The organism is Herbaspirillum autotrophicum, from assembly GCF_001189915.1.
Classification (GTDB): Bacteria; Pseudomonadota; Gammaproteobacteria; order Burkholderiales; family Burkholderiaceae_D; genus Herbaspirillum; species Herbaspirillum autotrophicum.
The window spans coordinates 115344-345098 of the sequence record NZ_LFLS01000001.1; the positions used below are offsets into that span (position 1 = coordinate 115344).

The 229755-nt window shown below is 58.4% G+C and carries 195 protein-coding genes and 2 tRNA genes (1 of these 197 cut by a window edge); 124 read left to right on the forward strand and 73 right to left on the reverse strand.

Features of this window, described 5'->3' with window-relative positions:
- Nucleotides 1-630, reverse strand: the 5' portion of a protein-coding gene (locus AKL27_RS00515) for a LysR family transcriptional regulator (protein ID WP_050460613.1). It extends 318 nt beyond the left edge of the window; the window shows 630 of its 948 coding nt (coding positions 1-630); its start codon is at nucleotides 628-630; its stop codon lies off the left edge, out of view.
- 249 nt (nucleotides 631-879) lie between these two features.
- On the opposite strand from AKL27_RS00515, the gene AKL27_RS00520 reads away from it, so the two are divergent.
- The 5 genes from AKL27_RS00520 (at nucleotide 880) to AKL27_RS00540 (ending at nucleotide 8344) form a co-directional block, all read left to right on the forward strand.
- A complete protein-coding gene (locus AKL27_RS00520) occupies nucleotides 880-2133 on the forward strand; it encodes a sarcosine oxidase subunit beta family protein (RefSeq protein ID WP_050460808.1) in 1254 nt (417 codons plus the stop codon).
- The gene (locus tag AKL27_RS00525; RefSeq protein ID WP_050460614.1) at nucleotides 2133-2396 is read left to right on the forward strand and encodes a sarcosine oxidase subunit delta; all 264 of its coding nucleotides are present in this window, start codon (nucleotides 2133-2135) and stop codon (nucleotides 2394-2396) included. Before AKL27_RS00520 ends, AKL27_RS00525 begins: the two co-directional genes overlap by 1 nt.
- Entirely contained in the window at nucleotides 2393-5986 is a 3594-nt protein-coding gene (locus tag AKL27_RS00530; RefSeq protein WP_050460615.1) for a sarcosine oxidase subunit alpha family protein, read from the forward strand. Before AKL27_RS00525 ends, AKL27_RS00530 begins: the two co-directional genes overlap by 4 nt.
- Nucleotides 5987-6117: 131 nt before the next feature.
- A complete protein-coding gene (locus AKL27_RS00535) occupies nucleotides 6118-7110 on the forward strand; it encodes an aliphatic sulfonate ABC transporter substrate-binding protein (protein ID WP_050460616.1) in 993 nt (330 codons plus the stop codon).
- 64 nt (nucleotides 7111-7174) lie between these two features.
- Nucleotides 7175-8344 carry an acyl-CoA dehydrogenase family protein gene (locus AKL27_RS00540; protein WP_050460809.1) on the forward strand — a complete coding sequence of 390 codons (1170 nt, stop codon included), beginning with the start codon at nucleotides 7175-7177 and terminating at the stop codon, nucleotides 8342-8344.
- A 12-nt stretch (nucleotides 8345-8356) separates the two neighbouring features.
- Here AKL27_RS00540 and AKL27_RS00545 read toward each other — a convergent pair whose 3' ends face one another.
- From AKL27_RS00545 to AKL27_RS00555, 3 genes are read right to left on the reverse strand one after another with little or no spacing between them, the layout of a single operon-like run.
- A complete protein-coding gene (locus tag AKL27_RS00545) occupies nucleotides 8357-9715 on the reverse strand; it encodes a TAXI family TRAP transporter solute-binding subunit (protein WP_050460617.1) in 1359 nt (452 codons plus the stop codon).
- A gap of 52 nt (nucleotides 9716-9767) precedes the next feature.
- The gene (gene recJ, locus AKL27_RS00550; RefSeq protein ID WP_050460618.1) at nucleotides 9768-11462 is read right to left on the reverse strand and encodes a single-stranded-DNA-specific exonuclease RecJ; all 1695 of its coding nucleotides are present in this window, start codon (nucleotides 11460-11462) and stop codon (nucleotides 9768-9770) included.
- Nucleotides 11459-12529: a hypothetical protein gene (locus AKL27_RS00555; protein ID WP_050460810.1), complete on the reverse strand. Its 1071-nt coding sequence runs from the start codon at nucleotides 12527-12529 to the stop codon at nucleotides 11459-11461. Before AKL27_RS00555 ends, recJ begins: the two co-directional genes overlap by 4 nt.
- A 554-nt stretch (nucleotides 12530-13083) precedes the next feature.
- On the opposite strand from AKL27_RS00555, the gene AKL27_RS00560 reads away from it, so the two are divergent.
- The 6 genes from AKL27_RS00560 to AKL27_RS28070 all read left to right on the forward strand — a co-directional run bounded on the left by AKL27_RS00560 (nucleotide 13084) and on the right by AKL27_RS28070 (nucleotide 20259).
- Nucleotides 13084-14349, forward strand: a complete 1266-nt coding sequence (locus AKL27_RS00560; protein WP_050460619.1) for a lipoprotein-releasing ABC transporter permease subunit — start codon at nucleotides 13084-13086, stop codon at nucleotides 14347-14349.
- A gap of 330 nt (nucleotides 14350-14679) precedes the next feature.
- The gene (gene lolD, locus AKL27_RS00565) at nucleotides 14680-15375 is read left to right on the forward strand and encodes a lipoprotein-releasing ABC transporter ATP-binding protein LolD (RefSeq protein ID WP_050460620.1); all 696 of its coding nucleotides are present in this window, start codon (nucleotides 14680-14682) and stop codon (nucleotides 15373-15375) included.
- A 141-nt stretch (nucleotides 15376-15516) separates the two neighbouring features.
- A complete protein-coding gene (argE, locus tag AKL27_RS00570) occupies nucleotides 15517-16689 on the forward strand; it encodes an acetylornithine deacetylase (RefSeq protein ID WP_050460811.1) in 1173 nt (390 codons plus the stop codon).
- Between the two features lie 67 nt (nucleotides 16690-16756).
- The gene (locus AKL27_RS00575; RefSeq protein WP_050460621.1) at nucleotides 16757-17560 is read left to right on the forward strand and encodes a TatD family hydrolase; all 804 of its coding nucleotides are present in this window, start codon (nucleotides 16757-16759) and stop codon (nucleotides 17558-17560) included.
- Entirely contained in the window at nucleotides 17553-20039 is a 2487-nt protein-coding gene (locus AKL27_RS00580; RefSeq protein WP_050460622.1) for a DNA internalization-related competence protein ComEC/Rec2, read from the forward strand. Before AKL27_RS00575 ends, AKL27_RS00580 begins: the two co-directional genes overlap by 8 nt.
- Nucleotides 20040-20091: 52 nt before the next feature.
- Entirely contained in the window at nucleotides 20092-20259 is a 168-nt protein-coding gene (locus AKL27_RS28070; RefSeq protein ID WP_198155841.1) for a hypothetical protein, read from the forward strand.
- A gap of 57 nt (nucleotides 20260-20316) precedes the next feature.
- On the opposite strand, the gene AKL27_RS00590 is transcribed toward AKL27_RS28070, so the two are convergent.
- From AKL27_RS00590 to AKL27_RS00600, 3 genes are all read right to left on the reverse strand, one after another.
- Nucleotides 20317-21396 (reverse strand): aminotransferase-like domain-containing protein, encoded by a 1080-nt coding sequence (locus AKL27_RS00590; protein ID WP_050460624.1) that lies wholly within the window; start codon nucleotides 21394-21396, stop codon nucleotides 20317-20319.
- 101 nt (nucleotides 21397-21497) lie between these two features.
- The gene (locus AKL27_RS00595) at nucleotides 21498-22394 is read right to left on the reverse strand and encodes an amino acid ABC transporter substrate-binding protein (RefSeq protein WP_050460625.1); all 897 of its coding nucleotides are present in this window, start codon (nucleotides 22392-22394) and stop codon (nucleotides 21498-21500) included.
- A gap of 124 nt (nucleotides 22395-22518) precedes the next feature.
- Nucleotides 22519-24186 carry a thiamine pyrophosphate-dependent enzyme gene (locus AKL27_RS00600; protein ID WP_050460626.1) on the reverse strand — a complete coding sequence of 556 codons (1668 nt, stop codon included), beginning with the start codon at nucleotides 24184-24186 and terminating at the stop codon, nucleotides 22519-22521.
- 136 nt (nucleotides 24187-24322) lie between these two features.
- Here AKL27_RS00600 and AKL27_RS00605 point away from each other — a divergent pair, with 136 nt between their 5' ends.
- From AKL27_RS00605 to pnuC, 7 genes are all read left to right on the forward strand, one after another.
- On the forward strand, nucleotides 24323-25291 hold the full coding sequence (locus AKL27_RS00605; protein ID WP_050460627.1) for a LysR family transcriptional regulator: 969 nt from the start codon (nucleotides 24323-24325) through the stop codon (nucleotides 25289-25291).
- Nucleotides 25292-25476: 185 nt separating this feature from the next.
- The gene (locus tag AKL27_RS00610) at nucleotides 25477-26295 is read left to right on the forward strand and encodes an alpha/beta fold hydrolase (protein ID WP_050460628.1); all 819 of its coding nucleotides are present in this window, start codon (nucleotides 25477-25479) and stop codon (nucleotides 26293-26295) included.
- Nucleotides 26296-26389: 94 nt separating this feature from the next.
- Nucleotides 26390-28042 (forward strand): CTP synthase, encoded by a 1653-nt coding sequence (locus AKL27_RS00615; protein WP_050460629.1) that lies wholly within the window; start codon nucleotides 26390-26392, stop codon nucleotides 28040-28042.
- Complete coding sequence (kdsA, locus tag AKL27_RS00620) at nucleotides 28039-28893, forward strand: 3-deoxy-8-phosphooctulonate synthase (protein WP_050460630.1); 855 nt, start codon at nucleotides 28039-28041, stop codon at nucleotides 28891-28893. The genes AKL27_RS00615 and kdsA overlap by 4 nt, the downstream gene beginning before the upstream one ends.
- 113 nt (nucleotides 28894-29006) lie before the next feature.
- Nucleotides 29007-30290, forward strand: a complete 1284-nt coding sequence (eno, locus tag AKL27_RS00625) for a phosphopyruvate hydratase (protein ID WP_050460631.1) — start codon at nucleotides 29007-29009, stop codon at nucleotides 30288-30290.
- Nucleotides 30291-30333: 43 nt separating this feature from the next.
- Complete coding sequence (gene ftsB, locus AKL27_RS00630) at nucleotides 30334-30699, forward strand: cell division protein FtsB (protein WP_050460632.1); 366 nt, start codon at nucleotides 30334-30336, stop codon at nucleotides 30697-30699.
- A gap of 14 nt (nucleotides 30700-30713) precedes the next feature.
- The gene (gene pnuC / locus AKL27_RS00635; RefSeq protein ID WP_050460633.1) at nucleotides 30714-31328 is read left to right on the forward strand and encodes a nicotinamide riboside transporter PnuC; all 615 of its coding nucleotides are present in this window, start codon (nucleotides 30714-30716) and stop codon (nucleotides 31326-31328) included.
- A 9-nt stretch (nucleotides 31329-31337) separates the two neighbouring features.
- On the opposite strand, the gene AKL27_RS00640 is transcribed toward pnuC, so the two are convergent.
- The 3 genes from AKL27_RS00640 to AKL27_RS00650 all read right to left on the reverse strand — a co-directional run bounded on the left by AKL27_RS00640 (nucleotide 31338) and on the right by AKL27_RS00650 (nucleotide 34447).
- A complete protein-coding gene (locus AKL27_RS00640; RefSeq protein ID WP_050460634.1) occupies nucleotides 31338-32906 on the reverse strand; it encodes a GGDEF domain-containing protein in 1569 nt (522 codons plus the stop codon).
- A gap of 186 nt (nucleotides 32907-33092) precedes the next feature.
- Nucleotides 33093-33746 carry a response regulator gene (locus AKL27_RS00645; RefSeq protein WP_050460812.1) on the reverse strand — a complete coding sequence of 218 codons (654 nt, stop codon included), beginning with the start codon at nucleotides 33744-33746 and terminating at the stop codon, nucleotides 33093-33095.
- A gap of 29 nt (nucleotides 33747-33775) precedes the next feature.
- Nucleotides 33776-34447, reverse strand: coding sequence for a sensor histidine kinase (locus AKL27_RS00650; RefSeq protein ID WP_050460635.1), 672 nt, complete (start codon nucleotides 34445-34447; stop codon nucleotides 33776-33778).
- 156 nt (nucleotides 34448-34603) lie between these two features.
- On the opposite strand from AKL27_RS00650, the gene AKL27_RS00655 reads away from it, so the two are divergent.
- From AKL27_RS00655 to AKL27_RS00680, 6 genes are all read left to right on the forward strand, one after another.
- Nucleotides 34604-34680, forward strand: a tRNA-Arg gene (locus tag AKL27_RS00655).
- A 299-nt stretch (nucleotides 34681-34979) separates the two neighbouring features.
- Nucleotides 34980-35056 (forward strand) — tRNA-Arg (locus AKL27_RS00660).
- 477 nt (nucleotides 35057-35533) lie between these two features.
- Nucleotides 35534-36856 carry a cytochrome P450 gene (locus AKL27_RS00665; RefSeq protein WP_083438766.1) on the forward strand — a complete coding sequence of 441 codons (1323 nt, stop codon included), beginning with the start codon at nucleotides 35534-35536 and terminating at the stop codon, nucleotides 36854-36856.
- 108 nt (nucleotides 36857-36964) lie between these two features.
- Nucleotides 36965-37285, forward strand: coding sequence for a 2Fe-2S iron-sulfur cluster-binding protein (locus tag AKL27_RS00670; protein WP_050460636.1), 321 nt, complete (start codon nucleotides 36965-36967; stop codon nucleotides 37283-37285).
- Nucleotides 37286-37338: 53 nt separating this feature from the next.
- Nucleotides 37339-38589 carry an NAD(P)/FAD-dependent oxidoreductase gene (locus AKL27_RS00675; RefSeq protein ID WP_050460637.1) on the forward strand — a complete coding sequence of 417 codons (1251 nt, stop codon included), beginning with the start codon at nucleotides 37339-37341 and terminating at the stop codon, nucleotides 38587-38589.
- A 67-nt stretch (nucleotides 38590-38656) separates the two neighbouring features.
- Nucleotides 38657-39271, forward strand: a complete 615-nt coding sequence (locus AKL27_RS00680) for a TetR/AcrR family transcriptional regulator (protein ID WP_050460638.1) — start codon at nucleotides 38657-38659, stop codon at nucleotides 39269-39271.
- 18 nt (nucleotides 39272-39289) lie between these two features.
- On the opposite strand, the gene maiA is transcribed toward AKL27_RS00680, so the two are convergent.
- The 4 genes from maiA to AKL27_RS00700 form a co-directional block, all read right to left on the reverse strand.
- Nucleotides 39290-39958: a maleylacetoacetate isomerase gene (gene maiA, locus AKL27_RS00685; protein ID WP_050460639.1), complete on the reverse strand. Its 669-nt coding sequence runs from the start codon at nucleotides 39956-39958 to the stop codon at nucleotides 39290-39292.
- Between the two features lie 2 nt (nucleotides 39959-39960).
- Nucleotides 39961-40668 (reverse strand): NIPSNAP family protein, encoded by a 708-nt coding sequence (locus AKL27_RS00690; protein WP_050460640.1) that lies wholly within the window; start codon nucleotides 40666-40668, stop codon nucleotides 39961-39963.
- A 43-nt stretch (nucleotides 40669-40711) separates the two neighbouring features.
- Nucleotides 40712-41482 (reverse strand): SDR family NAD(P)-dependent oxidoreductase, encoded by a 771-nt coding sequence (locus tag AKL27_RS00695; protein ID WP_050460641.1) that lies wholly within the window; start codon nucleotides 41480-41482, stop codon nucleotides 40712-40714.
- A 96-nt stretch (nucleotides 41483-41578) separates the two neighbouring features.
- A complete protein-coding gene (locus tag AKL27_RS00700; RefSeq protein ID WP_050460642.1) occupies nucleotides 41579-42499 on the reverse strand; it encodes a LysR family transcriptional regulator in 921 nt (306 codons plus the stop codon).
- Nucleotides 42500-42676: 177 nt separating this feature from the next.
- On the opposite strand from AKL27_RS00700, the gene AKL27_RS00705 reads away from it, so the two are divergent.
- From AKL27_RS00705 to AKL27_RS00760, 12 genes are all read left to right on the forward strand, one after another.
- Entirely contained in the window at nucleotides 42677-43573 is an 897-nt protein-coding gene (locus AKL27_RS00705) for a BKACE family enzyme (protein WP_050460643.1), read from the forward strand.
- Between the two features lie 14 nt (nucleotides 43574-43587).
- Nucleotides 43588-45705 carry an acetate--CoA ligase family protein gene (locus AKL27_RS00710; RefSeq protein WP_050460644.1) on the forward strand — a complete coding sequence of 706 codons (2118 nt, stop codon included), beginning with the start codon at nucleotides 43588-43590 and terminating at the stop codon, nucleotides 45703-45705.
- Nucleotides 45698-46744, forward strand: coding sequence for a cupin domain-containing protein (locus AKL27_RS00715; protein ID WP_050460645.1), 1047 nt, complete (start codon nucleotides 45698-45700; stop codon nucleotides 46742-46744). The genes AKL27_RS00710 and AKL27_RS00715 overlap by 8 nt, the downstream gene beginning before the upstream one ends.
- The gene (locus AKL27_RS00720; RefSeq protein ID WP_050460646.1) at nucleotides 46741-47436 is read left to right on the forward strand and encodes a fumarylacetoacetate hydrolase family protein; all 696 of its coding nucleotides are present in this window, start codon (nucleotides 46741-46743) and stop codon (nucleotides 47434-47436) included. The genes AKL27_RS00715 and AKL27_RS00720 overlap by 4 nt, the downstream gene beginning before the upstream one ends.
- A 37-nt stretch (nucleotides 47437-47473) precedes the next feature.
- The gene (locus tag AKL27_RS00725; RefSeq protein ID WP_050460647.1) at nucleotides 47474-48481 is read left to right on the forward strand and encodes a 3-hydroxyacyl-CoA dehydrogenase NAD-binding domain-containing protein; all 1008 of its coding nucleotides are present in this window, start codon (nucleotides 47474-47476) and stop codon (nucleotides 48479-48481) included.
- Between the two features lie 13 nt (nucleotides 48482-48494).
- Complete coding sequence (locus AKL27_RS00730; protein ID WP_050460648.1) at nucleotides 48495-49292, forward strand: crotonase/enoyl-CoA hydratase family protein; 798 nt, start codon at nucleotides 48495-48497, stop codon at nucleotides 49290-49292.
- A 17-nt stretch (nucleotides 49293-49309) separates the two neighbouring features.
- A complete protein-coding gene (locus AKL27_RS00735) occupies nucleotides 49310-50917 on the forward strand; it encodes a class I adenylate-forming enzyme family protein (protein ID WP_198155842.1) in 1608 nt (535 codons plus the stop codon).
- A gap of 15 nt (nucleotides 50918-50932) precedes the next feature.
- Nucleotides 50933-52078, forward strand: a complete 1146-nt coding sequence (locus tag AKL27_RS00740; RefSeq protein ID WP_050460650.1) for an acyl-CoA dehydrogenase family protein — start codon at nucleotides 50933-50935, stop codon at nucleotides 52076-52078.
- 77 nt (nucleotides 52079-52155) lie between these two features.
- Nucleotides 52156-52905 carry an electron transfer flavoprotein subunit beta/FixA family protein gene (locus AKL27_RS00745; RefSeq protein WP_050460651.1) on the forward strand — a complete coding sequence of 250 codons (750 nt, stop codon included), beginning with the start codon at nucleotides 52156-52158 and terminating at the stop codon, nucleotides 52903-52905.
- A 2-nt stretch (nucleotides 52906-52907) separates the two neighbouring features.
- Nucleotides 52908-53852 (forward strand): electron transfer flavoprotein subunit alpha/FixB family protein, encoded by a 945-nt coding sequence (locus tag AKL27_RS00750; RefSeq protein ID WP_050460652.1) that lies wholly within the window; start codon nucleotides 52908-52910, stop codon nucleotides 53850-53852.
- Nucleotides 53853-53904: 52 nt separating this feature from the next.
- Nucleotides 53905-55086, forward strand: coding sequence for a beta-ketothiolase BktB (gene bktB / locus AKL27_RS00755; RefSeq protein WP_050460653.1), 1182 nt, complete (start codon nucleotides 53905-53907; stop codon nucleotides 55084-55086).
- A 45-nt stretch (nucleotides 55087-55131) separates the two neighbouring features.
- Nucleotides 55132-56052: an acyl-CoA thioesterase gene (locus AKL27_RS00760; protein WP_050460654.1), complete on the forward strand. Its 921-nt coding sequence runs from the start codon at nucleotides 55132-55134 to the stop codon at nucleotides 56050-56052.
- Nucleotides 56053-56060: 8 nt separating this feature from the next.
- Here the strand turns inward: AKL27_RS00760 and AKL27_RS00765 are convergent, their stop codons facing one another.
- Entirely contained in the window at nucleotides 56061-56840 is a 780-nt protein-coding gene (locus tag AKL27_RS00765) for a glucose 1-dehydrogenase (RefSeq protein WP_050460655.1), read from the reverse strand.
- A 30-nt stretch (nucleotides 56841-56870) separates the two neighbouring features.
- On the reverse strand, nucleotides 56871-58883 hold the full coding sequence (locus AKL27_RS00770) for an oxidoreductase (RefSeq protein ID WP_050460656.1): 2013 nt from the start codon (nucleotides 58881-58883) through the stop codon (nucleotides 56871-56873).
- A 75-nt stretch (nucleotides 58884-58958) separates the two neighbouring features.
- On the opposite strand from AKL27_RS00770, the gene AKL27_RS00775 reads away from it, so the two are divergent.
- The 6 genes from AKL27_RS00775 (at nucleotide 58959) to AKL27_RS00800 (ending at nucleotide 65188) form a co-directional block, all read left to right on the forward strand.
- Nucleotides 58959-59888, forward strand: coding sequence for an SDR family NAD(P)-dependent oxidoreductase (locus AKL27_RS00775; RefSeq protein WP_198155843.1), 930 nt, complete (start codon nucleotides 58959-58961; stop codon nucleotides 59886-59888).
- Between the two features lie 37 nt (nucleotides 59889-59925).
- Nucleotides 59926-60363 (forward strand): Zn-ribbon domain-containing OB-fold protein, encoded by a 438-nt coding sequence (locus AKL27_RS00780; protein WP_050460658.1) that lies wholly within the window; start codon nucleotides 59926-59928, stop codon nucleotides 60361-60363.
- 32 nt (nucleotides 60364-60395) lie between these two features.
- Nucleotides 60396-61541, forward strand: a complete 1146-nt coding sequence (locus AKL27_RS00785; protein WP_050460659.1) for an acyl-CoA dehydrogenase family protein — start codon at nucleotides 60396-60398, stop codon at nucleotides 61539-61541.
- A gap of 13 nt (nucleotides 61542-61554) precedes the next feature.
- The gene (locus tag AKL27_RS00790; RefSeq protein WP_050460660.1) at nucleotides 61555-62763 is read left to right on the forward strand and encodes an acyl-CoA dehydrogenase family protein; all 1209 of its coding nucleotides are present in this window, start codon (nucleotides 61555-61557) and stop codon (nucleotides 62761-62763) included.
- 80 nt (nucleotides 62764-62843) lie between these two features.
- Entirely contained in the window at nucleotides 62844-64040 is a 1197-nt protein-coding gene (locus tag AKL27_RS00795; RefSeq protein WP_050460661.1) for an acyl-CoA dehydrogenase family protein, read from the forward strand.
- A gap of 2 nt (nucleotides 64041-64042) precedes the next feature.
- A complete protein-coding gene (locus AKL27_RS00800) occupies nucleotides 64043-65188 on the forward strand; it encodes an acyl-CoA dehydrogenase family protein (protein WP_050460662.1) in 1146 nt (381 codons plus the stop codon).
- A gap of 69 nt (nucleotides 65189-65257) precedes the next feature.
- On the opposite strand, the gene AKL27_RS00805 is transcribed toward AKL27_RS00800, so the two are convergent.
- The gene (locus AKL27_RS00805; RefSeq protein ID WP_050460663.1) at nucleotides 65258-66073 is read right to left on the reverse strand and encodes a TetR/AcrR family transcriptional regulator; all 816 of its coding nucleotides are present in this window, start codon (nucleotides 66071-66073) and stop codon (nucleotides 65258-65260) included.
- Between the two features lie 357 nt (nucleotides 66074-66430).
- Here AKL27_RS00805 and AKL27_RS00810 point away from each other — a divergent pair, with 357 nt between their 5' ends.
- From AKL27_RS00810 to AKL27_RS00850, 9 genes are all read left to right on the forward strand, one after another.
- A complete protein-coding gene (locus AKL27_RS00810) occupies nucleotides 66431-66823 on the forward strand; it encodes a hypothetical protein (RefSeq protein ID WP_157056736.1) in 393 nt (130 codons plus the stop codon).
- A 317-nt stretch (nucleotides 66824-67140) separates the two neighbouring features.
- A complete protein-coding gene (locus AKL27_RS00815; RefSeq protein ID WP_198155844.1) occupies nucleotides 67141-68790 on the forward strand; it encodes a DUF1302 domain-containing protein in 1650 nt (549 codons plus the stop codon).
- 83 nt (nucleotides 68791-68873) lie between these two features.
- Nucleotides 68874-70256, forward strand: a complete 1383-nt coding sequence (locus tag AKL27_RS00820; protein ID WP_050460665.1) for a DUF1329 domain-containing protein — start codon at nucleotides 68874-68876, stop codon at nucleotides 70254-70256.
- Nucleotides 70257-70357: 101 nt separating this feature from the next.
- On the forward strand, nucleotides 70358-71422 hold the full coding sequence (locus AKL27_RS00825) for a WD40/YVTN/BNR-like repeat-containing protein (RefSeq protein ID WP_050460666.1): 1065 nt from the start codon (nucleotides 70358-70360) through the stop codon (nucleotides 71420-71422).
- 87 nt (nucleotides 71423-71509) lie between these two features.
- A complete protein-coding gene (locus tag AKL27_RS00830) occupies nucleotides 71510-74011 on the forward strand; it encodes an efflux RND transporter permease subunit (protein WP_050460667.1) in 2502 nt (833 codons plus the stop codon).
- Nucleotides 74012-74032: 21 nt separating this feature from the next.
- On the forward strand, nucleotides 74033-74887 hold the full coding sequence (locus AKL27_RS00835; protein ID WP_050460814.1) for an alpha/beta fold hydrolase: 855 nt from the start codon (nucleotides 74033-74035) through the stop codon (nucleotides 74885-74887).
- 134 nt (nucleotides 74888-75021) lie between these two features.
- Nucleotides 75022-76374 carry an MFS transporter gene (locus tag AKL27_RS00840; protein ID WP_050460668.1) on the forward strand — a complete coding sequence of 451 codons (1353 nt, stop codon included), beginning with the start codon at nucleotides 75022-75024 and terminating at the stop codon, nucleotides 76372-76374.
- A gap of 25 nt (nucleotides 76375-76399) precedes the next feature.
- Nucleotides 76400-77308: a 3-keto-5-aminohexanoate cleavage protein gene (locus AKL27_RS00845; RefSeq protein ID WP_050460669.1), complete on the forward strand. Its 909-nt coding sequence runs from the start codon at nucleotides 76400-76402 to the stop codon at nucleotides 77306-77308.
- 31 nt (nucleotides 77309-77339) lie between these two features.
- On the forward strand, nucleotides 77340-78137 hold the full coding sequence (locus AKL27_RS00850; RefSeq protein ID WP_050460670.1) for an SDR family NAD(P)-dependent oxidoreductase: 798 nt from the start codon (nucleotides 77340-77342) through the stop codon (nucleotides 78135-78137).
- A 132-nt stretch (nucleotides 78138-78269) separates the two neighbouring features.
- On the opposite strand, the gene AKL27_RS00855 is transcribed toward AKL27_RS00850, so the two are convergent.
- A complete protein-coding gene (locus AKL27_RS00855) occupies nucleotides 78270-79907 on the reverse strand; it encodes an AMP-binding protein (protein WP_050460671.1) in 1638 nt (545 codons plus the stop codon).
- A gap of 404 nt (nucleotides 79908-80311) precedes the next feature.
- Between AKL27_RS00855 and AKL27_RS00860 the strand changes: the two genes are divergently transcribed.
- Nucleotides 80312-81253, forward strand: a complete 942-nt coding sequence (locus AKL27_RS00860; protein ID WP_050460672.1) for a 3-keto-5-aminohexanoate cleavage protein — start codon at nucleotides 80312-80314, stop codon at nucleotides 81251-81253.
- Between the two features lie 57 nt (nucleotides 81254-81310).
- Here AKL27_RS00860 and AKL27_RS00865 read toward each other — a convergent pair whose 3' ends face one another.
- Nucleotides 81311-82618 (reverse strand): spinster family MFS transporter, encoded by a 1308-nt coding sequence (locus AKL27_RS00865; RefSeq protein ID WP_198155845.1) that lies wholly within the window; start codon nucleotides 82616-82618, stop codon nucleotides 81311-81313.
- Nucleotides 82619-82806: 188 nt separating this feature from the next.
- Between AKL27_RS00865 and AKL27_RS00870 the strand changes: the two genes are divergently transcribed.
- Nucleotides 82807-83277: a MarR family winged helix-turn-helix transcriptional regulator gene (locus tag AKL27_RS00870; RefSeq protein ID WP_050460674.1), complete on the forward strand. Its 471-nt coding sequence runs from the start codon at nucleotides 82807-82809 to the stop codon at nucleotides 83275-83277.
- A 15-nt stretch (nucleotides 83278-83292) separates the two neighbouring features.
- On the opposite strand, the gene AKL27_RS00875 is transcribed toward AKL27_RS00870, so the two are convergent.
- Nucleotides 83293-84117 carry an SDR family NAD(P)-dependent oxidoreductase gene (locus AKL27_RS00875; protein WP_083438771.1) on the reverse strand — a complete coding sequence of 275 codons (825 nt, stop codon included), beginning with the start codon at nucleotides 84115-84117 and terminating at the stop codon, nucleotides 83293-83295.
- 215 nt (nucleotides 84118-84332) lie between these two features.
- Between AKL27_RS00875 and AKL27_RS00880 the strand changes: the two genes are divergently transcribed.
- Nucleotides 84333-85616: an acyl-CoA dehydrogenase family protein gene (locus AKL27_RS00880; protein ID WP_050460816.1), complete on the forward strand. Its 1284-nt coding sequence runs from the start codon at nucleotides 84333-84335 to the stop codon at nucleotides 85614-85616.
- 24 nt (nucleotides 85617-85640) lie between these two features.
- Complete coding sequence (locus AKL27_RS00885; protein WP_050460676.1) at nucleotides 85641-86696, forward strand: phosphotransferase family protein; 1056 nt, start codon at nucleotides 85641-85643, stop codon at nucleotides 86694-86696.
- Nucleotides 86697-86769: 73 nt separating this feature from the next.
- On the opposite strand, the gene AKL27_RS00890 is transcribed toward AKL27_RS00885, so the two are convergent.
- Together AKL27_RS00890 and AKL27_RS00895 are read right to left on the reverse strand one after the other, a co-directional pair.
- Complete coding sequence (locus AKL27_RS00890) at nucleotides 86770-87594, reverse strand: SDR family NAD(P)-dependent oxidoreductase (RefSeq protein WP_050460677.1); 825 nt, start codon at nucleotides 87592-87594, stop codon at nucleotides 86770-86772.
- Nucleotides 87591-88514, reverse strand: coding sequence for an alpha/beta fold hydrolase (locus tag AKL27_RS00895; RefSeq protein WP_198155846.1), 924 nt, complete (start codon nucleotides 88512-88514; stop codon nucleotides 87591-87593). Before AKL27_RS00895 ends, AKL27_RS00890 begins: the two co-directional genes overlap by 4 nt.
- 219 nt (nucleotides 88515-88733) lie before the next feature.
- Here AKL27_RS00895 and folE point away from each other — a divergent pair, with 219 nt between their 5' ends.
- Nucleotides 88734-89300 (forward strand): GTP cyclohydrolase I FolE, encoded by a 567-nt coding sequence (gene folE / locus AKL27_RS00900; RefSeq protein ID WP_050460679.1) that lies wholly within the window; start codon nucleotides 88734-88736, stop codon nucleotides 89298-89300.
- Between the two features lie 69 nt (nucleotides 89301-89369).
- Here the strand turns inward: folE and AKL27_RS00905 are convergent, their stop codons facing one another.
- Together AKL27_RS00905 and AKL27_RS00910 are read right to left on the reverse strand one after the other, a co-directional pair.
- Entirely contained in the window at nucleotides 89370-90548 is a 1179-nt protein-coding gene (locus AKL27_RS00905) for a lipid-transfer protein (RefSeq protein WP_050460680.1), read from the reverse strand.
- A gap of 77 nt (nucleotides 90549-90625) precedes the next feature.
- The gene (locus tag AKL27_RS00910; RefSeq protein WP_050460681.1) at nucleotides 90626-91492 is read right to left on the reverse strand and encodes an SDR family NAD(P)-dependent oxidoreductase; all 867 of its coding nucleotides are present in this window, start codon (nucleotides 91490-91492) and stop codon (nucleotides 90626-90628) included.
- 264 nt (nucleotides 91493-91756) lie between these two features.
- Here AKL27_RS00910 and AKL27_RS00915 point away from each other — a divergent pair, with 264 nt between their 5' ends.
- The 5 genes from AKL27_RS00915 (at nucleotide 91757) to AKL27_RS00935 (ending at nucleotide 97038) form a co-directional block, all read left to right on the forward strand.
- On the forward strand, nucleotides 91757-92626 hold the full coding sequence (locus AKL27_RS00915) for a MaoC/PaaZ C-terminal domain-containing protein (protein WP_050460682.1): 870 nt from the start codon (nucleotides 91757-91759) through the stop codon (nucleotides 92624-92626).
- Between the two features lie 20 nt (nucleotides 92627-92646).
- The gene (locus AKL27_RS00920) at nucleotides 92647-93447 is read left to right on the forward strand and encodes an enoyl-CoA hydratase (protein WP_050460683.1); all 801 of its coding nucleotides are present in this window, start codon (nucleotides 92647-92649) and stop codon (nucleotides 93445-93447) included.
- A 43-nt stretch (nucleotides 93448-93490) separates the two neighbouring features.
- Nucleotides 93491-94330 (forward strand): hotdog fold domain-containing protein, encoded by an 840-nt coding sequence (locus AKL27_RS00925; protein ID WP_050460684.1) that lies wholly within the window; start codon nucleotides 93491-93493, stop codon nucleotides 94328-94330.
- Nucleotides 94331-94551: 221 nt separating this feature from the next.
- Nucleotides 94552-95838 (forward strand): amidohydrolase family protein, encoded by a 1287-nt coding sequence (locus AKL27_RS00930; protein WP_050460685.1) that lies wholly within the window; start codon nucleotides 94552-94554, stop codon nucleotides 95836-95838.
- 12 nt (nucleotides 95839-95850) lie between these two features.
- Nucleotides 95851-97038 carry a thiolase family protein gene (locus AKL27_RS00935; protein ID WP_050460686.1) on the forward strand — a complete coding sequence of 396 codons (1188 nt, stop codon included), beginning with the start codon at nucleotides 95851-95853 and terminating at the stop codon, nucleotides 97036-97038.
- Between the two features lie 216 nt (nucleotides 97039-97254).
- Here AKL27_RS00935 and AKL27_RS00940 read toward each other — a convergent pair whose 3' ends face one another.
- Nucleotides 97255-98442: an amidohydrolase family protein gene (locus AKL27_RS00940; protein WP_050460687.1), complete on the reverse strand. Its 1188-nt coding sequence runs from the start codon at nucleotides 98440-98442 to the stop codon at nucleotides 97255-97257.
- 200 nt (nucleotides 98443-98642) lie between these two features.
- Between AKL27_RS00940 and AKL27_RS00945 the strand changes: the two genes are divergently transcribed.
- From AKL27_RS00945 to AKL27_RS00960, 4 genes are all read left to right on the forward strand, one after another.
- A complete protein-coding gene (locus AKL27_RS00945) occupies nucleotides 98643-99332 on the forward strand; it encodes an SDR family NAD(P)-dependent oxidoreductase (RefSeq protein WP_050460688.1) in 690 nt (229 codons plus the stop codon).
- 107 nt (nucleotides 99333-99439) lie between these two features.
- Nucleotides 99440-101125, forward strand: coding sequence for an electron transfer flavoprotein-ubiquinone oxidoreductase (locus AKL27_RS00950; protein ID WP_050460689.1), 1686 nt, complete (start codon nucleotides 99440-99442; stop codon nucleotides 101123-101125).
- Nucleotides 101126-101427: 302 nt separating this feature from the next.
- Nucleotides 101428-102966 (forward strand): AMP-binding protein, encoded by a 1539-nt coding sequence (locus tag AKL27_RS00955; protein WP_050460690.1) that lies wholly within the window; start codon nucleotides 101428-101430, stop codon nucleotides 102964-102966.
- Between the two features lie 128 nt (nucleotides 102967-103094).
- On the forward strand, nucleotides 103095-104642 hold the full coding sequence (locus tag AKL27_RS00960; protein ID WP_050460691.1) for a class I adenylate-forming enzyme family protein: 1548 nt from the start codon (nucleotides 103095-103097) through the stop codon (nucleotides 104640-104642).
- A 155-nt stretch (nucleotides 104643-104797) separates the two neighbouring features.
- Here the strand turns inward: AKL27_RS00960 and AKL27_RS00965 are convergent, their stop codons facing one another.
- Complete coding sequence (locus tag AKL27_RS00965) at nucleotides 104798-106414, reverse strand: MFS transporter (RefSeq protein ID WP_198155847.1); 1617 nt, start codon at nucleotides 106412-106414, stop codon at nucleotides 104798-104800.
- Between the two features lie 159 nt (nucleotides 106415-106573).
- Between AKL27_RS00965 and AKL27_RS00970 the strand changes: the two genes are divergently transcribed.
- Nucleotides 106574-108790: an acyl-CoA dehydrogenase gene (locus AKL27_RS00970; RefSeq protein WP_050460693.1), complete on the forward strand. Its 2217-nt coding sequence runs from the start codon at nucleotides 106574-106576 to the stop codon at nucleotides 108788-108790.
- 57 nt (nucleotides 108791-108847) lie between these two features.
- Here AKL27_RS00970 and AKL27_RS00975 read toward each other — a convergent pair whose 3' ends face one another.
- Nucleotides 108848-110347: an aldehyde dehydrogenase family protein gene (locus tag AKL27_RS00975; RefSeq protein WP_050460694.1), complete on the reverse strand. Its 1500-nt coding sequence runs from the start codon at nucleotides 110345-110347 to the stop codon at nucleotides 108848-108850.
- A gap of 32 nt (nucleotides 110348-110379) precedes the next feature.
- The gene (locus tag AKL27_RS00980; protein WP_157056737.1) at nucleotides 110380-111861 is read right to left on the reverse strand and encodes an aldehyde dehydrogenase family protein; all 1482 of its coding nucleotides are present in this window, start codon (nucleotides 111859-111861) and stop codon (nucleotides 110380-110382) included.
- A gap of 150 nt (nucleotides 111862-112011) precedes the next feature.
- Between AKL27_RS00980 and AKL27_RS00985 the strand changes: the two genes are divergently transcribed.
- Nucleotides 112012-112635, forward strand: coding sequence for a TetR/AcrR family transcriptional regulator (locus AKL27_RS00985; protein WP_083438773.1), 624 nt, complete (start codon nucleotides 112012-112014; stop codon nucleotides 112633-112635).
- Nucleotides 112636-112759: 124 nt separating this feature from the next.
- Here AKL27_RS00985 and AKL27_RS27455 read toward each other — a convergent pair whose 3' ends face one another.
- The gene (locus AKL27_RS27455; protein ID WP_157056738.1) at nucleotides 112760-112969 is read right to left on the reverse strand and encodes a hypothetical protein; all 210 of its coding nucleotides are present in this window, start codon (nucleotides 112967-112969) and stop codon (nucleotides 112760-112762) included.
- Nucleotides 112970-113505: 536 nt separating this feature from the next.
- Between AKL27_RS27455 and AKL27_RS00990 the strand changes: the two genes are divergently transcribed.
- From AKL27_RS00990 to AKL27_RS01010, 5 genes are all read left to right on the forward strand, one after another.
- Nucleotides 113506-114051, forward strand: a complete 546-nt coding sequence (locus tag AKL27_RS00990) for an iron transporter (RefSeq protein ID WP_050460696.1) — start codon at nucleotides 113506-113508, stop codon at nucleotides 114049-114051.
- 94 nt (nucleotides 114052-114145) lie between these two features.
- Complete coding sequence (locus AKL27_RS00995) at nucleotides 114146-114496, forward strand: cupredoxin domain-containing protein (protein WP_050460697.1); 351 nt, start codon at nucleotides 114146-114148, stop codon at nucleotides 114494-114496.
- 27 nt (nucleotides 114497-114523) lie between these two features.
- Entirely contained in the window at nucleotides 114524-115390 is an 867-nt protein-coding gene (locus tag AKL27_RS01000) for an FTR1 family iron permease (RefSeq protein WP_050460698.1), read from the forward strand.
- A gap of 57 nt (nucleotides 115391-115447) precedes the next feature.
- Nucleotides 115448-116788: a 4Fe-4S binding protein gene (locus AKL27_RS01005; RefSeq protein ID WP_083438774.1), complete on the forward strand. Its 1341-nt coding sequence runs from the start codon at nucleotides 115448-115450 to the stop codon at nucleotides 116786-116788.
- A gap of 161 nt (nucleotides 116789-116949) precedes the next feature.
- Nucleotides 116950-117933 carry a bile acid:sodium symporter family protein gene (locus AKL27_RS01010; RefSeq protein ID WP_050460700.1) on the forward strand — a complete coding sequence of 328 codons (984 nt, stop codon included), beginning with the start codon at nucleotides 116950-116952 and terminating at the stop codon, nucleotides 117931-117933.
- Between the two features lie 67 nt (nucleotides 117934-118000).
- Here the strand turns inward: AKL27_RS01010 and AKL27_RS01015 are convergent, their stop codons facing one another.
- A complete protein-coding gene (locus AKL27_RS01015; protein ID WP_050460701.1) occupies nucleotides 118001-119050 on the reverse strand; it encodes an NADP(H)-dependent aldo-keto reductase in 1050 nt (349 codons plus the stop codon).
- A 96-nt stretch (nucleotides 119051-119146) separates the two neighbouring features.
- Here AKL27_RS01015 and AKL27_RS01020 point away from each other — a divergent pair, with 96 nt between their 5' ends.
- The gene (locus tag AKL27_RS01020; protein ID WP_050460702.1) at nucleotides 119147-120388 is read left to right on the forward strand and encodes an MFS transporter; all 1242 of its coding nucleotides are present in this window, start codon (nucleotides 119147-119149) and stop codon (nucleotides 120386-120388) included.
- A 100-nt stretch (nucleotides 120389-120488) separates the two neighbouring features.
- Here AKL27_RS01020 and AKL27_RS01025 read toward each other — a convergent pair whose 3' ends face one another.
- Together AKL27_RS01025 and AKL27_RS01030 are read right to left on the reverse strand one after the other, a co-directional pair.
- Complete coding sequence (locus AKL27_RS01025; protein WP_050460703.1) at nucleotides 120489-122078, reverse strand: ABC transporter substrate-binding protein; 1590 nt, start codon at nucleotides 122076-122078, stop codon at nucleotides 120489-120491.
- Nucleotides 122079-122258: 180 nt separating this feature from the next.
- Nucleotides 122259-125420: an EAL domain-containing protein gene (locus AKL27_RS01030; protein ID WP_332308319.1), complete on the reverse strand. Its 3162-nt coding sequence runs from the start codon at nucleotides 125418-125420 to the stop codon at nucleotides 122259-122261.
- A 340-nt stretch (nucleotides 125421-125760) separates the two neighbouring features.
- Between AKL27_RS01030 and AKL27_RS01035 the strand changes: the two genes are divergently transcribed.
- Both AKL27_RS01035 and fghA read left to right on the forward strand, forming a co-directional pair.
- Nucleotides 125761-126867: an S-(hydroxymethyl)glutathione dehydrogenase/class III alcohol dehydrogenase gene (locus AKL27_RS01035; RefSeq protein WP_050460820.1), complete on the forward strand. Its 1107-nt coding sequence runs from the start codon at nucleotides 125761-125763 to the stop codon at nucleotides 126865-126867.
- A gap of 7 nt (nucleotides 126868-126874) precedes the next feature.
- A complete protein-coding gene (gene fghA / locus AKL27_RS01040; protein WP_050460705.1) occupies nucleotides 126875-127717 on the forward strand; it encodes an S-formylglutathione hydrolase in 843 nt (280 codons plus the stop codon).
- A gap of 96 nt (nucleotides 127718-127813) precedes the next feature.
- Here the strand turns inward: fghA and AKL27_RS01045 are convergent, their stop codons facing one another.
- From AKL27_RS01045 to AKL27_RS01055, 3 genes are read right to left on the reverse strand one after another with little or no spacing between them, the layout of a single operon-like run.
- Nucleotides 127814-129379 (reverse strand): DHA2 family efflux MFS transporter permease subunit, encoded by a 1566-nt coding sequence (locus AKL27_RS01045; RefSeq protein WP_050460706.1) that lies wholly within the window; start codon nucleotides 129377-129379, stop codon nucleotides 127814-127816.
- A gap of 17 nt (nucleotides 129380-129396) precedes the next feature.
- Complete coding sequence (locus tag AKL27_RS01050) at nucleotides 129397-130617, reverse strand: HlyD family efflux transporter periplasmic adaptor subunit (RefSeq protein WP_050460707.1); 1221 nt, start codon at nucleotides 130615-130617, stop codon at nucleotides 129397-129399.
- A 50-nt stretch (nucleotides 130618-130667) separates the two neighbouring features.
- Nucleotides 130668-132161 carry an efflux transporter outer membrane subunit gene (locus tag AKL27_RS01055; protein ID WP_050460708.1) on the reverse strand — a complete coding sequence of 498 codons (1494 nt, stop codon included), beginning with the start codon at nucleotides 132159-132161 and terminating at the stop codon, nucleotides 130668-130670.
- A 167-nt stretch (nucleotides 132162-132328) separates the two neighbouring features.
- On the opposite strand from AKL27_RS01055, the gene AKL27_RS01060 reads away from it, so the two are divergent.
- The 4 genes from AKL27_RS01060 to AKL27_RS01075 all read left to right on the forward strand — a co-directional run bounded on the left by AKL27_RS01060 (nucleotide 132329) and on the right by AKL27_RS01075 (nucleotide 134811).
- Nucleotides 132329-132946, forward strand: a complete 618-nt coding sequence (locus AKL27_RS01060) for a TetR/AcrR family transcriptional regulator (RefSeq protein ID WP_050460709.1) — start codon at nucleotides 132329-132331, stop codon at nucleotides 132944-132946.
- A gap of 195 nt (nucleotides 132947-133141) precedes the next feature.
- Complete coding sequence (locus tag AKL27_RS01065) at nucleotides 133142-133507, forward strand: COG4315 family predicted lipoprotein (protein ID WP_050460710.1); 366 nt, start codon at nucleotides 133142-133144, stop codon at nucleotides 133505-133507.
- 12 nt (nucleotides 133508-133519) lie between these two features.
- Nucleotides 133520-134026: an RNA polymerase sigma factor gene (locus AKL27_RS01070; protein ID WP_050460711.1), complete on the forward strand. Its 507-nt coding sequence runs from the start codon at nucleotides 133520-133522 to the stop codon at nucleotides 134024-134026.
- The gene (locus AKL27_RS01075) at nucleotides 134023-134811 is read left to right on the forward strand and encodes an anti-sigma factor family protein (RefSeq protein WP_050460712.1); all 789 of its coding nucleotides are present in this window, start codon (nucleotides 134023-134025) and stop codon (nucleotides 134809-134811) included. Before AKL27_RS01070 ends, AKL27_RS01075 begins: the two co-directional genes overlap by 4 nt.
- 45 nt (nucleotides 134812-134856) lie before the next feature.
- Here AKL27_RS01075 and AKL27_RS01080 read toward each other — a convergent pair whose 3' ends face one another.
- Nucleotides 134857-136923 (reverse strand): site-specific recombinase, encoded by a 2067-nt coding sequence (locus tag AKL27_RS01080; RefSeq protein ID WP_050460822.1) that lies wholly within the window; start codon nucleotides 136921-136923, stop codon nucleotides 134857-134859.
- A gap of 162 nt (nucleotides 136924-137085) precedes the next feature.
- Between AKL27_RS01080 and AKL27_RS28075 the strand changes: the two genes are divergently transcribed.
- Complete coding sequence (locus tag AKL27_RS28075) at nucleotides 137086-137259, forward strand: hypothetical protein (protein ID WP_198155848.1); 174 nt, start codon at nucleotides 137086-137088, stop codon at nucleotides 137257-137259.
- A 360-nt stretch (nucleotides 137260-137619) separates the two neighbouring features.
- Entirely contained in the window at nucleotides 137620-137808 is a 189-nt protein-coding gene (locus AKL27_RS01085; RefSeq protein ID WP_050460713.1) for a YjfB family protein, read from the forward strand.
- Between the two features lie 151 nt (nucleotides 137809-137959).
- Here the strand turns inward: AKL27_RS01085 and AKL27_RS01090 are convergent, their stop codons facing one another.
- Nucleotides 137960-138652, reverse strand: a complete 693-nt coding sequence (locus AKL27_RS01090; RefSeq protein WP_050460714.1) for a Bax inhibitor-1/YccA family protein — start codon at nucleotides 138650-138652, stop codon at nucleotides 137960-137962.
- A 225-nt stretch (nucleotides 138653-138877) separates the two neighbouring features.
- Here AKL27_RS01090 and ndk point away from each other — a divergent pair, with 225 nt between their 5' ends.
- From ndk to AKL27_RS01170, 16 genes are all read left to right on the forward strand, one after another.
- Nucleotides 138878-139303, forward strand: coding sequence for a nucleoside-diphosphate kinase (gene ndk, locus AKL27_RS01095; protein WP_050460715.1), 426 nt, complete (start codon nucleotides 138878-138880; stop codon nucleotides 139301-139303).
- 65 nt (nucleotides 139304-139368) lie between these two features.
- The gene (gene rlmN, locus AKL27_RS01100) at nucleotides 139369-140541 is read left to right on the forward strand and encodes a 23S rRNA (adenine(2503)-C(2))-methyltransferase RlmN (protein WP_050460716.1); all 1173 of its coding nucleotides are present in this window, start codon (nucleotides 139369-139371) and stop codon (nucleotides 140539-140541) included.
- Between the two features lie 50 nt (nucleotides 140542-140591).
- Nucleotides 140592-141350, forward strand: coding sequence for a type IV pilus biogenesis/stability protein PilW (pilW, locus tag AKL27_RS01105; protein ID WP_232310854.1), 759 nt, complete (start codon nucleotides 140592-140594; stop codon nucleotides 141348-141350).
- A complete protein-coding gene (locus AKL27_RS01110) occupies nucleotides 141343-142347 on the forward strand; it encodes a helix-turn-helix domain-containing protein (RefSeq protein ID WP_050460718.1) in 1005 nt (334 codons plus the stop codon). The genes pilW and AKL27_RS01110 overlap by 8 nt, the downstream gene beginning before the upstream one ends.
- 6 nt (nucleotides 142348-142353) lie before the next feature.
- On the forward strand, nucleotides 142354-143622 hold the full coding sequence (ispG, locus tag AKL27_RS01115; protein WP_050460719.1) for a flavodoxin-dependent (E)-4-hydroxy-3-methylbut-2-enyl-diphosphate synthase: 1269 nt from the start codon (nucleotides 142354-142356) through the stop codon (nucleotides 143620-143622).
- A gap of 63 nt (nucleotides 143623-143685) precedes the next feature.
- Complete coding sequence (gene hisS / locus AKL27_RS01120) at nucleotides 143686-145035, forward strand: histidine--tRNA ligase (protein ID WP_050460720.1); 1350 nt, start codon at nucleotides 143686-143688, stop codon at nucleotides 145033-145035.
- A gap of 33 nt (nucleotides 145036-145068) precedes the next feature.
- Entirely contained in the window at nucleotides 145069-145719 is a 651-nt protein-coding gene (locus AKL27_RS01125; protein ID WP_050460721.1) for a YfgM family protein, read from the forward strand.
- A 45-nt stretch (nucleotides 145720-145764) separates the two neighbouring features.
- Complete coding sequence (gene bamB, locus AKL27_RS01130; protein ID WP_050460722.1) at nucleotides 145765-146937, forward strand: outer membrane protein assembly factor BamB; 1173 nt, start codon at nucleotides 145765-145767, stop codon at nucleotides 146935-146937.
- Nucleotides 146938-146943: 6 nt separating this feature from the next.
- Nucleotides 146944-148287 (forward strand): ribosome biogenesis GTPase Der, encoded by a 1344-nt coding sequence (gene der, locus AKL27_RS01135; RefSeq protein WP_050460723.1) that lies wholly within the window; start codon nucleotides 146944-146946, stop codon nucleotides 148285-148287.
- Nucleotides 148288-148401: 114 nt separating this feature from the next.
- Nucleotides 148402-148641, forward strand: coding sequence for an RNA chaperone Hfq (gene hfq / locus AKL27_RS01140; protein ID WP_050460724.1), 240 nt, complete (start codon nucleotides 148402-148404; stop codon nucleotides 148639-148641).
- 39 nt (nucleotides 148642-148680) lie between these two features.
- The gene (gene hflX, locus AKL27_RS01145; RefSeq protein ID WP_050460726.1) at nucleotides 148681-149805 is read left to right on the forward strand and encodes a GTPase HflX; all 1125 of its coding nucleotides are present in this window, start codon (nucleotides 148681-148683) and stop codon (nucleotides 149803-149805) included.
- A 60-nt stretch (nucleotides 149806-149865) separates the two neighbouring features.
- Nucleotides 149866-151188, forward strand: coding sequence for an FtsH protease activity modulator HflK (gene hflK, locus AKL27_RS01150; protein ID WP_050460727.1), 1323 nt, complete (start codon nucleotides 149866-149868; stop codon nucleotides 151186-151188).
- Nucleotides 151188-152075, forward strand: a complete 888-nt coding sequence (gene hflC, locus AKL27_RS01155; protein WP_050460728.1) for a protease modulator HflC — start codon at nucleotides 151188-151190, stop codon at nucleotides 152073-152075. The genes hflK and hflC overlap by 1 nt, the downstream gene beginning before the upstream one ends.
- Nucleotides 152076-152293: 218 nt before the next feature.
- Nucleotides 152294-153445: an ATP phosphoribosyltransferase regulatory subunit gene (locus AKL27_RS01160; RefSeq protein ID WP_050460729.1), complete on the forward strand. Its 1152-nt coding sequence runs from the start codon at nucleotides 152294-152296 to the stop codon at nucleotides 153443-153445.
- Nucleotides 153446-153448: 3 nt separating this feature from the next.
- Entirely contained in the window at nucleotides 153449-154762 is a 1314-nt protein-coding gene (locus AKL27_RS01165) for an adenylosuccinate synthase (RefSeq protein ID WP_050460730.1), read from the forward strand.
- Nucleotides 154763-154784: 22 nt separating this feature from the next.
- Complete coding sequence (locus AKL27_RS01170) at nucleotides 154785-155324, forward strand: phosphoribosyltransferase (protein ID WP_050460732.1); 540 nt, start codon at nucleotides 154785-154787, stop codon at nucleotides 155322-155324.
- Between the two features lie 143 nt (nucleotides 155325-155467).
- On the opposite strand, the gene AKL27_RS01175 is transcribed toward AKL27_RS01170, so the two are convergent.
- Both AKL27_RS01175 and AKL27_RS01180 read right to left on the reverse strand, forming a co-directional pair.
- Nucleotides 155468-155968 carry a GNAT family N-acetyltransferase gene (locus tag AKL27_RS01175; protein ID WP_198155849.1) on the reverse strand — a complete coding sequence of 167 codons (501 nt, stop codon included), beginning with the start codon at nucleotides 155966-155968 and terminating at the stop codon, nucleotides 155468-155470.
- A gap of 60 nt (nucleotides 155969-156028) precedes the next feature.
- Entirely contained in the window at nucleotides 156029-156682 is a 654-nt protein-coding gene (locus AKL27_RS01180; protein WP_198155853.1) for a Crp/Fnr family transcriptional regulator, read from the reverse strand.
- 261 nt (nucleotides 156683-156943) lie between these two features.
- On the opposite strand from AKL27_RS01180, the gene AKL27_RS01185 reads away from it, so the two are divergent.
- From AKL27_RS01185 to AKL27_RS01215, 7 genes are all read left to right on the forward strand, one after another.
- The gene (locus AKL27_RS01185) at nucleotides 156944-158905 is read left to right on the forward strand and encodes an AMP-dependent synthetase/ligase (RefSeq protein WP_050460734.1); all 1962 of its coding nucleotides are present in this window, start codon (nucleotides 156944-156946) and stop codon (nucleotides 158903-158905) included.
- Between the two features lie 6 nt (nucleotides 158906-158911).
- Nucleotides 158912-159784, forward strand: a complete 873-nt coding sequence (locus AKL27_RS01190) for an ABC transporter ATP-binding protein (protein WP_050460735.1) — start codon at nucleotides 158912-158914, stop codon at nucleotides 159782-159784.
- A gap of 12 nt (nucleotides 159785-159796) precedes the next feature.
- Nucleotides 159797-160711, forward strand: coding sequence for a branched-chain amino acid ABC transporter permease (locus AKL27_RS01195; RefSeq protein ID WP_050460738.1), 915 nt, complete (start codon nucleotides 159797-159799; stop codon nucleotides 160709-160711).
- Between the two features lie 58 nt (nucleotides 160712-160769).
- Nucleotides 160770-161846: a branched-chain amino acid ABC transporter permease gene (locus tag AKL27_RS01200; RefSeq protein ID WP_050460741.1), complete on the forward strand. Its 1077-nt coding sequence runs from the start codon at nucleotides 160770-160772 to the stop codon at nucleotides 161844-161846.
- A gap of 90 nt (nucleotides 161847-161936) precedes the next feature.
- The gene (locus AKL27_RS01205; RefSeq protein ID WP_050460742.1) at nucleotides 161937-163259 is read left to right on the forward strand and encodes an ABC transporter substrate-binding protein; all 1323 of its coding nucleotides are present in this window, start codon (nucleotides 161937-161939) and stop codon (nucleotides 163257-163259) included.
- 96 nt (nucleotides 163260-163355) lie between these two features.
- Nucleotides 163356-164159 (forward strand): ABC transporter ATP-binding protein, encoded by an 804-nt coding sequence (locus AKL27_RS01210; protein ID WP_050460743.1) that lies wholly within the window; start codon nucleotides 163356-163358, stop codon nucleotides 164157-164159.
- 119 nt (nucleotides 164160-164278) lie between these two features.
- Nucleotides 164279-165532 (forward strand): phenylacetate--CoA ligase family protein, encoded by a 1254-nt coding sequence (locus AKL27_RS01215; RefSeq protein WP_050460744.1) that lies wholly within the window; start codon nucleotides 164279-164281, stop codon nucleotides 165530-165532.
- A gap of 20 nt (nucleotides 165533-165552) precedes the next feature.
- Here AKL27_RS01215 and AKL27_RS01220 read toward each other — a convergent pair whose 3' ends face one another.
- A complete protein-coding gene (locus AKL27_RS01220; RefSeq protein ID WP_050460745.1) occupies nucleotides 165553-165780 on the reverse strand; it encodes a hypothetical protein in 228 nt (75 codons plus the stop codon).
- Nucleotides 165781-166068: 288 nt separating this feature from the next.
- Between AKL27_RS01220 and AKL27_RS01225 the strand changes: the two genes are divergently transcribed.
- On the forward strand, nucleotides 166069-168000 hold the full coding sequence (locus AKL27_RS01225; RefSeq protein ID WP_050460825.1) for a SurA N-terminal domain-containing protein: 1932 nt from the start codon (nucleotides 166069-166071) through the stop codon (nucleotides 167998-168000).
- Between the two features lie 236 nt (nucleotides 168001-168236).
- Nucleotides 168237-169004 (forward strand): glutamine amidotransferase, encoded by a 768-nt coding sequence (locus tag AKL27_RS01230; protein ID WP_050460746.1) that lies wholly within the window; start codon nucleotides 168237-168239, stop codon nucleotides 169002-169004.
- Here the strand turns inward: AKL27_RS01230 and AKL27_RS01235 are convergent.
- Nucleotides 169001-169651, reverse strand: a complete 651-nt coding sequence (locus tag AKL27_RS01235) for an arylesterase (RefSeq protein ID WP_050460747.1) — start codon at nucleotides 169649-169651, stop codon at nucleotides 169001-169003. The two genes, AKL27_RS01230 and AKL27_RS01235, sit on opposite strands and share 4 nt — an antisense overlap.
- Here AKL27_RS01235 and AKL27_RS01240 point away from each other — a divergent pair.
- Entirely contained in the window at nucleotides 169650-170369 is a 720-nt protein-coding gene (locus AKL27_RS01240) for an ABC transporter ATP-binding protein (protein WP_050460748.1), read from the forward strand. The genes AKL27_RS01235 and AKL27_RS01240 overlap by 2 nt on opposite strands.
- Nucleotides 170370-170378: 9 nt before the next feature.
- Here the strand turns inward: AKL27_RS01240 and AKL27_RS01245 are convergent, their stop codons facing one another.
- The 4 genes from AKL27_RS01245 to AKL27_RS28315 all read right to left on the reverse strand — a co-directional run bounded on the left by AKL27_RS01245 (nucleotide 170379) and on the right by AKL27_RS28315 (nucleotide 174400).
- Complete coding sequence (locus AKL27_RS01245; protein ID WP_050460749.1) at nucleotides 170379-171305, reverse strand: DMT family transporter; 927 nt, start codon at nucleotides 171303-171305, stop codon at nucleotides 170379-170381.
- Entirely contained in the window at nucleotides 171211-172806 is a 1596-nt protein-coding gene (locus AKL27_RS01250) for a bifunctional ADP-dependent NAD(P)H-hydrate dehydratase/NAD(P)H-hydrate epimerase (RefSeq protein WP_050460750.1), read from the reverse strand. Before AKL27_RS01250 ends, AKL27_RS01245 begins: the two co-directional genes overlap by 95 nt.
- Before the next feature lie 84 nt (nucleotides 172807-172890).
- Nucleotides 172891-174165: an FAD-dependent oxidoreductase gene (locus AKL27_RS01255; protein ID WP_157056739.1), complete on the reverse strand. Its 1275-nt coding sequence runs from the start codon at nucleotides 174163-174165 to the stop codon at nucleotides 172891-172893.
- A gap of 4 nt (nucleotides 174166-174169) precedes the next feature.
- Nucleotides 174170-174400, reverse strand: a complete 231-nt coding sequence (locus AKL27_RS28315; protein ID WP_050460752.1) for a hypothetical protein — start codon at nucleotides 174398-174400, stop codon at nucleotides 174170-174172.
- Nucleotides 174401-174527: 127 nt separating this feature from the next.
- On the opposite strand from AKL27_RS28315, the gene AKL27_RS01265 reads away from it, so the two are divergent.
- On the forward strand, nucleotides 174528-174839 hold the full coding sequence (locus AKL27_RS01265; protein WP_232310855.1) for a BON domain-containing protein: 312 nt from the start codon (nucleotides 174528-174530) through the stop codon (nucleotides 174837-174839).
- Between the two features lie 19 nt (nucleotides 174840-174858).
- Here the strand turns inward: AKL27_RS01265 and AKL27_RS01270 are convergent, their stop codons facing one another.
- The gene (locus tag AKL27_RS01270; RefSeq protein WP_050460754.1) at nucleotides 174859-175776 is read right to left on the reverse strand and encodes a LysR family transcriptional regulator; all 918 of its coding nucleotides are present in this window, start codon (nucleotides 175774-175776) and stop codon (nucleotides 174859-174861) included.
- Nucleotides 175777-175894: 118 nt separating this feature from the next.
- Here AKL27_RS01270 and AKL27_RS01275 point away from each other — a divergent pair, with 118 nt between their 5' ends.
- Both AKL27_RS01275 and purL read left to right on the forward strand, forming a co-directional pair.
- A complete protein-coding gene (locus AKL27_RS01275; protein WP_050460755.1) occupies nucleotides 175895-176926 on the forward strand; it encodes a zinc-binding alcohol dehydrogenase family protein in 1032 nt (343 codons plus the stop codon).
- Between the two features lie 192 nt (nucleotides 176927-177118).
- A complete protein-coding gene (gene purL / locus AKL27_RS01280; protein WP_050460756.1) occupies nucleotides 177119-181138 on the forward strand; it encodes a phosphoribosylformylglycinamidine synthase in 4020 nt (1339 codons plus the stop codon).
- A 58-nt stretch (nucleotides 181139-181196) separates the two neighbouring features.
- Here the strand turns inward: purL and AKL27_RS01285 are convergent, their stop codons facing one another.
- The 6 genes from AKL27_RS01285 to AKL27_RS01310 all read right to left on the reverse strand — a co-directional run bounded on the left by AKL27_RS01285 (nucleotide 181197) and on the right by AKL27_RS01310 (nucleotide 186557).
- Complete coding sequence (locus AKL27_RS01285) at nucleotides 181197-182516, reverse strand: PA0069 family radical SAM protein (protein ID WP_050460757.1); 1320 nt, start codon at nucleotides 182514-182516, stop codon at nucleotides 181197-181199.
- Nucleotides 182517-182854: 338 nt separating this feature from the next.
- On the reverse strand, nucleotides 182855-183631 hold the full coding sequence (locus AKL27_RS01290; protein WP_050460758.1) for a peptidylprolyl isomerase: 777 nt from the start codon (nucleotides 183629-183631) through the stop codon (nucleotides 182855-182857).
- Between the two features lie 69 nt (nucleotides 183632-183700).
- The gene (locus tag AKL27_RS01295; RefSeq protein ID WP_050460759.1) at nucleotides 183701-183976 is read right to left on the reverse strand and encodes a BolA family protein; all 276 of its coding nucleotides are present in this window, start codon (nucleotides 183974-183976) and stop codon (nucleotides 183701-183703) included.
- Nucleotides 183973-184593, reverse strand: coding sequence for a septation protein A (locus AKL27_RS01300; protein WP_050460760.1), 621 nt, complete (start codon nucleotides 184591-184593; stop codon nucleotides 183973-183975). Before AKL27_RS01300 ends, AKL27_RS01295 begins: the two co-directional genes overlap by 4 nt.
- A 22-nt stretch (nucleotides 184594-184615) precedes the next feature.
- The gene (msrB, locus tag AKL27_RS01305; protein ID WP_050460761.1) at nucleotides 184616-185014 is read right to left on the reverse strand and encodes a peptide-methionine (R)-S-oxide reductase MsrB; all 399 of its coding nucleotides are present in this window, start codon (nucleotides 185012-185014) and stop codon (nucleotides 184616-184618) included.
- 55 nt (nucleotides 185015-185069) lie between these two features.
- Complete coding sequence (locus tag AKL27_RS01310; RefSeq protein ID WP_050460762.1) at nucleotides 185070-186557, reverse strand: protein adenylyltransferase SelO; 1488 nt, start codon at nucleotides 186555-186557, stop codon at nucleotides 185070-185072.
- Between the two features lie 171 nt (nucleotides 186558-186728).
- On the opposite strand from AKL27_RS01310, the gene AKL27_RS01315 reads away from it, so the two are divergent.
- Genes AKL27_RS01315 through AKL27_RS01330 form a run of 4 tightly spaced genes read left to right on the forward strand, consistent with a single transcriptional unit; the run spans nucleotide 186729 to nucleotide 190368 of the window.
- Complete coding sequence (locus tag AKL27_RS01315) at nucleotides 186729-187676, forward strand: branched-chain amino acid ABC transporter permease (protein WP_050460763.1); 948 nt, start codon at nucleotides 186729-186731, stop codon at nucleotides 187674-187676.
- A gap of 1 nt (nucleotide 187677) precedes the next feature.
- Nucleotides 187678-188919: a branched-chain amino acid ABC transporter permease gene (locus AKL27_RS01320; RefSeq protein ID WP_083438775.1), complete on the forward strand. Its 1242-nt coding sequence runs from the start codon at nucleotides 187678-187680 to the stop codon at nucleotides 188917-188919.
- Complete coding sequence (locus AKL27_RS01325; RefSeq protein WP_050460764.1) at nucleotides 188916-189674, forward strand: ABC transporter ATP-binding protein; 759 nt, start codon at nucleotides 188916-188918, stop codon at nucleotides 189672-189674. Before AKL27_RS01320 ends, AKL27_RS01325 begins: the two co-directional genes overlap by 4 nt.
- Entirely contained in the window at nucleotides 189631-190368 is a 738-nt protein-coding gene (locus AKL27_RS01330) for an ABC transporter ATP-binding protein (RefSeq protein WP_232310856.1), read from the forward strand. The genes AKL27_RS01325 and AKL27_RS01330 overlap by 44 nt, the downstream gene beginning before the upstream one ends.
- Nucleotides 190369-190535: 167 nt before the next feature.
- Here the strand turns inward: AKL27_RS01330 and AKL27_RS27460 are convergent, their stop codons facing one another.
- The 5 genes from AKL27_RS27460 to AKL27_RS01350 form a co-directional block, all read right to left on the reverse strand.
- Nucleotides 190536-190700 (reverse strand): hypothetical protein, encoded by a 165-nt coding sequence (locus tag AKL27_RS27460; RefSeq protein ID WP_157056740.1) that lies wholly within the window; start codon nucleotides 190698-190700, stop codon nucleotides 190536-190538.
- Nucleotides 190701-191065: 365 nt separating this feature from the next.
- Nucleotides 191066-192358 (reverse strand): MFS transporter, encoded by a 1293-nt coding sequence (locus AKL27_RS01335; protein ID WP_050460765.1) that lies wholly within the window; start codon nucleotides 192356-192358, stop codon nucleotides 191066-191068.
- 231 nt (nucleotides 192359-192589) lie between these two features.
- Nucleotides 192590-193348 carry an SDR family oxidoreductase gene (locus tag AKL27_RS01340; protein ID WP_050460766.1) on the reverse strand — a complete coding sequence of 253 codons (759 nt, stop codon included), beginning with the start codon at nucleotides 193346-193348 and terminating at the stop codon, nucleotides 192590-192592.
- 82 nt (nucleotides 193349-193430) lie between these two features.
- Complete coding sequence (locus AKL27_RS01345) at nucleotides 193431-194864, reverse strand: aldehyde dehydrogenase family protein (RefSeq protein ID WP_050460767.1); 1434 nt, start codon at nucleotides 194862-194864, stop codon at nucleotides 193431-193433.
- Nucleotides 194865-194905: 41 nt separating this feature from the next.
- Entirely contained in the window at nucleotides 194906-195727 is an 822-nt protein-coding gene (locus AKL27_RS01350; RefSeq protein ID WP_050460768.1) for an SDR family oxidoreductase, read from the reverse strand.
- A gap of 312 nt (nucleotides 195728-196039) precedes the next feature.
- Here AKL27_RS01350 and AKL27_RS01355 point away from each other — a divergent pair, with 312 nt between their 5' ends.
- Together AKL27_RS01355 and AKL27_RS01360 are read left to right on the forward strand one after the other, a co-directional pair.
- Nucleotides 196040-196861, forward strand: a complete 822-nt coding sequence (locus AKL27_RS01355) for a FadR/GntR family transcriptional regulator (RefSeq protein WP_083438776.1) — start codon at nucleotides 196040-196042, stop codon at nucleotides 196859-196861.
- Nucleotides 196862-196927: 66 nt separating this feature from the next.
- Complete coding sequence (locus tag AKL27_RS01360; protein WP_050460769.1) at nucleotides 196928-197884, forward strand: LysR substrate-binding domain-containing protein; 957 nt, start codon at nucleotides 196928-196930, stop codon at nucleotides 197882-197884.
- Between the two features lie 9 nt (nucleotides 197885-197893).
- Here AKL27_RS01360 and AKL27_RS01365 read toward each other — a convergent pair whose 3' ends face one another.
- Together AKL27_RS01365 and AKL27_RS27465 are read right to left on the reverse strand one after the other, a co-directional pair.
- Entirely contained in the window at nucleotides 197894-202480 is a 4587-nt protein-coding gene (locus AKL27_RS01365) for a calcium-binding protein (protein ID WP_232310857.1), read from the reverse strand.
- 11 nt (nucleotides 202481-202491) lie between these two features.
- Nucleotides 202492-203196, reverse strand: a complete 705-nt coding sequence (locus tag AKL27_RS27465) for a hypothetical protein (protein WP_157056741.1) — start codon at nucleotides 203194-203196, stop codon at nucleotides 202492-202494.
- A 41-nt stretch (nucleotides 203197-203237) separates the two neighbouring features.
- Here AKL27_RS27465 and AKL27_RS27470 point away from each other — a divergent pair, with 41 nt between their 5' ends.
- Nucleotides 203238-203654, forward strand: a complete 417-nt coding sequence (locus tag AKL27_RS27470) for a hypothetical protein (protein ID WP_157056742.1) — start codon at nucleotides 203238-203240, stop codon at nucleotides 203652-203654.
- A gap of 63 nt (nucleotides 203655-203717) precedes the next feature.
- On the opposite strand, the gene AKL27_RS01380 is transcribed toward AKL27_RS27470, so the two are convergent.
- The 10 genes from AKL27_RS01380 to AKL27_RS01425 form a co-directional block, all read right to left on the reverse strand.
- On the reverse strand, nucleotides 203718-204215 hold the full coding sequence (locus AKL27_RS01380; RefSeq protein WP_157056743.1) for a DUF2059 domain-containing protein: 498 nt from the start codon (nucleotides 204213-204215) through the stop codon (nucleotides 203718-203720).
- A gap of 250 nt (nucleotides 204216-204465) precedes the next feature.
- Entirely contained in the window at nucleotides 204466-204699 is a 234-nt protein-coding gene (locus AKL27_RS01385; RefSeq protein ID WP_050460773.1) for a hypothetical protein, read from the reverse strand.
- Between the two features lie 25 nt (nucleotides 204700-204724).
- Nucleotides 204725-205897 carry a TIGR03364 family FAD-dependent oxidoreductase gene (locus AKL27_RS01390; protein ID WP_050460830.1) on the reverse strand — a complete coding sequence of 391 codons (1173 nt, stop codon included), beginning with the start codon at nucleotides 205895-205897 and terminating at the stop codon, nucleotides 204725-204727.
- A gap of 71 nt (nucleotides 205898-205968) precedes the next feature.
- On the reverse strand, nucleotides 205969-206991 hold the full coding sequence (locus tag AKL27_RS01395; RefSeq protein ID WP_232310858.1) for a putative 2-aminoethylphosphonate ABC transporter substrate-binding protein: 1023 nt from the start codon (nucleotides 206989-206991) through the stop codon (nucleotides 205969-205971).
- Nucleotides 206992-207060: 69 nt separating this feature from the next.
- Nucleotides 207061-208815, reverse strand: coding sequence for a putative 2-aminoethylphosphonate ABC transporter permease subunit (locus AKL27_RS01400; RefSeq protein WP_083438786.1), 1755 nt, complete (start codon nucleotides 208813-208815; stop codon nucleotides 207061-207063).
- A 7-nt stretch (nucleotides 208816-208822) separates the two neighbouring features.
- The gene (locus AKL27_RS01405) at nucleotides 208823-209911 is read right to left on the reverse strand and encodes a putative 2-aminoethylphosphonate ABC transporter ATP-binding protein (protein WP_050460774.1); all 1089 of its coding nucleotides are present in this window, start codon (nucleotides 209909-209911) and stop codon (nucleotides 208823-208825) included.
- Between the two features lie 245 nt (nucleotides 209912-210156).
- On the reverse strand, nucleotides 210157-210645 hold the full coding sequence (locus tag AKL27_RS01410) for a winged helix-turn-helix transcriptional regulator (RefSeq protein ID WP_050460775.1): 489 nt from the start codon (nucleotides 210643-210645) through the stop codon (nucleotides 210157-210159).
- An 84-nt stretch (nucleotides 210646-210729) separates the two neighbouring features.
- A complete protein-coding gene (locus AKL27_RS01415) occupies nucleotides 210730-211431 on the reverse strand; it encodes an SDR family oxidoreductase (protein ID WP_050460776.1) in 702 nt (233 codons plus the stop codon).
- A gap of 57 nt (nucleotides 211432-211488) precedes the next feature.
- Nucleotides 211489-213087 (reverse strand): DHA2 family efflux MFS transporter permease subunit, encoded by a 1599-nt coding sequence (locus AKL27_RS01420; RefSeq protein WP_050460777.1) that lies wholly within the window; start codon nucleotides 213085-213087, stop codon nucleotides 211489-211491.
- Nucleotides 213084-214199, reverse strand: coding sequence for an HlyD family secretion protein (locus AKL27_RS01425; protein ID WP_050460778.1), 1116 nt, complete (start codon nucleotides 214197-214199; stop codon nucleotides 213084-213086). The genes AKL27_RS01420 and AKL27_RS01425 overlap by 4 nt, the downstream gene beginning before the upstream one ends.
- 279 nt (nucleotides 214200-214478) lie before the next feature.
- Between AKL27_RS01425 and AKL27_RS01430 the strand changes: the two genes are divergently transcribed.
- From AKL27_RS01430 to AKL27_RS01460, 6 genes are all read left to right on the forward strand, one after another.
- Nucleotides 214479-215906, forward strand: coding sequence for an efflux transporter outer membrane subunit (locus tag AKL27_RS01430; RefSeq protein ID WP_050460833.1), 1428 nt, complete (start codon nucleotides 214479-214481; stop codon nucleotides 215904-215906).
- A gap of 105 nt (nucleotides 215907-216011) precedes the next feature.
- Nucleotides 216012-216551 carry an energy transducer TonB family protein gene (locus tag AKL27_RS01435; protein WP_408609746.1) on the forward strand — a complete coding sequence of 180 codons (540 nt, stop codon included), beginning with the start codon at nucleotides 216012-216014 and terminating at the stop codon, nucleotides 216549-216551.
- A 725-nt stretch (nucleotides 216552-217276) separates the two neighbouring features.
- A complete protein-coding gene (locus AKL27_RS01445) occupies nucleotides 217277-220903 on the forward strand; it encodes an indolepyruvate ferredoxin oxidoreductase family protein (RefSeq protein WP_083438777.1) in 3627 nt (1208 codons plus the stop codon).
- A gap of 147 nt (nucleotides 220904-221050) precedes the next feature.
- Entirely contained in the window at nucleotides 221051-221590 is a 540-nt protein-coding gene (locus AKL27_RS01450) for a DUF2165 family protein (RefSeq protein WP_050460780.1), read from the forward strand.
- Nucleotides 221591-221751: 161 nt separating this feature from the next.
- Nucleotides 221752-222912: an acyl-CoA dehydrogenase family protein gene (locus tag AKL27_RS01455; protein WP_050460781.1), complete on the forward strand. Its 1161-nt coding sequence runs from the start codon at nucleotides 221752-221754 to the stop codon at nucleotides 222910-222912.
- A complete protein-coding gene (locus tag AKL27_RS01460) occupies nucleotides 222909-223691 on the forward strand; it encodes an enoyl-CoA hydratase (RefSeq protein ID WP_050460782.1) in 783 nt (260 codons plus the stop codon). Before AKL27_RS01455 ends, AKL27_RS01460 begins: the two co-directional genes overlap by 4 nt.
- A 90-nt stretch (nucleotides 223692-223781) precedes the next feature.
- Here AKL27_RS01460 and AKL27_RS01465 read toward each other — a convergent pair whose 3' ends face one another.
- A complete protein-coding gene (locus AKL27_RS01465) occupies nucleotides 223782-224684 on the reverse strand; it encodes an NAD(P)/FAD-dependent oxidoreductase (protein WP_050460783.1) in 903 nt (300 codons plus the stop codon).
- A gap of 389 nt (nucleotides 224685-225073) precedes the next feature.
- On the opposite strand from AKL27_RS01465, the gene AKL27_RS01470 reads away from it, so the two are divergent.
- The gene (locus AKL27_RS01470; RefSeq protein WP_198155851.1) at nucleotides 225074-227446 is read left to right on the forward strand and encodes a membrane-targeted effector domain-containing toxin; all 2373 of its coding nucleotides are present in this window, start codon (nucleotides 225074-225076) and stop codon (nucleotides 227444-227446) included.
- Nucleotides 227447-227455: 9 nt separating this feature from the next.
- Here AKL27_RS01470 and AKL27_RS01475 read toward each other — a convergent pair whose 3' ends face one another.
- The 3 genes from AKL27_RS01475 to AKL27_RS01485 all read right to left on the reverse strand — a co-directional run.
- Nucleotides 227456-228271, reverse strand: a complete 816-nt coding sequence (locus AKL27_RS01475) for a metallophosphoesterase family protein (protein ID WP_050460785.1) — start codon at nucleotides 228269-228271, stop codon at nucleotides 227456-227458.
- Nucleotides 228272-228320: 49 nt separating this feature from the next.
- On the reverse strand, nucleotides 228321-229253 hold the full coding sequence (locus AKL27_RS01480; RefSeq protein ID WP_050460786.1) for a diacylglycerol/lipid kinase family protein: 933 nt from the start codon (nucleotides 229251-229253) through the stop codon (nucleotides 228321-228323).
- 1 nt (nucleotide 229254) lies between these two features.
- Nucleotides 229255-229755, reverse strand: a 501-nt coding sequence (locus AKL27_RS01485; protein WP_157056744.1) for a phosphatase PAP2 family protein, incomplete at its 5' end; no start/stop codon positions are given.

The following is a 229755-nucleotide window of genomic DNA, read 5'->3' on the forward strand; positions in this document are numbered from 1 at the left end:
GTCGCGTTCCAGCAAGTAGCGGTCGATGCGGGAGCCGGCAGCAGAGCGGTTGCTGTAGCGGATGATCGGCAGCGCCGAATTGAGCTGGCGGACATCGACTGCTTGTTGGCCGGCCATCAACTCGGTATCTGGTGCAATCAGCAGAAACGGTTCGGTCATCAGCGGATAGCGCACTACGCCGTCGAGTTCTTCCATCGGATCGGGGGACACCAGCAAATCCAGTTTGCGGGCGCGAAATTCCTGGGCATGGCTGGTGGAGAAGCCTTCGCCGATATACAGATTCTGGGCAAAGCGCGCCACCGTGCGAATGAATTCAGCACCGGCGGTGGCCGCAAACGAATCGACCAGCGCAATCCGCAATTCCGGAATGGTGCCGGTGGAGCGGATCGCCGCCGTCATTTGTTCGGCTTCATTGAGCATGCGTTCGGTATAGCGACGCACGATACTGCCGGCGGCAGTCAGTCGCAGCGGCCGGGTCGTGCGGTCTACCAGCACGGCACCGAATTGTTCTTCCAGTTGCCGCACCGATTGCGAAATCGCCGATTGCGTCAGGCCGAGTTCTCTGGCGGCAGTGGTCATGTTGCCGCCGGCAGAGACTGCCAGAAATGCTTTCAATCCATTCAGATCCATGGCGGCTATCGGTTTTTCAATGTGGAGAAGGTGAGCCGAGTATAGGAAGCAGGGACTTTTTTTAGAACGATGATTTTCAGTTTTGCTTATGCGGAAAATTTTGGTATTTACGCGATTCCTTTCTGGTATTGAGATTGCGCCGGTATGGATGAAGGCGGGTGCGGCACATGATTAGTATTGCTTATGCTGATGCCCATCGCTGCTTATGCCATTTGCCAGCGCCGCCTGCGGCAGGGCTTAATGCACGGCATGAAATATTCTTTGTTCCAGCTGGCACGCAATGCGTTGAGCGCTCACCGGCGCTGGCCACAGGCATGGCGCGATCCGGTGCCCAAGCCGGGCTATGAAGTCATCATCATCGGTGGCGGCGGACATGGTCTGGCGACAGCGTATTACCTGGCCAAGGTGCACGGCATACGCAATATCGCGGTACTGGAAAAAGGCTGGCTCGGCGGCGGCAACACCGGTCGCAATACCACCATCATCCGTTCCAATTATCTGCTGCCGGCCAATGCCCATTTGTACGAACATTCGCTCAAGCTGTGGGAAGGGCTGACGCAAGAACTCGACTACAACGTCATGTTCAGTCAGCGCGGCGTATTGAATCTGGCGCACAGCGATGCTCAGCGCGATGCCTATGTGCGGCGTGGCAATGCCATGCGGCTCAACGGCATTGATGCCAAATGGCTGGAGCTGGAGCAGATCCGGGCCCGCGTGCCCTTGCTCGATACCAGTACCCGGGCGCGCTATCCGATTGTGGGTGGTTTGCTGCAAGGGCGTGCCGGCGTGGCGCGGCACGATGCCGTGGCGTGGGGTTATGCCCGCGCGGCTGACCGGCTCGGGGTCGACATCATCCAGAACTGCGCCTGCACCGGCTTGCGTGTTGTCGGCGGCAATCTGGTCGGGGTCGAGACCTCCCGCGGCTACATTGCTGCGCAACGGGTTGGCATTGCCGTCGCCGGCAACAGCAGCGAGGTGGCGCGCATGGCGGATCTGGCGTTGCCGATTGAAAGCCATTTACTGCAAGCCTTCGTCAGCGAGCCGGTGAAGCCGGTGATCGATTCCGTCATCACGTATGGCGCCGGTCATTTTTACATCAGTCAGTCGGATCGCGGCGAACTGGTCATGGGCGGCGATCTGGATTTTTACAACAGCTATGCCCAGCGCGGCAATTTGCCAGCGATTGAAGAAGCGGTCAGCAGTGCCATCCAACTGTTCCCGTTTGTCAGCCGGCTGCGCATGATGCGCCATTGGGGCGGGGTAATGGATATGAGCATGGACGGCAGTCCGATCATCGGCAAGACGCCGGTGCGCAATCTGTATCTGAACGGCGGCTGGTGCTATGGCGGCTTCAAGGCCACGCCTGGCTCCGGTTGGGTCTTTGCGCATACGATTGCCAACGACGCGCCGCATGCCTTGAACGCGGCATTTTCACTGGAGCGCTTTGCACGCGGTGAATTGCTGGACGAACGCGGCGCCGGTCCGCATCCGGGGCACCAATAATGCGATTGCTCTGTCCCTATTGCGGCTGGCGTGCGCACGAAGAATTCGACCATGCCGGTGACGCCGCAGTGGTACGTCCGCAAGACGATGCCGACCTCGCCGCATGGCATGCCTATGTGTATTTGCGCAGCAATCCCAAAGGCATCTGTCGCGAATACTGGCAGCACACGCGCGGCTGCCGCAGTTGGTTGCGCATCACGCGCGATACGTTGACGCATGAAGTCATCGACAGCAGTTTTGCCACCGGACAGAGCGCCCCATGACATCGAAACATCCTGTGCAATCACATCGGCTGGCCGCCGGCGGTGTCGTCGACCGCACTACCGTGCTGCATTTTCGCTTCAATGGCAAAGCCTATACTGGTCATGCCGGTGATACGCTGGCCTCGGCCTTGCTCGCCAATGGCGTGCGGCTGATGGCGCGCAGCTTCAAATATCACCGGCCGCGCGGCGTGCTCAGTGCCGGCCCGGAAGAACCGAATGCACTGGTGCAGCTTGGCACCGGCGCGGCGACCGAACCGAATACCCGGGCCACCATGATCAGTCTGTTTGATGGTCTCGACGCCAGCAGCCAGAATTGCTGGCCTTCGCTGCGGTTTGATGTGCAAGCCATCAACGATTACTTGTCACCGCTGATGCCGGCCGGGTTTTATTACAAGACCTTCAAATGGCCGGGCAGTGCCTGGCATGCCTATGAACGCATCATCCGCCGCGCGGCCGGCATGGGCCGGGCGCCGCAAGCCGATGACCCGGATCGCTATCAACAGCGGCACGCGCATGTCGATATTCTGATTGCCGGCGGCGGTGCGGCAGGCATTGCCGCTGCGCTCAGTGCCGCCCGCAGCGGCCTACGGGTGATGCTGGCCGATGAACGAGCGGCCTGGGGCGGGTTGTCGTTTGATCCGCGCGCCACGATTGACGGTGTGGCCGTGGCGGCATGGGTGCGACAGGCGTTGGCGCACTTGCAGGCGTTGCCGAACGTGACGCTGTTGCCGCGCACCACCGTCTTCGGCTATTACGATCACAACCGGCTGGCATTGGTCGAACGTCATGCGGAAGTCGCCGGTGGCACCGGCCAGGTGCGGCAGTGCCTGTGGCAAGTCACGGCGCAACAAGTGATCCTCGCCACCGGCGCAATCGAACAGCCGCTGGCCTTTGGCAATAATGATTTGCCCGGTATTTATCTGGCCGCAGCAGCGCGCGCTTATGTCTTGCAATATGGCGTGCGTCTGGCCGAACGTTGCCTGGTATATGGCAATCACGATGCCGCGCTGGATGCCGCACTCGATCTGCATGACGCTGGCATTGCGGTAGCGGCTTATGTTGATGTGCGGGCGCAGGCGCTTATCGCGCCGCAGCGCGTGCAGGCGTTGCAGGCACGCGGCATCACGTTGCATGCGGCCAGCGTGATTACCCATGCGCTCGGTCGCCGTGGTGTCAAGGGCGCATGGTTGCGCGATGAGCAAGGACGTAGCCAGCGCATTGCCTGCGATGCCATTGCCATGTCGGGCGGTTGGGCGCCAGCGGTGCATTTGCATTCGCAATCGGGCGGCAAGCTGGAATACCGGCCGCAACTGGCGGCATTTGTGCCGGCGCAGGTCAAGCAAGCTACCTGCTCGGCCGGCGCAGCGCGTGGCATATTCAGCTTGCAGGCAATATTGCATGATGGCTTTGCCGCTGCTGCCGATACGCTTGCCGCGCTGGGTCGGCCAGCCTTGCCGGCGTTGTCGGTGACGGTGCAAGGAGAGCTGGCACAGAATCATGCGGTGCAAATAACGCTGCCGGCGGAACCCATGCGCGGCAAGTGCTTCATCGATTTTCAGGCAGATGTGACCGCGGCCGATATCGGTCTGGCGGTGCGCGAAAATTATCGTTCGGTCGAGCATCTGAAGCGTTACACCACGCTTGGCATGGGTACCGATCAGGGCAAGACCTCCAATCTGAATGGTCTGGGTTTGCTGGCGCGGCAACGCGCAGAAACGGTGCCGGCAGTCGGCACTACGACCTTCAGGCCACCCTATACGCCGGTGACGCTGGGCTTGCTGGCCGGTGCCGCCATTGGCGAGCGGGCCGTGGCACGGCGCCTGTCGCCGCTGCATGCCGGACATCAGCAATACGGCGCGAGCTTCGTGCAACTGGGGGCGTGGTTGCGACCGGCGGCGTATCCGCAAGCGGGTGAAGATGTGGTCGCCGCCGCGCAGCGCGAGGCCGCAGTGGTGCGCAGTGCGGTGGGTCTGGCCGATATTTCGACCATCGGCAAGATTGATGTGCAGGGTCCGGACGCGCAACTGTTCCTGGATCGCGTGTATAGCAACGACGTGTTGAAGCTGGCGGTGGGCAAGGCCCGTTACGGATTGTTGTTGCGCGAAGATGGCATCATTCTCGATGACGGCAGTATTGCCCGCCTGGGGAAACAACACTATCTGCTGACCACGACCACGGTGCATGCCGGCAAAGTCTTGTCGCATCTGGAGTATTTGCTGGCAACGGTATGGCCGGCATTGCGGGTGCGCGTGACATCACTGACCGAGCAACTGGCGCATTTCGTGCTGGCCGGCCCGCATAGTCGCCAGTTGCTGGCGCAAGTACTGCAACTGGCGCTGGATGACGCGGTGTTGCCGCCGCTCGGGGTAGTGCAAACCAACTGGCAGGGCATGCCGCTGACATTGTGCAGGCTCAGTTTTTCCGGTGAGACCGCTTATGAATTGCTGTTGCCGGCGGCGTATGCCACGGCTTGCTGGCAGCGCTTGCAACAAGCGGGACAGGCGTTCGGTTTGCGTCCCTATGGTGCCGATGCCATCGCCATTTTGCGCATCGAAGCCGGCCATGTCGCCGGTCCCGAACTTGATGGCCGCAGCACGCCGGGCGATCTGGGTTTGCAAAAAATGGCGTCTAAAGAGCGCCCCTTCGTCGGTCGTCGTCTGTTGCAGCGTCCGGGCTTGCAGGATCCGCTGCGTCCGGTACTGGTCGGTGTGCTCAGTGTCGATCCGCAAGCGCGGTTGCGACCGGGCGCGGCTTTGCTGGCGGCAGACGGCAATACCAATCTGGGCTGGATTTCATCTGCCGCCTGGAGTCCGCATCTGCGGCGTTCGATTGCCCTGGCATTTGTGCGCGGTGGTCTGGTGCACGCCGGGCAAACCTTGACGGCGGCTTCGCCGTTGCATGGCGAAGCAATTGCCGTGACCATCGTCGCGCCACGTTTCATCGCCAGTCCGGCATCCGCCCCGGCTCTGGTGGATACGGCTGCTGTCGCGGCACCGGCGCCGCTCACGTTGGCGGCGTCGCCGGCATCAGTGCCCGCGCACAGTGCAGTGATGTGCAGCCTGCGCACCTATCCGGTGGCGTTGCAGATTGCCGCGTTCGGACCTGACGAACCAACGCAGGCGGCAGTGCGCGAGGGCTTGCAGCGCCTGACCGGCATCGCCACGCCGGGACCCAATCGCAGTGCCGGCTACGGCCACCGGCAACTTCTTGCTACCGGTCCCGGGCGTTGGTTGCTGTTGTCTGCCGACGCCGGTGATGCCGGGTTGGCGACCGATGCTGCGGCGGAACTGCTGGCGGTCGCGGCCGTCACCGATGCTGCCGGCGGTTTGCTGAACCTGCTGCATTTACCGCAGGCCCATGCCATCGCTGCCTTGAGTACCTGCTGCGGACTCGATCTGTCACCGACGGCCTTTGCCGTCGGCGATTGTCGCGCCACGGCGATTCACGGCATGCCGGTGCTGTTGTGGCGACGGGCAGCGGATGACGGTGTTGAACTGATCGTCGGTCGCAGTCTGCTGGCCAGTCTGGCGGACTGGCTGGCGGCCAGCGTCGGCACTGATGCCGGGGCGGAAGAAACGCTTGCACATTAAAAAACGGATATCCATATGCGAACAAATTTGTTCTGAAATTGGCAACCGCACGTTAAAAGTAATCAACGATATTTCATCGGCAAAAAACAAAAGACGGCCCACGCCGTCACTCACAATTTCATAGGGAAAACATGAAAAAAATCATCACTCCGGAAGTCCGTGTCGATCAATCGCGCCGCACCGTGGTCAAGGCCGGTCTGGCAGCCGCTCTGGGCTTGAGCGCGGTTCCCTTGCTGGCGCAAAATGCCAAGGTGCTGCACATCGGTTACCAAAAATTCAATACGCTGAATATCCTCAAGGGCACCGGCAATCTGGAAAAAGCATTGGCTCCGTCCGGCGTCAAGGTTGAGTGGCATGAATTCCTCGGCGGTTCGCAATTGGTGGAAGCCCTGTATGCCGGCGCCATCGATATCGGTCACGCCTCCGATGCGGTATCGATCTTCCAGCAAGCCAGCGGCAAAGGCCTGGTGTATCTGGCAGCGGAAAGCCCGTATCCGGGCGGCATCGGCATTCTGGTGCCGCAGAATTCCAGCATCAAGACCGTGCGCGATCTGAAGGGCAAGAAGGTTGCGGTCGGTAAAGGTTATAACGTGCAATACGCGCTGATCAAGGCGCTCGAAGCCAATGGCCTGAGCTACAGCGATATCGAACCGATCTATATCGTTACTGCGTCCGATACCATCGCCGCCTATCAGTCGGGCAGTGTCGATGCCGCCGGTTTGTGGGATCCGTTCCTGGCCGGCGCACAACTCGGCACGCCATCGCGCTTGCTGGTCGATGGTCGCGGCTTGTCCAACAACCGTACCTTCCATCTGGCCAAGCCGGAGTACGCCAAGGCGCAGCCGCAGATTCTCAAGGCCTTGTTTGCCGAATTGAAAAAGACCAACCAATGGGCGCAGGAGCATCCGCAAGAAGTGGTGGAATTGCTGTCGCCGCAATTGAAGATCGATCCGAAAATCCTCAAGCTGGCCACTGAGCGCCGCAGCTACGGAGTGGTTGCCGCCACGCCGGATATTGCGCAGGAACAGCAAAAACTGGCCGACACGTTTTATCAGTTGAAGTTGATTCCGCGTCCGATTCAGGTCAAGGACGCCTTCTATGACGTCAATCTGGTCAGTGCCTGAACCTTGTTTAATGCGGCCGGATTGCCTGTCGCAATCGGCCCAACGGAGAACCCAAGTCGTGAGTATCAAGAGTCTGGAACACATCATTGCCGGTCTGGACGGGCTGGAGCAGGAACTGGCCCGTACTGCCGTGGAGCGTGACCGTCGTGGCGGTCATGCAGCGGAACAAAAGGAGTTGCTGCGTCAGCACGGGCTGTTGCTGTTGTCGGTGCCGCGCGAGTATGGCGGTGTCGGCGCCAGCTGGCCGGAAATTCTCGACATCGTGCGGCGCATTGCCCGTGTCGACAGCGCCATGGCCCATTTGCTGGCATTTCAAACCTTGCAGATTTCGGGTGTGATTGCTTACGGTTCGCCAGAGCAGAAGCAGCGTTATCTGGGCGACACGGTCAGCCTCAATCACTGGTGGGGCAACTCCGCCAATCCTGCCGATCCACGCTTGCGTGCGATTGAAAAGGATGGCGCACTGGTACTGCAGGGCAGCAAGGGTTTTTGTTCCGGCACGCTTGGTTCTTATCGTTTGCTGACCACGGCGATTCACGAAGCCAGTGGCAAGATGTTGATCGCGGTATTGCCGACCGATCGTGCCGGCATCACCATTCATGATGACTGGGATCCGATCGGACAGCGGCAGACCGACAGTACCTCGGTCAGCTTCGAACAGGTGGCGTTGGACTGGAGCGAGGTATTGCACCGTCCGGAATCGCTGGCGACGCCCTACCTCAGTTTGCGCGGGGTGCTGGCGCAACTGATTCTGGTGAATCTGTATCTCGGCATTGCCGAAGGGGCATTGCAGGAAGCGCGCGATTACACGTTGAATCAGGGCCGGCCGTGGTTTGCCTCGGGTGTGGAACGCGCTGCCGATGATCCGTATGTGGTGCATCGCTATGCCGAAATGCATTTGCAAATCGTCGCCGCCAGGGCCTTGGCGGATCAGGCCGGACACGTATTGCAAACAGCGTGGCGTACCGGTCCTGATTTGAGTGCCGGGCAACGCGGCCGGACTGCATTGGCGGTAGCCGAAGCGAAGGTCTTTGCACATCGGGCAGCACTTGCCGTAAGCCAGGAATTGTTCGACGTGTGCGGCGCCCGCGCCACCAAGGCCGGACTCGGACTGGACCGGTTCTGGCGCAATGCCCGCACCCATACCTTGCATGATCCGATTGACTACAAGTTGCGCGATATCGGCCGCTATGCGCTGGAGTTGCGTTTGCCGGAACCGACCTTGTATTCCTGAGGCCGGAACCGGTCAGGCACTTGCGGGCGGTGCATGGCGCTGTTGCGCGACTTCAGCAATGCGGTCGCGCACCACCTTGATCGCCAGCTTGAGCGCATACACATCGCCGTAATAGCGCTGCGGAATATCGATTTGATTGGCATTGGCATCAATCGCTTCGATTTCCGCATGCCACTCCGCAATTTTCTCCGGCGTCGGTTCTCGGGTATGCCAGATCTCTTCTTCCAGTAAATGGATTTCCTTGTACCAGACCACCAGCCGTTTTTTCATGCTGGCCTCGTACATGCGCGGCACCGCCTGAATCAGGCCGAACAAAACGGCAATGAAGGGAAGCAGGATGGCAAAGCGGCGTTCCAGAAAATTGGCCAGCCAGAACGGCAGATAACGTTGCAGGAACGGGCGGCCGGATTTGAAATAGCGCCGCGTTTCATCCGAAATCGGGAAGTCTTCGATATTCTGGTTGGGGAAATAATTGCGCGGCGTGAAGTAATCAGGGGCCGCATGAATTGCATTGGCAGCATCCAGCAACAGATAGGTCAGCGCCGGATGCAGCCGTTCCTTGGATACCAGCATGGCAGTAGCGGCCAGCAAGGTAATGTCATGCCCCGGCTTGTCTTCGACCAGATTGGTGCCGCCGCGCGGATAAGTGACTTTGGACAGATAAGGAAATTGCTGGATCAGGGCATCGGCCTGGGCAAAATTCATCAGTTTGAGATCGCTTTTCAACAGCTTTTGCAACAGCGGCGTATCGCCACGGCCGATGAAAAATGCGGCGTCGATCTTGCGCGCCTGCAGTTGCTCATAGGCAGCGGTGGCGCCCATTTCGATCAGCGTTGAATTGTTGCTGTTGATGCCGTTTTCGACCAGCAGGTTATTGGCGACGATGCGCAGGCCACTGCCGGGCACGCCGAGCGAAATGCGTTTGCCGCGCAACTGCGACAGGCGTTCCGGATTATCGTTGCCCTGATAAAACACCCAGATCGGTTCATAGGCAATCGCGGCGATGGTTTGCAGTTCCGGGGCTTGTTCCGAGGTCGCGGTGCCGGACTGGATGAAACCGACATCGTATTCGCTGTCGCTGTCTTGCAGGCGCTGGAAGTTTTCTACCGAACCGGAAGAGGTGCGTACCTCCAGCGTGATGCCTTCGCGTTTGAGAATCTGCGCATAGCGTTGGGCGAAATTGGCGTAGATGCCGCCCGGCGCACCGGCGGTCATGATGATCTTGCCCTGCGTCGCCGGCTTGAGCAAGGTCAGCACGAACCAGCACAGCGCCAAGGCGATCAGCGAGCCGATCAACAGCAGCCGCCGCAGGCGTTGCGGTGTCATTGGCGGCTTCTGTATGCGGTGCAGCGACGAAGGTATCTTGGACATGGCGGGGATCCGTGTTACTTGCGGGCTGCACTGGGCAGGTGTTGGTTACTGGCTATGCCGGTTCTGCATGTTCCACCATCAGTTGCACCTTGGTGACGCCGTTATATTCGTTGGCATCCAGCCGGAATGCAAGCTTGATGTGATCCGGCATGGCCTCGGCATGGCCAAACCAGATGGCATCGTACTTGCGGCCATCTTTTTCCAGCAGCAGCTTCAAATGCTTTTCCTTCAGAATGCGCTGGGTAAGTACCCTGAAATGATCGCAAAACACCGGTGGCGCAAAGCCCTGGCCCCAGACCTGGTCTTCCATCAGGCTGATGAACTGGGTGCTGTAATAGGCATCTTCCAGCATGCCGTCGGTTTCTACCACGCGCTCCAGCTGGTTTTGCGTCAGCCAGTCCTGGCCGACGGCTTCAAACGCTTGCGAAAACGCTTCCAGTGCATCGGCGCGAATGGTCAGGCCGGCCGCCATGGCGTGACCGCCGAATTTGATGATCAGATTCGGTGCATGTTTAGACACCAGATCAAGCGCATCGCGCAGATGAAAGCCGGGAATCGAACGTCCCGACCCCTTGATCAAGCCTTCATCGCCGGGCGCGAAGGTGATAGTGGGGCGGTAGAACTTGTCTTTCAGGCGCGAGGCGACAATCCCGATCACGCCCTGATGCCAGGACGGATCGAACACGCTGATGGTGCGCCTGTCTTGCGGGTTGAAGTCATCCAGCAGATTCAGGGCGGTATCTTGCATGCCGGCTTCGATGTCGCGCCGGGCGCGGTTGATGGCATCGAGTTCTTGCGCAATTGCCCACGCCCGGCCTTCGTCGTCGGTGGTCAGGCATTCGATACCGAGCGCCATGTCGGCCAGGCGGCCGGCGGCGTTCAGACGCGGACCTACCGCAAAGCCGAGATCGAACGGCGTGGCGCGGCGGGCTTCGCGGCCGGCAGCGCGGAACAGCGCGGCGATGCCGACGTGCATGCGACCGGCACGCATGCGTTTCAAGCCTTGTGCGACCAGAATGCGGTTGTTGGCATCGAGCTTGACGACGTCGGCCACCGTGCCCAGCGCTACCAGATCGAGCAAGACATCCAGCTTGGGTTGGCTGGCGGCATCGAATACGCCGCGCTTGCGCAATTCGGCGCGCAACGCCAGCAACACATAAAACATGACGCCGACGCCGGCCAGATTCTTGCTCGGGAAGCCGCACAAAGGCTGGTTAGGGTTGACGATCACGCGTGCGTCCGGCAGCGCATCTCCCGGCAAATGGTGATCGGTAACCACGACGTCAATCCCGTGCTGGGCGGCAGCGGCCACGCCTTCAATGCTGGCGATGCCGTTATCGACGGTGACGATGATGTCGGGCGCCTTTTCACGGATCGTCAGTTCGACGATTTCCGGGGTCAGGCCGTAACCGTACTCGAAACGGTTGGGCACGATGTAATCGACGGTGGCGCCGAGCATGCGCAAGCCGCGCAAACCGACCGCGCAGGCCGTGGCGCCGTCGCAGTCGTAGTCGGCCACGATCACCATTTTCTTGCCGGCGGCAATCGCATCGGCCAGATACACGGCAGCAGCATCGATATGCAGCAAGCCCGACGGCGCAATCAGCGAACTCAGTTCGCTCGCCAGCTCAGTGCTCTTGAGCAAGCCGCGCGCGGCGTACACGCGCGCCAGTACCGGATGGATGCCGGCCGCGATCAGGTTGTCGGCGTCTTGCGGAGAATAGGGGCGGGTGGTGATGCGGATCATGCAGCAAGCCTGTTGAGTGAAGGTTTGACCCAGAATTTGCGGAGTGCGGCGCGGGTCACGGTGGTTTGCGCCAGCCGGTCGGAACCGGTCAGGGTCAGGGTCAGACTGTCGAGTTTTTTGCTGCGCAGCGCTTGCAGCAATGGCGCCAGCCATTCGCGGTCCAGCGTTTCCAGCCGTTCCAGCCAATAGCCCCATTCATCGGTCAGGCCGGGAGCGATCAGGCTGTCAAGCACCAGCAGACCGCCTTGTGCCGGCGGCGCCAGGACAGTGGCAATGCCATCAGCCGGCAGCGCCCTGGATGATGCCAGTGCCCGGCTCCAGCCCGGCAGATTGAATACCTGCTGCCATTCAGGATGCGCTGGTGCGGCGTCGGCGGCATCGGCGCCGCCCCACAGCCAGAGCGAGTTGATTGCCTTCAGGCCGCGCATTTCGCGTGCTTCGCCCTGATTTTCGGAAAACCATTGCATTTGCACTTCATTTTGCAATTTGCGCCATGCCAGTTCACCCGGACCCTGCGGCATCCAGATGTCGATATTGCGGCCACTGGCGGCATCCGGCGAGGAAGTCCGCAAGCCGGCCCAGTCATCGGCGCGCATGAACCAGGTCGCGGCATCGCCATATAACAAGGGGCGACCGATTTCTTCGAACAAGGGATGGGCCGAATCGAACAGCCGGCGCGACTCGTTTTCTTCCAGTTCGAGTTGGGCCACGTCGGTCAGCACCAGATGGTCGCGGGCGACATGGATGTGGGCCGGATGCAGCACAAACCAGAAGCCGCTTTCGGGCGCCAGGCCATGGTGACGCATCAGCGCGGCGGCGGCGGCGGGGCTGGTATCGTGTTCGCCGGCGCCTTCAGCGGCGGCGGTACGAGGCAAGCCGAATTGCCGGCTCAGCCAGTGTTCATGCGGCAAGGCGCGGGAAAACGGATCCTGATTGCGCAGTGAAAATGTCTTGCTGTGGCGGCTCAGCATGATGGCCAGCGCCGGTGTCTTGGCCTGACGCGCGAGGTCGCGCGCCAGTTCGGCCGGTGGCAGTCCGAATGGGACGAGAATGTCGAGATGTTTCATCCCGCGATTGTAGGGCAAACTGCGGTCGAACTGCGGCGTCTCTGCAATTCCTTTGGATCTGGAGCGGCAGCGCAATGCCGCCACCGTGATCCGACCTGCGCGGTTTTGACGGGCAATGCAGTTGGCGTGCAGGCTGCCGCAACGATTTAGCCGATGCCCTTGCGTTCAGTGGTGGTGCCTGCCCGGGTATTGACGCTGACAAACAGAATCGTCGAAAGCAGGGCAAACAGGCTATTTTTTGCATGACGTTTCCTGGATAAACATGGGGGGGGGTAGAAAATTTTCTTGTTGTTCACCGTTGTTTCTTTTGGGAAACAACGGGGCTGGAAAAACACCTTGACCACGTTGCACGGGCGCTGCCTGCGGCTGACAAGCGGGGCTCGGGAAGGCGCAACGGGAGATGCGGCGGATGCCGTGCACGGCGTTGCCTCCGGCATTCTTTGCGGCCGGCCGTGAAAGATCGTTGATAGTGTGGCAAACTTGCGGACTATCGCATTACCGGGGGCTACACAATATCCTGGAATTTCTTTTGGCCCTGGAAAGAGAGCAAACGCTTGAGTCTGATCAAAAATCTACCGTTCGAATGGCTGGTCGGCCTTCGCTACACCCGGGCCGGCAAACGCAGCGGCCGCAACAGCTTCATTTCTTTCATTTCCCTGATTTCGATGGCCGGTATCGCGCTTGGCGTGGCGGCCCTGATCGTGGTGCTGTCGGTCATGAACGGTTTCCAGAAAGAAGTACGCGACCGCATGCTGTCGGTGTTGTCGCATATTGAGATTTCCGACGGTTCCGGTGCCATGGCGGACTGGCAAACCGTGGCCAAACAGGCATTCCAGAACAAGGAAGTAATTGGCGCTGCGCCCTATGTGGCGGCGCAAGCCATGATGACGCGCGATGAAACGGTGCGCGGCGTCGTGATTCGCGGCGTCTTGCCGGATCAGGAACCGAAGGTGTCGGATGTGGCGGCACAGGTGCGGCAGGGCAGTTTTTCTGCCTTGCAACCGGATGAATTCAATATCGTGCTTGGCGGCGAACTGGCGCGCGGCTTGCGCGCCGGCATCGGCGACAAGGTCACGCTGATTGCGCCGCAGGGGCAAGTCACGCCGGCCGGCGTGTTGCCACGGCTGAAGCAGTTTACGGTGGTCGGCATTTTCGAAGCAGGTCATTATGAATTCGATTCGTCGCTGGCGTTTATCCAGTTGCAGGATGCAGAAAAGATGTTCCGTCTCGATGCGCCTTCCGGTTTGCGTCTGCGTATCAAGGACATGCTGCAGGCACCGCAGGTGTCCTATGAATTGTCGACCACACTGAGCGGCAATCTGTATATCCGCGACTGGTCGCAGCAAAATGCCAACTGGTTTGCGGCGGTCAAGACCGAAAAGCGCATGATGTTCATCATCCTGACGCTGATCATTGCGGTAGCGGCATTCAATCTGGTCTCGACACTGGTCATGACGGTCACTGACAAGCAAGCCGATATCGCCATTCTGCGCACGCTGGGGGCGTCGCCCGGTTCGATCATGAAGATTTTCGTGATTCAGGGCGCGCTGGTCGGTTTGATCGGCACCGCCATTGGCGTCGGACTCGGGGTACTGGTGGCGCTCAATATCGATGTCATCGTGCCCTTTATCGAACGTCTGCTGCATGTCCAGTTCTTGCCGAAGAGCATCTACGTCATTTCCGAGTTGCCGTCCGATCTGATCTGGTCGGATGTCTGGACTATCGGTGGTGTGGCGGTGGTGCTGGCTTTCCTGGCGACACTCTATCCAAGCTGGGCGGCAGCCAGAGTCAAGCCTGCCGAGGCACTGCGCTATGAATAAGCACAGTGGCACATCACTGCCGCCCGGCCTGCGGCTGGGGAAGGTGGACGCCAATGAGGCCAGAGTCAAGCCTGCCGAGGCACTGCGCTATGAATAAACACAGTGGCACATTACTGCCGCCCGGCCTGCGGCTGGGGAAGGTGGACGCCAATGAGGCCAGAGTCGAGCCTGCCGAGGCACTGCGCTATGAATAAACACAGTGGCACATCACTGCCGCCCGGCCTGCGGCTGGGGAAGGTGGACGCCAATGAGGCCAGAGTCAAGCCTGCCGAGGCGTTGCGCTATGAGTAAGAAGATGAAGCATGCAGAAGTATTGAGAGGTAGCATCCCATGAGTGAAAAGAATCAGGCTGTGTTATCCAGTCGCGGACTGGGCAAGACATTTACCCAGGGGCGTTACGCCGTCAAAGTGCTGAGCGGTGTCGATATCGATATTGCGCGCGGCGAACAGGTGGCTGTGGTTGGTGCTTCGGGTTCCGGCAAATCAACCTTGCTGCATTTGCTCGGCGGGCTGGATACGCCGACCACCGGCAGCGTCAGTTTGCAAGGACAGGATTTTGCCGGCCTCGGTGAAGCGGCGCGCGGTGATTTGCGTAATGCGGCGCTCGGTTTCGTGTACCAGTTTCACCATTTGTTGCCGGAATTTTCGGCGCTCGACAACGTGGCGATGCCATTGCTGATCCGCCGCGTCAAACGCAGCGAGGCGCAACAGCAGGCGCGCACGATACTGGCGCGGGTCGGTCTGGATCATCGCGTCAGTCATGTCCCGGGTGAATTGTCCGGCGGCGAGCGGCAACGGGTGGCACTGGCGCGGGCGCTGGTGACGCAGCCGGCATGCGTGCTGGCCGATGAACCTACCGGTAATCTGGACCGGTCCACTGCCGATAAAACGTTTGAACTGATGCTTGAATTGTCGCAAACGCTGGGCACGGCATTCGTGATCGTGACCCATGATATTGCCCTGGCGCGCCGTTGCGGCCGGGTCTTGCGATTGTCGGAAAACGGCTTGCAGCCTTATACCGACTGAGACTGATGAGCGACTGATCGCATGGATGGTGCCGGCTGGCATAGCTTGCCGGGCCAATATTTACTATATTGAATTTATTAGTTGCAGATGCCGGCGGCCGCATTGTTGATGCCGGCCGGCGACATCAGAAGAGAGGAAAAAATGAATACCCGTCAATGGCTTGAAAAACTGGTCAGCTTCGATACCACCAGCCGCAACTCCAATCTGGAACTGATTGAAACAGTTCGCGATGCATTGCAGGCGCAAGGCGTCACGCCGTGGTTCGATCATAACAAGGACCGCTCCAAGGCCAATCTGTTTGCCACCCTGCCGGCCACCCATGGGCCGCAGGCCGGCAGCGAACAGGGCGGTATTGTCTTGTCGGGACACACGGATGTGGTGCCGGTGGATGGCCAGAACTGGGATACCGATCCGTTTGTGCTGACCGAAAAAGATGGCTTGCTGTACGCCCGTGGTAGTTGCGACATGAAGGGCTATATTGCCGCTTCCATGGCGCTGGTGCCGGAATTCCTGGCAATGCCGCGTCTGCGGCCGATTCATCTGGCGTTTTCCTACGATGAAGAAATCGGCTGTGTCGGCGCTCCCGGCATGCTGACCGAATTGCAGGCGCGCGGCGTGCGCCCGGACGGTTGCGTCGTCGGTGAGCCGACCAATATGCAAGTGGTGGTGGCGCACAAGGGCATCAACGTATTCAATTGCCGCGTGCACGGACGCTCGGCGCACTCATCGCTGACGCCGCAAGGTTGCAATGCGATCGAGTATGCCGCCCGCCTGATTTGCACCATCCGCGATTTCGCCGATGCGATGAAGGCCGAAGGCCCGTACGACACGTTGTACGACGTGCCATTCAGCACCATGACCACCAACCAGATTCGCGGCGGCATTGCGGTCAATACGATTCCCGATCTGTGCGAATTTACCTACGAATTCCGTAATTTGCCGGGCATGTCGCCGGAGAAGATTCAATCCCGGATTCAGGAATACGTGCGCGATCAGTTGCTGCCGAAAATGCAGGCCGAATTCCCCGATGCCCGTATCGATATCGGCAGCATCGCCGGCAGCCCGGCGCTGGAAACCGCTGAGCAGGAAGCCATTACGGCGCTGGTGCGGGCACTGACCGGCGATACCGCGCAACGCAAGGTGGCCTATGCCACCGAAGCCGGCCTGTTCCAGCGCATCGGCATTCCGACCATCGTCTGCGGTCCCGGCGACATCATTCAGGCCCACAAGCCAAATGAGTTCGTGGCGGTGGCCCAATTGCAGCGTTGCGAAGACTTCTTGCGCAAGCTGGGACGTTCATTGCAGGAAGCCTGATTCGGCGCGCTGCCGGGTGGATGCCCGGCGGCGCCGGATCAGTCAGCAGTCTGCGGGGGAGTTTGTGATGTGGATTGACACCCATTGCCATCTGGATGCCGGCGAGTTTGACGGCAACTCGCTGGCAATCGCTGCTCAGGCGGCGCAGCAGGGCGTGGCGCTGATCGTCATCCCGGCGGTGGCGCGCGCCAATTTCGCGACGGTAGCGGCATTGGCGCAGCAAGCGGCCAACGGTGTCTATGCCTTGGGTATTCACCCGATGTATGTGGCGCAGGCCGAAGTCGACGATTTGCAGGTGTTGCGCACCGCAGTGGAAGCCGCATTAAGTGATCCGCGCTTTGTCGCCATCGGTGAAATCGGTCTCGATTTCTTCGTGCCCGAGCTCAAACAGGGCGAGCTGCGCGACAAGCAGGAATTCTTTTATACCGAGCAACTCAAGCTGGCGCGTGAATTCCAGTTGCCGGTGTTGCTCCATGTCCGGCGTTCGCAAGACATCATCCTCAAACATTTGCGTCGCATCCGGGTCCCGGGTGGCATTGCGCACGCCTTCAACGGCAGTTTTCAGCAAGCGCAGACGTTCATCGAACTGGGCTTCCGGCTCGGTTTCGGCGGCGCCATGACCTTCCCGCGCGCCTTGCAGATCAGGCGTCTGGCGAGCGAGTTGCCGCTGGCCGCCATCGTGCTGGAAACCGACGCCCCCGATATCGCCCCGGCCTGGCTGCATCCGCAGCCGAATGTGCCGGCGCAAATTCCGCGCATCGGCGAAGTGCTGGCGCAATTGCGCAATCTGTCGCCGGCCGAGGTTGCCGAAGCGACTTCTTTCAATGCCCGCCAAGTCTTGTCACGGCTGCCGGCATGGAGCCATGCGTAGCGCCATTCTCGGTGTTGTGCTGGGCATTGCATATTTGCAGATGCAAGCCGTGTTGCCATCTGCACCGGCAGCCGTGGGCTTGCTGGTGGCGCTGCTGTCATGCGCATTGCTGGTATGGCGAGTCCGGCGTTGGCGCTGGTTGCGCCTGATCATGCTGGTGACCGGCGGTGCGCTGGCGGGCTTCTTGTGGGCCGCCGCGATTGCGCAATGGCACTTGCAGGAAGAGTTGCCGTTCGTCTGGGAGGGGCGTGACATCACGCTGATCGGCACCGTCGACAGTTTGCCGCAACCGGTTGCGCGCGGCGTCCGTTTCAATTTCAAGGTGGAGCAGGTGGTGGCGCAAGGCGATCAGTTGCCGCAGGTGCCGACGCGACTGGCATTGGCCTGGTATGCCCCGCGCGCCAGTATTGATCCCGATGATGAAGTGCAATCGGCGGCCATGCCCGCCAGTGTTGCCTTGCCGGTACTGCAACCCGGTGCGCGCTGGCAGTTGACGGTGCGCTTGAAGCGCCCGCACGGCAATGCCAATCCCGATGGTTTCGATTATGAAGTGTGGCTGCTGGAGCAGAACCTGCGCGCTACCGGCTATGTCCGCACCACGCCGGCAACCGTCGCGGGCAACCGCCGGCTGGATGCCTTCGTCTGGAGTGCAGGGAATGTCGTCGAGTATGCGCGCGGCTGGTTGCGCGAACGGATTCTGGCAGCCCTGTCCGGGCAACCCTATGCCGGCGTGATCGTGGCATTGGTCATCGGCGATCAGCGCGCGGTCAGTCAATCCGACTGGCAGGTATTCAACCGCACCGGCGTCGGCCATTTGCTGGCAATTTCCGGATTGCACATCACGCTGGTGGCCGGCTTGTTCGCGGCCTTGATGCAAGCGTTGTGGCGTCGTTCCTTCTTTACCGGGGCGCAATTGCCACTGCGCTTGCCGGCGCAAAAGGCGGGCGTACTGGCAGGACTGGCGGCAGCATTGCTGTATGTCTTGCTGGCCGGTTTCGGAATTCCGGCGCAACGCACGCTGTGCATGCTGGTGGTGATCGGAGCGGCGGCATGGTCGGGACGGCTGACGCAACTGTCGCATGTCTTGTGTCTGGCCTTGCTGGCGGTATTGTTGCTCGATCCGTGGGCCTTGCTGTGGCCGGGATTCTGGCTGTCATTCGGTACCGTGGCCCTGATCTTGTATGCCTCGGTCGGACGCACTGCCGTGTTGCCGGCGGCGGCTGCCAACGGCTTGCACCAGAAGCCGTCGCACTGGCAGCGCTTGTTGCGGGCTGGCCGCAATGGTGCCTTTACCCAATATGTGGTGTCGCTCGGATTGCTGCCGCTGACGATGCTGCTGTTTGCGCAGTATTCGCTGGTCAGTCCGCTGGCCAATGCGCTTGCCATTCCGCTGGTAACGTTGCTGGTGACGCCGCTGGCCTTGCTCGGTTGCGTGTTGCCACCGCCCTTGTCAACCTGGGTCTGGCAACTGGCGCATCAATGCATTGCGTGGCTGGCGGCGGCGCTGAACTGGCTGAGCAGCTTGCCATTTGCGGTCTGGAGTGCGCCGTTGCCGCCGTTCTGGATGTTTGCACTGGCGCTGGCCGGCACCTTGCTGCTGCTGGCGCCGCGCGGCTGGCCGGCGCGCTGGCTGGGCTGGTTTGGCTGGCTGCCATTGCTGGTCAATGCGCCAATGACAACAGCACCGGGCACGCTGCAAGTGACGGCGTTTGACGTCGGGCAGGGCACTGCCGTATTGGTGGAAACCGCCAGCCATCGTCTGCTGTATGACACCGGGGCCTATTACACGCCGCAATCCGATGGTGGCAGTCGCGTCATCGTGCCTTACTTGCGCGCGCGTGGCATCGCGCAACTGGATGCCGTCGTGATTTCGCACAGCGACAACGATCATTCCGGCGGTGCGCTTTCGGTCTTCAAGGCAGTGCAGGTGGCGCGGGTGTATTCTTCGTTGCCGTTGACGCACGCATTGACGCAACAGGCACCGCACCATCAGCGCTGTCAGGACGGGCAGCAATGGCGCTGGGATGGCGTCGATTTCACGATGCTGCACCCGGCGGCGGTCAGTTACGACAGCGATAAATGGAAACCGAATGCGCGCAGTTGCGTGCTGAAGGTAAGTGTCGGTGCGCAGTCGGTGCTGCTGACCGGCGATATCGAAGCAGTGCAGGAAGATCAACTGGTGCACGGCGCGCGCGCTGCCGATCTGGCCGCTACCGTATTGCTGGCGCCGCATCACGGCAGCGCCACCTCATCGACCTTGCCGTTCCTGCAAGCGGTCAGGCCGCAACTGGCGTTATTCCAGGTCGGCTATCGCAACCGCTTCAATCACCCGCGTCCGGATGTGTATGATCGTTATGGCCGCCTCGGCATCCAGCGCTTGCGCAGCGATGAATCGGGCGCGGTCAGCCTGACGTTTGACGAAGGGCTGGAAGTTACTGAATATCGGCAGCAGCATGCGCGCTATTGGTATGGGCGGTAAAATCCTGTCATTCTGCCGGATTGGCATCGACGACATTTTCAAGGACTTACACATGAACGGTACATGGGGCTGGCCGCTGCTGCTGGCGGCAGTGACGCTGGTCGGACTGGCATCCGGCATTTTGGGCGATGGCATCTGGGATTACATCAGTTGGGTTGCGCTGTCGGTGCCGCTGCTGGTGATCGGCAACAAGGTGTGGCGGCAGACGCGCAAAGCCTGACGAGATGAACAGGGATGAGGGAAACAGCATGGCTGCTTCCCGCATTTTTTATCGCGATCAAGCGGGGCGCGCCAATTCGACAGCGCGTCTGAGAATCGCTACCCCTTCCTGAATCTCGGCAACCGTCAAGCCGCAGAACGGGATGCGGAGGAAGTGCTCGCCGCCGGTCAGGAAAAAGCCTTTGCCATCGGACAAGGCCAGTCCCAGTTGTTGGGCCTGCTCTCTGACGGCGCTGTTGGAAATCCCCGGCGGCAAATGCAGACCGAGAAAGAAACCGCCTTGCGGACGGCCGAAGTGCAATTCAGGCAACGCTGCCGTGAGCGCCTCGGTCATGGCATGCAAACGCGGACCATACAGTGCAATGAGTGACGCCAGTTGGGCCGGCAGATGGCCTTGACGACACCATTCGCCGGCGATGCTGAGCGCGAAATTTCCCGGCGTGACGTAGCGGTTTTCGGCCGCCTTGACCAGCTTGCCGATCAAGGCCTCGTTGCCGACCACGTAGCCGGCGCGCAGGCCGGGCGCGATGATCTTGGACAGTGACGACATGTGCAAGGTCACCTCCGGCGCCAACTCGAAAAAACTCGGTAAGGTGGCACCGGTGTAGCGGATCAGCCGGTAGGGCGCATCTTCGACCAGCAAGATATTATGCTGGCGCGCCAGTGCGGCGATCGCGGCCCGCTTCTCGGCGGAACAGGTCAAACCTGAAGGATTCTGGAAGTCCGGGATCAGATAGAAGAATCTGGGAACGGTGTCTGCCAGCGCCGACTTGAATTGTTCCAGATCGGGGCCGTCTTCCTGCAGCGCGATGGCCACCACCCGGGCGCCCCTGGCGGTCAAGATCTCGATGACTCTGTCATAGGTTGGCGATTCCACGAAGACCGTGTCGCCGGGTTTGAGCATGACCGAACAAAACAATTCAAACAGTCCGAGCGAGCCGTCGCCGGTCAGCACCATCATGTCATTGACGCTGTAACGTTCCGCAATCCAGCGCACGAAGCTGGCGGGACCCCGGGCCGGGCCGTATTGAAGACTTTCCAGCATGTTGCGGGACACCACCTGCGAGGCGCAACAGAGAATGTCGGCGACCGGAAAACTTTCGGGGGCAGGTACCCCACGGGCGAAATTGATGCGCATGTGAATACTTTAAAAAGAAGAATCGGGTCTCGGTTCAGATTCGGACCGCATATGAATGCACCGTGGCCGCGTCTGAGTCAGGTGCGGCCATGGCAACGAGATTATTTGTAGGCGTTGGGATCCGGCGAATCAGTCGGTGTGGCGATAGCCTTTTTCAGTGCCGCCGACATGGGGATGTTCAGGTTGACGCCCTTGGGTGGAATCGGCGATTGAAACCATTTGGTGTAGAGCTTTTCCAGTTCGCCGCTTTTCATGATGCCAATCACGGCGCGGTCAACGGTTGCCTTGAAAACCGGATCATCTTTCTTGAAGACGATGCCGTAAGGATCAAAAGACAGCGGCTCGCTGGACAGGTAGTAATCATTGGGAGACTTCGACAGCGCGCGTTGCGTCGCCAGGATGACGTCGTCCAGTACATACGCCGCGGCGCGGCCCGATTCCAGTGTCAGGAAGGCTTCCGGCTGATCCCGCGAGGACAGGATCGTCATTCCCAGATTGCGCTCCTTGTTGAGTTCATTGAGGATGCGGATACTGGCGCTGCCTGCGGTCGATACCACAGCTTTTCCTTTCAGGTCATCGATACTTTTGATGTTCGATGATTTTTTTGCCAGCAAGGAATTCGATGTGACAAATGTCGTCGGCGAGTAGGACACCACTTTCTGGCGTTCTGCATTATTGGTCATGACGCCGCACACCAGATCGACCGTGCTGTTGGCGATCAGCGGGATTTGCGTCGAGGCATTCACCGGCACCATGCTGACCTTCAGATGGGGCAGTTTTTGCTCGGTCCTGATGGCATCGACAATCTTCAGGCACACATCGACCGAGTAACCGATGGCAACCTGTTCGTCATTCAGATAAGAAAACGGCACCGAGCCGTCGCGTACTCCCAGAGTCACTTCGTTGCGGTTTTTGATCTTTTCCAGGGTCTGGGCCGTGGTCTGCATCGAGACCACGACACCAAGAATGAGTGCGGCCGATAAAATTGTCTTGCGCATGCTTATCTCCCTAAAGTTGTAATGTTCCCTATCCTGTTACGGACAATTCTTGTGCCAACTGCCTGACCGGCACGCTGCCGTGCCAGGCTGATTTGATCTGTTCTGACTGCTTCCCCGCCGGCCGTCAGTCGCCGCTGCGTGCGGCTGTGGGCCGTGCCGTACTGGTTTTGGGCAGGACCGCAGCCAGGCTGGTAGTGACTTCAATAAAATACGGCTGTTGCGCCGCCAGACCGCGTTCAATGGCGGCATCGATCTGATCGGCGCGGGAAATGCGTTCAGCGGTGATGCCAAATGCTTGCGCGATTTTCACGAAGTCGGGATTGGACAGGGTGGTTCCCACATGACGCCCGGGATAAGAGCGCTCTTGATGGATGCGGATTGATCCATAGCAGTTATTGTTGGAAACGATGAACAGGATAGGCAAGTTGCGTTCCACCGCGGCATTGATTTCATTGCCGGTCATCAGGAAGCCGCCGTCGCCGGTCATGCAAACGGTCTTTTGCTGCGGGCGTCGCAACTGGGTGGCAATCGCAGCCGGTGTGCCATACCCCATGGCGCCGGACAACGGCGCCATCAGGCGCTGCGGGAATGTAAAAGGGAAGTGGCGATAGACTGGTGCCGCAAACGTGCCGGCATCGAGACAGATGGCCACATCTGCCGGTGCCCGCTGCGCCAGAGCGCGGACCACGCTGGAAAATGCGACGCCGTCGCTGACGTCATGTTCGGGCCATGTGGCCAGACGCGTCGCGATGCCATTGACCGCTGCAGCCCATTCCGGGCGCGGTCTGATGGCCTCGGTGTTGACCAGCAGCGCCATGCTCAATGCCACCGGGTCGCATACGGCGCCGATATCGGGGCTGAAGTGCAGGCCGACAATGTGCGGGTCGGGCCATACGTGCACCAGCGTTTGTGCCGGATCGGGCAAGCGCGGAAACCGATAACCTTGGGTGGTGATATCGCCCAGACGCGTACCCAGCGCCAGCAGCAAGTCGCAGGAGTCAAACAGCGCAATCTGCTCCGCCGGATTTGCCAATCCCAGTTCACCGGCATACAGCGGATGATTGTTGGGGAAAATATCATGCTGGCGGAAGGACACCGCTACCGGCACCTGATACTTTTCTGCCAGTGCCAGCAGCGCGGCGCGGCCACCGTTGGCGGCAAACGCGCCGCCAGCAATGATCAGCGGCCGTTCGGCATTGCTCAGCAAGCGCGCGATGTGGTTCGTCGTCTCCGCACACGGTTGCGTCGAGGCCTGCGCTACCGCCTGCCAGTGCGGCGTTGCCACCGTCTGCTGCTGCACGTCTTCCGGGATCACCATGACTACCGGGCCGGGTGTGCCGCTGGTGGCGATGCGAATCGCTTTCAATGCCGCCGTCGCAATTTGCTCCGGCGCGGTGACCTCGACGACCCATTTGGCGATGCTGCCATACATTTGTTGATAGTCGATTTCCTGAAACGCTTCTTTGCGCAAGTCGGCTTTCGGAACCTGACCGACGATCAGGATCAGCGGCACCGCATCTTGCTGCGCGGTATGCACCGCAATCGCGGCATTGGTCGCGCCCGGTCCGCGGCTAACCATGACCACGCCCGGACGGCGCGTCAGCCGGCCATCTGCACAGGCCATGAAGCCGGCCCCGGCTTCATGGCGGCAAGTCACCACATCAATAGCGGGAAAGTCGCTGAGTGCATCGAGGATGCCCAGATAGCTTTCGCCGGGGACCAGGAATACGCGGTCGATCTGATTGGCGGCGAAGACCGACAGCAGGGCGTGGGAGGAAGTAGTGAGGTTCATTCTGTTCGGCTGGGCAAAGTGAGTGGTGAAGACATGGCTGACGGTGCATGCATTGTTGTATGATCCGGAAATGGCATCAATGGCATAGCTGGCATATCAGCTATGCTTTTTTTGTATATCCAAAGGATAAGCAGACATGAACTTGCGCAGGCTGGAGCTCCTCATGCAGGTAGCTGACTTCGACAGCTTCTCCAAAGCTGCCACGGTGCTCGGGCTGGCGCAGCCGGCCTTGGGGCGTCAGATTCAAAAGCTGGAAGAAGAGTGCGGGGTGCGCCTGTTCTATCGCAATGGCCGTGGCGTGTCACTGACCCTGGAAGGACAGGCGCTGCTGGAGCGGGCGCGGCCGCTGGTGCGGCAATTGGCGGCAATTCCGAGCGAATTGCAGTCGGAGCGGGATTCGCCGCGCGGCTTGGTGACGGTGGGGCTGACGCCGACCGTATGCAATTTGTTTGGACTGGACCTGATTGCCGCCACCCGCGAAAAGTATCCGCAACTGCAGGTCAATATTGTCTCGGGTTACAGCGGCTATGTTCATGAATGGCTGGTGGATGGCCGGCTGGACATGGCGGTGCTGCATGATGCCCGGCGTTCTTCCACCATTACCGTAGATCCGCTGGCAGCAGCAGAACTGTTTTTGATTCTGCCCGCCGCCAGCGCTGGCCTGAATACCTCCGAAGCCGCAACACTGGCGGAAATTGCCCGGATTCCGCTGGTGCTGCCGACGCGCAATCATGGCCTGCGTCGTACTTTGGAATATGCTGCCGGCGATGCCGGTGAGTCGCTGACAGTCGCTTTTGAAGTGGACACCCTGGAGTTGCTGAAGAAAATGGTGGTCAGCGGCATGGCCGGTACCATACTGGCGAAACCTGCGGTGCTGGAGGAGCTGGCGGCTGGCACGCTGATCGCCCGCAAGATTGCGGCACCGGGTTTGCAGACCCGGCTGGTGCTGGCCACCGCCGTGCGACGACCGATCACGCGCGCGATCCGGCTGGTCGAGCAGCAAATCAAAGGCCTGGTGGAATCCATGATTGCGGAAAGATCGGCGCAGCTTGGTCTGTTGCATCTGGCGTCCGTGGAGGAAACCCCGCTGCCGGCAGAGACCTGAACCGGCGTTGACGCTGACCCTTGGCAGCGGACCGGCGCGATTACCGATAAGCCTGATTCTGCTATGCTTTTGTCTTGTGCGGCGCTTTGATTCAGGGTTTCCCAGGCGGGTTGGTTCTGCATGGTGTTCATTTGATAATTTTTGCGTTTGCAATGTAACGATCTGATTCACCCGACAAATTCAATATGAGCAATCCGATTCTGCATTTTGCCCATGCCAACAGTTATCCGGCGGGCACCTATGGCGTGTTTTTTGAACAATTGCGTGCGCATTACGATGTGCGCGCCTTGCCGCTGCATGCGCATAATCCGGCGTATCCGGTGGAAGATGGCTGGCGCAAGCTGGGCAAGGAGTTGGGCGAAGAACTGGCGCACCGGTATCAGGAACCGGTGATTCTGGTGGGGCATTCGATGGGCGGCATTCTGAGTCTGATGGCGGCGCGCAAGCGGCCGGATCTGGTGCGCTGCGTGGTGTTGCTCGATTCACCGGTAGTGACTGGCTGGCGCGCTTCGGCGTTGCGGCTGGTGAAACTGTTCAAGCTGGAAAGCCAGCGCTCGCCGGCGGTGGCGTCGATCCGGCGTCGCAATGTCTGGCCTGACATGGAGGCAGCGTATCAGCACTATGCGGCCAAGGCGCTGTTTGCCGCGTGGCCGCAGCGCGTGTTGCGCGATTATGTGGCGCACGGTCTGGAGCCGGAACCATCAGGCGGGGTGCGGCTGCGTTTCCGGCGCGAAACCGAAACCGAGGTCTATCGCACATTGCCGCATCATCTGGGCGCGCTCACGCGGCGTCCGTATCCGGTGCCGATCGGTTTTGTCGGCGGTACCGATTCGGTCGAATGCCGCATGGCCGGGCTGACCGGTACCAAACGTCTGGTCGGATCGCATTTCCTGCAAATTCCCGGCGGCCACCTGTTCCCGATGGAATCGCCGGAAGCGGCGGCCAAGGCTACCCATGAAATGATCCAGTCATTGCTGTCAGGAAAACCGCCGGCAGTGACTTGAAAAATACGCGGCTTGCCAAAAGCGGGGGATCAAAACCGGATGGTTTGAGGTATAATTCGAATTTCCCGCACGTGCCGTTCGGCACTTCTTTGTAATGACCAAGTTTGTATTTGTCACTGGCGGCGTCGTCTCATCCCTGGGCAAGGGGATTGCCGCCGCGTCCCTCGCTGCGATTCTTGAATCGCGCGGCCTTAAAGTCACCCTTCTGAAACTCGATCCCTACATCAACGTTGATCCGGGAACGATGAGTCCATTCCAGCATGGCGAAGTCTTCGTTACCGACGACGGCGCTGAAACCGATCTGGATCTGGGCCACTATGAGCGGTTCATCACCGCCAAGATGAAGAAGGTCAATAATTTCACCACCGGCCAGATTTACGAATCCGTGATCCGCAAGGAACGTCGCGGCGAGTATCTGGGCAAGACCGTGCAGGTGATTCCGCATATCACCAACGAAATCCAGGATTTCATCCATCGCGGCGCGGAAGGCTATGACGTCGCGCTGGTGGAAATCGGCGGTACCGTCGGCGATATCGAATCGCTGCCGTTCCTGGAAGCTGCACGTCAGTTGGGGCTGCGCGCCGGCCGCAATGCTGCCGCGTTTGTCCATCTGACACTGGTGCCTTATCTGGCATCGGCCGGCGAACTCAAAACCAAGCCAACCCAGCACAGCGTGCAAAAACTGCGCGAAATCGGTATTTCGCCGGATGCCTTGCTGTGCCGTGCGGATCGCCGTATTCCGGACGATGAACGCGACAAGATTTCGCTGTTCTCAAACGTGCACGTCGATGCCGTCATTTCGGTATGGGATGCCGACAGCATCTACAAGATTCCGCAAATGCTGCACGATCAGGGGCTGGATGACATCATTTGCGAAAAGCTGGGCCTGTCGCCAAAGCCGGCCGATCTGAGCGTGTGGGACAAGCTGATTCAGGCGCAGGAAAATCCTTCCGCCGAAGTCACCATTGGCATGGTCGGCAAATATGTCGACCTGACCGAGTCCTACAAGTCGCTGACGGAAGCCTTGCGTCATGCCGGTATTCATACCGGCAGCCGCGTCAATATCGAATACCTGGATTCGGAAGAAATCGAAACCACCGGTACCGATGCACTGGCCAAGTACGATGCGATTCTGGTGCCAGGCGGCTTCGGCAAGCGTGGCGTCGAAGGCAAGATTGCTGCCGCCCGTTTTGCGCGCGAACACAAACTGCCTTATCTGGGCATCTGTCTGGGCATGCAGGTGGCGTTGCTGGAATATGCGCGCAACAAGGCCGGCCTGACCAAAGCCAATTCGACCGAGTTTGATCCGGAAACGGAACAGCCGGTAGTGGCGCTGATCGACGAATGGCAAAACCGCGACGGCAAGATCGAGCGTCGCGACGCCAATTCGGATCTGGGCGGCACCATGCGTCTGGGTGCGCAAACCTGTGAAGTCAAACCGGGTACGCTGGCCGCAGAAATTTACGGCAATACCGTGACCGAGCGTCATCGTCACCGTTATGAAGCCAATAATTTCTATCTGAGCCGCGTGGAAGAAGCCGGTCTGGTGGTGTCGGCACGTACGCCGACCGAAGGCTTGTGCGAAATCATGGAATTGCCGCGTACCGGCCCGGATTCACATCCGTGGTATCTGGGCGTGCAATATCACCCTGAGTTCAAGTCCACCCCGCGCGATGGTCACCCGTTGTTCATTTCATTCATCAAGGCAGCGTTGGCGCATCACGCTGAGGCGAAGGAAAAAGCATGAAATTATGCGGCTTCGATGTCGGTCTCGAACATCCATTCTTCCTGATCGCAGGCACCTGCGTGATCGAGTCGGAACAGATGGCCATGGATACTGCCGGCCAGTTGAAGGAAATCACAACTGCGCTCGGTATTCCATTCATCTACAAGTCCTCGTTCGACAAGGCGAACCGTTCTTCAGGAACGTCGTTTCGCGGTCTGGGCATGGAAAAGGGACTGGAAATTCTGGCCAGGGTGCGGCGCGAAATTGGTGTGCCGGTCCTGACCGATATTCATGACATCGAGGAAATCAAGCCGGTGGCAGCCGTGGTTGACGTGCTGCAAACGCCGGCCTTCCTTTGCCGTCAGACGGATTTTATCCGCGCCTGTGCGCAATCGGGCAAGCCGGTCAATATCAAGAAGGGCCAGTTCCTGGCACCTCACGATATGCTCAATGTGATCGCCAAGGCCCGTGCTGCTGCTGCCGAAGCCGGTTTGCCGGAAGATAACTTCATGGCGTGCGAACGCGGTGTTTCGTTCGGTTACAACAATCTGGTATCGGATATGCGCAGCCTCGCTATCATGCGTGAAACCGGCGCGCCGGTCGTGTTTGATGCGACCCACTCGGTGCAGTTGCCGGGTGGTCAGGGCACGTCTTCCGGTGGTCAGCGCGAGTTTGTACCGGTGCTGGCGCGGGCGGCGATTGCCGTCGGTATTGCCGGCGTGTTCATGGAAACCCACCCGAATCCGGCCGAAGCCAAGTCGGACGGTCCGAATGCCGTGCCGCTGGCGCGCATGAAGGATTTGCTGGCGACCATGATCGATCTGGATCGTATTGTCAAAAAGACGCCATTCCTGGAAAACGATTTTTCCTGATGCCGTTTTTGGTATTGCCCGCTATTGCCTGACTCTGTCGCCGGAGAATTGACCCGGCGGCCAGAGCAAAAGTAGCTTTCTTGTATAAAAACCTTGCTAGATGGAGATGTTGAATGAGTGCAATCGTTGATATTATCGGCCGCGAAATTATTGATTCGCGCGGCAATCCGACCGTCGAATGCGACGTCTTGCTGGAATCCGGTGTTCTCGGCCGTGCCGCTGTACCGTCGGGTGCGTCGACGGGTTCGCGCGAAGCGATCGAACTGCGTGACGGTGACAAGAGCCGCTATTTCGGCAAGGGCGTGTTGCAGGCTTGCGAGAATATTAATACTGAGATTTCCGAAGCGATCATGGGTCTGGATGCCAATGAACAGGCTTTCCTGGATCGTACGCTGATCGATCTCGACGGCACTGACAACAAGGCACGTCTGGGTGCGAATGCCACGCTGGCAGTGTCGATGGCGGTGGCCAAGGCCGCTGCTGAAGAAGCCGGCTTGCCGTTGTATCGCTATTTCGGCGGCAGCGGTTCGATGCAAATGCCAGTGCCGATGATGAATGTCATCAACGGTGGCGCTCACGCCGACAACAATCTGGATCTGCAGGAATTCATGATCATTCCGGTGGGAGCACCAAGCTTCCGCGAAGCGATCCGCTATGGCGCCGAAGTGTTCCATACGCTGAAAAAGATTTTGCACGCCAAGGGTTTGACCACTTCGGTCGGCGACGAAGGCGGTTTTGCTCCCAACGTGGCAAACCACGAAGCCGCGATTCAATTGATTCTGCAAGCCATCGAAGAAGCCGGTTACGAGCCGGGCACCCAGATCGCTCTGGGTCTGGATTGCGCTGCCAGCGAATACTACAAGGATGGCAGCTACCATCTGGAAGGCGAAAACATGGTGTTGACGCCAGCCCAGAAGACCGGCTTGCTGGCTTCGTGGTGCGACAAGTATCCGATCATCAGTATCGAAGACGGCATGGCCGAGAACGACTGGGCGGGCTGGAAATTGCTGACGGAAACGCTGGGCAAGAAGGTGCAACTGGTCGGCGACGATCTGTTCGTCACCAACACCAAGATCCTGAAAGAAGGCATCGACAAGAACATCGCCAATTCGATCCTGATCAAGATCAACCAGATCGGTACCCTGACCGAAACGTTTGCCGCTATCGAAATGGCCAAGCGCGCCGGCTACACCGCCGTGATTTCGCATCGCTCCGGCGAAACCGAAGATTCGACCATCGCCGATATCGCGGTTGGCACCAATGCCTTGCAGATCAAGACCGGCTCGATGTCGCGCTCGGATCGCATGGCCAAGTACAACCAGTTGCTGCGTATCGAAGAAGATCTGGGCGATATCGCCAGCTATCCTGGCCGTTCGGCTTTCTACAATCTGAAGTAAGTGTGGATGCCCGGTTCGCCGGGCATTACCTTGTTCGCCTGCGATGCGCCTCATCATCCTCTGTCTCTCAGCCCTCCTGGTGCTGATCCAGTATCCGCTCTGGCTGGGTAAGGGGGGATGGCTGCGGGTATGGGACCTGGATCAACAGGTGCATCAGGCGCAGAAAAAGAATGATGAGCTCAAGGCGCGCAATGCCAAGCTGGAATCGGAAGTGCAGGATCTGAAGCTGGGCACCGGTTCGATTGAGGAGCGTGCGCGTTATGAGCTGGGCATGATCAAGCAAAACGAAATTTTTGTGCAGGTACTGGAGCCGGGTGCCGGCACCGCACCGGCCACACCGGCCGCAGTAGCAACGCCGGTCGCACCGGCTGCGGCGACCACTGCCGCTGCCTCTTCCCCACGTCGCTGAGCCGGACACATCGGATGTCGCTCAATGACGCATGGTCCGTATTCGGACTGATCACGACGCCGCTGGAGTTGATTTCCTTCCTGCTGGCGATCACCACGGTGTGGTTGAATATCCGTCTGAACCACTGGGCCTGGCTGTTTTCCATTCTTTCATCGTTGCTGTATGCGGCGGTATTCGTGCGCTCGCGTCTGTACGGTGATGCCGGCTTGCAGTTCGTGTTTGTCGCGGTATCGATCTGGGGCTGGTATCAGTGGCTGCGTGGCGGCAGCGCCCATCAACCCTTGCAGGTATCGCGCCTGACGCGCAACGGCTGGTTGTGGTGCGGGATGGCCTGGCTGGCGGGCTTTATTCTGCTGTCGCAGTTCTTGCATCGCCTGACCGATACCGACGTGCCGCACATGGACGGTTTTTTGACGGCGGGCAGTCTGGTCGGGCAATTCCTGTTATCGCGCAAGAAAATCGAAAACTGGCTGGTCTGGATTGCAGTCGACATTCTGTATGTCGGCCTGTACGTCTACAAGCATTTGCACCTGACCGCATTGTTGTATGGCGTGTTCGTGGTGCTGGCCTTCATGGGCTGGCGCGCGTGGCGTCAGTCGGCAGCATCGCCGCCGCTGGCCTTGCCCTGATCGCTGCCGTCAGTCGGCAAATATCACGCGGTTCTTGCCGGCATTCTTGGCCTTGTACAGGGCCGCGTCGGCACGGGCGATCAGGTCTGCCTGATTTTCGCCCGGTGCGCGCAAGGCAACGCCGGCGCTGAAAGTGATCAACAGGCGCTGGCTGTTATGCATAAAAATGCGTTTGGTCAATTCACGCTGCACCCGGGTAATGATCTGGACTGCATCTTCGGGCGTGGTTTCCGGCAGCACCACCAGGAATTCTTCGCCGCCGAAGCGGGCAATCACGTCCAGCTTGCGCAGCGTATCCTTGACCACCTGCACCATGTGCACCAGTACTTCATCACCGGTAGCGTGGCCATGGGTGTCATTGATGCGCTTGAAATCATCGAGGTCGAGCAGGGCCACGCACAACGGCGTGTTGCGGCGGTCGGCGTTGATGATTTCACGTTCCAGCGATTCATCCATGCCGCGCCGGTTCAGGCTGCCGGTCAACTGATCTTCCCGCACCAGTTCACCCATGTGCACCAGTTGCGTTTCCAGTGCCTGAATGCGGGCTTCGGCTTTTTGCACTTCCTGACGCGCATGAATCATTTCATCGCGCGACAACAGTGCCTCGTCCTGCGCCACCTTGGTTTCGCGCATGATGCCGTTGAGCACCGAATTCAGATCGCTGATGTCGCCGGCCTGGGCAATTTGCTGTGAGTAACCGGTAATCGTCTGGTGATAGTTGCTGGTGGTCGATACCATCGCGCTGAGGCGGTCGACAAAGGTCAGCATCATGTTCTTGACGGTCACTTTTTCTTCCGACAGGGTATTTTTCAGCAAGCCTTGCTTGTAGATCACTTCCTTGAGGGTCTTGCTGGCGTCGGCCAGCGACGTCTTGCTGATCGGACCGGAAATCAGTTCTTGCACGGTCGAGATCTGGCTGCTGAGCCACGAGCCTTTTTCCAGCAAGCCGTGCATGTTTTCCAGCAGCAGCTGGAACAGGCGCATCAGCAATTCTTGCTGCTCGGCGATGTCGCCGGTCTTGAGTTCGATCTGAAAGCTCAGTTGTTTCAGGCGCGTGATGACTTCGGTCATGGCCTGTTCTGAAAACGCTTCCTTCAGTTCTGCACCAATCGCCTGCGATTCCGCCGCCAGTTCAGGCGCATCTTGCAACAGCGAGGCCAGATTGAAGGTCAGTACGCGCGCCAGGACTTCGCGCAGCATCTTTTCTTTTTTACTGTCGCGGATGAACTGGCGTTCGAGATCGATCGGTACCAGTTCGCCATGCGGCACCAGATTGCGGGCCGGGAAGTACTGTTCGACAAATTCGTCGAGCAGGGTGCCGTATTCTTGCCAGTCGTTGACCTCAAAGGCGTCGCTCAGGCGCAGCCCGAGTTTGCCGATATCGCCCGGTTGCTGCGTCAGGTGGACGGCAAATCCGGCCAGTACGGTTTCGGCCCGGATTTCACTTTTGGTGCCGACAATTTCTTCGTAGGCGGCACGGTAAGCTTCGGGAGTGGGGGCCACCCGCCGGATGGCAAGTTGCTGAAATGCTTCTCGTGCAATATCGACGGGACTCTGAGATGACGGTTTTTTTGACATGCCTGATTGTCGTTTTATTATGCGCAGTATCTGATGGCCGAATTCATTACCGAAAAATATTGCCGGTTTGTTCAGCCCGGGTGGATCAATATGCTACGGTCGACCTGCCGGCCCTGTTTTGTCAGGTCCGGATCATGCTGGACATTCTACCGTCGCTTGGCTGGCTTGGGCTATCTTCCCGGGCTTTTATTCCACCAAGTGGTTTTTGAGTGCATAGTGCGTCAGCTCTGCATTGTGGCGCAGTCGCATCTTGCTCAGCACGCGTGAGCGGTACATGCTGATGGTCTTGACCGAGAGCGACAGTTCGGTAGCGATATCACTGACGGCTTTACCGGAGGCAATCAGGATCATGGTCTGATATTCGCGGTCGGACAGTGTCTCGTGCGGCGGCGTATCGTGGTCAAAACCGATCTGGTTGGCCAGTTCCTGCGCCAGTGAAGGGCTGATGTATTTTCTGCCGGCGGCTACCTGCCGGATCGCACTGGCCAGATCTGCCGGTGCCGCCTGCTTGTTCAGAAATCCGGCAGCGCCGGCCTTGAGGGCGCGGATGGCGTATTGGTCTTCACGATGGATCGACAGCATCAGTACCGGCAGCTTCGGCATTTCTTTTTTGATCTGCTTGAGGATGTCGATGCCGTTGCGGTCGGGCAGGATGATGTCGAGCAGTACCACGTCGCTGAGGCCGAGTCGGCACAGCTTGACTGCTTCCACGCCATTCTCTGCATTGCCGACGACGACGATATCTTTGGTGTTGCTGCAAATCTGTTTCAATCCCTCGCGGACAATCGCGTGGTCGTCGGCGATCAGGACTTTGATTGCAGCACTGTTCTTTTTCATCATGAATTTGTGGGCCGGCTCGATATTGCTCGTCATTCTATAGTGTTACCGTGGGGCATGACAGGTATCCATACCGATAGCAGGGTTCCTCCCGCATCGCTGCTGCCGATATGCAAGCTGCCGCCGAGTTGCTGTGCACGCTGCCGCATGCCGCGGATGCCGGATCCCTGTGCCTGCTGCAAGTCGGGCGCGCTGATGCCGCAGCCATTATCGCTAATGTGCAATTCCAGGTGGTTGTCGGTCAGCAGCAAATGCATGTGCGATTGACTGGCCTGCGAATGCCGGGCGACATTGTTCAGCGCTTCCTGAGCGATGCGATACAAATGGATGGCTGGCAGCGGTGCCGGATTGGCGTCTGCCGGCAGGGCGCTGAAACTGCAAGCCAGCCGGGTCTGGCGGCCGAAGCTTTGATTCAGGTGCTCCAGTGCGCTGGCCAGACCGAGGTCGAGCACCGGCGGATGCAAATCATCGATGATCATGTGCATGGCGGCAATCGCATCGTCTATCAGCGTGTCGGTATGGCTGGCTTGCGACAGCAGATCGGTTTCAGGCGGCAGGCGCCGGGTCAGTTGTGCCAGCGCCATTTTGATCGCCGTCAGCTGGCTGCCCAGTTCGTCATGCAGGTCACGCGCAATCCGCCGCCGCTCGTCGTGCCGGATGGTTTCTGCGGTCAGGCTGGTGGTGGCAGTATCGTTACCGGTCATGGTGTCGTGGGTGATTGCAGCGCAAACTGAAAAGAAGAAGCAGGGAAGTATATAGGCAATGAAAATGAAGAATCCAGATAACGGAGGTGAAATACAGCAAGTTTTTTTATTTCACTCTTCCATTGCCAATAAAAGCAGTCTATAATCTCGTTTTTCGCGGCTGTAGCTCAGCTGGATAGAGTACTTGGCTACGAACCAAGGGGTCGTGGGTTCGATTCCTGCCAGCCGCACCAGATATAAAGGGTCCATCGCAAGATGGGCCCTTTTGTCTTTTAGTGTCAGCACCTTTTTTATTTGATGCCGGAAATGTCGGTATCACATTGCACAGCAATGGCAGCAGGTGAGTGAATGGCATTGCAAAATGCTGCCACTGATGCCAGTGTCGGATGCGATGACATTGTTTGATGGCATGCCTGTCATGCCGGTTGTTTTTGGTTGATTTATTGCTTGTTTATTGCTTGTTTATTGTTGTGTCAGATTCGTCATAATAATTCTGGCGCATTCTGAATAAGCTGCTATAATTCTGCCTTTCGCGGCTGTAGCTCAGCTGGATAGAGTACTTGGCTACGAACCAAGGGGTCGTGGGTTCGATTCCTGCCAGCCGCACCAGATATGAAGGGTCCATCGCAAGATGGGCCCTTTTGTCTTTTCTGCTCTGAAAAATGCAGTTCCTCCCTGTGAACGCACTTCCTGTTCTGTCTTTCTTCATTTTCCTTGCATAACTTTTCCCTGACTTTCGATTGATGATCCGGAGCAAGCCCGGGTATGTCTGGTCATGTTCACCAGATTGGTCATTCCAACAAGTCGTGCAATTGTCGATGCAAATTTGCCGGCAATCGACAATCTCCCGCAGACACTGACTCTTTGATCAACTTCTCTCGTTGCTGCGAGACCCGTCAAAACGGCGGCGTCTCGCTTATTTTCTGACCCCGGTTTGCTGCTGAAACCGCCATGCTTTACGCCGGCATGATTTTTTGAGACAAAATTTAAATTGCATCTCAAATTTCAATGATCTAAAATTGAGACGAATTTTGTAAATCGTCTCAAAAATAAAATGACATTGACCCATCAGGAGGAGAGCTGACCATGAAACTCGGAGATATCAATCTGGCCGATCCAGGCGTGTTTATCGAAAATGTCACCCATGACTACTTTGCGTTGCTGCGCAAGGAAGCGCCGGTGCACTGGGAGCCGCGCGGACCCAATGACGGCTTTTGGTCGATTACGCGCTATGCCGACATTCAGGCCATTGAGAAGAACGTAGAAGACTTTACCAACGAGACCAATGTGGTGCCGTTGCCTCTTCCCGAACATACGATGACGCGCAATATCGGTCACAGCCTGATCATGACGGATCCGCCACGGCACCAGTTCTTGCGTCGGATCATCATGGGTGCGTTTACGCCCAAGGCGATTTCCCGTATCAATCAGCGCATTCACGAGCTGGTGACGGAGGCCATTGATGCCGTCATCGAGCGCGGCCAGTGCGATCTGGTCGACCTGGCCGCGTATGTGCCGATTGAAGTGGTGTCGGACATGCTGGGTGTGCCGCCCGAAGATCGGGCGCGCATTTTTGCTTGGTCCAATGCCACCTTTGGCATGACCGATCCGGAATTTTCCCAGCGTTTTGATGCCAAGAAAGCCGGCGAAGAAATGTTTGCCTATGCACGCGACCTTGGCATCCGTCGCCGGGCTGATCCGCAAGACGATATCTTCAGCACCATTGCCGCGGCGCGCGAAAATGGCGAAATGCTGAGCGATACCGATCTCGGTTGCTTCTTCTTGTTGCTGGCAACCGCCGGTAATGAAACAACGCGTACGCAGACCTTGCTTGGCATGCAGACGCTGATGCAAAACCCGGATATCCGTCAGCGTTTGCAGAATGATCGCAGCCTGTTGCCGAACGCGATTGAAGAATTGTTGCGCTTCAATACGCCGCTGCTGTGTTTTGGCAGAAAGGCCAAGCGCGATGTGACTTTGCATGGCCAGCACATCAAGGCCGGCCAGCAATTGATCCTGTGGTATTGCTCCGGCAGCCGCGATGAAGCGATCTTTGACAATCCGGATGAGATTCGCATTGAGCGCGCCAACGCCCGCGAGCACATGGCCTTCGGTACCAAAGGCGCAGTTCACCATTGCATGGGAACCATGCTGGCGCGCACTGAGCTGGCGGCGGTGTTCGATCAGATCCTGACCCGGCTGCCAGACATGCAGCCGGCCGGCCCGGTGGCGCGGCTGCGTTCGAATTTTACCAACGGTATCAAGCGCATGCCGGTCAGGTTCACGCCCGGCAAAGCGATCGGCAAACCGGGCCGGTTATATGCAACCGAAGTTGAAGGGCGTGATGATTCGGCAACGGCTCCTGTGGTGGCCGCTGCTGCTACGGGTTGTCCGTACTCGCAGAAATGAGTCATCGGCAATCTGCCGGCTTTCCGGCGCCGCGCTGCGTGATGCGCGATGCGCCTGAAAGAGGGCCTGATGCAAAAGACGGAAGCTGACAATCGCAGAGGAACAGTAATGGTGAAAATTCATTTGATCGAACACAACGGTACCCGCCATGTCGTGGAAGCTGAGGAAGGCGTCAGCATCATGCAGGCGGCAATCAACAATATGGTTCCGGGGATTCTTGGCGACTGTGGCGGCTCGTGCAGTTGCGCAACATGTCATGCCTATGTCGATGCCGCATGGAGCGACAAACTGAGCGCGCCATCCGACGATGAGGAAATGATGCTTGACGGAGTGCTGGAGCAAAAGGAAAGCAGTCGTCTGACCTGTCAATTGCTGGCCGGGCCGATGCTGGACGGCATCGTGTTGCATCTGCCGGAACGGCAGTGCTGAGCGGGTGCCATGTCAGGCATCGTCCCTGCCAGACAATTTGACGGAGCATCAACATGTCGCAACGCGTGGTTATCGTCGGCGCCGGACAGGCTGCCTGTGAAGTGGCGTTCAGCCTGAGAAAGGAAGGATTTGCCGGTGCCATCATGGTGCTCGGGCAGGAGTCTTATCCGCCATATCAGCGCCCGCCGTTATCGAAAGCATTTCTGGCGGGCACCGCCAGTCTTGACAGTCTGTATTTGCGGCCGCTCTCAAGTTACGACAAAGCGGGCATCGAGTTACGTCTTGGCGTCAGCGTGGTCAGTATTGACCGCCACAACAAGTTGCTGCATCTGGCTGACGCCAGCTCGCTTGCCTACGACAAACTGATTCTTGCCACCGGTGGCGAGGCACGGCAGCTTGCCGGGCTTGAGTGTGCGGCAGCCAGCGTGTATTCACTGCGCAGCATTGATGACATCTTGCATTTGCGCGCCGCATTTTTGCCTGATCGTCACTTGTTGATCATTGGCGGTGGTTATGTCGGGCTTGAAGTGGCTGCCATCGCTGTGGCGCAGGGACTCAAGGTGACGCTGGTCGAAAGTGCGCCACGTTTGCTGGCGCGCGTGGCGGCACCGGAAATATCGGCGTTTTACACCAGCTTGCACCAGACCCGTGGCGTCGATATCCGGATCGGTACCGGCGTGACAGCAGTCGCCGCAGCCAGTGCTGGTGATGGCGTCAGCGTATCGTTCAGTGACGGCACCATGGTGGCCGCCAACATGATTGTGGTTGGTATCGGACTGGTGCCGAACGTGACCCTGGCCGAAGCCGCCGGTCTGGCAGTCGACGATGGCATTGTGATTGACGAGCATACGCGTACCTCCGATCCTGACATCATGGCCATCGGCGATTGCGCCAATCACTACAATGCATTTGCCGGCAGGCGCATGCGCATAGAATCGGTACAGAACGCCATCGAGCAGGCACGCGTGGCGGCCGCCAATTTATGTGGCCGGCCAGACATGTTGTCGATCACGCCGTGGTTCTGGTCCGATCAATATCACTTGAAACTGCAAATGGCCGGACTGTCGCACGGCTATGATCAGGTAGTCATGCGCGGTCAGATGGCATCCGAATCGTTCATGTGCTTTTACTTGAAGCAGGGAAAGCTGATTGCCGCCGATGCCATCAACCGTCCTGCCGATTTCATGCATGCAAGGCGTTTGCTTGGCAGCGGACGCCTGTTTCTTCCGGCATTGCTTGCAGATGAAACAATTCCGTTAAAATCACTGGCGGCCGAGAACAAGCCTGATGTCATCCCGGTCTGATGCCGGTTGCAGTTGATTTATCGCATACTCCGGCGCGGACACTGCTGAAACAGACAAATTGAAAAGTATGACCGCACATCCTGGAATTCCTGTTGAAAAACGTGTCAGCAGCGCTGCTGCCGAACGCGAACGCATCATGCTGGAGAGCGTGGTCGCTGCTGCCGGCCGCTGCATTGAGCGGATCGGCCTGGAAAGTACCACGGTCGAAGATATTGCCGCAGAGTCCGGCATCTCGCGCGCGACCCTGTACCGCAAATTTGGTAACAAGGAAGGCATTCTTACGGCACTGGTGGTAGCCCGTTCCGCGCCGTTTGAAAGCCGGGCGCTGAAAATACTGATGGGGCAGGGCAGCCTGGAATCCCGGGTTGAGCGCGCCATGCTGCGCGCGGTTCTGGATATCCCGGATGGTGCATGGCTGGGGGAGCTGTTCAAGGGCAATGGTGTCAACCTGTTTGCCAGCGTCTATCAACAACGGGCGCGGGTAGTGCTGGGGCTGATATTGCAATCCGAAGAGGCGCGTCCGCACCTCGATCTCGAAGAAGTGGTGGCGTGGGGGCTGCGGGAACTGGCGCATATGGTGTCGGCGCGGCCATGGAATGAACGGCGCTTGCGCGAACGCATTCGCCATTTCGTGTTGCCGGTATTGATTCCAGACCGGTTGCGCACCGACCTGGACCAGTAGCGCAGTCGCCGTTGTCGATTATTCCGCGTCCGGCTGTCTGGCCGGCATCGCCGCGCTGAACGCATCCAGCAACTGGCAGTTTTCTACAATACGCATCAGTGTCGGCACGCCCGTCAGATCGCAGTTGAAGCGTTGCGCGTTGAATATTTGCGGCACCAGGCAACAATCGGCGAGTGTCGGGGTGTCGCCGAAACAGTATTTCCCCACCCGCGCATCAGTACTCAACTGCTTTTCCAGCGCCGCCAGACCGAGTCCGCACCAATGCCGATACCAGGCATTTTTCTGATCTTCGTCGAGCTTCAGTTCCTTCACCAGATATTGCAGAACGCGTAAATTATTGAGCGGGTGAATATCGCAGGAGATTGCCAGCGCAATGCTTCTGACCCAGGCGCGGTCTTGGGGGTTGGCGGGCAGCAGTGGCGATTGCGGATAAATGTCATCAAGATATTCAATGATGGCCAGCGATTGCGTCAGACCCGCTCCGGCATCGGCCGCCGGTTGATCGAACAGCACCGGCACCAGTGCGGCCGGGTTCAATGCCAAAAAATCGGCAGAAAATTGTTGGCCGCCATGGCGATTGAGATGAATCGATACCGTTTCGTAATCCAATTGTTTGAGGTTGAGCGCAATGCGGACCCGGTAAGAGGCGGAGCTGCGGAAGTAACCATAAAGTGTTCTTGCTTGCATGTTCAATCTTCCTGATTCCAGTTGATGTCGAAGTCTTGCATCAGATAATGATCGGCACGACCGAGCAAGGGCGCGCCGTTGCTGGTGTGGGCGGTCACAATCCGGTCGTCGAGTCGTGCCAGCACGGCAGTGCGTTGCGCCATATCGGCCCAGTCCACGAACAGCACGATGGCCGGAAGGCTGCAACCGCTCATGACGTCAAAGACGCCATGCACTATGGCGCCGCCTTGCTGCAACAGCGGAATCACGGTATCAATGATTTCGCTGCGGGCGGCCGCCGATTGACCGACGGCGATGGAACGCACCATCATTTCAGCCGTGGCCGGTGGTGTGGCGGATACTGTTCGGGCGACTGCGGATGGGCCGGCATTCCAGTCCAGAATCGCACGCAGGAACCAGATATCGTAACTTTCCACCAGCTCGCTGCCGGCATTGGTCCTGGTACGCGCTTCGGCCCACCCCGGATCGGCATAAAATCCGGCCCAGCTTTTGGTCCGTTGCTGCATGTTGTGCCACGGTGTCAGGTAAACAAACAAGGGGGCGCCGCTACCAAAGGAAACATTCCATGCGGCTGCCGGACGTACCTGATGGCGGCCGAACAGCGGACGCAGGTCATTGCGCACGCGCGCATCCATGTCACGCTGGCGGCCGGATGCGACCCGATAGAATCGCAATTCGTAAAACGGATCGTCCGAGTCTGGTTGATTCATTGCTTTCTCTCTTGAAGTGGAATCTGCTGAAGCCGGGCCCGGTTCATTGCATGCGCAAGCCGCCGTTGACATCGAACGTGGCGCCGGTAATGTAGGACGCCTCCGGCGAGATGATGTAGCTGACCGCAGCGGCGATATCTTCCGGCTGTCCCAGCCGCCCGAGCGGGATCAATGACGTGTCGACAGGCGTGCCGGCCGGAATATTCTTGCGCAGCATCGGCGTATCGATATGGCCGGGAGCGACGGCATTGACGGTAATGCCCAGTGCAGCGCATTCGCGGGCAGCGGCGCGCATGAAGCCAAATACGGCACCCTTGGAGGCGGCATAGTCGGCAAAGCTGTTCTTGGCACCACCGTTCTGTCCGACCACGGAACTGAACAGGACAATCCGCCCATGGGGCACGGCATGTTGCAAACGGCGTCTGACGAAAGCGGCGGCACACAGATAACTGCCACGCGCATTGATGCGCATGCAGGCTTCCCAGCGCTCCAGTCCGGACTCCCAGAATTTGAGCGTGGGCTTGCCCGGAGTGGTCAACAGCACGCCGGCGGCATGTACCAATACGTCAACCGGGCCTGCGGCTTCGGCCTGTTCAAATGCCTGTTCGACACTGGCTTCATTGGCGACGTCCATCACGACGGCACAGTGGTCGTGTCCCGGCAGGGCTGCGGCAATGCTGGCAGCCTGATTCACATCGAGGTCTGCCAGCACTACCCGATATCCTTGCTGCGCCAGTTGCGCGGCGATTCCGGCGCCAATGCCGCCAGCGCCGCCGGTAATCAATACAGTGCGGCGATTGGTATCTGTCTGCACGGGTCTCCTTATTGTTTTATTCAATGCGCTGTTATTAGCTGACTATGTATCAGTTAATGAATTCTATCCAAACTTGGCATGACATGCCAATTGAATTTACATGTTCAGTTTCTCGGCCCCTTGCCAGCCGCCTTCTTGTACCCGTGCCGCAATCAACTCCAATGCCAGGCGCTTGCCTTCGCGTACGGCGATTGAATGGGTACGGGCATCGTTCTCACACAAGGTCCAGGTCAGATGGATTGCACTCAATGGCGACCAGCTCAAGCCGCGCGCGGCTTCCTTGTCGTACAGGGCGCAGCTCGGGACCACCGTATGTGCATGGCCGCTGCGCGCCAGCGTCAGGCACAAGGTCAGGGTATCTACCTCGGCGGCAATTTTGAAAAACAAATTCTTGCGTGCCAATGCGTGTTCAATCTGCAATCGCAATCCGTTCGGCCGGCTGGGCAGCACCAGTTGTTTTCCATCGAGTGTGCTGACCGGTAAAAATTGATTGGCCCGCAGGCCGTCCTGTTCGGTCCCGACATACATTGCGGGCTCGCGAATCAGACTGGTCTGGCAATAGCCGGAGGTGGGGTTGGTTTGGAATGGAACGATAGCCAGATCGAGCAAACCGGCTGCCATATATTCACGCAACAGATTGCTGGCGCCTTCATACACGCGCAGTTTGATGCCGGGTGCATTGGTAATGATGCGGGCTGCGAATTCCTGCGTAAATACTTGATGCCATGACGGCGGAATGCCGATGCTGAGCAGGCCGGTAGCATGTTCTCCCATCTGCTCTTTGAGAATCGACAACTGTCGCAGAATGGGCCGGGCCCGGTCCGCCAACAGTTGTCCAGCTTCCGTCAACTGCACGCCGCCATGTGACCGGGTGAACAGCGCGACCCCCAATTCGCGCTCCAGTGCCGCCATATGACGCGACAGCGCCGGCTGCGACAAACGCAGTTCATTGGCCGATTTAGTGATGCTGCCCATTTCGGCGACACGGAGGAAATATTCCAGCGGGAGTGAATTCATGGTCGGCGGTCATGCAAAAAGTGGATGACAAATATAAAAACTAAACATTGTTCGGATGCCCTCGAAAAATTTATGATACCTCACATAACTGATGATGTATCATTTATTTAAATTGACCGGAATGCGAAGACGCATTACCGGTTCATCACGAGAACCACAGATAAGGAGACATAAAGCATGGCTGCGCGCAAAATTATCGTGACCATTGCCCCGACAGGCGGCATGGCCAGCAAGAAACAAAATCCCCATTTGCCGACTCAGCCGCAAGAAATTGCGGATGACGTTTATCGCTGCTACAACGCCGGTGCCAGCGTGGTCGCGGTACATGCGCGCCGTCCCGATGATCAGGCCACCTGCGACCCGGCGGTATATACCAGTATCAATCGCCTGATCCGCGACAAGTGCGACATCATCCTGAACAACTCGACCGGTGGCGGTATCAATGGCGACATGGTGCATCCGGTCGGCAACAGCGAGTACTGGGAAATTCGCTGGGAAGAGCGGCTCAAAGGCTTGGAAGGCGAAGGCGTCGAGATGTGTACGCTGGATGCCCAGACCGTGGTGGCCAGTTTTGGTGATCGTGAAATTCTGGTGCCGACCATGCCGTCGCGTATCCGTCAACTCGCCAGCATGATGCAGGCGCGCGGCATCAAGCCGGAGTGGGAAGTGTTCGGTCTGGCCGATATCGTGCAGGACGTGCCACGCATGATCGGAGAAGGATTGGATCAGGCGCCGTACTTTGTCAATATCGTGCTCGGCGTCAATGCATTCCAAGGTGCCTTGCCCTATACGCCGCGTCTGTTGCAGACCATGGTGGATCACTTGCCCAAGGATTCGGTTTTCAATGTCAGCGCGATTGGCGCGGCGCAATTGCCGGCCGCCATGAATTCCTTGCTGCTGGGCGGTCACGTGCGGGTCGGTCTGGAAGACAACCTGTACTACGCTCAGGGCGAATTGGCGACCAACGTGCAGTTGGTGGAGCGACTGGTGCGACTGGTGCGCGAGATGGGTTACGAGCCGGCTACCCCCGACGAAGCACGTGAAATCATGGGCCTGCGCCCGCTTACTGCCTGAGATCGGGGAATGACGTGGCAAGCAACGAGTTAAATCAGATCCGTCGTACCAATTTGCAGCGCTTGTTCAATCCGAAGAGTATTGCCGTCATCGGCGCCTCCGCCGATCTGAGCAAGGCCGGGTCGCAAGCCTTGCTATCGCTGAAAAATTTCCCGGGCAAGTTGATGGCGGTAAATCCGAAGGCCAGCGAGATTCTCGGCTTTCCTTGCTATCCCGGTGTCAGTGAGTTACCGGAGGCGGTGGACCTGGCGGTACTGGCAATCCCGGCCGTGCATTGCATACGGGCAGCGGAAGAGGCTGCCCAACGCGGTGTCGGTGGCATCTTCATCATCTCCGGCGGCTTTGGCGAAGTCGGTGGCGATGGTGCGAGGTTGCAACAGGAACTGGCAGACATTTGCCGCAGGACCGGTTTGCGTTTGCTGGGACCGAATACCTCCGGCTTCATCAATCCCTATCTTGATTGCGTAGCCAGTTTCGTACCGGGAGTCGATCAGCTGCGGCGCGGCAACGTCGCGGTCATCGCGCAATCGGGTGGCGTCAATCTGACGATCAGTTTCCTGATTGATCATCTCGGTCATGGCATATCGCTCGCTGCCGGCCTGGGTAATGCAGTCGATGTCAGCGCCGCAGATGTGTTGCCGATGCTGGCCGACGATCCGCATACCACCGCCATCGCCCTGCATCTGGAAGGGGTGCCGGATGGCCGTCGTCTGTTCGAAGCCGTACGTGCGGCCACCGCCGTCAAGCCGGTGGTGGCGCTGGTGGCGGGCAAGAACGACATTGGCGAATTTGCGGTATCACATACCGGCAATTTGATGGGGTCGCACCAGCGCACGGTGTCGGCACTGATTCAGGCCGGTGCGGTGGTGGTCAATTCGACGGAAGAGCTGGCCCAGGCTGCAGTGCTGCTGGCGCAGGGGCGTTTGCCGGCAAAACAGCACCCGGCAATTGCGCTGGTGACGGGGCAGGCCGGTCCGGGGCTGTTGATCATGGATGGCCTCAAGAGTGCCAATGTTGCAGTTCCGGAGTTAAGCCCGCCGGCACAGCAGGAGATCGCCCGGCATTTGCCGCCGATGACATTCATCAAGAATCCGGTGGATACCGGCCGCCCCGGTGCCGGATTCGGGCGCGTGGTGGAAGCGGTGGCGCAGGCTGACAACATTGATGCGGTACTGGTCTACTCATTGAGCGAGCCGGCCGTGCTTGATCCGGTGACGGCACTGGCTGCCGCCAAGGCTTGCGGCAAACCGGTGGTATTCGGCACCCTGGGTTTGCCGGCCGATGTGGAGCCGACGCAGGCGGCGTTGCGCGAGGCGGCGATTCCCTGTGTTCTCAGCCCGGAACGGCTGGTACTGGCGGGCAGTGTCCTGGCAGCGGATGCGCAAGGGCGCTGGAACCAGACCCAACGCAGCGCCGCGGTTCAGATTCAGACCCGGCCGCGCATTCATCGCACGCCGGATGAAAGTACCGCCAAAGAGTTGTTGGCCGGTTACGGCATCCGTAGTCCGCAGCGCGTGTTATGCCACAGCCGCAGCGAAGCACAGCAGGCATTTGAACAATTGTCCAAACCGCTGGTAGTAAAAATAGCGGCGGCGGACGTGCCGCATAAAACCGAAGTCGGCGGCGTCCATCTGCATATTCGTGATCGTCAGCAGTTTGAGGCGGCACTTGATGCCATCGCCAACATACCGACCCGCGATCCCGGAAAAGTGCTGGTCGAGGAAATGGCCGCCGATGGCGTCGAACTGATTGTGGGCGGCATACGCGACGATTCCTGGGGTGTCGTGCTGATGGCCGGCATCGGCGGTGTCATGGCCGAAGCCATGGCTGACAGCAGTGTGCGGCTGGCGCCGGTGAGTGATATCGACGTCAGCAACATGCTCGGCGAATTGCGCGGCCGCAAGCTGCTGGATGGTTTCCGCCATTTGCCAATATGCAATCGCGATGCCATCACCGCGGTAGTCAAGGCGGTTGGTCAACTGATGCTGGAGCACCCGGAAATCGCTGAACTGGAAATCAATCCGTTGCGCGTCAATGCCGACGGTGCGCTGGCGCTGGATGCTTTGGTGGCGCTGGCAGCCTCTGAAGAGGTGGCGGCAAACGTCAATTTGAAAGGACATGAAAATGAGTAATCTCGGACGCGTCGAAGATCTGCCGAAAGACTATTACGACGGTTTGGTGTCGCGCAATACGCTGCCACTATGGCCGGCGCTGCGGGCAATGCTGCCGCATGGGATTCCGGCGCGGCGTACGCAGCCGGTGATGTGGCGCTATCAGGACGTGCGCCCCGATCTGATCAAGGCCGGTGAACTGGCGCCGATTGAAAAAGCGGAACGACGCGTGCTGGTGTTGTGCAATCCCGGTCTGGGTCTGCAAAACATGCAGGCTACTGCCAGCATTTATATCGGCTTGCAATTGATCTTGCCGGGCGAGACTGCGCCCAACCACAAACACACGCCGTCTGCGGTGCGCTTCGTGATCGAGGGCAGTGGCGGCTTTACCGTGGTCGGTGGTGAACGTCTGCCGATGGAAAAGGGCGATCTGATTTTGACGCCGCCCGGACTCTGGCATGAGCATGGACACGAAGGGCAAGGGCCGGTGATATGGATGGATGCGCTGGACCTGCCGTTGATTTACGGCATTGACGCCTCCTACAGCACCGAAAGCAAAGGATCACAAGAACTGGTGAAACAGGAGGGCGACTGCAATCAGCGTTTCCGTCAAGGCGGCGTGATTCCCTACAGCTCGCTGGACCAAAAGAAAAGCGCCTATCCGCTGTTGCGCTTCCCATGGAAAGAAGTTCGCGCGTCGTTGCATGCGCTGGCTGAAGTCACCCCCAAGAACCAATTGGTGCAACTGGCTTACGTTAATCCGGAGACCGGCCAGGAGTGTCTGGCGACCCTGGGGTTCTCGGCCATCTATCTGCGTCCGGGTGAACAGGTCAGCTTGCCGCGCCGTTCTGCGTCTGCCGTCCTGCACGTGGTGCAAGGGCAAGGCCAGGCCACCGTAGATGACGCTGAACACAGCTTCGGCGATGCCGATACGCTGGCCATTCCTACTCACGCCCGTTCTACGCTGCGTAATACATCCACACGGGAGCCGGTCTATCTGTTCATGGTAGATGACGCTCCGCTACATCGCAAACTTGGTATTTATGAGGTTTTTGAATGACAACTTATCTGTTCCCGCCATCCCCGATTCCCGCCATTCCGGTCGCCGGCAGCAATGACCGCTATCCGGTGCGGCGCATTTTTTGCGTCGGCAGAAATTATGAAGCACACGCCAAAGAAATGGGTGTGCAAGTGGACCGTGAAGCACCGTTTTACTTTACCAAGGCGGCCGACACCTATGTGCCATCAGGCGCCAGCATCAGCTATCCGCCAGGCACCAGCAATTATCACTATGAGATGGAACTGGTGGCGGTCATTGGCAAGGCTGGCTTCGAGATCCCGCGCGAGCAGGCGCTGGAGCATGTGTTCGGCTATGCATGCGGCCTCGACATGACGCGCCGCGACTTGCAACTGGCAGCACGTGAACAGCGCCGGCCATGGGATCTGGGGAAAGATGTCGAACAGTCTGCCGTGATTTCGGCAATCGTTCCGGCGCAGCAATGCGGCCATCCGAGCAGCGGTGCAATCGAATTGCGCGTCAATGGCGAACAAAAGCAATCATCTGATTTGTCGTTGCTGATCCATGGCATCAGCGATCTGATTGCACATCTGTCCCGCTACTATCACCTGACGCCAGGCGATGTGATTTTCACCGGTACGCCGGAAGGGGTCGGCCCGGTAGTGGCGGGTGATCATATCGCCGGTTCGATTGCCGGTCTGGGCGACATCAGCCTGACCATTCAGGCAGCCTGAGCGGCTCCGGTCGGATTCCAAGAGCCCAAAGGATGATATGCAAAGCACAATCAATAACATAGTTCGCATCTCACCCGAGAGCGTAGTCAAGGTCGGCATCATTGGTACCGGCGCGGTAGGTGCCAGCTGGGCAGCCCTGTTCATGGCACATGGCATGCGTGTGCTGGCTTATGACCCGGGGCCGGAGGCTGAACGCAAGGCACGTGAATTCATCGCCCAGGCATGGCCGTCGCTGATGCAATTGCTGGGGACGCCGGACAAGGCGATCCCGGAATCCTCTTTTCTGTTTTTGCCATCGATTGCCGAGGTCGCCTCCGAGGCCGATGTGATTCAGGAAAACGGTCCCGAACGGCCCGATCTGAAAGCACAGATCTTGTGTGATATTTCGACTCACGCCGGTCCGGAAAAAGTGATCTTGTCGAGCACCGGCGGTATCCCGCCGAGTACCTTGCAAAAATCCTGCCGGCATCCGGAGCGATTTGTGGTGGCGCATCCGTTCAACCCGGCACATCTGATTCCATTGATCGAAGTGGTAGCCGGAAAAGAGACCGCCGCCGAGGTCACGGATTGGGCCATGGCATTTACCCGCCGCGTAGGCAAACACCCGATACGTTTGTTGCGGGAAGCCAATGGTCACATGACCAACCGCCTGCAGTTCGCATTGCTGCGGGAGGCGGTGCATTGCCTGGCAGAAGAAATCGCCACGCCGACCGACATTGACGATGCAGTGCGCTATGGACTGGGTCCGCGCTGGGCATTGATGGGCGGTTTGCTGACCATGCATCTGGCCGGCGGCAATGGCGGCATGCAAGGCATTCTCGATCATGCCGGAAAAGCCATTGAGGGATGGTGGGAAGCGCTGGGGCAGCCGCAACTGGATGCCGCCACCCGCCAGAAGTTGTTGCATGCGGCAGAGGAGGTTGCCAACGGCCATTCGATTCCGGAGTGGGTTGAGTGGCGGGACCGCAATCTGGCACGCGTGGTGCAGTTGATCCGGCAAGATCCGGAGCCGGTTGCATTGATACCGGCCAACGAAGAAATATAGAGCGGAGAAAAAAATGACAGCAGCAAGCACGATAGGAGCAATTCCTGAATGTATTCAACTCACTCAGGATGAAGGCACATTGATTGTGCGTATCTCACGGCCGGAAAAACGCAACAGTCTGAGTGATGAACTGGTACTGGGGTTGTCCGCCTTGTTTGCCGCGTTGCCGGCCAGCGTCAGCGCCGTGGTGTTGCATGGCGAAGGCGATCATTTCTGCGCCGGTCTCGATCTCAATGAAGTCAAGGAAGGCACCTTGAAAAAAGGTTTGCAAACCTCCGCCATCGGCCAGCGTCTTAACGATCTGGTGCAATACTGTGCGGTGCCGGTGATCGCGGTATTGCATGGCGCCGTCATTGGCGGCGGTCTGGAACTGGCTTGCGCTGCGCATATACGCGTGGCTGAGCCATCGGCTTTTTATGCCTTGCCTGAGGGCGTGCGCGGCATCTTTCTGGGCTCCGGCGGCTCGGTCCGCATTCCGCGCCTGATTGGTACCGATCGCGTCATGGACATGATGCTGACGGGCCGTACCTATGGCGCCGAAGACGGATACCGGCTGGGTTTTTCCCAGTATCTGGAACCCGCGGGAGAAGGCTTGGCGAAAGGTCTTGAGTTGGCCAGAAAGGTTGCGCAGAATGCGCCGCTGGCAAATTATGCAATTTTGCAGGCGTTGCCGCATATCGTTGAACAAGACCCCGCGAGCGGATTGATGACTGAACGTCTGATGACCACGCTGGCTGCGTCCGATGAGGAAGCCAAGCAAAGGCTCAGGGATTTTCTTGAGCGCAAGATGAATAAAGTGGCGCATCACTGATGTCCGGGGCAGCGAAAGTGACAGCCAGGCCTGACAGCGGCACGCCTGAGAAATTCCGGGTCTGGAGCGAGTTGTGCGAATCGCTCGCGACCCGTTTCGCAGACAAGACTGCATTCATTAATGTCGATGGCAAGGCGTTGAGCTTTGCCGGGTTCGACTTGCGGGTCAACCGCATCAACAATGCCTTGGCTGCCCAAGGTTTGCGCAAGGGCGACCGGGTCGCCATTCTGGCCAAGAATTGTACCGAGTATGCCGAGGTCTATGGCCTCGCCAAAACCGGACTGATCGTGGTGCCGCTGAATTGGCGGCTGACACCGCCGGAACTGCTGGCATTACTGCATCACAGCGCGCCGGCGGCAATTGTGGTTGATCAGCAGCATTTGCCGGTGATCGCCGCATTGCGGGAGCAATTGCCGTCGGTATCGGTATTCATCGCTCTCGGTACTGCGCAATCAGGCAGTGCAGCGCTATCGGGATGGCAGGATTATGAACAGCTGCTGACGGCGGCCTCAGATGCGCGGCCCGGTATCATGCTGGCGGCTGACGACGTGGCCTGTCTGATGTACACCAGTGGCACCACTGGCGCACCCAAGGGCGTGGCGATCACGCAGCGCGGGATTCTCGGCAACGTTCATGTATCGGCAGATCTGGTGTTGCATCTGCAACCGGAAGACCGGACGCTGGCGGCGATGCCAATGTTCCATGCCGGTGGCATGTGGTATCACCTGCATCCCAGCTATGCCGCCGGCTGCACATCGGTGCTGATGGCCGGCTTCGATGCCGCGCAGGTGCTGCGCAATCTTGCTTTGCATCGGATTACCAATGTCCATCTGGTACCGACCATGATCAATGCGCTGCTCGCCGACCCGGCCATCGGACAGGTTGACTTGCAGCATCTGCGGCTGATTTTCTATGCGGCATCGGCGATTCCTCTGGAATTGCTCAAGCGCGCGCTCGATACCTTCCAAGGATGCGACTTCATTCAGTCTTACGGCTCCACCGAGGCCGGAATGATCACCGATCTTTCCGCTTCGGATCACGTGCGCGCAAGCAGCGGCGAGCGCCAGGATTTGTTGTCCTCGTGTGGTCGGCCGGCACCGGGAAATGCGATCCGGGTGGCGGCGGACGACGGTCGCGCATTGGCGGTTGGCGAGATCGGTGAAATATTGATTCGCGGCCAAAGCATGATGTCGCATTACTGGAATAACCCGGATGCCACCGAAAAGGCCTTTCTGAGTGGCTGGTTTTGCTCAGGTGACCTTGGCTATCAGGATCAGGATGGTTATCTCTATCTGGTGGATCGCAAGAACGACATGATCGTCACCGGTGGCGAGAACGTCTATCCGAGCGAAGTCGAAGCAGTCTTGCGTGCTGATCCCGAAGTGGCGATGGCAGCCGTGTTCGGCGTGGCCGATCCGGTCTGGGTTGAACGCGTGGTCGCCAGCATCGTGCTCAAGCCGGGCTCGCGCCGCAGCGCCGCCGAGATCCTTGCCCATGCACGGCAACATCTGGCGGCCTACAAATGCCCCAAGGAAATCCATTTTCAGCAGCAATTGCCGCTCAATGCCGTGGGCAAGGTATCCAAGAAGGACTTGAAACAGGCCTTCAGCAATCAGAACCAATGAACAGGAGCAATTCCAGTGAACCATCTTCAAGACGACGTAAAGGAATTTCGCCATCACCTGGCGCGCTGGGTCGATGAACGCTTGATTCCTCAGGCGGAACATCTGGACGAAAACAGCGAATTTTCATTCGAGCTGTTCCGCGAACTGGCCGGGCTCGGCTATTTTGGCGTGATGTATCCGGAAGCCTCGGGCGGCACCGGCATGCCGTTTCCGTACACCTGCTTCACGATTTTGTGCGAGGAACTGGCGCGCGGATCGATGGGCTTTGCCGCTGCGGTCTGCATGCAGGGTTCTACTGCCACCCACACGATTCATGAGTGGGGCAACGACACCCTGCGGGAAAACTATTTCATGCCGGCGATGCGCGGCGAAAAGATCGGCGCGTTTGCTATTACCGAGCCCAATGCCGGGTCCGACGCCGGATCTCTGAAAACCCGGGCGGTCAAGGTGGACGGCGGCTATGTCATCAACGGCAGCAAGATATTTACCTCTAACGGTACGGTGGCGGACTTCATTACCGTAGTGGCCACCACCGATCCGTCCAAGGGCAGCAAGGGACTGGAACTGTTCATTGTCGATACCAAGACTGACGGTTTCAGTATCGGCCGCAAGCTGGATAAATTCTCGGTGCGTTGTTCCGATACCGCCGAACTGGCATTCAACGATGTGTTCGTGCCGGATGCCCACTGCATGGGCGACGGCACCGGCGGCGGTTTTCTGAAGGCATACAAGTCGCTGACCATTGATCGTATTTTTACCGCCGCGCTGGCGCTCGGCAATGCCCGCGCTGCTTACGATGCTGCCTTGCGCTATGCCGGCGAACGCAGTCAGTTCGGCAAGCCGATCGGGAAATTTCAGGCAGTTCAGTTCAAGCTGGTCGACATGTTGGCGCAACTTGAGCAGGCACGCTTGTATACCTATCACGCCTCGGCATTGGCAGATAGCGGGGCCCCGATCACCAGCGAGGCGGCATTGGCAAAGATCATTGCCGGCGATGGCTGTAATGAGGTGTGTCAGAAGGCGCTGTCGATTTTCGGCGGTTACGGTTTGATGAACGAATATCCGGTGCAACGGTTTTTACGCGACTCCTACTTCCCGATGGTGGGCGGCGGCACCAGCGACATCATGCGCATGATCGTCGCGCGCCAGATCGGATTGTGACGGCGCCCTATAGTTAACGTGCCGGCCCGACAGGGCGCATCAAGTCAAATCAAAAGCAATTCCCGCAAGGAGATCAAATGAAAGTGCTGGTGGCAGTAAAGCGCGTTGTGGATTACAACGTCAAGGTGCGGGTCAAGTCCGATGGCAGTGCTGTCGAATTGGCCAATGTAAAAATGTCGATGAACCCGTTCGACGAAATTGCCGTCGAGGAAGCAATCCGCTTACGTGAATCCGGACAGGCGACGGAAGTGGTGGCGGTTTCCGTGGGTGTGGCGGCCTGCCAGGAAACGCTGCGCACGGCCATGGCAATGGGCGCCGATCGTGCCATTCTGGTACAGACAGACGAAACACTGGAACCGCTGGCCGTGGCCAAGCTGCTCAAGGCGGTTGCCGAGCGTGAGCAACCGGGCCTGGCGATCCTTGGCAAGCAAGCCATCGACGACGACGCCAATCAGGTCGGGCAAATGCTGGCAGCGTTGAGCCGCTGGCCGCAGGCAACCTTTGCTTCGCAGTTGCACATTGCCGACGGCAAGGCCAGTGTCACGCGCGAAGTCGATGGCGGGCTGGAAACCGTGGAGCTGAAGCTGCCGGCCGTGGTCACCACCGATTTGCGCCTGAATTCGCCACGCTACGTGACCTTGCCCAACATCATGAAAGCCAAGAAGAAGCCGCTTGAAACGCTGACGCCGCAACAACTGGGCGTGGATGCAGCGGCGCGTCTGAAAGTGATCAGGCTGGCCGAACCGGCAGTGCGCAGCGCCGGCGTCATCGTCAAGGATGTGGCGGCACTGGTAGAAAAACTCAAGAATGAAGCGAAGGTGATTTGAACATGGCCGCATTGGTAATAGCTGAACACGATAACGTGACTCTCGACAACGTGACGTTGAATACGATTGCGGCGCTGGCCGCATGTGACCCGGAAGTGCATGTGCTGGTCGCCGGCGACGACTGTGCCGGCGTTGCCGTTCAGGCCGCTGCTGCCGCAGGCGTGCGCCGCGTATTGCTGGCACAGGCGCCGCATTTCAAGGAGCGACTGCCGGAAAACCTGGCCGCGCAAGTGCTGGCATTGGCAGCCGATTACGGCTGGCTGGCGGCTGCGGCCACGGCCGTGGGCAAGAGCACCATGCCGCGCGTAGCGGCCTTGCTGGATGTCAATCAGATTTCCGAAATCACCCGCGTCATCGACGGCAACACGTTCGAGCGCCCGACCTATGCCGGCAATGTGATTGAAACCGTGCAAAGTGCCGAGCGCATCAAGGTGTTGACGGTGCGTCCTACCGGATTTGATGCGGTCGCCGCCAGCGGCGGTCTGGCTGCCGTGGTCGACATCCCGTCAGTGGCACATGTCGAGGGCTCGCAGTTCGTGTCGCGCGTAACGGTAAAGTCGGACCGGCCGCAACTGGCCGGCGCCGGCGTGGTGGTATCGGGCGGCCGCGGGCTGGGCAGCAGCGAACAGTTCTCGCAGGTGCTGGAGCCATTGGCCGATCAGTTGGGAGCCGCACTGGGTGCTTCGCGCGCGGCGGTTGACGCCGGCTTCGCACCCAACGATTTTCAGGTTGGTCAGACCGGCAAGGTAGTGGCGCCGCAACTCTATGTGGCAGTCGGCATTTCGGGGGCTATCCAGCATCTGGCGGGCATGAAGGACTCCAAGGTGATTGTCGCCATCAACAAGGATCCGGAAGCACCGATTTTCCAGGTGGCCGACTATGGCCTGGTGGGCGACCTGTTCGAGGCGGTGCCGCAGTTGTTGCAACAGTTGCAGCAAAGCGCCTGAACCGGCGGCAATCGAAAAGCAGCGCAACGCATATCAGAAAAGGAACAGTGAGATGAAGCGGGAAGTCGTGGTCGTCAGTGCAGTACGTACTGCCATCGGGGATTTTGGCGGTGGACTGAAAAATCATGCGCCAACGGCGCTGGGCGCAAAGGTGATTGCCGAGGCCCTGGCACGCGCCGGCGTCAGCGGCAACGATGTGGGCCAGGTCGTGTTCGGCAATGTCATCCATACCGAGCCGCAGGACATGTATCTGTCACGCGTTGCCGCCATCAAGGGCGGCGTGACTGAGCAGGCGCCGGCGTTGACCCTGAATCGTTTGTGCGGCTCCGGGCTGCAGGCCATCATTTCCGCCGCCCAGAGCATTCTGCTTGGCGATGCCGAGATCGCCGTCGCCGGCGGCGCCGAGTCCATGAGCCGGGCGCCGCATCTGGCACCGGCTGCGCGCTGGGGAACGCGCATGGGCGACAGTCATTTGATCGATATGCTGATCGGTGCGTTGCAAGATCCGTTTCATGCAATCCACATGGGTGTGACCGCCGAAAACGTGGCAGAGCGTTATGGCATCTCGCGCCAGCAACAGGATGAACTGGCGGTCGAGTCGCATCGGCGTGCTGCCGCCGCGATTGCCGAGGGGCGGTTTCGCAGCCAGATATTGCCGGTCGTGAGCGCTTCGCGAAAAGGGGAGGTTGTATTCGACGAGGATGAGCACGTGCGTCCCGGCACCACGCTGGAACAACTGGCGGCAATGCGCACCGCATTCCAGAAGTCCGGCACCGTGACTGCCGGTAATGCATCGGGCATCAATGACGGCGCTGCGGCACTGGTCTTGATGGAAGCCGGTGAAGCGCGTCGGCGCGGACTGACGCCGATGGCCCGGTTGGTCAGTTACGCGCATGCCGGGGTTGATCCGAAATACATGGGCATCGGCCCGGTACCGGCCACCCGGCAAGCGCTGGAGCGCGCCGGCCTGAGCGTGGCCGAGCTCGACGTGATCGAGGCCAACGAAGCATTCGCGGCGCAGGCCTGTGCCGTGGCAAATGAACTCGGTCTTGATCCGGCACGGGTCAATCCGAACGGCTCCGGCATTTCCCTGGGCCATCCGATTGGTGCCACCGGCGCCATCATCGCGGTCAAGGCGCTGTATGAATTGCAGCGTAGTGGCGGCCGATATGCCTTGACCACCATGTGTATCGGCGGCGGACAAGGAATCGCCGCGATTTTCGAACGGATGTAAATGGCGTCATGCGGGTAATTTCACATCCATGCAGCGGGAGACGATATGCAGGAAAGCACTAATGACACAGCGGCCTGGAATGGTCTCGATATCGACGGCCTGTTGCAGTTGCGTCCGGAATCGTCGCGCGGCGGTCAGGCCGATGCCGGCAGCAGTCATTTTCAGAGCCGGTATCACGATCATAACGGCAACGGCAGAATCTTTGGCGGCCAGTTGCTGGGGCAGGCGCTGGCGGCGGCACAGGCGACACTGATACAGCCGCGTCGCGCTACCGCCTTGCAACTCATCTTTGCGCAGGGCGGGTTGATTGGTCCGCATATCGATTACCGCGTGCGTACCCTGCAGGAGGGAAAACGCTTCTCGACACGCCATGTCGAAGCCACGCAAGGCGGCCGTATCCTGATCAGTGCCCAGATCAGTTTCCAGAGCGAACAGGATGGTCGCGAATATGCAGCCCGGCCGCTGGCGTTGGTGCCGGCGCCGGAAGAGTTGAGCGAGTTACCGCAATTGATCGCTGACCTGCAAAGTCAGGGCCGTCATCCCGACTGGCAATGGATATCGCGTCCCGGCCTTGAAATCAGAATGGTCGAAGCCGAACGTCATTTCACCGAATCGCATGGTCCGGCCCGTATTTCTTACTGGATCCGTACCCGCCAGCCGTTACCGGATGCGCCGGCAACACAGGAGGCGGCGCTGGCCTATCTGAGCGACTACTGGCTGATTTCCGCCGCGATGACGCCGCATGTCGCGCTCAAGGATGCGCTGGATCATTTTTATGTCGCCAGCCTTAACCATTCGCTGTGGTTTCATCGTCCTTGCCGCGCCGACGAGTGGTTGCTGTTTTCTACCGAAAGCACCAATGCTGCGGGGCAGCGCGCGCTGACCAATGCGCGCATCTATGACCGCCACGGCACGCTGGTTGCGTCGGCTTCGCAAGAATGCCTGCTGGGCGACCGCAACCAATGAGCTGACGCTCAGGCCAGCAGGAAGCCGCCATCCACGGTGATGCTGGCGCCGTTGGTATAGCTCGACGCCGACGACGCCAGATACAACGCCGCTCCGGCCATTTCATCCGGCTGGCCCAGCCGCCCCATGGGCAAGCGCGGCAGCAGTGCTTGCATGGCTTCCGGGTCTTGCAATACCGGTGCGGCAAAACGGGTTTCGGTCGGCCCCGGCACCAGTGCATTGACGCGGATGCCGCTGCCAATGCATTCCTGGGCGAAGGCCAGCGTCATCGAGAGGACCGCCGCTTTCGACACCGAATAGATGCCTTGTCCCATGCCGGGCATGATGCCGTTGACCGAGGCGACGTTGATGATGCTGCCGCCGGCGCCATGCAACGCCATCAATCTGGTACCGTGCACACAACTAAAAAAATAACCGCGGACATTGACGTCCATGGTTTTTTCATACACCGACAAGCTGGTCTCGACAATCGGCCCCTGATAGGGATTGGCAGCAGCGTTGTTGACCAGGATGTCGAGGCGGCCATGCTGCTCGCCGATGGCGGCGAACAGGGCTTCGATCTGTGCGGTGTCGCCGATGTGGCAGGCGTGCGCTTGCGCGCTGCCGCCGGCGGCGACAATCGCCGCCACGGCCTGGTTGCAGGCTTCCTGTTTGCGGCTGGCAATAATGACGTGCGCACCATTGGCGGCAAACGCCTTGGCTATCGACAAGCCGATACCACGGCTGCCGCCATTGATCAGCGCAATTTTTCCTGTCAGGTCAAGCAGAGGGTTGGGTGTGATTGTCATGCGAATCCATATCGATCAAAAGTAATGCCATCAGCAGGCAAGTTCGGAAGCTGGTGCGGCGGTAGCGCAAATGGCGACCACTGCGCCGTATGCCTGATTGACCGCATCGCCGATGCGTCCGCCGCGCCGCGCATCGCCAATGGCGGTCACGGCGATACCGGCGTCGATCAGTTGCCCGATCAGTGTGGTATCCGGCTTGCGTCCCTGAGCCACCAACAGGCCGGCACTGGCCAAGGTACTGAGCAGGCCATCGGCGCTGCGCAACTGCAGCGTGCCATCAGCGCTGATGGCCTCGATGGTCGTGTTGTCGAGGATGCGAATCGACGCATTGCCTGCCAGCCGCGTGCGCAGCACGCCGCGATAGACTGACTCCGCCGAGCGCGCCAGGTCACGTGCCGCAGAGCGCGAGATCAGTACCACCTGATAGCCACGCTGGCTCAGGTATTCCGCTGTTTCGCAACCGGTTTCGCCACCGCCATAGACCGCCAGCGGCAAGGCACCGGGCGGCGGCAGGCTTGAGCTGTCGCCCATCAGCAATTCGTAAGCGTCGAGTACCGCCGGGCCGTCAATGCCTGCGATCGGCAAGTGCACTGCATGGGCGCCGTTGGCAATCACGGCAATGGCCGGCCGGTCTTGGCTGATCAGGCGAAAGTCGGCGCGCGTATCGAGCATGACGTTGACATTACTGTGCTTGATCTGTTGTTCCAGATAGTCTTGATACCAGCCCAGTTTTTCCTTGAACGGTGGCGCCGCCGATGCAATCAGGCCGCCACCCAACATGCTGCGTGCTTCATACAGATCAGTGTTGAAACCGGCTTGTTGCAGCATTAATGCGGCTGCCATGCCGCCCGGACCGCCGCCGATGACAACGGCCCGCTGCCCGCGCAACTGGCCGGCATCGGGAATGGCATCCAGTTCACGACCGGTACGGGGATTTTCGGCGCAAGCAATATGGCCGCCTTCACCTGCGTGCATGCTGATGCAATAGTTGCACGAGGTGCAAGGACGAATGGCAGAAACTTCGGCCCGCTGCACCTTGTTGACCCATTCCGGATCAGCCAGCAGCGGCCGGCCCAGCGCAATCAGGTCAGCATCACCGGCGGCTAGGGCGCGCTCGGCGGTCTCCGGCCAGCGGATCTGGCCGACGCCGATCACCGGCACATCGACGGCGGCGCGGATGCGTTTGGCATAGGGCAGGCGCCATCCTTCGGGGGTCGACATCGGTTCAATCACCTTGTCGAGACCGGTCCAGCCGGTGCCGATGGACACATGCAAAGCCGAGGCACCGGCTGCCACCAGCAACGGCGCAATACGCTCGGTGTCTTCGATGCTCAGTCCCTTGGGGCTGAACTCATCTGCCGACAAGCGGTAGATCAGCGGCTTGTCACCCAGGGCTTGCTTCACGCGGGCGATCACGCGGCGGGCGAAGTTGAGGCGGCGGTCTTCATCGCCGCCCCAGAAGTCGTCGCGCTGGTTGGTCATCGGTGACAGGAACGAGGTCAACAGATAACCATGGGCACCGTGCAGTTCGAGGGCGTCGTAACCGGCCTTGACGGCGAGGTCGGCGGTGCGGCCAAAACACTCGATCAGCGCTTCGATCTCGTCGTGGCGGAGCGCACGCGCGGCCAGTTTGGCCGGGTCCTTGCGCGATACCACGTCGCTCGGCGCAACGGCGATGCCGTCTGCCAGCAAGCCGCGCACCGCGCCTTGTCCGCCGTGCTGCAGTTGCAGGCAGGCAGCAGCGCCAGCGCTCTTGATGGCTTCCACCAGACGCTGATGGCCGTCCAGGTTGGCGGCATTCTCCAGTGTCATCTGACGATGTTCGGATCTGCCAGTGGCCGCATCGACGCAACAGAATTCAACAATGATCAAGCCGACGCCACCTTCTGCCCGGGCGCGATAGAACGCGATCTGGCGTGCACTGACGGCGCCGTTGTCGGCGCTGAGATTGGTTGACATCGGCGCCATGACGATGCGGTTGCGCAAGTTCAGATTGCCGATCTGCATCGGGCTGAACAAATGGCGGTACGGGGAATTCTCCATCTGGTTTACCTAAACGATTGTGAGATATGGAAATGCAACGTTGTGCTTACGTGCTTATGTTCTGGGGTCGCGCCAGTGACGCATATCAATGTGTTCGAACGCTTGACAGTGCATCGAAACAAGATCAATATAAATGACGAAGTATCAGTTTTAAGTAAAAACAGATGCGCGTCAACTGAAATAACACAACGACCCGACAGAGGGGGAGACTTGGGAACACGATATTCAGGAAAAACGGTGCTGGTGACAGGTGCCGGAAGAGGCATCGGTCGCGCCATTGCCGAGGCGTTCGCCGATGAAGGCGCCGCGGTGGTGGTGTCGGCCAGAACGCAAAGCCATGGCAATGCAGCGGTGGCCGCGATCCTGGCGCGCGGCGGCAAGGCCAGCCTGGTCGGAGGCGATATCTCGGACCCCGAGGCGGTCAAGGCAATGTTCGAGCAGGCGGTGAGCCGCCATGGCGGTGTCGATATCGTCGTCAGTTGCGCCGCCGACAATGGCCATGGCCTGGTGCTGGACATGCCGGAGAAAGATTATGACTATCTGGTGAAAAGCAATATCCATGCGCCGTTCTGGATCGCGCGCGCGGCAGCGCCGCATCTTTCCAAAGCGCAAGACAAGGGGCGGCTGATATTTATTTCATCGGCCACCGCCAATCGCACATATATGCCCGGCATCATTCCGTATATTGCTTCCAAGGCATATCTGAACGCGTTCGCGCGCGGCCTGGCGCTGGAGCTTGGACAACAGAACATCCTGGTCAATGTAGTGGAGCCGGGAATGATTGCGTCAGATCGGATGAAGGACAAGGTCAGTGACGAGCAGGCGGCGCAGATTGCACAGAATTTTCCGGTGCCACGCCCGGGGCTGCCTGCCGACATCGCATCGGCGGTGCTGTACCTGGCTTCACCCGAGGCTTCCTACATGACCGGGTCAAGCATGCTGGTCGATGGTGGTGTCAGCATGGTAGCGTTGACAGGCATGTCCGACAAACTGACGAAACGATGACGACGCACAAGCTGGCTCAATCGAGGAGACCAATATCATGAAATCCGTGCCGGGACCCACGCGTCCGTTGCCATTGCTGACGGAACTCAATACGTTTTTCTGGACCGGAGGCGCGGACGGCAAGCTGCGCATGCAGCGCTGTCTGGACTGCCAGTACTGGCAGCATCCGGCCGGCGCAATCTGCCCGCAGTGTCTCAGTCGCAACCTGGCGCCGCAAGAATTATCGGGCCGGGCGACGGTAGAGGCATTCACGCTCAATTACCAGCCTTGGACCGACGGCGTCGAGGTGCCTTACGTGATTGCCATCGTTGGTCTGGATGAGCAAAAAGGGCTGAACCTGACTACCAACATCGTTGGCATCGCGCCGGAATCGGTCTTTATCGGCCAGCGTGTAGAAGTGACCTTCGAAGCTGCAGGGGATGTATTTCTGCCGCTGTTTACTCCGGCACCAGAGCTTGGGACGAAGCCTGTCTGAATGCAACGCCGTTATTTGAGAAATATAAAAGTATGGAATTGACCGAACAGAATGAAGACCTGGCGATGATTCGCGACCAGGCGCAGCGATTCTTGACCGAAAGTGTCACTGCCGAGCATTTGAAGCAACTGCTGGAGCAACCGGGTTCCTTTGATCGCACGACCTGGGACAGCGCAGTCAAGCTCGGCTGGCCGGCGATTTCGGCGGCTGAAGAGCACGGCGGGCTAGGCCTCGGCTGGCGCGGCATCTGCGTACTGGCCGAGGAAACCGGCAAGCATGCGCTGTCCTTGCCATTGATTCCCAGTGCCGCCGTGGCAGAGTCGTTGTTGTCGGGATTGGGCGGCCCTGCGGGGGCAACTGTCGGTGTCAGCCTGGTCAGCGGCGAAGCACTGAGCTGTATGGCGCTGTCGCGCAGCGGCGATGCCGGCGCGGCAGCCACACCGGAAATGCGTTATGCCAATGGCCGCCTTATCGGCAGTACCGCCGTCACGCCCTTTGCCGCAGTGGCGGACTATGCGCTGATCACTGCCAGCATCGGCGCCGAGACCGGCTTGTTCCTGGTGGAGCTGGGGCAGATCGGGGTACACCGCGAAATCGTTTCCGCCATCGATAACAGCCGTGCTGCTGCCGTGATCGAATTCGATGCTGCCGAAGCGATGTTGCTGGCCGACGGTAGTCAGGCTCAGGATGCGATCTGGCAGGTGCTGTCATTGGTGGCACTGGCAACCGCGTTTGCCCAGATCGGCGGTGCCCAGACCTGTTTGAACATGGCGCGTGATTATGCTTTGGAACGCAAGGCATTTGGCCAGCAGATCGGACGTTTTCAGGCCATCAAGGGCAAGCTGGCCGACATGTATGTGCGTATTGAAATTGCACGCGGCTGCGCACTTGATGCATTGATTGCGCTGGAGCGCGGTGACCGGCGCTGGCCCGGTCTGGCGGCAGCCGCGAGATTGGCTGCCATCGACGCTTATGAAGTGGCCGCGCGCGAAAACATTCAGACCCACGGCGCCATCGGCGTGACCTGGGAAGCCATGCCGCATCACCACTATCGCAGCTCCCGGGCACTGGCAGTGGAAATCGGCAGTGCAATGGCGTGGCGTGAACGGCTGTTGGCTGAAGTCGGCTTTGACGTTGCCAAGACTGCTCCGGCCATCCTCAGCAAGGACGGCATTTGACCAAGGAATACCCATGAGCGAAATCGAAAATACGGATTTGCAGGCCTATCGTCAGTCGGCGGCCGACTGGCTGGCGCAACATGCGCCGGACTTTTCCGGGCCGGCGCGACATCAGTTGCCGTTCGAACAGAGCCTGGCGCTGGCGCGTCGCTGGCAGGCATTGAAATACGATGCCGGTTATGCCGGGATCACATTGCCGGTGGAATACGGCGGCGCCGGTCGTACCGAACTGGAAAAGATCATCTTCTGTGAAGAAGAGATGAAATACGACTTGCCGCTGGCTTACTTCAGCATCAGCCTGAGCAATCCGTTGCCGATCTTTTTGCGCCATGCGCGCGAAGATTACCGCGCGGCGCTGGCCCGGCCAGCCTTGCGCGGCGACCAGATCTGGTGTCAACTGTTTTCGGAGCCGGCAGCCGGCACCGATCTGGCGGCACTGCGTCTGAAGGCGGAAAGAAAAGACGATGGCTGGCTGCTCAATGGCCAGAAGGTATGGACCAGTTGGGCCCAGATCAGTGACTGGGGCGTGGTGCTGGCGCGTTCCGATCCGAGTGTGCCCAAGCATGCCGGACTGACGTATTTCTTCCTCGATATGAAGTCGCCCGGCATCACGGTGCGGCCGATCAGGCGTCTGGTCAATGAACCGGATTTGAATGAAGTGTTCTTCGACAACGTATTTGTGCCGGACAGCCAGCGTCTGGGCGAAGTCGGTGCCGGTTTCAAGGTTGCCGTGGAAACGCTGATGATAGAGCGCTATGCAGTCACCGACGAATCCGGTTACGGGCCGACGCTGGATGCATTTGTAGAAGTTGCCCGTGGCGCCAAAATCAATGGCCAGCCGGCGCTGGCCGATGGCGAGGTGCGCAACGTGATTGCCCAGGCATTCATCGAACGGCAAGGACTGCGTTCCATTCATGCGCGCGCGATAGGCGCATTGGCTGCGGGCAATACGCCGGGACCGGAAGGTGCGATCCGCAAACTGTTATTGGGCCGCACGCGCCAGCGTCTGGGAGCGATGGCGCTGGATCTGGCAGGTGCCGACGGCGTGCGTTTCGATCCGGAAGCGTCGCAAACCACCGACTTTGCCAGGTCCTGGATGGACCCCGGCTTGCGCATTGCCGGCGGCACCGACGAAGTGCTCGTCAATACCCTGGCTGAACGCATTCTTGGCTTGCCGCAGGATTACCGTCCCGATAAAGGTTTGCCGTTCAACCAGAGTTAAGCATCGGCCGGGAGGCCGCTGGCGTTGCTGCGCAGGCTGCCGTCACTGTTTCCGGCATATCCAATTTTCAGGAGTTTCAAATGCATTTCGATATTGATCCTGCGGACCTCGCGTTTCGCAAAGAGGTCAGGGCATTCTTGCGCGAGCACGTGCCGGCCGACATGGCTGAGCGCACCAGATCTGGCTTTCATTTCTTGCGCGAGGACCAGCGTGCCTGGACCAAAATACTCAATCAGCGCGGCTGGTCAGGTCAGAACTGGCCGCTCGAATGGGGCGGCACCGGCTGGTCGCCGGTACGGCAGTTCATTTTTGAAGATGAATGTTTCGCCGCCGGCGCGCCGCCGATCGACACCTCCGGCTTCAAGATGATCGGGCCGATCATCATGGCCGTCGGCAGTGACGAGATGAAGCAGCAATTCGGGCCGGCGATCCTCAACGGCGACGTGTTCTGGGGACAGGGGTTTTCTGAACCGAATGCCGGCTCTGATCTGGCGTCGCTGTCGACACGCGCAGTTCGCGATGGCGATGAATACGTGATCAACGGTCACAAGATATGGACCTCGTACGTGGAAAGCGCCGATTTCATTTTCTTGCTGGCCAAGACCGATCCCGAGGCGCGCCACCGCGGCATCTCGCTGCTGCTGGTAGAAAAGGATGCACCGGGCGTCACTATCCGGCCGATCATTGATATCGGCGAGAGTCACAGTCTCAATGAAGTATTTTTCGATAATGTGCGTACCCCGTGCCGCTATCTGGTCGGCGAAGAGGGCAAAGGCTGGACCTATGCCAAATCGCTGCTGGATCTGGAACGCGCGTTCAGTGCGGAATGGCCGCGTAACAAGCGCAATCTTGAGCAATTGCGCAACATCGCCAGTCGCGAACGGGACGGTGCCGGACGCCTGATCGACAGCCCTGGCTTTGCGGCCCGCCTGGCGCAACTGGAGGTTGACTTGCAGGCACTGGAATGGCTGACCTTGCGCGCGCTGTATGAGCGCAAGGGCGGCACTGACCTGCCGGTCGGGTCCTTGCTCAAGGTCCGTGGATCCGAGTTGCTGCAGAAAATCGGCGAGATGCAAATGGAAGCGCTGGGCGACTATGGCGCCTATTTCTATCCGGACATGCATCGCGAAGATGGCGCGGCAGCGCTCGCCGTACCGGGGCCGGAATATGCTCCCGGCATTGCGGTTGATTACATGTATCGCCGGGCCACCACGGTCTATGGCGGTGCCAACGAAATACAGCGCAGCATCATTGCCAAATCATTTCTGGAGCTTTGACCATGGATTTCCAACTCACTGAAGAGCAGCAGATGCTGAAGGACAGCGCGCGTCGCTTTCTGGAGGAACAATGTGCATTCGATGCACGTGCCGCATTGGTGGCGCAGGGTGCCTATGACGCCGGACGCTGGCGCACGATGGCCGATCTTGGCTGGCTGGGTATGGCGATTCCCGAAGAGCAGGGAGGCCTGGGAACCTCGGCCATTGAAACCGCGTTGTTGATGGAAGAAATGGGACGCGTGTTGTGCGTCGAACCGTATTGGGCGGTGGCGGTACTGACCGCTCAGACCATTGCCGCTGCCGGCGACGCCGCCTGGGCTGAGCGCTTGTTGCCGGATCTGGCCGGCGGTACTGCACTGCCGGTATTGGCGCACGGCGAGCATGCGGCGCGCGGATTGCTGTCCCACGTTGCCACCACGGCCACCCCCGACGGTACCGGGAAGTGGGTGTTGGCCGGCAAGAAATCACTGATCGTCGGCGGCAACGTTGCCGACAGTTTCATTGTCTCGGCCCGCACCTCCGGCAATCTCACCGGCAAGCATGGCATCACGCTGTTCGTGGTGCCGCGCAATGCGCCGGGATTGACGGTGCGGCACGTACGTCTGCTGGACAATCGCTGGTGTGCCGACATCGAATTCGACAACGTCTGCATCGAGGCGGGCGGCTTGCTGGGCGGAATCGGCGACGCGTATGGGGCGCTTGATCATGGGCATGCACATGCCATGATCGGCTTGTGTGCCGAGGCCATCGGCGTGATGGAAAAGGCGTTGTGGCTGACCCGGGACTATCTGAAGGTGCGCAAGCAATTCGGCGTGACGCTCAATACTTTTCAGGCACTGCAGCATCGCATGAGCGAGATGTTGATCGAACTGGAATTGTCGCGCGGCATGCTGCACAAGGCGCTGTCTTGCATGGGGTTGCCGGAAGAGGAGCGGCAGCGGGCATTGTCAGCCGCCAAGATCCATATCGGCCGCAGCGGCAAATTCGTGTGTGGGCAAGCCATCCAGTTGCATGGCGGTATCGGCGTGACCGAGGAGTATGTTGTCGGTCACCACTTCAAGCGCATGACGACTATCGAGTACGCGCTCGGCAGTTCACATTTTCATCTGGAACGTCTGGCCGGGCACGAACGGCGTCAGGCTGCCTGAAAAAAAAGACCTCGCCCTGGCGAGGTCTGCTGTTGCAATCATATGACGGGATCAGGCTTGTCGCGCAGGTCAGCCGAGTGGTACCGGTTTGGGCTTTTTTGCCGCGGTTCGTTTGGCGGCCGGCTTTTTCTCTGCCGGGGCCGCAACCGGGGCGGCCGCCGGTTTGGCGCTGACAGGCTTGCGGCCGGCGGTCTTCTTCTCGCCTTGCATGTTGGTCTTGTGGCCGGGTTCGCCCAGCACGGTCGGTGGTAGCCCGCCACGCAAGATCAGGGCCACGATGCGCGCCATGTTGTCATTGATACGCTTGGCGCCAAGGCCGCGTTCCATGACTTCCGGATCGGTGGCGGCCATATGTTCCATGGCGCCGTGCAGAATCGATGCTTCGGCAAAGGCGTCGGCGCGTTTGCGGGTGCCCTGGGCCGGGTTGATCGACAAAATCCGTTCGGCAAAGCGCTCAATGAACGGAATGAATGTATTCATCCGCAATTCTTCGAAACGGCGGTCGCCGCGGGTCGCTTCCAGGTTCCGGTAGCGCAGAACCGCACGATGTTTGTTCCACACTTCGTTGAGGGCATCGATGACATCGATTGCATGTTTCTCGGCATGATCGATTTCCCACGGCTGATCGAAAATGGCGTGAATCTTTTCCATGTCCTGCCCGGCGACTTCACTGAGCGCAAACAGGATGTCCTTGGTATCGTCAAAATACATGTAGAAGCTGGCAGGGGAAGTGCCGGCCTCGGCTGCCACCGCCACGGTGGTCAGTTCCACCGGCGATTGCGAGCGCAGCAAGCGGCGCGCGGCTTCCATCAGGCGGGCGCGGGTTTCCTGACCTTTGCGTCCCAAGGCCTGGCCTTGCTTATTGTGCTGGATTTCCGATTCCATGTAGATTCCGTTTCATTTTCAATTCGATGCAGTAATCATGACATATACAAAACTGACAAGCAGTTATTTTGACACATCACGACGTTTATGTGGTGCGGCGATTGCGCTCGCACGCGCAGCTGCCTGAAGGCGTTTTTTCGACTGCGGCCGGCGCATCCCGGATTGTTGCGGCGGCCGCCGGCAGTGCGTATCGAAACTGCCACAATTTTCCGTGAACGATTGATTGCCCATGCATGATTTGATTTGACACGAGAGCTGCAGTTTGGCTATTCTTCTAAAAAATGATAATTAATCAGTTATTCTGTTTAATAAATCCGGGATGGCCTGTTCGATCTGGCAAGCCCATAGGAGACAAGCATGAAAAACCGTGTCGCACTCAGTCATGGCAGATACGCACGCAGGCCACAACAGCACGTGCCCGATACGTCGCAGATCAGGATGGCGTCGTCCTTGATGCTGCCCGGCGGGGCTGTGCTCAGTCAGCAGCGTCGGGTCGAATTTCTCCTGGGGCAGCAAGTGTCGCATCGACATTTGCATCCACTGGCAAATAACACCAGCAATTTTCGCAATCGCATGCGGGAGTGGAATGTCGTCGACCACGTGATTTTCATCATCGTGCTGGCGATGCTGCTGACGGTATTCGTCGTCATCTTTTTTGTACCGGTCAGGGCTGCTGATGTGACGGCAGTTCCGCTGGCCGCATATCACTATTTTGTCGACCCGCTGAAAATGTTCTTGAGCGCATTCTGAAGCGGATTCGCTAACAAGCCGTTCCTCAAATTCCGCCCCGGTCACGCGTGATCGGGGCGGTGTCTGCACGTCCGCGAGAAACATGGTGGTCATCTGAAAGCCTTTGCAGTAAAGGGATTCAGGCTTGCTATCGATTCTCGTCTGGCACGTAAAAAATATTTAATTCCAGGTTGACGCTGACTTTTATTTGTGGCCTACTTCTAATAACTGACGAATCGTCAGTAATTAATGACATGTTTTCAGAGCACATCAAAATCACCCGGCTCTGGTCATTGATTGGAGACTTACAACCATAAAAAATGAGGAGTAGAGAGCGAATGAGACAGTATTTTGAAGATCGCTTCGTACCCGCCAAATCGACCATCTCGGTAGCAATCGCGATGGCCTTTTTGAGCAGTGGCGCTCAAGCGATGAGTATCGATGTCGGTAACCCGGATGTGGAATTGCGCTGGGATAACAGCATCCGCTACAACGTCGGTGTGCGCACGGGAGGCGTCAACGATGCGTTTTATAAAAGTGCGGGCAACGACGAAACCGAAGGTCGCTTCAAACGCGGCGATGTAGTCACGAATCGGGTGGATCTGGTATCTGAACTCGACATGATTTACAAAGGAAAATACGGTTTCCGCGTGAGTGGCGCTGCATGGTATGACGATGCATACAACGGCAGTTCGGTACGCAATCCGGCGTTGACCAATTCGGGCAATTACGCCGGCGACAAATACAACGGCTATGCCGACCGCTACATCCACGGTCCTTCCGGCGAGATACTTGATGCTTTCGTTTTCGGCGCGTTCGAATTGGGCGGTACGACCCTGAATCTGAAAGCGGGTCAACATACGGTTTATTGGGGCGAGTCGCTGTATTCGGCGGGCAACAGCATCGCGTACTCAATGAGCGCAATTGATACCATCAAGTCGGCGACAAGTCCGGGTGCTGAAGCCAAGGAACTGTTCCTGCCGCGCAAGCAGGTATCGGGTCAATGGCAGTTGACGAATGAACTGTCCGTCGGCGCGCAATATGCGTTTGCCTGGAAGCCATTCCGATTGGTGCCAGGCGGTACCTACTTCGCCTCGGGCGATTCATCGCGTTCAGATTATGCGGCGGCGGGCGTCCCGAATGGTCCTGATATCGAACCTGATCAACGTGGTGACTTCGGCGTGAATTTGCGCTGGAGCCCGAGCTTTATCCCTGGCACGGCAGGTTTTTACTATCGTCGCTTCGGTGAAAAGCTGCCATGGGGCATCACTCAGCTGGCACCGACCCCAAGCATCCGTTTGGTATATGCGCGCGATACGGAATTGTACGGTCTGAGCTTCACGACAAACGTCGCTACCGTCAGTGTGGGGGCCGAACTTTCATACCGCAAGAACACCGCGCTCAATGCCTCATCCTATACGGTGCGACCAGCCAATGGTGTTTCAGCGACGTATGACGAAGCGGAAGGACCACGCGGAAACACCATGCATGCATTGGTGAACGGCGTCTATCTGCTGCCGCGGACAGCGTTGTGGGAGGGGGGCACGCTGCAGGCTGAATTGAACTACAGCCGGTTGCTGAGCGTAACCAGCCACGCAGACCGCTTCAATGGTGAAGGCTATGCATGTCCTGCCGGTCGTGATCGCAGTGATGGTTGTTCGACCAAAGATGCGATTGGCATCAACGTCGGCTTTACGCCATCGTGGCCACAGGCATTGCCCGGTTGGGATATTTCGATGCCGACTTCGCTGGCCTATCAGATCAAGGGTAACGGACCGGCGCTCGGCGGCGGCAACGAAGGTGCACTGTCGTGGTCAGCAGGTATCACCGGCACGTTGTACTCGAAGTATGAGTTCTCGCTCAAATACGCCGACACCCAGGCCTCATACAAGGTCAATCCGGCGACCGGCGTGGTGACTACCACTAACGGCACGGCAGTACAAAACGATCACGGCTGGGTCTTCTTCACGTTCAAGACAACATTCTGAAGCAGCCGCTTCATTTCACACAGGCAGTCTACAACCGGGACATCTCGTCCCGGTATATACAACAGAAATGTAGGAGATAGTTCATGCATTATTCAAAGCATCTGATGGTATTGGCAGCCGGCGCCTTGTTCGCCGGCCAGATACTGGCCGCGCCGACGGCCGAAGAAGTCAAGCAACTGGGTACCACGCTGACACCGACCGGCGCTGAAAAGGCCGGTAACAAGGATGGCACGATTCCTTCCTGGGAAGGTGGCTTGTGCAGTCCGCCTGCCGGCTACAAGCCAAAGATGGGCGCCGCCGGTGGTGGTCCTTACGTCGATCCGTTTGCCAGTGAAAAGCCGCTGTTTCGCATCACGGCTGCCAACCTGAGCCAGTATGCAGACAAGGTCGACGCCGGCACCAAGGAACTGTTCAAGCGTTATCCGGACACTTACGCAATGAACGTGTACCAGACGCACCGCACCTCGTGTCATCCGAAGTGGGTGTATGAAAACACGCTCAAGCGCATCATGAATCCGAAGCTGGTCGGCAATGCGCCAGGCATTACCGGTGCGCATGCCCAGATCCCGTTCCCGATTCCCAAGACCGGTTACGAAGTGATGTGGAACATGATTTTGCGCTGGGAACCGGTCACATTCCGTTTCGGCCTGGATGCCGGCCTGATGGATTCGTCGGGTACGCTTACCCGCGCGTCGTATCAGGTAGCGGACACGCAAAACCTGTATTGGGACAACTCGCTGACGTCGTTGCCGGAAGACAAGCCGTACCGCAGCCTGCTGTCGCGCAGCAAGGAACCGGCATCACAAGCGGGGCTGGCGCAATTGCGTTCGGCTTTCCTGCGTCAGGATCTGCATGAAGACATGGCCTGGAGCTACGTTCCCGGACAACGTCGGGTGCGGCGTGCGCCAGAGTTCACCTACGACACGGTCTCCACCACGTCCGGCGGCTTGCTGATTTTTGATGAAATCGCTGGTTTCGATGGCCGCATGGACAAGTACGACTTCAAGCTGATCGGCAAGAAGGAAATGTACTTGCCGTACAACGCCTACAAGATGCTGGCCGGTACGCTCGAAGAGACCATGTCCAAGAACCATGAAAATCCCGAGCTCATGCGCTGGGAACTGCACCGGGTATGGATGGTGGAAGGCACGCTGAAGCAAGGCGAACGTCATATCCAGCAAAAGAAGATTTTCATGATCGACGAAGACAGCTGGACGGCACCGGTGTACTACGCTCTGGATCACTCGGGCAAGGTTCATCACATGATGCATTTGCCTGAAATCCAGGAATACGACAAACCGGGTCCGAAGACCGTCTCGTTCATTCTGTATGACCTGAGCCGCGGCATCTACGGCTTCCAGACCAAGCCACAAGGCCGTCCGGACCAGTACGGGATCATCACGATGGACAAGTTCCCGCCCAGCTATTTCACCCCTGACTCACTGGCGGGATCTGGCGTACGTTGAGTAGCGTTCACGGCAAGCCTGCGGGCTTGCCGCAGCGAGTACTCAAGCAGCCTGCTGCGCGGTCCGGCAGCAGGCTTGTATTCAACAGTAAGGAGTTTTTTGTGCGGCGGTCTTTTTTTCTGAGCATCATTTGTTGTCTGCTGTCGTTATCGTTGCCGGCCCAGGCTGCCCGCAATGGCAGCGCTGATCCCCTGGATGTGCCGGCGCTGCCGACCAGGCTGACCACCACTACGCAGTTGTCAGCCATCGCCCATGCCGGCAAGCGGCTGGTGGCGGTGGGCATACGCGGACTGATCATTACCTCCGACGATGAAGGCACGCATTGGACCCAGCGTCTGGCGCCGGTATCGTCAGACCTGCTGGCAGTGCATTTTCCGACGCCCCAGCGCGGATGGGCGGTTGGTCATGACGGCGTGGTGTTGCACAGCAAGGATGGCGGATTGACCTGGGTCAAGCAACTCGATGGCCGCCAGGCGGCGGTGCAATTGATTGCGCATTTCCAGAAAATGGCAGACGCCGGCGACGAAACCGGCAAGCGGTTGCTGGCTGAAATGAAGCTCAATTATGAAAGCGGCCCCGAGCAGGCGCTGCTCGATGTCTGGTTTGAAGACGAGCAGCACGGTTTTGTATGCGGCTCTTTCGGTACCTTGCTGTTTACTGCGGACGGCGGCAAGAGCTGGCAATCCTGGATCGAAAAGATTGACTATGAAACCCTGCTGCACCTCAATGCAATACGGGGTATCGGCAACGAGATTTTCATGGCGTCGGAGAAAGGCATCGTGTTTCGTCTGGACCGGAGCAAGCAGCGCTTTGCCGCAGTTGAAACCGGCTATACCGGCAGCTTCTTCAGTCTGGCTGGCAGGGGTGACACCATCGTGGCGGCTGGTTTGCGCGGCTCTGCTTACCGTTCCACGGATGCTGGAAAAAACTGGAGCCGGATCGATACCGGTCTGGCCGCGTCGGTCACGGGTGCTGCCACCGGCAGCGATGGCGCGCTGATGCTGGTCAGTCAGAACGGCAGCCTGCTGTATGGCGACCTCGCCACGCAGCGTTTCACGACCATTCGCGTGCCGCGCCCGACGACGTTGTCCGGCATTGTGGCAACCGGTGCGAAAAGTGCGGTAGTGGTGGGACTTAACGGTGTCCAGCAAGTGCAGTTGAAGTAGCGCACGGCGCGCATGAAAGGCCGTGCAGCAGGGCGGTAGTGCAGCAATTGCTGCTCAATAACGAGATAACGAATACGGAGTACTGAAATGGCATCATCCCACCGGGCGATTGATCTTCCCGTCATCACGGATCCGGCCCAGTTCGACAGGAACAGCGGTTCCTGGCTTGAACGCTTCATTTTCAATCATCGGGCAGTGATGGTGCTGATTTGCCTGTTGATGACGACCTTTCTCGGCTGGCATGCCAGCAAGCTGCCTGTCAATGCCAGCTTCGAGAAGATGATCCCGAGTTCTCATCCCTATATCAAAAACTATTTTGACAACCGGCAGTCGCTGCGCGGCATGGGTAACTCGGTGCGCATCGCGGTGGAGAACACCAGCGGCGATATTTTTGACAAGGACTATCTGCTGGCATTGCAAAAGATCAATGACAAGATAGCCTTGATGCCGGGTGTCGATCGCGCCTGGATGCGCAGTCTGTGGACCACCAGCCTGCGCTGGACCGAAATCACGGAAGAAGGATATCGTGGCGGCTCGGTCATGCCGGAGCGCTGGGACGGCAGTCCGGAGGCCATGCGTCAGTTGCAGATCAACATCGCGCGCGCGGGTATCGTCGGCAGTTTTGTCGCCGACAACATGAAGTCGGCAGTGATCCTGGTGCCCTTGGTCGAGAAAGATCCGGAAACCGGAAAGCAACTGGACTACGCGGATTTTTCACGCCGGCTGGAGCGTGAGGTCCGCAGCATGGAAACCCCGCAGATCAAGGTGCATATCGTCGGCTTTGCCAAGCTGGTGGGCGACCTGATCGACGGCTTGTACGATGTCATGAAGTATTTCGGTCTGTCGGCCCTGATTGCTGCGGCATTCGTCTTTTTATATACCCGCTGTATCCGCAGCACCCTCCTGTTGGTTTTCAGCGCCGGACTCGGTGTGGTGTGGCTGCTCGGCCTGCTGCAACTGCTTGGCTATGTGCTGGATCCTTATTCGATTCTGGTGCCGTTCCTGATTTTCGCCATCGGCTTGTCGCACGGTGCGCAAAAGATGAATGGCATCATGCAGGACGTCGGCCGGGGCACGCATAAGTACGTTGCCGCGCGTTACACATTCCGGCGTCTGTTCATGGCGGGCCTGACGGCACTGCTGACCAACGTGGTCGGTTTTGCAGTCCTGATGATCATCGATATTCCGGCCATTCGTGAAATGGCCCAGACCACCAGCATTGGCGTGACGGTCTTGATTTTCACCAAGCTGATCCTGATCCCGGTCATGTTGTCTTATACCGGCGTCAGCGAAAAGGCGGCCCGGCGCAGTGTCCAGAATGAAGGCAAGGAAAGTGTGCGCGGCGTGTTCGGTGCGGTACGGCGTGGCTTGATTTCGCTGTGCGGCCGACGCAATGCGATTATCGTGATCTTGATTGCGGCCGGCCTGGCTTCGGTTGCGATGGTGGTGCGTCAGGATATCCAGATTGGCGACCTCAATGCCGGCGCGCCGGAATTGCGTCCCGATTCCAGGTACAACCGTGACAATGCATTCATCGCCGCCAACTACGGCCTGTCGACCGATCAATTCGTGGTCATGATGAAAACCGCGCCCGGGGAGTGCTTCAATTTTTCCAACCTGGTGGAAGCAGACCGGCTGGGGGCGCAATTGCGTCAGCTCGATGGCGTGCAAACCACAGTATCGCTGGCCGATGGCGTCAGGCGCGGCACCTCGAGCCTGTTCGAGGGCAATCCGAAGTGGCAGGCGCTGTCGCGCAATACCACCAACCGCTCGCAGGCATTCGCCATCTTTCAGGGCGACCGTCCGGATCTGGCTGATCGCACCTGCGCGATTACGCCATTGGTCGCCTATCTCAGCGACCACAAGGCGGCTACTCTGAACCGGGTGGTGCATGCTGTAGAAAACTTCAAAGAGGAACATGACGCGCCGGGACGCGAATTCCAGCTGGCGGCAGGTAATGCCGGGATCGAAGCGATTACCAATATCGTGGTCAAGAAGAGCTTTTGGACCATGCACTTTGTTTTGTATGGTGCAGTGATCCTGTTGTGTCTGGTGACCTTCCGCAGCTGGCGCGCTACCGTGGTGGCAATCGTTCCGCTGATGCTGACCTCGGTGCTGTGCGAGGCGCTGATGGTCTGGCTGGGGATCGGCATCAAGGTTGCCGTGTTGCCGGTAATCGCTGTCGGTGTCGGCGTCGGGGTTGACTACGCACTGTATCTGTTGAGCATACAACTGGCGGTTCAGCGCAGCGGCGCTACGCTGGTCGAAGCGTATACCCAGTCACTCGATTTCACCGGCAAGATCGTGGCGTTGGTCGGCCTGACCATGGCCGCCGGCGTCGGCACCTGGATCTGGTCACCGATCAAGTTCCAGGCCGACATGGGAATTCTGCTGACCTTCATGTTCCTGTGGAACATGATCGGTGCGTTGGTGCTGATTCCGCCGCTGTCGCATTTTCTGTTGCGCACCAAGGCGGACTTCAACGACACCGCCCGCGACATCGCAGCGGCAACTGCATCGGATGCGACGGCGCCGAAACCGAACCGTCAGGCAAGCGACGCCAGTCAGGCTCAGCCTGCGCAAGTCTGAATGCCAGTGGAACGGGTACACATGATGGAAGCGATTCATGAGCGCATCTTTATCGGGTCCAGTAACAACCGGTTGGTGGCAGATGTCGGCGGCGTCCATGACGCACCGGCGGTCGTGTTACTGCACGGTGGCGGTCAGACACGGCATTCGTGGGGACTGGCGCAGCAGGAGCTGATTCAGGCCGGCTATCGCGTGGTATCGGTCGACTCGCGCGGTCACGGCGAGTCGGACTGGATTGCCGATGGCGACTATTCGTTGCCGCGTCAGGTTGACGACGTGAAATCCATCGTGCGGGAGTTGGGCAAACCGACGGCGCTGGTGGGTGCCTCGCAGGGCGGCGTGATCTCGTTGCTGGCCTGTGGCGCCGATCCGCAACTGGCCCAGGCATTGGTGCTGGTAGACGTGGCGCCGCGCCTGGAGAGCGAAGGGGTAGAGCATATTCACCGCTTCATGACGTCGCATCTGCACGGCTTTGCCAGTATCGAAGAGGCGTGCGACGTAGTGGCCGGCTATACGCCAGCGCGGCCACGGCCTCGCAATCCGGACGGACTGCGCAAGAATTTGCGCCTGAAACCTGACGGGCGCTGGTACTGGCATTGGGACCCGTCGATGTTCGATGGCGAACTCGGCCCCAAGGTAGCGCAAATGAGTCAGCAAATGGAGCAAGCGGCGCGGCGCATCCGCATTCCGACATTGCTGGTGCGCGGTCAGCACAGCGATGTGATCAGCGATGCCGGCGCCAGTGAACTGCAAGCCATGATGCCTCACCTCGAACTGGCTGACATCGCCGGCGCCGGCCACATGATCGCGGGTGATCGCAATGATGTCTTCAACCGCGCGATAGCCGGTTTTCTGCAACGTTATCTGCCGCAGTAGCAGCGCCGGCCCGCTGTTTCAGGGGCCAACAGATGTATCGGTTGTATCAGCAGTATCCGAATGCTTCCAACAGGAAGCTGCACAATAAAATCACATAAGGCAGGCGCGCTCAAGAGGGCCTGCATGGAGACAAGATGAAGCCAGACCAGCCGAGTGCCGACGGCGCAGCAACCGCCGGCATCCACCAGCACCATACCGGGGCGCACAATCCACCGCTTGCAGACGAACACATTCCGGCGCGCAGTTGGTATGCGTTGCTGATCCTCACGCTGATCTACTCGATCCACTTTCTGGATCGCACCATGATTTCGATCATCGTCGAGCCGGTACGCAAGGAATTCCTGCTCAGTGACAGCCAGATTGGCTTGCTCACCGGCCTGGCGTATGGCGCCACGTTTGCACTGGCCGGAATTCCGCTGGGCATGATGATCGACCGTGTGCACCGGGTGCGTCTGCTGGCATCCATCGTCGCCATCTGGAGCGCCATGACTGCCTTGTCGGGCATCGCCTCCAGTTACGTGCAATTGCTGTTGGCGCGCATCGGCGTAGGTGCTGCCGAAGCCGGCGGATCACCAGCCAGCCTGTCGCTGATCTCGGATCTGTTTCCGCAACGGCGGCGCTCGACGGCAGTCGGCATTTTCTTTTTGAGCACTGGCCTGGGCGCGGTCATGAGCGTGGCCATCGGCGGTTATGTCACGGCCCATTACGGCTGGCGCGCCTCCATGCTGATCGCCGGTATTCCGGGGCTGCTGCTGGCGCTGGTGTTGGTAGTGACAGTGGCAGAACCAAGGCGCGGGGCAACCGAGGCGCAACCTCCCGCGCCGGGAAAGGCACCCGGTGCGCGCGACGCCGTACGCTACATCTGGAATACCTCGCCAGTGCTGCACCTGATGATGGCAATGGCGCTCACCGCTGGTGGTGTGGCGGCGATGAATACCTGGATGCCGTCATTCCTGATGCGTTTTCACGGCATGAACGTCAAGGAAGCCGGCATGTCGCTGGCGCTGGCGGGCGGTATTTTTTCATCGCTGGGTTCGTTCATCGGCGGCTTTTTGTGCGACCGGGTAGCTCGGGTTCAGGCCCGCCGCCGCATGGATCTTGGCGTGGCGGTTTGCGTGCTGGCTACCGTGGCGGCGGTGGCGGGGCTGGCGATCTCGTCGAACTGGTCGGCGGTGGGCTTGATGGCGCTGAGCAACATGCTGTCGTTTGTTGTGTTCCCGGCGGTGTACGGCAGCGTGCTCGGCATCGTCATCACCACCATGCGCGGTACTACTTCGGCCGCCATGCAGGTCTTGTCCAACCTGGTCGGCTACGGCATGGGACCACTGCTGGTGGGCATGCTGAGTGACGTCTATGGCGGCGAACAGTCGCTGCGCTACGCGATGATCACCATCATGTGCGTGTGCTACCCATGGGCGGCGCTACATCTGTGGCGGGCGGCGCGCATTTCGGCAGGCAAGAGCGCGCAGCGCGGATTGAACAACTAATATCAACAACGATTTGAGGGACATCATGAAAAACAGTGCTGGCGATATGCCGCTGGTGATCGAGGCTTCCATTTGTCCATATCGCCATGCCGAACCGGTATGGGACGTCAATGGCATGATCAGCGAAGCGAAGGCCTGCCTGCAAGCAGGTGCTGCCATCGTTCATCATCATCATGACATGCGTTTCGACGAGCAGGAGTCGATCAGCGAGATGCTGACGCTGGGCAAATCGGTCAAGCAGGAATTTCCCGATGCGATTCTGTATCCTGACTTCTTGAAGGCGGCTACCGTCAGCGGCAAGATTGCCCACATCACGCCGTTGGCGCAAGCAGGGGTACTGGGCATGGTGCCGGTCGATCCCGGTCGCGCCAATTCGGGCCAGCTTGATGATAACGGCGCGCCGGTCGGCAACAACGTGGTGCAGTATTCGTTCGACGATGCCAACCAGACGCTGGAGCTGGCGCGCCAGGTCCGGGCGCCGCTGGCCATTGGCGTGTATGAATCGTATAACCTGCGCTGGGCGTTGGCGCAGGAAGCCATCGGCAAGCTGCCTGCCGGCACTATGGTCAAATTGTATTTCGGCGGTGAGTACAGCCTGATTCACATCGGCCGCCGCGCCTTGAATTTCGGCTTGCCGCTGACACGCGAATCGATTGATGCCTATCTGAAGATGATGGAAGGCAGCAAGCTGCCCTGGTGCGTGGGACTGATGGGCGATGCCTTGATGGATAGCCCGGTGGTGCGTTACGTGATCGAACGCGGCGGCCACTTGCGGGTGGGGATCGAGGATGCAGCTTCGCGCTCATCGGCCGGCAATCGCGAAATGGTGGCGGCGGCGGTCGAGCTGGCACGGCAAGTGGGGCGACCAGTGGTGCAGGGCGCGGCAGCATGGGCGGCATTGGGGCGCAAGGCTACGGCGATGGCGCCGGCATGATTGATATTTGATATAGACCAAGGAGTGGTAAATGCAGAACCTGTTTGATCTACGCGGACGCGTGGCAGTGGTAACCGGAGCGGCTTCCGGTATCGGTCGGGAAACCGCCACCGTATTGGCCGGCATGGGGGCGCAGGTGTATGCGACCGATCGTGACCTGGTTGGTGTGCAGGATCTGGTCGGTACGTTGCCGCATGAGGCGATAGCGATGCAATTGGACGTGACCGACAATCACCAGTGGCAGGCCCTGCTCGAGCTGGTGACGTCGCGCAGCGGCCGGCTTGATGTGCTGGTCAACAACGCCGGCATCATGGTCAAGCGCGGATTCCTGGAAACCACGATTGACGAGTTTCGCATGCAGCAGCGCGTGAACGTCGAAAGCGTGTTTTTCGGCATGCAGACGTTCATTCCGCTGATGGTCAAGACGGCCGCAGAGTTTGCGGCATTGCCGTCGATCATCAATATCTCGTCGATGTTCGGCCAGATCGTCGGACCGAGCTTTTCTGCCTACAGTGCTTCCAAAGGCGCAGTGCGGCTGATGTCCAAGGCCGTCGGCAACGAGTTTGCCAAGACCGGCCTGCGCGTCAATACCGTTCATCCGGGGGCGATTGCCACCAATCTGAGCGCCGGCTGGGAACCGTCCAGGGATGCGCAGGGGAACGTGATTCCGATGGATGTTGCGAAGGCGGCAATGGAGCGCGCCATTCCCATGAACCGGATGGGCAACGTCAACGAAATCGCCGGCGCAATTGCCTTCCTTGCCAGTGATGCTTCGCGCTACATGAATTGCAGTGAAGTCACGGTGGACGGGGGCTATAGCGCAATTTGAGTTTTGTGCGGGAGTGGTACAACGAAAAATGTCGGCATGCGCCGACATTTTTTTGTCCTGTCACTGTTGCCAGGTCATTGCAGTACCGTCGGCCAACAGTTGCCGGCGGCACTGATTTTCTCGCCGGCAATATCAGCGTTTGCGGATTTGCAGACCTGATTTTTCCTGGTCCCAGGTGCTGCTGGTCACGCCTTCGTCGCGCAACTGATATTTCTGCACCCGTCCCACCGGATTACGCGGCAGGTCGGCACGAAACTCGATATAGCGCGGCACGGCAAAGTAGGGCAGTTGGTCTGCGCACCACAGGAACAAAGCTTCTTCCTTCAATACCGCGGCCGGCCGCAGCTTGACCGTGATCTTCAATTCATCTTCGCTCAGGTCTGACAGCACGGCGTGCGCAGCCGCATCTTCTACTTCCGGGTGGGTACGCAAGACATTTTCCACTTCCATGCTGGAAATGTTCTCGCCCTTGCGTCGCAGGTAATCCTTCTTGCGGTCGAGGAAGTAGAAGAAGCCTTCCTCATCAAACTTGCCGATGTCGCCGGTATGAAACCACTGGTTGCGCATGACCTTGAGGGTATCTTCGGGGCGCTTCCAGTAGCCTTCGAACATGATGTGCGGCATGCGCGGGCGGACAATGATTTCGCCGGCGGTGCCATCGGGCAGCTCGACATCATTGTCGTCGACGATGCGCACGTCGAAACATTCGGTGCGTTTGCCGGATGTCAGCGGCTTGTTCGGCTGATCGTACGGTTGCAGTGTGACCACCGAGCATTCGGTCAGACCGAAGCCGATGGCACGGGTGTATTTCAGGCCGAAACGCTCTTTCCAGATGGCCTGGATTTCCGGTGGGAATGGGGCGCCCCAGGCGGCATGCAACTGACCTTTGCAATGCAGTGTTGATGGATTGTCTTCGGCTCGGGCAATCAATGTAAACATGGTACCCAGCAACGAGCAGTCGGTCGCTTTGGTGCGCTCGATCTCGGGCCAGAAATTCGATACCGAAAAACGCGGATAGATCGAAACGCCGGCACCGACCAGCATGTTGCACAGGATGGTGGAGGACACCGCGTTGTAATGAAATAACGGCAACGGTGTCCAGGTGATCGTTTCGGCCGTGCGGTGGGTTCCTTTCAGCATCTGGCGCGCGAAGTTGCAGGCGTAGTTGTGGCTCACCATGCAACCCTTGGAAGGGCCGGTGGTGCCGCCGGTATAGATCAGCATCGCGAGGTCGCCGGGGCTGACCTGAACGTCTGGTTCAGCGCTGCTATCGTCGAGCAACTGCTCCCACGGCAACAGCGGATGGCTGAAATCCTTCAGGTCCGGGCGGTCGCCGCGATACACCAGGGTACGCAGTGCCGGCAGACGATCAGCAATGAGGGCGACGCGCTCGGCATAATCCTGTTCGGCCAGAATCAGTCCGGCGCTGGCATCACTGACCTGATGGCGCAGGAATTCGCCTTTCAATGCGGTATTGATCGGCACGCTGATGGCGCCGATCTTGTTGATGGCAAGCCAGATGAATACGGCGTCCGATGAGTTGTCCAGCAGCGTGACGACAGTATCGCCCTTGTTGACGCCGAGGCGGCGCAAGCCGTTGGCCAGGCGGCAGGTCTTCTTGTTGGCTTCTTCATAAGTATAGGATTCACCAAGAAACTCGATGAACATGCGTTTGCCGTGGTTGGCCACTGCGCGCAGCAGCACCTGATTGATGGTGTCTTGCTGGCCCGCGCTCCAGGCGTTGATGTATTCCTTGTTCTCCTGCGTCATGCTGGTCTCCTCAGGGTTTTGATTTTCTCGATCTGCCCGCAACGGTTGCCGATACTCTGTGGCAGGGCGTGATCTGGGTGTTTTCAGAAAGCGATTTTTAATAACTGATACTTTAACAGTTATTAGTGAAAAATGCATCTGCTCTTGCAAGCACCTGAGTGCCCTGAATGCTGCGTCGCGGCATCGCATAACGTTGATGCCAGCGTCTTGCTTCTTTCAATCGGCTGCGCTACAGTGAGTTAGCTGATTAAATGTCAGTTATTAAAAATAAAACCAACGATGGGCGGTTGCGTAACAGGTTTCGGCTTGCCCCGGCAACAGGAGCACCGAGGCAATCGGTATCGCGCTATGCTTTGGCAAACCGCCCCGCGAGACGTATCTTCAACTTTAAGGAAGGCGATAAAATGAGTCAGCATACAAATTATAAAAGCGTGTCCGAAACACCCGTCGTGATTGAGGCAGCAGTCACGCCGCTGCGCGCCGGCGTGCCGCTGCAACCAGCGGAACAAACGATTGTGGACGCCAAGGCGTGCCTGGCAGCCGGGGCCTCGGTTATTCACCATCATCACGATTTCCGGTTGCCACGGGAAGAGGCAACCCAGCAGATCATCCACATCGGGAAATCAATCCTGCAAGATTATCCGTCAGCCCTGATCTATCCGGACTATATTGCCGGCGGTCCGGCTGACAAGAGCATGGGGCGTCGCTACTCGCCGCATGCATTGTTGCAGCCGATGCATGATGCCGGCGCGCTGACAATGTTTACCTTCGACCCCGGCCTGACGCTGTTTGCCCGACTCGATGCTGAAGGTTTGCCGTCGGATTCGGTGATGGGCGGTGCCACCTTTGCCGAAGCGCACGAGATGGTGAAGTTTGCCAATCGTGTCAACGTTCCGGTGGTGGTCGGCGTGTACGAGCCAGGCAATCTGCGCTGGATTTGTGCCTATGCACGTGCCGGCAAATTTCCGCCGGGTTCGCTGATCAAGTTTTATTTCGGCGGCGATTATGTAATGGGGCAAGACAAGGTGCCGGGCATCACTTTCGGTCTGCCGCCGACCAAGGCTTCTCTCGATACCTATCTGTCGTTTCTTGATGGGATTGACATGCCTTGGACTGTCAGTGTGCAAGGCGGGGTGCTGCTGGATACGCCGTTGGCGCGATATGCGCTGGAGCGCGGTGGTCATCTGCGGGTTGGCGTTGAAGATACCGCCGGCGGCACGGATATGACCAATCCGCAGACAGTGGAAGCTGCCGTGGCTCTGGCAGCGCAGGTCGGACGGCCGGTAGCGCGTGGCAAGCAGGGGTTGGCAACGCTGATCGAGCAGGGCACTGCAGTTACCGCCTGATTGTCTTGAGCAGGTAACGCATCGCGGTATCGGATGCGTTACCTGCACCGTGCCGTATCAGTTGGTCAAATCTTTCCAGGCACGCGCAGCAAGCCAGAAATGCACGGCACCCCATGGGAAGCAGATGCACATCACCGTAATCATCGCGTAGCGCAGCGACTGGTCGCCACCGTAAAAATCACTGAACACTCCCACCATGAATGGACCGATGCCGTAACCGAGAAGGTTGGTGCATACCTGCATGCTGGCCGAGACCGTGCCGCGCATATTGGCAGAAGTGATGCCCAGCATTGCCGCGAACGCTGCGGGAAAGACCACGAATGCAATCATTTGCGTCAGCGACATCATCGCTACCGCGCCGACGCCGCTTCCCACCAGCGCGGCGAGGGCACCCGTCAATGCTGCCACCAGGCAAACACCCATGCTGATATCCATGCGCCGCCGCGGATTGGTTTTGGCGAAACGATCGCTCATCATGCCCCCCAACACTGAGCCGATGGCGCCACAGAAGCCGCTGGCCATGGCAACGGCAAAGCCGGCCTGCTTGATGTCGAAGCCGTGAAAACGCATCATGAATGCCGGCAGCCAGGAACCGATGGTGGCTACGCCAGCGGTGGTGAGCGATACGCCGGCAAGCAGATGCAACATCGACTTGTTGCGCACGATGTAGGAAAACACCTGTGGCAGCGACGCTGCAACCCTGGTTGCCGGTGGCGCACCGGCATTTTCCATGGCGCCGCGTTTCGGCTCGCGCACGGTCAACAGCAAGGTGACGCCAAGCAGCAAGCCGGGAATGCCGGCAATCAGCATGGCTGCACGCCATCCATAATGTGCCGCGACAAAGCCGCCGATGACGATGCTCAGCACGGCACCGATGGCGTTGCTCAGGAAAAAGAAGCCGACTGCGGTGGAACGTTTTTCAGGCGGGAACAGATCCGAAATCATCGACAAACTGGTAGGTGAACCGCCGGCTTCCGACGCGCCGACGCCCATGCGTGCCAGCAGCAACTGCGTATAGCTTTGGGCAAAGCCGGACAGCGTGGTCATGCCGCTCCAGATCGTGACCAGCACGGCCAGCAGCTTGACGCGGTTGACCCGGTCAATCAGCAATCCCAGCGGGATGCCGGCCAAGGCAAACGTGGCGCCGTAGGCGAGACCGGTCAGCACGCCGATCTGGCTGTCGGTCAGATGAAATTCGTGACGTGCCGGTTCGATGATGATGGCAATCATCATGCGGTCCAGAAAGTGACAGGCATAGATCAGTGTGACGATGGCAAGCGCATACCAGGTCGCGGGCGGTATCTTTTGTCCGGTTGCCGATGCGGACTCCGTCATGATTGCTGACGTCGGGGGTTTCATCTCCATGTTGCAAGTCTCCTGTTGGGATTGGTGTTGTTGGTCGAGTGAGTGCAGGTTTTTATTATGCTTGATAAATGATATATCATCAGTTATTGGCTGGTGCAAGGAGTTTTTCGGCCACCGGCGCGGTATCCCGTGCGTGGCAGGGCCGGTTGCATTGACAATGTGCTGTCGAAATGACATTCTGCTGCGCTATGAAAAAGAATTCCCCCACTGCGGCCAGCGGCCTGGTCGAGACCTTTGTCGATGAGGTAATGCGACTGCGCGGCCGCATCCTGTCTGCCGCGCGCGAAATGAATGAAGAACGCGGCCTGCACAGCCATTCGCAAGGGCTGATTCTGTCCGCAGTGGTGCGCGCTGCGGAGCCGCCGACGGTGGCGCGCATCGCCCGCAGCCTGGGATTGACACGGCAATCGGTGCAGCGCATCGCCAACGATCTGGATGCCGGCGGCTTCATCGCCTTCGAAGACAATCCGCACCACAAGCGCGCCAAGCAGTTGGTGCCGACTGCTGCCGGACTCAAGGCGCATGCGGGTAATGCCGGCGTGCGAGGGGCATGGACCAGCAAGCTGGAGTCAGTGGTTGGTCCGGACGAACTCAAGAGAACGGTAGAGACCTTGCGCAAGATTCGCAGCTATCTGGAACACCCGGACGAGGTCGAATAATCACGCCGGATTGCGTCAGGTCCGGTCCAGATCGAATTTTTGCATGGCCGCCTGCAAGCGTTGCTCGGCGCTGCTGTCATCGAGATATTGCAAGCCGCTTATGCCGTTGGGATCGCAGGCACGGCGCAGCGCGCCCTCGATGAACAACTGATCTGCGATGTTGATTGCTGCCTGCGCCGGCGTAATGGCATGCAGCTTGCCTTGTACCGGCATGGCAGCCGGATGTTGTGCCATCGGCCGATAAGCTTCAAATGCGATGGCGTCCGGCGGCCGGTGTGCGATGCTGGTGCGCAGCATGTCGGTATCGATACCGCCCACCGGCACTTCGATGACACGGATGCCGAAGGGTGCCAGCTCCATGCTCAGGCACTCCGAAAATGCTGCCAGCGCGGCCTTGCTCGCGCGATATGTGGCATAGAACGGCATCAGCATGAAGGCACCAATCGAACCGATGTTGCAAATCACGCCGCCACCGTTGATGCGCAACACGGGAATGGCTCGACGCGTCAATTCGGCCAGCCCGAAGAAATTGGTTTGGAAAGTCTTCAGCCATTCTTCTGTCGCGGTTTCCTCTGCTGGCAAATAAGGACCCCGATAGCCTGCATTGTTGATCAATACCAGCAAGTCCGATGGCGGCCGATAATCAGCCAGCGCCGCTACATCCATCTGCTGCAGTTCAATGCTGCCGGCAAGACCCTCGACATCTCGCAACAGACCTTCGGCATTTGCCGGATTCCTGACCCCGGCAATCACATGAAACCCGCGTCGGGCCATTTCGCGCGCCAGCCCAGCGCCTAATCCGCGACTTGCTCCGGTTATCAGTACCCTGCCTGTTTTCATGATGTCACCTCCGTCAAATGGATGTCTCGGTTGTCGTTCTGGTTGTCATTGCGGGCAGCGATATGTGGCTTGGCGGGCAACAGGAATCGGTGCATTTTGATTATTCCTTAATTGACAGCAAACTGTCAAACTGTCATATTGCTGTCAAAGTGATTCGCCGCAATCCGATGCGACGCACCAGAAATATTCAGACAACTGACAGAGGAGATAGCGACATGTGGGATTTTTCGACCGACCCGGAATTTCAAAAGAAGCTCGACTGGATGGCGCAATTCGTGCGCGAAGAATGTGAACCGCTGGATCGCCTGTTCCCCGGCATGGGGGCGCCGTACGACATGGAAAATGTCAAGGCCAGGGCGATTGCCCGGCCATTGATGGAGCAGGTCAAGCGACAGGGATTGTGGGCTTGTCACCTGGGACCGGAACTGGGCGGCCAAGGTTTCGGGCAGGTCAAGCTGGGATTGATGAACGAGATATTGGGCCGGGCGCAATGGGCGCCGACCATCTTCGGTACTGCCGCGCCGGATACCGGCAACGCCGAGATTCTCGCCATGTTTGGCACCGAAGAACAGCAGCGCCGTTATCTGCAACCGCTGCTGGACGGTGAAATCGTGTCTTGCTATTCGATGACCGAACCCCAAGGCGGCGCCGATCCCGGAGTATTCGCATGCCGCGCGGAACGCAGTGGCGATGGTTGGGTCATCAATGGCGAGAAGTGGTTTTCGTCCAACGCCCGGTATGCTGAATTCCTGATCGTGATGTGTGTTACCGACAGTGACGTGCCGGTCTATCAGGGGACGTCGATGTTCCTGGTGCCGAAGGAAACGCCGGGCATCAACATTCTGCGCAACTCGGGTGTTCACGGTGAGGTTGAAGATGGTGCCGCCCACGCTTACATCCGCTATGAGAATGTACGGGTGCCGGCGGATGCCTTGCTTGGCACCGAAGGCCAGGGTTTTGCGGTAGCACAGGCGCGTCTGGGTGGTGGCAGGGTGCATCATGCGATGCGCACGGTGGGCCAGTGTCAGATGGCGCTGGAGATGATGTGCGAGCGCGCCGTCAGCCGGCACACCAAAGGCAGTCTGCTGGGGGAAAAGCAAATTGTGCAAGCCTATCTTGCTGACTCATGGATCGAGTTGCAGCAATTCCGTCTGCAGGTGTTGCACGCCGCCTGGCTGATCGATCAGGGGCATGATTACAAATCGAATCAGCTCGCCATCGCCGGCATCAAGGTCGCGGCGGCCAAGGTGTTTCACGATATTGTCCAGCGCGCGGTGCAGATGCATGGATCACTTGGATTGTCTGATGAGATGCCGCTCGGACATATGTGGATCTATGCAATGATGATGGGAATCATGGATGGTCCGACCGAAGTGCACAAGATGACGATTGCCAAAAATCTGTTGAAGAAGGCGGTGCCGGCAGAGGGCTTGTTCCCGTCGGCGCATCTGATCGGACGTACCGAGGCGGCACGCCTCAAGTATGCCGGCCGGTATTGAACCGGCGAACGGAAGGAGACCGGCATGGAAACGACACTTTCGGATTTTGATGGCTTGCTCGACTGGGACGCGCTGCAACAATGGATGGCGTCGCAAGATCTTCCTGGACACGGCGCGGTCACGGCGGTCGAACGCCTGACCGGCGGCTCCCAAAACAATCTGTTCCTGTTGACCCGGGGTGACGCGCGCATGGTATTGCGCCGCCCGCCGCAGCATTTGCGCGCCAACAGCAACGACACCATGTTGCGTGAAGCGCGGGTCTTGCGTGCATTGCGCAACAGTGCGGTACCGCATCCGGCGTTGCTGGCGGCGTGCGCCGATACCGATGTCATCGGCGCCGCGTTCTATCTGATGGCGCCGCTGGAAGGATTCACGCCCATGAAAAATTTGCCGCAGGCTTATGTGGAACAGCCGGCATGGCGACGTCAGATGGGGGAGGAATTCGTCAAAGCCGCTGCGGCGCTGGGCAATGTGGATCATGTCGCCGCCGGGCTGGCAGATTTCGGCAAGCCGGATCAATGGCTCGAACGGCAGGTATCGCGCTGGCGTACCCAGTTGGAAGGCTATCGCGAGATGCCCGGTTATCCGGGTGCGGCGTTGCCGTTTGTCGATGAAGTCGGCACCTGGCTGGAGCGCCATCGTCCTGCCGCTTGCCAGATCGGTATCATTCACGGCGATTTTCAATTCGCCAATGTCATGTTTTCTCATCAGCAGCCAGTATTGACGGGGCTGGTTGACTGGGAGTTATCGACCTTGGGTGATCCGCTGCTGGATCTGGGGTGGCTGCTGACCAGCTGGACCGAACCAGGTGATCCGGAGGTCGGCGGGCGTGTCCCGGCGGTAGCGCCGTGGGCAGACTTCATGACGCGCGATGAACTGGTGACGTTATATGGCGAGCGCAGCGGTCGTGACATGAGCGTGATGCCATGGTACTTCGTGCTGGCCTGTTTCAAGCTGGCGTGTTTGCTTGAAGGCAGTTACGCCAGAGCATGCGCCGGCAAGGCCTCAGTTGACATGGGCAATTTTCTGCATCGTTATGCGTTGTGGCTCATGGCCAAGGCCAGGCAACTGGCCGGGTAAGTGATCGGACGCGCCGCCGGTTTGCGCCGGCGGCGCGGTCCGTGTTCACTGGTGAATGGTTATTCGTGAATGTTCACTCATGATACAAAGTCCAGCCGCCATCGGCTGGCGAGCGATTCCAGCCGGAGGAGGCAATCGTGCCGCCGTCGACCGGGATCGTCACGCCGGTCAGATAAGATGCCATGCCGGAGGCCAGAAATACCACGACGTTGGCAAACTCCTCGACTTCGCCGACCCGGCCCAGCGGTATGTAGCGATCACGCGCCATGTTTTCGCCTTCGCTGGCAATGGCGACGATGCCTTTGAGGCCGTGGGTCGGAATCATGTCGGGCGCCACGGCATGGACCTGGATGCCGTAGCCTGACAACTCAAGCGCCATGCTGCGCGTAAAACTGATCATGCCCGCCTTGCATGCGGCATACACGGCATAACCCGGCGCGCCGCGCATGCCCTCGCTGCTGGCGACATTGATGATGGCGCCACCGCGATCACCGGCGATCATGACTCTGGTTGCTGCCTGAGTGGCCGCCAGCATGCTGACCAGATTCATGTCGATGTGCTTGCGCCAGCTGCGTTCATTCTGGTCCATGAAGTTGTTCTGGCGCACACCGCCGGCATTGTTGACCAGAATATCGAGGCGGCCGAATTGTTCTGCGGTGGCAGCCACGGCGCTCTCTATCTGGGCCGTGTCCATGACGTTGGTGGCAATGAACTGCGCGCGCCGGCCCAACTCGCGTACCGCGTGCGCGACCCGGTTGCCGTTGTCGGCATCGATATCGGCGATCACGATGTCGGCGCCGAAGCGCGCCAGTTGCATCGCGGTTGCTTCGCCCAGGCCATTGGCGCCAGCGGTAATGAAGGCGACTTTGTCATCGAGTCGCAGGTCGTGGCGGGTCATTGCAGGTGGTCTCCGGATGTTGGGTGATGAATGGCGATCTTGTCCTGTGCCAAGAGGGTGCGTAACGCTGTCACCAGCGACAGTGGCTGGTCAAGCATCAGGTGATGATGGCTGTCCGGGACCTCGATCGGTTGTCCGGCATTGGGCAGCAGCGCCACGATCCGTTCGGCGGTTTGCCGGTCGACGACCTTGCTGTGTTCGCCGTAAATGAAGTCGGTGCGTACCGGTATGCGCGGCAGCAAGTCTTCTGCCGGTATTTCCAGACTGCCATTGGCCGGAATGGCAGGGTCGAATTTCCAGATCCAGCCACCGTCCACCGGGCGCAGGGAATGCCGCGCCACGTGATCATGCAATGCGGCCAGCGGCGATGGCTGTGCGGGCATCAGGCGAAAGCGCGCGCAGGCGGTCTGCAAGTCCGGGTAGACACGCAAGGCGTTGTTGCCAGGCAGCGGCGGACGGGTGCCATCGCGGAAATACAAGAAGCTGTCGATCACGATAAGCCGCGCGAACAGTTCCGGGCGGTCATGACAGGCGCGCAGCAGACGCGATCCGCCATAGCTGTGAGCGATGCCGGTCACCGGACCGGCATCAAGCGCATCAAGCAATCCGGTTATTTCCCGGGCGTAGAGAGCGGGCGAATAACTGGCGCGATGCTGACTTTCACCCATGCCGGAAAAATCCATCGTGACGATGCGATAGCTTTCCATGAAGTAGGGCAGGACCGCATCCCACCAATGTGCGTGGGCCCGGAATCCATGCACGAACAGCAGCAACGGACGCTGTGCAAATTGCATGTTCCAGCAGGTGTAGTGAATATCGGCGCCTTCGATCGCAACCACATGGGAAGTGCCACCGCCGATGCTGTCGGTAATCGTGGCGAAGGAGGTGGCCAAGGATGAGAGGTGAGGTTGCTGCGACATCGTGGTTGCTCCAGATGAAGGATTTCTGTCTCTGCCTGATGGTGACAAGGCAGAGTTGATAGCGATCAAGAATATCATAAATGACTAATTGTTAGTTATTGGTCTGCGTCATTGAGTGGGCAGGCAATTATCCAAAACATCGCATGAAACAATATCTCTGTTAGCTGATAAACTATCAGTTAAAGGTTGGTGCAAATGAAAACATCAAGAGGAAAGTGAATGCAAGAGCACAATTTTGATCAAGCCGATTGGCGTCGTTTTTTGAAACATCTGGGCGAGGATCCCGACCGGCCGGGTTTGATCGATACGCCCAATCGGGTTGAAAAAGCGTGGCGCGACTGGACTTCGGGCTACGAGGAAGATCCGGCGCAGGTATTGAAGGTCTTTGAAGATGGCGCCGAGCAGTATAACGAGTTGATCGTGATTCGCAATATTCCGGTGTACAGCCATTGCGAACATCACCTGGCACCGTTTTTCGGCACTGCCACCATCGGCTATCTGCCGAATGGAAAAATCGTCGGCCTGTCGAAACTGACGCGTCTGGTGGATTGTTTTGCGCGCCGCCTGCAAGTGCAGGAGCGGCTGACGACACAGGTGGCCGAGGCCCTGATGCAGCATCTGCAACCCAAGGCGGTTGGGGTCGTCGTCAGTTGTCGCCACATGTGCATGGAAAGCCGGGGCATTCGTACCGCCGGCGAAGAGACCATTACCTCGGCCATGCTGGGCGAGTTGCAGCCCAATCTGGCGTTGCGCACCGAGTTTCTGGCGCTGGCGCGGGGCGGCTGACGAGGCGGCGCGGCAGATGCATTCTGCCGCGCCGTTCGTGAAGCAGACGCGTTGTCTGCAATTGACTCGTCAGCGCTTCAACACGGTAACCACGCACGCACCGCCCAGCCCGACATTGTGCTGCACGCCGACGCGGGCGTTGGCTACCTGCCGCTCACCGGCCTGGCCGCGCAGATGCCAACTGATTTCGGTTATTTGTGCAAGTCCGGTAGCGCCCAACGGATGGCCTTTGGAGAGCAGGCCGCCGGAGGGATTGGTAACGACCTTGCCGCCATAGGTATTGTCGCCATCCGCGACGAATTTTTCTGCGCCGCCTTCGGGACACAGCCCCAATGCTTCGTAGGAAATGATTTCGTTGGGCGAGAAGCAGTCATGCAGTTCGACCAGATCGATATCGCTGATCTCGATGCCGGCCTGCGAGTATGCATCATTGGCTGCCTTGCGGGTCATGCCGGCGCCGACCACATTGATCATGCTGCCCGATTCGAAACTGGCGGGACTATCGGTCGCCAGCGCCATGCCGGCAATTTCGACCGTATTCCTGATGCCGTTCTCGCGCGCGAATTTTTCCGATACCACTACCACGGCGGCGGCGCCGCATGTCGGCGGACAGCACATCAGACGTGTCAACGGACCGAAGATATGCGGCGCCTGCATCACCTGATCGAGTGTCAATGTTTCGCTGAACAAGGCATAGGGATTGCGTACGGCATGGCTGCGCGCTTTCACCGATACCTTGCCGAACAGCTCTGCGCTGACGTTGTATTTTTCAAGGTACTCGGCTCCGGCGCCACCAAAATATTGCAAGCCGGTGGGTACGGAATCGTCGTAACCGCGAATTTCACGCATGGCATTATCGATGCGGATCGTGATCGGCGTGCGATCTTGCGCGCCGAGCGCGAGCGCACCCGGACTCATCTGTTCGAAACCGAGCGCCAACGCCACATCGACGGTGCCGCTCATGACTGCCTGCCGGGCCAGGTACAACGCAGTGGAACCGGTCGAGCAGGCATTGTTGACGTTGATGATGGGGATCTGGGTCTGACCCAGCGCGTACAGCGCGGTTTGCCCGGAACATGTATCACCCGAGACATACCCCACATACGCTTGCTGAATCTGTTCGTAGCGCAGGCCGGCGTCGGCCAGGGCGGTGCTGGCGGCCTTGGCGCCCATCACGTCGTATTGTTCGTTTTTGCCGGGTTTGACAAACTTGACCATGCCAACGCCGGCGACTAATACTTTGCTCATATCTGATCCTTTCAAACGGCACCCGCCATCGGTGGCGGCAGCGGGCTGCCGGGTACGATGGGCGAGGCCATCAATGGTTATTTGGAAAAATCCATGATGTTCAATGTTGCTTGCGGGTGATACAGACGGTCTTCGGCTGCGGCAATCGCGCGGGCGCTCAACGGCGCGCCGCTGCCGCCGCCGGCAAAGCCTTCGGCGCTGACCAGCTTGAGTTCGCGGATCGATTGTCCGGAAGCAAAAATGGTATGTCCGGTGCGGTTTCCCGAGAGCGAACTGACCATGTACAGCGCCACTTCGGCCACATGCTCCGGCGCCAGTTGCTGCTTCATGTCGTCGTCGAGCAATGCGGCGGTCAGTGCCGAGACCGCGGCCGGCGCCAGCGTCCACACACGGATGCCGGCTTTGGCGCCTTCCAGCGCCAGCACATTGGAGAAGCCCCAGACTCCGGCCTTGGATGCCGCATAGTTGGCCTGGCCAAAGTTGCCGACGATGCCGGAAACCGAGCTGGTATTGACGATCACGCCGCCTTTGCCATTTTCCTTCATCCAGCCGAAGACCGGACGGGTTACCGTGTACATGCTTTTCAGGTTGACCGCCTGTACCAGATCCCAATCGGCTTCTTCCATTTTGAGCAGGCTCTTGTCGCGCAGAATGCCGGCATTGTTGATCAGGATGTCGGCCGCGCCGAAGTTGTCCAGCGCCGTCTGCAGCAGGCTGCGCCCGCCGGCAGCAGAAGCGATATCCTCGGTATGCGCCACGGCCCGTCCGCCGGCCGCGTTGATCGAGGCGGCGACAAGTTGCGCCAGATAGCTGCCATCTTCAGCCTTGCCGATATCGTTGATCACGACAGCGGCGCCTTCCTTGGCGAACAGGCGGGCATAGGATTCCCCCAAGCCGCGTCCTGCGCCGGTAATGATTGCCACTTTTCCGTCTAATAAGCTCATGTTGTTTCCTTCGGTTTCGGGTTGTCGGTCAAGAAGCAGGTGCCAGACGGGCTCGTGAACGCACTCGCATGTTGCTTCATTTGATATCTCCATTTTTTATAAAACTGAATTACTATCAGTTAAATATTCTGCTATGATAACCAAAAAACTGACGAATCAACAGTTTTGTGAGCGTCCAGTTTCTGATTTTTCAGGCCTGTCATTTCTCGCGATGCCGGCGAGAGCACAAGGGCGGCAATACAACCTCAAATCGGAGGAGACACGGTGTCACTTGATTACCAACGCATCAAGAGTTGGCCAATAGAAAAGGTTGCGCTGCGATATGCAAAGCGCGACACGATTCTCTATGCGCTGGGCGCAGGCGCAGCGATGGAAAATCCGCTGGCGCCGCAGGATATCCAGTTCGTCTACGAAAAATCACTCAAGGCGTTGCCAACCTTTGCCGCCGTGCTGGCCGGCAATTCGGATTGGCTGGCGGATCCGGCCACGGGCATCGACATGAATCAGGTATTGCATGGCGAGCAGTTCCTGCGAATCGAAAGCCCCTTGCCAGCCCAAGGTGAAGTACATGCGGTCGAATCGGTGGATGAGATCTACGACAAGGGTGCAGGCAAGGGTGCCGTCATGTACATGTCGCGCAAGCTGTATGACGCGGCAGACGGACGCTTGCTGGCGACCGCCGGATTTTCGATCTTCATGCGTGGCAACGGTGGCTTTGGCGGTACCGCCACCGCACAACCCAAGCCTTATGCCATGCCCGAAGCCGGCCAGCCGGATGCGCTCATCGAGTTGCCGACACGTCCGGAACAGGCCGTGATTTATCGCCTGTCAGGCGACTACAATCCGCTGCACATCGATCCTGCGCTGGCAGCGGCGGTCGGCTTCGAGCGACCGATTCTGCACGGCATGTGCAGCTATGCCATAGCCGGCCGGGCAGTGCTCAAACTGCGTTGCGGCCATGATCCGGCGCGCTTGCGCGCACTCAATGTCAGGTTCGCCAATCCGGTTTTCCCGGGCGAGACCCTGCGCACGGAAATCTGGGATGTCGTGCCAGGAAAAATCGCCTTTCGCGTCAAGGCTGTTGAACGTGACGTGATTGCCATCAACAACGGCTATGCCGAATTTACTGTGTGACCAAACGATAGAGGTAGCGTATGACGTATTCAGATATTACTTATGAACAGATCGGCGCAGTAGTACGGATCTGCCACAACCGGCCTCAGTTTGCCAATTCCGAATCTGAAAATTTGCTGGCCGAGATCGACGATGTGCTGGACCGGACTCAGCGTGACGATAGTGTTCGGGTATTGATCATCGGCGGCGTGGGAAAACATTTTTCATCGGGCCATGACTTGACCGAGGGGATGGCCAAGCGCGGCAAATATACGCCCGAAGAAAGCTGGATGTGGGAAAACGAACACTATCTCGGCAATGCCATGCGCATTCGTAACTATCCCAAGCCAACGATTGCACAGGTACAAGGTGCCTGTATCGCAGGCGGTTTCATGGTCGCCAACATGTGTGACCTGGTGGTGGCCGCCGACGACGCATTCTTCAGCGATCCGGTAGTGCACAGCCTGGCAGCAGCATCGGTGGAAACGCTGGTCCATCCATGGGTGATGGGCACGCGCAAAGCCAAGGAATTCTTGTTCACCGGACAACGTCTGAGCGCGGCTGAGGCTAAAGAGTGGGGTATGGTGAATCACGTGGTGCCGCGTGCAGAGCTTGAAGATTTCACGCTGGAGTTGGCGAACCGGATCGCACTGGCACCGCCGTTCGGCGTACGTCTGATGAAGCGTTCTTTGAACCGCACCGCAGATATCATGGGTTTCAGTAATTCTGTGATGGCCCATTTCGAGACCCATATCTTGAGTACCGAAACTGCCGAGCACCACAAGTTGCGGTCGGGCGGCATGGATGCTTCCATGAAGACTGCCAAGACCCGCAGCAACTGACAGTGATGGTCGCAAGATACGGCGAAGACAAGGAATTGATGCAGTGGCAATCAACTATCAACAATTGAAGCATCGGCACTTCCCGGCAATAGTATGCAAATACGATGCCGGCCTGGCAGCGAAGATCGCGCGCGGCTTTGGCGCGGGACTGACGCCGCAGCTGGCGGCAGACGATGCACCGTATCTGGCGGGGCAGACCATGTTGCCGATGGCGGCCATCGCCCTGGCGGATGGCGAGTTCTGGCAGCAACGACCGGATACTGGCATCGATTGGCGTCGCATTGTTCACGCCGAGGAAGCGATTACCATCCATGCTGCGCTGCCGTCGCAGGGGACGGTAATCGTCACGCAGCATGTGGAGGAAATTTTCGACCGTGGCCCGGAGCGGGGTGCGGTGATGCTGCAAAAGCAATTTTTGAATGCGACTGATGGCACGCCGTTGGTCACCATTGATGTCACCACCATTCTGAAAGGCGACGGCGGATTTGGCGGCAAGCCGTATGTGCCGCTCAAGACGGCGATTCCGGAAGACCGTGCCGCAGACGCGGTGATCGAATTGCGCAGTCCTGCCAACGACGAGCACGCGGCGTACCGCTTGAGCGCCGGACTGAGCATCACCGACGATCTGCCGCCAGGCAAGGCCATGATGCGCGGGCTCGGCTGCTTCGGACTGGCCGGTCGCGCAGTGCTGAAGCTGGTTTGCAATAACGACGTGCGACGCCTGCGGAAAATGGCGGTGCGTTATGCGGGGGCCATGCTGACCGATGAAACCGTGCGGATTGAATTATGGAATGTGGATGCCGGTGTGGCAGTGTTCCGCATGCGGGCAATCGAGCGGGATGCCTTGATATTGAATAATTGCTGCGTTGAATTCGATGTGTGATTGAAGTGGCCTTGCCCGAAAATCATATGTCATTTGGTTGTGCGCCTGAGGTAATATTTCCGGCGACGACGTTGTATTGAAACAGAAGAAACCAAGGCCGGGTAAATACCGGACCGGTCAGAATTGCTGCTAATGAGCAAAACCCGCCTCAGGCTGGCGTCGTGTTGGGTTTCCGGCGAACCGGTGCAAGGCATAACTTATAAGAGACGAAGGAGAATGTAATGGAAATGAATGACATGATTCTGATCAGCGTCGATGACCACGTCATCGAACCGCCCGATATGTTCAAGAATCACTTGCCGGCAAAGTACCTCGACCGTGCACCAAAAATGGCAACCATGCGCAGTGGTTCCGATTCCTGGATTTACGAAGGTCGCACCAATCCGAACTTCGGTCTGAACGCAGTGGTAGGGCGTCCGCCCGAGGAATACGGCATGGAGCCGGCTTCTTACGCGCAGATCCGCAAGGGCACTTACCAACTGGCCGAACGCATCGAAGACATGAATGCCAATGGCGTACTGTCATCCATTTGTTTTCCTACCTTCCCGACGTTCGGCGGTGCATTCTTCCTGAAAGCGGATGATAAAGAATTTACCAAGACGGTCATCAGTGCTTACAACGACTGGCATATCGATGAATGGTGCGCCGGCGCTCCGGGGCGCTTCATCCCGCTGGCGATTCTGCCGCTGTGGGATATCGACGCTTGCGTGGCCGAAGCCAAGCGCGTGGCAGCCAAGGGATGCCGCACCATCAGCTTCCTCGATAATCCCGTGGCCAAGGGCTTGCCAAGCCTGTACACCGGTCACTGGGATCCGTTGTTCAAGGTCATCGCCGACAACAACATGGTGGTCAGCATCCACATCGGATCAGGTGCCAGCGCGCCATATTCGTCGGCCGATGCGCCGATCGATACCTGGATCGTCAACATGCCGATGTACATTGCCAATGCCACGACGGACTGGCTGTTTTCGCCTCTGTTCAAAAAATTCCCGACCCTGAAAGTAGCGCTTTCCGAAGGCGGCATCGGCTGGGTTCCTTATCTTCTGGAGCGGGCTGACTTTACCTACAAGCACCACAAGGCGTGGACCAACTGCAGCTTCGGCGATGTCTTGCCAAGCGAACTGTTCAAGAGCAATTTCATCACCTGCTTCATCGACGACGTATTCGGCCTGCATAACACCCAGTTCATGAATATCGACAAGATCACCTGGGAATGTGATTATCCGCACTCCGACTCGCTGTGGCCGAATTGCCCGGAAGCCCTGTGGACGTCGATCAAGCATCTGCCGAAAGAATCGATCGACAAGATCACGCATTTGAATGCGATCCGTGAATTCGGCATTGATCCGTTTGCGCTGATGCCGCGCGAGCAATGCACGGTTGGCGCGTTGCGGGCCAAGGCGGCGCACGTCGATACGCGGCCGGTGGCTGGCATGGGCGGCCATAATCCATCCAACAATGATGGCAAGCCGGTGACCAGCGGTGAGGTCATGAAGTTGTTCGCCTGACCGGGTCACGCGATGACAATGCATGTGCCTGAGCAGCAGGCGATCATTTCCGGCGTCGGCCAGTCCGCCGCCGGCCGCCGCCTCGGTCGCAGTGGTCTGGACCTGACACTGGAGGCGGTGCTGGCGGCAATTGAAGATGCCGGCCTGGATCGGCATGATATCGATGGCATTTCGAGCTGGCCGGGTTTCAAGCCGGACTCGCCAGGTTTCTCGCCGGTATCGATCGGGCAGCTCAAGGATTCGCTGGGATTGGATCTGAATTGGTACAACGCCGGCATCGAGGCCACGCAAATGAGCGGGGTCTTGAATGCCTGCATGGCGGTTGCTTCCGGGCAAGCGCGTCATGTGTTGTGCTTTCGTACGATTACCGAAACCAGTGCGGCGGTCAAAGGCAATCGTCCCAGTCTGATTGGTAACGGGCCGGAGCGCGTCAGTGGTTTCGCCGAGTATCTGGCACCGTTTCTGGCACCATCGGCGGCCAACTGGATCGGCATGGTCGCGACTCGCTACTTTCATGAGTTTGGCGCAACCCGCGAGCAACTGGCGCAGATTGCACTCAATGCCCGACGCAACGCCGGGCTCAATCCCCGGGCCGTCTATCGTGAACCGTTGACGCTGGACCAGTACATGGCGGCGCGGATGATTTCGACTCCGCTTTGCCTGTACGACTGTGACGTGCCGATTGATGGATCCATTGCGGTGATTGTTTCTCACAAAGACACCGCACCGGATCTCAAGTCAATACCGATTCGGGTCGAGGCTATCTCGGGTGGTTTGCATACCAGAGATACCTGGGATCAGATGGACGATCTCACTCGCTACGCCGCCGAAGGTTGCGGACGGCAATTGTGGAATCGTACCGATTTGAAACCGGCCGACGTGGATATTGCGCAGTTGTATGACGGCTTCAGTTTCCTGACCTGGCTCTGGCTGGAAGGTCTGGGATTTTGCGGCAGAGGCGAGGCACCGGCTTTTGTTGGTGATGGCAGCCGGATTGCACTGGATGGCGCGTTGCCGTTGTCGACCGGCGGTGGTCAACTGTCTGGTGGTCGTCTGCACGGCATGATTCACGTAGTTGAAGCTGTGCAGCAGTTGCGCGGTACTTGTGGTGCGCGCCAGGTCAAAGGCGATCCGCGCGTGGCGGCGGTATCCAATGGTGGCGGACCCATTGCCGGAGCAATGCTGCTGGCAAGAGAATAGCCGGGCAGTATTCAGTGGCAGAAAAGGAGCTTTCGGGCTCCTTTTTTTCGTTCTGCGCAGATGAATACGGACTACATGATTATCGGCAGCAGATAAAAAAGCCCCATCCGGCTGAGCGATCAGCGGTATGGGGCATCAAACACAGGGAGAATGAAAAGGTCCGCCGGCTTGACGGCCAGCGGGGCTGCCGACGTTGCCTGGCGATATTGACGGTTGTCAGCGCACGCCGGCCAGGAGATTCTTCAGATTGGTGCTCATGATTTTCTGCACCTGTTCTGGATTCAAGCCGGCAATGTCGGACAGGAAATCCAGTGGTGTGCTGAGTCCTTCCGGATGCGGCCAGTCACTGCCGAAGAGAACCCGGTCGACGCCGATCAATTCGATCACTTTTTCCACCTTGTCTTCGTAGAACGGCGCCACGTAAACGTGTTCACGGAAGCTCTCAACCGGATTGCGTTTGAATGATTTCGGCATTTTGTGGAACGTCGAATTCAATCGATACAGCAGCGGTTCCAGCCACGAGGCGCCGTTTTCGAGCGAGGCGACACGAACATTCGGAAAGCGATCAAATACACCATGGCAAATCAAGGCTGCCAGTGAGTCGGCGATGGGACGTCCCATCCAGTCCAGGACTTCGGCGAACGGATCTTTTTCGAACGGACGAAACTCGCCTTTGCCGCCGGCAGTCCACCATTGATTGATTTTGTCATAGCCCGAATCGGATACATGCATGACAACAAATACTTTCGATTCATTGATGCGCGCCCAAAACGGATCGAACTCGTCGAAGCCCATCGATCTGCCGCCTTGCAGTCCGGCTACCGGCGCCGGACGGATACCGATCACCCGGGCGCCTTCTTTGAGCACAAAGTCGAGTTCCTTGCAGGCTTGATCAACGTCCGACAGATTGATCATGGGCACCGGAAACAGACGGTCCTGACGCGCAAATCCGCATTCGTCCACGGTCCATTGATTGACGCTATGCAGCAGAGCATGGATCACGTCAGGTTTATGAGCCAGGCGCTCTTCAATGATGGAGGCCAGGGTAGGGATGAACAAGCCGGCATGGATGTGTTGATCATCCATGATCTTGATATGCGCTTCGCCGTTGCTGAATGCCGGAATGGAAACAATCGCATCGCCGGTGAATTCACGCAAAGTCAATCCTTCCGGATTTTCTCCTCGATACCATTTTTCATGCACGCCGGGCGCGGCAACTACTTCGAAGGTCGGATTCGGAATGTAGTCCGACAAGATGCCGCCTACCGCCAGCTTGGTCCGTCCGTTGACCTGAACGTATTGAAATTCCTTTTGGAACTTTTTTGGAAGATGACGCAAAAAGGCTTCCGGCGGTTCATAAAAATGACGGTCGGCGTCATAGATCGGGTAATTGGGTACGGTCATCGTTTCCTCAGCGGATGTTGAATTGGTTTTTGTTGGTGAAACTGTTTTTAATATTCTTAAAACTAACTATATGTCAGTTATTTGGAAAAATCAACATCACATCCGCTATCGTCTCCCAGACTTTTTTGCGTAGCTGATGAGTGAATTGTAAAGTAACTGACGATGTGTTAGTTTGTCGGAATTACTGATAAAGGAGCATCATGAATACGCAAATCGTGGTCGTTACAGGCGCTGCCGGTGCATTGGGGCAAGCAGTGGCTGAATATTTTCTGGCGCAGGGGGCGTCGCTGATTGCTGTGGATGTGCAGCAAGATTTATTGCAGCAGGTGTATGGCAAGCGCGAACGGGTGCAATGTGTCGCCAGCGATTTGACCAAGGTGGAGCAGGAGTCACTGACGCAGGCAATCCGCCATAGCGGTGGTGCCACCGTGTTGTGCAATATTGCGGGTGGATTCGATATGGGGCCACCGGTGCATGAAACCGCGGATGCATTATGGCGGCGATTGTCAGACCTGAATGTGGCAACGCTGATCAATGCTTCGCGCGCAGTAGTGCCGGTCATGCTGGATGCCGGACACGGCAAAATCATTAATGTGGCGGCTGCTTCCGCTGTGAGTGGCAAAGGTGCAATGGGAGCCTATTGTGCATCGAAAAGTGCAGTGGCGCGGCTGACTGAATCCATGTCGTTCGAGCTGCGCGAAAGCGGGATCAACGTCAATGCGGTTGCGCCGAGCATTATCGATACGCCGGCCAACAGGAAATCGATGCCAGAGGCGGAATACCAAAAATGGGTTTCGACCGAAAATCTGGCCGCGGTCATCGGATTCCTGGCAAGTCCGGCGGCAATCGCCGTGCATGGTGCGGTACTTCCGGTGGTCGGATTGAGCTGAGCTGGTTGCCACAACGGCATCGCCGACGCTTTCATTCATCTTTACCGCTGCACAAACTTCCATATCGGGGATCAGTTGCAGCGGGCATTTTTATACTCATCAAGCATATGCATGAACGCAACCTGGTAGCGCAGTATGGCCCGCGCGAAGCAATGGAATACGACGTGGTGGTGGTCGGCGGCGGCCCCGCCGGCCTGTCCGCCGCGATCAGACTCAAGCAACTCGCGGCCGAATCCGGCAAGGAAGTCAACGTTTGCGTACTCGAAAAAGGCAGCGAAGTCGGCGCCCACATCCTGTCCGGTGCGGTGATGGATCCGCAGGCGATCAGTGAATTGTTTCCTGACTGGAAAGAGCGCGGCGCGCCGTTGAACACCCCTGTCACCGAAGACCGCTTCCTTTTTCTCGGCGCCAGCAAAGCCCTCAAGACACCGTCCTGGGCACTGCCAGCCTGTTTCCAGAACCACGGCAATTACATCGTGTCGCTGGCCAACGTCACGCGCTGGCTCGGTCAGCAAGCCGAAGCGCTCGGCGTTGAAATCTTTCCCGGCTTTCCTGCCGCCGAAATTCTGTATAACGACGACGGTTCGGTCAAGGGTGTTGCCACCGGCAACATGGGCGTGGATCGCCATGGTCAGCCAACTGCGGCATTTCAGCTCGGTATGGAATTGCATGCCAAATACACCTTCTTTGCCGAAGGCGCACGCGGCCACTTGGGCAAGCAGTTGATCAGCAAATACCAACTCGACGCCGGCAAAGATCCGCAAACCTACGCCATCGGCATCAAGGAAATCTGGGAAATCGATCCCAAGATGCACAAGGCCGGTCTGGTGGTGCATACCGCCGGCTGGCCATTGGATCGCGGCACTTATGGCGGCTCCTTCCTGTATCACCTGGAAAACAATCAGGTCGCGGTCGGTTATGTCGTCGGTCTGGCTTACGACAACCCTTATCTGTCGCCGTACGAAGAATTCCAGCGTTACAAGACCCATCCGGAAATCCGCAAGTTCTTTGAAGGCGGCAAGCGTCTCGGTTATGGTGCTCGCGCGATTACTGCCGGCGGTCTGCAATCCCTGCCGAAGCTGACGTTCCCCGGTGGCGTGCTGATCGGTTGCGACGCCGGTTTCCTCAATGCCAGCCGCATCAAGGGCAGTCATGCCGCGATCAAGACTGGCATGCTGGCAGCACAGGCCGCATTCGATGCCTTGAATGGTGAACGCCAGCACGATGAATTGACTGCCTACCCGGTCGCGTTCGAACAAAGCTGGCTGCATGAAGAACTGTACAAGGCGCGCAACTTCAAGCCGTCAATGAGCAAGGGCTTGTACACCGGCACCTTGCTGGTCGGTATCGATCAGGTGCTGTTCGGCGGCAAGGCACCGTGGACGCTGCATCACAAACATGCCGATCACGAATGCCTGAAACCGGCATCCGATTTCACGCCGATCAGCTATCCGAAACCGGATGGCAAGCTGACCTTTGATCGTCTGTCGTCGGTATTCATTTCGAATACCAACCATGCCGAAGATCAGCCGATTCACCTGACGCTGAAAGATCCGTCGGTCCCGGTCAATGTCAATCTGGCGCGCTATGCCGGACCGGAAGCGCGCTACTGCCCGGCCGGCGTGTATGAGTTCGTCAAGAATGACGACGGAAATGGCAACGGCGCTGACCGCCTGCAAATCAATGCGCAAAACTGCGTGCATTGCAAAACCTGCGACATCAAAGACCCGACCCAGAACATTGTGTGGGTCACGCCGGAAGGTGGCGGCGGGCCGAATTATTCGGCAATGTGAGCAATGCTGCAATTGTTTCGGTTGCGTCACTTCACCGTCATTATTTGTTATCAGCTCATGCTGAAAATGAATGGCGAACATATCTATTCGGTATTACCTGCATGACCAAAAAAGCTTTATCATCTGTGCATAAAAGACGTTTAGTCAGTTATTGAGTTCGCCGGGCCTGCGTTGCAACAGGCCATATGCTCGGTTTCAGGTTGCTTATCGTTCATTATTCAGGCTTGGCCCGCGCTACTTGATTGCTGGTTTTTGGGGGAGTCCACATGCACGGATTCGAATTGAGAGCGACTGGATATTGAATGCGACCTGACGATCATGCGGAGCTGACGCCGGCAAAGGCGGCGTTGATAGTGGCTGGCTCCGCCGGCGAAACGATGTTGGATTATCAGACACTGTGCCGGCGCAGCCGCCAACTGGCAGCGTTTTTGAAATCGTCCTCTCTCACCGAAGGCGACACCGTTGCCATTCTGCTGGAAAACCGGCCGGAGGTAGTGGTGGCAGTCTGGGCCGCCCAGCGCGCCGGTTTGAAGTACACCCTGATCAATCATCATCTGCATGCCGATGAAGCGTTTTATATTCTGCGTGACTGCGACGCCGTCGCGCTGGTAACCAGTGCCGCGCTGGCACCGCTGACTGCCGGTCATGAGGCGCTGGAAAGCCTCAAGGTCCGGCTGGTTGCCGACGCTGCGGTAGCCGGCTTTTCATCCTGGGAAAAATTATTCGACAGCGACGCCGGATCGGAGCCGCTCGATCCCGAGCTTGAGATCGAAGGGGCAATGATGCTCTATTCATCAGGCACCACCGGGCGACCCAAAGGTATTTGCTACAACCATCCACGGCAAAAATTCGGCGACTTCGTCGCGGTCCGGAATTTGCTGGCAAACGGCTTTGCGATGAATGCGGACAGTGTGCTGCTGGTCGCCGGCCCGCTGTATCACGCCGCACCGATGAGCTGGAGCATCGGTGCCCAACGTCTTGGCGCCACCGTGGTGGCGATGGAAAAATACGATCCGCTGGAATGCCTGCGGCTGATCGAAGCCCATCGCGTCACCCATGTGCTGATGGTACCCACGCATTTCATTCGCATGCTCAAGCTGAGCCAGGCCGAGCGCGAGCGCCACGCCATTGCCAGCTTGCAGTATGTCATTCATGCCGCAGCGCCTTGTCCGCAGGATGTCAAGCAAGCCATGCTGGATTGGTGGGGGCCGATCATTTACGAGTTCTATTCCAGTACCGAAGCCAACGGCTTTGTCATGATCGGCCCGCATGACTGGCTGCAGCGCAAGGGATCGGTAGGACGGGTGACCTATGGCAAGATCCACATCCTTGACGATGACGGGGCGCCGATGCCCTCTGGGCAGCCGGGACAGATCTGGTTTGAATCGGCCGGCGCCGGCTTCGCCTATCACAAGGATGCGGAAAAGACGCGCCAGGCATATGACGCGCAAGGGCGCAGCACGGTCGGTGATGTCGGTTATCTGGACCGGGATGGTTATTTGTACCTGACAGATCGCAAGTCGAACATGATCATCTCGGGCGGAGTGAACATTTATCCTCAGGAAGTTGAAAACCTGCTAGCGCTGCACCCGGCCGTATCCGACATCGCCGTGATCGGTGTGCCGCATCATGATTTTGGCGAAGAGGTCTTGGCCGTGGTGGTGGCTGCGCCCGGTGCCGAGGTATCGGAGCGGCTCGGCCAGGAACTGATCGACTACTGCCGCAACCGCATCGCGCATTTCAAGTGTCCCCGTCAGGTGCGCTTTCGCGATGAATTGCCGAGAACCGCTGCGGGCAAGCTGGTCAAACGCTTGCTCAAGGAGCAATACGCGGCGGCGTGATACCCGGGTTAGGCAATGAACGAAGACTGGCTGCTGCGCCCGGTCGGGCGTAGTGCTGCCGATTGCATGGCAGCAGCCGGATGCAGAACCGGACATGACAAGATTAAACAGGAAACGAGACTACCTTCATGCAAACAGCACTTCTTGACGCGCCGACACTGTGGCAACTGGTTCAGCAACGCGTTGCGCTGACGCCTGACGTCACCATGTTGATCGAGGATGACCGTAAATGGACCTTCAGACAATTCGCCGAAGCGGTCGAACACGCTGCCTCGGGCCTGCACCAGCGCGGTATCGGGGCCGGAACGGAGGTAATGTGGCAGTTGCCGACGCGTGTGTCGACGGTCATTTTTTCGTTTGCGCTGGCCCGCCTGGGGGCGATCCAGAACCCGATCATCCATTTATATGGAAAGAAGGAACTGAGCGCGATTCTGGCGCAAAGCAACGCGCCTTTCTACGTCGTCCCGCCCACGGTGCCGGGCGAGCGTGATTACTATGAGATCGCCGAATCGGTTCGCTCGGCGCTGGCTTCACCGACCCGCATCCTTACACTGGACGCCGGGATTCTCGAAGCCGAAAAAGGCAGCTTGCCGCTGCCGCCGGCCAGCGGCGATTTGCCACGCTGGGTGTACTACACCTCGGGCACCACGTCGGCTCCGAAAGGTGCTTTGCATAGTGATGCAACATTGATTGCGGCTGGCCGGGTATATGCCGCCGCATTGCAGGTGACACCACAGGATGTCGGCACCATCGGTTTTCCTTATGCCCATGTGGGCGGGACGATGAATATCGCCATGCTGCTGGCCAGCGGCATGTCGGCGGTGTTGCTGGAAAGATTTTCTACCGACGAAGCGGTACCCGTGTTTCGTCGCCATGGAGTCACTGTCAGCAGCGGCAGTACCGCGCATTATCTGGCGTTTCTCGCGGCGCAACGAAAATCTCCCGGCAGCCCGATCATCCCGACCCTGCGCGTACTTTCGGGCGGTGGTGCACCCAAGCCGCCTGAACTTTATTTTGAAGCGCAGGCAGAATTGCGCTGCTGTATTGCCCACAGCTACGGCATGACGGAGGCACCGATGATTGCCGGTGCCTCGCCGTCGCACAGCGACGATCAACTGGCGCATAGCGATGGCACGCCGGTGACCGGCATGCAGGTCAAGATTGTCCTGGCTGACGGTACTCTGGCGGCAGCGGGGCAGTCTGGTGAGTTGCGTGTCAAGGGGCCGACGGTATGCAAGGGATATACCGATACCGCACTCAACGCCGATGCCTTCGATGCCGACGGCTTTTTCCGTACCGGTGATCTCGGCATGCGCCGCGCCGACGGGCACATTGCACTGACCGGCCGGATCAAGGATGTGATCATCCGCAAGGGGGAAAACATTTCGGCACGCGAAATTGAAGACATTCTCTACGAACATCCGAAAATCGGTGCCGTAGCCGTGATCGGCTTGCCGGACCGTGACCGCGGAGAACGCGTGTGTGCCGTGGTGGAGTCACGCGATCCGGCCTGTCCGTTGACGTTCAGTGAAATGGTGGAATTTTTCGAGAAGGCTGGCGCGATGCGGCAGAAAATTCCCGAGCAACTCGAGATCATGGAGCACATGCCGCGCAATGAGACATTCAACAAGATATTGAAATTCAAACTGCGGGAGCTGCTCAGTACGCCTGTCTGAGCCAGCAGCGCCCAATCCCTGACGATTTTTTGTGATCGTCTTGAGGGGATTGCCGCAGGCAAGGCCGAGTAAAAATACCGGCACACGTTAATCAGGTGCGATGACAGGATTGGATCAATACTTCAGGTATTGATCCAATTTTTTGCGTCTTGATTTCAATCCGGGTGAGTGGCGGCAACAAAGTGCGCTACGCGTGGCGCTTCGATACCGTCGTGCATGGACCATAAGCGTTGCTCCGCTTCCTGATCGGCCAGCGTGGCACGGCTGCGTTGACGCAGATACTGAGCCCAGGAACTGACGATAAAACGTTCGACATAACAATCGACGCGCTCCAGATGACGATAAGCGCGCCAATAGCTGGCGCCATCGCGCCGACGCACGCTGCCGATGAGGTGCAGCTGACGCAAGAATTCGTCGCGCAACTCCGGGCGGACGTGATACGTGATTTCAACTGCAACCGCTGTGTTGTCAGGTACCAGCAACGTATATTCATTGATCAGTACAGATTGATCGTCTGGCATGACGCCTTCGGTGGCCTCGCTGTCTGCGCCGGGTCGGGCAGGCATCCGGTTCATGGCCAGCATCACCGGCAGCATCAGGGCACCACTGATGGCCAGCGCGGCGGCGACGCCGGTCTGGTTGGCAACCATGCCCCAGAGAGCGCTGCCGAGCGCCATCGCGCCTTGAAATACCATCATGTAAATCGCCAGCGAACGTGCCCTGATCCAGGGCGGCATGGCAGATTGCAGCGCCAGCATGTTGGTATTGCCGACGCCAATCCAGGCAATCCCGCCGCAGAACATGGTGAAGCACAGTAACGGCAGATTGGTGGTCACCGAGGTGACGATGCAAACGGCACCATAGAATGCGCAGCAGACTGCCATCATCAGGTTCATCTCGAACCGCTTTTTCAGATACGGTTGCAGCAACGCGCCACTGACCGCGCCTGCGCCTATGCTGGCGAGCAAGAAGCCATAACCATTGGCGCCGCCGGTGAGTTGCCGGGCGGCGATCAGCGGCATCAGGCTCCACAGGCTGCTGGCCACACAGACGAACAGAATGGTGCGCCCGATTTGTCTGCGCATGACGGGCGAATGACGGGCATAACGCACGGCACTGGCGATACCGGAAGCCAGATTTTCGGCTGGCAGATGATTGACGCGGCGCTGGCTCTTCCACAACAACAGAACGCCAACCCCGATACCGACCAGAATCACATTCAGACCAAACACCCATATCACGCCGAAGCCGGAGATGGCGGCACCGGCCAGCGCCGGGCCGATGGCGCGGGCAACATTATAAGAAACCGCAGTGAGCGCCATTGCCGATGGCAACATGGCGCGCGGCACCACATCATTTTGTGCCGAAAACCATGCCGGTCCTTGCAAGGCAAAGACCGCACCGGACGCAAAAGTGAATAACAGCAACAGCCACGGACCAAGAATACCCAGCAGCGCACACAGCGGCAAGGCAATCGCGAAACAAATCATGATGCCCAGAATGATCAGCAGGTAGCGACGGCGCTCCATCAAATCAGCCATGACGCCGGAGGGGAGTGCAAACAGAAATGACGGCAAGGCGCTGGCGGTTTGAATCAATGCCACCATCAACGGCGATGCATTGTAGGAAACCATCAGCCATGCCGCAGTGACACTTTGTATCCACAAGCTGAGATTAATGGCGACACTGCCTATCCATAACCGACGGAAAACGGTATCGCTTAGTGCGCCTTTGATTTTTTCAGTTTGATTGTTCAGAACCTCAATCGCCATCAGGGTGATCTCCATCGATATAGTTAATGTTGTTAACTGACACTTTAACAGTTTTTGACTATTATCTCTGTGTGCGATTAACCGCAATTTCCCGGCGCTGGCTCAGACCTCGCTCCGGATGTTGCATCACGCGATGCTGCCTGAAAAAGAGGAGAAGTGATGAATTTGCGTTTGACTGAAGAACAGAAAATGCTGGTCGACAGTGTCAGGAAGATGATGGAAGCCGAATCTTCGTCAGTGCGTATCCGGGCCGCGGAAGCCGCCGGCTTCGATCCGTTGTTGTGGCGTGCATTACTCGATAACGGCGTGATCGCCATGCGCGTCGTCGAAGCATCGGGCGGCACCGGCATGAGCTTGTTTGATGCCATTCTGGTGGCGGAGCAGGCCGGGCGTCATCTGGTGTCGGTACCGTTGGCGGCGACGGTATCAGGCTTGGCATTGTTGGCCACGATATGCCGCGATAGCAACAGCAACGCGGCACGCAAGTGGCTGACTGCGGGTATCGCTGGCATTCCGGTGGTGCTGGCGTTGAAAGAACTGGATGCACAGGTCCAGGTGTTGCCGGCGCCGCCCGGTTCGGTCGCGCTGGTGCTGGACGGCGATGCACTGTTTGCCGTGCGCGACCTGCCTGAAGTGGGCCGTAATCTCGGTAGTGCCGCATTGGCACTGTTTTCGGCCGGGGCCGGCACAGCCGAATTGCTGGCCAGTGGACCACAGGTGCGTGTCCGCTGGCAGGCCGCAGTGGAAGAATGGAAGCTGTTGCAGGCAGCAATGCTGGCTGGGTTGGCAGCGCGAGCGGTAGAAATGGCGGCAGCATATGCCGGCGAACGACAGCAATTCGGGAAACTGATTGGCGCGTTTCAGGGAATCGCGCATCCGTTGGCGGATGCGTTGGCTGAGGTTGATGGCGCCAGATTGCTGGTATGGCGGGCAGTGTGGGCGATCGCCCGGCAGCAACCGGAAGCCGCGGCCAATGTGTCGATGGCTTGGTGGTGGTCTGCGAGTGCCGCAACCCGGGCCACGGCCTGCGCGCTACACACATTCGGCGGTTACGGGGTATCGCTGGAATATGACATTCAGTTGTATTACCGGCGCGCCAAAGCATGGTGTTTGCTGGCGGGTGATCCGCAGCGCGAATTGGATGCAGTGGCCGATCGCCTGTGGGGCGACGCCGCTGCGATGCCGTTACCGCTGGCGGGACAGTGCGAGCTGGAGTTCGATTGCGGCGAGCAGGCTCACGCTTTTGCCGCAGAGGTGCGGGCATTTTTTGAAACGCACATGACGCCGGAATTGCGGGCGCATGCGCATCATTCGGTCGCCGGCTATCACGCCGGCTTCAACCGGGAGCTGGCGCAGGCGGGCTTGCTGTTCCCGCATTGGCCGAAGGAATTCGGCGGTCGCGGCAAAACTCCATTCGACATGGCGGCCTTGGCGGAAGTATTTGAAGAAAACAATTGGCAACGTATTACCGGGCCGGTGACCAATCAGATTGCGCAGGCCGTGATCCGGTTCGGCAGTGCCGGGTTGAAGCAAGAAGTTCTGCCGCGTCTGGCCAGTGGCGAGGCGCTGGCGTGTATCGGCTTTACCGAACCGTCTTCCGGTTCCGACGTTTTCGCGGCCAGAACGCGCGCCGAACGGGACCGCGATGGCGACGGCTGGCTCATCAATGGTCAGAAAATATTCACCACCGCTGCGGATGTCGCTGACTATATTTTTTTGTTGGCACGCACCAGTAACGATGTGCCAAAACATGCCGGGCTGACGTTGTTTCTGGTGCCGATGACCTTGCCTGGTATCGACATTCAGGCAGTGCATACGATTCAGGATGAACGTACCAACATTACCTATCTGTCGCAGGTACGTGTGGATGATCGTTACCGTATTGGTGAAGTCAACGGCGGGATCAACGTCATGGCGGCCAATCTTGAAATCGAGCACGGTGGCGACCAGTATCGGGTCAGCTACTCCAGTATGTATCTGCACGTGCTGAAGTGGGCCCGGGACACCATGCACGGCGCCGCGCCGATGCTGGCGCAGCCTGAAGTCAGGCGGCGACTGGCGCGGGTGGCGGTGCATCAGACGATTGCCAAGGATTTATGTTACCGCGCCATCTGGGCGGGTATCGAAGGGATCCCGGAGCGCGCTTTCTACGGGCCGATGTCCAAACTGTTCAGTACCGAGCATTACCGGGCAGATGCCGCCGACCTGATGGATCTGGCGGCGCCGTGGTCGCTGTTTGCTTCCAGCGGTGATCTGGGGCATCTGGAAATGTCTTATCGTCAATCCATCGGCATGACGATTTATGGCGGCACCAGTGAAGTGCATCGCAGTCTGGTGGCGGAACAGGGCTTGGGAATGCCGCGTTCGCGTACCTGACGATATCCGGTGCCAGCGAGTGGCAGATGACATTGCCGCTCGCTGCTTTCGAATCGACTAAGCCTTGTTTTGCAATTGCCCAATGGCGACGGTTTTAGGACGAATGAATTCCTCAATGCCCGGCTTGCCGCCTTCACGTCCAAAGCCGCTGTCGCCAATGCCGCCAAATGGTGCATTCGGCGGCAGTCTGCCGGCACCGTTGACGTACACGGAACCGCTGCGCAATTGATCCGCCATGCGATGAACGCGGCTGATGTCTCTGGTATGCACATACGCCGCCAAGCCAAACACGGTGTTGTTGGCAATACGGATCGCTTCTGACTCATCCTTGAAGCGGATCACGGACAGCACCGGGCCGAAGATTTCCTGTTGTGCCAGATCGGAATCCGGATCGACGTCTGCAAAAATCGTCGGTTCAACGAAGTAACCTTCCGCCAGCGCACCCGCCATGCGCTTGCCGCCAATGATCAGCTTGCCGGCATTGCTGGCGACGGCAGCCTGAATCATTCCCAGTATGCGATCGCAGGCGGCCGAGTTGATGACCGGGCCGAACAGTACGCCAGGATTTACCGGATCGCCGCACTGGACTGCACCGACGGCGGCGATCAATTTCTCGATCACGCTGTCATAAATCTCGTCTTGTACCAGCAGCCGTGAACCCATGATGCAAGCCTGACCGCTCAAGGCGCACAAGCCGGAATAGATGGCGCTGCCGACCGCAACGCCGAGGTCGGCATCATTGAAAATGATATTCGCCGATTTTCCACCGAGTTCCATGACCGAAGGTTTCAGGTGTTCGGCACACGTTGCCATGATCTTGCGGGCCGTTGCCGGGCCACCGGTAAACGAAATCTTTTCTACCTGGCGATGTTCCACCAAGCGGTTACCGGCCTGGGCCGTACCCGGCACGGTATTGATGACGCCAGCCGGAATACCCGCCAGCAGCGCCAGTCGGGCGAACAGATCGGCGGTAAATGGCGTCAGCTCGGACGGCTTGATCACCACCGTATTGCCGGCCGCCAGTGCCGGCGCGACTTTCATGCACAGTGATAATAACGGCACGTTCCAGGTAATGATGATGCCGATCACGCCATAGGGTTCAGGCTGGGAGTAGGTGAAATCGCCGCCCTGCAAAAACGAACTCGATACCGAGCCATCCAGCTTGTCGGCCCAGCCGGCATAGTAATTCAGCCATTCTTTGGATTGCGTGACGAGCGCATCGGCGACACGTTGCGGTGTCGCATTTTCCAATGTCGCTATCGCTTGAAATTGGGGCCGGTGCTGTTCTATCAGTTCTGCCAATCGCAGCAAAGCATCGCGCCGGGCCGCAGGTCGCCAGCGACGCCATTGGTCGAAGGCTGCTACCGCGGCGGTTACGGCCCGGTCTATTTCATCTGGTCCGGCCATGGGAATGGACGCCTGGCGTCGGCCGGTACTGGGATTGATGTGTTCGAAGGTGCCGCCGGAACCGGTTTTCAATTCTTCGCTGCCGATGCGCAGGGCGACTTCAGGCAACTTCAGGTGTTCTGCAACGGATGGGGCGAATTGGTGTGCCATGATGATTTCCTCAATAAAGATGTCGGTGACGATTAATGCTGCCGGGCGATGGCGACGGTTTTGGGACGCAAGAACTCCTCGATGCCGGCTTTGCCGCCTTCGCGTCCGAAACCGCTTTCCCGGTTGCCGCCAAACGGGCTCTGGGCCGGCACCGGCCACGCGCCGTTGACATACACCGAACCTGCATCCAGTTGATCAGCAACGCGATGCACCGTGCTGATATCGCTGCTGTGGATATAAGCGGCCAGACCGAAGCGCGTGCCATTGGCGAGGGCGATGGCTTCTTCTTCCGTACTAAAGCGGATGACGGAAACCACCGGACCAAATACTTCCTGTTGGGCCAGATCGCTGTCTGCCGCTACATCGGCAAAGATGGTCGGTTCAACGAAATAGCCCTGCGCCAGCGCGGCTGGCAAACCGCTGATCCGGTTGCCGCCGGTCACCAGACGCCCGGCATCGGACTGGCGCGCTTGCGCGATCACGGAAAGGATGCGCTCGCGGGCCGCCTCATTGATGACCGGACCGAAGATCGTCTGCGGATCTGACGGATCGCCAAAGGGCAGGGCGCGCGTTGCTGCCACCAGTTTTTCCAGAAACGCGTCATAGACGCTGTCTTGCACCAGAATACGGGAGCCAAGAACGCAGGCCTGGCCAGCCATGGCGCCGAGTCCCACTAATGTGGCCTCGCGCGCGGCGGTATCCAGATTGGCGTCGCCAAAAATGATATTGGCCGACTTGCCGCCCAACTCCATCACCGAGGGTTTCAGATGATCGGCGCACGCCGCCATGATCTTGCGTGCGGTGGCACCACCGCCGGTAAAGGTGATTTTCTTTACGCGCGGATGCACCACCAAGGCGTTGCCCGCTTCTGCGGTGCCCGGCAAGGTATTGACGACCCCCGCCGGGATACCTGCCTGTCGTGCCAGTTGCGTGAATATCTCGGCAGTGAAGGGCGTCAGTTCGGAGGGCTTGATCACCACGGTATTGCCCGCGGCCAGCGCTGGCGCCACCTTCATGCACAGCGAAATGAGCGGCACATTCCACGTAACGATCACGCCGATGACGCCATACGGTTCCGGCTTTGAATACGTGAAATCCTGACCCTGCATAAAGCTGCCGTTGACGGTACCGTCCAGTTTGTCTGCCCAACTGGCGTAATAACGCAGCCACTCGCGGGCGATGCCGGCGCGCCCTGCGCCGGTGCGAACCGGTGCGCCATTTTCCAGCGCGGCGATCCGTGTGAGTTCAGCCTGATTGCTTTCTACCAGCGCAGCCAGACGCAACAGCATATCGCGGCGCCGGGCTGGCGGTGTTTTGCGCCAAAGCATAAAAGCCTCGTCCGCAGCGGTTGCGGCGGCATCGATTTCGCTTGGTCCGGCCAGCGGGATGCGAGCCTGCACTTGCCCGGTGGCCGGATTGCGATGTTCAAAGACACCTCCCGAACCCAAGTCGAGCGCTTTTTCTCCTATGTGTAGCCGTACGCGCGGCAGGTCTGCGGCTGCTGCCAGTGTCATGAGTTGGTCTCCTTTGTGATGAATCGTCAGTTTTTTGCATGCTAGCACGTGTGGCAGTTTCTGCCAATCGGGTTTTCGTGGGGTAAAATCGCCATCTGTTACCCGGGTCCGTTTGCACTTCGCTGCCGGTAATCACCACGCTCAATTGCCATGACCAAAAAACCTGTTTCCCCTGCTGCGACAAGAACGCGGCGCACCGAGGCGACTTCCCTCGCGCTGGAACAAACGCCACTGGCAGCTTCACGCGCTATTGTCGCCATGTTCATCGATGCTGAATCCAGCGATTTCACCGTCAGGCAAATGGCGGCGCACGCCGGCATTTCGGAACGGACTTTCTACCGTTATTTTCCAACCCGCGAAGACGTGGTGCGCCCGGTCATCGACGTCGGCATGCAAAGCCTGGCCGCTGAAATGGCCAAAAGACCACTGCAGGAGCCAATCATTGATGCACTTGCCCATGCTTTCAGGAATTCCTGGGTCGTGGTGCCGATAGAGCGATCACGGATTTTGTTCAGCGTCATGAACCAGACCGAGACATTCCGGGCTGTGTGGCGACAAGCAATGAGTGTGGGGGAGCGCCAGTGGAGCGAGTTGATTGCGCAACGACTGCAGATCGCACCGGATTCACATCGGGCGATCCTGACCGGAGCGGTGATCTCGACGGCAGTGCGACTGTCTTTTGAATGTGCCGAACATGATCAATCCAAAGACCCGGGCGCGATGTTTTCCATTTTTTTGAAATTGCTTGATACGCAGTTATTTGTATTGAGCTAATAGTGAGGGGAGCCAGTCAATCGACTGGAACCACGACGTGCTGCGGTGCAGACTGACGCATCTACTTTGACATCGTCACGTCCGAGGCTGTGCTTGATGGCGATTTCCCAGAGACTGGTTGCAATTAAATGCCATTCGTTCTCAGGAGCTTCCAGTAATCCAGTTGTGACACTGGAGAGGTGGTCCGACGGGCTGCTGCCGAAAGCACGGCATAGGTATCGGGCAACAGCTTTGTAGTTAATGCGCCCTGGCGATATGGAAAGTCTTTCTTTGGATAGCGGACCTGCCATCCGGGCCAACGTGTTTGGGTTTTATGAATGTTGATTGCAAGCATGGTGCACATTCCTTCATTCTGCAGCCGCTGTCAGCGTACTGTAATCTTTAATCAGGTAACAGTTTGTAATAGCAGTATGTGGATGCCGGGCCAATCTATATCTTGAGGGCTTCCCCCCCTCTAATTCATCCCCCTGAATTAGATTTTGACCCGCTACCGCAAGGTGGCGGGTCTTTTTATTTGTGTCTGGCAAATCATTGCGCCAAGTCATGGCGCGGTCATGTGAGGTTGATAATATCCGTGGCGTCGATTCGTACAGATCGCCGTCGCTCAGCGTGCACTACACGGCACAGCAGTTGAGGCGGTCACGTCGACAGGTTAGCCGGTGGCCTCAAGCATCGGCACCATATTTCATGACAGCCCGCGGCATTTTTTGCGCGGGCTGTTTTCGTTTTTAGCAGCGGAGTTCTGGTGGTCGCAGCGAAATGTGGCGCGCCTTTTCGACTTCCTGATGCGGATCGCTGAACAGCGCTGTAGCATATGATGCTACAATTAATAGCAATCATTATCATCTAAACGCATCGGAGAGAAATCACATGATCGGTATCAAAAAAATCGCTGTTGTTGCTACGTTAATCGCAGGTGCCATGGGCGTCGCTCAGGCTGCTGAATATCCAATCGGCAAACCGCAAATTCAAAACGGTATGGAAGTCAGCGCAGTGTATTTGCAGCCGATCAAGATGGAACCGGAAGGCATGATGCGCAAGGCCGAAGAATCGGACGTGCATCTGGAAGCCGATATCCGCGCGGTGGCCAAGAATCCGAACGGTTTTGCCGAAGGCGACTGGATGCCGTATCTGGTCATCAAGTTCGAAGTGACCAAGGCCGGTTCGACCAAAGTGATCAAGGGCGACATGATGCCGATGGTCGCCAACGATGGTCCGCACTATGGCGACAACGTCAAGCTGGATGGTCCGGGCAAGTACAAACTGAAGCTGACCATTTCGCCGCCATCGGCCAATGCGCACAGCCACTTCGGCCGTCACATCGACAAGGAAACCGGTGTCGGTCCATGGTTCAAGCCATTTGAACTGACTTACGATTTCACTTTTGCCGGCGTCGGTAAAAAGGGCGGCTATTAATTGACGGATTGCATGGCCGGCGATGTCCGCGTGACATCGCCGGCCATGCATTTGCGGCATCATGCGCCGCGCAGCATGGAGCTCGGGAGTGAGAATGTTTTTTGGTAAAGCGCGTCTGAAGACGCAACTGGCGGTCGGTGCCGTATTGATGATGTCGGCCGCGTTTGCGCTGGCGGCAGATTTGCTGACCTTCAAGCTGGAAATGCAGGACGGCAAATTCATTCCGGCCCGCATCGAGGTGCCGGCAGGGCAGCGCATCAAGATCGAAATTCACAACATCGGCAAGTCGGCCGCCGAGTTTGAAAGTGTTGAATTGCGCAAAGAGAAAGTACTGGCGCCCGGTGCGCAGTCATTCGTGGTACTCGCGCCGTTGCGTCCCGGTGAATACAAGTTTTTTGACGATTTCCATTTAAACATGCCGCAGGGCGTGATCGTCGCCAAGTAATGGCAAGCAGAACGGAGAGATAAGCTGATGGGTCAGGTATTGTTCATTGTCTGGCGCGAAAGCGTTGAGGCCTTGCTGGTAGTGGGAATTCTGTACGCCTGGCTGACCAATGGTGACGCCGCTGCGCGCCGTGGTCTGCCTTACCTGTGGGGTGGCGTGGCGGCCGGTATCGTGGCCGCGCTGGCACTCGGTGCTGCCTTGCTCGGTTTCAGCGAATTGCTGTCGGGTGATGCACAGACGTATTTCCAGATCGTGATGGTGCTGGTGGCAGCGGTATTGATTGTGCAGATGGTGTTCTGGATGCGCAAACATGGCCGTACCCTCAAAAAGGATATGGAGTCGTCGCTGCAGACCAATTATCAAAGCGGCAACTGGTGGGGCGTCTTCCTGCTGGTGGCGCTGGCGATTGCGCGCGAGGGCAGCGAAACGGCGGTGTTCTTGTACGGTATCGGTCTGGGGCAGCAGGATGCCAGCCGCGGCGCATTGATCTTTGCCGGCGTGTTGGGCTTTGCGCTGGCTTTCCTGACCTTCTATCTGTTGCAACTGGGCGGCAAGATCTTTTCGTGGCGCCGGTTTTTCCAGGTTACCGAAATCATCTTGCTGTTGCTGGCGGCCGGCCTGTTGCTGACCGGCGTTGAAAAGCTCATGGATCTGGCGCTCGAAAGTTCCGACTGGCTGTCGTCGATGGATTTCACGATGACGCTGACTGCGCCGGTATGGGATACTTCATGGCTGCTCAGTGATTCGTCTACCTTCGGCAGTCTGGTGTCGACGCTGACCGGTTATCGTGCGCGTCCGGCACTGATGAGTGTGGTCATTTATGTCGTGTACTGGGTTGTGGTATCCTCCGCCCTTGGCAAAAGCAAGAATTCTCAAGTTAAACGAGCAGCATAAGGTGATATGAGTACCTGTACGCTTCCGACTACCCGCCTGGCGCGTACAGGTGAATGGATGCGCCGCAATGGCGCATTGATCCGCGGTATCCAGTGGATTATCGTATTGGTTTACGCCTTGCTGATTCTGGTGCCGGTGTTCATGCCGCTGCCCGATGAAACTGCTCATCTCTGGTCCAATCTCACACTGATCGCGCAATTCTGTTTCTGGGGTATCTGGTGGCCGTTCGTACTGGTCAGCATGGTATTGATGGGACGGGTCTGGTGCGGCGTGCTGTGCCCGGAAGGGGCATTGACCGAATTTGCCAGCAAATATGGTCTGGCCAAGGCCATTCCGCGCTGGATGCGCTGGGGCGGCTGGCCATTCGTGGCCTTTGCGCTGACCACCATTTACGGTCAGATGGTCAGTGTCTATCAATATCCCAAGGCAGTATTGCTGGTGCTCGGCGGCTCGACGCTGGGGGCGATCATCGTCGGTTATCTGTATGGCCGCGAAAAGCGCGTCTGGTGCAAATATCTGTGCCCGGTCAATGGCGTGTTCGGATTGCTTGCCAAACTGGCGCCATTTCACTACAAGGTCAATGAAGACGCGTGGCGTGCTTCTTACAATACCCACGGCATCAAGACCATCGCCATCAATTGTGCGCCGCTGGTGCCGTTGCGCAACATGAAGGGCGCCGCCGACTGCCATATGTGCGGTCGTTGCAGCGGTCACCGTGATGCGATTGCACTGACCTGGCGTCCGCCGACCCGCGAAATCGTGACCTTCGGTCGCAGCAACAACAATCTGTGGGAAAGCGCACTGGTGCTGTACGGCCTGTTCGGTATCGCCATCGGAGCGTTCCACTGGAGCGCCAGCCCGTGGTTTATCGAAGTCAAGCAAGGCCTCGCCGGCTGGCTGATCGAGCGTGACATCATGTGGCCGTTCGATACCCATGCGCCATGGTGGCTGCTGACCAATTATCCGCAGCAAAGCGATGTCTTCAGCTGGCTCGATGGTGGACTGGTGGTGGCCTATATCCTGACTACCGCACTGGTGTTGGGCACCGCGCTGACGGTCTTGTTTGCCATCGGCAATCGCCTGCTCGGCAAATGGGATACCGGCCGTTTCAATCATCTGGTGCAATCGGCAATTCCATTGGCCGGTTGCGGCGTCTTTGTCGGTTTGTCGGCAACCACCGTCACGTTATTGCGTGGCGAGCATTTGCCGGTCGACTGGGCCAATGATGTGCGTGCAGCTCTGCTCGCGGTAATGACCTTGTGGAGCATTTTGCTGGCCTGGAAAGTCTCCGGCCAGCATGTCAATCCAATGCTGCGGCGGCTGTTGGTCATGGTGCCGGTGCTGGCGGCGCTGGCGCTGGTCAATTACGCCTGGCTGCTGATGTTCTGGATCTGGTAAGCCGACGGTCATCGGTTCGGCTGCCTGATTGCAGAGAGTGACGTAGAATGGCTGGTTTGCCCGGACTGGCGCTGCGCTTTGGTGCAGCAGACTTGCATTGCAGAAATAAAAAAGTCTTGTTCCGGAACCGATAAATCAGACTACTTCACTCGACATCGCGTATGGCACGTCCCCGTTTTTTGCCCGATAACATGACCTTGTTGCTGGTTGCCATCGTGGCGACCGCCAGCATTTTCCCCTGTACCGGCAAGGTTGCGGTCGGCTTCGACTGGCTCACCACGTTCATGATCGGTCTGTTGTTTTTCATGCATGGCGCCAAGCTGTCGCGGCAAGCGGTGGTCGCCGGCATGACACACTGGCGCCTGCACGTGACGGTGCTGCTCTGTACCTTCCTGATTTTTCCACTACTGGGCCTGGTGTTGAAGCCGGTCTTGTTGTGGTTCGTCACGCCGGAACTGTATCTGGGGATTCTGTTTTTGTGCGTGTTGCCATCCACCGTGCAATCGTCGATTGCATTTACCGCAGTTGCCAGAGGCAATGTGCCGGCTGCGATCTGCAGCGCCTCCGCCTCCAATTTGCTGGGCATTTTCCTGACACCGGTCTTGGTCGGCCTGATCATCGTCTCGCATAATGCGCAGCATTCCTCGCTCGACTCGATCTTGAAAATTGTGTACCAGTTGCTGTTGCCATTTGTCGCCGGTCAGATCGCGCGTCCGTGGATCGGTGCCTGGATGGATCGCAACAAATCCTGGTTGCGTCTGGTCGATCAGAGTTCGGTATTGCTGGTGGTGTATGTGGCATTCAGCGAAGCGGTCAATCAAGGCTTGTGGAATCAGGTGCCGCCGTCGATGTTGCTCAGCCTGATCGTGATCAGCGCTGTGCTGCTGGCAATCATCATGGCTTTGACTACGTATGGCAGCCGCCGCATGGGTTTCGACAAGGAAGATGAAATCACCATCGTGTTTTGCGGTTCCAAGAAAAGCATGGCCAGCGGCGTGCCGATGGCCAAGGTCTTGTTTGCCAGCCAGACTGTCGGCATGGTGTTGTTGCCGCTGATGCTGTTTCACCAGATTCAATTGATGGTGTGCGCGATACTGGCGCAACGCTATGCCGCGCGCAAGGGCGGTGAAGAAAACATGCACTGAGCGGGATCACAACTGCCGATACGAAAATGCCTCGATATATTGATCGAGGCATTTTTTTTGACAAAAATTACGGCGCCGGATTCGGCTGATTGATGTGGATCGCTTCAATCCCGGTCAACACTTCGTCGCTCAGTGTCAGCTGGATGCTGTCGAGATTGCTTTGCAATTGTTCGAGGGTAGTCGCGCCGATGATGTTGGACGTCACGAACGGTCTGCTGTTGACATACGCCAGCGCCATTTGCGCCGGATCGAGTCCGTGCTCGCGGGCCAGTTCGGTATACGCGGCAGATGCCCGCACCGCTTGTGGATTGCTGTAACGTGCGAAGCGTTCGTACAGCGTCAGGCGTCCGCCTGCCGGGCGCGCGCCATTCTGGTATTTGCCGGACAGCATGCCGAACGCCAGTGGCGAGTAGGCCAGCAAGCCGACTTGTTCGCGCATGGAAAATTCGGCGAGGTTGATTTCAAAACTGCGATTGAGCAGGCTGTAGGGATTTTGAATCGTGACGATGCGTTGCAGGTCATGTTTTTCTGCTGCACGCAAGAATTGCGCAACACCCCAGGCGGTTTCGTTGGACAAACCAATATGACGGATTTTTCCCGCTTTCACGAAATCGGACAGCACGCGCAGGGTTTCATCGATGGCGACGGTATCTTCATGCTCGATGTGCTGATAATTCAATTGACCGAAACTGTTGACGCTGCGATCCGGCCAGTGCAGTTGATACAAGTCGACATAGTCCAGTTGCAGACGCTGCAGGCTGCCATGCAAGGCAGCGCTCAGGCTGTCGCGGCCGAAGTCATTGATGCCGCCGCGGATATGGCGCGGATTGTGCGGTTTGCGGGCCGGGCCGGTGGCTTTGGTGGCGATCAGCAATTGGTCGCGCTTGCCGGATTTCTTCAGCCAGCTGCCGAGATAGGATTCGCTCAGACCCTGGGTTTCCGGCTTGGGCGGCACCGGATACATTTCGGCCACATCGATCAGATTGATGCCGCGCTCGGTAGCGAGATCAAGTTGCGCGTGCGCTTGCTGCTCGCTGTTCTGTTCGCCCCAGGTCATGGTGCCGAGCGTGATTTGACTGACATTGAGACCGGTGCGGCCAAGTGGACGGAATTGCATGTGGTGATCCTCTGAACGGGCTGGCGAAAAAGAAGTAGTATAGCTGGGCATACCGATTTTTGCCGACCCCGGCATCTCCTTCACGCCTGCCTGTTCATGTCCGCTTCCACAGCGTCTGCGACGCTTTTGCATCACCGTTCCTTTCGCCTGTTCTGGCTGGCCAGCGTGGCCTCGACCATTGCCCTGCAAATGCAGATTGTTGCAGTCGGCTGGCAAATCTATCAATTGACACACAGCCCGCTCGACCTCGGTCTGGTCGGCCTGGTGCAGTTTGTGCCATCGCTGTTGCTGGTATTCGTGGTCGGACATGTGGCCGACCGTTATAACCGGCGTCAGGTGGCGCGCGTGAGTCTGTTGCTGGAGGGGATCGCCGCTGCCCTGCTGGCCGCCGGCAGCATGGGCGGCTGGCTCAATCGGGAAATGATTTTCGCGATAGTGGCGGTGATCGGCGCCGGACGTGCATTCAGCAAGCCCACCATGCAGGCATTGTTGCCGGCGCTGGTGGGGCCGACACTGTTGCCGCGTGCCGTCGCCGGATCGGCGTCGGCGACGCAGTTCGCGGTCATCATCGGACCGGCGCTCGGTGGCTTTTTGTATATTGCCGGTCCGGCCGTGGTGTATGTCAGCGCTTGTGCTTTGTTTATTCTCTCCAGCATCCTGGTATCGCTGATCAAGCTGGAGCGGGTGACGATCCGGCCGGTGGCCGGCGGCTGGGCATCACTGTTCGGCGGCATTGCCTTCATTCGCAGCAAGCCGGCGGTGCTGGGCGCGATCTCGCTCGATCTGTTTGCGGTATTGCTGGGCGGTGCCACGGCCTTGCTGCCGGTATATGCCAGCGATATTCTCCATACCGGTTCGGTCGGACTCGGACTATTGCGTTCGGCGCCGGCGGTAGGGGCGTTGTCGGTGGCGATCTTGCTGGCGCGCTATCCGTTGCGCAACAGGGTCGGGCGCAGTATGTTCATCGCGGTCGCGGTGTTTGGCTGCGCCACGATCGTATTTGGTTTGTCCCGCTCATTCCTGCTGTCGCTGCTGGCGTTGGTGGTGCTGGGTGCCTCTGACATGATCAGCGTGGTGATTCGTTCTTCGTTCGTGCAATTGCAAACGCCGGATGAGATGCGCGGGCGGGTGAGTGCGGTGAATTCGGTTTTTATCGGTACTTCCAATCAGCTTGGCGAGTTCGAATCGGGCCTTACCGCGGCGTGGCTTGGTGCGGTGCCGGCAGTCTTGCTCGGCGGTATCGGCACCTTGCTGGTGGTGGCCTTGTGGATACGCCTTTTCCCGGCCTTGTTTCATGTCAATCGCCTGGCATCGGAACCGGAAAAAACTTCCGGCTGATAAAGCCGGCACATGCAAAACGGGCCTGTCGCAAATGCTGACAGGCCCGTTTTGCATGCATCACACCCGCGGTTGCCGGATGTGATGTGGATATGCCGGATCAGTCCGGATGGAATTGATGCGCGAAGGTGAACTCATCGATGCGCGGGGTATATTTCAAGCCCTTGCGCACGGCCCACGTAGCGTACTGGTGATGCAGCGGAATCACGGCATAGTCACTGAGGGCGACCACTGCTGCTTGCTGGGCGAAATCCTGACGCTGTCTTTCATCGACGGATGCCAGCGATGACTGCACCAGTTTGTCGACTTGCGGATTGCTGTACTTGCCCCAGTTCCACGAACCCCAGCCGGTTGCCGGATCGGTGGTGCCGACCAGTGTGCGCAAACCGAAGTCGCCGGCCAGCGTGCCCCAGCCCAGCAATGCCACACTGAACTCACCGGCGCGTGCCTTGCCGAAATATACCGACAGCGGGAAGGTTTCGACCTTGGTCTGAATTCCGACCCGGCTCAGGAATTGCGCTACCGTCTGCACTACGCGCTCATCATTGATATAGCGGTTGTTCGGGCCATGCAGCGTCAGCGCGAAGCCGTTTGGATAACCGGCTGCGGCCAGCAATTTCTTGGCACCTTCCGGATCGTATTTTTCCACTTTCAGCTTGTCGGAATAACCGAGGATACCGGGCGCAACAATATTCGAAGCCGGTGTGCCCAATCCTTCGAGCGTACGCTCTGTCAGTGCCTGACGATTGATGGCTTTGGAAATAGCCTGACGAACGCGGACATCCTTGAGCGGATTCTTGTCGAGTGGCTTGCCGGACTTGTCAGTGATGTCAGGCGTCTTGTCACGCGACTGGTCCAGTGTCCAGAAGATGGTGCGCCACGAGGTGCGTTGCGCCAGACTGAATTTCGGATTGCTCTTCAGTTTCGGCACGTCGGCTGGCGGTACGCTTTCGATGGCATCCACTTCGCCGGCCAGCAGCGCAGCCAGACGCGCACCGTCGGAAGTCAGGATGCGGAAGGTCACCTTATCCCAATCGGCTTTGCCGCCCCAGTAACTGTCGTTGCGGACCAGTTCGATGCTGTCGCCGCGCTTGAAGCTGGAGAATTTGAACGGGCCGGTGCCGATCAGCGCCTTGCCGCTGTTGAAGTCTTCGGTAGTCGCGTTCTGCGCGGCTTTTTTGGAGACGATGAAAATGGTGCTGACGTCCAGTGCCAGCGGGCCATAAGGGGTGGCAGTCTTGAGTCGCACGGTATATGGATCGACGATCTGCTTGTCGATGATCTGCTTGGTATAGCTGGTGAACGGACCCGGGCTGGTGGTCAGTGTGGCCGGACGGTCCAGCGAGAAGATCACATCTTCGGCGGTGAAGTCGGAACCATCATGGAACTTGACGCCGCGCCGCAGTTTGAATTCCCAGGTGGTCGGATCGACCGCGCGCCAGGAAGTCGCCAGGCCAGGAATCAGTTTGCCGCTGGGGTCGACATTGACCAGCGCATCGAACAGATGCGAGGACAGTGAAATGTTGGGAGCAATATTGTTGAAATGCGGATCCAGTGTCGAAACATCGGCGTACAGCCCCAGTTTCAGTTCGGCTGCGGTGGCGACCGGGGCTGCCAGTGGCAGCAACATGGTGGCTGTCAGTCCGCTGAAGGCCAGACTCAATAGTTTTTTTCTTAAAGACAATCCCATTACTCGCTCCTGTATAGATGAGGCAAATCAGTCGGTCATTCTAAGACGGCCGGATGGCATCGTTACAACATTATTCGCATTACCTTATTGGTTTTGGTGATAACGCACAAGGTTCTTATGCGAACCGCGCAGATCAGAATGTACCGTGAAAGCACAATAGCTGCCTGCAGCGGGGATTTTTCAGCCGGGCAGCGCGGCATGCTGATCTTGCAGCATCAGCATGAATTGGGGGAAGGGCACGGCCTTGCTGAAATAGTAGCCCTGGTATTCATCGGAGCCGAATTCGCGCAAGGCAATCAGTTGTTCTTCGGTTTCCACGCCTTCCGTCACCACTTTCAGGTTCAGCGCATGGGCCATCGCAATGATGGCCTGGACGATGGCGCAGCCGTTGGCGTCGTTGGGGACATCGTTGATGAACGATTTGTCGATCTTTACATTGTCGACCGGGAAGCGTTTGAGATAAGCCAGCGATGAATAGCCGGTGCCGAAGTCGTCGATGGAAATGGTAAACCCGAGTGCGCGCATGCCATCCATGATGGCAATGGCCTGATCGCGGTTGTGCATCACCATGCTTTCGGTGATCTCGAATTCGAGACTGGCAGGAGAGGTCTCGCGTGCCTGTACCACGCGCTGGATGTCGGCAATCAGATTGTTGTCATTGAACTGGCTGCCGGCCAGATTGATGGCGATGCGCCCGAAACTCAGTCCATGCTGATTCAGTGTGGCGATGTCGGCACAGGCATTGTCCAGCACCACCAATCCCATCTGGTCGATCAGGCCGGCTTCTTCGGCCAGCGTAATGAATTCTGCCGGCGGCAACAAACCGCGCACCGGATGTTGCCAGCGCACCAGCGCTTCGGCACCGACGATGCGGCCGCTGCTCAGATTGACCTTGGGTTGGTAGTGCACCACCAGCTCGCGGCGTTCCAGTGCGCGTCGCAATTCCGCTTCCAGCGCAATGCGTTCGACGGTATTGGTGTTGACTTCGTCGGAATAGAAACGGTAGTCGTCCTTGCCCTGATGCTTGGCGCGATACATGGCGATATCGGCATTCTTGATCAGCGCTTGCGCGTTGTCGCCGTCGCCGGGGTAGGTGGCAATCCCGATACTGGCGCTCAGCTGGCATTCCTGGCCATCGATTTCAAACGATTTGCGGGCTTCACCAAGCAGTTTCTGGGCAATTTCACCGAGTTGCAGCGGGTCTTGAAAATCGTCGATCAGCACAATGAATTCATCGCCGCCGACCCGCGCCAGAATATCCAGTTCGCGCAGGCAACTGCGGAAACGCACAGCAACTTCACGCAGTACTGCTTCGCCGGTTTCATGGCCGAAGGTATCGTTGATATTCTTGAAGCGGTCAAGATCAAGCAGCAGTACCGCGACCATGCTGTCGTGATGTTCCGCGTGGGCCAGCGCATTGCCGATGTGTTGCGTGCACAGGAAACGGTTCGGAAGGCCGGTCAGTTCATCGTAGTGCGCCAGATGGCGGATGCGATCATCGGCTTTGCGGCTTTCTATCGCGACACTGGCGAGGTCGGCGGCAACGCTGGCCAGATGCAGGTATTCCTGACTCGGGGTACCTTGTTCTTTCAGTAGCGCCGAAAAGCAACCAAGTATCTGACCTTCCTTGCCGATGATGGGCCAGGCACCGCACGAGGGATGCTGGTCGAGATCGATCAGGTGCAATACATTGCGCATGGCGATGTCGGTGGTAATGTTGCCGACCACATAGGGGGTACGCGTCAGGATCGCTTCGCTGCTGGCGCCGTTGCCCCGTCTGATCTGCATGCCCAGATAACCGTGCGTCATGCGCTCCGGCAAACGGTGGCTCAGGACCGATGAGAAATAGGTATTCTGCTTGCTCAGCAGCAGGATGGAGCAGGCGCTGAAGGGAATTTGGGAGTCGGTGAAGCGGATGATTTCGCGCAAAATATCGTCCAGATCCTGATCGCTCATGATCATGTGCAAAATCCGGTTCTGTTCGGCTTGCAGCAATTCGGCACGCTTGCGGGCACTGATGTCGCGCAGGATGGCGAAAATCGCGTAACCCTCATCCAGATCGGTGCGATTGATGGTGACGTCGGTATGAATGATTTTGTTGCGCCTGACGGTGACCCATTCAAATTGCTGGGGTTCGCCGGTCAGGGCTTTCTCTATCAGGTCGGCGATGTCCGGTTGCTGCAATTTGGCGCTGCTTTGGCGCGAGAACAGACCGACTTTCTTGCCGATGATTCTTTCCTTGTCCGGCACGCCGAAAAACCGCAGGGCAGCCGCGTTGCAGTCGATATAGCGCATGTCCGGCCCGATCAGGACGATCGGGTCGCTGCCTTCATCGTACAGTTTGCGGTAACGGTATTCACTGACTGCGCGGGCATTGTCCAGCTTTCTTTGACGACGGAAATAGAACAGGAAGGAAATCGTCGCCAGCAAAATGAAGCCGATCATGCCGGCCGCCAGCAATATGCGGTTTTCGGTGCGCCGTTGCCATGGCATCAGTACATCCTCCATGGCGCGCGCGTAGACCACCAGCAACGGCGTGTCCGGTATCTTCTGATACGAGAACAGCAATCGTTCGCCATTGAGGAAGGAAGTTTCTTCAAACGTGCCTTCGTTGGGGCCGTTGCGGATTTTTTCCATGCTGCGGGCTTTGCCGAGATGCCGGTTCAGCCAGCTTTCTTCAAACGGTGAGCGGATCATCAGCGCACCATCCAGCGTGCGCAGCGAGACGATGGCTTTGAGATTGGTCACGCGTTTGTAAAAATCGAAGAAATAAGAAACCTGAACGTCGGCGACCACCAGTCCGATCAGGTTCAGGTTGCTATCGTACAGATTGCGTGCGACCGGCAGCACCCATTCCTGGTTGTAACGGCTGCGGTTCAGCGGACCAACAAAAAAACGTGGCCGGGTCGGGTCCGGATCGGCATGGTGCAGGCGCAAATCGCTCAGTTCTATTTCGCGCATGCCGCTGCGCCACGAGCTGGCACGGCTGACGCCGGTAATGTCGACGAAGCGCAGCGTCTGAATGTTGCGCAGTTTTTGCTTTTCCCTGGACAGCAATTGATAGAGCGCGGTTTCGTCATCGAGCAGGCCGGGCGGGGCCTGCTGAATCGCTTGTCCCAGATGGAGCAACGTGCGATCGACGTCGAAGAACAAGCTTTCGGCATGTTCTTCAATGCTGCGCACGGCAACCAGCGCACCGTTTTTTTCCGCGTCTATGGTGAGTTGACGATCTTGCCGGACCTCAAGCCAGGTCTGGACCACAATCATCGCAATCACAAATGCCACGAAAAAAAACAGGATATGCAAGATGCTTGACGCGCGTCCGGTCGTCTTCAGTTCCATTCCCATGTAGGCTATATCGAATTGTGCTGCGTTGATCGTGATGTTGAATCACTCACAATCCCTGAAGCAGCGGTGTTGTCGTTGTTTGCACGCAGGCCAGGGACGCCGGATTTGACTGCGGCACCAACTTTGCTGGTCCGGCAACTCAATGTATGAACCATACCGCAAGCACGTGGGTTTGTCATCAGCGGCACTCGAGATGGGGCTGGCAAGGCTGCCGGAATTTGCTGACAATGCGATAATACGCCACCCGAAGTCTGCCGTGGCCCGTTGCGTTGGCCCACCTTCGCAGCAGCAGATGGCATGGCGCGTCATTTCTTATTACCGATCAGAGGATTTCATGAAAACCAAAGCAGCAGTCGCCTGGCAAGCCGGCAAGCCATTGACCATCGAAGAAGTCGAGCTGGGAGGCCCGCGGGCCGGTGAAGTGCTGGTGGAGATCAAGGCCACGGGGATTTGCCATACTGATTACTACACGCTGTCGGGCGCCGATCCGGAAGGGATCTTCCCGGCCATTCTCGGCCATGAAGGCGCTGGCGTGGTGGTCGAAGTCGGCCCCGGTGTCAAAAGTCTGAAAAAAGACGATCACGTGATCCCGCTGTATACCCCCGAATGTCGTGAATGCAAATTCTGCCTGTCGCAGAAAACCAATCTGTGCCAGTCGATCCGCAGCACGCAAGGGCGCGGCCTGATGCCGGACGCGACCAGCCGCTTTTCGATTGATGGCAAGCCCTTGTTTCACTATATGGGTACCTCGACTTTTTCGAACTACATTGTGGTGCCGGAAATTGCCCTGGCGAAAATCCGTGAAGATGCGCCGTTCGACAAGGTTTGCTATATCGGCTGTGGCGTGACCACCGGCGTCGGCGCCGTGTTGTTTACGGCCAAGGTGGAAGCGGGCGCCAATGTGGTGGTGTTCGGTCTCGGCGGTATCGGTTTGAACGTGATCCAGGCCGCCCGCATGGTGGGTGCCGACAAGATTATCGGTGTTGATCTGAATCCCAAGCGGGAAGCGATGGCGCGCAAATTCGGCATGACTCACTTCATCAACCCGGCGGAAGTCGGCAATGTGGTGGATGCCATCATCGGTCTGACCGATGGCGGCGCTGACTACAGTTTCGAATGCATCGGCAATACCACCACCATGCGCCAGGCGCTGGAATGCTGTCACAAGGGCTGGGGCCAGTCGATCGTGATCGGTGTCGCGGCCGCTGGTCAGGAAATCAGCACCCGGCCATTCCAGCTGGTGACCGGCCGGGTCTGGAAAGGCTCGGCGTTCGGTGGTGCCCGCGGCCGCACCGACGTGCCGAAGATTGTTGAATGGTACATGGAAGGCAAACTCAATATCGATGATCTGATTACCCACAAGTTGCCATTGGAGCGGATCAATGAGGGTTTCGATCTGATGAAGAGCGGTGAGTCGATCCGCTCGGTTGTCGAGTTCTGAGGCCGCTATGGAACTGCTGAGTGAGCATGCCTGTTTTGGCGGAGTGCAAGGATATTACCGCCATGATTCGGCCGAGACCGGCCTGCCGATGCGGTTCTCGGTGTTTCAGCCGCCGCAGGCCACGCAGGGGCCGGTACCGGTGCTGTTTTTTCTGGCCGGCCTGACCTGTACTGAAGAGACCTTCATGATCAAGGCCGGGGCGCAACGGCTGGCGGCGCAACTGGGCATCATGCTGGTGACGCCGGATACCAGCCCGCGCGATGCCGGTATCGAGGGTGAAAGCGCCAGTTGGGACTTCGGCGTCGGCGCCGGGTTTTATGTGGATGCCACGCAGGCGCCGTGGAGCAAGCATTACCGCATGTATTCGTATGTGGTACAGGAATTGCGGCAGACGATCATCGGCAATTTTCCGGCGCGTGCTGACCGGATCGGCATCTTCGGCCATTCGATGGGTGGTCATGGCGCGCTGACGCTGGCACTGCGCAATCCCGACATTTATCGTTCGGTCTCGGCATTTGCGCCGATTGCGGCACCGATGCAATGTCCGTGGGGGCAGAAGGCATTCGGCAATTATCTCGGGGCCGATCAGTCGGTCTGGGCCGCGCATGATGCCAGCGCCCTGATGCGCACGCAGCAAACACCATTTGCCGCCGGCATCCTGATTGATCAGGGGTTGAGCGACAAGTTTCTGGCGCAACAACTGTTGCCGCAGGAATTTGAAGCGGCCTGTGAGCAAGCCGGCCAGCCATTGACCTTGCGGCGTCATGCCGGTTACGACCACGGCTATTACTTCATTTCCACCTTCATGGAAGACCATCTGCGTTTTCATCATCAGATCTTGTCTGCCTGAATCGGTCGCTGATCGCCGTTGTTGGGTTGAAATTCAGTGATAAAAAAAGCGCCCGAACCAACTCGGTTCGGGCGCTTTTGCGTGGGGCAGGCAAGATCAGTGTGCTGCGGCAGCCGCCTCGGCACTGGCGGCGCTGCTCTTGACCGGTTTGATGATCCAGATCAACGGGATGATGGCAATGAAGATCAGTGCCGAGACCCAGAAAATATCATTGATACCCAGCATGGCCGCCTGTGCATTCACAGTGCGCTCGATCAGGCCGAGCGTCTGCTCCTGATTCAGACCCAGCGCCTGACTGGTGCCGCGCACCATGTCCTGCAGCCAGGGGCTGTAGGGCGTGGCGTGTTCCGTCAATTGTGCATGATGGACGATGGTGCGGTTGTTCCAGGATGTGGTGGCAATCGAGGTACCGATGGCACCGCAAAATACCCGCACGAAACTGGACAAGCCGGCAGCCGCAGGAATCTTGTCCGGCGGCAATCCCGACAGCAGCAGTACCGTCAGCGGCACAAAGAACATGGCAGTCGGAATCCCTTGCAGCAGGGTTGGCAAGATGACGGTCCACTGATCGACTTCAAGGTTGTAGCGCGAGCGCAGCCAGAACACCAGTGCGAAGCCGAAGAACGAGGCAGTGGCCACTTTTCTGGCATCCACCAGCGGCAGGAAGCGGCCGATCAGCGGCATCAGGATCACCGCAAAAATGCCGATCGGTGCAGTCGACAGGCCGGAGTCGATGGAGCGGTAACCGAGATACTGTTGCAGCCACTGCGGCAGCAGCACCAGATTGCCGAAGAACACGCCGTAACCAATTGAAATCGCAATCGTGCCGCCAAAGAAATTGCGTCTGCCAAACAGGCGCAAATCGACCACCGGGTGATCGTTGTTCAATTCCCAGATCACGAAGTAGGCAAAACTGACGGCGGCAATCACGGCCAGTGTCATGATCACCGGCGAGGCGAACCAATCCAGATCCTTGCCCTTGTCGAGCATGATCTGGAATGCGGCTACCCAGACCACCAGCAAGGCCAGGCCGATGCCGTCAATCGGTAATTTCTTGATCGGTGTTTCGCGGGTCCGGTAAAGCGCCATCGTCACGCCGGCGGCCAGCAGGCCGACTGGAATGTTGATGTAGAAAATCCACGGCCATTTGTAGCTGTCGGTAATCCAGCCCCCGAGCGCCGGGCCGGCCACCGGCGCCACCACGGCGGTCATGCCCCATAGCGCAAGGGCAAACGTGGCTTTCGATTTGGGGTAGGCCCCCAGCAACAGCGATTGCGACAACGGCACCATCGGGCCGGCGACCAGCCCCTGCATGACACGCGCCGCCAGCAGGATCGGCAAGGTAGGCGCCAGCCCGCACAGCCAGGAGGCCAGCACGAACAGCAAGATCGAGCTGACGAACAGTTTGACCTGGCCGATGCGCTGCGTCAGCCAGCCGGTGAGCGGAATCGAAATCGCATTGGCGGCGGCGAACGAGGTAATGACCCAGGTTCCTTCATCAATGGAGACGCCGAGATTGCCTGAAATGGTAGGGATCGCCACGTTCGCAATCGATGAATCGAGTACGTTCATGAACACTGCCAGCGACACCGATAAGGTGCCGAGTACCAGCGCACCGCCCTTGAGCGGTGGCGGTGGCGTATAAGCGGGGCTGCTCGCCATGGTTGATTCGCTTCCGGTCAGGTGTGCGGTACCACGATGGTGGCCTTTTTCTTCGGCGGCTGGATGCCGGCGGCATTGTCGGCGATGATGCGCTCGACGATGTCGTCAGCCTGCTTGCTCAGGTCGCTGTAGACGCTGGTCTGATAGTTGGTGACATTGGCTGTTTCCAGCGGTTTGCCGTCGCCGCGGATATTCACCGTGGCGGTAGTCGACAGACCGATGCGCAATGGATGGGCCTGGACTTCTTGCGGATCAAGCGCGATCCGCACCGGTACTCGTTGCACCACCTTGATCCAGTTGCCGGTCGCATTTTGCGCCGGCAGCAATGAGAAGGCACCGCCGGTACCGGCCGAGAAGCCGACTACCGTGCCGCGATATTTGACACCGGAACCGTAGACATCGGCAACCACTTCAACCGGTTGGCCTACGCGCAGATGTTGCAGTTGGCTTTCCTTGAAGTTGGCATCGATCCAGATTTGTTCCAGCGGCACGATGGCCATCAGCGGACTGCCGGCAGCAATGCGTTGCCCCAGTTGCACCGAACGCTTGGAAACGAAACCGGAGACTGGTGCCACGATGTTGACGCGGGCGTAGTTGAGGTAAGCGTTGCGTACCTGTGCCGAGGCTTGCAAGACGTTGGGATGTTCCGTCACATTGGTGTGGTCGGTCAAGGCGCGGTTGGCGGCGAGGCCTGCGCGGGCCTGATCCACTGCCGCTTCGGCACTCTTGAGGGCTTCCTTGGCGTGCGCCAGATCTTCCGCCGATACGGCACCGGAAGCAATGCCGGCCTGGCGGCGCTGGACGTCGTCACGGGCGCGCACCAGATTGGCTTCGCCGGCCGCTACCGACGCTGCCAGCGTGTCATTGTTGAGGAATACCTGACGGGTCTGGCGGACCGATTGTGCCAGTGCCGCTTCGGCCTGGGCCAGCGCAACCTTGGCATCGGAAGCATCGAGCGTCACCAGTTGCTGGCCAGCCTTGACCACCTGAGTATCGTCAGCCTTGATGGAGGTGACGGTGCCACTGACTTGCGCGGAAATCTGGACCACATTGCCGCCGACATAGGCATCGTCGGTTTCTTCGTAATACCGGGCATACAAAAACCAGTACAGACTGAAGACGATCGCGACCAGAATCAGCGCGAACGTCAGCAACAGCAACTGGCGCTTTCTTTTGCCATTACCGTTACCGTTTTCTTTGGTGCCGGCCACAGCGGCTTGGGGTTGGGTTTCGCTCATGAATTACTCCGTGTATTTCTTATCTGTGTTGGTATGGATAGCGATGCAAATCAAGGACGCGCAGTGGTCGCTGCGGCAGGTTCCGTCACTGCCAGTCCTGCGTCCTGAGCGTTGAAACCGCCACCCAGTGATTTGAACAGAGCGATTTGCTGATTGCGCCGGTTGGCTTCGATATTGATCAGGGTTTGTTGCTGTGCCAGCAGGGCGGTTTCGGCATTGAGCACCACCAGTTGCGAGGCCAGTCCGATGCGATAACGTTCCTTGGCCAGATCGTAAGCACGCGTGCTTGAATTCAATGCCTCGCGCCGGATCGGCAACTGCTGATCGATAAAGCGGATGGCCGTGATCTGGCGCGCGACATCGCCGTAGGCATCGTTGAGCGTCTGGTTGTATGAACCGACCGCCAGATCGTAGGACGCGTATTCGCCCTTCAGATTGGCGCGCAGTGCTCCGCCTTCAAAGATCGGCAGGCTGATCGCGGGGCCGAAGGCGATGCTCTTGCTGGCGGCAGTAAACGGATTGGCATTCATCAAGGTGTCGAAGCCGACACTGGCCGAGATATTGATGTCGGGATAAAAACGCGCTTTGGCGACATCGATGCCACGGGTAGCCGCTTCCACCTTCCAGCGAGCTGCCACGATATCCGGACGGCGACCCAGCAGATTGAGCGGCAGATTCTGCGGCAAGGCCGGGGTGGCAATCGCATGCATTTGCGGTTCGGTGATTTGCAGGCCGCGATCCGGTCCCTTGCCGATCAGCGCGCCAAGCTGTTGCTTGGTCAGGATGATCTGGCCTTCGCTCTGCACCAGTTGCGCCCGGGCATCGGCGCTGCTGCCGCGCGATTGATTGCGTTCGATCTGCGTGTCGAGACCGGTCTTGACCCGATCCGCAGTGATGTTTTGCAGCAATTCGCGCTGGGCTACGGTACGTTTCAACACTGCGTGCAATGCATATTCCGTCGCCAGTTGGCTGTAGGTCGAGGCAATCGAACTCGCCAGCACCAGGCGGGTTTCCTGTGCCGTGGCTTCGGCCGCTTTGCGATTGGATACTGCTTGTTCCAGTGCAGCGTGATTCTTGCCCCACACATCAAGTTCATAGCCGAGGCTCAGGAAAGCTCGCTTTTCGTTATACCAGCTGCCGCCATAGGGGGGCGGATAAATCGTGGTTTCGGAAAACAGATTGCGCGTGACGTCGGCCTCGGCAGTAATGCTGGGCAATAACGGCGCGCCTTTGCTTTCCGCCAGTGCAGATGCCGCAGCGATGCGCGCCTGCGCTTGTTGCAGGCTGGGGCTGGCGGCCATGGCTTCATCGATCAGGGTGCTCAATTGGGCATCGCCGAATTGTTTGACCCAATCAGTGGACGGCCATGCGCCTTGTCCGGCCGGCAAGCTGCGATCAGTGGCAAAGCTGTCCGGTTGCGCCAGTTGGCGGTCGCTGCCGATGCCGGCAAAGCTGGCGCAACCGGCCAGGCCCAGCATGGCAATACTCAAGGTACAAATAGCAATCGCCCGCAGACGTGGTGCGGGCGATGAGGCGGATGTCATGGGATTCTCCAAAGTACGCATTTTCATTTTATGTGTGGCAGTGCATAACGATTTTGCATCGCGGCAATTCACTTTGATACTGACGAGCAAAAACTCATTTTTGTATTATACTCGGCTACACGAACATTAGCTCACGTTACTAACTCGCATTTTTACTGGACCAGAAAATGAAGCTGCAACCACGAAAAGAGCCGCGCCAGGCACGCTCGAAAGCGATGGTAGATACGATTCTCGATGCCATTGCCCGGGTGCTCGTCGAGCGCGGCTACGCCAAGACCAATACCAATCTGGTAGCGGAGGCCGCCGGCATCAGCGTCGGCTCGCTTTACCAATATTTCCCGAACAAGGACGCCCTGATTTTTGCGCTGCGGGAGCGCCACGTCACCCACATGCTCAGCCTGTTTGAAGAAGTCGTGACAAAGATGAACGGCGAGGGCAGTCTGGTGGGTGATTTCGAGGCCCTGATCGACGCGCTGGTGCAGGCGCATTTGCTGGAGCCGGAATTGAACCGGATTCTGGAAGAAGAATTTCCTGCATTCAATCTGCCGGTATCGAGCAATCTTCGCCTGCGGTTTTTTGAAGCGATCAAAAGTGTCTTGAGCAAACATCGCAGCAGCCTGACAACACCTGATATCGATGTTGCCGCCTTTGTCGTGCAACGCATGCTCAAGGCGCTGATCAACGCGGTGGTATTGACCGGTCCGACCGGCGTCAATGCCGGCAGCGTGCGTTCGGAAATCATGCCGGCGGTAGTTGGATATTTAACCGCGGAGCGCAAGCACTGATTGCGCATTCCCGCGCCAACAGATGCCGTCGTCGCGATAAAGTGCGGCTTCCTGCCGGGAATGCGCCAGCCCCGCTTACTGTCATCACTGCAGCATTGAAATATTTGCAGCCATTTGGAATAAACTGATCTATCGGTACGTATACCGGTCATGGGCAGGCATATCGCGGAGCCCGGGACAAGAAAGGAATTTCAAATGAGACTGTTTCCTTATTCGCTGATCGCATTGAGTCTGGTGGCATCGGCTGCTTTCGCTCAAGACATGGCCGTCAAGAAGGTGGATGGCATGCTGGTCAGCGCCAGCGGCATGACGGTGTATACCTTCGATAAAGATGTGGCAGGCAGTGGCAAAAGTACATGTAACGGCGGGTGTGCCAGCAACTGGCCGCCGGTAGTGCCTCAAGGTACGCCGACCGCGCCATTTTCCACTATCACCCGCGACGATGGTTCGCCGCAGCTGGCATTCAATGGCAAGCCGTTGTATCTGTTTGCTTCGGATAAGAAGCCGGGTGATCGCCAGGGTGATAATTTCAAGGACATCTGGCACGTCGTAAAAAACTGAGTTTGTCCGCGCATGTCTGACGAACAAGAGTTGCTGGCCGCCCTCCCGCGCCTGCGCCGCTATGCGCGGGCGCTGGTGGACGACCGCGCCGGTGCTGACGATCTGGTGCAAGACACCATGGAGCGCGCCTGGCGCAAGCTGTCCGGCTGGCGCAAGGATAGTGACATACGTCCGTGGCTGTTGAGCATCATGCATAACCTGCATGTGGATCAGCGGCGCAAACCGGCGATTCCGACGGTCACGATGGAGGATGATGATCTGGCAGCGATACCGGCAGCGGCTTTATATACGGAACGCCTGATCGGTCACGACCTTGAATCGGCCCTGCAACTGCTGGCAGTGGAGCAGCGTGAAATTCTGTTGCTGGTGGTACTGGAAGAAATGACATACGAAGAAGTGGCCGCCACGCTCAATATTCCGATGGGAACTGTCATGTCGCGCCTGTCACGTGCGCGGGAGCGCCTGCGCGCCTTGGTGGAAGGGCGTCCGGCGCCATCGACGCTGAAGGTGGTCAAATGAACAAGATGCCGATTACCGATGCTGACTTGCATGCTTATGTGGACGGCTTGTTATCCGCCGACCGCCTGGCCGATGTCAGTGAGCATCTGCAACAACATCCCGAGCAGGCTGCGCGCTTGCGCAGTTTCCGCCAGCAGAATCAGGCGTTGCACTTGTTGTTTGATCCGGTGCTGGATGAAGCGGTGCCGCCGCGACTGGCCAAGCGTCCGCGCAGTGGTTGGCAATTGCTGCAGCAGTATGCTGCATTGCTGATCGTCGCCGTGGGTGCTGGTGTGGGCGGCTGGTATTTGCATGCTGCATCACAGTCGCCGGCGCTGGCCTGGCTGGGCATGCCTGCCGATGCGTCGCTGCGGATGGCGCGTCAGGCGGCGGTGGCGCATGTGGTGTATAGCGGTGACGCCCGGCGGCCGGTCGAGATCGATGGTCAGCATGAAGAGTTGCTGGTGAAATGGTTATCCAAGCGACTGGGTACCGAGTTGCACGCGCCGAAGCTGGCGACGCAAGGCTATGAACTGATCGGCGGGCGCTTGTTGCCGGGCCAGAGCGGGCCGGTGGCGCAATTCATGTATCAGCATCCCGATGGTCAGCGGCTCACGCTGTATGTCTCGACCGAGCAAGTGCAAAACCATGACACTGGATTCCGCTTTGCCCAGGAAGGCAAGGTGAATGTCTTTTACTGGATCGATGGCGCTTTCGGATATGCCTTGTCGGGCAGCATCAGCAAGAGTGAACTGGCACGCATTGCCGATACCGTCTATGCGCAGTTGGAAGTGCAGCGAAAGTAAGGCCGGACATTGCTGTCCGACCTCCGCATTGCGTCTGCCGCGGGATCACGATGATTTGATATTGTCTTCGGGCATGCTTGCCGTACCGACGTTGGCGGGCGGCAGAAAAAAGTCCAGCGGCTTTTTCAGGAAGCGGGCCAGCAAGCCCTTGAGCAGCGGTATGCCATGACGGAAGCGTACCTGACGTGAACGCATGGCCACAAACAACGCCAGCGAAAAACTGACCCACAGGTTGACGGTGCCGATGGCGATGACGCCGAAGCCGGAAACGGCGATCATTTTCCAGGTGGTGGCGTGATCAAGCGCCACCATGGCGATGGCGAAATTGGCGGCTGAAAACGTGATGTGGCGAATGTCGATGGGCAGGCCGATGATGAAGCCAATCGTGCCGATGGTGCCGAGCAGGATCCCGAAGTAAAAATTCCCCATCAGGCCGCCGAGTCCGGTTTCCAGATAATCGCCCAGACGTGCGGTGCGGTTGCGCCCCAGCAAACGGTTCAGCCAGCGCGCGCGTCTTACGCGCTGCGACATGCGGGTATAGAGCGCCTTGTTGTCGTAATAGCCCGAGATCAGTCCGGCCAGAAACAGGCAGACGCCGGCAATCGCGGCATGGAACAGCGCCAGACTGGAAAACGGGTCGATGTCATGCAGCAGATGCAATGCTTTATCGGTGTTCACAAAATGGTGGCCGGTCAGGCCGAAATACCCGAGCGCCAACAGATAGGCGACCGGGAATGCAATGCTCAGATTGCCCAGCACCGCGACAAATTGGGTGCGGATGACTTTGACTACCAGCTCGATCAGGCTGTCGAGGTCGATGTTGCGGCCATCGCGGCTATGCAAGTCGGCCGCGATGCGCGATGCAGTCATGGCAGGCTGTTTGGTGGCGACCGTGAAGTGCAGGACATGAATCAGCATGAAGCCGAAGGAATAATTCATGCTGAAGAGAAAGGCTTCCACCAGCGGCGCTGCACGCAGATAGGAAATCAATATTTTCAGCATGGCCATGCCGCCGATGATGAACCCGGCGCCAGCGGCGGAGCGGTACATCGCGGTGTATTCGCTGCGGCTGTCTGCGATATAGTGCTCGCCGGTACGACTGGCGTTTTCGGTGACATTGCGCGCCAGCAAGTTGATGTTGTCGGCAAACAGTTCGCGCACCGTATATTTGCGGTTGTGCGCTTCCACCAATTCCAGTGCCAGATCCAGGCCGACCTTGCGCCGGTTTTCGATGCGCAGTTGCAGCGTGGCCGGATCGGCATCCCCGGAAATTTCCGGGCCGACATCCACCAGCGCCAGCAATTTTTGCAAGCGGTCCAGATGCTGGTCCAGCCGCACCAGCCGGTATGTTACGGAAATGCTGGTGCCCAGCCGCAGTGTGCTTTTGCGGATTTTTTTGACGACCTCCTGGCATTGATCCAGCATCACGAATACGTGACTGGCATCTTCAATCGGGGTCGGGTCGCCTTGCAGGTGGCGCATGTAACCATTCAGATACGTATGCAATTCGACGTTTTGCATCAGGAACGGTGACTCGAACGCCTTGATCTCGCTATAGATGCGGATCAGTTCCGGTTCCATGCCGATGGCGCTGATACGGTAGGACAAGATCTGGATTGCCAGCAGCATTTCCGTCAGGGTTTTTTGTTCATCCGGCTTGGTGCTTGCTGTCGGTAATTCGCTGTCGGCACGTTGCAGTACGTCAAGCAAGGCATTCCAGTCTGCCGTCGGTATCGCCTGTATCCACAGATAGTCGGTGTTGTACGGCAATATTTTTTCAAGGCAATCGGGCAGGTATCGGTCATCCAGCGCCGGCGGCAAGATGCGATAGCTCAGCCGGCGATGCAGTTCGGAGAAAAAGCCGTCGTTCGACAGAATGCCGATATCGGTAAACAGGCTGGTCTGGCGCCGCGTGCAAAGCAATTGCAGCAGGTAGTAGCGCAAGGCGGCGGCATGCTGAGGATGGGCCTGCAGCAAATCAGTCAAAGTGCGGAGGCTGGTAACCGGTTCTTCTTGTGCCGGATGGGGGCGCAAGGCCTTGACCAGATCGATCAGGTTGTCGAGTTCCGGGGAATCGGGGTGAGCAGTAATGCGTTCAAGTACTGGCAGCATGAAGTGAATGAGTGGCGGGTTGGTCAGGTGTGTTCGGGCGATGCCAAAAGGCATCTTTACAACTGCAAATAAATGACAAGATGACGCAGTTTTTGTAAAGAAATGTCAAACTATGTCATCGAAGTTCTCGATAAAACATTGCAACCATACCAAGGAGTTCTCATGGAGATTGCATCTATCGCCAGTGGTATAGCGACTGCCTGGCTCGCAAAAAAAGCAGTGGAAGTAGTAGGGCTGGATTTGACCAAGGTGGCACACAATGTCGTTGGTGAAATAGCAAGCCTGGCGCTGCCGTCGAATCCGAAGATCGGACGCATCATCAATACCAAAGCCTAGCGGGATCAACAGTGCTTTCGGGGCGTGCTGTTGAAAGCACTGCCCCTGAAAATGCCTCGTGCCGGAATCTTTACAACGGAGTGTACGGCTGGCGATAAGAGATGGCTATAGAGCATTTTGCAAGGCAGGATGGAATGAGATGGAGCGGGACGCGAAACGGTGGTTGTGGCGCCGTTGTCTGGCCTTCGATGACACTGTCGGAGCTGCTTGTGGCACATTGAGGCATGCATGTTGCGATTGAATTTGCGAATGTTATCACAAAGATAATAAGCGACCGGTTCGGAAGAAAACATCTTGATTGCCATCAAGAAATCCTGAATCATGCCGATACCGGACGTGAAGCAAATTTAAGGAGTCGATATGGATGTCACTGGAATCGCCAATCTGGCAACTGCGCTGGCGACGCAAAAAAACAGCGATGCAGTCAATATCGCCGTACTGAAAAAAGCACTGGATTCGCAGGCGAATGCCGCCGTGGGATTGATTCAGGCACTGCCGCCTGTACCGTCCAATCCAAATGTTGGTCGCAACGTCAATACCACTGCATGAATTGCGGTTAGATTGAACTAGCGTCACACAATTGAAAACGCACCATGAATGGTGCGTTTTTTTATGCCTGGCGTTATCGGAAAGCGCCGTGACTGAATGACGTTATGTCAGTGATGACGACGGACACGGTATAGCTTGTGTCCGTCGGTGTTCAGTCGCGATTGCCGCCGAAAATACCCAGAATGGACAGCAGGTTGACAAAGATGTTGTATACGTCGAGATAAATGCGCAGCGTAGCGGAAATATAATTTGTTTCGCCGCCATTGATGACTTGTTGTACGTCAAACAAGATGTAAGCAGAGAAAATGGCGATCGCGACCACCGAGATTGTCAGTTGCAGGGCTGGCAATTTCAGGAAGATATTGGCCAGCGAGGCAACGATAATCACCAGCAGACCGGCAAACAGCCACTTGCTCATGCCGGAAAAATCACGCTTCGACACCGTGGCCACTGTTGCCATGACGCCGAAAATCAGCGCTGTACCGCCAAATGCGGTCATGATCAGCGTGCCGCCGTTGGAAAATCCCAGTGTGTATTCGATCAGTCGCGACAGCATCAGGCCCATGAAGAACGTGAAGCCGAGCAGGATTGGCACGCCGAGTGCCGAGTTTTTGGTCTTTTCAATAGCGAAGAAAAAGCCGAATGCGATTGCCATGAACAGCACGAAGCTGATCATCGGGCTGCCCGCGAACAGGCTGAAGTGCATCTGCACGCCAAGCCAGGCTCCCAGGACGGTAGGGATCATCGACAGTGCCAGCAGCCAGTAGGTATTGCGCAGTACGCGGTTGCGGGCGAGCAGGCCGGTGGCCGAGTGGCCGAATGTATTTTGTAAATTTTGGTTCATTTATCCTCCGAATGCGTTGAAATGCCGTGAAAGCATAGCATGATGGTCACTGCGTGGGACAACGGTATCTCCCCTAAGTTCTATGGACAACCCGGAACATGCGGGTTGTGGCACAGGGTTTGCAGTGAATTGCATTGGAAACCAAATCTTTCATGATAGAATCGAAGGTTGATTGAATTGTTAATTAAGGGCTTTAACCCTTTCATTTTATTGGAGTTTTTACACATGGCAATTGAACGCACCCTTTCGATTATCAAGCCGGATGCAGTCGCGAAAAACGTGATCGGCCAGATTTATTCCCGTTTCGAATCCGCAGGCCTGAAGATCATCGCTGCGCGCATGATCCATCTGTCGCGTGCTGAAGCTGAAGGCTTCTATGCGGTTCACCGTGAGCGTCCTTTCTTCAAGGATCTGGTTGATTTCATGATCTCCGGTCCGGTCATCGCTCAAGTGCTGGAAGGCGAAAACGCCATTCTGAAGCATCGCGACCTGATGGGCGCAACCGATCCGAAAAAAGCAGAAAAAGGCACTATCCGTGCTGACTTCGCTGATTCGATCGATGCCAACGCTGTGCACGGTTCCGACGCAGTCGAAACAGCAACAGTTGAAATCGCTTATTTCTTCCCTGCATTGAACGTTTATTCGCGTTGATTTGTAGCAAGTTCCTTGATGTTTTGCGTTAAATGCATCATGGTTAACAAAACACGGTAATAGTCATGACTACAGCTCTCACCAATCTGCTGGATCTGGATCCTGCGCAGCTCGTCGCTTACTGCGGCGAGTTGGGTGAGAAGCCGTTTCGTGCAAAGCAGTTGCAGCGCTGGATTCACCAGTTTGGGGCGTCCGATTTTTCGGAAATGACCGATCTGGCGAAATCGCTGCGCGACAAGCTTGCCACGCGCGCCTTTGTGGCGGCGCCGGCCATCATCAGTGACCATACTTCCACTGACGGCACACGCAAGTGGCTGGTTGATGTCGGTCAGGGCAATGCTGTCGAAACCGTATTCATTCCCGAAGAAAACCGCGGCACACTGTGTATTTCCACGCAGGCCGGTTGCGCGGTCAATTGCCGCTTCTGTTCTACCGGCAAGCAAGGTTTCAATCGCAATCTGACTGTCGGTGAGATCATCGGTCAGTTGTGGATGGCAGAATTTGAATTGCGCAAGACCAAGGGTATCGAACCCGGCCCCAAGGGCGAACGCCAGATCACCAATGTCGTGATGATGGGCATGGGCGAACCTTTGTTGAATTTCGAGCCTACCGTGACAGCGCTCAAGCTGATGCTGGACGACAATGCCTACGGCTTGTCGCGCCGTCGCGTAACGCTGTCGACCAGTGGTGTGGTGCCGATGATGGACAAGTTGTCGCAAGAGTGTCCGGTGGCGCTGGCGGTATCGCTGCACGCCTCCAACGACGTACTGCGCGATGGCCTGATTCCGCTGAACAAGAAATATCCGTTGCGTGAACTGATGGCGGCCTGCAAGCGCTATCTGGAATTCGCGCCGCGCGACTTCGTTACCTTCGAATATTGCATGCTGGATGGTGTCAATGACACCGATGCCCATGCGCGCGAGCTGGTGGCGCTGGTCAAGACTGGCGATACTGCGGTTTCCTGCAAATTCAATCTGATCCCGTTCAATCCGTTTCCCGAGTCCGGTCTCAAGCGTTCGCACAATCCGCGCATCAAGGCATTTGCGCAGATTCTGATGGATGCCGGCATCGTGACCACCATTCGCAAGACGCGCGGCGACGATATCGATGCCGCCTGCGGTCAGCTGGCGGGTGAAGTGAAGGATCGCACGCGGGTGCAGGAGCGCATGCAGAAAATGACCGAATATCAGCAAAAATTCGGCAAGGATTTTGGCCGCATCGTGGAGATTTCCGGGTGAGGGGAAGTGGTCGGATATGGCATCTGTCGGCTTCGGTAGCATCTGCGTGGTTGCTGTTCGGTTGTGTTGCGGTAACGCGGGATCAGGCTGCACAGCCGACGCTGCCGGATATGTCGGTGGCAGCGGTTCCGGCTGATGCGCAAAAGCGCGCGGATATTCGTTTGCAACTGGCTGCCGGCTATTACGAACGCGGTCAGTTCGCCGTCGCGCTTGAAGAGACGCGGCTGGCACTGGAGGCGAAACCGGATTTTGCCGACGCCTACAGTGTGCAGGCATTGATCTATATGGAAACCGGTGCTGCCGGCCAGGCCGAAAGCAGTTTTCGGCAGGCATTGCGGCTGGTGCCGGATAATCCGGATTTTTTGAATAATTACGGTTGGTTTTTGTGCAACAACGACCGTGCCGGCGAGAGCATTGCCTATTTTGAATCGGCCTTGAAGAACAAGTCTTATAAGTCACCGTCCAAAGCACTCGTCAACGCTGGCGTATGCAGTCTCAGGTTACAGAACAGGCCCGCAGCAGAGCGCTATTTTTCTCAGGCGTTTCAATACGAGCCCGGCAATTTAGTGGTTAATGTGAATTTGGCCAATTTGTATTTCGACAGCCGTGATTTCGAACGTGCCCGTTTTCATATCGCTCCCGTAGTGAAGGGCGATATGGCGAGTGCAGATGTGTTGTGGTTAGCCATCAGGGTAGAGCGCAAACTGGGCAATCAGCAGGCCCAGAGCGAGTTGGCAGCGCAATTGCGCCGTCGCTATCCGGCTTCCCCGGAATACGCGGCTTATCAACGTGGAGTATTTGATGAGTGATCAGCAGATGAATGAGTTGCCGTCCCAAGAGCTTCCATCGGCTGTAGTTGAGTCGGCGCCCGTCGTATTGCCCGGCGCGCAACTGGCTGCATTGCGTCAGGCCAGGGGCTGGTCGGTAGAGCAGGTGGCCAGTCAGCTCAAGCTGGCGACACGCCAGGTGAATGCAATCGAAGCGGATAATTACGAGGCCTTGCCTGGCGCCGTTATCATTCGCGGTTTTATTCGCGCCTATGCCAAATTGCTGGGTGTTGACAGTGGCGCATTGATGGCCTCGTTCCCCAAGGACAGCGCCGCCGAAAGTGTACCGGCACCGCAGCAGCGGGTGCTGTCGACACCATTTTCCGAGTCGCCGTTGCCACTGGGCAATCGCAGCAAGATTTCACCGGCTGTCGCTGGCGGCATCTTTGTCGCGATTGTGGCGGCAGCGGTGGTGGTCGCGGTGCAGCGGACCGATCTGCTGGCAGATGTACCGCAACTGGCCTGGCTCAAGCCTGCTGCGACTGCGCCGGTGTCCACCGAGGAAGTGCCGGAGCAATTGGCTGAAGCAAGCGGTGAGCCGGAAAAAAACCGACTCGATAAAGTCGATGGCGCAATCATCAATGCTTCTACCGCCGCAGTCAGCAATTTGCCGGAACACATGGATCCGCCTGTAGTGGCGGCCAAGCCTGCGGCACCCGCAGTTGCCGCAGTGGCGCCAAAGCCTGTTGAGCCGGTCGCCAGCGTCGCTGCTGCCAGCGATGGCTTGACCATCAGCAAGAGCAAAGATCTGCTGCATTTGAAATTCCGTGAAGATTCATGGGTCGAAATCCGGCGCGCCGACAAGACCACCATGATTTCGCGTTTGCTCAAGGCAGGTACTGCCGAGTCGTTCGATATCACTGAACCCGTGATGCTGGTGGTGGGTAATGCCAGCGGAGTTGATGCCACACTGCGCGGCGCCACGCTCGACCTCAAGGGCGATACCAACAGCAATGTGGCGCGTCTGAGTCTGAAATAAATCTGTATGTCATCTTCTCCATTTCCAATCGCGTCCGGTCCGCTGGCGCGTCGTCAGAGCCGTCGTGCCGTGATCAGTCATGGCGATCGTCAGGTATTCGTGGGTGGTGGTGCGCCGGTGATGGTGCAGTCCATGACCAATACCGATACCGCAGATGCGATCGGTACTGCGATCCAGATCAAGGATCTGGCGCGTGCCGGTTCGGAAGTCGTGCGCATTACCGTCAATTCGCCGGAAGCCGCGGCGGCAGTAGCGCCGATTCGTGAGCAACTCGATCGCATGGGGGTGGATGTGCCGCTGGTCGGCGACTTTCACTACAACGGTCACACGCTGCTCAATGATTATCCTGATTGCGCGCAGGCCTTGTCGAAGTACCGGATCAATCCGGGCAATGTCGGCAAGGGCGCCAAACGCGATACGCAATTTGCGCAAATGATCGAAGTGGCATGCCGCTACGACAAGCCGGTCCGTATCGGTGTCAACTGGGGCAGTCTCGATCAGGCATTGCTGGCGCGTATCATGGACGAAAATGCCGGGCGCAAGGAGCCGTGGCCGGCGCAGGCGGTGATGTATGAAGCGCTGGTGACATCGGCGATTGAAAACGCGCAGCGGGCAGAACAACTGGGGCTGGCGGGTGACAAGATCATCCTGTCCTGTAAAGTGTCCGGCGTGCAGGATCTGATTGCGGTCTATCGCGAGCTGGCGCGTCGTTGCGATTATCCGTTGCATCTCGGCTTGACCGAAGCCGGTATGGGCAGCAAGGGCATCGTGGCATCGACGGCGGCATTGTCGGTGCTGTTGCAAGAGGGCATTGGTGATACGATCCGTATCTCGCTGACGCCGGAGCCGGGTGGCGACCGTACCCGGGAAGTCATCGTCGGGCAGGAAATTCTGCAAACCATGGGCTTGCGCAAATTCACGCCGATGGTGATCGCTTGTCCCGGATGTGGTCGGACCACGTCAACAGTGTTTCAGGATCTGGCCGACAAGATTCAGACCTATCTGCGCGATCAGATGCCGCACTGGAAGGGCGAATATCCCGGCGTCGAAAGCATGAATGTGGCCGTGATGGGATGCATCGTCAACGGTCCGGGCGAATCCAAGCACGCCAATATCGGCATCAGTCTGCCGGGCACCGGCGAGTCGCCGGCAGCACCGGTTTTCATCGATGGCGAGAAAAGAATGACCTTGCGCGGCGAACGTATCGCCGAGGAATTTCAGGCAATTGTGCTGGAATATGTACAGACCCGCTACAGCAAAAAAGTCGCGGCCTGATGGCCGTGAGCGCCCCGCGCGTTGACGCGGGCACTTCGAATAAAACATTACTCGTAAAAAAGCATGTCAGAAAACAAGAAAGCTGAAAAAATCGTTGGCGTCAAAGGCATGAATGACATTCTGCCGGCCGATGCTCCCTTGTGGGAATTGTTTGAAAACACCGTCTACACGGTATTGAAAAGCTACGGCTTTCAGCAGATCCGCACGCCCATCGTCGAACCGACCGCCTTGTTTTCGCGCGGCCTGGGTGAAGTCACCGATATCGTCGAAAAAGAAATGTATTCATTCGTTGATTCGATGAACGGCGACAATCTGACGCTGCGTCCGGAAAATACCGCCAGCGTGGTGCGTGCCGCACTTGAACACAATCTGACCTATGACGGCCCGAAGCGTCTGTGGTATGCCGGCCCGATGTTCCGTCATGAGCGGCCGCAACGCGGACGTTATCGTCAGTTCCATCAGGTCGGTGCCGAAGCCATCGGCTTTACCGGTCCGGATATCGACGCTGAACTGATCATGATGTGCCAGCGTTTGTGGGATGATCTCGGCCTGGAAAACATTCGCCTGGAACTGAATTCGATTGGCGATGCGGAAGAGCGCAACAAGCACCGCGTCGACCTGATCGCCTATTTCGAGCAGCACAAGAGTTTGCTGGATGCCGATGCACAACGTCGTCTGCATGCCAATCCGCTGCGGATTCTGGATACCAAGAATCCGGCCATGCAGGAAATGGTCAATGCGGCACCGCAACTGATCAATTACCTCGGTGAAGAATCGCGCGCGCATTTTGAAGGTGTGCAAAAGATTCTCCGGCACAACAATATTCCGTTCACGATCAATCCGCGCCTGGTGCGCGGCATGGATTATTACAACCGCACCGTGTTCGAATGGGTGACCGATCAGTTGGGTTCGCAAGGTACCGTCTGCGGCGGTGGCCGTTATGATCCGCTGATCGAAATGTTCGGCGGCAAGCCGACGCCAGCCTGCGGTTTTGCCATGGGCGTAGAGCGGTTGCTGGAATTGATGAAGGCCAGCGGCGAGCAATTCGCACCGAATCAGTGCGATATCTATCTGGTCCATCAGGGCGAGGCAGCGCAGTTGCAATCTTTTGTGCTGGCCGAGAGATTGCGCAATGCCGGACTCGATGTTGTGCTACATTGCGCATCGGCGAATGCCGGTGGCAGTTTCAAGGCGCAGATGAAACGCGCCGACGGCAGTGGCGCTGCCTTTGCGGTCATTATCGGCGAAGACGAAGTAGCGCAGGCGACGGCGACGGTGAAGAACTTGCGCAGTACAGATGGCGCCAGCGTGCAGGTCACGATTCCTTTCGATACCGTATCCGACTATATCGTCGATCAGATCACGGGCGATGATGATCATGGTCACGACCATACGCATTGCACCCACCATTAATCATTATTCATACTTTCAGACTCAGACTATTTCATGGCATACGATCTCGAAGAGCAGGAACAAATTGCATCCATCAAAGACTGGTGGAACAAGTACGGCAATCTGGTGACATGGCTGCTGATCATCGTGCTGGCCGGCTATGGTGCATGGAGCGGCTGGAATATCTATCAAAGCCGTCAGGCGCAACAGGCATCGCAACTGTTCGAAGAACAGCAGAAGGCTGCCGAAGCCAAGGATAATGCCAAGGTGCAGCGTGCCGCGACGGATATGCAAGACAAGTTCAGCGGTACTGCCTATGCGCAGATGAGCGCGCTGGTGGCTGCCAAAACCGCGTTCGAAGCCAATGATGCCGAGTCCGCCAAGAAGCAGTTGCAATGGGTGATTGATCATGGTCGTGGCGATGATTACAAAGCGATTGCCGCAGTTCGTCTGGCTGGCTTGTTGCTGGATGCCAAGGCTTATGACGAAGCACTGAAAGTGTTGTCGGGCAGCTACCCGGCGCAGTTTGCCGGCGCCATTGCTGATCGCAAGGGCGATGTGCTGGTGGCACAGGACAAGCGCGAAGAAGCGCGCGTTGCCTATCAGTTGGCGCTCGACAAGACCGAACAAAAAGATCCTGGCCGTCAATTGATTCAGCTCAAGCTGGATGCAATCGGTGGCGCACCTGCCAAAGCCGCGGCTTGATGGCGAATCAGATTCATCGTGAAATCCTGCAAGAGGAAAAACAATATGCGTAGTGAGTCACAAGTCAGATCCGGGCGCGCGGCAAAATTGGCGGCAACGTTGGTCAGTTGCGGTGCCATCGCAGTGTTGTCGGGTTGTTCGTTGTTTTCGAGCAAGAAAGATCCCAATCCACCGGCACCGCTGGTTGAATTCAAGCAAAGCTTGCGTACCCAGACCTTGTGGACGGTATCGATCGGCAAGGCCGGCACCTTCCTGTTTTCACCGGCAGTGGCCAAGGGCAGCGTGTTTGCGGCAGCCGCTGACGGCAACGTCACCCGCATTGATGTCGTCACCGGTCAGACCGTCTGGCGTGTCAGCGCTGGCACGTCGCTGACGGCCGGCGTCGGCAGCGATGGCAATACCGTTGCCGTGGTCGGTGAAAAAGGCCAGGTGCAGGCATTCGACGCCAATGGCAAGTCACTCTGGAAGGCACAGGCGCCAAGTGAAGTGTTGTCAGCGCCGGCAGTTGGTCAGGGGCTGGTGGTGGTGCGCAGTATCGATAACCGCATTTCGGCATTCGACGCTGAAACCGGCGCCCGTCGCTGGAGCGTGCAGCGGCCGTTGCCGACGTTGACCTTGCGCACGGCGCCGGGTATCGTGCTGGACAGTCAGACGGCGTTTGTGGCCTTGCCTGGCGGCCGTTTGTCGGCATTGGCGCTCAACAATGGCGGCCCGCGCTGGGAAATCGCTGTCGGCGATCCGCGTGGCACCACCGAGCTGGAACGTATTGCCGATGTCTCGGGCATGCCGGCAGTCGGTGTGCGTGATGTCTGCGCAGTGGCCTATCAGGGCCGGATCGGCTGTTTCGATCTGGGCAACGGCAATGTGCGCTGGGTCAAGGATTTCTCCAGCAATGTCGGCGTCACCCTGAGCGACAGCTATCTGTTTGCCGCTGACGACAAGGGCGGTGTTACTCAGTTTGCACGCGACACCGGTGCAGCTCTGTGGCGCAACAGCAAGCTGGCCAATCGTCAGTTGTCTGCGCCAATCGGTATTGGCCGCTCGGTCGCGGTTGGCGACTATCAGGGGTATATTCATTTCCTGTCCCGTGAAGACGGGGCATTCGTCGCCCGTACAAGTACTGACGGCAGTCCGATTCAAGCCACCCCGGTGGCTGCCGGACAAGCAGTCATTTTTCAAACTCAAGCAGGTTCCTTGGTCGCTCTGACGACAGAATAATTATTGATGAAGCCGGTTATAGCACTCGTAGGTCGCCCCAACGTCGGTAAGTCGACGCTGTTCAATCGGCTCACTCGTTCGCGCGATGCGTTGGTCGCAGACTTGCCCGGATTGACCCGGGACCGTCACTACGGCGAAGGCCGGGTCGGCGAACGTCCTTTTCTGGTGATTGATACCGGTGGTTTCGAGCCGGTCGCCAAAGAAGGTATCATGCACGAGATGGCCAAGCAGACCAAGCAGGCAGTGGTCGAGGCCGATGTCGTCATTTTCATTGTCGATGGTCGTCAGGGGCTGACCCCGCATGACAAGACGATCACCGACTTCCTGCGCAAATCCGGTCGTTCCGTGATGCTGGTAGTGAACAAGGCCGAGGGCATGAAGTACACCTCGGTCACAGCGGAATTTTACGAGCTGGGGCTGGGCGATCCGTATGTGATTTCCGCCGCGCACGGCGACGGCGTCGCCGATCTGGTCGATGAAGCACTCGATATCGCGCTGGTGCAGCGCCCGGATCTCGGCGAAGAAGCCGATTCCAAGGTGTCCGGTATCAAGATCGCGATCGTGGGACGTCCCAACGTCGGCAAATCGACGCTGGTCAATACCTTGCTCGGCGAAGAACGGGTCATCGCTTTCGACATGCCAGGCACTACGCGTGATTCGATTGAAATTCCGTTCGAACGCGGCGGGCAGCAATACACGCTGATCGATACCGCCGGTATCCGCCGGCGAGGCAAAGTGTTCGAAGCAATTGAAAAATTTTCGGTGGTCAAGACGCTGCAATCGATCTCGGAAGCGAACGTCGTGCTGTTGCTGCTGGATGCACAGCAAGACATTTCCGAGCAAGATGCGCACATCGCCGGTTTCGTGCTCGAATCGGGCCGGGCGCTGGTGGTTGGCGTCAACAAGTGGGATGGTCTGCAAAGCGATCGCCGCGATGAAATCAAAATGGATCTGGAACGCAAGCTGAGCTTTTTGTCATTTGCCAAAACGCATTTCATTTCTGCACTGAAATCGACCGGCATCGGGCCGGTCATGAAGTCGATTGACGCGGCCTACGCGGCGGCCATGTCGAACCTGACGACGCCGAAGCTGACACGGGCGCTGATCGAGGCTGTAGAGCATCAGCAGCCGCGTCGCAAGGGCTCAATCCGGCCGAAATTGCGCTATGCGCACCAGGGTGGCATGAACCCGCCAGTCGTCGTGATTCACGGCAATGCCCTGGAAGGTGTCGATGAAGGCTACAAACGTTATCTGGAAAAGCATTTTCGTGAAACTTTCTCGCTGGTCGGCACTCCACTCCGTATTGAGTTTCGCTCAAGTAAAAACCCATTCATCCGCCAGGATAAATAAGCAGGTCGTTTTGGCGTATATTTGGAAAACATTCACAAAGCATAAGTTGGTCAAGCACTTGAAATTTTTCGATGTGCCTCCAAGTCCTAATCACAACAACACAGTGGAGCTGCCATGAGCAACAAAGGGCAATTATTACAAGACCCATTTCTTAACGCGTTGAGAAAAGAACACGTACCCGTATCGATCTATCTGGTCAACGGTATCAAACTGCAAGGCCACGTAGAGTCATTTGACCAATACGTTGTCCTGTTGCGCAATACCGTGACCCAGATGGTCTACAAACATGCCATTTCTACAGTCGTACCAGCACGCGCAGTCAACCTCAGTCTCGACTCTGCAGACGCAGAATAATGGTTTATCCCGCCGGCAATACGCCGTGTGCATTTTGATATGCGTGCCGCGCTAGTCGGCCTGGATTTCGGCAAGAACGATTTTGCCGCAAGTCTGGATGAATTGTTTTTGCTGGCAAAGTCGGCCGGCGCCGAGCCCGTGACAACCATCACGGGCCGGCGTGCTGCACCCGATGCTGCATTGTTTGTCGGTTCCGGCAAGGCGCAGGAAATTGCCGATGCCGTTGCCGACATGCAACTCGACATTGTCATCTTCAATCATGCCTTGTCTCCTGCGCAACAGCGCAATCTCGAACGCGTGCTGCAAACGCGGGTACTTGATCGTACCAGTCTGATCCTGGATATCTTTGCGCAACGGGCCAAAAGCCACGAGGGCAAGGTTCAGGTCGAGCTGGCGCAACTGCAGCACCTTGCCACCCGTCTGATTCGCGGCTGGACTCACCTGGAACGTCAAAAGGGCGGTATCGGCCTGCGCGGTCCCGGTGAAACCCAGCTTGAAACCGACCGCCGTTTGCTCGGCGACCGGGTCAAGGCCTTGCGCGGGCAGCTCGAAAAGCTGCACCGGCAACATGCCACGCAGCGCCGGGCGCGCGGTCGCAATGACACGTTCTCGGTGTCGCTGGTCGGTTATACGAATGCGGGGAAATCCTCCATATTCAACGCCATGGCCAAGGCCGGGGTGTATGCGGCCAATCAGCTGTTCGCCACACTCGATACCACCTCGCGCAGGGTGTACCTGGGCGAAGCAGGGCACGTGGTAATTTCCGATACGGTCGGTTTCATTCGTGAATTGCCGCATCAACTGGTAGCTGCCTTCCGCGCGACACTGGAAGAAACCATTCATGCCGATTTGCTGTTGCATGTTGTCGATGCGGCAAGTCCGGTGCGCATGGAGCAGATCGAGCAGGTCAATCTGGTGCTCAAGGAAATCGGCGCGGATCACATCCCGCAGATTCTGGTCTGGAACAAGATTGACGCAGCAGGGCTGGAACCTGCTGTGGAGCAAGATGAGTATGATAGAATTCACCGGGTTTTTGTCAGTGCGAAAACTGGTGCCGGCTTGGACTTGCTGAGGCAGTCGATTGCCGATTCGCTCAAGTCGTCGATAGAGGCTCGGAGGGGTGGTCAGTCCCGGGTTGTCGATTCTCAAGATGTGCACGTCTGATTCATTGACGCGCATTTTCTTTTGATTCTTTCCACAAATAATTAAGCCGGATCGCAACGCATGCTTGTTTCTTTATTCAAAAAACTCGGTTTGAAATTCTCGTTGAACGATCCCCAGTGGGGCCGCGGTTCACAGGATGACAACAACCGTCAAAATCAGAATAACGGCGGTAACGGCAACAAGAAGCCGCCCAACGACGGACCTCCCGACCTCGATCAGTTGTGGCGTGATTTCAATCAGCGTATCAGTCGCCTGCTGGGCGGCAAGAACGGTGGCGGCAATTCCGGCGACGGTGACGGCGGCGGTGGCTTCAAGAAGGGCGACATCAAGGGTGCCGGTATCGGCGCCGGCGTGATTGCCGTCATTGTCGCCTTCCTGTGGCTGGCCAGTGGCTTCTTCATCGTGCAGGAAGGTCAGACCGCGGTCGTCATGACCTTCGGCAAATACAGCCATACCACGCTGCCGGGTTTCAACTGGCGCTGGCCGTATCCGCTGCAAAGCCATGAAATCGTCAACGTCTCGCAAGTACGGACGGCCGAGATCGGCTATCGCGGCAATGCCCGCAACAAGCAACTCAAAGAATCGCTGATGCTGACTGACGATGAAAACATCATCGATATCCAGTTCGCCGTGCAATACAAACTCAAGAACGCTGCTGAATGGTTGTTCAACAACCGCGATCAGGATGAAACCGTGCGTCAGGTTGCAGAAACCGCGATTCGCGAAATCGTCGGTCGCAGCAAGATGGACTTCGTGCTCTATGAGGGCCGCGAAAAGGTGGCGCTTGATGTCGGTCAGTTGATGCAGCAGATTCTGGATCGCTACAAGTCCGGCGTGCAGATCACCAACGTGACCATGCAGGGCGTGCAGCCACCGGAACAGGTGCAGGCCGCATTCGATGATGCCGTGAAAGCAGGTCAGGATCGCGAGCGTCAAAAGAATGAAGGTCAGGCTTATGCCAATGACGTGATTCCGAAGGCCAGCGGTGCCGCTTCGCGTCTGCTGGAAGAAGCCGAAGCCTATCGCTCACGCATTGTGGCCAACGCCGAGGGTGATGCCTCGCGCTTCAAGCAGGTATTGGACGAATACCAGAAAGCACCGGCCGTGACCCGCGACCGTATGTATCTGGAAACCATGCAGCAGATCTTCTCGAACACCACCAAGGTGATGGTCGACGCCAAGAATGGCAACAATCTGTTGTATTTGCCTTTGGATAAATTGATTCAGCAATCCGGCGCCGAGAGCGCAGCCAAGCCAGCGGTACCGGCAGCTGCAGCAACCGCACCGACCACTTCGGGGAATGATGCAGTGTATTCAGCAGATGTACAACGCGACTCCCGCACCCGCGATGCGCGCGATTCACGTGATCGGGAGGTGCGCTGATGGGCCGCCTGATTAGCACGGTTATTGCCGTCGTTGTCGCCTTGTGGCTGTTGTCGTCGACCATTTTCGTGGTTGACCAGCGGCAGTCGGCCATTGTTTTCGCCCTTGGTGAAGTCAAACAAGTCATTACCGAACCCGGTCTGCATTTCAAACTGCCGCCGCCGTTCCAGAATGTGATCTATCTCGACAAGCGTATCCAGACGCTGGATACCGCCGATGCCGACCGTTTCATCACGGCCGAGAAAAAGAACGTTCTGGTTGACTCCTTCGTCAAGTGGCGCATCGTCGATCCGCGTCTGTACTTCATCAGCTTTGGTGGTGATGACCGCCGGGCGCAGGATCGCATGGCGCAGATCGTCAAGGCTGCCCTCAACGAAGAAATCACCAAGCGCACCGTGCGTGAAGTGATCTCCGGCGAGCGCGGCAAGGTGATGGATGCGATTCAGCGCAAGGTGGCAGCAGAAGCCAAGCAGATTGGCGCTGAAATCATCGACGTGCGTCTGCGCCGGGTCGACTATGTCGATCAGATCAACAACTCGGTCTACGATCGCATGAAGTCGGAGCGGGCCCGTGTTGCCAATGAATTGCGTTCCACTGGTGCGGCCGAATCGGAAAAGATTCGTGCTGATGCCGATCGTCAACGTGTCGTGATTCTGGCGGATGCCTATCGCGATGCGGAAAAGATCCGCGGTGCCGGTGATGCCAAGGCATCCCAGGTGTATGCGCAGGCCTTTGGCCAAAATCAGGAATTTTACAAGTTCTACCGCAGCCTTGAGGCATACCGTGCCAGCTTCAAGAATCGTCATGACCTGCTGGTGGTGGATCCGAACTCCGAATTCTTCAAATATTTCAAAGGCGTGGGAACGGGTGCTGCTGCCAAGAAATAAAACGGCAATGTGAAGGCATAAAATTGCTGTAAGGACAGATGCTGCTTGTTGAGGGCATCTGTTCGTTTTTGCTTCTCGAGTTTGCTTCTCGCGTTTTATTCTCAATATTTGTTTGAAAAAGTATCCCGATTTTCCGATAATGCAATCCGCTTGCTGAATAATCCGACGCTTGCGGACCGGTGCCGGTCCGAACCCATTTTTCCTGATTGATTCGCTTTATGCCAAATTGGCTTCTTCCTGAAAACATCGCCGATGTCTTGCCGTCCGAAGCGCGCAAGATAGAAGAGTTGCGTCGCCGCGTGCTCGACAACTTCCGGCTGTACGGCTACGAAATGGTGATGCCGCCGCTGCTGGAGTATCTGGAGTCGCTGCTGACCGGCGCCGGTCAGGACATGGACCTGCGCACCTTCAAGCTGGTGGATCAGTTGTCCGGCCGCACGCTGGGCATCCGGGCCGACATGACCACGCAAGTGGCGCGTATCGATGCCCATCTGCTCAATCGCGACTCGGTAACCCGCCTGTGCTATGCCGGCAGCGTTCTGCATACCAAACCATCCGGTTTCCATGCCACGCGCGAACCGGTACAGATCGGTGCCGAAATCTACGGCCATGCCGGCCTTGAAGCCGATGCTGAGATTCAGGAACTGGCGCTGGCCTCGCTGGCGCTGGCCGGCATTACCCAGGTGCGTCTGGACTTGTGCCACGTTGGTGTCTTGCGCGCGCTGATTGCCAATGACGAACGCGCCGTCAAAGATGAAGCACAACTGTTCGGCTTGCTGGAATCCAAGGATATCCCGGGCCTCAAGGAACTGACTGCAGATTACCAGCCGGCAACCCGTGCCGCCTTGCTGGCGTTGCCCGGCCTGTACGGCGATATCGACGTGCTGGACAAGGCGCGCAAGGTATTGCCGGTATTGCCAGGCATCACCGCGGCACTGGATGAATTGCAAGCGCTGGCGCAACAGGCCGGCGCTGCCAATGTCACGATCGATCTGGCCGACTTGCGCGGTTACCACTATCACAGCGGCGTCATGTTTGCGGCATACGTGCCCGGCCTGCCCAATGCGGTGGTGCGTGGTGGTCGCTACAACCATGTCGGTGAAGCATTTGGCCGGGCGCGACCGGCAACAGGTTTTTCCATGGATTTGCGTGAGTTGGCCCGGCTGATGCCGGGGGCGCAGCGCAAACCGGCTATCCTGGCACCGTGGGGCACTGCGGCCGGGCTCCGTGAGAAAATAGCGCAATTGCGCCAGGCCGGGGAAATCGTGATTCAAAGTTTCCCCGGACACGAGAACGACCAGGACGAGTTTGACTGCGATCGCGTAGTTGAACTGAATAATGGAAATTGGATTATCAAAAATTTAGGTTGAGCCATGTCACAGAAAAGTAATGCAAAGAATGTCGTCGTCATCGGTACCCAATGGGGCGACGAAGGTAAGGGCAAGATTGTTGATTGGCTGACCGATCATGCACAGGGCGTCGTTCGCTTTCAGGGCGGCCACAATGCCGGCCATACACTGGTGATCGGTGGACAGAAGACGGCGCTGCAATTGATCCCTTCGGGCATCATGCGTCCCGGCGTGGCCTGCTATATCGGTAATGGCGTGGTGTTGTCGGTGCCTGACCTGCTGCGCGAAATCGACAAGCTGGAAGCCGCCGGCGTCGAAGTGGCATCGCGCCTGAAGGTGTCGGCCGCCTGTCCTTTGATTCTGCCGTACCACGTGGCACTCGATGTGGCGCGCGAAGCAGCACGCGGCGCGGCCAAGATTGGCACCACCGGCAAGGGCATCGGCCCGGCCTATGAAGACAAGGTGGCGCGTCGCGCCATTCGTGTCGCCGATCTGCTCAACGAAAAGCGTTTCGCTGAAAAACTGCTGGAGAACCTCGACTATCACAACTTCGTGCTGACCCAGTACCTGAAGACACAGCCGGTCGATTTCCAGAAGACCCTGGACGATGCGCTGGCCAATGTGCCGCGCCTCAAGCCAATGGTGGCCGACGTTTCCAACGATCTGCACATCGCGCACAAGAACGGCGCCCATCTGTTGTTCGAAGGCGCACAAGGCAGCCTGCTCGACGTCGATCACGGCACTTATCCATTCGTTACCTCGAGCAACTGCGTGGCGGGTAACGCCGCCGCCGGCGCCGGTGTCGGTCCGGACATGCTGCATTACGTCATGGGCATCACCAAGGCTTACACCACTCGCGTCGGTTCCGGCCCGTTCCCGGCTGAATTGCCGACCGATGAAGGCGTCGGCAAGCATCTGGCCAGTGTCGGTCATGAATTCGGTACCGTAACCGGTCGTGCGCGTCGCTGCGGCTGGTTTGATGCTGCCTTGCTCAAGCGTTCGGTGCAGATCAACGGCGTGTCCGGCATGTGCCTGACCAAGCTCGACGTGCTCGACGGCCTGACTTCGCTCAAGCTGTGCACCGGCTATACGCTCAATGGCAAAGTCGTTGATATCTTCCCGGTCGGCGCTGAAGAAGCCGCTGCCTGCGAACCTATCTATGAAGAAATGCCGGGCTGGAGCGAGTCCACCGTCGGCGTGCAATCGCTGGCTGGTTTGCCGCAAACTGCCCGCGCTTACATCAAGCGTATCGAAGAGTTGGTCGGCGTGCCGATCGACATGATTTCCACCGGCCCGGATCGCGAAGAAACTATCGTGCTGCGCCATCCGTTCAAGTAATTCCGTTTGCGCTGAAAACAAGATGAAAACATCCGACGATAAAGACCTGTGGGTCTCCTGGGACCAATACAACCGCAGTATCGAAAAACTGGCCTTGAAAGTGTTCGAGTCCGGCTGGCAGTTTGATCAGGTCTTGTGCCTGGCGCGTGGCGGTTTGCGCCCGGGCGACGTGTTTTCACGTATCTTCGATGTACCGCTGGCGATTCTGTCGACCAGCTCCTATCGCGAAGCCGCCGGCACCATTCGCAGCAGCCTGGATATCGCCAAGTACATCACCATCACCAAAGGCTCGTTGTCGGGCCGGGTGTTGCTGGTGGATGATCTGGTGGATTCCGGGGTCACTTTGCAAAAGGTGCAGGTACATCTGAAAGAACATTACCCGGCCGTGACCGAAATCAAATCGGCAGTGCTGTGGTGGAAAGCATGTTCGATTGTCGAGCCGGATTATCATCTGGAATATCTGGCGACCAATCCTTGGATTCATCAGCCGTTTGAAGACTACGACGGTCTGGGTCCGCATCAGTTGGCAGCATGGATCAAGAAGGGTGAGAACCAGTCCTGATGCTGTTGCGGCGAATGCCGGATGAAAAAACGCTCGCGGATGCGAGCGTTTTTTTATGGACGTGGCAATTGTCTTTCGCATGCCTGGAGCCGCATTGATTCGCGTAGTTATCTGCCCACTTGTCCGCGCATTTATCCGCGCATTTATCCGATAAAAGACAACACCGCATAATCAAATCCGTTGAAGTGGAATCCTGCCACTTCCTGCATGCCCATGCGTGCATGCGCACGCATTGAAGGCTGGTTGTCGCGTCGGATGAACAGGATGCCTTCGCGTCCCGGTTGCAGGCGTCGCAATTCGGCGCACATCAGTTGCGCCAGCCCTTGGCCGCGTTCTTCCTGTGCCACGCAAACCGGTCCGTAGACATACGCGGCAGCGCTGCCGGCATAGGCCGCAAACATGGCTTGCACAATCGGTATGTCGATATTGGTCTGGCGCGTGGCGGTCATCAGAAAGCCGCTCACGCGCTGATCGCGACGCGCCACGATCAGCGGCATGTCGCGCATCATCGTCGCCACCCGGTCGCGCGGCATTTCCGCTGCGAGCGCGCCGCCGCGTGCGATTTGATTGGCTGCCTGCAAGGCGATGATGTCGTCGAGATCGGCGTCGTTTGCCGGGCTGATGTGGAGTTGCCGGTCGCTCATGATGGTGTCCTGGATGCGCACAGGGCGGCAGCGCTTGGGCAGCAGGAAGCTGCCATCCGGTCAGGGAAACTGGCGCAAGCCATCGAGATCGAGAATCGTGATGCTGCCGTAATCGACTTTCAGCAAGCCGGCCTTTTCCAATACTTGCAACGCCTGATTGGCACGCTGGCGTGAAGCGCCGGACAGGTTGCCGACTTCTTCCTGCGAAATCTGCAATTCGCGACCGATGCCGGGATTCAGATATGGATTGAACAAGGCCGCCAGGCAACGCGCCACGCGCGCATCCGGTTCCAGCATACGGTCATATTCCACCAGCGAGATAAACAGCGCCAGCCGCTCGTTGAGCTGGGTCACCAGGAAACGGTTGAACGGAATGCTATTATCGAGCAGCCACAGATAGGTGGCTTTCGGCATGTACAGCAATTCGCTGTCGCGCAAGGCGATGACGTCGTATTTGCGCGGCTCATCCTTGAGCAGCGAGCCTTCACCGAGCCAGCCGCCGCTGGCCATGCCGGCGAAGGAAACCGTCTTGCCTTCGGGCGAGACGCTGCTCATCTTCAGCAAACCTTCATGCACACCGATCCAGTGCGTCACGGCATCGCCCTTGCGACAGACCAGCGAGCCCGCCGGGGTACGACGGCTGAATACCTCGGCCTCCACGCGTGTCAGTTGTTCAACACTCAAGGCGCTGGCCCAGATGGTCTTGGCCAGCATGTCTTTAATCGAAGTGGTGGTCATTTATGATGCGTTGCAATATCAAAAGTTGGGCTAATTTCGGCAATTGTCTGCGGGATGACAACCCGGCATGAAAACACACACTACTATCATCGCATAAAAGCAGCGAATAACTCGAATGCTTGCGAGTGACAGTAAGTACAACGTAAGCATGTCGGTTCAGACTGACTTGACACTGACATATACCGAATGAGGTGCGGCATAGCTGCTGTGCATCATTCACATAAAAAAGGTGGGACGATGGTGGAGACAACACAACGTCCAGGAGCGGAGACTTTTCCCCGGCTGCTCCTGAAGCATGCACAGACACGCCCGCAGCATCCGGCGTTTCGTGAAAAAGATCTTGGCATCTGGCAGACCACGACCTGGGCTGAAGTGGGTGCCGAAGTCAGGGCCTTTGCCTGTGGTCTGGCCGCGCTCGGTTTCAAGCGCGGCATGAGTCTGGCGATCATCGGCAACAATTGTCCGCGTCTGTATTGGGCAATGTCGGCCGCCCAATGTCTGGGTGGCATGCCGGTGCCGCTGTATCAGGATGCGCCGGCCGCCGACATGGCCTATGTGCTCAATGATTCGGAAATCGACTTCGTGGTCGTGGAAGATCAGGAGCAGGTCGACAAGGTCTTCGAAATCAAGCAAAGTTTGCCGCGCATCACGCATGTCATCTTCGATGACGAGCGCGGCATGCGCAATTACCACCAAGAGGAATTGACGGCATTTGCCAAAGTGCAGGAAATCGGCCGCGCCTTCGATCAGGCCAATCCGGATTTCTTCATGAGTGAAGTCAATGCCGCCGATGCCGACGACATCGCCATCATTCTGTACACCTCGGGCACCACCGGCAAACCGAAAGGGGTCTGTCATTCGCACGCAGCGATGATCGCTACCGCCCGCACGCTGGTGGAATTCGATCAGTTGAATGAACATGACGACGTGCTCTGTTATCTGCCGCTGGCCTGGGTCGGCGACTTTCTGTACTCGTTCGCACAGTCGCATGTGGCCGGCTTCTGTCTCAACTGTCCGGAATCGCCGAACACCGTCATGAGCGATTTGCGCGAGATCGGTCCGACTTACTATTTCGCGCCGCCGCGCATCTATGAAAACATTCTGACCCAAGTCATGATCCGCATTGAAGATGCCGGCTGGATCAAGCGCAAACTGTTTCACGGTTTCATGGGCATTGCGCGCCGGGTCGGCATGCGCATTCTGGATAAACGGCCCGACGTGTCGCTGACGGACCGTCTGCTGTACGCGCTCGGCGATCTGGTGATTTACGGCCCGCTCAAGAATGTGCTCGGCATGTCGCGGATTCGTGTCGCTTATACCGGCGGTGAAGCAATCGGTCCTGATCTGTTCGATTTCTATCGTTCCCTGGGCATCAACCTCAAACAGTTGTATGGCATGACCGAAACTTGCGTGACGGTGTGCATGCAGCCGTCAGGCGACGTCAAGCTCGACACCGTCGGCCGGCCGATGAAGGGGGTGGAAATTCATATCGATACCAACGGCGAAGTGCTGGTGCGTTCACCGGGCTTGATGAAGTCGTATTTCAAGCGCCCTGATGCCACGGCCGAAGCAATCGATGTCAACGGTTACTTCCATACCGGCGATGCAGGATTTTTCGATCATGACGGTCACCTGAAAATCATTGACCGCGCCAAGGATGTCGGCAAGATGGCCAGCGGCGACATGTTCGCACCGAAGTACATCGAAAACAAACTCAAGTTCTTCCCGTTCATCAAGGAAGCGGTGGCCTTCGGCGATCAGCGCGAGCAGTGCACCGCCTTCGTCAATATCGACATGGATGCGGTCGGCAACTGGGCCGAGCGCCGGCATCTGGCATACAGCGGCTACAGCGATCTGGCGGCGCATCAAAGTGTCTACGGCCTGATCGCCGACTGTGTGGAAAAGGTCAATGCCGATCTGGCGCAGGATCCGCTGCTGGCCGGTTCGCAGATTCATCGCTTTCTGATCCTGCACAAGGAACTCGATCCCGATGACGACGAACTGACCCGCACCCGCAAGGTACGGCGCGGTTTCATCGCCGAGAAATACGGGGTGCTGATCGACGCCTTGTATAGCGGCAAGCAATCGCAATACATCGAGACCCAGGTCAAGTTTGAAGATGGACGGCAAGGCATGATTGCCGCCGATTTGAAGATCAGCGATGTCAAGACTTTCGCTTCACTCACCAAAGCGGCATAGGCCTGCATGAGCCCGACCATGAAAAGACACCTAACGGAAGAAGTGCTGCCGCCGGCAACCGCATCGCACGACGAGCAGGGTACGACCCTCTCGGAGAGCGGCCGCAAGATCGGTGGCGTGATTCTGGATCTGCAAAACATTTCGCTCTCGTTCGGCGGCGTCAAAGCATTGACCGATATTTCGTTCAATGTCCGCAAACACGAGATTCGCGCCATCATCGGCCCCAATGGCGCCGGCAAGAGTTCGATGATCAATGTCATCAATGGCGTCTACCACCCGCAAAAAGGCAATATCGTCTTTCACGGCGAGCAGCGTCAAAGCATGCAGCCCAGCAAGGTGGCGCGGCAGGGCATCGCCCGCACGTTTCAGAATATCGCGTTGTTCAAAGGCATGACCGTGCTCGACAACATCATGACCGGGCGCAACACCAAGATGCGCAGCGGCTTGCTGGCCAATGCGCTGTGGTGGGGCAAGGCGCGCAACGAAGAAATGGAACATCGCAAGAAGGTGGAAGAAGTGATCGACTTTCTGGAAATCCAGCATATCCGCAAGACCCCGGTCGGCCGCTTGCCTTACGGTTTGCAAAAGCGCGTCGAACTGGCCCGGGCGCTGGCGGCGGAACCCAACATGTTGTTGCTGGATGAGCCGATGGCCGGCATGAACGTCGAAGAAAAACAAGACATGTGCCGTTTCATTCTGGACGTCAATGACCAGTTCGGTACCACCATCGTGTTGATCGAACATGACATGGGAGTGGTGATGGATATTTCGGATCGCGTCGTGGTGCTCGATTACGGCAAGAAGATCGGCGACGGTACCCCGGATGAAGTCATGAGTAATCCGGAGGTCATCAAGGCCTACCTCGGCACATCCCACTAATCGGAGACGGTAATGCAATTTTTCTTTGAAGTACTGATTAGCGGCTTGTTGTCGGGCCTGATGTATTCGCTGGTGGCGCTGGGTTTCGTATTGATCTACAAAGCCTCGGGCGTATTCAACTTTGCGCAGGGGGCGATGGTCTACTTCGCCGCGCTGGCGGTGGTCGGCCTGATGGACAAGGGCATGCCGATGTGGGCTGCCATCATCGGCGCGTTCGTGGTGATGATTCTGGTGGGGCTGGCGACCGAACGTTTCGTGTTGCGCAAGCTGGTCAACCAGCCGCCGATCACGCTGTTCATGGCCACCATCGGTCTGGCGTTTTTCCTGGAAGGTCTGGGACCGTTGCTGTTCGGCAGTGAAGTGCGCGCGATTGATCTGGGCATCGTCGATGAACCGATCATGGGCATCATGGACGCCATCGGTATCGGCATTTCCAAATTCGACATCTTCGCTTCCGGCATGGTGATCGGACTGGTGGCGCTGCTGGCACTGTTTTTCCAAAAGACCAAAGTGGGCCGTGCACTGCGCGCGGTGGCCGACGACCATCAGGCGGCGCTGTCGCTGGGTATTCCGTTGCAACATATCTGGGCCATCGTCTGGGGCGTGGCCGGGTTCGTGGCACTGGTGGCCGGCTTGCTGTGGGGTTCCCGTAACGGCGTCCAGTTTGCGCTCACGATGACCGCACTCAAGGCTTTGCCGGTGCTGATCCTTGGTGGCTTTACGTCGATCCCGGGGGCGATTGTCGGTGGCCTGATCATCGGCGCCTCGGAAAAGCTGGCGGAAATTTATATTCCACCGGTCATGCAGGATATGTTCGGCGGCAATTTCGGCGGCATCGAGGGCTGGTTCCCGTATGTGTTCGCATTGCTGTTCTTGCTGGTACGACCCGAAGGTTTGTTTGGCGAACGCCATATTGACCGCGTTTGAATCCCGGCTGGTGTGATTCGTCGTTACCACTACCCGCAATTTCGCTTGGAGAAACACTATGTTTTATCGTGAGGCCGGACAGTTCAAAACCTCGTATGTGGCGGACAGCCAGATTTTCCCGATCCGCCAGGATCGCATCGGCATGGTCTTGCTGCTGGCAGTGGCATTCGTCATCATTCCGCTGACTGGCAGTGAGTACTGGTTTTCGGCGATTCTGATTCCGTTCCTGGTGTTCGCACTGGCAGCGCTTGGCCTGAATATCCTGACCGGCTATGCCGGCCAGTTATCGCTGGGTTCGGCGGCCTTCATGGCGGTCGGTGCTTATGCTGCGTATAACTTTCAGTTGCGCATCGAAGGCATTCCGATCCTGTTGTCGTTCATTCTGGCCGGTTGCTGTGCGGCAGCGGTGGGAGTCCTGTTCGGGTTGCCGTCGTTGCGCATCAAAGGCTTCTATCTGGCGGTGGCAACGCTGGCGGCGCAATTTTTCGTGGTGTGGGCGCTGACCAAGTTTTCCTGGTTTTCGAATGACAGTTCATCGGGGGTGATCAGCACGCAAAAGATCGACTTCTTCGGCATCGCGATCAATACGCCGGTGAAGAAATATCTGTTTGTGCTGGGCATCGTATGCGTGATGGCGATGCTGGCCAAGAATCTGGTGCGTTCGTCGACCGGACGCGCCTGGATGGCGGTACGTGACATGGACGTGGCGGCCGAGGTGATCGGCATCCAGCTCATGAAAACCAAGCTGCTGGCCTTTGCCGTCAGCTCGTTCTTCTGCGGCGTGGCCGGCGCCTTGTATGCATTCTGTTATCTCGGGTCGGTGGAGCCGGACGGTTTCTCGCTGGATCTGTCGTTCAAGATTCTGTTCATGATCATCATTGGCGGCGTCGGCAGCATTCTTGGGGCTTTCCTCGGTTCGGCGTTCATCTTGCTGTTGCCGATTTTTCTCGATAACGTATTGCCGCCGCTGGCGTCCTTTTTCCATCTGCCATTCACCAACGCCACCGTGTCGCATATCCAGTTGATGGTGTTCGGCGGCCTGATCATTTTCTTCCTGATTGTCGAACCGCACGGGCTGGCCCGTCTGTGGCAGATTACCAAGGAAAAGTTGCGCCTGTGGCCGTTCCCGCATTGATACCGGATTCATGTTGTAGATCGCTGGCTGTAAAGACGATGCCCACCCATGACAGGTAGGCACAAGTAAAACCATAAAGGAGACAAGATCATGAAAAGCATCAAACGACTCATGCTGGTCGCTGCTACCGCAGCCAGCCTGTTGGCGCCGGCCTTGCCGGCAATGGCGCAAGCCAATGATCAGTTCATTGCGATTCCGAGCTATCGGGTTGGCCCCTACGGCACCAATGGCCAGTCGTATTACGGCGGTTATGTCGACTACCTCAATTACGTCAATCTCAAAGAGGGCGGCGTCAACGGCGTCAAGCTGTCGTGGGAAGAGTGCGAAACCGAATACAACAACGCCAAGGGCGTCGAGTGCTATGAACGGCTGAAGGGCAAGAATCCAATTACCAAAGGCACTGCCATCAACTCGATGGCGACCGGCATTTCTTACGCGCTGATCGACAAGAGCGTGGAAGATAAAGTGCCGCTGCTGATGATGGGCTACGGTCGTACTGATGCCGTCGATGGCTCGGTATTCCCTTATGCCTTCCCGCTGGTGACTACTTATCAGATGCAGGTGTCGGCCATCGTCAAATATCTGACCAGCAAAAACAATGGTTCGCTGGCCGGCAAGAAAATCGTGTTCCTGTATCACGATTCGGCCTATGGCAAAGAACCTATCGTAGCGCTGGAAGCGGAAGCCGCACTGGGCAAGTTCAAGGTAGTGCAGATTCCGGTCGCGCATCCGGGTAACGAACAGGGCGCACAGTGGCTCAAGATCCGTCAGGAAAATCCGGATTACGTGATTTTCTGGGGCTGGGGCGTGATGAACCAGACCGCGTTGAAAGCAGCGCAAAAGGTTGGCTTCCCGCGTGATCGCATCATCGGTTCCTGGTGGGCCGGTTCGGAAGAAGACACGATCCCTGCCGGTGACGCCGCCAAGGGTTACATGAGCGCAACCTGGAACGTATCGGGCAAAGGCGTGCCGCTGATCGCTGATATCGAAAAAGTCGTGTACGGCGCCGGCAAGGGCAATGTGCAAGACAAGAGCAAGATCGGTTCGGTGCTGTACAACCGCGGCGTCTCCGCAGCCATCGCTACGGTAGAAGCAATCCGTACTGCGCAAACCAAGTTCGGCAAGGGCAAGGTCATGAGCGGTGAAGATGTGCGCTGGGGTCTGGAAAATCTGAACATTACCAACGCTCGTCTGCAACAACTCGGCGCTACCGGTCTGCTGCCTGAAATCAAGACTTCGTGCGAAAACCATGAAGGTTCGGGCAAGGTCAAGATTCAGCAATGGGATGGCACCAAGTGGGTGTTGATCTCGGATTGGATCGAAGGCAACAAGAACCTGATTCACCCATTGTTCAAGGCATCTGCCGCCAAGTATGCAAAAGAAAAGGGCATTACTCCAGCCTGCATGAAGTAGGCATTGGCGCCGGCGCAGATATGCGCCGGCGCCTTTTTTCAGCGGCAGGCACGTGACGCCGCAGCGTAAATACAGCAAGGCATAGTCGGAGCAGACATGGGTACAGCACTCAATATCAACAATATCGAAGTCATTTACGATCACGTGATCCTGGTACTCAAGGGGGTCTCGCTGGCGGTGCCGCAAGGCAAGATCGTGGCCTTGCTGGGCGCCAACGGCGCCGGCAAAAGTACTACGCTGAAAGCGATTTCGAATCTGCTGTCGGCAGAACGTGGCGATGTCACCAAGGGCAGCATCGAATTCAACGGTGAACGGGTCGATCAACTGACCCCGAATGATCTGGTCAAGCGCGGCGTGATTCAGGTGATGGAAGGCCGGCATTGCTTTGGCCATCTGACGGTGGAAGAAAACCTGCTGACCGGCGCTTACACCCGCAATATCAGCAATGCGGAAGTGAAGCAGGAGCTGGAAAAAATCTATGACTATTTCCCGCGCCTCAAAGTGCGGCGTAAATCGCAGTCGGGTTATACCTCCGGCGGCGAACAGCAAATGACCGCGATTGGCCGCGCCATGATGGCCAAGCCGTCCATGATTTTGCTGGACGAGCCATCGATGGGATTGGCACCGCAAATCGTCGAAGAAATTTTTGAAATCGTCAAAGATCTGAACACCAAGGAAAACGTCTCGTTCCTGTTGGCCGAACAAAACACCATGGTGGCGCTGCGTTACGCCGATTTCGGCTACATCCTCGAAAACGGCCGGGTGGTCATGGAAGGCGTGGCCAATGATCTGGCCAGCAATGAAGACGTCAAAGAGTTTTATCTGGGCGTGTCGGCGGCAGGGCGCAAGAACTTCCGCGACATGAAGTTCTATCGGCGCAGAAAACGCTGGCTGGCCTGAGTACCAACCACTGACCGGGTGGCGCGCCGCAGGTTCGCAACCGATTGCGGCCGGTGCCGCTGGCCTGCGTGCAGACCGCATCCAACAACGTAACTCCAGTTCACGCTCACAGGTTTTTCATGGCCGATACTTTTGACTCTCTTGAAACACGCGATCCGCAGCAGCGCGAGGAAGCTTTGTTTCAGCAATTGCCGCATTTGCTGAAACGGACGCAGCAGGCGCCGGGCTGGGCCCGGATTCTGGAATCGGTGACGGCAGCCGATATCACCGACCGCACGGCACTGGCGCGATTGCCGGTGACCCGCAAGTCGGATCTGAAGGATTTGCAGGCGCTGGATGCACCGTTCGGCGGCATGACGACTACGCCGCCGCGGGAATTGCGGCGTCTGTTCGTGTCGCCGGGACCGATCTTCGATCCTGAGGGTCACGGGCAGGACTGGTGGCGCTTTGCACGGCCAATGACGGCGCTGGGCTTGCGCGCCGGGCATATCATCCAGAATTGTTTTGCTTACCATTTCACACCGGCCGCGTTCATGGTCGAAGGCGGCGCCGCCAAAGTCGGCTGTGCGGTGATTCCGGCCGGCATCGGCCAGACCGAACTGCAAGTGCAGGCCATCGCCGCATTGCGCCCCGATGCGTACGTCGGCACGCCGTCATTTTTGAAGATCATTATCGAAAAAGCGCAAGAAAGCGGTACGGACATCAGCAGCTTGCAACGCGCACTGGTGAGTGCAGAGGCGTTGCCGCCATCGCTGCGCAGCTGGTTTCACGCGCACGGCATACCCCATGTGCTGCAACTGTATGCATCGGCCGATATCGGCAATATTGCGTATGAATCCTTGAGTGACGGTCAGGTCAATCCCGGCATGATTCTGGATGAAGAGCTGATTCTGGAAATCGTGCGTCCCGGCACCGGAGATCCGGTGGCGGCCGGCGAAGTCGGCGAAATCGTGGTCACTTCATTCAATCCCGATTACCCGCTGATCCGTTTCGGTACCGGCGACCTGTCGGCGGTATTGCCCGGCATCTCGCCCTGCGGGCGCACCAATACCCGCATCAAGGGCTGGATGGGACGCGCCGACCAGACCACCAAGGTGCGCGGCATGTTCGTGCATCCTTCACAGGTGGCGGAAGTGGTGCGGCGTCACGCCAGCATTCTCAAGGCGCGACTGGTGGTCAGCGGTGAAATGGCCAGCGACATCATGACCTTGCACTGTGAAACTGCCGATATGCCGACTGCGGTGGCGCAGATGGCGGCGATTGCCGACAGCGTGCGCGATATCACCAAGTTGCGCGGTGAAGTACGGTTTGTCGCTGCAGACAGTCTGCCGAATGACGGCAAGGTCATCGAAGACGCCCGCAAATACGAATAAAAACGTTTTCCAGGCCGTGCTTACTTGCGTTGCACGGTCTTGATCACGGTAATGCGGGTAATCAGAAAGTCATCTTCGACCACTTGCCGGAACGGTGTGCCGATCACATTGAAGCCGGGACCGCCATCGTCGTACCAGACGGTGGCGATGGCATCAAACTCCACTACACCCATGCCCAGCATCTGCGCCGACAGTACGAATTGCGCGCCTTCCCGCTGGCGTTGTACGATTGCTTCCAGTTTTGTCATCTTGATATTCCTGTTTTGCGAGTAATGTCGCGACTTGCATCGCGGATTGCCTGCGGGCAGCATCGGTGACGATGCCGGCCGCTCTGTGTATAATGACGCGCGGGCATGAATGCTATGTAGAACAGCGGGCATGCCTCAGCGATGTAGAAGAGCGGATGTGTCCGCTCCGCCAGTATTTGTATTGCATGGGGCGAACGCAAGTTCGCCTTTTTTCTTATGTACGCGTTGTCCGGTATTATCCGGGCGAATGCGCGCTCATTGACTGTTTTTGTTCGTGATTGGCAGACCATGTTTGATTTTATCCGTACTCATCAGCGCTTGATGCAATTTTTGTTGCTGCTGTTTATTTTTCCTTCGTTCGCTTTTTTCGGCCTGGAAGGGTATAGCCGCTTTTCCGATGGCGACAATGCCGTGGCCAAGGTGGCCGGTCAGACCATCACCAAGGAAGAACTGGACGCCGCTCAGCGCCAGCAACTGGAACGCATGCGTCAGATGTTCGGCGGCCAGTTCGACGCCAAGATGTTCGATACGCCGGAAGCCAAGCGCGCCGTGCTCGACAATCTGATCGCACAACGTGCGCTGGGAGCCGAAGTCACGCGTGACAAGCTGGCCGTATCGGATCAGGTATTGCAGCAAAGCATCATGCAAATCCCGGGTCTGGTGAAGCCAGACGGTACTTTCGACAATGAACAGTACAAGGTCTTGCTGGCCGCTCAGGGCATGAACCCCAAGGGTTACGAAGCCAGCCTGCGCCGCGACATGGCCTTGCAGCAACTCAACAGCGCGATTCAGGCCACTGCATTTGCGCCGAAGACCGTGGCTGGCCGCCTGTCCGATATCAATGATCAGGAACGCTCGGTACAGGAATTGCAATTCAAGGCGGCATCGTTTGCCGGTCAGGTCAAGATCACTGACGACATGCTCAAGGCCTATTACGACAAGAATGCCAGCCAGTTCGAAGTGCCGGAACAGGCCAAGGCGGAATACGTGATTCTGGACAGCGCCGCCGTAGCGGCACAGATCAGCGTCAGCGATGCCGATATCAAGTCTTACTACGATCAGAACCAGAAGCAGTATTCGACCGACGAACAACGCCGCGCCAGCCATATCCTGATCGCCGTCAAGAAGGATGCACCGGCGGCCGACAAGGCAGCTGCCAAGGCCAAGGCCGAAGGTTTGCTGGCGCAGGTGCGCAAGAATCCGGCTGATTTTGCCAAGCTGGCCAAAGCCAATTCGCAAGATCCGGGCTCGGCTGAGCAAGGCGGCGATCTCGGTTACTTCGGCAAGGGCGCAATGCTGCCGGCATTCGAAGATGCTGCCTTCAAGCTCAAGCAAGGTGACATCAGCGACGTCGTCGAATCCGACTACGGTTATCACATCATTCAGGTCACCGGCATCAAACCGGCTGCTGCCAAATCGCTGGATGAAGTCAAAGGCGAAATCGGTGCTGAAATCAAGAAGCAACTGGCGTCCAAGAAATATGCCGAACTGGCTGACATTTTCAGCAACACCGTGTACGAACAGGGCGACAGCCTGAAGCCGGTGGCGGACAAGCTGAAGCTGAAAATCGAAACTGCCGATGGCTTGCATCGCCAGCCGAATCCGGCACTGGCAGCGACCGTGCCTTACAACAATCCGGCGTTCCTCAAGGCCTTGTTCACGGATGACGTAATCAAGAGCAAGCACAATACGGAACCGGTGCAGGTTGCGCCAAGCGTATTGATGGCTGGTCGTATCGTGGAATACAAGCCGGTCACCAAGCGGCCGTTCGACGATGTCAAGAACATCGTGCGTGAGCGCGTGACACTGACGGAAGAAATGGCGCTGGCGAAAAAAGCCGGTGAAGCCAGGCTGGCAGAACTCAAGGCCAAGGATGACAGCGCCGGTTTCGGTGACGTCCGCATCGCTTCCCGCGTCAAGACGCAGGGTTGGAATCAGGATGCATTCCTGGCCGTGATGAAGGCAGATACGGCCAAGTTGCCAGCCTATACCGGCGTCGAAGTGCCGGGTCTGGGTTACAGCGTATTCCGCATCACCAAGGTGGCGCAGCCGGCTGCTCCTGACGCGGCCCGTCGCAAGACCGAGCAGGAACAGATTGCCAATACGCTGGCACAACAGGAAATGCTGGCCTATGTGGCCTACCTCAAGGAACAGGCCAAGGTCAAAATCCTCAAGGGTGGTGAAGCATTGGTCGGCAAGAGTACTGAGCCGGCCAACTGAGATTGACGCCGGCCACGCCCATGGCGTGGCCTGGCAGTCTGGAGTGCCCATCGTTGCGATGGGCATTTTTTTTGCCCCGCCAGTTTGTCCGCAGCGCAGTGCCGGCCCCCGGCCCGCGCCATATCTGCAACATTGGCTGGTTTTATTTCCCCCGTTGCGCCGGGCTGATCGTAGAATGTGTTTCACCATCCGCATTCAATGCGATATGCGGTTTAACCGAATTGACGCAAGTACCCATGCCAGCCCCCGTCCTGATCATCCATACCGGCGATCCCAACGAAGAACTGAAAAGTGCCTACGGCAGCTATGCCGCACAACTCCAGCGTGCCGCCGGATTAAGTGATGACGAGGCCGAAACCATTTGTGTGTTTCAGGGCGATTGCCTGCCGCCGCCGCAAGCTTATCGGGCGGCGCTGATTACCGGTTCGCCGACCATGGTCACCGATCAGCTGGACTGGAGCGAGCGCGCGGCCGAATGGTTGCGTCACGCTGCAGCACAGGGCTTGCCGATGTTCGGCATTTGTTACGGTCACCAGTTGTTATCCCACGCGTTTGGCGGCACGGTCGGTTATAACCCGGCCGGACGCGCTGCCGGTACCATGGCGGTGCAGAAGCTGGCCGCCGCTGCCGGCGAAGCCTTGCTGCACGAGACGCCAGATGTTTTTCCGGCGCACATGCTGCATACCCAGGCAGTATTGCAACCGCCGTGCGGGGCGACCGTGCTGGCCAGTTCGCCGCTTGATCCGCATCACATGCTGCGCCTGGCGCCGCATATTTTTTCGGCGCAGTTTCATCCGGAATTTTCTCCTGAATTCGTGCGCGCGCATTTATCGTATTACGCCGAAACTTACCTTGGCAACGGCATCGATGCAATCGCCATGCGCGAGCAGGTCAGCGCGACACCACAATCGGCCGGTTTGCTGCGCCGGTTCTTGCAACTGCATGGTCGCCATGCGGTTGCCAATGCCGCCACAAGCGCGGCGACAAGCACCGCCGAAAGCTAACGCACGCTCAGCAGGGGCTTGAGATGCGGCCAGACATTGTCGAGCAACTGTGGTTGTGCCTGCTCATTGGGATGCATGCGGTCAGCCTGGAACATGGCTGGCTGGTCGGCAATACCCTGCATGAAAAACGGCACCAGCGCGGCCTTGTATTGTTTGGCGGCAGTCGAAAACAATTGTGAAAACTGGTTGGCATAGTCGGCGCCGTAATTCGGCGGGATCTGCATGCCGACCAGCACCACCTTGGCCTTGGCCGCTTTCGACATGCTCAGCAAGGCGTCCAGGTTGGCGCGGGTGGCGCTCAGTTGCAAGCCGCGCAAGGCATCATTGGCGCCCAGCTCAATGACGACGATATCCGGATTGTGCTTGCTCAGCAGCGCCGGCAGGCGGGTTTTGCCGCCAATGGTGGTTTCGCCGCTGATGCTGGCATTGACCAGCGTGGCATCGATTTTTTGCTGTTGCAACCGTTGTTGCAGCAGTGCCACCCAGCCGCTGCCGCGCGTCAGACCATATTCGGCGGACAGACTGTCGCCGAGCACGAGCACGGTTTTTGGTGCAGAATAAGCGCTCGCTGCAATCAGCAACAGCACCATGCCGATTGCCACCCGCCACACGTTGTTCAACCTTACCGCATATTCTGCAGACTGCATGCCTGATTCCTCTTCTGTTACCGACAACATTCCTGCCATCGAAGTTACCCGCCTCGGCAAACGCGTTGCCGATGCTGCCGCACCGGCCACCGACATCAGTGCTGCCGGCGAGCTGGTGATCTTGCAAAACATTGATTTTACAGTGCAGTCGGGCACTACGCTGGCAATCGTCGGTGCCTCGGGGTCCGGCAAATCCACCTTGCTCGGTTTGCTGGCCGGGCTCGATACGCCATCCTCCGGCAGCGTCAAGATTGACGGCGTCGATATCTTCGCGCTGGATGAAGATGGTCGCGCCGGTTTGCGCAAGAACCGGCTTGGCTTTGTGTTTCAGTCGTTTCAGTTGCTGGGGCATTTGAACGCGCTGGAAAATGTCATGCTGCCGCTGGAATTGCGCGGCGACAGCGAAGCCAAAAGCAAGGCGCAGCGCATGCTGGAGCGCGTCGGCCTTGGCAGCCGGGTAAAACATTATCCGAAGTACCTGTCGGGCGGCGAGCAGCAACGGGTGGCGCTGGCGCGGGCATTTGTGACCGAGCCGCCGCTGTTGCTGGCCGATGAACCGACCGGCAGTCTCGATGCGGCCACCGGCGAAGCCGTGATTGCGCTGATGTTTGAATTGAACCGTGAGCGCGGCTCGACGCTGGTGCTGGTGACGCACGATGCCTCGGTGGCGGCACGCTGCGCCAAGACCATCACGATTGCCGCCGGCAAGATCGTCTGAGCCGTTGCTTCAGGCAGCGGCCGGCTGCGGATGTGCGCGTTTGTGTTCGACATACGCGATGCTCATGCCGCTGGCGCAAATGACTGCAATGCCCAGAATCGTCACGGCATCCGGAAACTGACCAAATACCAGCCAGCCCATGGTGCTGGCTGAAATGATCTGGGCATAGGCAAACGGCGTCAGTACCGAAGCCTCCGCGTGTTTATAGGCGCTGTTGAGCAAGAAATGGCCGATGGTGCTGGTGACGCCGGTGGACGCCATGATCAGCCATTCGAAGGTATCCGGCATATGCGGCGACCAGAAAAACGGCAACAGCAGGGTGCTCAGAATCATGCCGATCAGGCCACCGTAAAACAGAGTGACCAGCGGATCGTCAGCCTGATTGGCCTTGCGGTTCAAAATCGATACAAAAGCAAATACGGTGGCCGACATCAGGCCCAGTACCACGCCGTGGGGCGGAATGTCGCCGCCGGGTCGAATCACGATCAGCATGCCGATGAAGCCGACTGCCACCGCCACCCAGCGCGAGGCATACGTGGTTTCACCGAGCAGCCATGGCGACACCGCGAGCACGATCAGCGGGGCGCAGAAATTCATGGCGGTGCCTTCGGCCAGCGGCACGATCTTGATCACGGAAAAAAACAGCAGCGTTGAAATCAGCAACAGCGCGGCGCGTCCCACTTGCAGGCGCGGCCGGTTCGATTGCAAGATGCTCTTCCCATAGCGGCGGCGATACAGCGGCGCCAGCGTCAGGGCCATGAATACCGTATTGATGCTGTAACGCATCCACGCAATCATGACTACGTGATAGCCGGATACGGCCAGCAGTTTGCCTGCCGTATCAAGCAGTGTCAGTGTCCACAGACCGGAAATCAGAAACAGAATGCCTAGCCATAATCTGGGGCGGCGAGCGGGTGAAAGCGGTGCGATGGCCATTGTCTCGGTTTATTTTATTTATCAGGGTACGTATTGCAGGTGCCAGTTCACTGGCAGTCAGGCCGATCGGCCCGCTGCCGCTTGCTACCAATTGATCTGCGGCCTTGCCGTGCAGCCAGACCGCCGCCGGTGCCGCGTCGCGCAGCGGCCAGCCTTGCGCCAGCAGCGCGCCGCATAAGCCGGCCAGGACATCGCCGGTACCGCCGCTGGCCAGCGCCGGATTGCCGCTGGTATTGATGATGATGTCGCCGTCCGGATAAGCAATCACGCTGCCGGCGCCCTTGAGCACGGCTACCACGCCAAAGCGCTGCGCCAGCTGGCGTGCCGCTTGCGGCCGGTCGTGCTGAATCTGGCCGACGTCGAGCGCCAGCAGCCGCGCTGCTTCCAGCGGATGCGGCGTGATCATGACGGCGCGCGAACGGGCGTTCAGCAAGACATGTTGCAGCCCGGGTTCGGCGGCGATCAGGTTCAAGGCATCGGCGTCCAGCACCAGCGGTCCGCTGGCATGCAGCGCGCGTGACAGCAAATCGTGCGCTTGCCGCGAGGTGCCGAGACCGGTGCCGACCACCAGCGTGGCATTGCCAAAATTCAAATCTGCCGCCAGTCGTAACATCAACTCAGGATGCACCGGATCATAAGCCGGCGCCTGTTCCAGAAAGCCTGCCAACACGCGTCCGGCACCGCCATAGGCAGCGCTGCGCGCGGCCAGCATGACTGCGCCGCCCATGCCGGGCGCACCGCCCAGGACCAGGACGTCGCCATTGCTGCCCTTGTGCGAATTGCCGCGCCGCGGGCGCAGCGATGCGCTGAACAGGGATGGTTGGCTGAGCCAGGCATGCGGGGGCGGGAAATGCGTGCTGTCGATGGCCAGCGTGTCGACGCTGATGCTGCCGCAATAATCGACGCCGTCGCAGGTATGCAAGCCGGTTTTGTCGCCGATGAAGGTGAGCGTGTGATCGGCGTGTACGGCAATGCCGGCGCTGCCGCCGACCACGGTGCCGGTGTCGGCATCGAGTCCGCTTGGCACATCGATGGCGAGAATCGGTACTTGCAGGCTGTCGATATATTCAATCGCGCTGCGCAGTGTGCCGCTGATCGGGCGTTGCAGGCCGATGCCGAACAAACCGTCGACGACCAGCGACCAGCGCCCGGTGCCCAGATGCCGGGGGTCATTGATATCGAGGAACAGGGCACCGCTGGCGCGTGCGCATTGCAGCGCATGCAGGGCATCGGTGCTGTACCGGGTTTCATCGGCATACAGCGCGACGCTGACGGCGAGATCGGATTGCGCCAGATAGTACGCCGCCTGCAAGGCGTCGCCGCCATTGTTGCCGGGGCCGGCCAGAATCAGGATGGTGCCGTCAGGATCGTGGGCCGTCAGTTCCAGCACAGAGTTGGCGCAGGCCTGGCCGGCACGTTGCATCAGCGTCGAAGCGGGCAGAGCGGCGAGCGCTGCGACTTCGATCTGACGAATTTCTGCCACGGTGTAAAGCGCACTCATGAGTTGATCCGCGAGGGAAGGGCAACTGCGTATGGGAATGTTGCCGGCGGACCATTTTATGCCAATTGCAGCAAGTGCGCAGACTTAGGTTGTCGCCGCCAGCGTATCGGCCATGGTCAGTCCGCTGATGTCGATGTCGGGTTGGCGCCCCTCAATCAGATCGGCCAGCAGTTTGGCAGCACCGACCGCGCTGGCCCAGCCGCCCACGCCATGGCCGGTGTTGACGAAAATATTGTGATGGGTGGTGGCGCCGAGCAAAGGCAAACCGTTCGGCTGCAGGGCCCAGGTGCTGCTCCAGAAGCTGGCGCTGTTGAAGTTGGCCGCATTCGGAAAATAATCGTTGGCGACTTTCAGCAAGCTGTTGATGGCTTTCGGGTGCGGCAAATCGGTGCGCGGCAAAAATCCCAGCAAGCCGCAAATGCGGATGCGATTGCCGACGCGGGCGATGGATACCTTGTAGCGTTGATCGATGAGCGCGGTTTGCGGCGCACTCTCCGGATTGCGTACCGGCACCACGGCGCTGTAGGTTTGCACCTCTTGCAGCGGCAACGTGACATTGAGCGGCGCCAGCAAAGCGGCGCTTTGCATGCCGGCCGCCAGCACCACGGCATCCACCAGCAGGGTTTCGTCGGCCAGCGTGATCGCTACCCGGCCGCCGAACTCGGGGCGGATTGCCGTCACGGTCTGGGCGAAATGGAATTGCACGCCGAGCGACTGTGCAATCGCTCGCAATTGTTTGGCGAACAGTACGCAGTTGCCCGATTCGTCTTGCGGATAATACATGGCGCCAGCCAGCGAGACGTCGGATAAAAATGCCGGATCGATGGCCTTGATGGCATCGGCGTCGACCGCCCGGCGCTGGACTTCGGCGTGTTGCAAACTGTCTTGCAGCACCGCGTTGTTATCGACATCGGCCTGATCCCGAAACAGCTGCAGTACGCCGGCCCGATTTTCATGTTCCAGCACGTAATGCTCTTGAATTTGCCTGGTCAGCATTTGCCCGTAAGCGGCGACCCGGGTCAGGCGTGATTTGTTTTCAGCGAAGGCATGCAGGAATTCCTGGCGCGACTTGCGCACCCAGCGTGAGCAGGATGTCTTGAGTGCGGACTTGAGCAGAATCGCCGGTTCAGTTTTGAAGCGGCCGCCACCCGCCATGCCGAGCAGGCCGGGTAATACCAGTGGTTGCGCCACGCCGGGCGCCAGCAGTCCGCTGTTGCCAAACGAGGCTTCTTCGGCGACATTGCCGCGCCGCTCCAGCACGGCCACTTCGAAACCAGCCAGCGCCAGAAAGTAGGCCGTACAGACGCCTGACAGTCCCCCGCCGATAACGGCTATCTGCTTTTGTGTCTTGTTTTGCATCACTTTATTCGTCATTCATTGTCGGATTCCCCCGGGCCAAGACCAGCATCTGTTGCTGTCTCATCCCGCAATGCGGCATGAATGATACATCGAAACGTTTGGCACAGGCGCAGCCAGCCGCCGGTACTGCTCGCAGGCGGTGGAAAAGTGGTGCTGATTTTTTGCGTCCAATCGAATAAATCCTGCTGATTTTTTGTGAAAATTCGCCGGGACTTTCTTCCGCTATTTCACGCATAAAGCCGATTTTGCGGAGGAACCGGCAGGGCCTCGGCAACCTCTCAGATGCACTGGCCCGCAGCGGGTCAGCTGCGCCGGTGAGTGCTTGCCGGCGTGTTCTTTATCCGATCTGAAAGGAATGTCGCGTGTCTGTTTCCAAAATGTTTACTGCGGTTTTGTTTGCCCTGAGTTTCCTGGCGCTGAGCGCTTGTGCGCCAACTGCCAAGCGCGCCAGCACCGGCGAGTATCTCGACGATACCGTCATCACTACCAAGGTCAAGGCGGCGATTTTCAATGAGCCATTGCTCAAGACGACTGAAATCGGTGTTGAGACTTTCAAGGGCACCGTGCAATTGAGCGGCTTCGTGAAGTCCGGCGCAGCATCGGCCAAGGCCGCAGAAGTGACGCGCGCCGTCAACGGCGTCAAGGAGGTCAAGAATAATCTGATCGTGAAGTAAACCAACGCAGTGCGTGGCGTCAGGAGGTCCGGCGTTGTTCGCCGGCGTCCAGCGCCGCGAAACCTGCGCGCAGAAATGCCAGCAAGGCGCGCACGGTGGGCGAGGCGCTGTTGCGATGCGGATAGACCGCATGCAGCGGCACTTCCTCGCAAGTGAATTCATCCAGCAGCGTGACCAGTCGTCCGCTCTGGACGTCGGCCCGCACGTCAATCCACGATTTATAGGCAATGCCGACGCCGGCCACGGCCCAGACGCGGGCGATGGTGGCATCGTCGGACATGCGGTTGCCGCTCACCTTGATATCCCACACCTGTTTGCCGCTCCCGAAATGCCAATGATTGAACAAACCATGCCTGAGATAAAACAGCAGGCAATTGTGATGGACCAGATCGTCCGGCGTTTGCGGCGTACCGTATTTTTTCAGATAGTCCGGCGCAGCCACCAGCACGCGCCGGCTGCTGGCCAGTTGTTGCGACACCAGCGATGAATCGACCAGCTTGCCGGAGCGGATGGCGACATCGACGGCATCGCGGTAGAGATCGGCCATGCGGTCGGAAAATTGCAGCGTGAAGCTGACTTCGGGATGCTGTTCCTGGAAGTCATCGAGCCAGCCGAGCAACACATTGCGGCCGGTATCCGAGGGCATGGACAAGCGCAAGTGTCCCTTGATATCTTCTTTGCCGCTGCTGAGCAGGGCTTCGCCTTCTTGCAGCAAGGCCAGTGCGTCGCGGCAATATTCCAGAAAAATCTCGCCCTCGGGCGTCAGCCGCATGCTGCGCGTGGAGCGCGCAAACAGCCGTACCTTGAGGCGTTGTTCCAGCCGCTTCAGGCTGGCGCTGGCGGTCGCTGGCAAAATCTCCAGCATTCTGGCAGCTTGCGACAGGCTGCCGCTGTCGGCGGTGTGAATGAATAATTGCAAATCGGTAATGGCGTACATGGCACTCGATTATCAAATATTGTTTGAAAGTGCTGCAATTGTGAGCCTGTTTATCTGAAAAATCGATAGGTTCATAATGTCTGTCATACCAACCCGCCACTTGATTGAAGGAATGCACATGAAAGCCGTTGCCTTAACCCGTTATTTACCGATTACCGACCCGGAATCGCTGATCGATGTCGAACTGCCAACGCCACAGCCGCAAGGGCGCGACTTGCTGGTGGCAGTCAAGGCGATTGCCGTCAATCCGGTCGACACCAAAGTGCGCGCGCCCAAGGACCAGGTCGAAAGCACGCCGCGCGTGCTCGGCTGGGATGCCGCCGGGGTGGTCGAGGCGATTGGTCCTGAGGTAACCGCCTTCAAGCCCGGCGACCGCGTGTTTTATGCCGGTGACATCACCCGTCCCGGCGCCAACAGCGAATTTCAATTGATCGACGAGCGCATTGTCGGCCATCTGCCAGCCTCGCTCGACTTTGCGCAGGCCGCAGCGTTGCCGCTGACTGCCATTACCGCCTGGGAAGCCTTGTTCGACCGCTTGCGGATACCGGCCAAGAGCCTGGCGCCGGCGGCAGATGCCAGGCCGGCCACGATTCTGATCATCGGTGGTGCCGGTGGCGTCGGTTCCATCGCAATCCAGCTGGCGGCGCGGGTCGCCGGGCTGACCGTGATCGCCACGGCATCGCGGCCAGAGTCCGAGCAGTGGGTACGTGCGCTGGGTGCCGCCCACGTCATCAATCACTTCGGCGATATGCCGGCACAGTTGCAGGCGGCCGGCTTTGCCAGTGTCGATTACGTGCTGATCCTCAACGATACCGATCGCAACTTTCCGGCCGCCGCGCAAGTCATCGCGCCGCAGGGCATGATCGCCACGATTGTGGAAAATGCCGCGCCGCTCGATATCGGTGCACTGAAGTCCAAGAGTGCCGGTCTGGTGTGGGAATTCATGTTTACGCGCTCGATGTACCAGACCGCCGACATGGAGCAGCAGGGCAAACTGCTCGATGAAATTGCCCGTCTGATCGATCACGGCACGCTGAAAACCACGGTCGGCCAAGTGTTGTCGCCCATCAACGCCGCCAATTTGCGCGCCGCGCATGCGACGCTGGAAGCCGGACACGTGATCGGCAAGATCGTGCTGAAAGATTTTTAAGGCCCGCAAGACTGCCGCAACCGGGCCGCGCATCGTCAAATTTGCGCGGCAGCGGTGGGCCGGGACAGGGTGGTCAAGGTATAATTCGGCTTTCCGCGCATCACAAGCTTACCGACGTCTGTTGTCTGGCCGTCAGGTATCGCCAAATAATGATGCCGCTCGATCCACAGCCTACTGCCTCGACCTTCTGCCATGCTGATTCTGCCGGGTTCCAATGCCCTTTCTGCCTTCCGTACCCAACGTCTGTTGTCTCAATTGCAAGCTGTCGATGCCGCCATTACCGGCGTCACCGGGCGCTTCGTCCACTTTGTGGATGCTGCCGGCGCGCTGTCGCAGGATGACCATGCGCGACTGAACGGCTTGCTGACCTACGGCGAACCGTTCAGCGGCCGCGAAGAAGGCGATGAATTCGTGACGATTCCGCGCTTCGGCACCATTTCGCCATGGGCCAGCAAAGCCACCGATATCGCGCATAACTGCGGCATGACGCATATCCATCGCATTGAACGCGGCGTATCGTACCGGGTTCAGGTCAAGTCCGGCTTGCTCGGCGGCGTCAAAAAACTGGACGCCGGCAGCATCGATGCCGTAGTGGCCTTGTTGCACGACCGCATGACGGAAATGGTGTTGCGCCAGGCGCAGGACGCCGTCGGCCTGTTTTCCACACTGGATGCCAAGCCGTTGGCGTTCATCGATTTGCTCGGTGGCGGCAAGCAGGCGCTGGAAAGCGCCAATACCGAACTCGGCCTGGCCTTGTCGGATGATGAAATCGACTATCTGGTCGCCGCTTTCAGCCGCGCGCAGCGCAATCCGACCGACGTCGAACTGATGATGTTCGCGCAAGCCAACAGCGAGCATTGCCGTCACAAGATTTTCAATGCCGACTGGACCATCGATGGTCAGGTGCAGGACAAGTCGCTGTTCGGCATGATACGCAATACCCATGAATTGCATCCGCAAGGCACCGTGGTCGCCTACAGCGACAATTCCTCGGTGATCGAAGGCGCGACCATTTCGCGTTTTTATCAGCGCGGCGCAGCCAAGGGCAATGCCTATGAAGCGTCGGAAGAACTGACCCACATTCTGATGAAGGTCGAGACGCATAATCACCCGACCGCGATTTCGCCATTCCCGGGCGCATCGACCGGTGCCGGCGGCGAAATCCGCGATGAAGGCGCTACCGGACGTGGCGCCAAGCCGAAAGCCGGCCTGACCGGTTTTACCGTCTCCAACCTGATGCTCACGCATGCCGTGCAGCCTTGGGAAAATGCACGCGACGTCGCGCAAAGCCCGGCGCAAAGGACCGCGCATGCGCAATCCGGTATTTACGGCAAGCCCGAGCGCATCGCTTCGGCCTTGCAAATCATGATTGACGGCCCGCTCGGCGGCGCTGCCTTCAACAACGAATTCGGTCGTCCCAATCTGGGCGGCTATTTCCGTACCTACGAACAAAATGTCGGCGGCGACGTGCAGGGTTATCACAAGCCGATCATGATTGCCGGCGGGATCGGCAATATCTCGGCCAAGCACACCAGCAAGAATGCATTGCCGGTCGGCAGCCTGCTGATTCAGCTCGGCGGTCCCGGCATGCGCATCGGCATGGGCGGCAGCGCAGCGTCGTCGATGGCGACCGGCGCCAATACGGCCGATCTGGATTTCGATTCGGTACAGCGCGGCAATCCGGAAATGGAGCGGCGGGCGCAGGAAGTCATCAATGCCTGTTGGGCCATGGCTGACGACAATCCTATCCTGTCGATTCACGATGTCGGCGCCGGCGGTCTGTCGAACGCTTTCCCGGAAATTACCAATGATGCCAAGCGCGGCGCGATTTTCGATCTGCGCAAGATTCCGCTGGAAGAGAGCGGTCTGGCGCCCAAGGAAATCTGGAGCAATGAATCGCAGGAACGCTATGTGCTGGCAATTGCGCCGGAGCAGTTGCCGTTGTTCCAGTATCTGTGCGAACGCGAACGTTGCCTGTTCGCGGTGGTCGGTACCGCCACCGAAGAGCGTCAACTGAAACTGATCGACCCGGAGCATGACAACAATCCGGTCGACATGCCGATGGATGTCTTGCTCGGCAAACCGCCGAAGATGCATCGCGACGTGGTGCACGCCAGCCGCAGCTTGCCGCCGGTGGATCTGACCGGTATCGGTTTGGTCGAGGCGGCAGAGCGCGTGTTGCGTTTGCCGACCGTGGCCGACAAATCATTCCTGATCACGATTGGCGACCGCAGCGTCGGCGCCATGACCGTGCGCGACCAGATGGTCGGTCCATGGCAAGTGCCGGTGGCCGATTGTGCCGTCACCACGATGGGCCTGGAAGGTTATCTGGGCGAAGCCATGGCGATGGGCGAGCGCACCCCGCTGGCGGTCATCGATGCCGCGGCGTCGGGCCGCATGGCAGTCGGCGAAGCCATCACCAATATCGCCGCCGCCCGCATCGGTAATATTTCCGACATCAAACTGTCGGCCAACTGGATGGCTGCTTGCGGTCAGCCCGGCCAGGACGCTGCCTTGTTCGATACGGTCAAGGCCGTCGGCATGGAATTGTGCCCGGCATTGGGCATCAGCATTCCGGTCGGCAAGGATTCGCTGTCGATGCGCACCACCTGGCAAGATGATGCCGGCGCCAAATCGGTGATGTCGCCGGTCTCGCTGATCGTGTCGTCGTTCGCACCGGTGCAGGATGTACGTCTGACACTGACGCCGCAACTGCGCACCGATCTGGGCGATACCGCGCTGATTCTGATCGACCTCGGCCGTGGCAAGAACCGCATGGGCGCCTCGGCGCTGACCCAGGTCATGCAACAGATTGGCAATGAAACACCCGATGTCGACAGCGCCGACGACGTCAAGGCATTTTTCGCCGCGATCCAGGAATTGAATCAGGATGGCAAACTGCTGGCTTACCATGACCGCTCCGATGGCGGCCTGTTTGCCACGCTGGCGGAAATGACCTTTGCCGGCCGCACCGGTATTTCGGTCAATCTGGATATCCTGACCATGGAAAGCGAACATGCTGCGGATTGGGGGGATTCCAAGAACTGGACCGCACAGGTTGCCGAGCGTCGCAATGAACTGACCTTGCGCGCGCTGTTCAGCGAAGAACTGGGCGCCGTGATTCAGGTACGTGCCGAGCAGAAATCGGAAGTCATGAATGTGTTGCGTACACATCAGCTGGGCGCTTGCAGCCATATCATCGGCAAGCTCAACGAACGTGACGTGATCGAATTCACGCGCGACGCCAAGACCATTTACAACCAGCCGCGCAGCAGCCTGCATCGCCTGTGGAGCGAAACCAGCTGGCGCATTGCGCGTCTGCGCGACAACCCGGCTTGTGCCGATGCCGAATACGACCGTCTGCTGGATGCCACTGATCCGGGCATGACGCCAAAGCTGAGCTTTGATCCGCAAGAAGATATCGCAGCGCCATTCATCAATACCGGTGCCCGTCCGAAGGTGGCGATCCTGCGCGAGCAGGGTGTCAATTCGCACATCGAGACTGCTTATGTGATGCACAAATCGGGCTTTGCTGCGGTTGACGTGCACATGAGCGATCTGATTTCAGGCCGTGCCCGTCTCGATGATTTTGCCGGACTGATCGCCGTCGGCGGTTTCTCCTACGGCGACGTACTCGGCGCCGGCGAAGGCTGGGCCAAGACGATTCTGTTCAACGCCAAGATGGCCGAGCAGTTCTCGAACTTCTTCCAGCGCGGCGATACATTCTCGCTGGGCATTTGCAACGGCTGCCAAATGATGAGCAATCTGAAGTCCATCATTCCCGGTGCTGAAGCATGGCCGAAGTTCACGCGCAACAAGTCGGAACAGTTCGAGGCACGTTTTGCCATGGTTGAAGTGGCGGATTCGCCATCGATCTTCATGCAAGGCATGGCCGGCACCCAGGCACCGATTGCCACCGCCCACGGCGAAGGTTTTGCCGACTTCTCGGAAACCGGTGATCTGTCGCAGGCGATTGTGGCCATGCGTTACATCGACAACAAGGGCGTCACCAGCGAAGCCTATCCGTATAACCCGAACGGCTCGCCGCAAGGGATTACCTCGGTGACGACACCGGATGGCCGCTTTACCGTGCTGATGCCGCATGCCGAGCGCGTATTCCGTACCGTCACGCATTCCTGGCACCCGGATACCTGGGGTGCCGATTCACCGTGGATGCGCATGTTCCGCAACGCCCGCAAGTGGGTTGGCTAAGCCGCACCAGGCTTGAATGGCAATAAACAGAAAGGCACTCGGATGAGTGCCTTTTTTTTCAGAACAAGTCCATCTGGCGGCCGGCTTTTTCTGCTTTGCCGGAGGCCTGTTCTGGCGCGGATGGCAGGCTGACCGGACGGCGGAACTGACTGGTATCCAGTCTTGCATATTCCCGGTTGCGATGGGGCACGCCCAGCCGGCGGCAGGCGTTGTCGAAACGCTGTCGCAGCAGATCCGCCCAGACTCCGGTGCCGTGCATGCGGGTAGCGAAACTGGCATCGTAGTCTTTGCCGCCGCGCATATCCTGGATGCGATTCATCACCCGTTGCGCGCGATCCGGGAAATGTGCCTGCAGCCATTGTCGGAACAGCGGGCTGACTTCCCACGGCAAGCGCAGCACGATGTAGCCGGCACTGCTGGCGCCGGCTTCGATGGCGGCTTCCAGCACGCGCTCCAGATCAGGCTCGGTCACGAACGGAATCACCGGTGCAATGGAGACGCTCACCGGAATGCCGGCTTCGGCGAGCGTCCTGATCACACGCAAGCGACGCGTTGGCGTGGCCGCGCGCGGCTCCAGAGTGCGCGCCATTTTCGGATCGAGAGTGGTAATGGTGACGGCGGCAATGGCTTGCCCGCGGGCCGCCATGGGCGCCAGCAAGTCGATGTCACGCTCAATCAGCGAGGACTTGGTGATCAGCGCCACCGGATGCTGGCAATCGTGGAAAATCTGCAAGAGTTGGCGCGTGATCTTCAACTCGCGTTCGCACGGTTGATACGCATCGGTATTGATGCCGACGGTGATGGTCTCGGGCACATAGGCAGGGCGGGCGAATTCGCGCAGCAGCAACTCGGGAGCGTTGGTCTTGGCGAACAGGCGGCTTTCGAAATCGAGCCCCGGTGACAAGCCGAGATAGCTGTGCGAAGGACGCGCGAAGCAGTAGATGCAGCCGTGTTCACAACCCCGGTAGGGATTGAGCGACTGGTTGAAAGGCAGGTCCGGGGACGTGTTGCGGCTGATGATGGATTTCGCCCGTTCTGTCGTCACGATGGTTTTCAGCGGTGGCAGTGCCTCCGTATTCTCTGCATTGGCGGGATACTCTCCGGTCATCTGCGGATCTTCCGCAGCGGCAACCTGATCCCCGGTGTCATCGCTTGTTTCCATAAAGGCAACGGCTTGCCAGCCATCGTCGAATTCCTCGCGAATCACCGTCTCATAGCGGCCGCGCAAATTGGTGACGGCGCCGCGCCCCTTGCGGGCCACTTGCTGACGGTGCAGGTACACCCCGGGTGTGAGCGTCGGGTCGTCATCCTTTGGCGGCTCGGGGCTCTTGGGAAATGCTGCCGCGATACCGTGCGGATAGTTGGGCGGCTTGGCCATGCGATGAGGTGAAAATGCTGTATATAAAAACAGTATTCTGCCCAATCACCCATTGCATCGCAATCCCTGTTTCAATTCTCTTTTGGCATTCTGGCAATGTGCCTGAACCCGGTATGGATGTCTGCATGAAAACATCCGTATCACCGCCGCGATGCCCATGTGCTGGTTCCTGGCGGATGTGCCGCCAGCAGCGGGCAAGGGGGGAGTGCAGTCAACGGGTATCCCTCCAGATTGCCGCTGGCATGGATTGCGCGGCAATAAAAAAACGCCCGGTGCCGATGGCAACGAGCGTTTTTCTGTCATTGGCCGGAGCGTATCCGGCCGACTGACGGCAGTGATTACTGAATCTTGGCTTTCTTGCGCAGTTCTTCCTGATACGCAGCCAGTTTCTTCTGTTGCAGCGCTTCAGCGATTTGCGGACGCACTTCTTCCAGTGTCGGGACCTTGGCCGGACGCACATCTTCCAGCTTGATCACGTGGTAACCGAATTGGGTCTTGACCGGCGTTTCGGTGATGTCACCCTTTTTCAGTGCCACCATGGCATCGGAGAACGGCTTCACGAACGAAGCTGGTGTTGCCCAGTCCAGATCGCCGCCGTTGGCTGCCGAGCCGGTATCTTTCGATTGCTTGGCCAGATCTTCAAACTTGGTGCCGGCCTTGAGCTTGGCGATGATGGCCTTGGCTTCATCTTCAGTGGCTACCAGGATATGACGGGCGTGGTATTCCTTGTCACCGGCCTGAGCCTTGAATTTGTCGTATTCAGCCTTGATTTCGGCATCGGTCACGGCATGCTTCTTCAGGTAGTCGCCGATCAGCGAACGCAGCACGATGGACTGGCGCGCCAGTTCCAGCTGGTTCTTGACTTCAGGCGTGTTGCCCAGGCCTTGCTTGTCGGCTTCCTGCATCAGGATTTCGCGGTTGATCAACTCTTCCTTGACCGCAGCACGCAGTTGCGGGCTGTCTGGCTGGCCTTGCGAAGTCATTTGCTTGACCATCGCATCGGCGCGCGACGAAGGAATTGCCTTGCCGTTAACGACGGCGAGGTTCTGAGCCATGACTGGCAGTGCAGCAGCGGCAAACAAAAGCACCAGCAAACGAGCGGGTTTAAAAGTCATTATTGAATCCTAAAATTGGAGGTATTGAAAATGATTCGGAAGAATATTGGATTAATTCGATCAGTTCGATTATTTATTTATCTCGGACGGCGCCAGTGCCTCGATGGCGAGGGCGTGAATATCCTGTTGCATCATGTCAGCGAGGCAATCATACACCAGCCGGTGACGAATTAAACGGTTTTTCCCTTCGAAAACAGCGGATATCAGGCGCACACGGTAATGTCCGCCTCCGGATGCTGCACCGGCATGCCCGGCATGCTGTGCAGACTCGTCCAGCACTTGACAGTCCAGCGGCGAGAAAGTTGCAAGCAGGCGCTCGCGGATGGCTTCCGGGCGGGCGCTCACTCAGTGTCTTTCATGTGTTTCGACAAGAACAGGCTTTGCGCGATCACGAAGGCAAACATCAGTCCCATGCCGCCGAACATCTTGAAGTTGACCCAGGTATCGAGCGGGAAATTGAAGGCCACGTACAGATTGAGCACGCCCATGGCGGCAAAGAATGCGGTCCAGGCCAGATTCAGTTTGTTCCACACCGGATCGGGCAGGGTGATCTGCTTTTCCATCATGGAGCGGATCAGGTTTTTCTTCAGGGCCAGTTGACTGACCAGCAATGCCAGCGCAAAGCACCAGTACAGAATGGTGGGCTTCCACTTGATGAACGTATCGTCACGGAAGTAGATGGTGGCGCCGCCGAACACGACGATGATGGCCAGCGATACCCACAACATGGCATCGACTTTCTTCTTGCGCGCCAGCAGCCAGCCGATCTGCGCCAGCGAGGCCAGAATCGCCACCGCCGTGGCCAGCAGGATCGGTGCTTGCGTGACCGCTACCGTGCCGCCCGACATGATGCCGGACAGATAATGTGAAACCAGCCCCTGCGCGGCTTCGGCATGGCCTTCGGCCCACTTGAAGACGCCAAAGAAGAGGATGACGGGAAAGAGGTCGAACAGAAACTTCATAGCGATTCTTTACTGTTGAGGTTCAGGTGGTCGGATCAAAACGCAATGATGCCGAATTGATGCAATAGCGCAATCCGGTCGGCGGCGGACCGTCGGGAAATACGTGGCCCAGATGCGCATCGCAGACATTGCAAATGATTTCGGTACGCATCATGCCATAACTCTGGTCGACTTTCTCACGCACATTGTCCGGATTGAGTGCTTCGAAGTAGCTGGGCCAGCCGCAACCTGAATCAAACTTGGCATCCGAGGCGAACAGCGGGGTGTTGCAACAAACACAAGTATAGATGCCGGCTTCATGGTGATCCCAGAAACGGCCGGTGAAGGCGCGCTCGGTGGCGGCGTGACGGGTCACCTGGTACTCCATGGCGTCCAGTTGTTCGCGCCATTCGGCGTCTGATTTGGTGACTTTGGTGTTCATGACGGGCTCCGTATGCTGGTGCTGATTAATGATAATGCGTTGGTCTGTGCGCCGGTCAGGACGAACAGCTGACTTCCAGATGACTGGCCCAGTCCGGTGGCAGCGCCGCATAGTGCGCATGCTCAGGCTGTTCGTCGAATGGCCGTTGCAATACCTGCAGCAAGCGCGCAATCTCCGAAAAGTCTTTATTTTGCGCCTTTTCAATCGCGGTTTGGGCCAGATAATTGCGCAGAACGTATTTGGGGTTCACTTTGTCCATTGCAAGTTTCCGTGTGGCATCGACACTGTTTTCCTGTTGCAGGCGGGCCCGGTATTGCACCGCCCAGGCGTCGAAGGCCGGGCGCTCGATGAACAGATCGCGGACCGGCGCATCGTGTTCGGGCGCGGCCAGTTGCAGATTGCCGAGGCTGCGGAACAGCAGGGTGAAGTCGACATGGCTGCTTTGCATGATGGCGAACAGGCCGTCAATCAGGGCCTCGTCACCCGGCAGGGTTTGCTGCAAACCGAGTTTGGCGTGCAGCAAGCGCTCGTAAGCCAGCGTGTATTCGGCATCATAGCCGGCCAGCGCGGCTTCGGTCGCTTCCACGCTGCCGATCAGCGGCAGCATGGCTTGCCCGAGGGCAAAGCAATTCCATTGACCGATGCGCGGCTGCATCTGGTATGAGTAGCGTCCCTGCTGGTCGGTATGGTTGCAGATATGCTTGGCGTCGAATGCTTCCATGAAGCCGAACGGACCGTAATCCAGCGTCAGGCCGAGGATCGACATATTGTCGGTATTGAGTACGCCGTGCATGAAACCGACCGCCTGCCACTGTGCCACCAGCCGTGCGGTACGGCGGGTCACTTCCGTCAGCAGCGCCTGATACGGATTGTCGGTGCTCAGCAGTTGCGGATAAAAATTGGCAAGCACATTGTCGGCCAGCAATTTCAGTTCATCGTGCCGCTGGTTGTAATACCAATGCTCGAATGAGCCGAAACGGATGAAGCTGGGCGCCATGCGGGTGACCACGGCGGTACTTTCCGGCGTTTCGCGCATGACCAGCTTGTCCGAGCCGGTGAGGCCCAAGGCCCGGGTAGTGGGAATGCCGAGCGCGGCCATGGCTTCCGAGCACAGGAATTCGCGGATCGAAGAGCGCAAGACGGCGCGGCCGTCACCCATGCGCGAATACGGGGTTTGCCCGGCGCCTTTCAATTGCAGCTCCATGCGGCCGCCATCGCGGGCCGGCAGGTCTCCGAGTAAAATGGCGCGGCCGTCACCCAATTGGCCGGCCCATACCCCGAACTGATGTCCTGAATAGACTGCGGCCAGCGGACGCGAGCCTGCGGCAATACTGTTGCCGCTCAGAATATCGACCAGCGCGGCGCTGCTGTCGTTGCTGTCGAGCCCGATCAGCGCCGCTGCCGGTGCGCTGACTGCCACCAGATAAGGCGCGGGCAGCGGAGTGGGTTGCAGATGCGTATAAAATGCCGGCGGCAGCGTGGCGAAGGCGTTGCTGAATGTCAGCGCCGCCAGCGGCCGGGCCGTAGTCAAAGGTGCGGTCATGGATGTGGTAACTGGAGAGGTAGCGGGCAAGGTGACGGGAATAAACCGCATTTTGACAGAGAACCGGATATCCCATAGCATCGCGCTGTTTTATCAATTCGCGCCGGCCGCCAGCCCGGCGGTATCACGGCTGCGTCATGGCTGCATTACGGCTACATATCAAGGCTGAATTTGGAATTTGCACTGATCACTTTTCTCAACGGACTCAGTTACGGCTTCTTGCTGTTCATGCTGTCGTCCGGCCTGACGCTGATTTACAGCATGATGGGTGTGCCCAATTTCGCCCATGCCAGTTTCTACATGCTCGGCGCTTACGCCGCCTATGCCATCAGCAGCGTGCTCGGTTTCTGGCCAGCGCTGGTGCTGGCGCCATTACTGATCGGCGCGCTCGGGGCGCTGATCGAGCATTACGGCTTGCGCATCGTGCATCGTTACGGCCACATTCCTGAATTGCTGTTTACCTTCGGCTTGTCCTATATGGTGGTCGAAGTGGTGCAACTGATCTGGGGCCGGGCCCCGGTGCCATACCGGATTCCGCCGGAACTGGACGGTACTTTGTTTACCTTGTATTCCACTACCTTCCCGGTGTATCGCGGCTTCATGCTGCTGGTCGCGGCCTGCATGCTGGTGGCGATTTACGCACTGTTGCGGCATACCCGCATCGGTCTCACGATTCAGGCCGCGCTGACGCATCCGCAGATGGCTGAAGCGCTGGGCCATAATGTGCCGCGCGTCTTCATGCTGGTATTTGGCGGCGGTTGCGCGCTGGCGGCGCTGGCCGGAGTCATCGGCGGCAATGCCTTTGTCACCGAGCCGGGCATGGCGGGGGCGGTCGGCAGCATCATCTTCGTGGTAGTGATCGTCGGCGGTCTCGGTTCGCTGGCCGGCGCGTTCATTGCCTCGATGCTGATCGGCCTGGCGCAAACCTTTGCCGTCGCTCTCGACTATTCGCCGGCTTCCGTGCTGGCGACACTGGGCGTCACCATCGATCCGGGCGCACCCCTGCAAGCGCTGCTTGGTTTGAGCATCGCTCAGGTGGCGCCGATCTTGCCGTATCTGTTGCTGATCGTGATGCTGATCGTCAGACCCAAGGGTTTGATGGGCACGCGCGAGGGTTGAGATGAAGCGGCCATTGTCATTGCTAACGTCACCGTCAAACCGCAGCTGGTGCTGGGCTGCCTATGTACTGGTGCTGCTGACCGCGCCGTTGCTGTTCCGGCAAAACGCCTCGCTGTCCTTGCTGTCGCAGATGGGCACCATGATCTTGCTGGGCCTGTCCTGCAACATGCTGCTGGGTCAGGGCGGCATGCTGTCATTCGGTCATGCGGTGTATTCGGGACTCGGCGCGTTCGTGGCGATTCACGCCCTCAATCGCGTCAGCGACGGCAGCCTGCTGTTGCCGGTGACGCTGATTCCGCTGGTCGGCGGCGTGGCCGGCATGGGCTTCGGCATGCTGTTCGGTTACGTCACTACGCGCCGCGCCGGCACCACCTTTGCCATGATCACGCTGGGCATGGTGGAACTGGTCTCGGCGTGCGCCTTGATGTTTCCGGGTTTTTTTGGCGGCGAGGGCGGGATTGCCGGCAATCGCGTGGCGGGCGCGCCGGTACTGGGGATCAGTTACGGACCGCAGATCGAGGTGTATTACCTGATTGCCTTCTGGTTGTTGCTGGGTACCGCCGCCATGTATGCCTTCACCCATACGCCGCTGGGGCGCATGCTCAACGCCGTGCGCGACAATCCGGAACGGGCCGCCTTTGTCGGCTACGACCCGCAAAAGGTGCGCTATCTGACCCTGATCCTGTCGGCCTTCTTTGCCGGCATTGCCGGCGGTCTGAGCGCCATCAATTTCGAAATCGTCAGCGCCGAAAATGTCGGTGCCTTGCGTTCCGGCACGATTTTATTGTTCACCTTCATCGGCGGTACCGGCTTCTTTTTCGGGCCGGTCATCGGCGCCGTCATCGGCGTCCTGTTCTCGGTATTGCTGTCGACCTATACCAAGGCCTGGCAGTTTTATCTTGGCGCCTTTTTCATTCTGATCGTCATGTTTGCCCCCGGCGGCATGGCGCAATTACTGGTGTCGGGTGTCGCCATCTTGCGTGGCGGCTGGCGTCAGGTCTGGAGGCAATTGCTGGCGATCAGCGTCTGTGCCGCACTGTTGCTGGCTGGCTGCGTCGCCGTGGTGGAGTTGTGGTACCGGCAAGATCAGGACGCCGCCATCGCCACTGCCGGCGCGTCAGTCTGGCTGGCGGCTGGCGCCGCCATCGTGATCGGACTGAGCGGCATGTTATGGCTGCGGCCACGCTTCATGCGTGCCAGCGCACGGGCGTTGCAAGCCGGTAAGCAGCGGGAGCAGACATGACGATTGCGGCACTGGAAGTCAGCGCGTTGCGCAAGCGTTTTGGGCAAACCGACACCATTTGCGGCGTCGATCTGCAGATTGCCGCAGGGCAGCGCTGCGCTCTGATCGGTCCCAACGGCGCCGGCAAATCGACCCTGTTCAATCTGATTTCGGGACGTCTTGCCGCCGACGCCGGCACCGTGCGCTTGCATGGCGAACGGATCGACGGCCTGACGCCGTTTCAGATCAACCGCCGTGGCCTGGCGCGCAGCTTTCAGATTTCCAGTCTGTTCAACAACCTGAGCGCCTTTGAAAATATCCGCTGCGCGCTGCTGTGGCAACTGGGCTATCGCTATTCCTTCTGGCATCGGCTGCATCGCTTGCGCGACGCCCGCGATCAGGCCGAGGCGGTACTGGCGCAGATCGGCTTGTCGGCAAGACGCGATGTGCTGGCCGGCTTGCTGACCTATGCCGAACAACGCGCCCTGGAAGTCGGCATCACGATTGCCGCCGGTGCCGAAGTGATTTTGCTGGATGAACCGACCGCCGGCATGAACCGCGCCGAATCGGCGGCCATGGTCGAGCTGATTCGCCAGGTCACCGCCGGCAAGACGCTGCTGATGGTCGAGCATGACATGGACGTGGTGTTCGGTCTGGCTGATCGTATTGCGGTGATGGCCGACGGCGTCGTGATTGCCTGCGACAGTGTCGCCGCGATTCGCGCCAATCCTGATGTTCAACGTATTTATCTGCATCGTCCCGGCCATGTTGCTTGAGATCGACAACCTCCACGCGTATTACGGCCAGAGTCACGTCTTGCATGGCGTGTCGTTGCGGGTCGATGCCGGTGAAATCGTCAGTGTGCTGGGGCGCAATGGCGTCGGTCGTTCGACCTTGCTCAAGGCCATCATGGGGCAGTTGCAAACCGAAGGTAGTATCCGCTTTCGCAATGAACCGATGGCGGGTTTGAAAACCTTCGATATTGCCCGCCGCGGCATTGCCTATGTGCCGGAAAGCCGCGATGTGTTTCCGGGGCTGACGGTGGCGCAAAATCTGCTGCTCGGTCAGCAACGCCGGCGCAGTCATCAGCCGGCAGCATGGACTGCGGCCGACATGTACCGCATGTTTCCGCAACTGGAGAAGCGGCGCGCTGTGGCGGCCGGTCTGTTGTCGGGCGGTGAGCAGCAAATGCTGAGCCTGTCGCGTTCACTGATGGGGAATCCGGATCTGATCCTGATCGATGAGCCGACCGAAGGCTTGTCGCCGCAGATGGTGGAGCTGGTGGCCGGTTATCTGCAAGCCTTGCGCGGGCGCGGTATTGCCGTGTTGCTGATCGAACAGAAACAAACCATTGCGCTGGATATTTCGCAGCGACTGTATGTCATGGGGCATGGCGCGGTGGTGTTCGACGGCACGCCGCAGCAGTTGCAAGAGAATCGCGCGCTGCGCAGCGAGTGGCTGGAAATCTGATACCAGTATCTGTCAAAGATAGCGAATGCGGTATCCCTGCCTGTCGCCAGCGGTAAAGAAAAATTTACGATTGCACGGATTTTGCACATGGCGGCAGGTGCCGCCATGCATGCTGTTGTTCGGCCGGGAGTGTCGCGACATTCCCGGTCGTCAGCATTGGTTAGGCCTTAGCAGCGGTCGTCACCGCCGTCAAGTGGCGGGGGCGGTTCGCAGGTCGGTGGCTTTGGCGGCAGACATGCCGGCGCCGCTGGCTTGAAGATGTGCAGAAGTTGCAGCAGGCAGCAAAAACCGCCGGCGACATTGCTCAGTTCGGTGCTATTCAGTGCTTTCATGGCAAACTCCCAGGTAAAAGTTGCATAACGGAGGGGCACTGCCGGTGTTGTCTGGCAGTGAAGTAACGATAAGTATTTTGGCCGGCGATGTATATTGAACTATCCCCGTTTTGTCTTCCTTCTTCCGCACGCAATTCCCTGCATCAAATATGGCGAGGGCCAAGAGAAAGTAGGGGCTTTGATCTGAAAAAAACGTGATGGCGGGGCGACGGTATGCGACAAACTGCTGCAACGGCTCGATGAGCAAGGACGGAAATCGTGGGAAGCGGGCGTTGCCACGGAGGAGATTGCTGGCCGGGCAGAAGTGCAGTCAGCCGGTCATGGCAGCGGGCGCGGCCATGACCTCATGCAAAAGGCGTGGTTGATTACTTGTTGACCAGTCGCGCTGGCACCGTCAGTGTCAGCAAGCCGCCCAGCACCAGCGATGCTGCCAGCACATACATGCCGGAGTTGGTGCTTTGGGTGGCATCTTTGAGCCAGCCCACCAGATACGGGCTGACAAAACCGGCCAGATTGCCGAGCGAATTGATCAGGGCGATGCCGGCAGCGGCCGCCGCACCGCCCAGGAATGCCGTCGGCAGACTCCAGAACAGCGGCAGGGTGGTCATGATGCCGATGGTGGCCAGCGTCAATGCCGCCATGGCGACGATGGTGTTGTGGTCATACATGGTGCTCAGCAGCAGGCCGATGGCGCCGAGGAAAGCCGGAATGGCGACGTGCCAGCGGCGTTCGCGATGCTTGTCGGCGCTGCGCCCCACCAGCACCATGGCGACGGCGGCGAAGGCATACGGAATCGCCGTCAGCAAGCCGATGTTGAGCGGATCGGTGACGCCGGTGGTCTTGATGATGGTCGGCAACCAGAAGCTGACGCCATACAGGCCCATGACGAAACAGAAATAGATCAGCGCGCTCAGCCATACCTTGGGATTGGCAAACATCTGGCCCATCGAGGTTTCTTGTTTTTGGCTGGCTTCGGCCTTGATCTGGGATTCCAGCAATTGCTTTTCGGTTTCGCTCAGCCAGTCGGCGTCACGGATGCGGTCTTTCATGTAGAAAATGATGACCACGCCCAGTACCAGCGAAGGAATCGCTTCCAGAATGAACATCCACTGCCAGCCGCTCATGCCGTAGACGCCCGGCATGGAGTGCATGATCCAGCCCGACAGCGGGCCGCCGATGACGCCCGACAAGGCAATCCCGGTCATGAACAGCGCCGTGATCTTGCCGCGCCGGTGCGACGGATACCAGTAAGTCAGGTACAGAATCACGCCCGGGAAGAAGCCGGCTTCGGCCACGCCCAGCAGGAAACGCATGACATAAAACATTTCCGGCGTGGTGACGTAAATCATGGCGCCGGAAATGATGCCCCAGGTGATCATGATGCGGGCGATCCAGAGCCGGGCACCGACCTTGTGCAAGATGATGTTGCTGGGGACTTCGAAAATGAAATAACCGATGAAAAAGATACCGGCGCCAAGGCCGTACACGGTTTCGCTGAACTTGAGGTCGGCCAGCATTTGCAGTTTGGCAAAGCCGACGTTGACGCGGTCCAGATAAGAGGCAACATAGCAAAGGAACAGCAGTGGCAGCAAACGCCACGTTACCTTGGAAAAGGTGGCTTCTTCAAATGACGGGGTACTGGCAGGATGTTGCGACATGTCTCACTCCAGGTTAATCCGGACGTCGGAATGCGGCGCCGGTACGGCTGTTCTTATTGGTTGAAAACAGACCCGGATCAAGCCGGGTCTGCTTTGTGCGAAAACGCCGTGCCTCGTGCAGACTGCATGGAAATTTTTCGCGGTGCAGCATTGTAGCGCTTGGCGTTGCGAAGTCAATGCCGGTTTTTGCGCAGGCACCGGCGCTGTTTCAACGCCACTTTCGGACGGTTTTTATACGCAGCGACCGCCATCGACTTCGAGGCAGGCGCCGGTAATGAAGGCCGCTTCGTCCGAGCCCAGATACAGGCAGGCGTTGGCAATATCGTCGGGGGTCGAGAAGCGTCCCAGCGGAATCGTCGCCGTGAATTTCTTGCGGTTTTCCGGGGTATCCGGCACGCCCATGAATTCGCTCAGCAAGCCGGTCGCCGAGATCACCGGGTTGACGCAATTGACGCGGATATTGTCCGGGCCGAGTTCGGCCGCCATCGATTTGCTGGTGGTGATCACGGCTCCCTTGCTGCCGTTGTACCAGGTCAGACCCGGACGCGGACGGATGCCGGCAGTGGAGGCGATATTGATGAAGGCGCCGCCGCCGACCTTGCGGAAATGCGGCACAAACGTGTGGGCGCTGAGGAAGATGCTCTTGACGTTGATGGCGTACACGCGGTCAAACTCTTCTTCGCTGACTTCCAGCATCGGCCGGTTGCGGTGGGTGGTGCCGGCGTTGTTGACCACGATATGCAGGCCGCCAAAGGCTTCCAGCGTCGCGGCCAGCAAGGCATTGACATCGCCGCTGCGCGAGACGTCGGTGCGGAAGAAACGCGCCTTGCCGCCGGCCTCGTTGATTTCCTTGACCACGCGATGGCCGCCGGTTTCGCCGATGTCAGCCACCATCACGCTGGCGCCTTCGCGGGCATATGCCTTGGCAATGCCTTCGCCGAAGCCGGAACCGCCGCCGGTCACGATTGCTACTTTGTCTTTCAAACGCATGTCTTCTCCTGTGATGAGTGAATGCCGGGCTGACGCAGTGTCGCGCCGGCGGATGATATCGAGAGTGTTCAGTGGTGCAGCATTAATCGTGCTTGATGGCGATGGTCTTGAGGACGGTAAAGCCGTACAGCGCCTCAAAGCCTTTTTCGCGCCCGTGGCCGCTGGCCTTGACGCCGCCGAACGGCAATTCGACACCGCCGCCGGCACCGTAATTGTTGATGAAGACCTGACCGCTGCGCACGGCCCGGGCGATACGCATCTGGCGCCCGCCATCGCGGGTCCAGACGCTGGCGACCAGACCGAAATCGGTGCTGTTGGCGAGGCGGATGGCGTCGGCTTCATCCTCGAAAGGCATGGCAGACAGTACCGGGCCGAATACTTCTTCCTGGGCCAGCCGATGCTGGAACGGCACATCGCGCAACAGTGTCGGGGCCTGATAAAAACCGCCGGCCGGCGCGCCGTCGGCAATCTGTCCTTGCGCCACTACCGGAATGTTGTCGGCGGCCGCGTCGCGCAGGAAACCGGCAACCCGTTCTTGTTGCGTCTTGCGGATCAGCGGACCGCAATCCAGATCCATGGCGGCGGAGCCGACGCGCAGCTTGGAGAACGCCTGACCAACGCGTTCCAGCACCTGTTCATAGGCGGCACGCTGGATCAGCAAGCGGCTGCCGGCGGAGCAGGTCTGGCCCGAGTTTTGCACGATGGCATTGACGATCACCGGCAGCATGGCGTCCATGTCGGCATCGGCAAACACGATCTGCGGCGACTTGCCGCCGAGTTCCAGCGTCACCGGCGTATGGTTTTCGGCGGCGGCGCGCACCACGATCTTGCCGACATTGGGCGAGCCGGTGAAGGACACGTGATTGACGTCGGGATGTTTGATCAGCAGGTCGCCGGCTTCATGACCGTAGCCGGTGACGATATTGATGACGCCTTCAGGAAAGCCAACTTCAGCGGCCAGTTCGGCCACGCGCAACAGCGACAGGCAGGCATCTTCGGCCGGTTTGACGACACAGGTATTGCCGGCTGCCAGGGCGCCGCCGACGCAGCGACCGAAAATCTGCATCGGATAATTCCACGGCACGATATGCGCCGTCACGCCATGCGGTTCGCGCAAGGTCATGACGGTATAGCCGGCCTGATACGGAATGGTGTCGCCATGGAATTTATCGGCGGCGCCGGCATAGAACTCGAAATAGCGGGCGATGGCGGTGGCGTCGGCGCGCGCTTGTTTGAACGGTTTGCCGCAATCGCGGGCTTCCAGTTGCGCCAGCTCTTCATGATGCTCTTGCAGTTTGAGTGACAATTTCATCAGCAGGCGACCGCGTTCGGCGGCGCTCAGGCGGCTCCATGCACCTTCATAGGCGCGGCGGGCGGCAGCGACGGCGAGGTCGATGTCGGCCGCGTTGCCGCGTGCCAGTGCGTCGAAGGTCTGGCCATCGGAGGGGTCAATCACGGCGATGCTTTCACCGGAAGACGGCGCCACGTGGCGGTTGTTGATGAAGTGCTGTTTCATGTTGCTGGCCTGTTCACAAGAAGGTTGGAGAGGGAAGAGCGCTACATGGCAATCGACATGCCGCCATCGACGTACAGCACGTGGCCGTTGACGTAGGAGGCGGCATTGGATGCCAGAAATACGGCCGCACCGGCGATTTCATCGGGACGCGCCCAGCGTCCCAGCGGCGTGCGGGTGGCGAAGTGGGCATTGATCTTGGGATCGGCAATGGAGGCCGCATTGGCATCGGTGGCGACGCCGCCCGGTGCAATCGCGTTGCTGGTGATGCCGTGCGGGCCATACTCGGCAGCCAGCGCCCGCATCATGCCGGTCAAACCTTGTTTGGCGCCGGTGTAGACGGCATCGCCGGAACGCGCGATCTGGCCCGCAATCGAGGTCACCGTGATCAGGCGGCCGCTGGCTTGCGGCAGCATGATGCGCGCGGCTTCGCGCGACAGGATGTAACCGGCCACCAGATTGATGTCGAGCATGGCGTGGATTTCGTCATCGCTGAATTCCAGCAGCGGCTTGCGGTGACGCAGGCCGGCATTGTTGACCAGAATGTCGAGCCGGCCGTACTGTTGCCCGATGCTGCTGAACGCGGCCTTGACGGCATTGTTATCGGTGACGTCGAACGCCATGGCGCTGGCCGACAAGCCTTGCGCGGTGATGGTATTGACGGCGGCATCAAGCGTAGTCCGGTCGCGGCCATTCAGGATCACGTGAGCGCCGCAGCCGGCCATGGCCTGGGCAATACACAAACCGATATCGCGCGCAGCGCCGGTGACGAGGGCGACTTTTCCGGACAGCGAGAAATGCTGCAAATAAGGTTGCAAATAAGGCTGCAGATCGGGTTGAGACGAGGGTTGATGCGCTTGAGTCATGTCTGTTCCAGTTCGGGGCAAAGACGCGACATTAGCATTGCACGGGCTGCTGAGGGTGGCGTCGATTCCATGGAACTGCTGTCTCCTGTCATGAGGCGGTGGCCGTCGTGTTTTTTCGCGGCTTCTGATCTGCGCCAATCTAAAGTAGCGAAATAAAGATGTCAACTAATATTACTAATCTGACTTGGTTGTAAGCCGGATCGGCCATTGTTGTTGTGGCAACGGTATTCTGAGTCAACCTGCTGCCACGCGCTAAAATCCGGTACGATGCGAGGCAAATCACGCGATAACGCGATTACCGGGACAATTGCCATGCCGAAATCTGCCAACGAAATCAGTCAAGACAGCAGCGACAGCGTCGCCAAAGTTGTCAATATCAAGACGCCCGGTTTGTCGGCAGATGCGCTGGCGCTGGCGGCTGCCGGGCTCGGGCCGATCCGGCTGGAGCGCTTTGCCGAGCGCGTCTACGAAAACCTGTTCCATGCCATCGTCGAAGGCAAGATCGCGGTCGGCAGCCGGTTGCCTTCGGAAAATGATCTGGCGGCGCTGTTCGATGTGTCGCGCCCGATTGTGCGGCAGGCGCTGGACCGCTTGCGCGAAGATCAACTGGTGGAATCGATCCGCGGCTCCGGCACCTACGTCAAAGACAAGCCGGAACTGGCCGCCACCTTGCCCGACGCCGAGCCGGCCGAGCGCATCGGCCACATCATGAATGGTCTGGAATTGCGCATGGTGATCGAGCCTGAATGCGCCTACATGGCAGCGTTGCGCCGCAGCGCTTCGGATCTGGAGCAGATGGAACTGATGCTGGGCAAGCTGGAAGAAGCCAATGCTACCGGCGCGATTGCCCACCATTTCGATTACGCCTTCCATGAAGCGATTGCGGCTGCCACGGCCAACCAGCGTTTCGTACAAATTCTGAAGACGCTGGAATACGACGTCAGCCACGCCGTCAATCTGTTGCGCCATCTGGTGCATATTCAACCGTGGAAACGCTCGGAGGACGCCATGGCGGAGCATCGCCGGCTGTTTGAGCTGATCCGTCAGCAAGATGCCGAAGGCGCGCGCCGCGCCATGCGCGGTCACATTGAAAATGCCCGCAGCCGCATGTTCAACAGCCGGCCGGGTCTGTAACCGGCAGCGCTGTCCGGCATGCCGGCTTGTAAAACCATTTAACAAATATTTTCTGGAAGTGCCTTCATGGAATTGCGTCAACTGCGTTACTTCGTCGCCATCGTCGATCACGGTTCCTTGTCACGCGCGGCGCGTGTATTGCATATTGCGCAGCCGGCGCTGACCCAGCAAATCCGGCAACTCGAAGAAGAGCTGGAGGCGCAGTTGCTGCACCGTTCGGCGCAAGGCGTCATTGCAACCGATGCCGGCAAGATTTTCTATGAACATGCGCAGGCGATCCTGAAGCAGGTCACCGATGCCAAGTCGGCGGTCTCGCAATCGACCGACAAGCCATCCGGCACGGTGGCGCTGGGCATTCCGCAAAGTGTGTCGGGCGCGCTGGCGTTGCCTTTGCTGACGGCGATCCGGGCCACCTATCCGGATATCACCTTGTTGCTGACCGAAGAATTGACCGGCAATCTGATTGTGCAGTTGCGCTCGGGGCGCATCAACCTGGCGGTATTGTTTGACGACGGTCAATTGTCGGCCTTCGCCAATACGCCGATGGTGGAAGAAGAAATGATGTACATCACGCGCGCCAAATCGCAGTACGGCGCGCACCGCAAGTCGGTGACGCTGGCCAAGGCGATTGCCGCGCCGCTGATCTTGCCCGGCTTGCAGCATGGCGTGCGGCCGCGCATCGAAAATATCGTGCGCACGCAAGGCATGTCGCTCGACAACGTGATCGAGATCAATTCGGTGGCGATTCTGAAATCGGCGATTCTGGCCGATATCGGCGCCACCATCTTGCCGGTGGCGCCATTGCTGGCCGAAATTGAACGCGGCGACATGGTGGCGCATACCATCAGCGGTGAAAAAATTTCGCGCACGCTGGTCTTGTGCGCGTCGAAAAATATTCCGCTGACCAATGCTGCTGCGGCAGTAGAGCGGCTGGTGCTGGATGTGACCGATGAGTTGTGTCGCAACGGCCGCTGGCGGCATGCGCAGGCGCTGGCACGCGACGGCGGATCAAGCCAGCGCTGAACCACCGCCTCAGTGCGACACCGTCAGTAATACTTGCGCCTGGTTGACTTGCTGGTGGCTCAGGTTGCTCTGTGCCGCCGGCGGCGGTGCAAATGCGGCCATGGCCTGAATCAGCTGGTCGACCTCGGTGTGATGCAAGGTCAGACCGTCTGCGGTCCTGATCTGCTCAATCTGGTTGCCGCTGCCGGCAATGCCACTCGCATACCAGTCTTTCACGATGATCTGATCGGTGCTTGCCGTCACATTGATGTGCAGATCGTCGCCGACATGCGCAAACCGCAGATCGCTCTGCCGGATGTCCGTCAATTGCAGCACATCGGTATTGCCGGGCGTGGCATCCTGCTCCACGATCAGGTCCTGGCCGTCGCCGCTGCCGAACACATAGGTGTCATTGCCGGCGCCGCCGATCAGCGTGTCGTTGCCTTTGCCGCCGGTGAGCATGTTGTTGCCGCGATTGCCGACCAGCGTGTTATCGAGCGCATTGCCGGTGCCGTTGATATTCTCTTCCCATAATTTGATCGGTTCCACGGTGTAAATGAAATAGGCGTTGGCCACTTGCGCGTCGGCACGGAAATCGGCAATTGATACATAACGGGTCATATCGTTCACCAGACCGCGACCCGAGTCGGCAATATAGAAACCGTTGATATCGCCGGTGGCGCTGTCGCAGGCGACGCCGGTGACGGTGACCGCGTGGTTCACGCCGCCGTGATCCAGATAGGCGTCGTCTTGCCACAGCTTGCCGGCATTCAGGCCAATGATGATGCCACGCCCGCCCTTGATCAGGTTGGCAATGGCTTGTTCGTTGTAGCCCATGAGCACGCCGTTGCGAATGCCGTAGCTGTCCAGCAACGCCTGCTGACCAAGGTAGTTGGAGCCGCCGCGTTGATAATCGGTGGCGGTCGGATCGGTCACGGCCCAGCCGTTGTCAATCGCCTTTTGCACCACGTCTGCTTCCGACAAGGCCAGATTGGCCTGCCTCCCCAGATTGGCAATACTGGTCAGGGCACAGGTTCCCGCGTAACCGGCGACGGCGTCGCCTTGCAGGTAATCGAGCTCATGCGCCTTGGGATAACCGTAGACCAGAATATCGACGCCGTCGGCAATGCCTTTTTCGGGCTTGGAAAAATCCAGCAGATGCAGATTCTCGATATGCTCGCCGAGGGTATGGCTGATGCTGGCGTTGACCGTATCATTACCTTCGTCAGCCAGTTCCAGCACCCGGTCGCCGAGGTTGTCCACATCATAAGTATCGTTGCCGCGCCCGCCGATCATGAGGTCGGCACCCGTCACGCCATCCAGAATGTTGTCCTGGTCATTGCCGATCAGCGTGTTGTCGAGGCTGTTGCCGGTGCCATTGATGCGCTCTCCTGCCAGCAGCCGCAACTCTTCAATATGGGCATTGAGAATGTAGTTGGTGCTGGCGATGACGGTGTCGTAACCTTCATCCTGCCGTTCCAGAATCACATCGTTGACGCTGTTGACGATATAGCTGTCGTCGCCGCTGCCGCCGCGCATGCGGTCGGCACCGGCACCGCCGTCGATATAGTCATCGCCGATGCCGCCAACAATCGTATCGCTGCCGGCGCCGCCATACAGGAAATTGCTGTCGCGGGTGCCGGCGGCAAGGGCTTGCTCGTTGCTGGCGGCACCACCGACGAGCAGGTCGTCGCCGTCGCCGCCGTAAATCACATCGTTGCCGGCGCCGCCAAACAGACGATCGTCACCATCTTCGCCATATTGCGCATCGTCACCGCTGCCGCCTTGCAATTCATCGTTGCCGGTTCCGCCCCAGAGCTGGTCGTCACCCCAGCCACCGACCATCAGATCGGTGCCGGCGCCGCCGCGCATGACATCGTCGTCAGTCTCTTCGGCGCGCAAGGTCTGGCGCGGATCGTTGACCGGATTGAAGCCGATCATGATGTCGTTGCCGTCACCGCCCCACATGCGGTCATTGCCGCTGCCGCCAAACATTTTGTCGGCGCCGCTGCCACCATCCAGGATGTCATCGCCATCCCCGCCATTGAGTTCATCGTTGCCGGCCGCGCCGGACAAGCTGTCGTTACCTTCGTCTCCGATGACCAGATCGTTATCATTGCCGCCGTCCATGTCGTCGTCACCGAGACCGCCAGACATCTGGTCATTGCCATCGCCGCCGAACAGGGTGTCATTATCGGTTTCACCGGCGTCGAGGGTTTGCTTGGCTTCATTGGTTCCCGTGAAGCCGATCAGGATGTCGTCACCATCACCGCCGTTCAGGGTGTCGTTGCCGACCTGTCCAAACAGCTTGTCGTCACCGGCGCCGCCGTCGAGCATGTCATTGCCGGCATCGCCGTGCAATTCGTCGTTGCCGTCTTCACCATACAGCCCGTCATCGCCGTCGTAACCGACTAGCAGATCGTTGCCGGTGCCGCCCCAGACCGTGTCGTTGCGGCTGCTGCCGCCGACCATATCATCGCCGTCACCGCCGTAAAAATGGATCAGGCCGGCGCCGGGCAACCAGCTCACGTTACTGTAGTAGCGCGCATCGAAGCGGTCCTCGCCGGCGGTGCCGACCAGTGCCGTATTGTCGTTGGTCTGCTTGATCTGGTCGGTCTGCCAGTCGTGCCACGCGGTTTCACCGTAATGGGTTTTCCAGGGCACCAGGTTACCGTTGATGCTGACATACTGATCGACGATGGTGCCCATGCTGATCGTGCGGTGATTGCCGGTGCTGCGCAAGCTTGCATAATTGCTGACCGGTGCTGCAGGGGCGGTGAGCGTATTGCGCGCAGTGACCGGCACGATTGCAGTGGCGTCGGCCACGCTGCGGGCGTCCGCGTTGCCGGCAGTGTAAAAATGGTAGTCGCTGGCGCGCACACTGCTCAGCCCGGCGTCGGCCAATGCTGCCTGCAAGGCAGTCAGTTCATTGACGCTGTCCGCTGCATTGTCGGCATTGGCGGCCTGATTCAGTACGCCATCTTCATTCCAATCGCGCCAGGCCGACAGGCCATCCAATTCGGCATCACGCAGTTGGCCGTCCTGATCGACATCGCGTGCCGTCAATTGTGCCGCCGTCACTGCCGCACCGGCACTGTCGACAATGCGCAAGGTCTTGCCGGCAATCGACCGCGCGTGGTCGGTCGACGCAGAGCGGCTTTCGTAAAAGGCACCAATCGGGCGCAGGTCCGGCGCAAAACAAGCGGTGGGGACGACGGGCGGCAGACTCAGTCGGTTGGCATGGATCAAATAGTCGGTGGAAGCATTCACCAGATTTTCAAACCGGGAGCGGTGGAGCGCGCCGTTGCCCATGGCGGCCCAGGCGGCGTGATCGGCCGCGGTGGCCGCCGCGGTGTGGTCGAACTGAAAGCGGTCGTTGCCCCAGACACTGCCGTTGACCGAGGTCTGCAGCAAGGTAAAGCCGGCGATATGGGCGCCGCCGATGGTGTGCAGGCGGCGACTGATTTCACCGCTGCCCGGATGGTAACTGTAATCGCCGGCAGTACCGTCAGCCAGTACACCGGGGGCAGGGCTGCCCATGCCCATGGCGCCGAGGTAGGCGCCGCCGGCAAAGACATGCGCCTTGCCGTCCGCATAGAACGAGACATTGCCATTGGCGGCCACATTGCCTTGCAAGGAGGTGCCGTCGGCCCGTTGTAATTGAAATTCGGATTGACCGGTTTGGTTATTGGTGGTGGTGACCAGTGTCAGGTTGGCCAGTGCGCCGCTGGTAATGGGCTGCATGGTAATCGAATACACCCGTGGTGTCGCGTTGGCAGCATCGGTATCGGCCTTGACCGTGGCCACCATGGTGGTCACGCCGTCCGCTGTGGCACTAATGCTCAGGTCGCTCAGGGCCACTGGCGACGGGTTGAGGGCGGGCGTGGCAGATGGTGTGGCAGGTTGCGCAGTGCCCAATGCATTCGCCACCGCATCCTGAATATTTTTCACCCCATTGGCCAGCGCCATTCCTGCTGCTCTGGCACCACCGCCCACATGCGCGCCCAATGTGGAGGCCCAGTTGACGATACAATTCATCGCTGATTTTTCACAATTAACCTGAGCAAAATCCTGGCCGAGACCGCCGAGACTGAGCGGCAATCTGTCGCCCAATGTTCCTGACCAGCCGGATTCCTCGGAAAAACCGAAGCCGTCTCTTCCTGTGGCGCTTTGACGATCGTACTTGATAATTGGACTGGCTTCCGGTATGCCTTTTGTTGCGATACGTCCCAATACAGAGCGGGCCAAGGCATCCGAGACATCCTGAAATCTTTTGTCGGTAATCACTTTGCCCGTTAGCGCGCCATACGCCATGGTATACCCGCGCACAAATTCACTTTTAAACGAGCCATCGTTTGCGTTGATCGCCGTTGCATTCTCGAGCCAGTTTGACAAGATATTCAAATTGCTCAAGGTATTCTGATTGTTCAAGACATTCTGCTCGCTCAAGACATTCTGCGCGTGGATGATCTGGATGTTGGCGTCGACGATATCCTTGACATAGCGATAACCCGCCGGATACTGCTTGTTGGTCATGTACGTGTTGATTTGTGCTTGTTGCTCCGGGGTCAGGTTGACGAGGATAGTTTCAGTCCCAACGAGGGAAGTTTCAGTCATAACTGCTCCTTTTATTTCAGGCGGGTGAATGATGCCGGGGGAATTTGCAAACTCTTGATGTAGGTCGTGACTTTCTGGTCTATGGCGTAAAATTCAGACGGACTCCGGTTTTCCAGGGAATACTCTATTTCCACATCAGGATGTATTTTTCTCATGATCATCATCCCTAAATAACCATCTATGGGGCTTTCGGGAAGTCGCAGATGCACCCGCGCGACGACGTCTTCACCATCAAATCCTTGATACGCAAAGTAAGTAGTTTGGGTGAGAAATTTCTTATTTATTTCGTCGACATAGGTTGTCATCTTGCCGTCAGTTTTTACGGGCGTTTTTTTTCTCAATTTCTGCAGAAGTGCATTGATCATCAACTTTCCATTCGGCGGTCTTTCGATTAGTACAAAGGCGCCATTTTTGCTGTAGTTTGGATGGGGATTTTCTACGTCATCAAAATCAAATTCAAAGACAAAATAATATGTCCGCTTTTTTTGATATTCCAAAGAAAAGCTGCCCCAATGCCTTGCAGGCACATAAAACATATGATCAGGATTTTTTTTTGACGTGCCATCAGGCCGATTGCCAGATAAATCAAATGTAACCGGGTCGAACGTCGGAGAATTCTGGCGTGCGTTATAGAAACTCACCGAAACGCCAATCAAAAGTGCCGCCAGAATTAGCGCGACAGGCAGGCCAATGAACCAAAGAAAAAATGTTTTCATGGTCGAGGGTTGATGAGTGAAATCTGGAAGAAGATGAATATTTGCACGCTCTTTCGTTGATAAACCGACCTGATGGAAAAATCGCGAAAACTATCGCTATTTTTCTAGATGCATGTTTCTTGATTTCTGGATTTGATGATGTTGATCGACGTGATGCGATCTTGCACGCGATGGCGATGTTGGCTACGCAGAGGAATGTCGGGTCGCGGGATGTGTGTGGGCTGACTGACAGAAAACACGTCGGCATTCAACTGCAACGTCACCTTGCAGGCGTTGAAATTCAAGATCAGCTGCTGCATCCTGAATTGTCTTTGCCGCCATTGCAATCACGTTTTGTGCTGATGGTGATCACTGTTTACGTTATTGAATTTGCGGACACGATCAATTTGTGCTCCGCATTCAAGCATGCTTGGGTGTGGCACGTCAACGGACGTCGGCGGCGAGGCGGCGCTGATTGAGAATGTAATCAGCCTTCGAATTTGAAAGAAGAATTTCGGATGTTTCCTGAATGATCGAGAGCGTTATTGCTTCGGCGTGATGCTTGAAAATGCACCAAGCAATGCTTTAGCAATAAGTTCCTGTAGCAGATCGATCGACTTTTCGTGCATCAGCCGACCAATTTTTTCCCGATTCGCGATCACCTTCGCCACGTAAGGAGAATCTTTCGGATTTTCGGCCAAAGATTCCAGTTCGGCGGCAGAAAACGTTTCTGCATAGACTTCGGCAAGGTTTTTGTCCCACTGATCCTGATACTTGGGTAGTGCGGCATTGATTTCTTTCAGAAGCAATGATCGGGCGCTGACGTGACCAATATTAACGACGATCATTTGATAAGTGACGGTGCCTTGTGCATATTGATAACTCAGCGATGTCAGGTTTCTGCCCATACCTGTTTTTTTAATCAATGCCATCGCACTGGTGGCAGACTCAGCAGCGAGGCACCAGGAAAAAGTCAATGTGGCGATGATAAATGCCATCAATTTAAAAATGCGCGCGCGTTTCATGGATGGGTTCAGCATGCATGGTCCGTATCGCTGGCGGCATTGGGGCATCTGTTAATGCTGGCGCGCTGACGTTTCGCTATTGTTCCAGGTCCGGTAACGGTTGATAAGTGCAAGACGAGGAGGAAAATCAGGCCAGTCAACCAAAGAAGAAATATTTTCATGGTCGAATATTGGTGAGTTCAATCTGGGAAATGATGAATATTTGCACGTTCTCTGCCTGATAAAGCGGGACAGAAGAAGAATTGCGAAAACTATCCATTTTTTTCTAGATATTGGTTTTTTGATTACTGAGGCGGATGGCAGTTGATGAGGTCAGCTGGTGTGATACGGTCTGGCTGGCGATCCGCATCTGCAATCGCAGCGAATGGCAGGCCTTCAAGTTCATGCCAATACAGTGGTTGATGAAATGTTTTTTTGCTTGATGGGTCAGTTGCGCAGATAGGTAAAAGGCCAGCCATGACGCACATGCGGTGATCGCACCGGGCATTGCCAGCGCCATTGCTCAGGAAATCGTCAGCCGCTTCCTAGAACAGATCGCGTGCTGCATCCGGCAGGTTGTTGCCGCTGATCAGCGCGGCCATGACGCGTTCACCGAGCGCCAGTCCGACGCTCATGCCGACGCCGCTGTGCATCAGCACGGCAGTGGTTTGATCATCGATGCTGAGTACCGAAAACGGTCCCGGTCCCTTGGCGCCATACACGCCTTGCCAGCGTTCGACCACCTTGAGATTGACACCCAGCGTGTGCTCCGCCAATTGCAGCAACAGGGTATCGACTTCTTCCTGCTGGAACGGCAGAGCGTCGTTGCCGTAGTGGTGTGAGTCGCCGATGATCAATTCCTGATATGGCGTCGGACTGACCAGCAAATGAATCCCATGGCGCTGCAAGGCCGGACTGTGTTCTTTGATATGGGCCTGTAACAGCGCGGCTGCGGGCAGGTCGGCGAAGGCGCCGTAGTGGGTGCAAGACAGGCCGGTCAGCACTGCGTGGGTCAGCGGCAATGGCGCTTGCGCCACCGCGCGCAGCATGTGCAAGCGGCACTGCTTGAGCTGCATGGCTTGCAGACGGTCGGCAAACAGCGTCTGGTAATCATGCCCGCTGCACACCACCGTGCGTTCCGCATGGACATCGCCGGCACTGGTTTCCAGCATGCCGTCACCGGCTTCCTTGACCAGCGTATTGAAATGAAACTGCACCCCTTGTGATTGCAGATAACAGACCAGCGCGGGTATCGCTTCGCGTGAATACAGTTGCAGGTCGCGCATGCCATGCAAGGCTGAACGGTGATGGCGAAAGCGGCCGTTGTACAGCGCGGCCAGCCGTTCGCCTTGCAACAGCGATACGTCATAGCCATGTTGCCGGGCGCGGGTGATCATGAATTCTTCGAGCACCGCGTGTTCGCGGGCATCGCGGGCAAACAGCAAACTGCCCGTTTCGCGTGCGCTGAAATGGGCGCGTGGCGCCAGATGCAGCCACAGCTCGCGGCTTTGGCGGGCCAGCGCATGCATCAGTCCGGGTGGCTGGCCGGTGACCAGTACCATGCCGAAGTTGCGGATGGAGGCGCCGAGCGGGGCGCTGCTGCGTTCAAATACGGCTACCCGCAAGCCGCGTCTGGATGCTGCAAAAGCATGTGCCAGGCCGAGTATGCCGGCACCCACGACGGCCACATCGATATGGCCGTGACTTGAATTACCCATCATGTTGCGCATCAGATATCCTTGCGACAGCCGCCGCGCATGCCGGCATCCGGCACGCGCGGAAAGTGTCTTTATTTCTTTTCAGCCTTGGCTTCGTAACGCTTGCTCCATTCGGTCAGAATGCGATCGCGATTGCTGCTGGCCCAGGTGAAGTCGTTCTTGGTCAGGCGCTTTTCGTAATCGGCCGGCAACAGGGCATCCGGCTTGGCGATGCCAGGCATGGCGACCACTGCGAAGTTCTTTTCGTACAGCATCATGGCGTCTTTGCTGGCAGAGAAGTCAGCCAGGCGCTTGGCGGCATCCAGATTCTTGCTGCCCTTGACGATGGCGGTGGCTTCGATATCCCAGCCCAGACCTTCCGACGGCAGAATGATATCGATAGGCGCACCTTCTTTCTTGGTCTTCACGGCGCGGTATTCAAACGCGATGCCGATCGGGAATTCACCGGTGGCGGCTTGTTTGCATGGCTTCGAGCCAGAGTGGGTGTATTGACCGATATTCTTGTGCAAGGCATCCATGTAAGCCCAGGCCTTGTCTTCGCCCATCATTTGAATCCAGGCGCTGACATCGAGGTAGCCGGTGCCGGAAGAGGCCGGATGCGGCATCACGATCTTGCCGGCATAGATGGGCTTGGTCAGGTCTGCCCACGAGGTCGGCTTCGGCAGGTTCAGTTTTTGCGCTTCCACAGTGTTGAAGCAGATGGCCGAGCCCCAGACATCCATGCCGACCCAGCTTGGCGGGTTGGCGGCGCTGCGATACTTGGCTTCGATGTGGTTCAGGTTTTTCGGGGCATACGATTCCAGCATGCCTTCCTTGTCGAGGATGGCCAGGCTGGATGCCGCCAGACCCCAGATGACGTCGGCTTTCGGATTGTTTTTCTCGGCCAGCAGCTTGGCGGTGACGATACCGGTCGAGTCCCGCACCCATTTGATTTCAATGTCCGGATTGGCTTTTTCGAACGCCGCCTGATAGGCCTTGATCTGATCTGCTTCGAGCGCGGTATAGACCGTCAGGGTCGACGCCGCATGCGCAGAAAACAGGGCGCTTGCGCCCAGCACGGTTGCCAGCATTTTGAAAATGGTTGCAGATTTCATGGTTGCTTTCCAGGTGGTTGAAAATGGTGACGGATGAATCAGTTGGCTCAATCAGTTGGTTCAATCAGCTCAGTGGCGGCTGGTATGACGCCAGGCCTGTGTCCGGCGAACCCAGCGCGCGATACCGACATGCATCAGCAGCGAAAAGCCGGCCGAGGTCAGCAGAATCAGCGTCGACATGGCAGCGGCCGGACCGACGTCGCCGGCATCATCCATGTTGAGGACGGCGACGGCTGCCAGCACCGTATTCGGGCTGTACAGAAAGATCACGGCCGAGACGGTGGTCATGGAGGACACGAACAGATAGCGGAAAATTTCCAGCACCGAGGGCAGGCACAGCGGCAGCGTGATGCGCAGATAGGTGCGCAGCAGCGGCACATTGAGCGAGGCCGAGGCGGCTTCAAATTCGGGATCGATCTGTTTGAGTGCAGTGACGGCGCTCAGGTGGGCGGTGGTATAGAAGTGCGTCACCGAACACAGAATCAGGATCGCCATGCTGCCGTACAAACCGTTGAGCGGATTGGCCGGGTGATTGAAAAAGAACACATAACCGAGGCCCAGCACCAGACCCGGCACGGCCATCGGCAAGAACACCAGCAGCCGCAGCAAGCCGTGCAAGTAGTGTTGACTGCGGGTTTTTTCCAGCAGCCAGGCGCCGGTGAAGATCACGGCGGTGCCGATGATGCTGGTGCCGAATGCCAGCTTGATACTGTTGCGATAAGCCAGCCAGCCGCCGCCATCCATATTGTCGAAGTCGTAGTGCATCAGCGACAGTTGCAGGTTGTAGGGCCACAGCTTGACCAGCGAGGCGCCGATGGCGACCGTCAGCATCAGCAGCAACGCGGCGCTGATCACCAGCGTGATCAGCAGATAAGCGCTGTCGCGCGGCCAGTGCCGGCGCGGCCGGTAGATTTCAGCACGGCTGCTCATCTGGGCCCGCTGCCGGCGTTGCAGCCAGCCATCGATGACGAAGGTCAGCACGGCCGGAATCAACAGCAGCAAACCGATCATGGCGCCGCGTCCGAATTGTTGCTGACCGACCACCGCTTTGTAAGCTTCGACGGCCATCACGTTATAGGCGCCGCCGACAATCTTGGGTACGCCGAAGTCGGTGATCGACAAGGTGAACACCAGGCAGAATGCGCCGAAGATGCCGTAACGCGTGGCCGGCAATGTGACATTGCGGAAGGTGCGCCAGCCGCTTGAACCCATGGCGGAGGCGGCGTCATACAGACGACCATCGGCCATCGACAAGGCCGACAGCAAGATCATCAGGGCATGCGGAAAGGTGTAAAACGCCTGGCCCAGCAAGATGCCCCAGAAACCGTAAATGTTGCCATTCATCCATTCCTTGAACAGCCCCTGATTGCCGAACAGATAAATCAGGGCGATACCGGGCAACAACGAAGGCGCCAGCAGCGGCAGCAAGGCCACTGCGCGCCATACGCCCTTGAGCGGAATCAGGGTGCGGTGCAGGGCGTAGGCAAACAGATAGGCGAGTGGCACGACCAATGTCGCCACCGCAGCCGAGACCGCGATGCTGCGACCGACCATCGGCACGAAATTGGGATTGCTCAGCAATTGTTGCCACGGCAACAGACCCGACCAGACGCCCTGCTGGTCGAGCACGGCCAGCACCAGCACACTGACCAGCGGCAAACCGAGAAACACAATCAGCGCCAGCAACAACAGCCATTTCAAGCCCGATGCCAGCAAGGCATCGCGGTCGATATGCGACCAGCGCGCGGGCGCGACTGCGGCCGGATACGGGGGCAACGAGGCGGGAGGCGGAGGCATGCTGGCGGCAGCGAGTGAGGCGGACATGCGCACTTCAGGCGAAGACTTGCAGCGCATGGCGGGGCAGCGCGATCCACAAGGTTTGCGATGCCATCTGCGGCAATTGATCGCGCACCTCGCACACGGTATCGGCCATCAGCGACAGCCCCGGAAGTTGTTCCAGTGCCAGTGTGATGCGATAGCGGTTGCCGAGATAAATCTGATCGGTAATGCGCGCTTCCACGCGGTTGTCGGCATCGGCAGCCGGCAACAGATTGATTGCTTCGGGACGGCAAAACAGACGGCCGCTGGCATTCGGTGCGTATTCGACTTGCAGACTGAGGCCGCCGATGTCGACGCTGTTGTTCGCCATTCGCTGGAACGGCAGCCAGTTCGACTGCCCGATGAAGTCGGCCACGAACGGGGTGGCCGGATGGCGGTAAATCTGATCGGGGGTGCCGCATTGTTCGATGCGGCCGGCTTGCATCACGGCGATCCGATCCGACATGGCCATCGCTTCTTCCTGATCGTGCGTGACCATCAGGGTGGTGATGTTAAAGCTGCGCTGCAGGCGCCGGATTTCGAATTGCAAATGTTCGCGTACCTGCGCATCCAGTGCCGACAGGGGTTCATCCAGCAACAGCAGCGACGGCGACGGCGCCAGCGCACGCGCCAGCGCCACACGTTGTTGCTGGCCGCCGGATAACTGGCCGGGAAATTTGTGTTCGCTGCCGGCCAGTCCCACCATGTCCAGCATAGCGGTAACCCGTTGTTGTATTTGCACGCGGTTCAGACGCTTGGTGTTGAGGCCATACGCGACGTTTTGCGCCACGCTCAGATTCGGAAACAGCGCATACGATTGAAACAGAATGCCGTAATCACGTGCTTGCGGCGGCAGCCGGGAAATATCGCGGCCACCGGCATGGATGCTGCCGCTGTCTTGTCGTTCGAGGCCGGCGATGGTGCGCAGCAGCGTGGTTTTGCCGCAACCGGAAGGACCGAGCAGGCACACCATTTCCCCTTGTTTTACTTGCAGCGACACCTGATCGAGCGCCGTGAATGCGCCGAAACGTTTATTGATGTCACGTACCGATAGAAAGACGTCAGGGGAATCGTCAGCAGGAATGGAGGCGGAGACCGGCATGCAGATGGCGCGCTTTCAAAAGGCAAAACTGTCTGTGCATCGAGGTGATCGAAAGCCGGACCGTGATCCGGCTGAAGTGAGCGGATCATACTCAGCAAATATGACCGCTGGATGACTTCGTCTTGCAGGAAACGCCGGCAGGCGGCGTGGCAGGGGCGATGCAGAGGAGGGTGGCAGTGCAGTTTCTGCTGCGTATGTGACGCGTGCTTATTGTTTTGTGACTTGCCGGTGACGGCAGCACTGCATCATTTGCTGCCGGTGCCGGCAATGCGTCGCCGCATCGGTGTTGCGGCAGCGGGGCCGGCACTGACCACATGTTGCTGCGGCGTGATGCGCTGGCCGCTGACGGCATCTGTCAGTATCGGTTCCACCTGATGGCCGGTGGCGACATCGCGCAAGACGACGCTGGCGCCTTCCGGGGCGAAGTGCTGGTTGCCCCATGCCATCAGCGTCAGCAATACCGGGCGAAAATCACGGGCACGCGGCGTCAGCACATAGGCGTAACGCGGCGGTTTGCTGCAATACAGTTGGCGTTCCAGCATGCCTTCGGCGACCAGCGTCTGCAATCGGCGCGTCAGTATGTTGGGGGCGATATCCAGACTCTTTTGAAATTCATCAAAACGACTCAGACCGTAAAAGGCATCGCGCAAAATCAGAATGCTCCACCATTCGCCGACGCGCTCCAGGCTGCGCGCGATGGGGCATTGCATGTTGCCGAAATGTTTACGTTGCATGGCGGGCTCCTGATGCAGTTGCGGTCTGTCATGGTTGCCGTTGCCGCCGTTACCAGTATTACAACGGCGGCCATGGCAAGTGGGTCAGCGTTGCAGCGGCGACAGGTAAATGCCGGTCGCCAGACCCTGTTTGACAATGCGGGTAATGTCGTCGGCCAGCACTTCATCCAGACCGTCTTCGACGCCGGCCAGCGTTTGTATGGCGACATCTTGCGGTTGCACCTTGGGTGCTTCGAAACCATCGGTCATATCGGTTTCCATGAAGCGGACATGCAAGCCCAGCACTTGCGTGCCCTGTTCGCGCAGGGCCGTGCGCAAACCATTGGTGAAACCCCATGCGGCGGATTTGGATGCCGCATACAGCGACAGTTCCGGCGAATTGACCCAACTGCCGACCGACAATACGTTGACGATGGCACCGCCGCCGTTGCGTTGGAGAATCGGCGTGAAGGCCTGGCTCATGCGGATGACGCCGAGGTAGTTGGTATCCATGATTTCGCGCGCTACGTCGATGGCAGCCGGATCCAGATAGCTGGTGAGGCGGGCAATCCCGGCGTTGTTGATCAGCAGCGAGACATCGCCGCATTGAGCCGCCGCCGCCGCGACCTGAGCGGCATCGGTGACGTCGAGTTTGACGGCCACCACCCGCGGCAGCTTGATGCTGTCCGGGTCGCGCACACCGGCATACACCTTGCTGGCGCCGCGGGCCAGCAATTCATGCACCAGTGCCAGGCCGAGGCCGCGATTGGCACCGGTAACGAAAGCGACGGAGTCATTGATCTTCATGATGGATTTCCTTTGATGTTGAGGTGAGTTTGCATGCCCGCTGAATGGACTAATGGACTAGTGGGCATCGGGAGAAGGCATTTTGGGCGGTTTGACTTTGCGCATCAGCGGCACCATGGCGGTGGTCACGATGAAGCACACCATGATGGCGAGAAAGGTGTCGGCGAAGGTCAGGGTCAGTGCTTCCCGATAGGTCAGGTTCCATAGCTGGCGCAGGGCGCCGGTGTCGCTCAGCAACTGATCATTGCCGACGCCGGCCAGATTGGCGCCGACACCTTGCAGCAGGCTGATGGTGGCCTCGTTGCTGGCGGTCAGGTGTTCGGCCAGCCGGAAAAAGTGCAGGTTGGTGCGGTCATTGAGGATGGTGGCGCATACCGCAATGCCGATGGCGCCGCCCAGATTGCGCATCAGATTGAACAGGCCGGAGGCCAGCCGCAACCGTTCCATCGCCAGTCCGCCCAGGGTCAGCGTGACAATCGGCGGCACCGCGAATTGCTGGCCCATGCCGCGCAATGCCTGCGGCAACATCAGTTCGGCACCGCTCCAGTCATGCGTGATCGGTGCGAACTGCCACATCGACAAGGCAAAGCAAGCCAGTCCGAACATCATCAGCCAGCGCAGATCGACGCGGTTGGCAAAAAAGGCGTAGATCGGTATCGACAAGATCTGGAACACGCCGGTCGAGAACACCGCCATGCCGATTTGCAGCGCGCTGTAGCCGCGTACCCGGCCGAGAAATACCGGCGTCAGATAAATCGTGGCGAAAATGCCGACTCCGGTGATGAAGGAAAAGAAGCAGCCGAGTGCGAAATTGCGGTCTTTCAGCGCACGCAAATCGACCACCGGAAACGGATAGCTGAGGCTGCGCCAGATGAACAACACGCTGCTGACGGCGGCAATCCAGGTGGTGGTGACAATCGTCGGATCGCCCATCCAGTCCAAGCGCGGGCCTTCTTCCAGCGTGTATTCCAGGCAGCCGAGAAACAAGGCCATCAGCAGCATGCCGAGGTAGTCGGCGTTGCGCAGCAGCGACCAGTCGGCGCGGTCGATTTTCACCAGCAACGGCACCGCGACGGTAACGAAAATGCCGGGGACCAGATTGACGAAAAACAGCCAGTGCCAGGAATAGTTGTCGGTAATCCAGCCGCCGACTGACGGCCCGAGGGTCGGGGCCAGCGAGGCAATGGCGCCGATGGTAGCCGCCGCGATCACGCGCTGCGGGCCGGCAAAGAAGGCAAAGGCGGTGGTGAATACCAGCGGAATCATCGAGCCGCCGAGGAAACCTTGCAGCGCACGGAACACGATCATGCTCTGGATATTCCAGGCGATGCCGCACAACAGGCTGGCGATGGTGAAGCCGGCCGCCGAGATGCTGAACAGCCAGCGCGTCGACATCACGCGCGACATCCAGCCGGACAGTGGGATAACGATGATTTCCGCAATCAGATAACTGGTCTGCACCCAGACCGTTTCATCGACACCCGCCGACAGGCCGCCGCCGATTTCACGCAATGAGGCCGAGACGATCTGAATGTCGATCAAGGCAATGAACATGCCGACACACATGGCGGAAAACGCCAGGACTTTGGCGGTCATGCTCATGTCTGCCGGCTGCATCAGTTGCAGCGGCGCCCGCAATCCGGCGCTGGCAGTCATGGTTGCTGGCTCCGGGCGTTATCCGGGGCACTACGCTGGCTGCTGCGCGCATCGACTTCGGCAATCACCGACAAACCCGGACGCAAGGTGCCCAATACACTGTCGGCTTCATCCAGCACGATGCGCACTGGCACCCGTTGCACAATGCGGGTGAAATTGCCGGTAGCGTTTTCCGGCGGCAAGACGCTGAACTGCGCACCGGTAGCTGGCGCCACACTGGCGATATGACCGTGGAACTGATGGCCGGGCAAGACATCGGCTTCAATTGTGGCGGCCTGGCCGGGACGCAGCCGCGCCAGCTGGCTTTCCTTGAAGTTGGCATCGACCCACAAGCCGCGTGCCGGCACCAGCGACATCATGTGACTGCCGGCAGCAGCATAGGCGCCATTGCGCGCGCGACGGTTGCCGATGGTGCCGTCAATCGGCGCCCGCAATTCGGTATAGCTCAGATTGAGACGGGCCAGATCGCGTTCGGCGACGGCCTGCGCCAGTGCGGCAACAGCTTGCTGGCGACGGCTGGCGATGACATCCAGCTCCCGTTCCGCCGCCAGTTGCACGGCTTGGGCTTTCTGGCCGTTGGCTTGAGCCTGCCGGTAATCGGCATCGGCGCGCTGGGCGCTTTGTACGGACACCGCCGACTTCGCCGACAGATTCTGATAGCGCTGTTCATCGTCGCGCGCCCGCGTGGTTTCGGCGGCACTGGCCAGTACGCCGGCTCTGGTCTGGCTGATCACCGCTTGCTGCAAGCTGCGCGTGGCATCCAGATTGGCCAGCAAGGCTTGTTGTGCCGCTACCGATGCGTCGGCCTTGTCCAGCGCCGCGCGGTAATCACGGTCATCCAGCTTGACCAGCAAATCGCCGGCATGCACCACCTGATTGTCGCTGACCGCCGCAGACACAATGTAGCCCGGGACTTTGGGGCTGATCACGGTGATATCGCCGCCGACATAGGCGTCTTCCGTGTTTTCGATAAAGCGTGCGGTATGCCACCAGTGCCAGCCATAAGCGGCGCCGATGATGGCGGCCAGCACCACGCAAATCAAGACCCGGGTACGGCCGCTGATTTTCTTGCGAATCGGCGGCTGGCCGGTGGGGATGGTGGTGTTGCTCATGACTATTGCTCCTGATGGCGTTGCACTGCTCGGTGAGGGGAATCGGAATGGCTGCGGCAATGTGCTGATCCGGATTGCCGCGGGGAAACACGGATGATCGCTTGCAAAAAATACCTTGCTTTCATAATGGAAGTTACTTTACATTCGAAGCTATCGTAATGCAAGTAACTAAATCCGATTTTTTAAGAACGCAACAAAAAGGAAGCAAACATGGCCATCCGGCAGCAAGGGAAATCGGCGCCTGTGGCGCGCAAACGCAGTCCGCAGGCGGCTTCAGGCATGGCGTTGGTGCGCTGGCAACGACCTCGGCCATGGCTGGCGGCAGCACTGTCACTGGCGTTGACTGCCTGTGCGGTGGGGCCGGACTACGTGTTGCCGCCATCGGATTTGTCGCCGGCCTTCGTGCATGCCGCACCAACAACCGACACAACACCGCTGGCGCTGGATGTCTGGTGGACCCGATTCAATGACCCGCAACTGAGCGCCATCATCACCCGCGTGCTGAGTCAAAATCTCGATCTGGCGGCGGCTCAGGCGCGGGTTGAACAAGCGCGTGCCGTGGCGCGCTTGTCGTCGGCAGCGTTGTTGCCGGTGGGCAGTGCCAATGCGCAAGTGGCGGGGCAACGCCAATCGCTGGAAAGTCCCATCGGTGAGCTGGCCAGTCATCAACCCGGTTATCAGCGCAATGCCACGCTTTACAGCGCCGGCGTCGGTGCCAGTTGGGAGCTTGACCTGGCCGGCGGTGTGCGGCGCGGTGCCGAGGCGGATATCGCCGAAGCGCAAGCGGCAGAGGCGGACCATATGGGCGTGCGGGTGTCGGTAGCGGCGGAAGCTGCCGACGCTTATTTGCGGGTGCGCGGTGCGCAACACCGGATGGCGCTGGCGACCGCGCAACTGAACGCGGACAGCGACTTGCTGAGATTGGTGGCGCTGCGTTTGCACGAAGGCATGTCGACGCAGCGTGAACAGGCCCAGGCGCAAGCCCGGGTGGCGCAGATCAGCGCCACGCTGCCGCCGCTGCAGGCGGAGCGTGATATTCAACTCAATCGGCTGGATGTGCTGATGGGGGTGCAGCCCGGGACCTATGCGACACAACTGGCGGCCACCGCAAGCGAGGTGAACATTCCTGCCCTGGCGACAACGCTGACGCCGCGCGACCTGTTGCGCCGGCGCCCCGACGTGATTGCTGCCGAACGACGGCTGGCGGCATCCAGCGCGCGTATCGGCAGTGCCGTGGCAGAGTATTACCCGCAGTTTTCGTTATCGGCATTGCTCGGTTTTGAAAGTCTGCACAACGCCACGCCGGATGCGGCCAACTTTCAGCCGCTGGCATTACTTGGTGTGCGCTGGCGCTTGTTTGATTTCGGCCGGGTCGATGCTGAAGTGGCGCGCGCCAAAGGCGTCAATGCCGAGGCGCTGGCGCGTTACCGGCAATCGATGTTGCGTGCGGCCGAGGATGTGGAAAATGCCTTGCTCATGCAAGCCACGCAGGAAGCCGAACGGCGCGAATTGCTGCGCGAAGTCGATGCCAGCGCCCGCGCGCGCGATTCATCGGAGGAAGCATATAAAGGGGGCGCCACCAGTCTGATGGAAGTGCTGGAGCAAGACCGTGAATTGCTGACCGCGCGGGATCAGCTGGTGCGCGCACAAACCGGCAGCGCGCGTGCAGTGGTGGCGACATTCCGGGCGCTCGGCGGTGGCTGGTAACGGGAAATCCGTGGGCGCAGGAGTGACAGTTCACGTCAGCGGCGAGTGTGGTTTAATGGCATATCATTTGCACGCCTGTCGTGACTTCGTGTCATGATCATTTGCATGAGAAATTCTTCAGACATCGTGGTGCTGCCGTCAACCTCCGTTACCCGCCACCTGGCATTGCCGCTGGCGTGCCTGCTGGTGACGATGGTGGCCGGCTGTTCCGGTGGCGGCGACCCGAAAACCACGACGGCGGAAACCGTCAAGGCGATTGTCGATCAGGTCAAGACTACCGAAGACGGCACCTCGACCGCGACCACGCTGGACGAATACAAGACTGATCTGGCGCAACGCATTTCACGCGTCAACTCCACCAAGGTCCATGTCGACCGGCCTCAGGCATTGCTGCGGTCGGTGATCGTGATCCGCTTCACGGTCAGCAGCGATGGCAGTCTGTTGCGCAGCGACGTGGTGCGCACCAATCGCGACAAGGCCAGCGAAACCACGGCGCTGGCTACGCTGCGCAGTACCGCACCATTCCCGAAACCGCCACCGGCGCTGCTGCGCAACGGCAAGGTCGAAGTATCCGAGACCTGGCTGTTCAACAACGATGGCCGCTTTCAATTGCGTTCGGTGGCGCAGCAACAGATGAGCGAATAGCGGCGGCGTTGTCGCAAGGTTTCCGCGCCGCACCTTCATTGCAGTAAAACCCTCCTGCTCTCAAGGTGGGTATAGTTTTATCTTATACCCCCATCCCCAATCGGTATTTCCTCGATCGTGCCCGCCGGCGCTAGACTTCATTTCAGTTCTCGGCTGAACCAAGAAGTGCCAGGGCCGCTACCACGGTCGTGCTGTTGATGGTCAAGCGTCTTATCGGACGTGTCGTCATCAACCGCTATCCGGATCACGATTCCGGAGAATCAGTCGCTCAATTTCTGATGCTGCGGGCGCTTGTTGCCCGCAGGTATCCCCGGGGCGGATCACACCATTACCATGGTGGTGATTCGCACCGTAACCGGGGACATCGGACCGGTTGTTGTTTGTTGTCTGCGCTTGTTGTTGCTTATCCAGCCCATTCCCGTACGCTTTCCTGATCCGTTGCCGGCAATCCCGGCAGGGGCGCAGGAGAGCGTGCCGGGAGACAACCGCCAGATGACTGACGTGCATCACCACATCGTTTTGTCGGGGTATATTTAAAACTTATGCCCCCATGTTGAATCCGTATTTCCCGCAATGACAACACTCGCTATAGACTGCGGTCATTGTAGTTCTGCTTTCAAGGCGAACTCCAATGCCGCTACCGCGGCGACTCCTCTGGCAGTGATGCACCGTACCCGGCGCAGTAATGACAGTGGATATCTGAATAACGATTTTGGAGACTTACCATGGAAGTTCGTTCGGCAGCCGAGTCTGTCGGCATGCCTGATCCTGCAGGATCGGCAGACCGTCAGCCAGCCACTCAGTCGTATACCCGGTATCACGCTCCCTCCATTGCGCCGGCTTCACTGGCCAACGTCAGTCTTGACGATAAATACACCGCGACTTCCGGCCTGATTTTTCTGTCCGGCATACAGGCGCTGGTTCGTCTTCCCCTGCTGCAACAGATTCGCGACCGCCAGGCCGGCCTGAATACCGCCGGTTTCATTTCCGGCTATCGCGGCTCGCCGCTCGGCGGACTGGATGAAGCGTTGTGGAAGGCACAAAAGCATCTGGATGCGCACCAGGTCAAGTTTCAGCCGGGTACCAATGAGGACATGGCAGCAACCGCGGTCTGGGGCACCCAGCAGGTTGATCTGATCGGTCCGGCCAAATACGATGGCGTATTCGCCATGTGGTACGGCAAGGGCCCCGGCGTGGACCGCTGCGGCGATGTGCTCAAGCACATGAACCATGCCGGCACCTCAGCCAAGGGCGGCGTATTGCTGGTCGCCGGCGATGACCACGGCGCCTATTCATCTACCTTGCCGCATCAGTCCGATCATATTTTTTCGGCTTCGATGATTCCGATGTTGTATCCCTGCAATGTGCAGGAGTATCTCGATCTCGGTCTGCATGGCTGGGCCATGTCGCGCTTTTCCGGCTGTACCGTCGGCTTCAAGGCCTTGGCCGATACGGTCGAATCGAGCGCCTCGGTAGATGCCGATCCGTTCCGCGTCGAGATCAAATATCCGCCCGATTTCGTGATGCCGGAAGGTGGCCTCAATGCCCGCTTGTCGACTGATACGCTGGGCGTGCAGGCGCGCAAGCAAGAAGCGCTGATGCAGGATTACAAGATCTATGCGGCGCTGGCGTATGCCCGCGCCAACAAGCTGAACCGGGTGATGATCGACAGCCCGAAGGCGCGGCTCGGCATCATTGCCTCCGGCAAGTCGTATCTTGATGTGCTGGAAGCCTTGAGCGAACTTGGCATTGATGAAAGCTTTGCCGCCGACATCGGCTTGCGCCTGTTCAAGGTAGCCATGCCATGGCCGCTGGAACCGGAAGGCGTGCGCGAGTTTGCACAGGGACTCGATGAAATTCTGGTGGTGGAAGAAAAGCGCCAGATGGTGGAGTATCAGCTGAAAGAACAGTTGTACAACTGGCGCGACGATGTACGGCCGCGCGTGATCGGCAAGTTCGATGAAAAGGGCGAGTGGGTCGCGCCGCGCGGCGAATGGCTGCTGACCTCCAAGGCCGATTTTTCGGTAGCGCAGATTGCGCGCGTGATTGCGGCGCGTATCGCGCGTTTCCATACCAGTGACCTGATCAAGGCGCGGCTGGCGTTTCTCGATGCCAAGGATGCGGTACTGACCAAGGCCGTCAACACGCCGCCGCGGCCGGCGTATTACTGCTCCGGTTGTCCGCACAATACCTCGACCAAGGTGCCGGAAGGCAGCTTCGCGCTGGCCGGTATCGGTTGCCACGTCATGGCGACCGCGATTTATCCTGAATTCAACAAGCTGACTACCCATATGGGCGGTGAGGGTGCGCCGTGGATCGGCCAGGCACCGTTTTCCAGGATTCCGCACGTGTTTGCCAATCTCGGCGATGGCACGTATTTCCATTCCGGCTATCTGGCGATTCGCGCCGCCGTGGCGGCCAAGGTCAACATGACCTACAAGATCCTCTACAACGACGCGGTTGCCATGACCGGCGGCCAGCCCGTCGATGGCACCACCTCGGTGCCGATGATTGCACAGCAAATGGCGGCTGAGGGCATCACCCGCATCGCGCTGGTCAGTGAAGACATCACGCGCTACAGCGATCGCAGCAATTTGCCGGCGCTGGTGACCGTGCATGATCGCAAGGACATGGATGCGATACAGCGCGAGTTGCGGGAAGTGAGCGGTGTCAGCGTCATCATTTACGACCAGACCTGCGCGGCGGAAAAACGCCGGCGTCGCAAAAAAGGCGAATATCCCGACCCCGATCAGCGCTTGTTCATCAATGAAGCGGTATGCGAAGGCTGCGGCGATTGCGGCGTGCAATCCAACTGCACCTCAATCTTGCCGCTGGAAACCGAATTCGGCCGCAAGCGCGCGATTGATCAATCGTCCTGCAACAAGGATTATTCCTGCGTCAAAGGTTTTTGCCCAAGCTTTGTCACCGTCACCGGCGGCAAGCTGAAGAAATCGAAGACCGGCGTCACCAGCAAGGACAGCGTGGATGATTTCGGCGCATTGCCGGAGCCGGTGATTCCCGGTTGCGATACGCCGTTCAATATTCTGATCAACGGTATCGGCGGCACCGGCGTCATTACCATCGGCGCCTTGATGGGCATGGCCGCGCATCTGGAAGGCAAGGGCGCATCGGTGCTGGACATGACCGGGATGTCGCAAAAGAATGGCTCGGTCACTTCGCATGTACGCATTGCGCAGACGCCGCAAGCGATCCGGGCGCAGCGCATCGCCACCGGCGAAGCCGATCTGATCCTTGGCTGCGACATGCTCACGGCCGGTTCGCATGACGCCATTTCCAAGATGCGTCCGGGCCGTACGCGGGCGGTGGTGAACACGCATCAGCAACCGCCGGGCCAGTTCGCCAAGAATCCGGACTGGGAATTTCCGTTCGCTGAAGTCCGCGCGCTGATCGAAGAATCGGTCGGGCAGTCGGCTGACTTCATCGATGCCTCCCGGCTGGCGACGGCCTTGATGGGCGATTCGATTGCCACCAATCTGTTCATGCTCGGCTATGCGTGGCAGCGCGGTGAATTGCCGCTGACCGAAGCCGCGTTGCTGCGTGCCATCGAAATGAACGGAGTCGCCGTAGAGTCAAACAAAAAGAGTTTCTTGTGGGGCCGGCGTGCGGCAGTCGATCTGGCTCGGGTGGAGCGTATTGCAGTGCCGGCGCAGCCGGTGGTGTTACGCATGCCGGAAACACTGGACAAGTTGCTGACCCGGCGCGTCGCGTTCCTGACCGGCTATCAGGATGAACGGTATGCCGCCGGTTTTGCGGCGGTAGTACAGCAGGTGCGGCAGGCGGAAGCGGTGTTGGGGCAAGGCGACAAACTGAGTCTGGCCGTGGCGCGCAATCTGTCGAAACTGATGGCGTACAAGGACGAGTATGAAGTCGCTCGTCTCTATACTGATGGCAGTTTCACGCAGCATCTGCAACAGCAATTCGAAGGTGACTACAAGCTCAGTTTCAATCTGGCACCGCCGCTGCTGGCCAAAAAGGATGCGCAGGGGCGCTTGCTCAAGACTCAGTACGGCGCATGGATCATGCCGGTATTCCGGGTGCTGGCCAAGCTCAGGTTCCTGCGTGGCAGCAAGCTGGATATTTTTGGCTATACCGAAGAACGGCAAATGGAGCGCCGTCTGGCGCTCGAATACCGGAATACGGTGTTGGCCTTGTTGCCGCAATTGCGCGCCGGCAATCTGGCGCTGGCGATCGAGATTGCGCAGTTGCCGGACCGGGTGCGCGGCTTCGGTCACGTCAAGGACAAGGCGGTACTGGAGATGCAAACGGCACAGCAGGACTTGCTCCGGCGCTTTCGCGCGACGGACCACAACGGGCTGGAGGCAGCGGCATAAAAAAATTGATTGCCATCGGGAAATGTCTGGAACTGTTTGTTGTACCATTGGCAATTTATTGTCAATGATGCACTGCCAGTGCAGTGCATTGCCCCGGATTGACGCTGCACTTGCGGGTGTTGCGTCACGCTGCCGATGGAGTGATCAATGTCCTTACGCCTGATAAAAATTGCCTTGTGCCTGGCGCTTGCCGCCTTCGCCTTTCTGGTCAGTTTCAACAACCTGACCGATTACGGTTCCAATCTGGCCTTCGTGCAGCATGTGCTGGCCATGGACACCACCTTTCCCGGCAACGCCTTGCGTTATCGGGCAATCAGCGACGAATGGCTGTGGCATGCGGCGTATTGGATGATTATCGGCGGCGAGGTGCTGACCTTTGTATTGCTGCTGGCGGGCGCGTGGACCTTGTGGCAAGCCCGGCATGCCAGCGGCACCGGCTTTGATGCCGCCAAGATCCGGGTACTGACGGGGTGCGGCGTCGGGTTCATGGTCTGGTTTTTGGGGTTCATGGTGATTGGCGGCGAATGGTTCGTCATGTGGCAATCGCCGCAATGGAATGGGCAGCAAGCGGCATTTCGTTTTTACATGGCGATTCTCGGTGTGATGATTTTCGTCAATCAGCCCGACCGCGATTTGTCGGAGCAGGAAGTGGCCCGCAAGATTCTGAGCGGCAGCGACAAAATGTAACGCGGGCAGCACCGGCAGTCATTGCGGTCCGCAGCGGCACAAGCTGGCCAGGCCGGAGGTGGCAATGTCGCGCCGGCGACAGCGGCGCTGCAGTTTTTGCAGTAGTCTGCAGGCAACAACAAGTAAATGATGATTAAACAGAAGCCTTGACGGAGACAAGCATGGATTTTGAACTGAACGAAGACCAACTGGCGTTTCAGCGCAGCGCGCGCGAATTTGCCGCCGGCGAGATGGCACCGCATGCGGCCAAATGGGATGAAGAGGCGCACTTCCCGGTGGATGTCATTGCCAAGGCTGGCGAACTCGGTTTTTGCGGCTTGTATACGCCCGAGGCAGACGGTGGTCTGAGCCTGTCGCGACTGGATGCCACCGTGGTATTCGAAGAACTGGCCAGCGCCTGTCCGTCAACGGCCGCATTTCTGACCATTCACAATATGGTGAGCTGGATGGTGGCGTCGTGGGCGACACCGGCGGTCAAGGCGGTCTGGTGTGAAGCACTGGCCAGCGGCCGCAAGATCGGCTCTTATTGCCTGACCGAACCGGGTGCCGGTTCCGATGCAGGTTCTCTCAAAACCACGGCCAAACTGGTCGATGGTCATTATGTAATCAATGGTTCCAAGGCATTCATCTCGGGCGCCGGCGCCACCGACGTGCTGGTGTTGATGGCGCGTACCGGCGGCGAAGGTCCCAAGGGAATTTCCGCACTGGTGGTGCCGGCTGATACTGCCGGCATCAGCTATGGCAAGAAGGAAGTCAAAATGGGCTGGAACAGCCAGCCCACCCGCACCATCAGTTTCGACAACGTGCGCGTGCCGGCCGATCATTTGTTGGGGCAGGAGGGGGAGGGCTTCAAGTTTGCCATGAAGGGACTCGACGGCGGCCGTATCAATATCGCCACCTGTTCCGTCGGTGCGGCGCAAGCGGCGCTCAATGCCGCGCATGCCTATATGAAAGAACGGCGCCAGTTCAACCGGCCGCTGGCCGATTTTCAGGCCCTGCAATTCAAGCTGGCCGACATGCAGACCGAACTGGTCGCGGCGCGGCAAATGGTGCGTCTGGCAGCCTGCAAGCTCGACGCCGGTTCCCCCAACGCTACCACCTATTGCGCCATGGCCAAGCGCCTGGCGACTGATCTCGGGTTCAAGATCTGCAATGAAGCGCTGCAAATTCATGGCGGCTACGGCTACATCCGCGAATATCCGCTGGAGCGTTATTTCCGCGATGTACGCGTGCATCAGATTCTGGAAGGCACCAACGAAATCATGCGGGTCATCATTGCCCGTCACTTATTGAGCAACGAATCGAACGAGGACATCCGATGAGCACCTATACCAATCTGAAGCTGGAAATCAGCGGTCACACCGCGATACTGACCTTGTCCAACCCGCCGGCCAATACCTGGACCAGCGCCGCACTGGCTGATCTGGCGCGGCTGGTGAGGGAGTTGAATACCAATCGCGAAATCTATAGTCTGGTGGTGACCGGCGAGGGCGAGAAATTCTTTTCCGCCGGCGCCGATCTGAAAGCCTTTGCCGATGGCGACAAAGCCGTGGCACTGGATATGGCGCGCCGCTTCGGCGAAGCGTTTGAAACGCTGAGCCAGTTCCGCGGTGTGTCGATTGCGGCAGTCAATGGCTACGCCATGGGCGGTGGCCTTGAGTGTGCGCTGGCGTGTGATATACGGATTGCCGAAGAGCAGGCGCAAATGGCCTTGCCGGAAGCGGCGGTCGGTTTGTTGCCATGCGCTGGCGGCACGCAATTGTTGCCATGGCTGGTGGGCGAGGGCTGGGCCAAGCGCATGATTCTGTGCGGCGAACGTGTGACTGCCGAAACGGCGCTGCGTATCGGTCTGGTGGAAGAAGTAGTGGCCAAGGGCCAGGCCAAGCAACGGGCGCTGGAACTGGCGCAGCAAGTCGACAAGCAAAGCCCGTCGAGCGTGACGGCCAGCAAGAAACTGATTCAGGGCGCGCGCAACAACCCGCTGGCGCTGAATCTGCCGGTAGAACGCGATCTGTTCATGGGCTTGTTCGAAACCGAAGACCAGAAAGAAGGCGTCAATGCTTTCCTGCAAAAACGCGCGGCGCAATGGAAGAATGCCTGATGTATTGATGCATGTTTGAGCGCTGATCAAGCCCTGTCTCGGACAGGGCTTTTTTACTTCTGGCGTGGCGTGCGGGAGAGGAACGGAAAGTCAGCGGAACAGCAGCGATTGATGCGCGCCGACCCCGGCCATTGCACCATCACCGACCGCCAGCGCGACACTGCCGGCCATGCGCGCCGCATCGCCACAGGCAAATACGCCGCTGACGCTGGTTTCTTTGGTCATTTCGGTCTTGATGAATGCGCCCAGCGGGCCTTCCTCGAAATCACATCCCAGTTGCTGCGCCAGCGGGCTTGCCATATGCGTGCGGCTGAGTGTGAACAGGCCGGCCATAGTCAATCTCCGGCCATCCTGCAATTCCACCGTGGCGGTGTTGCTGATGCGCGCCACCGGGGTGATTTCGATGTGCACGCCGCGTTTGCGCAAATCGGCATGCTGTGTCTCATCAAGCACCAGCGCACCATTGGTGAACAAAGTCACCTGACCCCAGTCCGGCAGCAAGGTCGCGTGATGCAGGGACATCGGACCAGTCGCCAGCACGCCGATCTGGCCGGCATTCAGTTCATAGCCGTGACAATAGGGACAGTGGAACACGCTTTGTCCCCAGCGCTCGGCCAGGCCATCAATGGCCGGCAATTCATCGACGACACCGGTCGCCAGCACCAGTCGCGCGCCATGCACGGTGTGGCCGCCGGCGGTAGATACGGCAAACGCGGTGTCGCTTTTGACCGCGTTGGCGGCGGTGTCATCGAGCCATTGTACGTTGGGGTAGGCTTGCAATTGCCGGCGGCCGTCGGCAGCAATGGCATCCGGAGCACGTCCGTCTTGCCCCAGGAAACCATGTGAAGTGGCCGCAAACCGATTGCGCCGCACACCGCCATCGATCATCAAAATCCGACGCCGCGTCCGCGCCAGTTGCAAGGCAGCGGACAGGCCGGCATAGCTGCCGCCGATGACGATTACATCAAAATCGCAGGTGGCTTGAGTTGTCATTTTGTTACTCCGGGTATTGATTATCGGTTTTTCATTTCAAGTAACTTATAATAATACATGAAATGAAAAATCAGCGCCGGCGATGCATGCAAAACAATCAGGGCAGCGGATTTTGATCGGATTCAGGCAAACGTATTGCTTTTTGGAATGCCAGGCAGCGCGCCGGCGATGCTGGCAGGTCTTGCAGGAAGTCTGCGTTCGACGGCATGGACATCGATCAAGATAATCAGTTAATTGTGAAAATATAAATAATTGCCAAAAAGAAACTTTGCTCCTAGAATCAACCGCTCTTCAACTTCTATTGGCTGCTACGGTGTCATTGCTGACTTTCCGCTGCCGACCGCATCCGGCGGCAGTGATCAATGCACCGCGCACGGCCTGCATCAGTAATGACAACGACGCAGAATCTGAATGTGCAGCCAATGGAGTCATCCAATCAGCCATCGTTGACTGGTCTGGCGTCGCCGCCAGGCCAGACAGCGCATGCCGGCAATGGCGGTGACTGCCAATCCGGGCATTGCGCCACGCGGCAAACCACCGTTACGCTGAGATTGCGGACCGATTCCGGCGCGCAGGCGGAGGGCAGTGATATCGGGTACCGCAGCGATGGCCGCCATGGCATGCCGCAATTCGGTGGGGCGCAAAGTCAGCTGGTGTTGAACAGAACGCGCCGCACCACCGACACAGAACCGGCGCCGGAATCCGGATCCGATCAGAGGCAGGATTCTGCCGGCGACGACACGGTGTCAGTGGTTCGCCTGCCCTGGCAATTGCCGATTGTTACCGATTACTCGGACCAGCGTGCGACCGATTTCCTGGACAATCTGGCGTCATCGTTGCGGGATCCGTTCGGCGATATGGCCGGACAAATTGCCACCGTCACAGAGTTGTCCCCGGAAGACAAGCAATTGGCGGTCAGCATCGGTTCTATGCTGTCGGGGTTGGGACAACTGGTCGCCGGGAATGGCGGGTTCTGCATGCAGTTCGCCGCAGGCATGGTGCAAAATGTCAGCAACATGCTCAAGGCCACACCACCGTCTGCCGACGATGCGACCGATCTGGCATCCGGCGCCCGGCTCGGGCTTGTTGCCGGTGCTACGCATGCGCCGCTGTCAGCATCCGGCACGGGCGAGAAATTGCCGGCGGCAACAACCGCGCAAGGCCCGGAAAACGAAATGCTGCCGAGTCGTCCCAAACGCGCAAGGAAAGTATCGACCGGCTACCTGAGATCGATGATCCGTCAGACACCGGGGCGCAATGGCCAACCGCGATTGTCAGCAACCATGTTGCGGGATGACGTCGCTCCTCCGGCCGCAGCCGGGAACAACGCGGTCTTTGCGATTCCTGCGGATCCTGGTTACGCAGGTGCCAACGTCAATGCCGGTCGGGGTCTCCGGGTCATTGCTGCCGATGAACTCACGGCCTATCGCACCCCGCACGCAAGCGCCGCTGTACTTGATGCAACGGTGCTGTATCAGATCAATCAGGAGCCGTACGCGCCGATTGCCGGCGCACTGTATCGGATTCAGAGGGATGGCGCGGGACAGAGCCGCCTGGTGGAGCGTGGCAAGCAGGTATACGATGCGCGCTCGCCCTATCTGCACAAAAACGACGATGGCAGTTTCAGCGCAATGCGGCCACAATTGGCCGGCGGCGGCAAGGGGGCATCCCGGATCGCCAGCGAGATTCCCGGTTCGGATAGCGGATTTTCCGGATCTGGCAGCTACACCGCCAGAAGAGCCAGCGTCGATTCGGATCGCATGGCGTCGCCTCTGCTGCACCCGGTCAGCCCACCTTCGTTTCCGCGGCAGCGGGCGCCGTGCGGCCGCGATTATCCGCAATTCGGTGCTTTCGAAGTGCCACCCGGGGACCGCGCACAACTTGAGAATGCGGTCAATTTCAAGGGAGAGTTGCATGCGCTTGATTACAACTACGCATTTGAAGAGGCAGATGAGGCATTCAACGCAAACCGGGACAATCTGGTCCGGCAGAGCAATACTTTTTACGCCTCGGTGCAATTACCTGCACGCCCTGCGATGCCGGATCTTGCGGTGGTGAACACGCCGCAGAAACTGATCTGCGAAGTGTACAAACAGGGAGGCGGATTGGTGGTTGGCGAGAGCCATGATTCCATGGCGAGCAAAAAATTCCTGATCGACAATATGCGCAGATTCAAAGAGCAGGGTGTCGCCACGCTCTATATGGAACATTTGCTGACGGATTTTCATCAGGCCGGTCTGGACAGCTATTACCGCAGCGGAAAAATGCCGCAAGAACTGACGGATTACCTGCGCGTGCAGGACCGGCAGCAAATTACCAATGCCAATTCTCCCTATACCTTTGAAAACATGGTGAGCGTGGCGCGCCAGCATGAGATCCGGATCCAGGCAATCGATGGCGCCGCCAGCTATCACTTGAAAGGCGTCGATGACATTCCGCCCGGAGGTCCGGTGCGCCAGAAAGTGATGAATTACTATGCCAGCAAAGTGATTGCGGCCGATCAGACGGTCAACGGCAGCCATAAGTGGGTGGCGCTGGTGGGCAATTCCCACGCCAACACCTTCCAGGGCATTCCCGGCCTGGCAGAGTTGACCGGGGTGCCGGGGCTGCGGGTTCAGGATGTCGCGAAAGAGATGCCGACTCGGATTACGGCGGATGTCGGCCTGTTGGGGAGAGTAGGCATCGGCCCCGAGTCGGCCGTCGTCAAATCGGATTTGTTGCTGGAGATCGGTACCGGCTGGCATGTGCCGCAATTGGGCTGATGCAGACGGCTACCGGTCGTCGGCCTGCCACTGATTGTCGTTCTGGGCAAAGCATTGCCGGGTGTGCAGTACAAACTGACCCGGTTGCGGCTCCCATGCCATGCGCTCGATGGCAATCCGGTCAGGCGCGATGCGGATCACATTGAAGGAATTGTTTTCGCCGCGTGCGCGGGTGGAGGTCGCGGTGCCGGCTTGTACCACCAGCGCGGAATAACCGGGGATCTGATAGCGCGCGGCGGTATTGCCGGCCGAGCTGATGTGGATGTGACCGGCCAGCAGCAGGTCGGCGCCGCAGGCGGCAAACCCCTGCATTGCCTGCGCGGCGCTGCCAACCAGATCGCGGCTGCGCCTGAGCACCGGCAAGTCGAACGGATGATGGGTCACGATGATCTTGGTGACATGCTCGCCGGCCGCCGCCAGTTGCTTTCTTGCCAGCGCGATTTGTGCAGCGTTGATGCGGCCATCCTTGAAAGTCAGTGAACGGGCGGTATTGACGCCCACCACCGCAATTTCATCATCAATGAAAGCCGGTTGCAGATCGTTGCAGATGTAGCGTCGATAGCCTCGCAGCGGCAGCAAAAAACGGGCGGCGACATTGTGCAGCGGAATATCGTGATTGCCGGGCACCACGATTTGCGGTTGCGGCAAGCCGTCCAGAAAGGCTTTTGCCTGTTCAAACTGAATACTGCGGGCGCGTTGCGTGAGGTCGCCGGAAACCACGACCAGATCCGGTTGCAGCGCGTGGATCTGCGCCGTGATCGGCGCCAGCAGGGCTTGATCGACACGGCCGAAATGCAGATCTGACAAATGAACGATGGTGCGCATGAATCGGGCTGGCTCCTGTATCAAGTGTGGTCCGGCGGGTTCCTTGCGCTCAGGCTGCCACGGCAGTGACGGCTGGCACCAGCACGCTCAGTGACGCCGGCCGGATCCGATAGTGCAAGGGCGTGCGCATCAGATTGACTTCGCCGTCGGTGGCAACCCGGATACTGCGATGACGGGTTTCGATACTGATCTCGGTGGCGGTCAACATGTCGAAATCGCTGGCCTGATGCAGGCGTCCGAACAAGGCATGCATGGCCAGCCGCAGCAGGCCGAGGCGACCGGTGCGATGGCAAACGTACAGGCTGAGCTTGCCACAGGTCAGCGTGGTGCGAGTGCCGATGTTGAAACCTTCCATCAGATATTCATTGTTGCCGATAAATACAAACGGCGTGCGCCGCCGGTGTTCCTGATCCTCGATGCTCAGTCTGACGTCAAGGAAGGGATAGCGCCGCAATGCACCGAGGGCAGCCCAGCAAAAGGCCAGCCATTTGCCGCGGCCGAGCCGGTTTTGCTGTTTTTCGCGATCGTGCACGATATCCGGATACAAACCCAGGCTGGAATTATTGACGAACAACACACCATTGACCTCGCCGGTGTCGACCAGCAGCGCTCGGCCGGTGGCGATGGTGTGAATCGCCTGATCCAGCGCCAGCGGTATTTGCAAATCCTTGGCAAAGTGATTCAGGGTACCCATTGGCAATACGCCGAATGCGGTTGTGGTCCCTGCCAGCACGCTGGCCACGGCATTGACACTGCCGTCGCCGCCACCGACTGCGACCTTGGCAATGCCGTCACGCACGGCAGCTTCGGCGGTGGCGATCATATGCTTGCCATCGCGTGCCAGCGTGACGCAGGCATGCTGGCCGAGCGCCAGAAATTGCGCCGTGATGTCGCGCGCGATTTCTTCGGCATGACCACCGCCGGCGTTGGCGTTGATGATGACGACAATATCGGTGCCGGGCACAGGCGTGTCAGGTGGCATGTCAGGATCGCTTGGCCGTGCTGGTGCCGGTGCGTGAGCCGGGCAATTGCAGGACCAGAATCGCGGTCAGCAGGAACCAGCAAATGCCTTCCAGCATACCGGCCACGACATCGCTGAAATAATGCACGCCGAGATAAATCCGGGTCAGGCCGGTCAAGACGGTCAACAGCAAAGCCAGGCCGATGATGGCACCGCGCCGGCCCACGCTCTGATTGGCCGGACGGCTGCACAGCCAGGCCGCCAGCACGCTGTAAAACACCGTGGCGCCAACGGTATGGCCGCTCGGAAAGCTGAAGCTGTCCATCACCAGCAACGGTTGTTCGAATACCGGCCGGGCGCGCACGAATACATGTTTGAACCACAAATTAAGCGCCATGCCGCCGAGTACCGTGACCGGCACCGCGATCAGCCAGCGCCAGTTTTTGATGCGCAGCAGATACAACATCAAGACCGCGCTCATCGACAAAACGCCGATGGTGCCGTGGATATGGGTATAGAACAA

Coding starts and splice junctions, on each gene's coding strand:
- AKL27_RS00715 (WP_050460645.1), top strand. CDS start 45,698: ATGAGTAATCTCGGACGCGTCGAAGATCTGCCGAAAGACTATTACGAC.
- folE (WP_050460679.1), top strand. CDS start 88,734: ATGCAAGAGCACAATTTTGATCAAGCCGATTGGCGTCGTTTTTTGAAA.
- AKL27_RS01335 (WP_050460765.1), bottom strand. CDS start 192,358: ATGTCGCAACATCCTGCCAGTACCCCGTCATTTGAAGAAGCCACCTTT.
- AKL27_RS01215 (WP_050460744.1), top strand. CDS start 164,279: ATGGCCGATACTTTTGACTCTCTTGAAACACGCGATCCGCAGCAGCGC.
- recJ (WP_050460618.1), bottom strand. CDS start 11,462: ATGATCCGCATCACCACCCGCCCCTATTCTCCGCAAGACGCCGACAAC.
- hflX (WP_050460726.1), top strand. CDS start 148,681: ATGCGTGCCGCGCTAGTCGGCCTGGATTTCGGCAAGAACGATTTTGCC.
- AKL27_RS00810 (WP_157056736.1), top strand. CDS start 66,431: ATGAAAAACCGTGTCGCACTCAGTCATGGCAGATACGCACGCAGGCCA.
- AKL27_RS00905 (WP_050460680.1), bottom strand. CDS start 90,548: ATGAGCAAAGTATTAGTCGCCGGCGTTGGCATGGTCAAGTTTGTCAAA.
- AKL27_RS01410 (WP_050460775.1), bottom strand. CDS start 210,645: ATGCAACGTAAACATTTCGGCAACATGCAATGCCCCATCGCGCGCAGC.
- AKL27_RS01195 (WP_050460738.1), top strand. CDS start 159,797: ATGCAATTTTTCTTTGAAGTACTGATTAGCGGCTTGTTGTCGGGCCTG.
- AKL27_RS00555 (WP_050460810.1), bottom strand. CDS start 12,529: ATGAAACATCTCGACATTCTCGTCCCATTCGGACTGCCACCGGCCGAA.
- AKL27_RS00530 (WP_050460615.1), top strand. CDS start 2,393: ATGACATCGAAACATCCTGTGCAATCACATCGGCTGGCCGCCGGCGGT.
- AKL27_RS01080 (WP_050460822.1), bottom strand. CDS start 136,923: ATGCTGCCAGTACTTGAACGCATTACTGCTCACCCCGATTCCCCGGAA.
- AKL27_RS01185 (WP_050460734.1), top strand. CDS start 156,944: ATGGTGGAGACAACACAACGTCCAGGAGCGGAGACTTTTCCCCGGCTG.
- AKL27_RS01050 (WP_050460707.1), bottom strand. CDS start 130,617: ATGAGCGAAACCCAACCCCAAGCCGCTGTGGCCGGCACCAAAGAAAAC.
- AKL27_RS00995 (WP_050460697.1), top strand. CDS start 114,146: ATGTTTTTTGGTAAAGCGCGTCTGAAGACGCAACTGGCGGTCGGTGCC.
- AKL27_RS00860 (WP_050460672.1), top strand. CDS start 80,312: ATGAGTCAGCATACAAATTATAAAAGCGTGTCCGAAACACCCGTCGTG.
- AKL27_RS00850 (WP_050460670.1), top strand. CDS start 77,340: ATGCAGAACCTGTTTGATCTACGCGGACGCGTGGCAGTGGTAACCGGA.
- AKL27_RS01090 (WP_050460714.1), bottom strand. CDS start 138,652: ATGAACCAAAATTTACAAAATACATTCGGCCACTCGGCCACCGGCCTG.
- hisS (WP_050460720.1), top strand. CDS start 143,686: ATGTCAGAAAACAAGAAAGCTGAAAAAATCGTTGGCGTCAAAGGCATG.
- AKL27_RS00970 (WP_050460693.1), top strand. CDS start 106,574: ATGAATTTGCGTTTGACTGAAGAACAGAAAATGCTGGTCGACAGTGTC.
- AKL27_RS00800 (WP_050460662.1), top strand. CDS start 64,043: ATGGATTTCCAACTCACTGAAGAGCAGCAGATGCTGAAGGACAGCGCG.
- bamB (WP_050460722.1), top strand. CDS start 145,765: ATGCGTAGTGAGTCACAAGTCAGATCCGGGCGCGCGGCAAAATTGGCG.
- AKL27_RS01345 (WP_050460767.1), bottom strand. CDS start 194,864: ATGAAACAGCACTTCATCAACAACCGCCACGTGGCGCCGTCTTCCGGT.
- AKL27_RS00525 (WP_050460614.1), top strand. CDS start 2,133: ATGCGATTGCTCTGTCCCTATTGCGGCTGGCGTGCGCACGAAGAATTC.
- AKL27_RS00595 (WP_050460625.1), bottom strand. CDS start 22,394: ATGCGCAAGACAATTTTATCGGCCGCACTCATTCTTGGTGTCGTGGTC.
- AKL27_RS00945 (WP_050460688.1), top strand. CDS start 98,643: ATGAATACGCAAATCGTGGTCGTTACAGGCGCTGCCGGTGCATTGGGG.
- AKL27_RS00760 (WP_050460654.1), top strand. CDS start 55,132: ATGCAGGAAAGCACTAATGACACAGCGGCCTGGAATGGTCTCGATATC.
- AKL27_RS01220 (WP_050460745.1), bottom strand. CDS start 165,780: ATGACAAAACTGGAAGCAATCGTACAACGCCAGCGGGAAGGCGCGCAA.
- AKL27_RS00885 (WP_050460676.1), top strand. CDS start 85,641: ATGGAAACGACACTTTCGGATTTTGATGGCTTGCTCGACTGGGACGCG.
- AKL27_RS00670 (WP_050460636.1), top strand. CDS start 36,965: ATGGTGAAAATTCATTTGATCGAACACAACGGTACCCGCCATGTCGTG.
- AKL27_RS00880 (WP_050460816.1), top strand. CDS start 84,333: ATGTGGGATTTTTCGACCGACCCGGAATTTCAAAAGAAGCTCGACTGG.
- AKL27_RS01300 (WP_050460760.1), bottom strand. CDS start 184,593: ATGAAGTTTCTGTTCGACCTCTTTCCCGTCATCCTCTTCTTTGGCGTC.
- hflC (WP_050460728.1), top strand. CDS start 151,188: ATGGGCCGCCTGATTAGCACGGTTATTGCCGTCGTTGTCGCCTTGTGG.
- AKL27_RS01390 (WP_050460830.1), bottom strand. CDS start 205,897: ATGGGTAATTCAAGTCACGGCCATATCGATGTGGCCGTCGTGGGTGCC.
- AKL27_RS01270 (WP_050460754.1), bottom strand. CDS start 175,776: ATGTACGCCATTACCGATTTGCAATTATTCATTCACACCGCCGACAGC.
- AKL27_RS00805 (WP_050460663.1), bottom strand. CDS start 66,073: ATGGAATCGGAAATCCAGCACAATAAGCAAGGCCAGGCCTTGGGACGC.
- AKL27_RS01000 (WP_050460698.1), top strand. CDS start 114,524: ATGGGTCAGGTATTGTTCATTGTCTGGCGCGAAAGCGTTGAGGCCTTG.
- AKL27_RS01055 (WP_050460708.1), bottom strand. CDS start 132,161: ATGACATCCGCCTCATCGCCCGCACCACGTCTGCGGGCGATTGCTATT.
- AKL27_RS00890 (WP_050460677.1), bottom strand. CDS start 87,594: ATGACCCGCCACGACCTGCGACTCGATGACAAAGTCGCCTTCATTACC.
- AKL27_RS01165 (WP_050460730.1), top strand. CDS start 153,449: ATGTCACAGAAAAGTAATGCAAAGAATGTCGTCGTCATCGGTACCCAA.
- AKL27_RS01235 (WP_050460747.1), bottom strand. CDS start 169,651: ATGCAGTCTGCAGAATATGCGGTAAGGTTGAACAACGTGTGGCGGGTG.
- hfq (WP_050460724.1), top strand. CDS start 148,402: ATGAGCAACAAAGGGCAATTATTACAAGACCCATTTCTTAACGCGTTG.
- AKL27_RS01480 (WP_050460786.1), bottom strand. CDS start 229,253: ATGCCACCTGACACGCCTGTGCCCGGCACCGATATTGTCGTCATCATC.
- AKL27_RS01415 (WP_050460776.1), bottom strand. CDS start 211,431: ATGAAGATCAATGACTCCGTCGCTTTCGTTACCGGTGCCAATCGCGGC.
- AKL27_RS01365 (WP_232310857.1), bottom strand. CDS start 202,480: ATGACTGAAACTTCCCTCGTTGGGACTGAAACTATCCTCGTCAACCTG.
- AKL27_RS00950 (WP_050460689.1), top strand. CDS start 99,440: ATGCATGAACGCAACCTGGTAGCGCAGTATGGCCCGCGCGAAGCAATG.
- AKL27_RS00930 (WP_050460685.1), top strand. CDS start 94,552: ATGGAAATGAATGACATGATTCTGATCAGCGTCGATGACCACGTCATC.
- AKL27_RS01170 (WP_050460732.1), top strand. CDS start 154,785: ATGAAAACATCCGACGATAAAGACCTGTGGGTCTCCTGGGACCAATAC.
- ndk (WP_050460715.1), top strand. CDS start 138,878: ATGGCAATTGAACGCACCCTTTCGATTATCAAGCCGGATGCAGTCGCG.
- AKL27_RS01460 (WP_050460782.1), top strand. CDS start 222,909: ATGAGCACCTATACCAATCTGAAGCTGGAAATCAGCGGTCACACCGCG.
- AKL27_RS00615 (WP_050460629.1), top strand. CDS start 26,390: ATGACCAAGTTTGTATTTGTCACTGGCGGCGTCGTCTCATCCCTGGGC.
- AKL27_RS01425 (WP_050460778.1), bottom strand. CDS start 214,199: ATGAGCAACACCACCATCCCCACCGGCCAGCCGCCGATTCGCAAGAAA.
- AKL27_RS01030 (WP_332308319.1), bottom strand. CDS start 125,420: ATGGAACTGAAGACGACCGGACGCGCGTCAAGCATCTTGCATATCCTG.
- AKL27_RS00875 (WP_083438771.1), bottom strand. CDS start 84,117: ATGAAAACAGGCAGGGTACTGATAACCGGAGCAAGTCGCGGATTAGGC.
- AKL27_RS01360 (WP_050460769.1), top strand. CDS start 196,928: ATGGAATTGCGTCAACTGCGTTACTTCGTCGCCATCGTCGATCACGGT.
- AKL27_RS01475 (WP_050460785.1), bottom strand. CDS start 228,271: ATGCGCACCATCGTTCATTTGTCAGATCTGCATTTCGGCCGTGTCGAT.
- AKL27_RS01230 (WP_050460746.1), top strand. CDS start 168,237: ATGCCAGCCCCCGTCCTGATCATCCATACCGGCGATCCCAACGAAGAA.
- AKL27_RS00835 (WP_050460814.1), top strand. CDS start 74,033: ATGATGGAAGCGATTCATGAGCGCATCTTTATCGGGTCCAGTAACAAC.
- AKL27_RS00650 (WP_050460635.1), bottom strand. CDS start 34,447: ATGACCGGTAACGATACTGCCACCACCAGCCTGACCGCAGAAACCATC.
- AKL27_RS01405 (WP_050460774.1), bottom strand. CDS start 209,911: ATGCCGGTCTCCGCCTCCATTCCTGCTGACGATTCCCCTGACGTCTTT.
- AKL27_RS00730 (WP_050460648.1), top strand. CDS start 48,495: ATGACAGCAGCAAGCACGATAGGAGCAATTCCTGAATGTATTCAACTC.
- rlmN (WP_050460716.1), top strand. CDS start 139,369: ATGACTACAGCTCTCACCAATCTGCTGGATCTGGATCCTGCGCAGCTC.
- AKL27_RS00545 (WP_050460617.1), bottom strand. CDS start 9,715: ATGTCCAAGATACCTTCGTCGCTGCACCGCATACAGAAGCCGCCAATG.
- AKL27_RS28315 (WP_050460752.1), bottom strand. CDS start 174,400: ATGCGTGAAATAGCGGAAGAAAGTCCCGGCGAATTTTCACAAAAAATC.
- AKL27_RS00955 (WP_050460690.1), top strand. CDS start 101,428: ATGCGACCTGACGATCATGCGGAGCTGACGCCGGCAAAGGCGGCGTTG.
- AKL27_RS27460 (WP_157056740.1), bottom strand. CDS start 190,700: ATGAAAGCACTGAATAGCACCGAACTGAGCAATGTCGCCGGCGGTTTT.
- AKL27_RS01245 (WP_050460749.1), bottom strand. CDS start 171,305: ATGGCCATCGCACCGCTTTCACCCGCTCGCCGCCCCAGATTATGGCTA.
- AKL27_RS00535 (WP_050460616.1), top strand. CDS start 6,118: ATGAAAAAAATCATCACTCCGGAAGTCCGTGTCGATCAATCGCGCCGC.
- AKL27_RS00700 (WP_050460642.1), bottom strand. CDS start 42,499: ATGAATTCACTCCCGCTGGAATATTTCCTCCGTGTCGCCGAAATGGGC.
- AKL27_RS00935 (WP_050460686.1), top strand. CDS start 95,851: ATGACAATGCATGTGCCTGAGCAGCAGGCGATCATTTCCGGCGTCGGC.
- AKL27_RS00665 (WP_083438766.1), top strand. CDS start 35,534: ATGAAACTCGGAGATATCAATCTGGCCGATCCAGGCGTGTTTATCGAA.
- AKL27_RS00845 (WP_050460669.1), top strand. CDS start 76,400: ATGAAAAACAGTGCTGGCGATATGCCGCTGGTGATCGAGGCTTCCATT.
- AKL27_RS01045 (WP_050460706.1), bottom strand. CDS start 129,379: ATGGCGAGCAGCCCCGCTTATACGCCACCGCCACCGCTCAAGGGCGGT.
- pnuC (WP_050460633.1), top strand. CDS start 30,714: ATGTCGCTCAATGACGCATGGTCCGTATTCGGACTGATCACGACGCCG.
- AKL27_RS01330 (WP_232310856.1), top strand. CDS start 189,631: ATGTTCAACGTATTTATCTGCATCGTCCCGGCCATGTTGCTTGAGATC.
- AKL27_RS00725 (WP_050460647.1), top strand. CDS start 47,474: ATGCAAAGCACAATCAATAACATAGTTCGCATCTCACCCGAGAGCGTA.
- AKL27_RS00790 (WP_050460660.1), top strand. CDS start 61,555: ATGAGCGAAATCGAAAATACGGATTTGCAGGCCTATCGTCAGTCGGCG.
- AKL27_RS01310 (WP_050460762.1), bottom strand. CDS start 186,557: ATGACCGCACCTTTGACTACGGCCCGGCCGCTGGCGGCGCTGACATTC.
- AKL27_RS01275 (WP_050460755.1), top strand. CDS start 175,895: ATGAAAGCCGTTGCCTTAACCCGTTATTTACCGATTACCGACCCGGAA.
- AKL27_RS00705 (WP_050460643.1), top strand. CDS start 42,677: ATGGCTGCGCGCAAAATTATCGTGACCATTGCCCCGACAGGCGGCATG.
- AKL27_RS01340 (WP_050460766.1), bottom strand. CDS start 193,348: ATGCGTTTGAAAGACAAAGTAGCAATCGTGACCGGCGGCGGTTCCGGC.
- AKL27_RS01400 (WP_083438786.1), bottom strand. CDS start 208,815: ATGTCCGCCTCACTCGCTGCCGCCAGCATGCCTCCGCCTCCCGCCTCG.
- AKL27_RS00580 (WP_050460622.1), top strand. CDS start 17,553: ATGCGTAGCGCCATTCTCGGTGTTGTGCTGGGCATTGCATATTTGCAG.
- AKL27_RS01320 (WP_083438775.1), top strand. CDS start 187,678: ATGAAGCGGCCATTGTCATTGCTAACGTCACCGTCAAACCGCAGCTGG.
- AKL27_RS00865 (WP_198155845.1), bottom strand. CDS start 82,618: ATGGAGATGAAACCCCCGACGTCAGCAATCATGACGGAGTCCGCATCG.
- AKL27_RS00975 (WP_050460694.1), bottom strand. CDS start 110,347: ATGGCACACCAATTCGCCCCATCCGTTGCAGAACACCTGAAGTTGCCT.
- AKL27_RS01015 (WP_050460701.1), bottom strand. CDS start 119,050: ATGCAATTCCGTCCACTTGGCCGCACCGGTCTCAATGTCAGTCAAATC.
- AKL27_RS01070 (WP_050460711.1), top strand. CDS start 133,520: ATGTCTGACGAACAAGAGTTGCTGGCCGCCCTCCCGCGCCTGCGCCGC.
- AKL27_RS00575 (WP_050460621.1), top strand. CDS start 16,757: ATGTGGATTGACACCCATTGCCATCTGGATGCCGGCGAGTTTGACGGC.
- argE (WP_050460811.1), top strand. CDS start 15,517: ATGAATACCCGTCAATGGCTTGAAAAACTGGTCAGCTTCGATACCACC.
- AKL27_RS01470 (WP_198155851.1), top strand. CDS start 225,074: ATGACAACGACGCAGAATCTGAATGTGCAGCCAATGGAGTCATCCAAT.
- AKL27_RS01200 (WP_050460741.1), top strand. CDS start 160,770: ATGTTTTATCGTGAGGCCGGACAGTTCAAAACCTCGTATGTGGCGGAC.
- AKL27_RS01225 (WP_050460825.1), top strand. CDS start 166,069: ATGTTTGATTTTATCCGTACTCATCAGCGCTTGATGCAATTTTTGTTG.
- ftsB (WP_050460632.1), top strand. CDS start 30,334: ATGCGCCTCATCATCCTCTGTCTCTCAGCCCTCCTGGTGCTGATCCAG.
- AKL27_RS00745 (WP_050460651.1), top strand. CDS start 52,156: ATGAAAGTGCTGGTGGCAGTAAAGCGCGTTGTGGATTACAACGTCAAG.
- AKL27_RS01445 (WP_083438777.1), top strand. CDS start 217,277: ATGGAAGTTCGTTCGGCAGCCGAGTCTGTCGGCATGCCTGATCCTGCA.
- AKL27_RS01160 (WP_050460729.1), top strand. CDS start 152,294: ATGCCAAATTGGCTTCTTCCTGAAAACATCGCCGATGTCTTGCCGTCC.
- AKL27_RS01205 (WP_050460742.1), top strand. CDS start 161,937: ATGAAAAGCATCAAACGACTCATGCTGGTCGCTGCTACCGCAGCCAGC.
- AKL27_RS00985 (WP_083438773.1), top strand. CDS start 112,012: ATGACCAAAAAACCTGTTTCCCCTGCTGCGACAAGAACGCGGCGCACC.
- AKL27_RS00590 (WP_050460624.1), bottom strand. CDS start 21,396: ATGCGCATCAATTTCGCCCGTGGGGTACCTGCCCCCGAAAGTTTTCCG.
- AKL27_RS01085 (WP_050460713.1), top strand. CDS start 137,620: ATGGATGTCACTGGAATCGCCAATCTGGCAACTGCGCTGGCGACGCAA.
- msrB (WP_050460761.1), bottom strand. CDS start 185,014: ATGAACACCAAAGTCACCAAATCAGACGCCGAATGGCGCGAACAACTG.
- ispG (WP_050460719.1), top strand. CDS start 142,354: ATGTCATCTTCTCCATTTCCAATCGCGTCCGGTCCGCTGGCGCGTCGT.
- AKL27_RS01025 (WP_050460703.1), bottom strand. CDS start 122,078: ATGGGATTGTCTTTAAGAAAAAAACTATTGAGTCTGGCCTTCAGCGGA.
- AKL27_RS01020 (WP_050460702.1), top strand. CDS start 119,147: ATGTCCGCTTCCACAGCGTCTGCGACGCTTTTGCATCACCGTTCCTTT.
- AKL27_RS00910 (WP_050460681.1), bottom strand. CDS start 91,492: ATGAGCTTATTAGACGGAAAAGTGGCAATCATTACCGGCGCAGGACGC.
- kdsA (WP_050460630.1), top strand. CDS start 28,039: ATGAAATTATGCGGCTTCGATGTCGGTCTCGAACATCCATTCTTCCTG.
- bktB (WP_050460653.1), top strand. CDS start 53,905: ATGAAGCGGGAAGTCGTGGTCGTCAGTGCAGTACGTACTGCCATCGGG.
- AKL27_RS27455 (WP_157056738.1), bottom strand. CDS start 112,969: ATGCTTGCAATCAACATTCATAAAACCCAAACACGTTGGCCCGGATGG.
- AKL27_RS00965 (WP_198155847.1), bottom strand. CDS start 106,414: ATGGCGATTGAGGTTCTGAACAATCAAACTGAAAAAATCAAAGGCGCA.
- AKL27_RS00895 (WP_198155846.1), bottom strand. CDS start 88,514: ATGTCGCAGCAACCTCACCTCTCATCCTTGGCCACCTCCTTCGCCACG.
- AKL27_RS00770 (WP_050460656.1), bottom strand. CDS start 58,883: ATGGAGAATTCCCCGTACCGCCATTTGTTCAGCCCGATGCAGATCGGC.
- AKL27_RS00870 (WP_050460674.1), top strand. CDS start 82,807: ATGAAAAAGAATTCCCCCACTGCGGCCAGCGGCCTGGTCGAGACCTTT.
- AKL27_RS01430 (WP_050460833.1), top strand. CDS start 214,479: ATGGCGTTGGTGCGCTGGCAACGACCTCGGCCATGGCTGGCGGCAGCA.
- AKL27_RS01350 (WP_050460768.1), bottom strand. CDS start 195,727: ATGACTCAAGCGCATCAACCCTCGTCTCAACCCGATCTGCAGCCTTAT.
- AKL27_RS01450 (WP_050460780.1), top strand. CDS start 221,051: ATGTCCTTACGCCTGATAAAAATTGCCTTGTGCCTGGCGCTTGCCGCC.
- AKL27_RS28070 (WP_198155841.1), top strand. CDS start 20,092: ATGAACGGTACATGGGGCTGGCCGCTGCTGCTGGCGGCAGTGACGCTG.
- purL (WP_050460756.1), top strand. CDS start 177,119: ATGCTGATTCTGCCGGGTTCCAATGCCCTTTCTGCCTTCCGTACCCAA.
- AKL27_RS00520 (WP_050460808.1), top strand. CDS start 880: ATGAAATATTCTTTGTTCCAGCTGGCACGCAATGCGTTGAGCGCTCAC.
- AKL27_RS01435 (WP_408609746.1), top strand. CDS start 216,012: ATGAGAAATTCTTCAGACATCGTGGTGCTGCCGTCAACCTCCGTTACC.
- AKL27_RS01465 (WP_050460783.1), bottom strand. CDS start 224,684: ATGACAACTCAAGCCACCTGCGATTTTGATGTAATCGTCATCGGCGGC.
- AKL27_RS00785 (WP_050460659.1), top strand. CDS start 60,396: ATGGAATTGACCGAACAGAATGAAGACCTGGCGATGATTCGCGACCAG.
- AKL27_RS00795 (WP_050460661.1), top strand. CDS start 62,844: ATGCATTTCGATATTGATCCTGCGGACCTCGCGTTTCGCAAAGAGGTC.
- AKL27_RS00675 (WP_050460637.1), top strand. CDS start 37,339: ATGTCGCAACGCGTGGTTATCGTCGGCGCCGGACAGGCTGCCTGTGAA.
- AKL27_RS01395 (WP_232310858.1), bottom strand. CDS start 206,991: ATGAAATCTGCAACCATTTTCAAAATGCTGGCAACCGTGCTGGGCGCA.
- AKL27_RS01380 (WP_157056743.1), bottom strand. CDS start 204,215: ATGCTGAACCCATCCATGAAACGCGCGCGCATTTTTAAATTGATGGCA.
- AKL27_RS00920 (WP_050460683.1), top strand. CDS start 92,647: ATGACGTATTCAGATATTACTTATGAACAGATCGGCGCAGTAGTACGG.
- AKL27_RS01065 (WP_050460710.1), top strand. CDS start 133,142: ATGAGACTGTTTCCTTATTCGCTGATCGCATTGAGTCTGGTGGCATCG.
- AKL27_RS01285 (WP_050460757.1), bottom strand. CDS start 182,516: ATGGCCAAGCCGCCCAACTATCCGCACGGTATCGCGGCAGCATTTCCC.
- AKL27_RS01240 (WP_050460748.1), top strand. CDS start 169,650: ATGCCTGATTCCTCTTCTGTTACCGACAACATTCCTGCCATCGAAGTT.
- AKL27_RS00940 (WP_050460687.1), bottom strand. CDS start 98,442: ATGACCGTACCCAATTACCCGATCTATGACGCCGACCGTCATTTTTAT.
- AKL27_RS01180 (WP_198155853.1), bottom strand. CDS start 156,682: ATGCTGGCCAAGACCATCTGGGCCAGCGCCTTGAGTGTTGAACAACTG.
- AKL27_RS01190 (WP_050460735.1), top strand. CDS start 158,912: ATGAGCCCGACCATGAAAAGACACCTAACGGAAGAAGTGCTGCCGCCG.
- AKL27_RS01125 (WP_050460721.1), top strand. CDS start 145,069: ATGGCATACGATCTCGAAGAGCAGGAACAAATTGCATCCATCAAAGAC.
- AKL27_RS01290 (WP_050460758.1), bottom strand. CDS start 183,631: ATGACTTTTAAACCCGCTCGTTTGCTGGTGCTTTTGTTTGCCGCTGCT.
- AKL27_RS01250 (WP_050460750.1), bottom strand. CDS start 172,806: ATGAGTGCGCTTTACACCGTGGCAGAAATTCGTCAGATCGAAGTCGCA.
- AKL27_RS00605 (WP_050460627.1), top strand. CDS start 24,323: ATGAACTTGCGCAGGCTGGAGCTCCTCATGCAGGTAGCTGACTTCGAC.
- AKL27_RS00990 (WP_050460696.1), top strand. CDS start 113,506: ATGATCGGTATCAAAAAAATCGCTGTTGTTGCTACGTTAATCGCAGGT.
- AKL27_RS00750 (WP_050460652.1), top strand. CDS start 52,908: ATGGCCGCATTGGTAATAGCTGAACACGATAACGTGACTCTCGACAAC.
- AKL27_RS01075 (WP_050460712.1), top strand. CDS start 134,023: ATGAACAAGATGCCGATTACCGATGCTGACTTGCATGCTTATGTGGAC.
- AKL27_RS00765 (WP_050460655.1), bottom strand. CDS start 56,840: ATGACAATCACACCCAACCCTCTGCTTGACCTGACAGGAAAAATTGCG.
- AKL27_RS00640 (WP_050460634.1), bottom strand. CDS start 32,906: ATGTCAAAAAAACCGTCATCTCAGAGTCCCGTCGATATTGCACGAGAA.
- AKL27_RS00645 (WP_050460812.1), bottom strand. CDS start 33,746: ATGATGAAAAAGAACAGTGCTGCAATCAAAGTCCTGATCGCCGACGAC.
- AKL27_RS01110 (WP_050460718.1), top strand. CDS start 141,343: ATGAGTGATCAGCAGATGAATGAGTTGCCGTCCCAAGAGCTTCCATCG.
- AKL27_RS00840 (WP_050460668.1), top strand. CDS start 75,022: ATGAAGCCAGACCAGCCGAGTGCCGACGGCGCAGCAACCGCCGGCATC.
- AKL27_RS27465 (WP_157056741.1), bottom strand. CDS start 203,196: ATGAAAACATTTTTTCTTTGGTTCATTGGCCTGCCTGTCGCGCTAATT.
- AKL27_RS00690 (WP_050460640.1), bottom strand. CDS start 40,668: ATGAATCAACCAGACTCGGACGATCCGTTTTACGAATTGCGATTCTAT.
- AKL27_RS00680 (WP_050460638.1), top strand. CDS start 38,657: ATGACCGCACATCCTGGAATTCCTGTTGAAAAACGTGTCAGCAGCGCT.
- AKL27_RS01355 (WP_083438776.1), top strand. CDS start 196,040: ATGCCGAAATCTGCCAACGAAATCAGTCAAGACAGCAGCGACAGCGTC.
- eno (WP_050460631.1), top strand. CDS start 29,007: ATGAGTGCAATCGTTGATATTATCGGCCGCGAAATTATTGATTCGCGC.
- AKL27_RS01325 (WP_050460764.1), top strand. CDS start 188,916: ATGACGATTGCGGCACTGGAAGTCAGCGCGTTGCGCAAGCGTTTTGGG.
- AKL27_RS00720 (WP_050460646.1), top strand. CDS start 46,741: ATGACAACTTATCTGTTCCCGCCATCCCCGATTCCCGCCATTCCGGTC.
- AKL27_RS00820 (WP_050460665.1), top strand. CDS start 68,874: ATGCATTATTCAAAGCATCTGATGGTATTGGCAGCCGGCGCCTTGTTC.
- maiA (WP_050460639.1), bottom strand. CDS start 39,958: ATGCAAGCAAGAACACTTTATGGTTACTTCCGCAGCTCCGCCTCTTAC.
- AKL27_RS01385 (WP_050460773.1), bottom strand. CDS start 204,699: ATGGCGCTGGCAATGCCCGGTGCGATCACCGCATGTGCGTCATGGCTG.
- AKL27_RS00610 (WP_050460628.1), top strand. CDS start 25,477: ATGAGCAATCCGATTCTGCATTTTGCCCATGCCAACAGTTATCCGGCG.
- AKL27_RS01420 (WP_050460777.1), bottom strand. CDS start 213,087: ATGACTGCCAGCGCCGGATTGCGGGCGCCGCTGCAACTGATGCAGCCG.
- AKL27_RS00815 (WP_198155844.1), top strand. CDS start 67,141: ATGAGACAGTATTTTGAAGATCGCTTCGTACCCGCCAAATCGACCATC.
- fghA (WP_050460705.1), top strand. CDS start 126,875: ATGGAACTGCTGAGTGAGCATGCCTGTTTTGGCGGAGTGCAAGGATAT.
- AKL27_RS00980 (WP_157056737.1), bottom strand. CDS start 111,861: ATGACACTGGCAGCAGCCGCAGACCTGCCGCGCGTACGGCTACACATA.
- AKL27_RS01035 (WP_050460820.1), top strand. CDS start 125,761: ATGAAAACCAAAGCAGCAGTCGCCTGGCAAGCCGGCAAGCCATTGACC.
- AKL27_RS01060 (WP_050460709.1), top strand. CDS start 132,329: ATGAAGCTGCAACCACGAAAAGAGCCGCGCCAGGCACGCTCGAAAGCG.
- AKL27_RS01005 (WP_083438774.1), top strand. CDS start 115,448: ATGCGCCGCAATGGCGCATTGATCCGCGGTATCCAGTGGATTATCGTA.
- der (WP_050460723.1), top strand. CDS start 146,944: ATGAAGCCGGTTATAGCACTCGTAGGTCGCCCCAACGTCGGTAAGTCG.
- AKL27_RS01175 (WP_198155849.1), bottom strand. CDS start 155,968: ATGAGCGACCGGCAACTCCACATCAGCCCGGCAAACGACGCCGATCTC.
- AKL27_RS28075 (WP_198155848.1), top strand. CDS start 137,086: ATGGAGATTGCATCTATCGCCAGTGGTATAGCGACTGCCTGGCTCGCA.
- AKL27_RS01210 (WP_050460743.1), top strand. CDS start 163,356: ATGGGTACAGCACTCAATATCAACAATATCGAAGTCATTTACGATCAC.
- lolD (WP_050460620.1), top strand. CDS start 14,680: ATGAGTGAAAAGAATCAGGCTGTGTTATCCAGTCGCGGACTGGGCAAG.
- AKL27_RS01255 (WP_157056739.1), bottom strand. CDS start 174,165: ATGCAAAACAAGACACAAAAGCAGATAGCCGTTATCGGCGGGGGACTG.
- AKL27_RS01455 (WP_050460781.1), top strand. CDS start 221,752: ATGGATTTTGAACTGAACGAAGACCAACTGGCGTTTCAGCGCAGCGCG.
- AKL27_RS00960 (WP_050460691.1), top strand. CDS start 103,095: ATGCAAACAGCACTTCTTGACGCGCCGACACTGTGGCAACTGGTTCAG.
- AKL27_RS01010 (WP_050460700.1), top strand. CDS start 116,950: ATGGCACGTCCCCGTTTTTTGCCCGATAACATGACCTTGTTGCTGGTT.
- hflK (WP_050460727.1), top strand. CDS start 149,866: ATGCTTGTTTCTTTATTCAAAAAACTCGGTTTGAAATTCTCGTTGAAC.
- AKL27_RS00600 (WP_050460626.1), bottom strand. CDS start 24,186: ATGAACCTCACTACTTCCTCCCACGCCCTGCTGTCGGTCTTCGCCGCC.
- AKL27_RS00855 (WP_050460671.1), bottom strand. CDS start 79,907: ATGACGCAGGAGAACAAGGAATACATCAACGCCTGGAGCGCGGGCCAG.
- AKL27_RS00830 (WP_050460667.1), top strand. CDS start 71,510: ATGGCATCATCCCACCGGGCGATTGATCTTCCCGTCATCACGGATCCG.
- AKL27_RS00780 (WP_050460658.1), top strand. CDS start 59,926: ATGAAATCCGTGCCGGGACCCACGCGTCCGTTGCCATTGCTGACGGAA.